Genomic DNA, 227178 nt, shown 5'->3' on the forward strand with positions numbered 1-227178 from the left:
CGCCCGCCGCCGCGGACATCACCTGGATCGTGCGGGAGGCCGGCGCGGGCAAGGAGCGCACCGGGCGCGTGCTGGAGGCACTCCGGGCGGCCGAACTCCCGGCCGCCGAGGCTCCGTACGCCTGGCTCGCGGGCGAGGCCGGGACGGTGCGGGCGGTACGCAGGCACATCGTGCAGGAACGTTCCATCGACCGGCGGGCCGTGCGCTTCACCGGCTACTGGCGGCTCGGCGCGAGCGAGGAGGAACTCCTCGCCGAGGCGTACGCGGGCCAGGCGGCGAGCGAGGACCCGACGTCCGCACTGTAGTCAACTCCCTTTCCACATCCTCCTTTTCAGCGGTGGGCCCCGGCTTTTGGCCGGGGTCCACCGCTATTTGGCATGAAGATTAGGTTAGGCTAACCTAAGCAACACCTTCCCCGCCCCCTCTCCCCCAGCCACCGCTGGGTGGTGCCCCCACCTGCCCGGAGGAACGTTGATGCGCTCGCATCTGCTGAACGAGACGACCGCAGACCTCTACCGGCGTTCCGTCACCGAAGGCGTCGAGCGCGTCGCCGCCAAACTCGCGACCACGCAGCGCCCCCACACCGGGATCTCCGTCGACGAACTCGCCCCGGTCATCAACGGGATCGACCTGGACCGGCCGCTCGAAGACCCGGCAGCCGTCCTCGACGAGCTGGAAGAGGTCTACCTGCGCGACGCGGTGTACTTCCACCACCCGCGCTACCTGGGCCACCTCAACTGCCCGGTCGTCATCCCCGCCGTCCTCGGCGAGGCCGTCCTCTCGGCCGTCAACTCCTCCCTGGACACCTGGGACCAGTCCATCGGCGGCACGCTCATCGAGCGCCGCCTGATCGACTGGACCGCTCAGCGCATCGGCCTCGGCCCGGACGCGGACGGCATCTTCACCTCTGGCGGCAGCCAGTCCAACTTCCACGCACTGCTGCTGGCCCGTGACGAGGCCTGCCGCAAGGTCATGCAGGGCAGTCAGCGGCCGCTCGCGAAGTCCGAGGTCCTGCCCCGGCTGCGCATCTTCACCTCCGAGGCCAGCCACTTCAGCGTCAAGAAGTCGGCCGCCATGCTCGGGCTCGGCTACGAGGCCGTCATAGCGGTCCCGGTCGACCGGGGCCGCCGCATGGACACCTCCGTGCTCGCCCTGGAGCTGGAGAGCTGCGTCCGCGAGGGCCTCTTCCCGATGGCCGTCGTCGCCACCGCCGGCACCACCGACTTCGGGTCCATCGACCCGCTCCCCGAGATCTCCCGGCTGGCCGCCGAGCACTCCGCCTGGATGCACGTGGACGCCGCCTACGGCTGCGGACTGCTGGTCTCACCGACCCGCCGGCACCTCCTCGCCGGCATCGAGCACGCCGACTCCGTCACCGTCGACTACCACAAGTCGTTCTTCCAGCCGGTCAGTTCCAGCGCCGTGCTGGTCCGCGACCGCGACACGCTCAAGCACGCCACGTACCACGCGGACTACCTCAACCCGCGCCGGATGGCCGAGGAGCGGATCCCGAACCAGGTCGACAAGTCCATCCAGACCACGCGCCGCTTCGACGCGCTCAAGCTCTGGATGACCCTGCGCACCATGGGCGCCGACGGCCTCGGCTCCCTCTTCGACGAGGTCATCGAACTGGCCGCCGCGGGCTGGGACATCATCGACGCCGATCCGCGCTTCGAGGTCGTCGTCCGCCCGCAGATCTCCACCCTGGTCTTCCGCTACGTACCCCGCCCCGAGGGCGTCGACGTCCGCAAGGACCTCGTCGACGAGGCCAACCTGCACGCCCGCAAGGCGCTGTTCGCGTCCGGCGAGGCCGTCGTCGCCGGCACCAAGGTGGACGGCGACCAGTACCTGAAGTTCACCCTCCTCAACCCGCAGACCACGACGGCCGACATCACGGCCGTCCTCGACCTCCTCGCGTCCCACGCCGAGCAGTACCTGGGAGAATCCCTTGCAGTCGTCTCGTGAGCCCCGTGATCCCCGTCGGACCCACGATTTCATCGGTATCGGCCTCGGTCCCTTCAACCTGGGACTCGCCTGCCTGACCGCACCGATCGGCGAACTGGACGGCCTCTTCATCGAGTCGAAGCCGCACTTCGAATGGCACGCCGGGATGTTCCTGGACGGCGCGCACCTACAGACGCCGTTCATGTCGGACCTGGTCACCCTGGCCGACCCGACCTCGCCCTTCTCCTTCCTGAACTACCTGAAGGACAACGACCGGCTGTACTCCTTCTACATCCGGGAGAACTTCTACCCGCTGCGGACCGAGTACAACGACTACTGCCGCTGGGCCGCCGACCGCCTCGACAACGTCCAGTACTCCACCTCCGTCACGGAGGTCACGTACGACGAGCGGGCCGAGCTGTACGAGGTCCACACCGACCGTGGCGAGACCCACCTGGCCCGCCGGCTGGTCCTGGGCACCGGAACCCCGCCGTTCGTCCCGCAGGCCTGCGCCGCACTGGGCGGCGACTTCACGCACAACTCCGCCTACGTGCAGAACAAGGCGGAGCTCCAGCAGAAGAAGTCGATCACGCTCATCGGCTCCGGCCAGAGCGCGGCGGAGATCTACTACGACCTGCTGTCCGAGATCGACGTGTACGGCTACCAGCTCAACTGGGTGACGCGCTCCCCGCGGTTCTTCCCGCTGGAGTACACGAAGCTGACGCTGGAGATGACCTCCCCGGAGTATGTGGACTACTTCCACGCCCTCCCCGAGGAGACCCGGTACCGGCTGGAGAACCAGCAGAAGAACCTCTTCAAGGGCATCGACGGCGAGCTCATCAACGCCATCTTCGACCTGCTGTACCAGAAGAAGGTCAGCTCGCCGGGCCCGGTCCCGACCACCCTGCTGACCAACACCTCGCTGAACTCGGCGGCGTACGACACCACCACGGGCGCCTACACCCTGGGGCTGCGCCAGGAGGAGCAGGAGCGGGACTTCTCGCTCTCCACCGAGGGCCTGGTCCTCGCGACGGGGTACAAGTACACGCTGCCGGAGTTCCTGAACCCGGTGCGCGACCGCCTCGCCTTCGACGGCCACGGCCGCCCCGACGCGGCCCGCAACTACAGCATCGACGTGAGCGGCCGCGGGGTGTTCCTCCAGAACGGCACGGTGCACAACCACTCCATCACCTCGCCCGACCTGGGCATGGCCGCGTACCGCAACGCGTACATCGTCGGCGAGCTCCTCGGCCGCGAGTACTACAAGGTCGAGAAGTCCATCGCGTTCCAGCAGTTCGCGGCCCCGGAAGGCATGCACGCATGAGCACCACCACCGAAATCCTCTACACGCGCAGCGACACCGTCCTCGGCACCTTCGCGATCCGCCCGCTGGACCCGTTCGCCGACGCGGAGCTGCTCCACGGCTGGGTCACGCACCCCAAGGCCTCCTTCTGGATGATGCAGGACGCCTCGCTGCCGGACGTCGAGCGCGAGTACATGAAGATCGCCGCGGCCGAGCACCACGAAGCCTTCATCGGTCTCCACGAGGGCCGCCCGGCCTTCCTGATGGAGAAGTACGACCCGGCCGAGCTGGAGCTGGTCGGCCTGTACGAGGCGCAGCCCGGCGACGTCGGCATGCACTTCCTCGTCGCGCCGAGCGAACGGCCGCTGCACGGGTTCACCCGTGCCGTGATCACCACGGTGATGGCCGCGCTGTTCGCCGACCCGAAGACCGAGCGGGTCGTGGTGGAGCCGGACGTGGAGAACACGGCGGTGCACGCCCTGAACGAGGCGGTCGGCTTCGTCGCCGACGGCCCGGTCCGCAAGCCCGAGAAGACGGCCCTGCTGAGCTTCTGCACCCGTGCGCAGTTCGAGGCGGCCACCGGCTCGACGGGAGCCTCCATATGAGCCTCACCGATGCGATCTCGCACCTCTCGCCCGAGCTGTGGGCCCGGGCGAACCGCGCGCTCGTCCGCAAGGCCCTGGCCGAGTTCTCGCACGAGCGCCTGCTGACCCCGAGGCCGCTGGGCGACTCGGCGTACTCGGTGGCGAGCGACGACGGCTCGGTCGAGTACCGCTTCACGGCCGCCCGCCACGCCCTGGACCACTGGGCGGTGGACGAGGCCTCGGTCACCCGCCTCAAGGACGGCGGCGAGCTGCCGCTGGACGCCATCGACTTCCACATCGAGATGCGCGAAGCCCTGGGCCTGAGCGCGGAGGTCCTGCCGGTCTACCTGGAGGAGATCTCCTCCACCCTGGCGGGATCGGGCTTCAAGTACACGAAGCCGCAGGTCCCGTCGGCGGTCCTGGCGAAGTCCTCGTTCCAGGACATCGAGACGGGCATGACCGAGGGCCACCCCTGCTTCGTGGCCAACAACGGCCGGCTGGGCTTCGGCGTGCACGAGTACCTCTCGTACGCCCCGGAGACGGCGAGCCCCGTCCACCTGGTGTGGGCGGCGGCCCGCAAGGACGTCTCCACCTTCACGGCGGGCGCGGGACTGGACCACGACGCGTTCATGCGCGCCGAGCTGGGCGAGGAGGCGATCGCGGCGTTCTCGGCGCAGCTGGAGGCCCTGGACCTGGACCCGGCGGACTACCACCTGCTGCCGGTCCACCCCTGGCAGTGGTGGAACAAGACCACGGTCACCTTCGCCGCGGAGATCGCCAACCGCCGCCTGGTCCTGCTGGGCGAGGGCTCCGACGCGTACCTCGCGCAGCAGTCGATCCGCACGTTCTTCAACACGACCGCCCCCGCGAAGCACTACGTCAAAACGGCGATCTCGGTGCTCAACATGGGCTTCATGCGCGGGCTGTCGGCCGCGTACATGGAGGCCACCCCGGCGATCAACGACTGGCTGCACCAGCTGATCCAGGGCGACGAGGTCCTGCGGTCGGTGGACTTCTCGATCATCCGCGAGCGGGCGGCCATCGGCTACCACCACCGCCAGTACGAGCGCGCCACCGACCGCTACTCCCCGTACCGCAAGATGCTGGCCGCCCTGTGGCGCGAGTCCCCGGTGGAGTCGCTCCGGGAGGGCGAGCGCCTCGCGACGATGGCCTCGCTGCTGCACGTGGACGCCGAGGGCCGGTCCTTCGTCGGCGCGCTCATCGAGGAGTCGGGGCTGGCCCCGGCCGAGTGGCTGCACCACTACCTGCAGGCCTACCTGGTGCCGCTGCTGCACTGCTTCTACCAGTACGACCTGGCGTACATGCCGCACGGAGAGAACACGATCCTCGTCATCGAGGACGGCGTCGTGAAGCGGGCGATCTTCAAGGACATCGCCGAGGAGATCGTCATCATGGACCCGGACGCGGTCCTCCCTCCGGCGGTCGAGCGCATCAAGGCCGACATCCCGGAGGACATGAAGCTGCTGTCGATCTTCACCGACGTCTTCGACTGCTTCTTCCGCTTCCTGAACTCGATCCTGGTCACGGAAGGCATCTGCACCGAGGAAATGTTCTGGCAGGCGGTGGCCGACTGCGCCCACGACTACCAGGACTCGGTCCCGGCCCTCGCGGACCGCTTCGCCCGCTACGACCTCTTCACTCCCGAGTTCCAGCTGTCCTGCCTGAACCGCCTCCAGCTGCGCAACAACAAGCAGATGGTCGACCTGGCCGACCCGTCGGCGGCGCTCCAGCTGATCGGCACCCTCAAGAACCCCGTCGCGGCCTTCGCCCGACGGTGACCGGGGGACTGGCGGGTGGCCGATACGGTCCCTCGACCACCCGCCCGTCCCTACTCAGTCACGATCTGCTCGACGGAGCTCTCCGGCCACCAGAACGACACATGCGGCGCCGACGAAGAGCAAACCGGGGATGCCGAACATCATGCGCTGATCGCTCTCCAGAACGACCTGGTACTGGCTGCGGGTGACCTCGACCGTGCGGTGCGCCTGCGGCGTGCTGTCCATGGCGAAGTACCGGCCTTCCTTCACCTCCGCTGACTGCAGGTGCCCGTCACCTGTCGAACTGAAGACCATCATCGCGAAACCCGACACGACCAGGGCCCCAAGTCCCAGCTGGACCTTTCGAGGAAGACACCGGAAGGCCGGCCACAGCGAGTCCTGGTGTGGGCGCGCCAAGAGCGCACGCACCAGAGCCGAAACGAAGATCGGGAAGAGCAGCACGACGATCACCGCCAACGGCCACTTGGCCCCGGTCAACGGCAAGGTTCCAGGCAGCCAGGTGAGTGCCGTCAGTACCAGCAACACGCTGCCCAGCACGGCCGCGAAACCGCCGTGCAGTTTGAATGTCCACCCCATGCGACGCAGCCTGGCACAGGAAAAGATCCACGTCACCGGGTAAGTCGCGTCCGCTTCTCAGTCCGCAGTCAGGGCCCGCTGAAAGTCGGTGACGATCCGCCGAAACCCGGTGTGCCCGGTCTGCCACGCATGCCGCAGGGCCCATACGGCCGGGCCGTCGTCGTCATCGGCCGGCCCGGAGCCGGCGAGGCAGGACGTGCACTCGACCTCGTAAATCGCCTCGCTCCCGGTCCGGTCGGGGGTCAGCAGCCAGGCCGTCACGGCGCCTTCACGGACAGCTCGGCCCACACCCGCTTCCCGGGGCCGACCCGCGCCCCGACGGCCCACCGATCGGCGACGACCGCCACCAGGCAGAGCCCGCGCCCGCCGTCGTCGTCCTGGTCCGGTTCCCCGACCACGGGCCGTACGGGACTGGTGTCGTGCACCTCGACGCGTACGCCGTTGCCGAGCCGGACGTACCGGGTCTCGATCTCCCGGTCGCGGGGAGCGGTGGCGTGCCGGACGGCGTTGGTCACGAGCTCGGAGGCGACGAGGAGGGCGTCACCCTCCAGCTCGGAGAGCCCCCAGTCGGCCAGGGCCTTGCGTAGTTCGGCCCGCGCGAGCGGCACACACCCGGCCTCCCGCCGCCACCGCCGCACCACTTCTTCCGGTTCGTTCACCGGGCCACCGCCCGCCCGTGGATGACCCGGGGGCCGAGATCGATCCCGTACGTCGCGAGGACGAGCACTTGCCTTCGCCACCACTGCCGTAGCGGTGGCACCAGCCCGATAAAATGCAGCACGTTGACGCTCCTTGAGTAAGCGTTGGCCATGCCCCCGGACTGTTCGCGCAGTCGCGGGGGTCTTCTGCTGTAGACCTCCGACCATCACTCACCGTTTCAAGTCAGCACGGTGAGTGATGCAAGTCCAGACTCCTCCGCTCACACGCAATTCGCAAGTGACTCTTTGGAACTCGTTCCATGATCTTTTGTGACGGGTAACCTCTAATGGCACCAGTCCAGTTGGGGAGAATCCAATGTCCGAGAGCAGGCCAACTGTTCGACGCCGTCGGCTCGCAGCGCTCCTGGTCAAGTTCCGGGAAGAAGCCGGCAGGACGTCCGAGGAGGCTGCCGAGCGCATCGGCTGCCACAGGACAAAGATCAACCGCATCGAGAACGCTCGACTTGGGATCTCACTCGGCGAATTGCGGGACCTACTGACGTTCTACGGCATCACAAACGACACGCAGATCGACGAGATGGTCACGCTCGCCCGGCGAGGACGAGCCCCCGGCTGGGTGCAGCGTGCGAGCCTGGCCCGACCGTCCTACTCCGACTTCATCGGGTACGAGGAGACGTCCGACTACATCCGGTCGTTCCAATCGAACCTGATCGCAGGTTTGCTGCAGACCGGCGATTACGCACGTGCCGTGATCAACGCAGCCCAGGCAGGACTGAGTAGCGACGAAGTCGACGCACTGGTCACCGCACGTCTGGAGCGGCAGAGCGTCCTCCAGCAGTCCAAGCCGCCACGTCTCTCCGTCATCCAAGGCGAAGCCGCGCTGCGCATTGCCGTGGGAGGCCGCTCAACCATGGCCCAGCAGCTCGATCACCTGGCCAAGATGGCGCAGCATCCCCTCATCGAACTGCAAGTGATCCCCGACCGAGCCGGTGCGCACGCCGGACTGTTCGGTTCGTTCGTCCTCTTCGGCTTCCCCCATCGGGACTTCTCCGACGTCGTATGCGTCGAACACCGAACAGGAACGCTGTTCATGGAGACCCCTGAGGAGACGGCAGAATATACGCTGATCTTCGATTCGCTCCGAAGCATCGCACTGAGCCCCGAAGACAGCCTGGAACTGATCGCCAGCGTGCGCGGGGCACTGTAGCTGCACGTTGGAGAGGACAACACTCATGCAAACCCCCCTTCCCCACGGCGCCACTTGGCACAAGAGCAGCTACAGCGGCTCCGGCGGCGACTGCGTCGAGGTGGCGACGACGGCCGACGGCGGGCGCGCGGTCCGGGACAGCAAGGACACCACCCGCCCCGGCTTCCGCTGCGCGGCCCCCGCCTGGGCCGACTTCGTCGGCGGGCTCAAGAGGACGGCCTGACGGCCGTCAGCGCAGATCGAGCAGCATCACGTCACGAAGCTCCGCGCCGTCGACCAACGGCCGCGCCTCGCCGATCTTGCGGTATCCCCATGCCCGATACGCGGCCGACGCCTCCCCGCTCGCCTGGTTGACGTTCAACATCACCCGCTCCGCTCCGACGGCGTCGAGCAGCAGTGCCGTGTGCAGACGCCGCGCGACACCTTGCCCGCGCCACGGGCCCCGCACGGCGAGTTCCATGAGCCCGAAGGTGCGCCGCCCGTCCTCGCGCCGCATGGCTTCGGGCACGGGCTCGGTGAGTTCGTCCCACCACACCGTGTCCGGCCCGAGCGGGAAGCCGTACGCCATGCCGATCGGCTCGCCGTCACCCTCCGCGCGGGCCAGGACCGCGCGGAAGCCGTGCTTGCGGGCCTGAACGGGGAAGCGGCGGAAGGCGGCAGCGACGTCCTCCTCGGTCTCGCCGTACGGAGGCTCGGCGAACGCTTCGGCGTAGATCAGCCTGAACGCCTCCCCGGCCCGCACCGCGGCCGCCCCGTCCATGCGCTCTATCGCGATGATCCCTTGCTGCGGCATGTGGTCCCCTCTCACGTCCGCTGAAACTCCCGGATCTTATCCACGAAGGACAGCGAGGCAGGCGATCTCCTTCGCAGCCCTACTGAGCCGTGCCGGTGGGTTCCGGGCAGTGGTACTTCCTGCACCATCGACGGCGGTTCCGCGCCACTCCTCCGCCCGAGGCCGGAGCCGGAGTCGGCACCGTGGCGGGAGCGGACGGCACGGGCCCCGGCCGGGCCCGCCGTCAGCCCGGTGAGCAGTGCGCCTGACGTGATACCGCGTCCCGGAATGCGGTGAAGATCTCCGCGTCAGGGCGCAGGGCCTTGGCCGCTGCACTGTTCTTCGCGGAGTCGGTGAACGGGGTGTTCAGCTGGAGGAGGGTGGGCTTGCCTGCACAGGTGAGCAGGGCCTGGTTGCCGCCACCGGCGTCAGCTGCCCTCCGGGAGACGGCGATCAGGGTGGGGTCCTGGGTGGCGGTGAGATTCCGCAGCCCCTTCTCCCCCTTGGCGCTGATGGCGCACGACCAGAGTCGCAGGTCTCCCTGTGTCACGTACTCCTCGATGCTGAAGTCGTCGGAGGTGAAGGGGTCGAAGCCCGGCAGGCCGCATGCCTTCGCCCGGTCGATTGGGCGGGCAGTGAGGAGCTTCGGAGACTCGCCGGGTGAGCCGAAGGGGATTTCGGCGCATCCGAGTCGCGTGGTGAGGTGAGCTGCGGACTTCATCAGGACGTCAATCATGCGCTTCTGGACCAGCCCGTCCTTCCACACCTTCTCTTGGTCACCCACAGGGTGGATCTGAAGGTACGGCCATCTCTTGAAACCCATACCCCGCGAACAGGAGGCCGGGAGGAGGACGCCTGCGTAGGACCTGTTGACCCAGCCGGGCACCCCGTCGATCGGGGCGCGGACGAGGGACTCGGCTGCGGCTTCGTCCGCTGTCGGCCACACTCCCATGCCCTCGTCGACGCCTTGGACCTTGAGCTGGAACTCGGGGTACTTCGTGTCGTCGCCGTACACGAGGCAGCCGGCCGACGGCCGCTCCTTCAGGTCGTCCTCCTTCGACTCGTACCGCTTGTATGACTTCGGGCTCAAAAGAGCCACGTCGTCCTTGGCGAGGGACTCCCAGCAGAAGCTGGTCTGCGGTGCTGCACCCTTCTCGCCGCGCGTGAGGGCGAACGCGACGGCCCCGGCCACCAGCACGGTCAGAGCCAACGCGGCAATAAGGCCTCCACTCCTCCGGCTCGTCCCGTTGATCACGTCCTAGTGCCTTCCGGCAGGTGGTCGAAGGACGAATCCGTGCAACGGTACGTGCGGGTCAGGTTCCTGGCGGACTCCAGGAGAGCCGTACGGGCCGCCTCAGCCCGCTGCGGACCTGCGGCCGGGTCGATCTTCAGTTCCAGGAGCACGCCGGCACCCCCGCCACCCATCGGGAACGAGCACTTCTCCGGCAGCCGCACCCACGACCATTGCGGCCCGACCCAGCCGGTGAGCCCGCCCCCGATCGGGGCGGCGTCACGCGGGGCCGGCTCGTCCGACAGGGCGGTACGGATGCCGAGCCCGAAGAGCAGCACGCCGGAGTTCTCCTCCGGTGACACCAAACAGATGGGCCCGTCGTGGGCGAGTTGGCCCTCCGCCGCGGGCAGCGCGCTCATCTCTTCCGCGTGCAGCCCACTTCCGCCGTCGGTGCGGAGCTGCGCCGCCGAGTTCTTGGACAGCAAGCTCCAGCACATGCGCTGACTCGCCGGATCCGTGCGGAGCACCGACCACAGCACGGTCGTCGCCACGGCGGCCACCAGCACGACCGGCAGGACCAGCCGCTTGTCCCGCAGTTTCAGCCCGCTCATCAGTAGCGCTCCCCCATGTATCCGTTCGCACCCTTGATGCCGCTTGCGTACCACTGCTCCGCCAAAGGCTGGAGCTGACCTTCGAACTCGCCGATGCTCCTGTCCATCTCCGCCGGAGTCAGTCCCCTCTGTTTGGCTGCTGACTCCAGGATCGTGTCCATGTCGCGGGTACCGCTGGAGAAGTGGTCGGCCATGTTCTTTCGGGTCGCCTCGTCCACCGCGGCGTTCAGTTCGTTCATGTGCATCGTCGTGCCGATGTCAACGCCTCGCTGGATCATGTCTCCAACCATCGGCATGTTGGTGAAGAGCGCGCCGATGCCGTGGTAAGCCGTCATTCTGTTCCAGGCGTTGACGTCCTTCTCCGCCTGCCCCAGGTCGTAGATGACATCTCCCCGCACGCCGTCGAGATAGCCGAGAACGGACGAGGACTCCCTGACCCAGGAGCGCAGTTCCGATTTGTCGTCGCCGTGCCGGAAGGCCTCCGCCGGGAAGTCGTGCATCTTCTGGTTGATCACCTCCAACTCGGCATTGCGGATGGTGGCGAATGCCTGCGGGTCGTCGGAGGTGGCACGGATGACCCGGGTCAGATCTTCTCTGGTGAGGGAGAGGAGGAGGTGGCTGAATTCGGTGGGAGCCTCCAGGTTCTTGCCGAGGATCTGGTGCACGTCGGAGGCGTAGTCGCCGATCATGTTGCCCATGGAGTGCCGCAACGGGGCCGGCATGTTGCTCTGCACCCCCTTGGTCTGCTCTCCGTAGTACTCGATGGTCCTGTCGAAGATGGCGGACTCGGCCCCGTCATGCCGGGCGGGGACCCCGTGAAGGGGCGAATTCGGCTCCCTCCCGGTACTCGCCGCCTCCAGCGCCGCGCCGAACTGTGACCGAGCCGAGGTCTTCACCAGGTCGTCGGGCATCTTGGACTCGACGCTCGCTCCCGGCCAGTCACGGTCCTTGAGGAAGTAGTCGAGGTTGTCGCTCTTCGCCGGGTCGAAGTAGGCGGTGGAGGCTTCGGGGTTGCGGCTGAAGGCCTTCATCAGGCCGCCCACGGGGTCTTCCTGGGAGCCGACCCAGTTCTTGTCCATGCCCTCGTAGGGGTGCTTGGTGTGGGTCTCCCAGTCTCGGATCGAGTTGCCCACCGAGGTGAGGAAGCCGCCGTCGTACTTTGCGTCGCCCGCGCCGATCATCTTGGTGAGGGCCGAGTAGCCCTGCTGCCCGCCTGGGAGCGAGCCGGGGACCTGCCCGGGCAGGTCGTTGCCCTTGCGGGCGAGTTCCAGGAGGCGGTCGGTCCAAGGCGTGTGGGACCCGACGACCGGGCCCATGACCGGGCCGAGGGGCGAGCCGGGGGCGGTGGCGGTGGCGAGGTTCCCGGACAGCGCGTTGAGCAGCCGGGTCTCCGAGCCGGATATCTGGCCGTCTCGGCCACCGCCCTCCAGGTTCGCGGCCAGCAGGAGCAGCGCGTCCTGGTCCTTGCGACCCTGGAAGTCCAAGTGGGTGAGCAGCTCGGCACTGAACGCCGGCGAGTTCTTGCCCCGCTCTGTGAGCTCGATCAGGCGGGCCCGCTCTTTGTCGTCCAGGTAGTCCACGCGACTGAAGAGCTTGGCGGCCTCGTCGGCGTCCTTGCGGTCCTGGACGTCCTTCTCCGCCTGGCGGGCGTTCTTCGCGTCCTGGATCGAGTTGTAGTCGGTGCTGCCGAAGTCATTGGGGTGGTCCTTGACCAGGCTGCGCAAGCCCCAGGAGCAGAGTTCGTCCGCCTCGGCCGCCCGGTTGAGGATGCCTTCGAGCCGCTGCCGCAGGGCGTCGAAGTCGGCCTGGGTGGCTACCGGTTCGGTGCTGTCCTTGCTGCGCCGGTCGGGGTGGACACGATGGCTCAGGACTCCGTTCGGGTAGATGGTGATCCCGGCCGGTGGTGCCTCATAGACGGCCTTGAGGTCGGCTTTGGCGGCCTTGATCTTCTCGCCCGCGTCCTTGAGGAGATCGCGGACGCTCTCCGCCTCCGTGACGGCGTCGCCGAACTCCTTGGCCGTTTTGGCTATGAACGGCTGCGTGACAGAGGCGTTCTCGCCCCGCCACACTGCTCCGTCCGCGCGGGTCTTCATCGCTCCCGCCTCGGTACGCAACTGTTCGAGGCGCGTGATCATCTGCGTCCAGTCGGTGACTGCGGTCTCGAGGGGCCCCAGGCTGATGTTCAGGAGCTGTTCGAACGACGGCACTGCGGCTCCCTTACTTGAACAGATCGTTGATCTTGGACGCACTCAGGGACTTGAGACTGGTCTCGATCCACTGGTCTGTCGCCTGGTTCGTCTTGGCGCTGTACTCGAGATGGTTCGAGATGTGGGCGCATGCCTGCTTCAGCGTGGTGACCTGCGTGTCCCACACCTTGTTCAGCTCGGCCAGGGCATTGCCGGTGTCGAAACCGCCACCCTTGAGCGCCGTCGCCGCGGCCTCGCTGCCGGCCTGGGCGTGCTTGCCCGCACCGTCCATCCCGTTGAAGAGGAGGAACGCGTCATGGCCGATCCGGCCGAGGTCGTCGGCGTGGACGATGTAGTCGGCCGTGCCCGGGCCGCCGCCGTACTCGCCGGTCCCACCGGGGTCGTATGCGGGTAAGCCGTTCAACCGCATCGACACTTCGTCCTTGTGCTGCTGCCACTCCTCGTCGAACGACACGCGAGGCCCCCACCTCAGTGATTCGAACACCCGGCGTCGGCACGCTACCCAAGCGGCTCCCCGGCGACCGGGGAAATGATCAATTCATACGGATCCCATACAGGGCACCCTCCGGCATGGCCCTACCCCCACGGCACGTCCGGGGCCCGGTAGTACGTGATGCCCTGGGCGTCCAGCCTCGGCCCCTGGGCCGCCACGCGCTGCCGGTACTCCGTCCAGTTCCGCGGGCCCGGGCTCCAGCCCAGTTCCGCGAGGCCCAGGAGCCGGGGGAAGGCCATGTACTCCAGGTCGGTGCGGGTCGCGATGGTCTCCGTCCACAGCGGGGCCTCGACGCCGAGTACTGCGGATTCCGGGACTCCGGACGCGGCCAGGTACGTTCCTGGGTCCCAGTCGTAAGCCCTGCGCACCGGGACGAGGCCGGCCCACGCCAGTCCGGGCTTCGTCGCCAGGTCGTACTTCATGTCCAGGTACAGCCGGTCCGCGGGCGAGAGGATCAGCGGGTGGCCCGTCTTGGCCGCCGCGGCCACGGCCGCCTTCTCGGTGGCCGCGGTCTTGTCGTGGCCCCAGTACTGGAGCACGGCCCCCGGCGCCGGCCCGGCCGTCGCCAGCTGGTGCCAGGCCACCACCGTCTTGCCGTGGCGCTCGACGATCTGCTGGGCGCGGTCCATGAACGCCGCGTAGTCCGCCGCCGGCGTGGAGTGCGCCTCGTCGCCGCCGATGTGCAGGTAGCGGCCCGGCGTCAGTTCGGCCAGCTCGCCGAGCACGTCGTCGATGAACTCGTACGTCCGCTCCTGGCCGACGCACAGCGAGCTGAAGCCGACCTTGATCCCGGTGTAGCGGGCGGGCGCCTTGCCGTCGCAGTTCAGTTCCGCGTACGAGGCCAGGGCCGCGTTCACGTGCCCCGGCATGTCGATCTCCGGGACCACGTCGACGTACCGCTCGCCGGCGTAGGCCACCAGGTCCCGGTACTGGTCCTTCGCCCAGTACCCGCCCGGCCCGCCGCCGACCTCGCTGGCGCCCCCGTACTCCGCCAGCCGGGGCCAGGAGTCGATCGCGATCCGCCAGCCCTGGTCGTCGGTCAGGTGCAGGTGCAGCGTGTTGACCTTGTACTGGGCGAGTTGGTCGACGTACAGCTTCACCTGCTCCGCCGTGAAGTGGTGGCGGGCGATGTCGAGCATCGCCCCCCGGTACGCGAAGCGGGGCGCGTCGGTGATCTCGCCCCCGGGCACCGTGCCCGGACCGGCCACCGGCAGCAGCTGGCGCAGCGTCTGCCCCGCGTGGAACAGACCCGCGGGGGTGCGGGCGGTCAGCGTGACCCCGTCCGGGCCGGACTCCAGCCGGTACCCCTCGGCGCCGGTGCCCTCGGCCCCCTCGTCCAGCCGGAGCCGGATCCCGTCGCCACCGGCCCCGTCGACCACCGGCAGCGGGAGCCGGCTCGGGCCCCTGAGCTGCTGCGCGAGGAGCTCGCCGACCCGACGGACCTCCTCGTCGCCGGTCGGACCGGTGCGGATGACCGTACCCGCGCCGAGGGCGTACCCGGGGCCCCCGGCGCGCGCGGAGGCGGGCGCCGGGAGCAGCTGTGCGTAGGGGGCGAGGAGGGCGGGGCGCGCGTCGCCGGGTCTGGCGTCGGCGCCGCGGGACGCGGCGCAGGAGGCGACCGCGCCGAGGGCGAGGAGGGCGGCGAGCGTGCGTCGCAGGACTCTCATAGGGCAGGTATAGGCCAACTGGCCTCCCGGGGCCGGTGCGAGAATCGTCGGATGGCGGAAATCATCCAGAAGGACGGCACATGGACCTTCGACGGGGACGCGGTGCGCATCGTGCCCGGCCGCGACAAGGGGGTGGGGCTGCTGCGCCAGACATTGGGCGAAGTGGTCGTCCCGCTGCGCGCGCTCGCCGGGATCAGTCACGAACCGGGCCGCAAGGCGGGCCGGTTGAGGCTGAAGCTGCGTGACGGCGCGGACCCGCTGCTCCAGGTGACGGGCGGACGGCTGCCGGAAGCCTCCGATCCGTACCGCCTGACCGTGGACGCGGACCGGACCGGGGTGGCGGAGTACTTCGTGGACGAGGTCCGCAACGCGCTGCTGCTGGACCAGGTGGACGCCGGCCCGGCGGACGCCTACCTGCTGCCGGGGCCGGCCGTGCCGATCACGGTGGCCGCCGGGGACGGGACGGTCGCCTTCGACGGGGACCGGGTGGCACTGGACTGGAACTGGACGACGGAGGAGGCCAAGAGCTCCGGCGGCCCGCGCGAGTTCCGGGTCGCGGACCTGCGGGCGGTGGAATGGTCGCCGTCGAAGGGCCTGGACAACGGATGGATCCGGTTCACGCTGGCGGGCGCCCCGGCGGCCCCCGCGCCCAAGTACGACCCGCACACGGTGGAGCTGTTCGGCTTCAAGAAGGACCCGCTGATGGCGCTCGTCGCGGCGGCCGTGGCGGTGCGGATGCCCCATCCCCGGGGCGCGGCGGTCGCCTCAGAGCCGGCCCCGGCCCTGTCCCCGGCGCCGGTGCCGGAGCTCGCGGCTTCGGCCCCCGAGCCGACGGCTGCCGAGGACCACGACGCGCTGCTGCGCCGGCTGCGCGAGCTCGGCGATCTACACCAGGGGGGCGTCCTCACGGCCGAGGAGTTCGCCGCAGCCAAGCAGGCTGTTTTGCGTCGTTTCTAGCCCTTTACCACCCTTTAGCTACCGGATTTACACCTTCCGCTGGTCTGGACCAGATGGATCCTGCCCGATTTCGGGCAGAATCTTTGCGTTCCTCGCCGTAGCCCGTCAATATCTACGAGTGCTCGACCGCCGCCCGTCTCATGACGACCTCGTCGACCACCTGGTGCGCAGCACCGCGCTGCAGCGCGGCGAGGCCGCCCGGGTGGTGCTCGACGTACTCGCGTACTTCGACGAGACGACCGAGGAATTCGTGCGCCGTCGCCACCGTGAGCTCCAGTCCGGCGGCGCGGTCAACGCGGAGATCTTCGAGCGGATCGCGGCCGAGCTGCCGCACCGCGCCGTGGCGCCGCCGGAGCTCTCGCTCCGGCAGTTGCGCCGCATCGTCTACGGCTGAGCGACAGGGCCGGTAGACGGCAGGCGCGGCGACAAGAGCGGCAAGGGCAACCGAACTTCAGGAGGGGCAAGACTTTATGTGCGGAATCGTGGGTTACATCGGCAAGCGTGACGTGGCACCGCTGCTACTGGAAGGCCTGCAGCGACTGGAGTACCGCGGGTACGACTCCGCGGGCATCGTCGTCAACAGCCCGAAGTCCCCCGCGCTCAAGGTGGTCAAGGCCAAGGGTCGCGTCCGCGAGCTGGAGTCGCGGGTGCCCAAGCGCTTCGCCGGCACCACCGGCATCGCCCACACCCGTTGGGCCACCCACGGCGCGCCGAGCGACCTCAACTCGCACCCGCACCTGGACGCCGACAGCAAGGTCGCGGTCGTCCACAACGGCATCGTCGACAACGCCGACGAGCTGCGCGCCAAGCTGGAGTCCGAGGGCGTCGTCTTCGTCTCGGAGACCGACACCGAGGTGATCGTCCACCTGGTCGCCCGCTCCCAGGCCGACACCCTTGAGGAGAAGGTCCGCGAGGCCGTCAAGGCGATCGAGGGCACGTACGGCATCGCCGTCATGCACGCCGACTACGCCGACCGCATCGTCGTGGCCCGCAACGGCTCCCCGGTCGTCCTCGGCATCGGCGAGAAGGAGATGTTCGTCGCCTCGGACGTCGCCGCGCTCGTCGCCCACACCCGCCAGGTCGTCACCCTCGACGACGGCGAGATGGCCACCCTCAAGGCCGACGACTTCCGCACCTACACCACCAGCGGCGCCACCACCACGGCCACGCCGGAGACCGTGGAGTGGGAGGCCGCCTCGTACGACATGGGCGGCCACGACACCTACATGCACAAGGAGATCTCCGAGCAGCCCGACGCGGTCGACCGCGTGCTGCGCGGCCGGATCGACGACCGCTTCAACACCGTGCACCTGGGCGGCCTGAACCTGGACCCGCGCGAGGCGCGCGGCATCCGCCGGGTCAAGATCCTGGGCTGCGGCACCTCGTACCACGCGGGCCTGATCGGCGCCGGCCTCATCGAGAGCATGGCCCGCATCCCCGCGGACGCCGAGCCGGCCTCCGAGTTCCGCTACCGCAACCCGGTCGTGGACCCCGACACCCTGTACATCGCCGTCTCCCAGTCCGGTGAGACGTACGACGTGCTGGCCGCCGTGCAGGAGCTCAAGCGCAAGGGCGCCCGCGTCCTCGGCGTCGTCAACGTCGTGGGCTCCGCGATCGCCCGCGAGGCCGACGGCGGCGTGTACGTGCACGCCGGCCCCGAGGTCTGCGTCGTGTCCACCAAGTGCTTCACCAACACGGTCGTGGCCTTCGCGCTGCTCGCCGTGCACCTGGGCCGGATCCGGGACCTGTCGGTCACCGACGGCAAGCGGATCATCGAGGGCCTGCGCAAGCTGCCCGCGCAGATCCAGGAGATCCTCGAAGGCGAAGAGGACATCAAGAAGCTGGCGGCCGAGTACGCCGAGGCCAAGTCGATGATGTTCATCGGCCGGGTCCGCGGCTACCCGGTGGCCCTGGAGGCCTCCCTCAAGCTGAAGGAGATCTCCTACATCCACGCCGAGGCCTACCCGGCCTCCGAGCTCAAGCACGGCCCGCTCGCGCTCATCGAGCCGGCGATGCCGACGGTCGCGATCGTCCCCGACGACGACCTGCTGGAGAAGAACCGCGCGGCCCTGGAGGAGATCAAGGCCCGCAGCGGCCGGATCCTTGCGGTCGCCCACCGTGAGCAGGAGAAGGCCGACCACACGATCCTCGTGCCCAAGAACGAGGACGAGCTGGACCCGATCCTGATGGGCATCCCGCTCCAGCTGCTGGCGTACCACACGGCCCTGGCCCTGGGCCGGGACATCGACAAGCCGCGCAACCTGGCGAAGTCCGTCACCGTCGAATAGTCGGGCCTGCGCACCGGTAATACCGCGTGCGCGCACCGAGCGCGCGGAACGGCCCCCGGGGGGATCTTGAGTTCTAGTGATCGTCGCAACACCCCGATTCGGGGAGTGCGATGGACTTCGAGATCCGGGACCGTTCAGTCAACCGGGGACGCCGTTCGCTGACCGAGGAACGGCGTGCCTACCTTCAGCTCATGCAGCAAGGCGTGAGCAGTCGGGAAGCGTGCCGGATCGTCGGTATCAACCTCAGGACGGGGAAGCGGTGGCGTAACGGCCGCGCCCCGTCCGGCAGGACCGGAAGGGCGCTACCGCTCACAGCGGTAGCGCCCTCGTCCGGTCCTTCGCGCTTTCTGCGCGAGGCGGACCGGATCCACATCGCCGACCGGCTACGCGAGAAGGCAGCCATCCGTACGATCGCGGCCGAGCTGGGCCGCAGCCCGTCCACGGTCAGCCGGGAGATCCGCCGCAATCGGCACCCGGGTAACGGCCAGTACCGGCCGCACGCGGCCCAGGCCCGCGCCGACGCCCGCCGGCCCCGCCCCAAGCCGGGGAAGATCGGCCAGAACCCCGTGCTGCAGGACTTCGTCCAGGACGGCCTGGACCTGAAGTGGAGCCCGGAGCAGATCTGCGAGAGTCTGCGCCGAACTTTCCCCGACCGGCCGGAGATGCACGTGGTCCACGAAACGATCTACCAGGCCCTCTACGTCCAGGGCCGCGGCGAACTGCGCCGAGAGCTGACCCGCGCCCTGCGTTTGGGACGCGCCCGCCGCACACCGCGCCGCCAGGCCCAGCAGCGCCAGCCCCGCTTCACCACCCCGATGGTCATGATCAGTGAACGCCCGGCCGAGGTCGAGGACCGGGCCGTGCCCGGCCACTGGGAAGGCGACCTGATCATCGGCAAAGACAACGGCTCCGCGATCGGCACCCTCGTCGAACGCGCCACCCGCTACGTGATGCTCCTGCACCTGCCCGACGGCCGCAGCGCGGAACACGTCCGCGACGCCCTCGTCGAGACGGTTCAGACGCTGCCCGCACACCTGGTGCGCTCGCTGACCTGGGATCAAGGCAGCGAAATGGCGGCGCACGGCTCGTTCACCCATGCCACCGACATCCCGGTCTACTTCTGCGACCCCGCCAGCCCTTGGCAGCGCGGCTCGAACGAGAACACCAACGGCCTGCTGCGGCAGTACTTCCCCAAGGGCACCGACCTGTCCGTCCACGGACGCGACCACCTCGACGCCGTCGCGGCCCAGCTCAACGGGCGCCCACGCAAAACGCTCGGCTGGGAGACCCCAGCCGAGCGCCTGCATAAACTACTTGCCGCCTGATCAAACCAACCAGGTGTTGCGACGATCCCTAGAAACCGCCGATTCCCCCGGGGGCCGTTCCCGTACGTCGGCCCGGTCGGCCCGGTCGGCCCGCGGCGCTCAGCCCGCGGCGACCGCGCCCCTGCGGGAGGCCTTGCCCAGCGCGGTGGGCCAGTGGGCCAGCGCCGCCGTGGCGCCGTACCAGAACAGCAGGCCGGAGAGGGCCGCCACCCAGCCGGCGACCTTGGCGAGCCCGCCGCTGCCGGCGAAGGAGCCGACCGCGAGGAGCAGCAGGGAGAGGGTGAGCAGGGCGTACGCGCCCTGACCGAACAGTCCGCTCGACGCGCTGACGGTGAGGGTCAGTGCGAGCAGGGCGAAGAGGACCAGGAACAGTCCGGCGGCGTGTGCCGAAACCTTTCCGTCCGCCCCTGCGGCCCAGGTGAACCAGAAGGCGCCGAGGCCCGCGAACGCGGTGCCGTTGAAGCCGTTGCCGCCGCGGAATTCGAGGACTCCGAGGACGAACAGGGCGAGCCCGCCGACGTAGGTCGCGAGTGACACGGAGTTGGCCGCGGACACGCCGCTGACGACGGCGGTGTGGCCGATACCGAATGCGAGAAGGGTGAGACCCAGGGCTATGTTCCCGAGGGTCGAAGTCGAGGCCGTGCTTCCCGCAGAGACACCATTGTCCACGGCGGGCTCCCTTCGATCTGCAGTTGTTTGCTGCGTCCCAGCAGCACTTATCTACCCTTTACATGGGGGTTCACAACCGCACGAGCGACGTACAGCGGGTTACGGAATGACAACGACCGGTCGCTGTGCGCGCTTGGCCAGCCGGCCCGCCACGGAACCGAAGATGCGCCCCACGATCCCGTGCGTGGAGCCGACCACGATGGCGTCCGCCGAGTACTCCCGGCCGACCTCCTCCAGCTCGTGGCAGATGTCGCCGCCGCGCTCGACCAGGATCCACGGCACCTCGGCCAGATAGTCCGCGCAGGCCAGTTCCAGCCCCAGCACCTCGGTGCGGTGGTCGGGCACGTCCACGAAGACGGGCGGCTCGCAGCCGGCCCACACGGTGGTGGGCAACCGGTTGGCCACGTACACGATGATCAGGCCGGATCCGGAGCGGCGGGCCATCCCGATGGCGTACGCCAGGGCGCGTTCACTGGACGTGGAGCCGTCGAACCCCACCACGACCCCGTGCCGGAAGGCCGGGTCGCAGGGATGACGTGCCTGTTCCGCCGCGCGCAGGTCGCTCGACGTGTGGTCGGCGAGCGGTTTGCGCTTGCGGTCCGCGGGTTCGTGGAATTCGTGACCGGCCATGGATGTCTCGGCGAAGGGGTCCTCGGGGGAAGGGACAAGGCGGCGGGGCGACATTGAGCGGAAGTACCGATTGAAAAAATGACGACTCAGGGTGACGGAGCTCTGTCCGGGAAGCATCTTCCCAAGCCCATACCCACCAGGGTACGGCGACACTCCTGTCCTGCACAGGGCTTGCCGCCCTTGGAGAGCGTCCCAGGGAGCATGCCGGAGCGAGGGCGCGTTGGCAATGTCCGCTGTCCCCTACAGCCAGTGACGAGTCCCCGCGCCCGCCACCCGTGCGCGCAGTGACCGAGCCCCGCCGCGCGCCGTTGGACAGACGTCCGACCGTCCAGGAAGAGCCCGCAGGGAGCACGCCGTGCCCGGCCATCCGGTTCACCCCGTCCAGCCCGCTCAGCCGACCCCGTCCGTCCGGTCCGCGCGGACCGCACAGCGCACCGACGCGCGCACCGACACGACCACCCGCTTCACGCCCGCCACCGTTCACCCGTCCGTGCGGTCCGGCAGACGCCCCCATGACGACCCCGCGGGTGACGTGGTGCGCTGGGCCGCCTTCAGCTGCCTGCTCGTGCCCGTGGTGCTCGTCGTCTACGGGACCTCCTACGGCGGGGCCGCCGTCGCGACCCTCGGACTGACCGCGGTCACCGCGGCGTGCCGGGCGATGCTGCGCTACTCGGAGAAGGCGGAGCGGGCCGCCCTGGTCCTCGCGGAAGGCCGGATGCCGCCCGGCGGGCGCCGGCGGCATTCGCGCGCCGGGTCCGGCGCGCGGCCGCGTTCCGGTGGCCGTGCACGCCGCGGCTGCTACACGTCCGGTGGAATTTCCCAGAGGACTGACTGATTCGCACACCCACACCCGCATGTTTTCAGCCAACTTCCCGGAACAGTGCCGGTCTTGCCGGAATGCCCCCTCAACCCCCCTACCACCAGCGACGACAGCGCCAGGGGGACTCCGAGACCCTACGGGTACTGGCCATGGCCGGGCGGCGAGCTTCCCACTCCGGTAGCGGAGTGGAAGGCTTCCTGATCGAATGCTTTTCGCCAAGTTGCCAAGTCGACATAGCGCTGCGTGCTGAACTTGTCACGCCGACACCACGGGACGCAGTAGATTCGATCATGTATTTACGGCGGGGGATCCACGTGCAAGGCCGAGGGGAAACGTGCAGGTGCGACCAGACCAAGGAGTCGCGACACCCAAGGGGGGCTTAGCCATGAGCCAGGATTCCACCGCCGTCGTCGCGGACGCCGGCAGGAAGCTCGCGGGGCGTCGCCGCAGGGAGATCGTCGCGGTGCTGCTGTTCAGCGGCGGCCCGATCTTCGAGAGCTCCATTCCACTTTCCGTGTTCGGCATCGACCGGCAGGACGCGGGAGTTCCACGCTATCGACTGCTCGTGTGCGCCGGGGAGGAAGGTCCGCTGCGGACCACCGGCGGACTTGAGCTCACCGCGCCGTACGGGTTGGAGGCGATCGCCCGGGCAGGCACGGTCGTCGTTCCCGCCTGGCGCTCGATCACTTCACCACCGCCTCCGGAGGCGCTCGACGCACTGCGTCTGGCGCACGAGGAGGGCGCCCGGATCGTCGGACTGTGCACGGGAGCCTTCGTGCTCGCCGCCGCAGGTCTGCTGGACGGCCGGCCCGCGACGACGCACTGGATGTACGCGCCGACGCTGGCCAAGCGCTACCCGTCCGTCCATGTCGATCCGCGCGAGCTGTTCGTCGACGACGGCGACGTGCTGACGTCCGCGGGCACCGCGGCCGGAATCGATCTGTGCCTGCACATCGTGCGCACGGACCACGGCAGCGAGGCGGCCGGGGCGCTGGCCCGCCGGCTCGTCGTCCCGCCGCGCCGCACGGGCGGCCAGGAGCGCTATCTCGACCGGTCGCTGCCGGAGGAGATCGGCGCCGACCCGCTCGCCGAGGTCGTCGCCTGGGCACTGGAGCACCTCCACGAGCAGTTCGACGTGGAGACGCTCGCCGCCCGCGCCTACATGAGCCGACGCACCTTCGACCGGCGCTTCCGCTCGCTGACCGGCAGCGCACCGCTCCAGTGGCTGATCACCCAGCGGGTGCTCCAGGCCCAGCGACTGCTGGAGACCTCCGACTACTCGGTCGACGAGGTCGCCGGGCGCTGCGGGTTCCGCTCACCGGTCGCCCTGCGCGGGCACTTCCGGCGGCAGCTGGGGTCCTCCCCGGCCGCCTACCGCTCGGCCTACCGGGCGCGCAGGCCGCAGGCCGACGTGTCCCAGGTGACCGAGATCCAGGGGAGCCCGGTCCCGCACCAGCGCACCCCGCAGCCCCAGCGGGCGGCGGCGGCCCTGGCCGCGGCCGGCTCGACGGTCACGGAGCTCTACTCCCCGAACCGGGTCCTGCGCGAGCACGCGTAGCTCCCGCCCGGGGCACTGCCCGCGGAAGGTCCCCCGCATCGGTCGTCACCGAAGCGGGGGACCTTCCGCGTAATCCGCATAAGCTGGGCCGCATGAACGATCGCATGGTGTGGATCGACTGCGAGATGACCGGGCTCTCGTTGACGGACGACGCACTTATCGAGGTGGCCGCACTGGTCACCGACTCGGAGCTCAACGTGCTCGGCGAAGGCGTGGACCTCGTGATCCGCCCGCCGGACGCGGCCCTGGAGACCATGCCCGACGTGGTGCGCGAAATGCACACCGCCTCCGGCCTGCTCGACGAGCTGGCCGGCGGGATCACCCTCGCGGACGCCGAGGCCCAGGTCCTGGCGTACGTACGGGAACACGTGAAGGAGCCCCGCAAGGCTCCGCTCTGCGGGAACTCGGTCGGCACCGACCGCGGTTTCCTGCTGCGCGACATGCCCGCGCTGGAGAGCCACCTGCACTACCGGATCGTGGACGTGTCCTCGGTCAAGGAGCTGGCGCGCCGCTGGTACCCGCGGGCCTACTTCAACAGCCCGCCGAAGAACGGCAACCACCGGGCGCTCGCGGACATCAAGGAGTCCATCGCCGAGCTGCGCTACTACCGGGAGGCGGTCTTCGTGCCGCAGCCCGGGCCCGACTCGGACACCGCCCGGACCATCGCCGCCAAGCACACCCTGTCCGCCGAATAGGACCCGGCAGGACCCCCCGGAGACCTGGCGGGAAAAAGGAGGGCGCGAGCACCCTCCCGGACCCTGTACCCTTTTCTTCGGCCGGTCGGTTTTCCGACCGGACATGGTGGGTGTAGCTCAGTTGGTAGAGCACCTGGTTGTGGTCCAGGTGGCCGCGGGTTCAAGTCCCGTCACTCACCCTGCGAGAGGGCCCCGGTACGCGAAAGCGGACCGGGGCCCTCTGCGTTGCCCCGGGCCCTCCGTGCCGCCCGGACCCTACGGGGCTCACGAGGACTCCCGCACCACCAGCTCGGTCGGCAGCACCACGGCCGCGCCCCCGGGATCCCCCGCCCCGCCTGACTGCCCGGCGATCCGCGCCAGCAGTACGCGCGCCATGGTCCGGCCCATCTCCTCGACCGGTTGGCGCACGCTCGTCAGCGGCGGATCCATGTGCCGGGCCAGCACCGAGTCGTCGAAGCCGACCAGCGCCACGTCCTCGGGTATCCGGCGGCCGGCCGCACGCAGCTCGTGGCGGGCGCCCGCCGCCATCACGTCGGAAGCGGCGAAGACGGCGTCGAGGTCGGGGCGACGCTCCAGCAGCTCCCGCACGGCCCGCCGACCGCCCTCCTCCGTGAAATCACCGTCCGCGATCAGCAGCTCGTCGGCGGGGACCCCCGCAGCCGTCAGGGCCTCCCGGTAGCCGTCGAGCCTGCACTGCGCGCCGTACACGTCCAGCGGTCCCGTGACGGTGGCTATCGCGCGCCGGCCCCGGCCGAGGAGGTGGCGTACCGCCTCGGCAGCACCCGCCAGGTTGTCGCAGTCCACGGACGGCAGCGTCTCGGCGGCCGAGCGGCGGCCACTGATCACCGCCGGAATGCCGAGCTCGGCCAGCAGCTCGGGCAGCGGGTCGTCGGCGTGGACGGCGACGAGCAGCACCCCGTCGACGCGGTGCGCGGACAGGTACTGGGCGAGCCGGCGGCGCTCGCGGTCGTTGCCGGCGAGGGTGAGGACCAGCTGGACGTCGGTTTCGGCGAGGGCGGCGCCGACCCCGCGGACCACATCGGAGAAGTACGGCTCGGTGAAGAAGCGGGACTGGGGCTCGGGAACGACCAGGGCGACGGCGTCGGCCCGGTTGGCGGCCAGGGCCCGGGCGGCCCGGTTCGGGACGTACCCGAGTTCCGCGACGGCGGCCTCAACGGCGGCCCTGGTGCGCTCGCTGACCTTGGAGGATCCGTTGATCACCCGGGAGACCGTGCCACGCCCCACTCCGGCGCGCGCCGCGACCTCTTCCAGCGTCGGCCGTCCCCCACTGCGCCCATGCCCGTTCATGGCGTCCTCCCGGTGGTGAATCTACTCCCTGACAGGCGTGGGAGCGCTTCCATACGCTGTCACGGAGAGGGCGGGATCACCGCCGCCGGCGGCCCGCGTAGAACATGGTCGCCGCGGTCAGGAGGAAGAGCCCGCCGGTGATGCCGAGACCGACCGGGTCGACGGCGCGGTTGTGGGTGGCCTCGATCCACGGGGCCAGGCCGCCCAGCCGGTCCTTGAAGAGGACGACGCGCCGCCCCGTCGCGAACTGGCCGTGGCAGTTCTGGATGTCGCCCAGTTCCGCGCGGCTCCCCGAGTCGTCGACGACCCGGCAGAAGTGCCGGACGTCACCCTTGGCGTTGGCCCGCTCCCCCGCCTCGGCGACCACCGCGCCCGTCCGTTCACCGAGCTGCTTGACGTACGTCTCGTTGAGGTTGGACCCGGCGAACAGCCCCAGGGCGAGGGCGGCGAACCCCACCAGAGTCGCGGCGCCCGCCCGGCGCCAGACGGACCCCGCCACGATCGGACCTGCGGCCGCCGCCGCGAGGACGATCAGGACTCCGACCCACAACATGCCGTAGGGGTACTGGCTGACGAAACCGCCCACCGTGGCCGCCGTCGGAATCAGCGCAGTCCAGAACAGCGTGTTCGCCGTCCGCTGCGGCGGCACGGCCGTAGCCGTCTCCGCGGTCCCGGATATCCCGAATGCCCGCATGCCGATCCCCTCAAGCCCGGTACCCAACTCCGATCACCCTAGATGATCTATTCCAAGGGGTCAGTGATCGAAGGCGATCAGTGAGCGCGGGACGGGCTGGCCGGTGTGGTCGTTGTGCCAGATCGCTGCGGTCAGCGCGAGGATGCGCTGCATGACGCGGGTGATCACGCCGCCCGGTGTGCGGCCTCGGTGCTGTTCGAGGTTGAGTTGGCCCTTGAACGTCTCATTGACCGATTCGATGATCTGCCGCAGCGGTTTGAACAGTGGAGCTCCGGGTCGTTGCGGCTCGCCCTTGCGGGCTGGCCGCAGCAGCCGGATGTCCTGCTCGGCCAACTGGTGCTCGAAGTCGCGGCCGAAGTAGTTTTTGTCGCCGATCAGTGTCTGTCCAGGCCGGGCGGCGGTCAGGCCCGGTTCGGCGGCGAGGAGGTCCAGCAGGGTCTCGCGTTCGTCGGCCTTGGCCCCAGTCAAGGCGAAGGTGACGGGCAGGCCCTGCAGTGTGCACACCAGGTGCAGGCGCAGGCCCCAGAAGAAGCGGCTGTGGCTGGCGCAGTACCCGTACTCGGCCCATCCGGCCAGGTCGGAGCGTTTGACGGTCTCCCGGGAGCGTCCGCACTCCACCGGCGTGGAATCCACGATCCAGACGTCGTCGCTCCACACCGAGGTATCGGTGGCCAGCACCCGGGTCACCCGGCGCAATAGCGCGGCTGCCTTGCGCAGCCGCTTGTTGTAGCCGGGCTGCTTCGGCAGGTACGGAAAGAGGTGGCGCAGGTGGGCGCCGGCATGACGCAGCCAGCGGGCCTCTGAGGTGAAGCCGAGCATCGCCTGCATCATCGCCAGCGTTACCAACTCAGCGTCGCTGAGTTGCGGCACGATGCCCACGGCCGGACGCTGCGGGGCGAATTGCGGCGAGTCCTTCAGCAGGTCGTCGGTCTTCACATAGAGTGCGGTCGCGAGGGTGTCCAGGTCGTTCGTCACAGACTGACCTTGGGCGCCCTCGCGTCGTCCGCGCAGTCACTGCAGGAACTTCGCTCAGCTGGGCGCGACGGGCTGTTCGAGGAGCTCGTCCGGTTCGCCGAAACCACAGCGCCGGTACAGCGGCGCACTGCGCTCGGACGGCCACACGATCAACGTATCCAGGCCCTGAGCGCGCGCATAGCCGGTGGCCTCGTCGAGCAAGGCCCTGCCCAGACCGCGATTGCGCTGTTCAGGGACGACGTAGAAGTTCGTCACGTAGCCAAGGGCGTCGGAACCCGGGTAGGGACTCGGGACCTTCTCCACGAGACACACGCACACGTGACCACAGGGCTGACCGCCCACTTCCGCGATCCAGACACGCCACAGCCCGACCATCCGAGAACGCAGCCACTGCTCGCACTCAGCAGCGAACTCCTCCTCATTCTGCGGGACTTCAGCTCCGCCGTCTTCCACCTTGAACCGCCAGCGCATGGCTGCCAGCGCGGGCGCGTCATCGGCCTCAGCCCGACGGATAACAACATCACTCATGGCCACACTCTCGCAGGCCGATCCGCCGGAGCGAAACTTCCTACGATCGCCCAGCGACCCCTTGGAATTGATCATCTAGGCACGGAAGGCGTCCGCGTGGTCCTGGGCCCAGGTCTCGAAGGAACGGGCCGGGTGCCCGGTCAGGTGCTCCACGGCGCCGGTGATCTCGACCGGGAGCCCGTCACTGGACGCCCAGTAGGCCAGGAGCGCGTCGGCGTAGGGGCCGGATATGTACCCGTCGACCTCGGCCTTCCACTGTTCGGGGGTCACCGACTCGAACGGCACGGGGGCTCCCAGGACCCCGCCGAGTATCGCGAGTTGGGTCGCGAAGCTCAACGAATGCGGGCCGGTCAGGTGGTACGCGCGGCCACCGAGGGCCGGGTCGGTGAGGACGGCGAACGCAGCCTCGGCCAGGTCGGCCTCATGGACCGGGTCGCCGTGGGAGCCCGGGTAGGGCAGGTGGACCGGGCGGCCGGACTTCAGCGACCAGGCCCAGCCGAGGGAGTTGCGGGCGAAGGCACCGGGGCGCAGCAGGGTGGTGCGCAGCGGCGAGGCCAGCAGGGCCTCCTCCACGGCGAGATGAGAGGCGGCCAGCCGGCTGTCGGCGGCTCCGGGGGCGAGCACCGACGAGGAGGACAGGAGCACGACGTGCTCGACTCCGGCGGTGACGGCCTCCTCGACGAAGGCTCCGATCGCGGAGGCTTCGGCGTAGAGGAAGACGGACCGGACACCGGCCAGGGCGTCCGGGAAGGTCGAGGGATCGCCGAGGTCACAGTGGACGATGCCGGGAGTGTCGGGCTCGCGGGAGGCGAGGCGGTGGGGGACGCCGCGGGCGGCGAGGAGAGGGACGAGGCCGCGGGCGACGGCGCCGCGGGCACCAGTGACGAGGATCGACATGGCGGTTCCTGCTTCCTGTTCCGGAGCTTGGTTCACGCTAAGATGAATACGCGACACAGATTCTGCACGACCAATATTCTGTGTCACACAGATAAATTTGAGGCATGGAGAAGCCGATGTCAACCGATTCCCCCCGTTCGAGTGAGGCCCGCGACGAGTGGAGCCGCGCCGAGCTGCTCGCGCGCATCGTCACCGAGAGCCAACGGCACTACGCCGACTACTCGCTCTTCAACCAGGCGATGGCCGACCACGTCGGCCTTCACCCCACCGACATGCAGTGCGTCGCCCTCCTCGACATGGAGCCCGGCCCCGTCAGCACCGGAGACATCGCCCGCCTCACCGGCCTGACCTCCGGCTCCGCCACGCGCCTCGTCGACCGTCTGGTCAAGGCCGGCATCGTCGAACGCAACGCCGACCCCCACGACCGGCGCCGCTCCCTCGTCTCCCTCGCCCCCGAGGCCCGAGCGCGGATCGGCGCAGCCTGGGACACCCCCGGCCGTGCCTTCGGCGCCGTCCTGGAGAGCTACTCCGACTCCGAACTCGCCGTCATCGCCGACTACCTGCACCGCGCCGCCGAGGTCGGCCGGTCCCAGGCCCAGCGCCTGAACTCCGGCGGCTGACCCCCGGCAGCCGACCCCCCGCAGCCGACCGCGCGCATCCGACCCCGCGGCAGACCCCCGCCGCAACTGACCCCGGCAGCCCCCAGCAGCGGACGAACCTCCGACTCCCCACCCGCCTGCCGGGCGAACAGCGCCTACCGAACCGCGCGTTCCACGGCTACCGTCCCGTCCAACGGGCAACGGAGCGCGCCGGAGACACGGGAGGGTCGGCGTGCGGATGGAGGTCGCCCGTGTCCGCTCACAGTTCCGGTTCCGGTTCCGATTCCCGCTCCGATCTGGAATCCGCCGGCACCGTCGCAGCCGCCCTCTGGCTCGGCCAGGCCCTCGGCGGCCCCGTCATCGGCCGGCTCGCCGACCGGCGCGGCCACCGCCCCGTGCTGCTCGCCGCCTGCGGCGCGAACGCCGCCGCGCTCGTCGCCCTCGTCGCGGCCGTCCTCGGCGGGCTGCCGCTGGCCGCCCGGATGGGGCTCGCCGTCGCCGCCGGGCTCACCGTCCCGCAGGTCGGCCCGCTGGCGCGGGCCCGCTGGGCGCACCTCGCGCGCGGGGACAAGGCCCTGCTCGGCGCGGCGCTGTCCTTCGACACCACCCTCGACGAGGTCGGGTTCATGGTCGGGCCGGCCGTCGCCGGAATCCTGGCCGTGACCGTGCACCCGGCGTCCGCGCTCGTGCTCGCCGCCGGTCTGATCCTGGTCTTCGGGACGCTGTTCGCCGTCCACCCGAGCACGCCCGGCCCCCTCGGCGCAGCGGATGCCGGTGCGCGTGCCGGCGTACGACTGTGGTCGCCGGAGCTCGCGCTGCTGTGCGCGATGGCCGTGTTGCAGGGCGCCGCGTGGAGCGGGGCCAACACCGGGGTCAACGCGCTGGCCGAGTCGCTCGCCGCACCGGGGACCGCCGGGCTGGTGTGGGCGGCCATGGCCGTGACCAGCTCGATCGCCGGTTTCGTGACGGTCGCCCGGCCCGGGGCCGCGGACCTCGGCGTACGGCTGCGCCGGACCATTGCCGTGCAGGCCGTGCTCACGCTGCCGCTGCTCGCCGTGTCGGGTCTGCTCGGCGCGGCCTTCGCGGTCGCCGGGATCGGGCTGGCCGTGGCCCCGCACCTGATCGCGCTGTTCGGGCTCGTCGAGCGGGCGGGCCCCGCGCAGCGGATGGGCGAGGCCATGACAGTGGTGGGCAGCGGGCTGATCGTGGGCCAGGCGCTGGCCGCGGCGGCCGCCGGGCCGCTGGCGGGGGCGTACGGCCACCGGGCCGCGTTCGCCGTGTCGTGCGCGGCGGCGGCCGCCTCCGCGCTGCTCGCGCGGGCGGCCGCCGGCCGTGGGGCCTTCTCTCAGCCGGGTGAACCGGAAATCGCCGCGAGCCCCTTCGCCAGTCCTGCCGCGTCCATGACCGGAGACACCTCCACTTCCGCGTTCTGCGAGAACAGGTCCTGCAGCAGCGGCGGCAGATCCGAGCTTTCCTGAAGGTCGAAGACGATCCAGCAGGACCGGACCCCCTCGTGGAGCCCGAAGTAGGCAGCCTCCGGCTTGACCGTGTCCATGAGCTTCTTCACGGCCTGCGGCAGGGCACCGGTCTTGATGCCCTCGTTGGTGGCGGCCGTGTCCATGTGGGCCCTGAGCATGACTTTCATGCCTGACTCCTTCCGTCAGGGCCCACATTCGGCGCAGCCATGGGGCAGCCGGACGGGCAGACGGGCAGACAGTTCCTCAGCCGGTCTGCGGCGACGCGCCCTGGATGTGGAAGTTGAAGTCCGCGTGACCGAGGGTGCCCATGAGGCGCAGCCAGATCGGCAGGAGCATCTCGGTGCCTCGGGCCGTCTCGATGCCACCGAGGTCGATGACGCCCGCCTCCGGCCACCCGAAGGAGTACAGCAGTTCGCGTACGGACTTCTTGGCGTCGGCGTCCTCGCCCGACAGGAACACGGTGTGCTCGCCCGGCACCCGGGCCGGATCGACCATGACCCGGCAGTTCATCGTGTTCAGCGTCTTGACCACCCGTAGGCGCGGGAACGTCCGCTGGAGCAACTCGCCGAGGCTGTCGTCGTCGACCGGGTCGAGGGTGGGCGGGAACCCGTGCGAGAAGTCCAGCGGGTTGGCGATGTCGATCAGCACCTTGCCGTCGAGGTGTTCGGCGTCCGCCTCCGTCAGGGCGGTGACGCTGACCTGCCCGCCGGTGGCGTTGACCAGCGTCTCACCCTGGCGTGCGGCCTCCGCGAAGGAGGCGAGGCCGACCTGCGGGTGGGCCTGCTGCCATTCGGCGTACTCGGTACGTCCGTGGGTGGCTCCGGGGTCCCGGGTGCCGATCACCACCTCGTGCCCGAGGGAGGCGAGGCGGGCGGCCACCGTTCGGCCGACGATCCCGGTGCCGAGGACTGCATAGCGCATGACCGGTTCCATTCCGTTCGGGGAAGGAGCGCGAATGAAGGAGCGCGCGTGAAAGAGCGAACGAGCGGAGGAGCGGAGGACTACCGACAACCCCGTACCGTATGCCTCCGGACGCCGCGTCCGGTCCAGGATCGGCCCCGGCCTCGGCAATGATTTCACCGCCTCGGCCGCGCCGCCGCAGCCGCCGCAGCCTCTTCAGCCGCCCAAGCCGCCCCAGCCGCCCCAGCGCTTACGGCGACCCCGGCGCGTCCGCACGCCGCCCCCGCCGCCCCGCGCCCGGTCGTCCAGGGCGATCCACACCCTGACCTCGGTCCCGCCCAGCATCGAGCGGCCGATCCGGACGTCCCCGCCGGTCGATTCCGCGACCCTGCGCACGATGTCCAGGCCGAGGCCCGTCGAGCCGTCCCGCCCGCCGTCGTTGCCGCGCCGCAGCGCCGCGTCCGGGTCGGCGATCCCGGGGCCGGCGTCCGATACGAGCACGATGACCGCGTCACCCGCGTCGTGGACGTCCACCGCGAACGGGGTGCCCTCCGGGGTGTGTCGGAACACGTTGCCCAGCAGGGCGTCGAGGGCGGCCGCGAGCTCCGGCCGGGCGACCGGGAGCCGTACCGTGCGGTCCACTCCCGCGAGCCGCACCTCGCGGCCCTCGTCCTCCGCCAGCGCCGACCAGAAGGCCATCCGGTCGCGGATCACCTCGGAGGCGTCGCAGCCCGCCCCTGCCCCGCCCGCGGCGGACGCGGGTGCGCGCTGTTCACGGGCCGTACGGATGATCGTGTCGACCTCCCGTTCCAGCTGCTCGACCGCGGCCCGGGTCTGCTCCGCGGCCGGCCCGTCGCCGAGCGAGGCCGTGTTGAGCCGCAGCACCGTCAGCGGCGTCCGCAGCCGGTGCGAGAGGTCGGCGGCCAGCTCCCGCTCATTGGCGAGGAGTTCCACCACCTGGTCCGCCATCGAGTTGAACGCGACGGCTGCCGAGCGGAGTTCCTTCGGCCCGTCCTCCGGCACCCGCGCCCCCAGTCGGCCCTCCCCCAGCTGGTGCGCGGCGTCCGCGAGCCGCTCAGCCGGCCGGACCAGTCGGGCGCCGAGCCGGTCGGCGACCGCCACCGAGCCCACGATCAGCGCCAGGCCGACGCCCGCGAGGACCAGCCAGGCCGTCGCGACGCCATTGCTGACCTCGCTCTCGGGCACGAAGATCTCCACGACGGCTATGTCCCCCGACCCGAGGGCGGTCGGCTGGAGCAGCGCCGAACCACCACCGGCCACCCGGGCCGTCATCGCCCGGCCCATCCGCCGGGTCTCCTCCACGGCGTGCGCCCCGGCCCGCCCGGTGCCGATCTCCACCGGCGCGCCGCCGCCGACGGCGGGGACGTGGACGGCCATCCGCTGGGCCGCGCCCATCTGGGTGGACTCCACGGCCTTGCGCAACTGCACCGGGTCGGTGGTGATGGACAGGGTCGGCCCGATGGTGGCTGCCTGCCGCTCGGCGTTGGAGAAGGCCCGGTCGCTGGCCATCTCCTGGACGACGAGCCCCAGCGGCACGGCGAAGGCCACGACCACCATGGCCGTGACCGCGAGGCACACCTTGACCAGCGCCCACCTCATCGCGCGCTCACCCTGCCCGCCGCGCCCGCCCTGCCCGCCGCGCCCGCTGCTCCCACCGCGCTCACAGCGGCGGCTCCAGCTTGACGCCGACCCCCCGCAGCGTGTGCAGATAGCGGGGGCTGGCAGCCGTTTCACCCAATTTGCGGCGCAGCCAGGACAGATGCACGTCGATGGTCTGGTCGTCCCCGTACGACTGCTGCCATACCTCGGCGAGGAGCTCGCGCCGGGCCACGACCACCCCGGGCCGCCCGGCGAGGAAGGCCAGCAGGTCGAACTCCCGCCGGGTCAGGTCCAGTACGGCCCCGTCCAGCTCGGCTTGTCGCCGCAGCGGGTCGATGGACAGGCCGCCCACCCGCAGGACCCGCGAGGGCGGTTCGGCCCCGGCCGCAGCACGGGCGCGGCGCAGGACGGCGGCCATCCGGGCGGACAGGTGCTCCACCGAGAAGGGCTTCGTCAGGTAGTCGTCGGCGCCGTCGTTGAGGAGCCGGACGATCTCGGCCTCGTCGTCGCGGGCGGTGGCGATGATCACGGGTACGTCGGTGATGCCGCGCAGCATCTTCAGCGCCTCCGACCCGTCGAGGTCGGGCAGCCCGAGGTCGAGGATGACCACGTCGAACCGGTGGTGGGCGACCTCGCGCAGCGCCTCCAGGGCCGTACCGACGCTCCGCACGGTGTGCGAGGCCTCGGTCAGGTGCCGGATCAGAGCCGAACGTACGAACTGGTCGTCCTCGACCACGAGCACACTTGCCATGGGCGGCACCGTAGTCCATTCGGTGGATCCGGCGGGTGTCGGGCCGTCTCCTGGGCGGGTGGTGCAGTATGTGCCCTGATGCACCGAGGACTTGTTCATGCTCTCGCCTGGACGCTGGCGACCGGGGCGGCGGTGACGCTGTCCTGGTGGGGCGTGCACGCGGTCATGTCCGGAACCGCCTACGATCCGCCGCTGGCGGTGCCGCTGACCACGCGGCCGCTGTCCTCCTCGACGCACGGGGCGTCGGCGCCGTCGCCCGGACCGGCTTCTGGCTCGCCGTCCCCGTCCGCCTCCCCGTCGGATTCGCCGTCCGCCTCGGCGTCCCCCGCGAAGCCCCCGCAGAAGGCGGCCCCGCCGGGCCCGAGCCCGGACGGGCAGCAGGGCGACGGCGGGGACCCGGGCAGTGTGAAGGCCTACCCGGTCACCGGCGGCCGGGTGGTCTTCGACCTCGGGACGTCCTCGGCGGAGCTGGTCTCGGCGACGCCGGACGCCGGCTGGCAGATGCAGGTGTGGAAACAGCCGTACTGGATCCGGGTCACCTTCACGAAGGCGGGCCGGGAGATGTCGGTCTTCTGCACCTGGAACGGCCACCCGCCGCTGGTGGAGACCTACGACGGCTAGGCCGTCTCTTTGGGATCTTGCCTAGTCGGCGTCCCACCGTGCCCGTACCCAAACCAGCTGCGTGTCGCTCAGCAGGGGATCGAACCCCTCCGGGAACAGGAGCATCTTCGGCTGCGGCCACATGTTCTCCGGCCCGTGCTCGTCGCAGTGCAGGGCGATGAGATGCGGCCCTTCCCCGCAGGACTCGTGCCAGTAGGGGCGGTCGTGCGTCTGGCAGAAGTACCCGAACCTCCAGCAGTCATCCTCTTCCGTCGGCTCGTAGAAGCCCGGATCGCGCACGATCGTGGTCACGGGCTCCTGCCGGTTGAACCGGGGGACGGGGCGGGGGTCGCACCACAGCAGTCGGGGAGGTACCACGCGCCCATCCTGCCTCGGGGCCGACCCGATCGGATCCGGGTGCCTCGACCACGCGGGCGGTCTCGGGTGGGACCGGTCATGGTGCTGCCGTGCTCGGGCGTTGCCGAAGACCTGCCCGCCTCCGCGGTGATCGGAGCGCAGGGCCGTCTGAACGGGGGCGCGTCGCGACGGGCTCCGTGCTCAGTGGAAGACGGACGGCGGGGGCTCCGGCGAGGCCACCGCCGAGGCGTCCGCGACGGGGGCCGCGCCCCCCGCGAAGTCGGCGAGGGCCCGTCCGTGCTCAACCCGGCCGGGATGCGGGTCGCTCGCGACCCGGCGGGTGAACTCGCCGACGGGAAGCTCCCGGTCGGCGGCCACCAGCACCGCATTGCCGAATCGTTTCCCTCGCCACACCACCGGGTCGGCGGCCAGCGCCAGGTGCTCGAAGCGGGAGGCGGCCGTGGCGATCTGGCCCTTCAGGTGCGCGAGCGGCGGACCGTCCGCGAGGTTGGCCACGTACCACCCGCTGGGCGCGAGGGTCCGCCGTACGTCGTCCAGAAACTCGGCGCTGGTCAGGTGCGCCGGGGTGCGCGCCCCGCTGAACACGTCCGCGATCACCAGGTCGGCCCAGCCGTCCGGGACCTTGGCCAGGCCGGCCCGCGCGTCCACCGCGCGGACCCGGATCCGTGCCTGCGGGTCCAGCGGCAGGTGTTCGCGTACGAAGGCCACCAGGGCGGCGTCGATCTCCACGACCTGCTGGGTCGAGCGGGGACGGGCGGCGGCCGTGTAGCGCGCGAGGGTGAAGGCGCCACCGCCCAGGTGCACCACGTTCAGCGGCTGCCGGGCGGGGGCGACGAGGTCGATGAGGTGGCCGATCCGCCGTTGGTAGGCGAAGTCCAGGTACTGCGGATCGCCCAGGTCGACATGCGACTGCGGGGCCCCGTCGATGAGCAGCGTCCAGCCGTCCGCGCGCTCCCGGTCGGGGGCCAGCTCCGCCGTGCCGCCGTCCACCTGCCCGACGACCGCCTCGGAGCTCCCGCGTCCGCGCTGCCTGCTGCTGCCCTTGCCCTTGCCTGCCACCACCCCATTGTCACCGGTCAGCAGCAGTTGTCCGCCGCCTCGATCAGCCGGGCGGCCTCGCCGAGCGCGGCGCGCAGCACCTCCGGGTCGGTGACCGGACCGACGGCTTCTGGGGGGAGCAGCCAGCCGGTGTCCCCGGCGGTGGGCGACACGTCGCCGAAGCGCATGCCGCGACCGTTGGTCTGGGTGCAGGCACTGCCCGGCATGTCCCAGGCGTCGGCGGTGCCGGGCGGGACGAGGAAGCCGAGGGTGTCGCCGGATCCGTCGTGCAGCACCGGGCCGACCCCGCCGGCCGGGCTCGCGGCGCGGCGGATGATGTCCACGGCTTCCAGGCCCTGCCGGGCGGGCACGGTCACCAGGTCCGGCGCCTCGGCCGGGGCGGACGTCACGACCAGGACGGCCGGGACGGCGACGACGGCCGGAGCGGCCACGACACCCACGACGGCCGGAGCGGCCACGACACCCACGCCGGCCGGAGCGGCCACGACGCCCACGGCCGCCGGGGCGCCCACGGCGGCCGGGACGGGGGTCGCGCCCGAAGACACGGGCGCGGTGTTCATTCCAGTGCTCTCCATGCCGCCCTCCACCAAGGGAACCCCTCCTCGATCCGCGTACGAGCGGGACGGGGGTCACCTCACACCCCGCATGGGCTCAACGCGCCAAAGCGTCAACGGGTGCGGTGGCAAGACGCTGCAAAGGATGGCAGTTCATGGCGGATCGCGGGTGAGATATCCCTTTTGTAGCCAAACATCGCATGAACCACCCGTCCCTGGCGGTACGTTCATGCGCGCCGGGCCCGGCCCCATCCCGCGGAACCGGCGGTGCGTCCCTTGCCAGAGAGGCCACGTCCATGGCGGCGTTCCCCCACTCACCCAATCAGACGTTCCGGCGACTGCGAGGCCGGCACTCCCCGGCCGAGTTCGCGGCCATGGTGCGCCGCGCGGCGAAGGAGATCGGAGAAACGGTTTCCTGCGACGCCCGCTACATCGGCCGGGTCGAGTCCGGCGAGATCCGGTGCCCCAACTACGCGTACGAGCGCGTCTTCCTGCACATGTTCCCCGGCCGAACCCTGGCCGACCTGGGCTTCTCCCCGCGCGAGGCGGTCCGCGGCCGGTCCGCGCAGCGCACCGCCCCCATCACCCACAAGGAGAGCGACGTGCTGCGTCGCGCGTTCATGGCGGGCGGCTCCGCGACCGTGGCGGCCGCGACGATCGGCCTCACCCTGCTCGGCGACACCCGCCGACCGCCCTCCCGGGCCGGCGAGTCCGAGGCGGCGGCGGTCGAGGAGGCCGTGCGCCAGATCCGGCTGCTGGACGACCGGCACGGGGCCGACGCCCTGTACCGCAAGGCGGCCGAACCCCTGCGCGCCGCCTACGCGTTGCTCGACGCGGGCGCCACCCGGCAGTCCACCGAGGACCGGCTGCACGCGGGCGCCGGCGAGTTGGCCATCTCCGTGGGCTGGCTGGCGCACGACTCCGGCCGCTTCGACGACGCCCGCTCGCACTACGCGGAGGCGCTGGCGACGGCCCGGGTCTGCGGGGACGCGGCCCTGGAGGCGCACGCCTTCAGCAACATGGCCTTCCTGGCCCGGGACTGCGGCCGGCCCCGGGAGTCGGTACGGGCCGCCCAGGCGGGCCGCCGCGCCGCGCGCTCCCTTGGTTCCCCGCGGCTGCTGTCGCTGCTCGCCCTGCGGGAGGCGGGCGGCTGGGCGGGCATGGCCGACCGCCGGGCCTGCGAGGAGGCGCTGACCCGGGCGCACACCGATTTCTCCCGCGGCGAGAGCTCCGCGGACCCGGAGTGGATGTCCTTCTTCGGCGAAGCCGAGCTGGAATCGCTGGAATCCCGCTGCTGGGCGGCGCTCGGCGAGCACGCCCGCGCGGCCCGGCACGCCCGTCGCGCGGCGGACCTACAGGACCCGCACTTCGCCCGGAACGTGGCCCTCTACACGGCCGAGCTGGCCGACGACCTTGCGCGTGCGGGTGCCCCGGACGAGGCGGCCTGGGCGGGCGGGCGGGTCCTGGACCTGCTCACCGAGGTCCAGTCCACGCGGATCCGGTCCATGCTCTCGGGCACGGCCCGCGCCCTGGTGCCGCACCAGCGCAGCCCCCGCGTGGCGGCCTTCCTGACCCGCCACGCCACGGCCTGACCCGGACCGGCCCCGTACGGGACCCCGGGCCGCGCGGTCAGAGGTCCAGGTGGCCCGTGTCGTTCCAGCGCTCCAGCGCGGGGGCCCCGTACGCCCAGCCCAGGACCGAGAGGGAGGTGGGCTCCAGGCGGATGCGGGCGCCGAAGGAGGCCTCCAGGCCGAGCCAACGGGCGGCCAGGGTGCGCAGGACGTGGCCGTGGGCGAAGACCAGCACGTCGTGCTCGGCCGAGCGGGCCCAGGCGACGACCTCGTCTGCACGGGCCGCGACGTCGGCCACGGACTCGCCGCCCGGGGCGCCGTCGCGCCAGATCAGCCAGCCCGGGCGGATCGCCTGGATCTCGGCCGGGGTCATGCCCTCGTAGTCGCCGTAGTCCCACTCCATCAGCGCGTCCCACGGCTCCGCCCGGGCGCCGAAGCCCGCCAGGTCGCAGCTCTCGCTCGCGCGGACCAGGGGGCTGGTGCGCACCTCCACGCCGGGCAGGCCGTTCCACGGGGCGCGGGCCAGTCGCTCGCCGAGCAGCTTCGCGCCCCGCTTGCCCTCCTCCAGCATGGGCACGTCGGTGCGTCCGGTGTGCTTGCCGAGCTGGGACCACGCCGTCTGACCGTGGCGGGCCAGGAGGATGCGGGGGGCCATAGGAATTTCTCCCGGTACATAAGGATTTGTGCGGTCTATACGGTTGGTGCCGGTTCGGGCGAATGCATCGTCCACCCATCATCCATCACGTGAACACCAGGCAACCCACCCAGTCGCACAAGCGTCCTACACCGTATGACTGATCGGCAGAAGCCCACCCGGTGGTGGGCCGAACTGCTGCTCCTGGGGCTCGTCTACGGCGCGTACACCGGTGGCAGACTCCTCGCCCGCGGCGACGTGCACCTCGCCGTCGGACACGGACTCGCGATCCTCCGGACGGAGGAGCTGCTGGGCATCGACTTCGAACACCCCCTCAACCGGCTGTTCTCCCAGCAGGGGATCCTCGGGATACCCGCCGACTTCGTCTACGCCTCCCTGCACTACCTCGTCACCCCGGCGGTGCTGGTCTGGCTGTACCTGCGCCGGCCGCGGCACTACCGCAGCGCCCGTACCTGGCTGGTGGTCTCCACCCTCCTCGGGCTCGTCGGCTTCACCCTGATGCCCACGTGCCCGCCGCGACTGCTGGACTCCGCGTACGGGTTCACGGACACGATGGCCCAGTACAGCGGCTACGGCTGGTGGGGCGCCGAGGCCAGCGCCCCGCGCGGACTCGGGAGCCTGACCAACCAGTACGCGGCCATGCCGAGCCTGCACGTCGGCTGGGCCCTGTGGTGCGGGGTCCTGTTGTGGCGGCACGGGCGCCACCCGCTGCTGCGGGCGCTGGGCATCGCCTATCCCGCCGTCACCACGCTCGTGGTCATGGGCACCGCCAACCACTACTTCCTCGACGCTGCGGCCGGGGCCGCCGTGATGGCCGCCGGGTACGCGATCTCGCGCCGGCTGCCCTCCCGAGCAGCCGGTTTCCGCAGTACGACCACGATTGTCAGTGGCGGATGGGACACTTCCGCCCGTGAGCTCCTACCCGCCCAGCGGCCCGCTTCCGACGACGACACTGCGGCAGCGGCTCGCTGACCTGCGCGGCCCCGCCGTGCCGCCCCGTCCGCTCGACGCCCGTGCGCTGGCGGCACTCGCCGCCAACCCCGGCTGCGGCAGACGCACCCTGCTCGACGGCGCCGGCGTGGACAAGACGGCCCTGGCCGCGGCCCTCGGCTCGCCCGCCCCGTTCGGCCAGTCGCAGTTCGCCATCGCCCGCGGGAACTCCTTCGAAGCCAGGGTCAAGGGCGACGGCGGAGCCGTCCTGCTGGAGCTGGTCCACCGGCACCTGGACGCCGGGGCCGAGCCGCCCGGCCCCGACGCCCGCGTCCCCGATCTGACCGCCGCGGGACCCGAGGGCCGCGCGGCCCGCACCGCGCTCGCGCTGCGCGAGGCGACCGCCTTCGGCGCCTGGACCCTGCTGGACCACCCGATGCTGGCCCTGGAGGTGGCGGGGTCTCCCGCCTACCTGGAGCCCGACGCCGTCGTGGTGCACCCCGACGGCCGCTGGACCGTCGTGGAGATCAAGTCGTTCCCGATCATCGACGGGGCGGCCGACGCCGCGAAGGTGGGGGCCGCCGCGCGGCAGGCCGCCGTGTACGTCCTCGCCCTGGAGAAGACCGCCGGAAAGCTGGCCTCCGCCGTGGTCGGGCACACCGTGCTGCTCGTCTGCCCGAAGGACTTCTCCAACCTGCCCGCCGCCGCACCCGTCGACGTCCGGCGCGAGCGGGCCGTGACCCGGCGCCGCCTGGAGCGGCTGACCCGGGTCGAGGAGCTGGCCGCGGCCCTCCCCGAGGGACTCGGCTTCGACCCGGAGCTGCCCGCCGAGGAGCTGACCGCGGCGGTCTCGGCGGTCCCGGCCGCCTACGCCCCCGAGTGCCTGGCCGCCTGCGAGCTCGCCTTCCACTGCCGCGAGCGGGCCCGCGCGGCCGATGAGGTGACGGCGCTGGGCCGCTCCGTACGGGGGGAGCTCGGCGCGCTCACCACCGTCGGGCAGGCCCTCGCGGCCGCCGCCGACGGCGGGCACGCCGACGACCCGGCCGCGGCCGCGCTGCACCGGGCGGCCCGACTGCGCGCCGAAGCCCTGGAGGCGGCCGCATGTCCCTGCTGAACACCCTCGCGCGCCTGAAGGCCGTCCGGGCGGGCCGGGCCGAGGTGCTGGCGACCGTACGGCACCGGCATCTGAGCGAGCGCCCGCTGGTCCTCGTACCCCTGACGACGGCGGGCGAGGCCGGCGCCCCGCTCGGTGTGCTCGTGGGCACGGATCCGGCGGAGCCGCGGCTACTGGTGGTGCCGCAGCCGCGCGACCGCGACCTGCGCTGGAAGTTCCTGGCGGACCTCGCGGAGACGGTCCTGCCGTACGTGGACGGGTACGCCGACGACGTCGAGCACGTCGAGCGCACCGAGACCGATCCGGAGACCGGCGCGAAGTGCAAGGTCGCCGCCGAGCTGTGCCTGGACGCACCGCAGCTGATCGTGCCGAGCCGGGCCGGCATCGAGTACGTGCGCCTGCTGGGGCGCTCGATGCGGTTCCGGCGGACGGCGGAGGAGGACCCGGAGAACCCGTATCCGGTGCCCACGCGGGTACCGCTGCTGGGGCGCTGGTTCACGCACCTCGGCGAGCGCTCCCGGGTCCCGGGGGCCTCGATGCTGCTGTCGGCGACGGAGCTGCTCGGGCGGCACTGGGCCACGGGCCAGAGCAATCTGGAGGACCAGCACCTGGGCGCCCTGCTGGCGTGGATAGCCCCGGCGGAGGGCGAATCGGGCGCGGCGGCCGCGCTGCGCGCCGAACTGGGCCGCGACCGCGACGGGCAGCTCCTGGTCCCGCCCGCCGGACCGGCCACCGACCCGGCCTTCGACAACAAGCTGCTCGCCCCGGCGATGGCCCGCTACGACGCGGCGCGCGCCGGGGGCGACCCGAAGGCCGTGGAGCGCGCCGAGGCGGCCGTGCGCGAGCTCGTCGCGGAGCAGATGCGGCCCACGTGGCGGGCGGTGTGGCAGTCGCTGGAGCTGCTGCGTGCGCTGGCCCCCGGGGAGCGGGCCGAGGAGCGCTGGACCCGTGACCGCTGGTCGTACACCGGCCACCGGGACCGGATCCGGGCGGGCGAGCCCCCTCAGCCGCGCCGCGACGACGCAGTGACGGCGGCGCAGAAGCTGGCGACGCGGGAGACGGAGCAGGTGCGGCTCGACGCCCAGGAAGCACTGGACGATCCGCTGGTGATGGCGGGCCGGCGGCTGGCGGGCGAGGCCTTCGCGGGCGAGGTCACCGAGGTCGTGATGGAGTGGACGGAGTCGAAGCGGCCGAGCCCGCGCCCGCTGGTGACGGTGGCGACGGAGGACCGTCCGCAGCTCGCGGAGGGCGGCGGCAAGGTGTTCCGCTCGCTGGAGGGACGCCCGCAGGCGGCGCAGTTCGTCCGCTTCGAGGAGGACGGTCGGCTCGTGCTGCGGCTGCTGGACAAGATGGGCCGCGGCCGGGAACCGGAGCCCGGTTCGGTGCCAGAGAAGGGCGACCGGGTCTGCTGGACGCTGTTCGAGCACGACGCGCGCGGCGGCCCGAAGCTGCCGGACCCGGAGCGGACGCCGTGGACGCACGGCGGACCGCCGGCCTCCGCGACCGCCGCCGCGTTGCCCGACGCCGTCACCGACGAGGACATCCTGTGAGCACCGCATTCGATCCGGGCACGGCCGCCGCCGAGGCGACCGCCGCCATCCTGCGCGACACCCTGCACGGGAACGAGCGCGGCGTGGTCGTCGACTCCCCGCCCGGGGCCGGCAAGTCCACGCTCGTGGTGCGGGCCGCCCGGGAACTGGCCGCGGCCGGGCGCAGGCTGATGGTGGTCGCGCAGACCAACGCGCAGGTCGACGACCTGGTGCTGCGGCTCGCCGACAAGGATCCGGAGTTGAAGGTCGGCCGGCTGCACAGCAGTGACGGCGATGCGTACGACCCGGCTCTGCGCGAGCTGCCCTCGGTCACCCTCTCGGCCAAGCCGGGGGACCTCGCCGAGCTGCCGATCACCATCTCGACGGCGGCGAAGTGGGCGTACGTGAAGGACGCGGAGCCCTGGGAGCACGCCATCGTCGACGAGGCGTACCAGATGCGCTCGGACGCGCTGCTGGCCGTGGCCGGGCTGTTCGAGCGGGCGCTGTTCGTCGGCGACCCGGGGCAGTTGGACCCGTTCAGCGTGGTCGGCGCCGAGCAGTGGGCGGGCCTGTCGTACGACCCGTCGGCCAGCGCCGTCAGCACCCTCCTCGCCCACAACCCGCACCTGCCGCAGCACCGGCTGCCCGTGTCCTGGCGGCTCCCGGCGACGGCCGCGCCGCTGGTCTCCCGGGCTTTCTACCCGTACACGCAGTTCCGCAGCGGTACGGGCCCGGGTGAGCGGCGGCTGTCGTACGGGGTCGCGGGCGACGGCTCGGGCCCGGACCGGGTGCTGGACGAGGCCGCCGAGGCGGGCTGGGGCCTGCTGGAGCTGCCGGCGCGGCACACCCCGCGGACCGACCCGGAGGCGGTCCGGGCGGTGGCCCTGGTGGTCCGCCGGGCGCTGGACCGGGGGGCGGTGACGACGGACGAGCGGGCCGGGGCCCCGGCCCCGCTGACCGCCGACCGGATCGCGGTCGGCACGGCGCACCGCGACCAGGCGGCGGCGGTCCGCGCCGCCCTGGCGGAGCTGGGCGTCGCCGGGGTCACCGTGGACACCGCGAACCGGCTCCAGGGCCGGGAGTACGACCTCACGGTGGTGCTCCACCCGCTGTCGGGCCGCCCGGACGCGACGGCCTTCCATCTGGAGACGGGCCGACTGTGCGTCCTGGCCTCACGGCACCGGCACGCCTGCGTGGTCGTGGCCCGGGCGGGGATCGCACAGCTGCTGGACGACCATCCGTCCACGGAGCCGGTCCAGTTGGGGGTGACGGTGAAGTTCCCCGACGGATGGGAGGCGAACCATTCGGTCCTGGCGCACCTGGCGGAACACCGGGTCGCCTGGCGACCGTGAACCGAGCCGGCCCGCCCCACCCGGGCGCCGGACCAAGGGCCGTGGCCCGGTGGCCCGGATGCCCTGAGGCCGGCGCTCTTGCGCGGCGTTGGACAATGGAGGGTGGCCCGGAGGATCCAGAACGCGCACCAGGAGGACAGGTATGGCTGAGCCCGAGCGGACGACCGAGCGGAAGCCGCGGCCCGCGCCGCTGCTCTTCGAGCCCTCGGAGGCCGCCACGGACCCGGAGCACTTCTTCGACCTGGAGTCGATCGAGGACCCGCGTGAGCTGCTGGCCCGCGCCACCGAGCTGACGCTCGCGTTCCGGGCGGCGCAGGAGCGGGCGGTGGAGTTCCAGGCGCTGGCCGCCGCGCAGCTCGCCGATCCGCGGCGGTTCGACCGGCTGCCGGCGGCCGAGATCGCGGCGCAGGCGGACTGGACCGAGGACTACGCGTACAAGATGATCGAGTTCGGCGAGTCCCTCCGGCGCGAAGCGGGCCCGGAAAGCGCCTAGGGGGCGTCGCCCTGCCGGGTCGGGCCGGGCGGGGTGGCCGCGCCGGTGGTCCCGCCGGATGCGACGAATGCCACACCTGGCATATGCGGGGCGCAAGATAGCCCACCACCCCCCGCCGTGTCCGGGTTTCCGTAACTCCCGGAAACCGGATCACTACGCCCGGTAGACCGGTCCGCATGACGACGCTGACGACGGCACCCGCCTGCCCCACCCACGACGTAAGCACCGCCACCCACGTCACCCCCCAGGGCGCCGCCTGGCTCGCCTCCGCGTCCGCGCATCCGCACAGCACCCTCGAAGTCTGGGAGGCCCGGGCCACCGCGCCGGCCGTGCTGCCCTGCGGGACCGCCTTCGACGTCGTCAACGTCCCGCTCGTCCTCGGACGGCGCATGCTCGACCTGCTCTGGGCCGAAGGCCCCGGCTCCGGTCCCGTCGCCGTGCACCGCGGCCGGATGCTGCTGTTCGCCACGACCGGGACCGCGCACCGCCTCCCCGCGCTGCTGGCCTGGGAGGAGTGGGGCAGCTCCGTGCCCGCGCCGCTGTGCCACGGCCGCGGCGACGCCGTCACCGTGCCGCCGCTGGCCGCCACCCCCGGCCCGTCGCGCTGGCTCGTCGCCCCCGGCACCCGCACCCCCTGGCTGCCGGGACCCGAGGCGCTCCTGTGGGCGTACGTCCGCGCCGCCCGAGCTGCGGATATCGATTTTTCCTTCCGGCCATCCGCCTGCTAATGTCTTCCTCGTCAGCAAGCGCCGCTAGCTCAGTTGGTTAGAGCAGCTGACTCTTAATCAGCGGGTCCGGGGTTCGAGTCCCTGGCGGCGCACAGACGGAAGAAGGCCTCCACGCAAGTGGGGGCCTTCTTCGTCGTCCGGGAGGTGCGCTAGGTCGTGATCTTGACCGTGTACGCGCCCGAGGGCGTGCGGTCCGCCACCTCGATCCTGATCCGCTCCCCCGGCACCGTGAACGCCTCGCCCACCTCCAGCGGCGCGTCGGCCAGCGGCGGGTACACCGAGCGGTCCCAGCACGCCTCCGAGTTCGGATGCCCGTCGAGCACCTCGATCGGCCCGCCGCCCGACGCCGCCTCGTTGCGCACCCGGTAGACCAGGACCCCCTCCGTACAGGTGTCCCCGTCGTTGCCGGCGGAGCCCCGCGCCTCGACCGCGATCGCGCTGCCGGTCCCGGTACGGATCACCGCGAGCCGGGTGCCGCCCGTGGCGCCCGGCACCGGGGCCTGGGCGAGCGGCAGCAGGGTGTGCAGCGAAGAGCCGGACTGCACGCAGTCCACCTGGGAGGCGTCCAGCCAGCCGAGCTTCCACTTGTGCCAGGCGAACAGGTCCGGCGCCATGCCGAACTGGCTGCCCATGACGTCCCAGTCGCCGACGTACGTGTCCCAGTCGCCCTTGCCGTCCGTCGGCCGGTGGTAGAGGTCGGGCAGGTCGAAGACGTGGCCCGTCTCGTGCGCCAGCACGTTGCGGTCCGGCGGGTGGCGCTCGAAGACGGTCACGATCCGCCGCAGGTCGGTCCCGTCGGCCCTGATCGGCCGGTCGAAGTTGACGACCTTGGTGGCGTCCGAGTCCACGCCGGGCGCGTCCGGGTCGGCGACGAAGTACACGACGTCGTACTGCGAGAAGTCCACCTCGGGGTCGGCTGCGGCGACGGCGTCCCGCAGGTACGCCGCCCGGTCCTGGGCCACCCAGTCACGCTGTATCCCGTACGCCGTGGACGGCTTGGGCATCCGGATCCACTGCTTCTGCGGGTGCGGGACCAACCGGAACCTCCCGTACGAGGCCCGCTCGAAGAAGTCGCTGGTCGCGGGGAAGTAGTCGCCGGTCAGCTGGTCGGTCGTCAGGTTGGTCCGGTGGTCGGGGAAGGAGAGGAACACCATGACCGCGTTGAGGGTGCGCTCCGGCTTGGGGTAGGCGCGGTTCCAGGTGTCCAGGCCGAGGGAGTGGTGCGCCGAGGTGCGGGTGAGGGCGCACGGCCCGGCCCCCGGATCGGCGACCGCGGGACCCGCGACGAGCGACATGGCGGCCAGCGCCGTCAGGGAGGTGAGCGCGGCCGCCATGCTTCTCATCGGGGAGCGTTCCACTCCCCCGGGTGTCTGCTGTCGCGGCACATCGACCTCCGGTGGTGGATTCGTACCATCTCGTTCCACCCTGAGGCGATTGCCTTATTAATGCCCTGTTCCGCTGCCCCACAAGAGTGAGCACTACGGCAAGTCGGTGACCCGCGGGGTCACCCACACGCCTACAGAACGTCACGACCGATCACGGGAGATCATCGGCAGCCTTCCGCTGCTCAGAGCTGCGCAGAAACGATCGCGCGGGGTATGCCCGAAGGGGCGTCAGCACGCCGAAGTCCCGTGCCCCGCACGGCGGCGCCGCTGGATAGGTCCGTACGGTGCCTCTATGATCGGCACACTTTCCTGCACGGACACTCACGAGCACTGCGGGAGCCAACGGTGAGCGGAACCTCAGAAGGAACCGGTTCGGCGGCCGACAGCATCCGATCGGACATTACGGAGCGTCACCAAGCAGTGCCGGACATGCCGACAACGCCCACCCGCACCGACTCCGAACTGCGCGATTACCGGGCCGCCTTCAACGCGGCCCACCTCGCCATGGCCGTCGTCGACCGATCCGGCTACGTCGTCGCCGCCAACGCGGCCCTGGCCGGACTCCTCGGCACCGAGCCGCACGCGCTCGTCGAGCAGTGCGCGGCCGACCTGGTCGACCTGGGCGCCGAGGCCCGCACCTGGCAGGCCTACCAGGAAGTGCTCCGCGGCCGGCAGGCCAGACTGCGCTGCACCCGCCGACTCAAACACCCCGACGGGCACTCCATGTGGACCGAGGTCACCCTCGGGCCCGTGCCCGGCACCCGGGACGTGCTGCTGTCCGTCGCCGACATCAGCGACCGCCGTGACCTCCAGGCCCGGCTGCGGCACCTCCAGATGCACGACCCGGTGACCCGGCTGCCCAACCGGGCGCTGTTCTTCGAGCGGCTCTCCGCAGCCCTGGAAGCCTCCTCGTACGATCAGGGCGGCACCGGGCGGATCGGCCTGTGCTACCTCGACCTGGACGGCTTCAAGGCGGTCAACGACACCCTCGGGCACCGGGTCGGCGACCGGCTGCTGACCGCCGTCGCGGCCCGGCTGACGCAGTGCGCCGACCAGTCCGGCTACGGGCGCACCGGCGGGCACCTCGTCGCCCGGCTCGGCGGCGACGAGTTCGCCCTGCTGGTCGAGGACTCCACCGGCACCGAGCAGCTCGCCGACCTGGCACGGAGCGTCCTGACCGCCGTACAGGAGCCGTTCGACCTGGCCGGCCAGCGACTGTCGGTCTCGGCGTCCATCGGCGTGGTGGAGCGGGCCACGGACGGGACCTCGGCGACTGCTCTGATGCAGGCCGCGGACACGACCCTGTACTGGGCGAAGGCGGACGGCAAGGCCCGCTGGACGCTGTTCGACCCGGAGCGCAACGCACACCGCATGACCCGGCAGGCGCTCAGCTCGACCCTGCGGCCGGCGGTGGAGCGGGGCGAGTTCGAGCTGGAGTACCAGCCGCTCGTGGACCTGGAGAGCGGGGCGGTGCGCGGGGTGGAGGCCCTGGTCCGCTGGAGCCACCCGCAGTTCGGCACGCTGACGCCGAATCGGTTCATCGGAATTGCGGAAGAGGACGGCTCCATCGTCCAGTTGGGGCGGTGGGTGCTGCGGACCGCCTGCCGGCAGGCCCGGCGCTGGCAGATCGAGCAGCCCAGCGACTCCCCGGTCTTCGTCTCCGTCAACGTGGCGGTACGGCAGGTGTGGGACTCCGACCTGGTCGGCGACGTGGCGGAGATCCTCGCCGAGACCGGGCTGGCCCCGCAGCTGCTCCAGCTGGAGCTGACCGAGTCGGCGGTGATGGGCTCCGCGGGACGCCCGCTCCAGGCCCTGCAGGCGCTGAGCGACATGGGCGTGCGGATCGCCATCGACGACTTCGGCACGGGCTACTCGAACCTGGCCTATCTGAGCCGGCTCCCGGTGTCCGTGCTGAAGCTGGACGGCTCCTTCGTCCGCGGATTCCGCTACGACGAGGGCGCCCACCCGAACCCGGCCGACGAGACCATCGTCGAGGCCCTGGTGCAGCTCGCGCACCGGCTGGGACTGACGGTGACGGCGGAGTGCGTGGAGACGGCCGGCCAGGCGGCCCGGCTGCGCCGCGTCGGCTGCGACACCGGCCAGGGCTGGCTGTACTCGCGCGCGGTGGCCCCCGAGCTGATCGCCGAGATGATCGGCACCCGCCCGGGCGCGAGCGACGCCGGCTAGGCGTTCCGCTCGCCCCGCGGCACCCCCTCCGACACCCCTCCGGGCGGCCGCCGTGAGCCGTCGCCCACCAGCCGCCGAACGGCCGAAGACCGCTGGCCACCGCCGGTGGGTGGGCCACCTCGGGCGTCGCCGACGGCTCGCCGTACGACTCCGTGACCGCGGCCGACCTGCGCGTCGCGATCGCGCGGACCATCACCGACCCGGCCACGGGCAGGGCCGTGAACCGGGAGGCCCAGAAGGCCCTGGCCGGCAGGGTCGAGGACCTGCGCGCCTCCCTCAAGACCGGTCGCGCGATCGCGCAGGACGAGGACGACCGGGTCGCCATCGCCGAGCTCCTCGCCGACCCGGCCACCGGCAGGCGCGCCGGGCGCGAGGCGAACAAGGCCCCCGACGCCACCGCCGCCGGGCCGCCGCGTTCCGGAAGACCGGCCCGCGACCGACCCGAACCGAGGACGACCGCGTCGCGGTCGCCCCGGATCCCGGCCCGTCCGGGCAGCAGCGACGCCCTGTACGCACGCGGCGGCCCGGAAAGCCGTGGGCGGCACCCCGGAGGAGCCGCGCCACTTCGTCGCGGTCGGTCAGTACCAGGTCTGACCGGCCCGCGGGCACACGGCCGCCCCCGGCCTCTTCGCGAAGGGGACGGGGGCGGCCGGCGCTCGGCGCGGGGTGGGGGGAGATCAGCAGGCGCCGAGGTCCTTCCAGACGCCCCATTCACCGGTCGTGCCGGGCTCCTCGTTCTGCGTCCACCACTGGGCCTTCCACTTGTGGCCCTTGTGCGAGACCTCGTTGCCGCCGGTGTAGACGGTCCCCGCGAGGTACGCCGGTGCCGGGCAGCCCGAGGTGGGCGGTGTGGTCGGCGGCGTGGTCGGAGGGGTCGTGGGGGGCGTGGTCGGAGGAGTCGTCGGCGGAGTCGTCGGAGGCTGCGTGGTGCCGCCGAGGGCGTCCGAGATCTGGTTGAGCAGCGTGGTGTTGTCGTCCAGGCCGAGCAGGGAGTACATCATCGCGCCGGCCAGGCCGCGCTGCTTGCCGTAGTCGACCCGGGCCTGGACGGACCGCTGGTTCAGGCCGGTGAAGAACTCGCCGTCCTTGTAGAAGTACGAGGCTTTCGCCTGGTCGTCCCAGAAGGTGGTCGCCGGGTTGTCGACGATCCCGCCGAGCTCCTTGTAGTTGGCGATGCCCGCCTGCTGGCTGGTGGGCCGGGCCGCGGAGGGGCCGGTCGCGCTCTGGGCGAGGCCGCCCGCGGTCCCGGCGGGGACGCCCTTCCAGCCGCGGTAGTAGAACTCGTAGCCCAGGGTCAGCTTGTTGGCGGGGAAGCCGCCGGCGATGCCGTACGCCGCGTTGCCGTCGATCCAGGAGTCGATGGCGTTCTTGATGCCGTACTTCTGGGTGCCCGGGGCGATCGGGTCGGTCGGATCGGCCGCCGAGTTGTCCAGCGGGGACTGGTGGTACGTGGGCCCGTCGCCGTCCCAGGCGCCGTGCATGTCGTACGTCATGATGTTCGCGTAGTCGAGGTACGAACCGATCTTGTCCGTCTCGATGTACTTGATCTTGTCCTGGCCGGCCGGGAGCGCCGCGGTCAGCAGGTACTTCTTGCCGCCGTTGGCCGCGCCGTAAGCGTCGAGCTGCTCGCGGAACTCCTTGAGCAGGAGCGTGAAGTTCTGCTTGTCCTCGGGGGCGTAGTGGTTGCCCAGGTGGCCGCCGGAGGAGCCGGGGTACTCCCAGTCGATGTCGATGCCGTCGAAGATGCCGGCCGCGGTGCCCGGACCGCCGTATCCGCCGTCGACCGGCAGGTTCCCCTTGATGTACTGGTCGATGCAGGAGGACACGAGCTTCTTGCGGGAGGCGTCGGTCTTGGCCGCGTCACTGAAGTACTTCGAGTACGTCCAGCCCCCGATCGAGATGTTGATCTTGAGGTTGGGGTACTTCGCCTTCAGCTGCTTGAACTGGTTGAACACGCCGACGATCGGCTGGTCCCACTTGTCGGCGACGCCGCTCACACTGTCCGCCGCACTGAAGGACTTCTGGTAGTCGGCGTACGAGTCGCCCGCACCGTCACCGGCGTTGGGGTTGTTGTCGTCGCCCGCGGCCTTGTTCGCCTCGAAACAGGTGAGGTTCGTGGGGTGGATGTTGCCGAACGAGTAGTTGATGACGTTCAACTTGCCCGCTATGCCGCGGGTGTCGAGGTGCTTGGGGTAGAAGGCGTTCCCGTACACGCTCCACTGGTCGTAGTACGCGATCTTGACGTTGCCGCCGCCCGCGGCGGCGGTCGCATCGGCGGCCTGCGCGGTGCCGAGCCCCGCGAAGCCTGCCAGCGCTCCGGCTGCCAGCGCGGCCGTGGCGGCGGCCGCGATGAGGGGTTTACGGATGTGCATGAACTGCCTCCGGGGGGGTGGGAGGGGGAAGCAAGAGGTTCGGGTGTGAGAAGTGATAGCGATCACCCGAGGTCCGAGTCAATGGTTTGGACCAAAGAAGGACTAGACCACTTGCCGGGGAAATCCCCTCGTCAGAGGCCTGAGGGCCCATGCAAAACCGCCCGCCACCCCGGGTGACGAGCGGTTTAAGGATGCCTTAGGCCACGCTCCCGCAAGGTTGCGGCAACAAACCAGCAGAACTCCGTTCGCACGAGATCCATCAACTGGCGCTACGGCGCCGGCCGGCGCCGCGGCCGGATCAGACCGACCAGCGCTCGCGCATCGTCTGCACCTCGCCCTTGGAGTTGAGCGTGATCTCGTAGACGTTGCCGTAGCAGGAGTAGGGCTGCTTGACGACGTTGTAGTCCTCGCGCAGACAGCCGTCGATGTGCTTCGACAGCTCATCGCGGTTCACAGGCTGGAACTTGCCCGGACCCGTGGCCAGTTCGCCCTTGACGTCGGCGGGCAGCTTGTAGCCCTTCGGCTCGCCCTCGCCGTGGTAGATCCAGTCGTTGGACGTGCACACGGGCTTGGCGTCCATGGCCTCGAAGACGCTCGCGTCGCGGTGCAGGCCCACCTGGACGATCTTCACGCCGGCGGGCGGCGTCGGCGGCTTGCCGCAGTCCTTCTCACCGCCGCCCGACCCGGAGGGGTCGGCCTTGGAGCCGCCCGCGGGCGCGGATGCGGACGGCTTCGTCGCGGCGGAGGGCGCCGAGGGGGAGCCGCCGGCGGCGTCCTCCTGCGGGCCGCACGCGGCCAGGCCGCCGAGCGCGGCGACGAGCGCGATGGTGCCGATGACGTGCCGATTGGAACGCATGGAAGTCTCCCCCGTGTCGAAATGTGGCGTGGCCATGATGAGCCGAACACGGGTTCTACCTGATGGCCGCGATCAAGATCCAATCTGGACGGCGCCCGTCACGGGGCTGTTACCAGACGCTCGCCGACTACGGACAGAACCGGACGAGCGGGCTCCGAACGGCACCCCCGGGCGGAGCCGGACGGGTCAAACCGCGGGGGCCGCGGGCGGAGCCTGCACCGGCATGCCGTACGCGTCCGCCACGAGTCCGTACGAGCGCACCCGCGCCGCCCCGCTGTGGGCGTTGGAGGTCAGCATCAGCTCGTCGGCCCCCGTGCGCTTGACCAGGGCGTCGAGCCCGGCGCGGACCTCGTCGGGCGTGCCGTGGACGACGTTCGCGAGCCAGCCGTCCACGAACTCCCGCTCCAGCGGGGAGAAGCCGTAGGCCGCGGCCTCCTCGGGCGTCGGGATCAGCCCGGGCCGGCCGCTGCGCAGCCGCAGCATCGACAGGGCCCCCGTGAGCACCTGGGCGCGGGCCTGCGCGTCGGTCTCGGCGGCGAGCGCCGACACCCCGATCACCGCGTACGGGGCGTCCAGCACCGCCGAGGGTCGGAAGGCCTGCCGGTAGAGCTCCAGCGCGGGCAGGGTGCCGGCCGCCGAGAAGTGGTGGGCGTACGCGAAGGGCAGGCCGAGCTCGGCGGCGAGGCGGGCACTGAACCCGGAGGAGCCGAGCAGCCACAGCGGCGGCCGCCCGGCGGGGCCCTGCACGGGACCCGGTACCGCGTGGACGCGGGCGTACGGGTGCCCGTCGGGGAAGTCGTCGTCGAGGAAGCGGGTGAGCTCCACGAGCTGCCGGGGGAACTCCTCCGCGGCCTCGTCGAGGCGCCCGGGTCCGCGCAGGGCCGCGGCCGTGCGGCCGTCGGTGCCGGGTGCGCGGCCGAGCCCGAGGTCGATCCGGCCCGGGGCGAGCGCCTCCAGGGTGCCGAACTGCTCGGCGACGGCGAGCGGGGCGTGGTTGGGCAGCATGACCCCGCCCGAGCCGAGCCGGATGCGGGAGGTGTGGGCGGCGAGGTGGGCCAGGATCACCGCCGGGGAGGAGCTGGCCACCCCGGGCATCGAGTGGTGCTCGGCGACCCAGTGGCGGTGGTAGCCGCGGGACTCGGCGAGTCGGGCGATGTCGACACTGGTGCGCAGGGACTCGCGGGCGGTGCTGCCGGCGCCGACCGTGACGAGGTCCAGCACCGAGAGCGGCACCGGTGCGAGGCCGCGGACCTCACCCCGGATCCGGTCTCCGAGTCCACCTTGGTCCGTAGCCCGACCCGCGTCCCCGGTGTCACTCATAGTCGCTCCCGCCTCGCATCGCCGTCCGTACGAAGAACTCGAACCATCGGCGGCGGGCCCGCATTCCCGGCGTCCCCGGACAGCGGCCATGACCTTGGCATATGCCAATGGAGTAGACACAGGCAGGGGGACGTGATCGAGCCATCAATCTCATCAACAGGCGCTCCACGCGGGCCTCTTGATGGCTATCGTGGTAGGGCAAGCGGTAACAACCTGCTAGGGGGAAAACCGTGGCGCTGAAGCCCGAGCCGACCGCGCCGTTCCATTCGGTGCAGTACGCCCTGCGCGTACTCGAAACGATCGCCCGCCACACCGGCGGCGTGACCGACATACAAATCGCGCGTGAGACCGGCCTGCCCGCGGCCCATCTCGCGCCGATGCTCCTCATGCTGCGCCGTGAGGGGTACGTCCTCCAGGTGTCGGACGGCGCCTACGCCATAGGTGACTCCTTGGTGCTGCTCGGCTCCGGCATAGACAGGCAACAGGCCCTCCAGAACAAGCTCCAGGAGACACTGGACCGACTCCGGGACTCGGTGGGCGCGGCCGTCTACATCAGCCGGTACGTGGACGGCGAAGTGAAGATCACGCAGTTCGCGGACAGCCCCCGCACCCCGAAGGTGCACGAGTGGGTCGACTTCCGCTCCGCGGCGCACGCCAGCGCGGTCGGCAAGTGCCTACTGACGCAGCTCGACCAGAACGGGCGGCGCGACCACCTCTCGCGACACAAGATCGCCCGGCTCACGTCGAAGACGATCGTGAACGAGCGGATCCTCTTCTCCAAGCTGGACAGCCAGCCGGCGACGGTTCCGGTGCTGGACCTCCAGGAGTACGCGGTGGGCACCGTCTGCGCCGCGGTTCCGATCACCGCCGGGGCCTCGGTGGGGTGCCTTGCCCTGTCGATGCCGGTCGAGCACGCGCACCGGCTGCGGGCCGCCGCGGACGCACTGAACCGGAAGGCCGCGCCGCTGCTGCTGTCGCTCACGCTGTGAGCCCCGGAGGCCCGGAGGATCCCGAGGGCCCGGAAAGTCCAAAGAGTCCGGAGTTCTTTCCGGAAAACACTTCGGGCGGTTCCCGGTGAACCGGAAACCGCCCGAAGTACAGGTGCGCCGCCAGGGACTCGAACCCCGGACCCGCTGATTAAGAGTCAGCTGCTCTAACCAACTGAGCTAGCGGCGCCTGACAGAGAAAATACTACCTGGTCCCCAGGGGTGCTCAAAACCAATACCCGCGGTGCGGGGATCAGCGGTCCAGGAGCTCGCCCCGGCCGTGGGCCGCGTACGCCGCCAGCAGGCCTGCGAGGTCCTCCTGGTCCAGGAGCCGGTAGCCGGAGCCGCCCGGCGGGCACCACCAGACCGGGTCCGGGCAGCGGAAGCCGGAGCGGCGCAGGGCGACCCGGTGGATCTTGTTCGTGGCCGTGGTCGGCATGGACTCCACGATCCGGACGTAGCGCGGGGACATCTTCGTGCCGAGGTCCGGCTGGGCGGCCAGGAACGCGGAGAAGGCGTCCGCCGAGAACCGCTCCCCTTCCTCCAGTGCGACCGCCGCCATCACCTGGTCGCCGGCCGCCTCGTCCGGCACGGCGTACACGGCGACCGCGGCCGCCGGGGCCCAGCGCGCCAGGATGTCCTCGATCACCGCCGCGGCGAGGTTCTCGCTGTCGACCCGCAGCCGGTCGTCGGTACGGCCCGCGAAGTAGAGGAACCCGTCGGCGTCGCGGAAGAAGAGGTCGCCGGTCCAGTACCAGCCGTCCCGGGTCCGTGCGGCTTCCGCGTCGGGATTGCGCCAGTAGCCCTCGAAGAGGCTCCGGCCCCGGTTGACCAGCTCGCCGATCGCCGCGGAGCCGTTGACGAGGCGGCCGCGCGCGTCCAGGACGGCCGGCGGGCACTCCGCGCCCGTCTCCGGATCGATCACCGCCAGGTCGTCCCCGGCCCCGGCGCGGCCCAGGGCGCCCGGCGGGGTGTCCGGGGTGCGCTGGACGGAGGCCCCGCCCTCGGTGGCCCCGTACCCCTCCACCAGCCGGACCCCGAACCGGTCGGCGAACCGGGCCGCGTCCACCGAACCGGCCTCGGTGCCGAAGCCGAGGCGCAGGGTGTGCTCGCGGTCGTCGGGGCGGGGCTCGGTGGCCAGCAGGTACTGGACGGCCCGGCCAACGTAGGTGAAGTACGTCGCCCCGTACGCGCGGACGTCGTCCAGGAACGCGGAGGCGGAGAACCGGGGGCGCAGGGCCACGGCCGCTTCCCCGGCGAGGGCGGGCAGCCAGTCGGCTATGACGGCGTTGCCGTGGAAGAGCGGCATGCAGATGTAGTGCACGTCGTCCGGGGTCACGGAGAACTGCCGGACGAGCGAGGCGCCGGCGGCGGCGATCCTGCCCTGGCTACAGAGGGCGGCCTTGGGGGCGCCGGTGGAACCCGAGGTGAAGTAGAGGAGGAAGCGGGAGCCCGGACCGGGGGCGGCGAAGACGGCCTCGCCCGGCTTCGCGCCCGCGTACGGGGCGAGCAGGTCCTCGTACTCCTCGGTGCCGGTGACCAGGATCCGTACGCCGGGCAGGTCGAGCCCGCGCAACAGCGGCAGGTGGGCGCGCTCGGTGACCAGGATCCGGCAGTCGGTGTGCAGGATGTCGCGGGCCAGCTCGGGACCGCGCCGGGTGGGGTTGATCCCGGCGACGGCGGCCCCTGCGAGGGCCGCCGCGCCGAGCCAGAACGGGAACTCGGGGGTGTTGTCGAGCAGCACCCCGATGTGCGGTTCGGCGTCCGAAGGCAGGAGGTCGACGAGCAGCGCGGCGCGCGCCGCGGCCTCCTGGGCGGTCCGGTGGCGGCTGAGGACGGCGGCGTCCGTGCTGCCGCCGTACTTCAGCCCCGGCCGGTGGTCGCCCCATTGGCGTGCGATGAGCTCCGCGACGGTTTCGGGTGTCGTCCGCATGCCGCCGGAGGGTAGCTGACGTTCCGTCAGAATTGAATGCCGGAACCCGCCTCCGGGACGGGTCGCCAGAGCCGGGGCCGAAGCCTCAGAACTGGACGTCGGAGCAGGAGTAGAACGCCATGGGGGTGTCGTTGACCGTCCAGACGGCCAGGATCATGTGCCGTCCGGTCTTGCCGCTCGGCATGGCGCCCTGGTGGACGGTGGTCATGTCGGGCCGGGCACCGTTGTAGGCGACGGTGAGGAACGGCTGGGATTCGAGGGAGGCGCGGGTGAGGGGCTTGGTGGAGTCCCAGCCGTTCTTGGTGACGTAGTACTTGAAGTCGGTGGTGGAGTGGTTGGCGGTGAACTGCCAGCGGAAGCCGTAGCTCTGCCCGCTGGTGACCTTGGTGGTGGGCCAGGCACCGCCGCGCGGGTCGTCGAGCTGCGCGAACTCGCCGTGCCCGCCGGAACATATCTGGCCGTCGGCCGGACCGGCGGCCGGGAAGCCCTTGTAGCCCTCGACGCTCTGCGGCTCCCACTGGATCGGGCCGCAGTCGGCGACGGTCTTGTTGGCGCAGAGCTTCTGGCGACTGATGGGGGTGTCGGTGTAGCCGTGGCTGCTCGCGGTGGGGGCGGTGAGGAGCGCCAGGCCGGCGACGACGCCGAGGCCGAGCGCGGCGGCACCGGCTCGTCTGGGCAGGTGAACGGGCATGCGGATGGGACGCATGATGCTCCTTGAACGTGGGGGGAGACCGGCGAGAGCGTGCGCACGCATGGGGATTCAGGTCTAGACCAAGTACCAGGTTATTGACGGGAGTTGGCCATGTCCAGACCAATGGGGGAACGGGTGGTCCGGTCGATTCCGGCCACCCGTTCGCTCGTCGGTCCCGCTCCTCGCGGGGCGCCCTACTCCGGACGCCCCGTGTAGAAGGCGACGGTGAGGTCCTTCACGAGGGCCTTGCGCTCGTAGTCGTCGAGTTCGACCAGCCCCCGCGAGGTCAACCGGTGGACGGTGTCGTCGACCGCGTCCACGACCGAGGTCAACACCGTGTCCCGGTGCTTCGCGTCGATCGCGGCGACCCGCCGCCGCCGCATGGCATCGGCGACCTCGGGGGCGTACTCGATCCGCGTCGGCTGGGCCGAGTAGACCTCGATCCCCACCGCCTCGGTCTCGGTCGCCAGCATCCGGGTCAGCGCGTCGCCGACCGCCTCGGAATCGCGCAGCGTCGGGGCGTCCTCGTGGAACGCGTCGGCGGGCAGCTGGGACAGGACCCGGGCCATCGCCGATTCGACCTGCTCGGCGAGGTACTCCGTGTGGTCCTCGACGGCGAGGGTGGCCCGGGCCGTGTCCTTCACCTGCCACACGACCTGGACGACGACCCGCAGGGCCAGGCCGCCGGAGTCCACCGCCGGCATGGGATCGCTGCGCCAGTGCCGCAGCCGGACGTCGACGCGACGGCGCAGCAGCAGCGGGCTGACCCAGGTCAGCCCCGTACGGCGGACCGTGCCGCGGTAGCGGCCGAACAGCGTGAGCACCCAGGCGTGACCGGCCTTGGCGCGGCCCAGCCCGCCGAGCGCGAGCAGCGCGACGATGCCGAGGAAGGCGAGCGGGGGCCAGTGGGTGGCGCGGAGCCCGTGGTAGGCGCGGGGGCTCGCGCCGAAGGCGGCCACGAAGGTGGCGGGGACCGCCCCGGCACGCCAGAGCACCGCCAGGCAGCCGGCGAGGGCGAGCCCGCCGACGCCGACGCCGACCCAGCCGGGCAGTACGGGGCCGCGGTGCTCCCGGAGCCGTTCGTCGCCGCGCGGGACCCGTCGGCCGGGGGCTGCGGGCCGGGAGGTGCGCGGGGCGGACCCGGCGGCCGGGGGCTTGGGGGCGGCCGGGCGGGCCTCCCCGCGGAACGGCAGGTGCACCGGCACTTCGGTGGCCGCCGCCCCGCGGACGGGCGCGACCCGCGGCAGGTCCTGCGTGTCGCCCTCCATGCCGCGGGCCACGGCCTGCGCCACGATCTCGGCGACCGCAGGACCGGGCACTCCGGTGGGACGGCCCTCGGCATCGGCATCGCCGTGCGGGTGCGGGTGCGGGTGCGGATGCGCGGGCTCGGACCCGGAGCCGGAGCCGGAGCCGGAGCCGGGTACGAGCCCGGAGCCGGACTGCGGGCCGGCGGGCGGCCACGGCTCGCCGTACCGCCGCCCGGGACCGTCCACCACCGGCCCGGCCACCACCGGCCCGGCCACCACCGGCCCGGCCACCACCGGCCCGGCCACCACCGGCCCGGCCACCACCGGCCCGGCCACCACCGGCCCGGCCACCACCGGCCCGGCCACCACCGGCCCGGCCTCCGCCGGCCAGACCGGTCCCTGCGGGGACGGGGGTTCGCCCCCGCCGTCGAGGGCGCGCAGCCGCAGGGTGGCCACGCCGGTGTGCGCGTTCTCGTCGTGCGACCCCGCCGGGGCAGGTACGCAGACCACGGGATCGGGTTCCTGACCGTAGGAGATGCCGCCGGACTCGGCCCGGTCGACGCCCCCGGCCAGCGCGTGCACCGGCTCGGGTTCGACCCGGACCCGGGCCGCCGGAACCTCGCTCCAGCCGGTGTCCGTGTCCGCAGCCGGCCGCCCGTGCGGCACAGCGACCTCACGGGACCCGCCCGACTCCGGAGCGGTCCGAGCCGCGTACGCGAGCGGATCCCCGAGCCCCGGAGCGCGGTCTTCCGCACCCCGAAGCGGGTCGGCCACCGCGGGCGGTGGGGAAGCCTGGGCCTCGTGCGGCAGCGGACCCGCGGCCGCGACGGTGCTCTCCGGACCCGCCTGGGCCGCGTACGGGGCCAAGGCCAAGGTCACGGCCACGGCCTCTGCACCGGGAAACAGGCCCGCCGGCGCGGCCGTACGAGCCGGCTCCGGCTCGGCCTGAGCCGCGTGCGCGAGCCGGGGCACCGCCGCGGGCTCCGCCGGCGCGGACGGAGAGGGGACCTCCGGCCCGGGGTGAGCCGCGTGCGGGAATGCGGCCGGGGCCGCCGGCGCAGCGTGCCGGTGCGGATCCGCAGGTGGAGGGGGAGCCTCCGGCTCGACCTCGGCCGGATGCGGCAACGGGCCTGCGGCCGGGAGGGCGGACTCCGGGGCGGCCTGAACCGCGTACGGGGCCGGGATCGCGGCCGTGGCGGCATCGGCCGCAGGCGCGGGCTCCACCGCCGGGCGCGGGGACGGCGCCTGGGGCTCGGAGTCCGGCTCGCCCTGCGCCGCGTACGGGGCGGGAGTCGCGGCCGTGGTCGCAGGTGCGGGCTCCGGAGCCGGCGGGCGCTGCGGGGCGGGGTACAGCTCGCCCGTGCCCCGCGGGGCCAGGGCCTGCGGCACCTGCGGGGCCGCCGGGGCCTGCGGGGATGCCTCCGCCGGTGGCACGCGGAAGGTGCCCGTCGTCGAGGTGGTGCGCGTGGGGTACATCGTTGCCTCCGTCATGCGAACAGCCGGCGCCAGGTTTCCGGGCCCGGGTAGCCGTTGGCCTCGGCGCCGCGCCACCCCTGGGCGCGCTGGAAGGCCTCGACGCTGCGACGGTCGGCCTCGCTCCAGCGGGGCCCCGGGCTGGATGTGTAGTTCTTGCCGAAGCCCTTCTTCACCAGCTGGCGGCCGAGGGCGGTGATGAACGGGTGCGAGGCCCCGGGGCGGAACACCGACGACCCCGGATAGGCCGGCACCCCGGCGGGCCCCGGTGCGGCGTCCACCGTCGGCCGGATGTCGTTGCCCTTGTGCTCGACCAGCAGTTGCCAGGTGTTTGCGCCGGGAATGCCGTCCGCGTCCGTGCCCGTCCAGCCCTGGGCGCTCTGGAATGCCTGCGTGGCCAGCTTGTCGGCGTCGCTCCAGGCCGTGCTCGCACCCTTGGGGTAGAAGCGGCGGCCGCCCCGGTCGATCAGCATCCGGGCCAGCTGGGCGACGTGCTCGTTGTTCGCGCCCGGGCCGAACTGCGTGGCGCCGGGGAAGGCGGTCGGGACCGCGGGCTTGGGGTCGGTCGCCGGGTCCTCGGCGATCGCGCTGGTCACGCCGTTGAACCGGTACGGGAGGTACTTCGTCGCGTTGTTCCAGTAGCCGTACGGGGTGGCGCCCTTCCGCGTGTTCGGGCGGGTCTGCTCGTACGCGACGTAGTGCGTGCGCGTCTCGTCGACCCATCCGCCGAAGAGCACCACGTGCGAGCCGTTGGTGGGGTCGGCCGGGTTGTGGAAGAGCAGCATGTCCCCCGGGAGCAGCTCCTCTTTGGTGATCTTGGTGGCGAATTTGTCGAGGCTTCCGGTCCACTCGTTCGTACCGAGGTTCCAGGCCATCGAGACGAAGCCGGAGCAGTCCTGGCGGTAACCGTCGGACCAGTACGTGGACATGCTGTACGGGACCTTCGCGTCCAGCCACAGCTTCGCCCGGGTGATGATCGACGTCCGGTCGATCCGCCTGACCGCCGACGGCGCGCCCGGCGCACCCGCCGGTTTCGCCGGTGCCGGGCGGCCGTGCAGCGGGGACCGGCCGCCCTGCGGGGAGCCGGGGATGTCGAGGGAGACCGGGCCCGGGCCGGGGACCGGGTCGGCCGCCGCCAGTGCCGCCGAGCCGCCGCCGCCCAGGACCACGCCCGCCGCGGTGGCCAGCACCAGCGCCCGGCGGGCGCCTCGCGCGGCCGGGTGGCCGCCGTCACGGAGCGGTATGGCCCGGGCGCGGGCGAGGGAACGCCGGCGCTGCGTGCAGCCCAGGCAGACGCAGTCGCCCGCGGGCTCGTACTCCTCGAAAGCGGGCATCGGCATCGGTGCGGTCGTCTGCACATGCACCGGAGGCTGGATCGTCATGCGGTTCCGTCCACTCCCCTGCTCGTCGCTGGTCAGGCGGGCCGGGCATCTGTCGGGGCATCAGATGCGGTCGGCTCAGACATATCGTGCACGATGAACCCCCCAAACATGGGTTAATCGGACAAGGCGGGCGCGGCTGGTCACGAGCACGGGTGGAGGTGGGGTAGAGTTTTCCCTGTCAGCAAGCGCCGCTAGCTCAGTTGGTTAGAGCAGCTGACTCTTAATCAGCGGGTCCGGGGTTCGAGTCCCTGGCGGCGCACAGACAAGGGGAAGCCCCTCACAGCGAAAGCTGTGAGGGGCTTCTTCGTCGTGTCCCCCGGGCGGCGGAGCAGCCGGTGCGCACGGGCGTGTCCCTGCCCGTGCCCGAATCCTCGCCTCACACCGCCGCGCCGGGCCGCCCTCCCGCACCCGCGGCTTCGCCCTCGCCCGTCAGGTAGGCCGAGACGACCACGTTCGCCGTGTACTCCCTGGCCGCCTTGTCGTACGTGCCCCCGCAGGTCACCAGGCGCAGCTCGGCCCGGCCCTCGATCCGCGGGCCGTAGGCCCGGTGCGCGTCGAAGCCCGCCCGCTCGTAGACCCGTACGTCCTCGATCGTGAACTCGGCGACCGACCCGTCCATCCGCACCACCCGTACCTTGCCGCCCGGCTGGGCCGTGCTCAGGCCGTAGAAGACCGCCGGCTTCGACGCCGTGTCCACGTGCCCGACCAGCAGCGCGGCGCCCGCCTCGCCCGGCTTGGCCCCGGCGCCCCACCAACCCACCGTGCCGGGCTGCTCGAACGGCGGCGGCTCGATCGCGCCCTGGGCATCGAGGCCGCGGGAGATCACCGGCGCCTGGATGCCCATCGACGGCACGTCGACCCGGGCGGGCACGGACGCCGCGAGCGGGGTGTGCGCGGCGGGCAGCCCGGGGACCGGGAGCGCGGACCCGCCGGCCAGTGCGGACGACGGGCGCGGCGGGACGCCGGTGATCTCGCGGCCCCACAGCCACAGGCCGAGCACCAGCACGGACCAGGCGGCGAAGGTCAGCAACCGCCCGCTACCGGAGGGCTTCGGCTCCCCCGGGCCCGTCACCGCAAGGCCCTCACTCGCCGCTGCGGCGCCGACGCAGGGTCAGCGCCCGGAACGCGACGGCCAGTGTGGCCGCGGCGGCGAGCACTGCGCCGATCACGGTCTGCGGGAGGCCGGGGCCCTCGCCCCCGTGGCTCTTCTTGGTGGCCGCGGCCTGGTCCTGTGCCTGCGCCGCGAGCTCGGCGGACATGCCGCCACCGCCCGCGTGGACGGGCCGGACGGGCGACTGGTGGGGGTTCGGCCGGTCGCGGTCCTGTTCGCGGTCGTCGCGACGGCGGATCACCTCGATGGAACCGCGTACGCGGTCCTCGCCCCCGTCGCACTTGACCTTGATGTCGTGCCAGCCGGGCTGGGCGTGCGAGCTGACCATCGCGTCACCCGACAGCGTCTTGTCCCCGTCGCGGCCCGACGACAGGTGGACCTCCGACACGAAGGCCGCGGACTTGGCCGACGCCCATTTGTCGTCACAGCCGCGGACGCGCAGCTTGACCTGCGCCCCCGGCTCGGCCTGGTGCGGATCGACCGAGACGCCCGCACGGTTCTCCTCGCCCGCCAGGGCTGCGGGCGGGGACACCGCGGTGAGCGCCGTCAGGGCGACGGCCACCCCGGTGGCACGGAGAGCGATCAGAGCACTGCGCATGGTGAACCTCCTCAACAAGGAGGTTCACGCGCGGCGCACCGCTCCGCATCCGGAGCGCCGCGCGCTTGACCCGTTCGGATCAGACGAGATCGACCAGGTCGGCGATGGAGTCGACGGTCCTGGTCGGGCGGTACGGGAACTTCTCGGTGTCCTCGATGGAGGTCAGTCCGGTCAGCACGAGGAAGGTCTGCATCCCGGCCTCCAGTCCGGCCAGGACGTCGGTGTCCATCCGGTCGCCGATCATCGCGCTGCTCTCGGAGTGCGCGCCGATGGCGTTCAGGCCGGTCCGCATCATCAGCGGGTTGGGCTTGCCGGCGAAGTACGGCTGCTTGCCGGTCGCCTTGGTGATCAGGGCGGCGACGGCGCCCGTGGCGGGCAGCGGGCCTTCGGTGGAGGGGCCGGTCTCGTCGGGGTTGGTGCAGATGAAGCGGGCGCCCGCGTTGATCAGGCGGACGGCCTTCGTCATCGCCTCGAAGCTGTAGGTCCGGGTCTCGCCGAGGACCACGTAGTCGGGCTCGTGGTCGGTCAGGATGTAGCCGATGTCGTGCAGGGCGGTGGTCAGGCCGGCCTCGCCGATGACGTACGCGGTGCCGCCCGGGCGCTGGTCGTCGAGGAACTTGGCGGTGGCGAGCGCGGAGGTCCAGATGTTCTCGACGGGGACGTCGAGGCCCATCCGGAAGAGCCGGGCCTGGAGGTCGCGCGGGGTGTAGATGGAGTTGTTGGTCAGGACCAGGAAGGGCTTGCCGGAGTCGCGCAGCCGCTTGATGAAGGCATCGGCGCCCGGGATCGGGGTGCCCTCGTGGATGAGTACCCCGTCCATGTCGGTGAGCCAGGATTCGATCGGCTTGCGCTCTGCCACTGGACTGTTCTCCGCTCTCTGACCGCTGGTCTGTACCACCCTATCGGGGCCGGGCCGTGGCCGCGTTCGGCGTCCACAGCCCGGACGGCGGGGGCCTGGATCAGCCGAGTTTGACGTTGTCGACGGTCCAGAACCAGTTGTTGCTGCCGGTGTAGCGGAAGCGGATCTGGACGTCGGTGGCGCCGGCCGGGACCTGGAGGGCCAGGGACTCGGCCTTGGCGACCGCGTCGGCGGTGTAGCTCTTGACGACGGTGGGCGTACCGCCGTTGTAGGAGACCAGGACCTGGGCGCTCTGGCCGGCCTCGTGGCGGTAGTGCGTCTGGAAGGTCAGGTTCTTCGTGGTGCCGCCGGTCACGGCCCACTGGGGAGTGATCAGGGTGGAGTCGTATGAGCCGGTGTGGGACTTGTCGTCCCACTCGTCGGAGTCGGCGACGGCGAACACGTCACGGGAGCGGACGTTCAGCTCGCGCCACTGGTCGCGCTGGGACTGGCTCCAGAACTCGTCGGTCGCGAAGGCCCAGCCGGCCCATTCGGTGACACCGCCCGTGCCCGTCTTGGAGTTGTCGACGGACCAGCCGGCCGGCGGGGTGTGCGTGAAGCCCTTGACGCCTGCGGGGATGCCCGTCTCGTCCACGCGGCCCTGGAGGCTCGGCCGCAGGGTGTCGAACGGGTCGTTGTCGTCGGGGGCGCCCAGCGGGACGCCGTCGATCGCGGAGCCGGCGTCGACGCCGACCTGGGCGAGCGCGGTGGCCGCCACGTCGACGAGCTTGACGTCGGTGCGGACCGAACCGGCCGGGATGCCCGCGCCCTTGGCGATGACGAAGGTGCCGCGCTCTTGGATGGAGGAGCCGCCGTGGCCGCCGGCGTCGGTGTGCCCGTGGTCGGTGGTGACCAGGATCTTCCAGTTCTCCTGGGCGTACGTGGGGCGGTTCTGCACGGCGGTGAGCAGCTGGCCGACCATCGTGTCGACGCGGCCGATGGCGTCGAGGTACTGCTGGCTGGCGGCTCCGTAGGAGTGCCCGGCCGAGTCGACCTGGCCGAGGTAGACGAAGGAGGCGTCCGGGTTCTGGCCCTGGAGTTCGGCGGAGGCCGCGGCGGCGATCTTCGGGTCCTCGGTGCCGTAGCCGTCGCGGTCGCCCTTGAGGCTGAGGCGCTTGTCGACCTTGGCGGAGAAGACCGGGCCGTTCTGGTCGGTGGAGGTGAGCGGTTCCCAGTCGGCGGCCGCGTACGTGTTGAGCGCCGGCTTGGCGTTCTCGATGCGGGTCAGGAAGTCCGGGTAGGCCGTGAAGTTCTTGCCTGTGAAGGAGTTGTCCTTCACGCCGTGCTTGTCGGGCCAGACGCCGGTGGCGATGGTGGACCAGCCAGGGCCCGAGGAGGTGGCGGCCATGGGGTTGGCGTACAGGGTGCTCTTGGCGGTGAGCCCCTGGGCCATCAGGCCGTTCAGGTTGGGGGCGTTGGCGGCCTTGACGCGGTCGAGGACCACGCCGTCGATGCCGATGACGAGGACCTTGTCGGTGGTGGCGGCCGCTGCGGCGGTGGCGGTGTGGGTGCCGAGCGCGGTGGCGAGCAGGGCCGTGGCGGTGGCGGTCACGGCGAGGGCGCGTCCTGACAGGACAGTGGGCACGTACTCCTCCGGGAGTAATCGTGGGAACGGCGCTGGTGGACATGCGCCGGGTCCGGACCGAAGGTGCGGTCTTCGGTCCAGACCCGTTATGCAAGCGTCACTTTCCTGGACGGGAGTGACCAGGAGGCAACCAATCAGCTTCCGGTTGCCGACTTCCACGCGTCGACGTAGCCCGCGAGGTTCTTGTCGATGTCCGCCCAGTCCGGCTCGAAGACCTCGACGCCCGTCATCAGCTTGGTGAGTTCGACGGCGTTGGCGTCGGTCGGCTTGACGTCGGTGCGCGCGGGGAAGCCACCGCCGACCTCGCTGACCCGCTTCTGGGCGTCCTCGCTGAGCAGGTAATCGAGGAGCTTCTTGCCGTTCTCGGTGTGCGGGGCCTTGTCCACCAGGCCGGCCGCGTACGGCAGGGCGAAGGTGGTCGGCTTGCCGCCGTCCTTGGCGGGGAACCAGATGCCCAGGTTGGGCATGGACTTGGACTGCGCGAAGTTCATCTGGACGTCGCCGTTGGCGACGAGCAGCTCGCCCTTGTCGGTCTTCGGCGCGAGCTTGCTGGTGGAGGAGGACGGGCCGACGTTGTTGGTCTGGAGCTTCTTCAGGTACTCCATCGCCGCCTCCTTGCCGCCGAAGTCGTGCATCGACTTGACGAGGACGGCGGTGCCGTCGCCCGCGACGCCCGGGGTGGAGTACTGGAGCTTGCCCTTGTACTCGGCGTCCAGCAGCTCCTCCCAGGTCTTGGGGGCGTCGGTGAGCTCCTTCTTGTTGTAGACGAAGCCGAAGTAGTTGTTGACGACCGAGGTCCACTTGCCGTTGGCGGCCTTGTTCGCGCCGTTGACCTTGTCGGATCCCTGCGGCTTGTACTCCTGGAGCAGGCCCTTGCCGTCCGCCTGCTGGATGAACGGCGGCAGGGTCACCAGTACGTCGGCCTGGGTGTTGGTCTTCTCGCGGACGGCGCGCTGCACCATCTCGCCCGAGCCGCCCTCCACGTACTTGACCTGGATGCCGGTCTTCTTCGTGAAATCGGCGAAGACCTTGTCGTACCAGCCGTCGCCCTTGTCGCTCTTGAGCCCGTCGGCGCTGTAGACGGTGACGACCTTCTCGCCGCCCGCCTTGGAATCGGCGGCGGAGGAGCCGCCGCAGGCGGTGAGGCCCGCGGCGAGGGCGAGGCTGCCGGTGGCGGCGGCCGTGGTGCGCAGGACGGTACGGCTCACGGGGGTTCTGGACATGGAACTTCCTTACGGGAAAAAGGGAGTCAGCGGTAGGAGGCTCTGGTGCGGATGCGGGAGACGGCCAGGAGGACCAGGAGGGGGGCGGCCATCAGGACCACGGCGACGGCGGAGCCGCCGAACAGCGAACCGCGGTCGGTGGCGGTGAAGATCCGGACCGGGAGGGGCATCCAGTCCGGCGGGTAGAGCATCATCGTGGCGCTCAGCTCGCCCATGGACAGGGCGAAGCAGAGTCCGGCGGCCGCGGTGAGGGACGGCAGCAGGAGGGGGAGCTTGACCCGCCACAGGACGTACGCGGGGCCGGCGCCCAGGGAGGCCGCCGCCTGTTCGTACGCGGGGTCGAGACGAACGATGGCGGCCGAAACCGACTGGTGGGCAAACGCCGTGACAAGAATCGTGTGCGCCAGGATCACGATTGAGCTGGTGCCGTTGAGCAGCAGCGGGGGCTTGCTGAAGGCGACCAGCACGGCGAGCCCGACGACCACGGACGGCACGGCGACGGGCAGCATGAACAGGGCGTCCAGGGTCCGCTTTCCGCGCCGTTTCAGCCCGGCGGCGGCCAGCGCGGCCCAGGTGCCCACGGTGAGCGCGAGCAGGCTCGCGACGAGGGCGGTCACCAGCGAGGTGGTCAGCGCCCGGAGGGATTCGCCCTGCACGGCGGAAGCGTAGTTCGTGGTGGTCGGGCCGGAGGGGAAGGCCCCCGACCAGTGGGTGGCGAAGGACGCGGCGACCACGACGAGCAGGGGCAGGGCGAACAGGGGCAGGAAGAAGAGGCCGAACAGGGCCCAGGCGGCCCAGCGGCCGGTCCGGCTATGCACCAGCACGCTTGCTCACCACCCGGTAGAGGCCGAACAGGCCTACGGAAATCGCGATGTTGACGACGGCGACCACACAGGCGGCCGAGTAGTCGGATTCGAGGATCGCCTTGCCGTAGACGAGCATCGGGAGCGTGGTGACGTCCTTGGCTCCGGTGAACAGGACGATCCCGAACTCGTTGAGGCACATCACCAGGACCAGGCTGCCACCGGCGGCGAGCGCCGGGAGGGCCTCGGGGAGGATCACCTGCCGGATGATCCGGGCGGGCTTCGCGCCGAGCGAGGAGGCCACCTCCAGCTGGGCGGTGTCCAGTTGGGAGAACGCGGCGAGCAGCGGGCGCATGACGAAGGGCGTGAAGTACGTGATCTCCGCGAGCAGTACGCCCCACGGGGTGGTGAGGAAGTGGAAGGGCCCGTCGGCGGCGCCGGTCACGTCGGTCCAGACCCCGTTGGCCATGCCGGCCGTGCCGTAGATGAAGAGGAGGGCCAGGGTGATGAGGAAGGAGGGGAAGGAGAGGAAGACGTCGATGAACTTCGCGACGGCCCTGGCCCCGGGGAAGGGGACGAAGGCGATGACCAGCGCGAGCGCGAAGCCGAGGAGGAGGCAGCCGACGGTGGCCCCCGCGGCCAGCCAGACCGTGGTGCCGAGCGCCTCGCGGAAGGCGTGGGAGCGGAAGACGGAGGCGTACGCGTCGAAGGCGCCGCCGCCGTTCTCGGGGGTGAGGGACTGCTGGACGACCAGGGCGAGGGGATAGAGGAAGACCAGCGCCAGCACGGCCACGGGCGGTACGGACCACAGCCAGCCGGGCACGGTACGGGCCCCCTGCGGAGTGCGGGAGCCGGACGGAGTGCGGGAGCCGGACGGAGTGGCGCGGTGTTCGGGGGTGGTTTCGTCACCGACCGCGGTGCCGTTGCGCGGGCGGCGGCCGGACGGCGCGGGCGCTTGCGACGCCGCGGCGGGAACGCCCTGCGGGGTGCCCTGCGTGGCGTCGGTGTGCTCCGGAGCCCGGGTGCCCGGTAGGTGCACCGTTCGCCGCCCGTCCAGGCGCGGGGCGTCAGTCATCCGACACCCCTGCGGCCAGCAGCACGGCGTCCCGCGGTTCGAAGTGCAGCGTCACCCGGTCGCCCAGCGCGGGGGTCTCGCGCAGTTCCGGCAGATCGGCCTTGATCCGGTGGCCCTCGACGTCGACGTACAGCCGGTGCGTCGAGCCCCGCCACTGCACCTCGGAGATCGTGCCGGTCAGCGCGTTGGGCCCGGCCCCGAGGCCGAGCAGGTGCGGCCGCACGCACAGGGTCGCGCTCGCGCCGGGGACGGCGCGCCCGCGGTCCAGTTCCAGGGGCCGGCCCGCGAAGAGCGCCCCGGAGTCGGCGACCGTCACCGGCAGCAGGTTGGCGTTGCCGACGAACGATGCGGTGAACTCGGTGCGCGGCGCCCGGTACAGCTGCTGCGGAGTGCCGCAGTCCTGGAGCCGGGCCTTGTCCATGACCGCGATCCGGTCGGCGAGCGTCAGCGCCTCCACCTGGTCGTGCGTGACGTACAGGATCGATACGTCGGGCAGCTCCCGGTGCAGCCGGGCCAGTTCGGCGAGCATCCCGGAGCGCAGCTGCGCGTCGAGCGCGGACAGCGGCTCGTCGAGCAGGAGCACCCCGGGCCGGATCGCCAGGGCGCGGGCGATCGCCACGCGCTGCTGCTGCCCGCCCGAGAGCTCGCGCGGGTAGCGCCGGGCGTACGCCGCCATCCCGGTCATCTCCAGGGCCTCGCCGACGCGCCCGGGTATCTCTGCCTTGGGGGCCTTCTGCGCCTTGAGGCCGAACGCCACGTTGTCCTCCACCCGCATGTGCGGGAAGAGCGCGTACTGCTGGACGACCGTGCCGATGCCGCGCTTGTGCGGCGGGAGCGCGGTGACGTCCCGGCCGCCGATCAGTATCCGGCCCGCGGCGGGCCGTACGAAACCGGCGACCGCGCGCAGCGCCGTGGTCTTCCCGGACCCGGAGGGGCCGAGCAGCGCCATGACCTCGCCGGGCTCGACGGTCAGGTCGAGCCGGTCCAGCACGGTGGCGGCGCCGTACGCGACGCTGACCCCCTCGAAGCGGATGCCGCTCACGCCGACTCCAGCAGGACCTGGGGCAGTTCGGCGATCGAGCCGAGGACGTGGGTGGCGCCGTGCTCGGTGAGCACCGCGCGGTCGTGGGCGCCGGTGAGGACGCCGGCCACGATCGCGGCGCCGGAGCGGCGGCCGCTGAGCATGTCGTAGGCGGTGTCGCCCGCGACCACGACGTCCCGTACGTCGTCGACGGCGCCGGTGCGCAGGAACGCGGCCAGCACCATGTCGGGGTGGGGCCGGCCGCGGCCGCCCGCGTCGGCGGGGCCAGGCCCTGCCAGCCGAGGGCGTCGAGGATGGCGTCCTGGGTGACGCGGGCGAAGCCGGTGGTCAGGACGACGGTGCGGCCGTCGGCGCGGAACTTCTCGATGGTCTCGCGGGCGCCGGGGACCGGGGCGATGAGGCCACCGTCGACGAGCTCGCCGTACGCCTCTTCGAAGGCGGAGTTGGCGCGCCGGGCGAGCTCTTCCGTGCCGAAGAGGTGACGGAAGACGGAGATCTTCGACTCGCCCATGGTGTCGCGGACGTACTGGAGCTTGGCCTGGTGGTCGGCGGTGCCCGGTTCGACGCCGAGGCGTTCGGCGGCGCGCTCGAAGGCGCGCTCGACGAGGCCGCCGTCGGCGACGGTGGTGCCGGCCATGTCGAGGACGACCAGGTTGCGGGATGCGTTGGCGGGGTTGCTCATCTGTTTCACCAGCCCAGTTCGTTCGCGGTGGTCTCGGCTATGGCGGGCGAGCAGGTCATCCCGCGGCCGCCGGGTCCGGTCACCAGCCAGACGCCGTCGGCCACCTGCTGGCGGTGGACGACGCGGGCGGTGTCGGTGCATTGCGCGTACACGCCCGCCCAGCGGTGCCTGATCTTCGGCAGCGGGCGGCCCAGGAAGGCCTCGACGACCCCGGTGAGGTGCTCGTACGGGTCTTCGAGGGTGTCGAAGGCGAAGGGGTGCTCGTACTCGTGGGTGTCGCCGATGGTCAGCCCGCCGTCCTGGCGTTGGACCATCAGAAGCTGCATCTTGTGCGCGGCGGCGACCGGCGCCTGAGCCTGTTCGGCGTTGAGGACGTCGAGGGCATCGCCCCGGTAGGCGGGGTAGTAGCGGAAGCTGTCGGCGTCCGCGACGGAGGTGGTGAGCTCCTCGCCGAGCGGGGCGGTCTGCATCATCTGGAGCCGTACGCGGCGCACGGGCAGCTCGGGGGCCAGCTCGCGGACCAGTCCGGAAAGCCAGGCGCCGGTGGCGAGGACGACGGCGTCGCCCCGGTGGACGTCACCGTGGTCGTCGCGGACGGCTCCGTTGCCGACGACCTCGCGCACCTCCCGTCCGGGCAGGAAGGTGTACCGGCCGCTCGCCCGGAGGGCCTCGCGCAGGTGGAGCTGGGCGGTGCGCGGCTCGACGGCCGCGTCCCGCTCGCACCACAGGGCGGCCTCGAAGGCGCCGCGCAGGGCGGGGTTGATCTTCCGCGCCTGCTCGGCGGTGACCAGTTCGTAGCCCCGGGCGGCGGCGTCGGGGCGGGCAGCGGCCGCCTCGGCGACCGCGTACTCGCGGGCGTTGCGGACGGGGGTGAGGGAGCCGATCGCGCGGAAGCCCAGGCCGGGCACCTCCGCGCCGATCCGCTCCCAGAGCTCGCGGGCCCGCAGGGCGGTCTCCAACTCCTCGCCCCCGGCCCGTCCGCTGACCCAGATCTGGCCGAAATTGCGCAGTGACGCGCCGCGGGCCTCGGCCTCTCGCTCGATCTGGACGACCTCGTGGCCGCGTTCAACTGCTTGCCAGGCGTGCATGGTGCCGACCACGCCGCCTCCGACGACTATGACTCTCACGCGCTCCACGGTGGCCGCGGCCCGTGGACCGGGGGGATCGCGGCGGCAACGGGACGGTGAACAGCCCTCGACACTTGGCCTAGACCCGTTACCTCTTCGTGATCCGAATGCGTCGCCCGTACGTCCCTTTTCGGCGTCTTGGCGGGGATCCGCTCGGGCCTATCCGAGCCGCAGGTGGGTCGTGAAGCTGAACCGGTCACCACGGTAGAGCGAACGCACCCGCTCCAGGGGACGCCCGTCCTGGTCCCGCGAGAAACGGTGGATGAGCAGCATCGGCAGGGCCGGCGGGGTGCCGATCAGCAGGGCCTCGCGGGGGGTCGCCAGGACCGTCTCCAGCTTCTCGTCGGCGTCGCCGAACGAGATCCCGAGCCGGTCGAGGAGGTACCCGTAGAAGGACGAGTCCGGCGGGAACTCGCTGTCCAGGCGCGGTGCCCGCGCCACCCGGATGTACGTGCTCTCCAGACCCACCCGCTCGTCGTCGGCGAGCAGGACGCGCTCCAGGTGCCAGACGGGCTCGCCGGGCTCGGCGCCGATCCCCGGGGCCAGCTCGGGCGGGCAGGGGAACTGCTCCAGCCCGATGAGGTTGCGGCCGGGCCGGCGGCCCTGGCGGCGCACGCCCTCGGTGTAGCTCGCGAGCGACAGGGGCTGTTCGAGCTTCGGACCGGCGACGACGGTGCCCCGGCCGGAGCGGCGGAGCCGGCCCTCCAGCAGGAGCTCGCGCAGGGCCTGCCGTACGGTCTCGCGGGACACCTCGTACCGCTCGGCGAGATCCCGCTCGGTGGGGAGCAGGCCACCCTCGCCGAGGTCGTCGAGAAGGTCCGCGATCCGGGCCTTCACGGCGTAGTACTTGGGGATGCGGCCGTGCTCCGGGATACCGGAGCGCACGGGCCAGCCGGGGCGGTGGTGCAGGTTCTGTTCTTCCACCCTGGGACTGTACGCGGGCCGGGTGTACGGAGATCAGCGCGCGGGAGTACCGGGGGTGCGGGGGGCGGCGGGGGCGCCGGGGGTGAGCGGGGTGCCCGTCGTGCGCAGCCGCCGGGAGGCGAGCAGGAACCCGCCGCCGGTGACGAGGGCGGCGGCAGCTCCCGCGCCGAACGCCCAGTCGCGGGGGCCGGTGTGGGCGAGGGATCCGGCCGCGCCCGTCTCCTCCTTCTCCGCGCCCTCGACCGAGAAGAGGTACGCGCCGGCCTCACCGATCCAGTCGCCGTCGTCCCCCTTGCGCTGGACGAGTGCGGCATCGGCGACGACCTCCCCGGCGGGGGTGCCGGGGGCGAACGCCAGGTGGACCTTGACGGTCAGGGAGCCGCCGGCCCGGACGGCGAACCCGGAGAAGGCCTCGCCCCCGTCGAAGACGGCGATGATCTCGTCGCGGTCGCTCCGCTCCAGGCTGACCGGGAACGTCCCGCCGGGGGCCTCGAACTCCATCCGGAAGTGGGCGGGGAGCAGAGCGCGGGCCTTGTCCGTGAACACCACGACGGGGTGGATGGCCGTGCACTCGGAGTTCGTCGTGTTCGTGAGGTCCAGGAACCAGGTCTGCGGCCCCCCGCCCGTCCGGTACACCGCCGGGCCGCCGCGGATCCGCGCCCCGATGGGAAAGGCGCTGCTCTTCCCGTCCCCGCAGGTGGCCTCGATCCGGGACGGCAGCGCGGGCGCGGGCCGGGCACCGCCGCCGTTGCCGACGTCCGCGGCGGCGTTCGGCACGCAGACGGCGAGGGTGGCGGCCAGGACGGCGGAGTGGGCAAGGGCTTTGCGCAGTCGCATGGAAGACCTTCGCTTCGCTGCTCGCCGGACGGGACGGGACGATGGTCGGACGAGGCGACAATCACCCCGGCCTCCCCGCACCCTCCCACGCCCCCGCGACCCCCTCCGCCCGCCACGCCTGCCGGCCGCACCCCTTACGCCTGATCGGCCCCACGCCGCGGTCCAGCCGAGGTGGAGCGGCAGGACCGCCGCCCGCGCGCCGAGTTCGGCCGGCTCCGCGGCGGTCGGTGTCCGGCGGCCGGTACCGACCAGCAGTGCGTCCCGGTCGGTGAACGACCCGGGGAAGGCGGCCCCGGCGATCCGTTCCAACAGCGCGCGGGACCGGGCCAGGCCCTCCGGGGGCGGGGGCGGTGCGTCCGGGAGGTGTGCGGTCAGGTCCACCCCGCCGGCGAGGCGCCCGGCGGGGCCCTCAGCCCACGCGGCCGAAGAGCGGGGCCAGGGCCAGTTCCGCCGCGCCCTCGGCGACACCGTCCTCGGACGCGGCGACCTCCGGGATAGGGCCGCCCAGGGTGCGGGCCTCCAGGACGCGGCGGACGCCCCTCGTGAAGACCTCCGGTGCGGAGTCCACCACCCGTCCCCCCAGCCATACCCGGTCTACGTCCAGGAGCGCGACCACGTTCGCAGCGCCCTCACCCAGGATCCGCGCCGCCTCCTGGAGGTCCCCGCGGGCCACCGCCGTCAGGCACAGCACCTCCGCGCACCCGTGGCCTCCGCACCGGCAGGGCGGGCCGTCCAGCATCAGGACCTGGTGCCCGAACTCTCCCGCTGCGGACCGTTCCCCGCGGAAGACCTCGCCGCGCAGTCGGAGCCCGGCTCCCAGGCCGGTGCTCAGGTGCAGGTACAGGGAGGTTCCGACGGCTCGACGGCCGGGGACCGCGGCCCCCGCGTTGGTGTCCTTGTCCAGCACCACCGGCGGGGCGTCGGGCCCGAGCCGGTCCACCACCGCCTGCCGCATCGGGAACCCTTCCCACTCGGGGTATCCCGTCACCCGACCCAGTACGCCCGCCCGCCAGTCGAGCGGTCCCGGCGTGGCGACGCCCACGCCCAGCAGGGACCCTGCGCCGGCCTCCCCGCACAGCCGGTCCACGGCCCGTGCGACCTCGTCCGCGACGACGTCCGGTCCGGACGCGAAGTCCAGGGGGCCGCGGAACCGCTCGACGACGGTGCCCAGCATGTCCACCCGTACCGCCCGCATCTCGTCGCGGTCGGCGTGCACCCCGACGGCGTGCCGGGCGCCGGCGGCCAGCTGGAGCAGCGTCCGCGGCTTGCCCCCGGTGGACGCACCGCGGCCGGCCTCGGCGACGAGCCCCTCCGCACGCAGCCTCGCCGCGATCTTGCTGACGGCCTGCGGGGTGAGGCGCGTGAGGACGGCGAGATCGGTGCGGCCGAGGCCCTCGATGCCCGCTTCGCGCAGCAGGGCGAGGACGAGCGCGTCGTTGTGACCGCGCACCGCCGGTAGGTTCGCGCCGCTTCCGTTACTTCCACTGCCCCGGTCCACCTCTCCATTGTCCACCCTCCTTGCACTTAAGCAACACTGTTGCCAAAGTGGCTGCATGAACGCCTCCCCTTCCGCTTCCCCCACGCGGTCGAACGGCCCGCTCCGCGTAGGTCTCATCGGCTACGGACTCGCAGGCTCCGTCTTCCACGCACCGCTCGTCTCGGCCACCGACGGACTCGTCCTCGACACGGTCGTCACCTCCGACCCGAACCGGCAGGCCCAGGTGCGCGAGGCGTACCCGGACATCCGGATCGTGAGCACCACGCAGGAGCTCTGGGACCTCACCCCGGCGCTCGACCTGGTCGTCATCGCCTCCCCCAACAAGACCCACGTCCCGCTCGCCACGGCCGCGCTGAACGCCGGCGTCCCGGTCGTCGTGGACAAGCCGCTCGCCGCCACCGCCGCCGAGGCCCGACAACTCGCCGCCCTCGCCGACGAGACCGGCACCTTCCTGTCCGTGTTCCAGAACCGCCGTTGGGACAACGACTTCCTCACCCTGCGCCGCCTCATCGCGGACGGCGAGCTCGGCGAGGTCCAGCGCTTCGAGTCACGGTTCGAGCGGTGGCGCCCGCAGCTCAAGGGCGGCTGGCGCGAGTCCGGGGCCCCGGAGGAGATCGGCGGCCTGCTGTACGACCTCGGCAGCCACGTCGTCGACCAGGCGCTGGTGCTGTTCGGCCCGGCCGTGCGCGTGTACGCGGAGACCGATGTGCGCCGCCCGGGCGCCGAGGCGGACGACGACACCTTCATCGCCGTCACGCACGCGAACGGCGTCCGCTCCCACTTCTACGTCAGCGCGACCACCGCACAACTGGGTCCGCGCTTTCGGGTACTGGGCTCCCGGGCGGGCTACGTGAAGTACGGACTCGACCCGCAGGAGGCGGCCCTGCGCGACGGGCAGCGGCCGGACGGCGAGAGCCCGTGGGGCGAGGAGCCCGAGCACCTGTGGGGCCGGGTGGGCTCCGGCGAGTCCCCGCTGACCGGTGGCGGGGCCCCGGTGCCGACGGTGCCGGGCGACTACCCCGCGTACTACGCGGCGGTGGCGGCGGCCCTGCGCGAGGGCGGCCCGGCTCCGGTCACCGCGCACGAGGCGGCGCAGTGCCTGGAGGTGCTGGAGGCGGCGCGGACGTCGTCCCGGGACGGGGTGACCGTGGAGCTGAACCCCGCCTTGTCCTGAAAATGGACAGTTTGAGGGTCGTGGGCGATCTATCCTGCACAGGCTGTTGATCATCATGCGTGTGAAGAATGGAATCCGTCTGTGAAGCTGCCCCGGATCGCATCGGTCGTCGCCACCGCCGCGATAGCCCCGGCCGTCCTGCTCGCGTCGCCCGCCTTCGCCACCGACGCCCCGTCGGCGGGCGCACCGGCCGCGTCGACCGTGCCGGACCTGCCCGCGGGCCGCGCCGAGTTCCTGGGGACCGGGCAGTTCGCGGCACGCGACAAGGACAAGGCCGCCGGGCAGACCAGCACCGGCGCGACCTCGGCCGGCAACACCCACCTGAGCGCGGCAGGCGGTTCGGCCGCGCTCGCGAGCACGGGCGGCGGGTCCGCGACCGCTCTGATCGCGGGCGGCAGCGCCGCCGCACTGGGCGCCGGCGCCGGCCTGATCTACGCCAACCGCCGTCGCCGCGCGGCCTCGAAGAGCTGAGCGCCGAGCACGCAACGGGGCGGGCCGCCCTTCGACGGTCCCGCCCCGCACCTCAGCGCCGCTGCCCTCGCTACGCGCTCTTGAACTCCTGGCGCTGGCGGCCGAGGCCCTCGATCTCCAGCTCCACGACATCACCGGCGCGCAGGTACGGCTTCGGCTCGGGCTGGCCCATGGCCACGCCGGCCGGGGTGCCGGTGACGATGACGTCGCCCGGGTACAGGGTCATGAACTGGCTCAGGTACCGGACGACCTCGCCGACCGGGAAGATCTGGTCGGCGGTGTTGCCGTCCTGCTTGAGCTCGCCGTTGACCCACAGCTCCACGTCCAGGGCCTGCGGGTCCGCGACCTCGTCGGCGGTGACCAGCCACGGGCCCAGCGGGGTGAACGTCTCGCAGTTCTTGCCCTTGTCCCAGGTGCCGCCGCGCTCGATCTGGAACTCGCGCTCCGATACGTCGTTGACCAGTGTGTAGCCGCCCACGTGGGCCAGGCCCTCCGCGGCGGAGGACAGGTAGCGGGCGGTGCTGCCGATGACGACGCCGAGCTCGGCCTCCCAGTCGGTCTTCACGCTGCCGCGCGGGATCAGCACGGTGTCGTCCGGGCCGACCACGGTGTCCGTGGCCTTGAGGAACAGGATGGGCTCGGCCGGCGGCTCCGCACCGATCTCGGCCGCGTGCCCGAAGTAGTTCAGCCCGATGCCCACGATCTTGCCGATCCGGCCGACCGGCGAACCGATCCGCAGGCCCTCCGCGTCCAGGGCCGGGAGCCCGCCGGTCGCCGCCGCGTCCCGTACCCGGGACAGTACGGAGTCGTCGGCGAGCAGGGCGCCGTCCACATCCGTGATCAGGCCGGACAGGTCGCGCAGGATCCCGTCCTGGTCGAGCAGCGCGGGGCGCTCCGCCCCGACCGGTCCGACACGCAGCAGCTTCATGGGCATTCTCCCGTGGTCGTGGGTGGTCGGCCCATGGGCGTGCCCGGGCCTGCCGATGGGTTGCGGCCATCGGAGAATTGGTTGATCCTCCAAGATGGTCGCCCAATCCGCAAGACCCTGTTCACAGGCTGGAACGCTCGCGCTCCTGCGCCGCCTCCTTGCGGTGCTGGAGCCAGGCCCGCTCCGCCACGGACCACGCGGTGGTGGTCACCAGGTACAGCCCGGCGGCCAGCGGCACCACGGCCGCCGTGATCAGCGACCCGAACGACAGCAGCGGCAGTACGCCGCCGATCTTGCGCACCATCTCCTGCTGTTCGGCGCTCATCTCGGCGGCGACCGCGGGCTTGCCCTTGGCCCCGGGCTTGCCCTTGGCCCGGGACGTGGCCGGTAGGGCCTGCACGGGAGCCGCGGCGGCCGCGCGCCGCCCTCGTACGGCACTCCACGCGGCGACCGCGGCGATGGCCGCGAACAGCCCCAGGAACACCAGCCCCTGCGCTCCGAGGAGGCCGCCCGCTCCGAGGGCATCGCTCCAGCGGGCCCCGAGCGGCGCGGCGAACAGCCGGTGGTCCAGCAGCTCGCCGGAGGAGGAGAAGGCCCGGTACATGAGGAAGAACACCGGCAGCTGGAGCAGCACGGGCAGGATGCCGGCCAGCGGGGTGGCACCGCGGAACGCGGCCCGGTTCAGCGGATGCAGGGCGAGCCGTACGAGCACGGTGAACAGCACGATCGCGGCAGCGGTCGCGGCCTCGGCCAGTACGGGCTCCAGGAGCCGGCCCAGCTCGGCAACGAGAGAGGTGAAAACGGACACGGTGGCCCTCCGAAGGGTCTCGTCGAACGTCGAAAGAACTGCATTTCGGCGCGACGACCCACGAGGGGCGCGACTACTCGCGACAACAAAGGAAGGAAGGGGCGCCCCTACGCGGCCGTCGGAACGAGACGACCGGGCGCCCTGGGCCGCGACCGGCCCGAGGCATCGGGATCACGCTGCGGCAGGAACGCCGTGCGCTGCTCGCGATCACGGATCGCGGTGCGTATGCGGTGGGGAGGCACGGGCCGTACGAGTCGGGCGGCCAGGGCCGCGGCGCCCATGGCGACGGTGGTGGCGAGGACGCCCACGACGGCGCCCAGCCCGCTGCCCGGCTCCCCCGCGGACATCCCGAGGAGCGCGAGGAGCCCGAGGACCCCGGCGAACAGCAGCAGGGGCATCAACAGCCGCCCACGGTCGTGCCGAGCCATGCGGTGCCCCCCCTTCCCAAGATCGGTTGCCTACCGAAGACAAGAACGCGGGCTATCGCCTGATGGTTCCCCACACCACGAGCCGGTTTGTGGAGGTGTACTCGGGCGTGCAGGTGGTGAGCGTGATGTACGCGCCGGGCTCGTCGTACCCGTACTCCGGCCGGACCGTACTGCGGGGCACGGGCGCGATCACCCCGGTGTCCCGCGCACTGGTCTCCGGAAGGACCTTCCCCACCACGTAGGTGTACCGCCGCCCCCGTACGTCGACGGTCAGCTCGTCCCCGGCCCGCAACCGGTTGATGTACCGGAACGGCTCGCCGTGGGTGTTGCGGTGCCCGGCGAGCGCGAAGTTCCCCTCCGCCCCGGGCTGCGCGGTCCCGGGGTAGTGCCCGACGTACCCCTTGTCCAGCACGGCCCGCTTGTCGACGCCCTGCGCGACGGGCACGACGACCCCGAGCCGGGGGATCCGCAGGACCCCGTACGCCGACTCCTGCGCGGGCGGCGGGTCGGCGGCGGGGCGGGCGGGACCGACGGACGAACCGGATGAGCCGGACGGCACGGAAGGCGCCCCGGAGGACGACTCGGGGGACGACTCGGAGGGCGACGGTGAAGGCGGCCCGGCGGGCCCGGAAGGTACGGCGGGCGACGCAGCGGGGAGCGTCCACTCCCTCTCCAGTGCCCGGACCTGCTCGTGCGCGGCGGCGAGGGCCTGCCGGTTGGTCCACCACACCTGGTGCACCACCAGCAACAACACCACCACGCCCACCGTGACGATCAGTTCGGCGGCGCCCCACAGCACCCCGGCGAGACCGGCCCGGCGCCCCCGCCGGTCACCCCCCTGCACCACCACACGCATGTGATCCCGCACGGGCCGCACCTTAAGACCTCCCCCGTCAACAGACCAGCCGCAGTACGGTGTGAACCATGCGCCCTGACACGCCTGCCGAGCACATCGCCGAAGCCGAGCGCCTCATCCGCACGGCGACCCGTTACCCCGAGGACCAGGAGCCCTTGCTCCTCCAGGCCGCGGCCCACCTCGAACTGGGTGACGCCCGGGAACGCGCCAGCGCGCTGTACGACCAACTCCTCGCCGCCTCGCCCGCCGATCCGCACCTGATCAAGGCGCTCCAGGCGGCGAACCTGTGGGAGTACGGCCACGAGCCCGAGGCCCGCGCCCTCATCCAGGGCATCCGAGCGGCCGCGCCCGCGGACCCGGCGCCCTGGGAAGTCATCGCGGAAGCCCTCGAAGCACACGACGAGTTGACCGCTTCCGAGGAGTGCTTCACCCAGGCGGCCACCCTGCTCATCACGGAGGACACCCCGCTCACCCCGGCCACCACGGCCCTGCTGACCGGCCGGCACCGGGTGCGCCGCCTCCTCGGACTCCCCCACGACGACTGGGACATGGTCGCCGACACCCGCCACATCGGCCCGATCCCGCTGGACGAGCTCCACGACCCCAAGCGCATCTGGGCCCTCGGCTCCGACGACCCGGCCGAGCTCCGCGCCGAGATCGCCCGCCTGCGAGCCGAACTGGGCGACCGCCGCGCCGCCCTGTCCCGCCCCTTCCCGGTGGCCATCCTCCACTGGCCCGCCCGCGAACTGGCCGAACTCCTCACCTCTTACCCCACCCTGGCGGCGGAATACCCCTCGCACGCGGCACACCTCACGCACATCGAGGCGTCCCTGCGCGCCCTGGCGGCCTCGGGCACGACGAACCTCGGCATCGTGACGGCGAGCGTCCCGTCGTACGAGGCCTTCGCGGCATCCGAGAAGACCTCGCCGGCCTCCCCCTCGCTCCTCCCCGAATACGCAACGACCCTGGCAGCCCGCGGCAAGGCCACGTCCTGGCCCCCCACCCCCAACTCCCCCTGCTGGTGCACCTCGACGAAGCCCTACTCGGAGTGCCACGGCCAGGTCGCCGACTGATCGGTCACGCCGCCGGAAGCTCCAATTGCACATGGCCGCGGGCCAGGGCTGCGGGTGGGGTGGGGCGCGTCGTGGTGAGGGCGAGGAGGGTGCGGAGGGCTGCGATGACCTGGCCGGGGCTCTCGCGGATCATCGACGGGGTCGCGCTGACCACCAGGACGCCTTGGGACTCCAGGCGCAGGCGGCGCCGGAGGGTGGCGTGCCAGGCGTCGCGCGTGTAGTGGTACTCCGCCGAGTCGATCTCCAGGGCCACGCCCTCGTCCGGCCAGTACGCGTCCGGGCTGGCCAGGAAGCTGCCGTCCGGGGTGTAGAGGCGGGCGTTCCACAGCGGGGTCGGCAGGTCCGTCGCCGTGAGGGTGTCCCGGGCCAGGGCCTCGGCGATCGAGCGGACCCCGGCGACGAGCTCCGACGCGGCGGCACGGATCTCCGGGCGGGTGAGGAGCCGGGCCGCGCGGAGCTCGGCGTGCAGGTCCTGCGGGTGGCACCAGCCCGCCTGGACGACACGGGCCAGCGTCGAGCGGATCCGCACCGGATCCGCCGCTCGGGAGGCGAAGTCGGCCGCCGCGCGCACCGGGCGGGTGCTCGGGATACCGGAGACCGTCATGGTGCGCGGCCAGCGGGCGGTGGCCAGCGGGCGCACCTCCGGGGTGCCGGTGAGTCGACGCGGGGCGCGGACCAGGACGTCGGCGGGGGTGTGCGGGACGTCGCGGACGCCGAGGAGGGCCAGGGCGGCGCTGCCGGTGAGGACGGCGGTGTCGCCGGACAGCGGGTCCGCGGTGGGCTCGGCGGCGTACAGGACGGCGGCGAGGGCGCGTTGACGGTGGTCCGGGGGGCCGGTCTGCAGGAGGTAGACCCGGGGCAGTAAGCGTGGCCAGGGCCCGCCCGGGCGGGTGCGGGAGGTGATCGTGCCGTCCGGGATCCCGGACGCGGTGAGCTGGTGGCGGGTGGCGGGTGGCGGGTGGCGGGTGGCCAGGTTGAGTTGCCTGCGCAGCAGCGGCTTCGGTGTGATCATGCCGCGGGGCGCGATCGGCGGGAACTCCTAGCGGCCCGGGTGGTCCGGGGACAGGAAGACGATCACCCCCGTCTGCGTGCCGGGCAGGGAGGTGACCTCGTGCCAGCCCAAACGCCGGTACGTGGCCACCGTGTCGATGGCCAGCCGGGACGTCAGCAGCCAGGCCCGCCGGTCCGGGGCGTCGGCGGTGATCTCGGTGAGCAGGGCCCGGCCGGTGCCGTGGCCGCGCGCGTAAGGGCGCACGGCGAGTTCGTCTATCTCCAGCGCGCCGGTGAGGAGTTCCCGTACCCGCTGCGGGCCGAGCTGCGCCGAGACCTGGGCGTATCCGCGGTCCTTGGGGAAGGTGGCCGGGGTGAGCCAGGCGGTGGCGAAGCCGTCGATACCGGCCGCGGACTGGGCGAGAGCCGTACGGAAACCACGGCGTCGGCTGTCGGCCTGGAGGCGGACCGAGAATTGGCGAATGGTTTCTTCGTCCTCGTTCCACGGCGGGGCGGAGAAGACGTCGGCATAGGCGTCGACCAGTTCGTCCACGAGGTCGAGGACGGCCCGTCCGTAGCAGATCACAATGTCCGAACTCCTCTTTTTCCCGTTTGGGGTGGGAGAGTCAATTTATGCCGGTCCGGTTGCCGGGGCGCGTATCGCACGGATCCGGCGAGTGTGCGACAAATCCCCTCCCCGCCCTCCGTGTCGGGGGACGGCGGAGCGCGTTGAGCAGCCCGTGGACAGACTGCTTCGGGCCGCCGGCCGGTGCGTGCTCGCCTTCCTCCTCGTCCTGGGCGTGGTGGCACTGCTGCCGCGCGCCGTACAGGACGCCGTACCGGACGGTGTGATCGGCGGGGCCGTGTTCGTTCTCGGGGCGCTGGGTGCCCGCCGGGTGGCCAAGGGCCCGCGTTAGCCTCGTAGTAAGACAAGTGGTTCAGACGACTTCAGGAGTTGGGCATGGTGCGCGTACCGAGTTCCGCAGTGGCGGCCGCCGGACTGGTCGGCGGATACGCCGTCGCCCGGTGGACCAAGAAGCGCCCGCTGGGCGGTGTCGTGCTCGGCGCCGCCGGGCTGGCCGCCGGGCGGGAATGGCACCGCCGTGGCGGCGTCCCCGCGGCGGCCGGGCTCGGCGCGCTGTACCTCGCCGGCTTCGCGGGCTCGCATCCGCTGGCCAAGAAGGTCGGGGCCTGGCCGGCCGTCCTGGGAGCCGCCACCGTGGTGGCGGCCGCTTCCTGGGCCGTCGCCGACCGCGGCTGAGCCGGACCGCGGGCCGGGCCGGGCCGGAGTGCGGCCCGGCCCGCGAACCGGGCTGGGCTACGCGCCGAAGGCCTGGGACAGGGTGTAGATCAGCAGACCCGCCAGGGCGCCGACCACCGTGCCGTTGATGCGGATGAACTGGAGGTCCCGGCCGATGTGGGCCTCGATCTTCCGCGACGTGTGCTCCGCGTCCCACCCGGCCACCGTGTCCGTGATCAGCGAGATGACCTCGGCCCGGTAGGTGGTCACCACGTACACCACCGCGCCCTCCATCCAGCCCTCCACCTTGTCCTGGAGCCGGCCGTCCGTGGCCAGTCGCGCCCCCAGCGACAGCAGCGACGACCGGACCCGCAGCCGCAGCTCGCTCTGCTCGTCCTCCGCCGCCGAGATGATCATCGACCGGATCGCGGTCCACGCGGAGGCGATCACGTCCTGGACCTCCCCGCGCTGGATGATCTCCGACTTCAACCGCTCCACCCGTGCCCGGGTGTCCGTGTCCGACTGGAGGTCGGCCGCGAAGTCCGCCAGGAACCGGTCCACCGCCCCGCGCGCCGGGTGCTCCGGCATGTCCCGCATCTCCGTCAGGAAGCGGAGCAGTTCCTTGTAGACGCGCTCGCCGACCTTGCGGTCCACGAACCGCGGGGTCCAGCCGGGCGCGCCGCCCTGGACCGCTCCCATCACCGAGTCCCCGTGCGTCACCAGCCAGTCGTGGGCCTTGACGCAGACGAGGTCGACGACGCGGCGGTGCCCGCCGTCCGCGACGACCCGCTCCAGGGTCTTGCCGATCCCGGGCGCGATCTCGGCGGTCTCGGCCCGCCGGGTGATGACCTCCCCGACGACGGCCTGGACATCGGAGTCGCGCAGCACGGTCAGGGCTCCGCGCAGTGCGGTGGCCAACTCGGCCGTGACGCGGTCGGCGTGCGCGGGCTCGGCCAGCCAGGCGCCGAGGCGGGCGCCGATGCCGAGGGCGTGGAGGCGGGCACGGACCACGTCCGGGGAGAGGAAGTTCTCCCCGACGAACTCCCCGAGGGAGACGCCTAGCTGGTCCTTCTTGGTCGGGATGATCGCGGTGTGCGGGATGGGCAGGCCGAGGGGCCGCCGGAACAGTGCGGTCACGGCGAACCAGTCCGCGAGCGCGCCGACCATGCCGGCCTCGGCGGCGGCCCGGACGTAGCCGGCCCAGGCGCCGGCCCCGGTGTGCTCCGCCCAGGTGGTCAGTACGTAGACCAGCGCGACCAGGGCCAGCAGGCCGGTGGCGGTCGTCTTCATGCGGCGGACGCCGCGGCGGCGCTCCTCGTCGGCCTCGCTGAACACGAAGCCGCCAGGACTGGTCCCCGTGATGCGGTTGTCCACGTGCTCCTCCCTTCCCCCGAGCGCCGGGTTTGTCTGCATAGCATCCGACTCCCCGGAGCCCCGAGGAGTTCCCGGCGCGCCGATTTCCTCCCGCGCCCAGCGGCTGCGCCGCCCGTACCGCACCGACCGGGGCGCGGGAGGCCACCCACTCCACCCAGGCCCGTCGAGCCAGCGCAAGGCCCCGGCACGCCCCTGCGACGAGCCCATGCGGCACGCCCGGGCGGCGGGCCTGGACAGCGGGCCCGAGCGGCGGGCCCGAGCGACACCGCCAGGCGACACCGCCAGGCGACAGGCCCATACGGCACGCCCAGGCAGCCGGTCCGGGCGGCAGGCCCATGCGACCCCGGCAGAGGCCCGGGCAGCCGACCCAGGCAGAGGCCGGGCAGCGGGCTCCGGCGGAGCTCCGACCCATCCCCGACCGCGGTTCCAGCACGGCTCAAGCGCCGGCTCCGGCCCGGCTCCCGGCTCCTACAGCTCCTTGCGGAGGTTGGGGCGGGTGCCCTTGACGGGTTTGGGGGTCTTGGGCGGCTTCACCTTGACCTCCACGCCGCCCCAGAAGGCCAGGCCCGTCACGACCACCCTCGGCGCGCCCGGGGCGGGCGGGCCCGGAGTGGCGCGTTGGTCGAAGGCGCCCATGAAGCCGAAGCCCCGGACGTCCACATCCACGCCCGGCGGGATGGTGATCTCGATGCCGCCCATGATCGCGACGCAGTTGATGACCACCTCCCGCTCCGCGAAGTTCGCCTCGCGCAGGTCGAGCTCGCCGCTGCCCCAGAACGCCACCGCGTCGAGGCGGGCGGGCACCGTCCAGTTGCCCTTGCGCTGGAAGGAAGACATCACCGCCACCGCCGCCGAAGAGGACGCCGGCACCCCCGCGCCGCCGATCCGCGACGGCCACGAGCCGTCCGCAGGCACCGGGGCGGCCGCCCCGACCGGCATCGGCGCCCCGCCGGGCGCCGGCAGGTCCAGGGTCAGTGGCTCCAGTTCCGCGTACGTCTTCGACGTGTACGCGACCTCCAGCCGCTCCTCGAACTCCTCCATGTCGATCCGGCCCTCGGCGACGGCGTCCCGCAGACGCTCCACCACCCGTTCGCGGTCGGCGTCCGACGCCCTCAACTCCGGCAACGGCTTCTCCGGCCGCTCGTCAGTCATGGGGAACAGCCTATGCAGCCACGCAAGGGAGTTGTATGGCCCAACCCCTGCCCGGACCCCCGCTCGCCCCTGATTTATCCCTGGTCCCCGACCCTGGTCCCCGACCCTGGTCCCCGACCCTGGTCCCCGACCCTGGTCCCCGGCCTCGGCCGCACATCCGGCCGCACATCCGGCCGCGGACCCGGCCGCGGACCCGGGCCCCGGTCCGAAGTCCGGCGTCGTTCAATCGCGTCCCGCGTACATCCGCGCGATCACGTCCTCGATGTCCGGCTCCCGCACCGACAGGTCCAGCAGCGGATAGCGCGCCGCCACCTCCGCCACCAGCGGCGCCGCCGAGGTTCCCGCCGGGAACGCCAGCCACTGCCGCGGGCCGTCCACCTTCACCACCCGCGCCCCCGCCACGCTGATTTCCGGAAACTCCCGCTCCAGGTCCACCACCAGCGTCCGCTCGCTCTCCCCCATCGAGTGCAGCCCGGTCAGCGGCCCGTCGTACATCAACCGCCCGTGGTCGATCACCATCACCCGCTCGCACAACTGCTCGATGTCTTGCAGGTCGTGGGTCGTCAGGAGCACCGTCGTACCGAGTTCCTCGTTCAACTGCCGCAGGAAGCCCCGCACCTTGGTCTTGCTCACCAGATCGAGCCCGATCGTCGGCTCGTCCAGGTACAGCACGTCCGGATCGTGCAGCAGTGCCGCCGCGATGTCCCCGCGCATCCGCTGGCCCAGCGACAGCTGCCGCACCGGTACGTCCAGCAACTCGGCCAGGTCCAGGCGGTCCACGCAGCGCTCCAGGTTCTCCTTGAACCTGGCCTCGGGGATCCGGTACATCCGCCGCATCAGCCCGTACGAGTCCTTCAGCGGCAGGTCCCACCACAGCGTCGTCCGCTGCCCGAACACCACCCCGATCCGGTGCGCGAGCCGCATCCGCTCCCGGGCCGGGTCGATGCCCGCGACGCGCAGCCGGCCGCCGCTGGGGGTGAGGATGCCGGTCAGCATCTTGATCGTGGTCGACTTCCCGGCGCCGTTGGGCCCGATGTAGCCGACCACCTCCCCCCGCGCCACCTCGAAGCTGATTCCGTCCACAGCCCTGACCTGCCGTTTCTCCCGGCGCATCAGACTCACCCTGCGGCGTACGTCGAAGACCTTCTCGACCCCGTCCAACGCGATCAGCACATCCGTGCTCGTGCTCGTGCCCGCCACTCTCAGCTCAGCTCCCCGTACTCCGGTACGAACGAAGACCCGCGCGCCACGCCAGCGACGCGGGTACGAACACCACCACCGCCACCAGCGGGCTCAGGAACGCCACCCACCCCGGCAGCTCCAGCGGGTACGGCCGCCCCAGCACGTACAGGGCGGGCAGCCAGTTCACGAAGGCCAGCGGCACGATGAAGGTGACCCCGCGCAGCAGGTCCGCCGCGAACACCGTCGGCGGGTACTGGAGCATCGTGTTCCCGCCGTACGTGAAGGAGTTCTGCACTTCCGCCGCGTCCCCGGCGACGAACTGGAACGCCGCCCCGGCCACCAGCACCGCCCCGAAGATCGCCGCCCCGGCCACGATCATCACGGGCATCAGCAGCACCTTCGCGGCCGTCCAGTCCACGTCCAGGGCCACGACCGCCCAGACCAGCACCGCCAGCCCCTGCCCGGTCCGCCCGACCCTGCGCAGCGCGAAGCGGTCCGCGGCGACCTGTGCGAGCACCGGGACCGGGCGCACCAGCATGGTGTCGAGCGAGCCGTCGCGGATGCGGGCTCCGACCCGGTGCGTATTGCCGAGGACCAGGTCCGCGATCCCCAGGGAGATCGAGGAGGACCCGTACAGCAAGGCGATCTCGGGCAGCGTGAAGCCGCCGAGCGCGTGCACGTGCGAGAACATGATCCAGATCGCGACGAAGTCGAGGAGCTGGATCGCCGCGTTCCCGAAGGCGGACAGGAAGAACGACGTGCGGTACGTCATCGTCGACCGGACCCACATCGCCACGATCAGCCCGTAGCCGCGCAGCCCTTCCACGGCCCGGTTCCGCTTCGGCACGTCGATCGGTACGCCGATCGGTACGCCGATCGGTACGCCGATCGCCCCGTCGAACGGCAGGCCACCCCCTCGCCGCGCGCCCGCCACCGCGCCCGGCGCTGCGCCCGCCACCTCCGCCACCTCCGCCGCACCCGACGCCCCCAGCGCATCAGCCACCTTGGACCACCACCTTCCGCGTAGCCGCCGACTGCAACAGCCGTCCCGCGCCCAGCAGTACGAGCACCCACCCCGCCTGGAAGCCCAACGCCCCCACCGCGCCCCCCGCACCGGCGTGCTCGCCCATCAGCACGTCCAGCGGCACCTGGATCATCGCGGACCACGGGAGGAGGCGGACGAACTCGCCGAATCCGCCCGGGAACACCGTCAACGGCAGCAGCATCCCCGAGAAGAAGATCGTGACGACGACGGCCATCAGGTTGATCCCCGTCCCGTCCATCAGCCAGAACGCGGCCAGCCCCAGCAGGTACCGCACCGCGAAGCTGACGAGCAGCCCGAGCAGTACGGACACCAGGAACAGCAGCCAGCGCAGCGCATCGGCAGGCAGCGCCAGTTGGAACGCCAGCGCCCCCGCGAGCAGCGGCACCACCCCGCGCCCGAGCAACTGGAAGCCCGCCCGCCCCAGATCGGCCGCCAGCCACCACATCTGCAGGTCGGCCGGCCGGTACAGGTCGACGGCGATGTCACCCGTACGAATGCGTTCCTGCATCTCCTCCTGGAAGCCGCCGCCGATGAGCGCGCCCGCGGCGAGCAGCGACTGGCTCACCCAGACGAAGGTCAGGGCCTGCGCCTGGTCGTAGCCGCCCAGCCCGGGTCGTTCGTCCCACAACGCGACGTACGTGTAGGCGAGGATGAAGCCGAAGACGGTGTTGGTGAACACCCCTGCCGCCGTCGCCGTCCCGTAGGTGGCGTACCGCCGGAACCCGCCGGCCGCGACGGCCGGATAGAGCCATGCCCTGCGAGCCGTTCCCTGGCGCACCGTATCCCTCCGTTTTCCCGGTCGTTCCTACGTCGGCCAAAGCGCGCGAGCTTAGTGCGGAGGGGCGATCCACGCGACCGATTTACGCCCGTCCGACGCGGAATGAGTGGCCATCGGGTAGACAGCATGAGGTACAGACGTGGATATTTCGTACGGCAGTGTCGAGGAGTCCTGGCGATGAGCGACCAGTCACCACCACCGGGCTGGACGCCTCGTGACCCGGACGCGCCGGCCGGCCCCGCAGGACCTCCCGCGCGGCCGCAGCCGCGGCCGTCGAGCGCGTCCCGGAGCCCCGAGGGCTCCCGGAGCGGCAGGCGGGCCCGCAAGGACGCCAAGAGGGCGGAGCGGAGACGGAAGCGGACCGGCTGGCGCCGCCTGATTCCCACCTGGCGCATGGTCCTCGGCGCCGTCCTGCTGCTCGCCCTGCTGGTCGTCGGCGCCCTGGTGGCCGGCTACCTGCTGGTCCACATCCCGCCCGCCAACGCCGCCGCGACCGCACAGTCCAACCTCTACCTCTACGCCGACGGATCCCAGCTCGCGCGCGACGGCGAGGTCAACCGCGTCAACGTCCCGCTGTCGCAGATTCCCCGCACGGTGCAGGAAGCCGTACTGGCCGCCGAGGACCGGGACTTCTACTCCGAACGGGCGGTGGACCCGAAGGCGATGCTCCGCGCCGCCTGGAACACGGCGACCGGCAAGGGCACCCAGTCCGGCTCGACCATCACCCAGCAGTACGTCAAGAACTACTACCTGGGCCAGGAACAGACGATCAAGCGGAAGGTCAAGGAGTTCTTCATCGCGATCAAGCTCGGTCGCGAGAAGTCGAAGGACTACATCCTTGAGGGCTACCTGAACACCAGCTACTTCGGCCGCAACGCGTACGGCATCCAGGCCGCCGCCCAGGCGTACTACGGCAAGGACGTCGGCAAACTCACCACCGCCGAGGGCGCGTACCTCGCCACCCTCCTCAACTCCCCCAGCGCCTTCGACGTCGTGTCCCACCCGCAGAGCCGCGACCGCGCGCTCGCCCGCTGGAACTACGTGCTCGACGGCATGGTCAAGAAGCAGTGGCTGCCGGCGACCGAGCGGGCCGCGACCCGGTTCCCCGAACCCGGCAAGGTCCGCCCGGCCGCCGGACTCTCCGGCCAGCGCGGCTACCTCGTCGAGGCCGTCAAGGACTACGTCGTCGAACACAAGATCCTCGACGAGAAGACCCTCGCCGAGGGCGGCTACCGCATCACCACGACCATCGACAGGCGCCGCCAGAACGCCTTCGTCGACGCGGTCGAGGAGAAGATGGCCGACGAGCTCGACCCGGAGGCGCGCAAGGCCGACCGCGTCGTCCGGGCGGGCGGGGTCTCCATCGACCCGGCCACGGGCAAGGTCGTCGCCATGTACGGGGGCGTCGACTACACGAAGCAGTACGTCAACAACGCGACCCGGCACGACTACCAGGTGGCCTCCACCTTCAAGCCGTTCGTGTTCGCCGCCGCCGTCGAGAACGACTCCCGCACCCAGGACGGTCGGCTGATCACCCCCAACACCGTCTACAACGGCGACAACAAGCGCCGCGTCGTCGGCACCCGCACCCCCTACGCCCCCGAGAACGAGGGCCAGATCTCCTACGGGAACATCCCCGTCAGCACCGCCACCGACCTCTCCGTCAACGCCGTGTTCGCGCAGATGGTCGTCGACGTCGGCACCGCCAAGGTCAAGCGGACCGCCATCGACCTCGGCGTCCCCGAGGACACCCCGAACTTCGTCGCGAGCCCCGCGATGGCGCTCGGCACCATGCAGGCCAGCGTCCTGGACATGACCCAGGCCTACGCGACCCTCGCCGACCACGGCCGCCGCACCCCGTACACCCTCGTCGAGAAGATCACCAAGGGCGGCGCCGACGTCCCCCTGCCCGACCGCACCCCGAAGCAGGTCATCAGCCGCGAAGCCGCCGACACCACCACGTCCATGCTGGTCTCCGTCGTCGACAACGGCACCGGTACGGCCGCCCTCGCCGCCGGACACCCGGCCGCCGGCAAGACCGGCACCGGCGAACTGGACCGCTCCGCCTGGTTCGCGGCCTACACCCCGGACCTGGTCACGGTCGTCTCGATGATGGGCCAGGACCCCGACACGGGAGCCCTGGAATCCCTGTACGGGGCGCTCGGCGAGGCCCGGATCGGGGGCGGCGGCTACCCGGCCCGGATCTGGGCGCAGTACACGAAGACGGCCCTGGAGGGCAGCGACCCCCTGGACTTCGACCTCGAACTCCAGCCGGGCGCGGCCCCGTCGCCGCCGCCGTTCGTCCCGAGCAACCCGGAGCCGACGCCGGACGAGGAGAGCACCTCGCAACCCCCGGCACCGCCGAGCCGACCGAACCGACCGAACCGGCCGACGCCGCCCACCGCCGGCCAGGACCAGGGCGGCCAGGACCAGGGCCAGGAGCAGGGCCAGGACCAGGGGCAGAACACCGACGGCCAGAGCACGGAGGGCGACACCACCGGGGGCCGGACCGACACGGGCACCTCCACCGGAACGACCACGGGGACGACGGGCGGTACCACGACGGGCACCACGGCCGGCGTCCTGGGCGGCGTCACGGGCGGCCGGCGCGGCCGTCCGCCGTCGGAGTACCTGGAATAGGCGCCGGAAGGCCGGTGGTCATCGGCCCGTGGCCGGTGGCCCGTGGTCAGTGCCCGGAGGTCGCCTTCAGCCCCACCACGGCCACCAGCAACAGACAGATGAAGAAGATCCGGGCGGCGGTGACGGGCTCACCCAGCACCGCCATGCCGAGCACCGCCGCCCCGGCCGCACCGATGCCCACCCACACGCCGTACGCGGTACCGATGGGCAGGGTCTTGGCCGCGTACGAGAGCAGCACCATGCTGGCGACGATCCCGGCACCGGTGAACACGCTGGGCCACAAACGGGTGAAGCCCTCGGTGAACTTCATACCGATCGACCAGCCGACCTCAAGCAGACCGGCGACGAGAAGCAGGACCCAGGCCATGACGGCACCTCCGGAACGAGAGCGAACGGGGTGCGTCGTCTTGTCTTGCAGCCACGGCCACCCGGTACGGCGCGTCTCGTCGGGGTTCCCCACCACCGTAGCAAAACCCGTGCAAAAGGGCCGGTGACACCGGTCACCGGCCCTTTTGCACGGGAAACGATCTAGAGGTACAGCCCGGTGGAGTCCTTGGACCCTTCCAGCCGCTCCGCGGCCACGGCGTGCAGGTCCCGCTCGCGCATCAGCACGTACGTCGCACCCCGCACCTCGACCTCGGCCCGGTCCTCGGGGTCGTACAGCACCCGGTCGCCCGGCTCCACACTGCGTACGTTCTGCCCGACCGCGACCACCTCGGCCCAGGCCAGCCGCTTGCCGACGGCAGCGGTCGCCGGGATCAGGATGCCGCCGCCCGAGCGCCGCTCGCCCTCGGGCGAGTCGGACTTCACGAGCACACGGTCGTGCAGCATGCGGATCGGCAGCTTGTCGTGGGTGGTGTTGGTGTCGTCGCTCACGCCACGAACCTACCCGTCCGCGCCCCGCCCGTGCGCCGCAGGGTCATCAGCGCTTGCGCCGCGCCGAGGTCACGAGCACGCCGATCACACCCGCGGCGAGCAGCGCGACGGGCACGATCCGCTCGAAGCGCGGGGTGCCGTCGTCGTTCCGCAGACCGTCCCGCACGTCCGTCAGGAGACGGTTCACGGCGACGACGGCACGCCCGGCGGTGTGGTCGACGGTCGAGGCGACCCTGGCCTTCGCATCCCCCATGATCGTCTTCGGGTGCACGCGCACGCCGATCTCGTCGAGCGTCTCGGCGAGCTGCTCGCGGCGGCGGACGATGTCCGCCTCGATCTGTGCGGGGGTCCTGGCTTCCGGCACCGCGCTGCCTCCGTCGTCGTCGTGGTCGGTCGTGCTCGGTCGTGCTCGGTCGTGATCGTCGTGGGGGGCGTAGCCCACCATGGACAGTCTGTCAGCTTAGTCTCGGACCGTACCGATCCCCTCCCGAGGAGACTGTTGACATGAGCGAGCGACTCCAGCCGGGCGACACCGCCCCCGCCTTCACCCTGCCCGATGCGGACGGCAACGAGGTCTCGCTCGCCGACCACGCGGGCCGCAAGGTGATCGTGTACTTCTACCCCGCGGCGCTGACGCCGGGCTGCACGAAGCAGGCCTGCGACTTCACGGACAACCTGGCCGTGCTCGCCGAGGCCGGGTACGACGTGATCGGCGTGTCCCCGGACAAGCCGGAGAAGCTGGCGAAGTTCCGCGAGCAGGAGCACCTGAAGGTCACCCTGGTCGGCGACCCGGAGAAGAAGGTCCTGGAGGCTTACGGGGCGTACGGCGAGAAGAAGCTGTACGGCAAGACGGTGACCGGGGTCATCCGCTCGACGGTGATCGTGGACGAGGAGGGCAAGGTCGAACGCGCCCTCTACAACGTCAAGGCGACGGGCCACGTAGCCAAGATCATCAAGGACCTGGGCATCTGACGTCGCCGCACGCCCCCCTGCACGGCCCGCACCACCCGGTGCGGGCCGCTCCGTTCATCGGAGGGGCAACGATGGCGGTGAGCCCGTACACGCGGGAGCGCGACTGGGGTGACGACCGTCGCGAGAACCTGCGACTGCTGTGCCCCAACTGCCACGCCGTCACCAGCACCCGGTGCCGGGGAGGGCGCCACCGCCGATAGGGGCACAACTGGGAACACAAAGCGCCGCCCTCCGGCTAGGATTGCGGCGCGAGCGGTCGTTGCTGAATGGTATAAGCGGAGGTTTTAGGTGCCTCTGGGCGAAAGCCCATGTGGGTTCGAATCCCATCGGCCGCACAAACCTTGGAACGAAGGCCCCGGTTCACGCAAGTGAGACGGGGCCTTCGGCGTGTGCGTGTGCGTGTGTGTGGGGAGGTCAGCCCACCAGGGCGCGGATGAACGGGACCAGGGCGCGGAAGGCCTGGCCCCGGTGGGAGATGGCGTTCTTTTCCGCCGGGGTGAGTTCCGCGCAGGTGCGGGTGTCGCCCTGCGGCTGGAGGATCGGGTCGTAGCCGAAGCCGCCCGTGCCCGCCGGGGTGTGGCGCAGGGTGCCGAGGAGGCGGCCCTCCACGACGCGTTCGGTGCCGTCGGGGAGCGCCAGGGCCGCCGCGCACGCGAAGTGGGCCCCGCGGTGTTCGTCGGCGATGTCCCCGAGCTGGGCCAGCAGCAGGTCCAGGTTCGCCTTGTCGTCGCCGTGCGTGCCCGCCCACCGCGCCGAGAAGATGCCGGGGGCGCCGTTCAGGACGTCCACGCACAGACCCGAGTCGTCGGCGATCGCCGGCAGGCCCGTGGCCCGGGCCAGGGCGTGGGCCTTGAGGAGGGCGTTCTCGGCGAAGCTGACGCCGGTTTCCTTGACGTCCGGGATCTCGGGGTACGCGTCCGCGCCGACCAGCTCGTACGGCAGGCCGGCGTCGGACAGGATGGCGTGGAGCTCGGCGACTTTGCCCGCGTTGCGGGTGGCGAGGATCAGGCGGCTGGTCATGGCGCCCATTATTCCGGCCGGCTGCGAGCGGGCGCGGGTCAGCCCGGGGTGCACACCTTCGACAGTTCCTTCGCCGCGTCGGCGACCGGCTGGACGTCCGGGTTGGGGTTGCCGTTCTCGATGGCGGTGCGGACGTTCTTGACCGCGGTGGTCATGGAAGCGACGGCCTTGCTCAGGTCGGCGTTGTCCGTCTGGTCGCCGACCTTCTTGAGGTTCGTCTCGATCTGGTTCAACGCGTTCTGGGCGTCCTGGGGGCTGTTGCCGGCCTGGGAGACCGCCTGCTGGAGGTCGCCCGCGCCGTCGGTGATGGCCACGGCCGTGTTCGCGCAGTCCATCGCCGTCGAGATCGCGTCACAGGACGTCAGCGCCGGGACGGCGAGGGCCGCTGCGAGGACGACCGCCGCTATGCGGTGCTTCGGGTTCATGGTTCGGGTCTCCAAGGGGCCGGGAAGAACGTGGGTGCGAGGACGGGCGCACGGCTTTGACACCGTGCGCCCGTGTAGAGGAGGACGCCCGAGCGCCCTCTGCGGTTCTGGCTGGCGCCCGCCGCGAGCCGGCTAGAGCTGGAGCGCGCCCAGCTGGATGGCTTCGAGGTCGGCGCAGCCGCCGGCGGCCAGGTCCAGGAGGGCGTTGAGCTCCTTGCGGTCGAAGGGCTCGCCTTCGGCGGTGCCCTGGACCTCGACGAAGCGGCCGTCGCCGGTGCAGACCACGTTCATGTCGGTCTCGGCCCGCACGTCTTCCTCGTAGCAGAGGTCGAGCAGCGGGACGCCGTCCACGATGCCGACGCTGACGGCGGCGACGGTGCCGGTGAGGGGCTTGCGGCCGGCCTTGATCAGCTTCTTTTGCTGGCCCCAGGCGACGGCGTCGGCGAGGGCGACGTAGGCACCGGTGATGGCGGCGGTGCGGGTGCCGCCGTCGGCCTGGAGGACGTCGCAGTCCAGGACGATCGTGTTCTCGCCGAGGGCCTTGTAGTCGATGACGGCGCGCAGGGAGCGGCCGATGAGGCGGGAGATCTCGTGGGTGCGGCCGCCGATCTTGCCGCGTACGGATTCGCGGTCGCCGCGGGTGTTGGTGGAGCGGGGCAGCATCGAGTACTCGGAGGTGACCCAGCCTTCGCCGCTGCCCTTGCGCCAGCGCGGGACGCCTTCGGTGAAGGAGGCGGTGCAGAAGACCTTGGTGTCGCCGAAGGAGATGAGGACGGAGCCCTCGGCGTGCTTGCTCCATCCGCGTTCGATGGTGACCGGGCGGAGCTGTTCGGGCGTGCGGCCGTCGATGCGAGACATGGGTCCGAGCCTAGTCGGTGCCGGCCCGGGCCCGTGTCCGTGGGCGAAGTCCCCGGCTTCCACGCGAAGACCCCGTCCGGGTGCGTGCGGGACGGGGTCTCGTGGGGTGTGCCGGCGGGTGTGCGGCCACCGTGCCGGCGGTGTTGCGAGCGGGTGTTCAGCTCACATCATGTCTTCGATGTCGGCGGCGATGGGGTCGGCGTCGGTGCCGATGACGACCTGGATCGCCGTGCCCATCTTGACGACGCCGTGGGCGCCGGCGGCCTTCAGGGCGGCCTCGTCGACGAGCTCGGGGTCGACGACCTCGGTGCGCAGGCGGGTGATGCAGCCCTCGATCTCTTCGATGTTTTCGATGCCGCCGAGCCCGGCGACGATCTTCTCAGCCTTGGTGGCCATGCGTTTCTCCCTGAGTTCTACGAAGAACGAGTCTCGGCGGTCCAGGTCCAGCCAGCGCGGCCCGCTTTGTCACGGTAGCCCACTGTTGGCCCAGCTACGCGAGCGCGGGTCCAGCTTCTGCCGAATGATGACGATCAGCAGCAACCTGCCCTCCGGGCGGGTGGATGCGACCGCATCATAAGTGGTCTACACCAGTGTGCCGCACGGGACGCACCTGCCCAAACGGGCCCGCCAGGGAGGACGCCGATGAGCGCGAGCAGCGCCGCAGAAGCACCACGGCCGAAGTGGTGGAGCGGCTTGTACCCGGGGCTGCAGAAGATGGGGCGGAGCCTGCAGTTGCCGATCGCGGTGCTGCCCGCGGCCGGACTCCTCAACGGACTCGGGCAGCCCGGCGTCTTCGGCGCGGACGGCCTGAAGTGGACGATCGTGTCCAAGGTGATGGTGGCCGCGGGCGGCGCCCTGCTGAACGCGGACCTCGGCCTGCCGCTGCTCTTCTGCATCGGCGTCGCGATCGGCATGGCCAAGAAGGCTGACGGTTCGACCGCGCTCGCGGCGGTGGCGGGCTTCCTCGTCTACCGGGGCGTTCTGCACGCCTTCCCCAACATCTGCCCGGTCGGCACCGCGAACATCGGCGGCGGCTGCCTGGGGCCGAACAACACCTTCGTGGAGTTCACTTACCAGAACCCGGGAGTGTTCGGCGGCATCATCATGGGCCTGCTCGCAGCCTGGTTCTGGCAGCGCTTCCACCGGGTCAGGCTGGTGGACTGGCTGGGCTTCTTCAACGGCCGCCGACTGGTCCCGATCATCATGGCGTTCGTGGCGATCGGGTTCGCAGCGCTCTGCCTGTGGATCTGGCCGCCGGTCGGCGACGCGCTGGAGAGCTTCTCCGACTGGCTGGTGGGGCTCGGCTCCTGGGGCGCCGGCATCTTCGGCGTCGCCAACCGCGCGCTGCTGGTGATCGGCCTGCACCAGTTCCTGAACGTGCCGGTGTGGTTCCAGTTCGGCAGCTACACCAAGCCGGACGGGCAGACGGTGCACGGCGACATCAACATGTTCCTGGCGGGCGACCCGAACGCGGGGCAGTTCCTGAGCGGCTTCTTCCCGATCATGATGTTCGCGCTCCCGGCGGCGGCACTGGCGATCACGCACTGCGCGAAGCCGGCACGGCGCAAGGAGGTCGGCGGCCTGATGCTGTCGGTGGCCCTGACGTCCTTCGTCACCGGCATCACCGAGCCCCTGGAGTACTCGTTCCTGTTCGTGGCACCGGTGTTGTACGCGATCCACGCGGTGCTGACGGGCGTGTCGATGGCAGTGACGTGGGCACTGGGCGTCCATGACGGCTTCAGCTTCTCGGCGGGGCTGATCGACTACGTCATCAACTTCGGCCTGGCGACGAAGCCGCTGCTGATCGTTCCGATCGGCCTGGGCTTCGCCGTCGTCTACTACGCCGTATTCCGTTTCGCGATCACGAAGTTCGACATCCCGACCCCGGGACGGGAGTCGGACGAGGAGATCGCGGCGATGCAGGCGGAGAACACGAAGGCATAACGGTCACCGCGCCGCGCGAGGCCCTCGGATCCCACGGATCCGGGGGCCTTCCGCTTGTCCCGGACCGCGAGTCGCCGCCACGGGCGGAATGTGGCGTAGACCACAGGAAATCGAAGGTTCCTTATCTATCCCCGACCATGCTACAACTGGTCTACACCAGCAATTGGTGTAGACCACGCGCCCTCATCGGGAACCGCGTACCCCCAACGAAGACGTCGCCGTCCCATGTCCTCCGGCGGCGCCTTGCCCTCTGGAGGAAGTTGTGACCACGGCTGCCGCCGCCCCCGCGGCCCAGAAGAAGAAGGGCTCCGGCGCGATGGCTGTCATGCAGCGCATCGGCCGCAGCCTCATGCTCCCCGTCGCGGTGATGCCCGCCGCCGCGCTCCTGGTCCGCTTCGGCCAGGACGACATGCTGGCCCGCGCGTCCTTCCCGGACTTCGTCCAGAAGCTGGCGGGCTACATGGCTGCGGGTGGCGACGCCATCCTCGGCAACATGGCGCTGCTTTTCTGCGTCGGTATCGCCATCGGCTTCGCGAAGAAGTCGGACGGCTCCACCGCGCTGGCCGCGGTCGCCGGTTACCTCGTCTTCCAGAAGGTGCTCGCCACATTCACCGACTCGCACCTGCCGAAGGTGGCCAAGGTCCTCGACGGCAAGATCGTGAACGTCGAGGCCCCGGTCAACGCCGGTGTCCTCGGCGGCGTCGTCATGGGCATCGTCGTCGCGCTGCTCTACCAGAAGTTCTACCGGACCAAGCTGCCGGACTGGGCGGGCTTCTTCGGCGGGCGCCGTCTCGTCCCGATCCTCTCCTCCTTCGCCGGTCTGGTCATCGGCATCGTCTTCGGTCTCATCTGGCCGGTGCTCGGTGCGGGACTGCACAGCTTCAGTGAGTGGCTGGTCGGTTCCGGTGCCGTCGGGGCGGGCATCTTCGGTGTCGCCAACCGTGCGCTGATCCCGATCGGCATGCACCACCTGCTGAACTCGTTCCCCTGGTTCCAGGCCGGTTCCTACACCGACGGCGGCACCGACTACCACGGCGACATCGCCCGCTTCCTGCACGGCGACCCGACGGCCGGCCAGTTCATGACGGGCTTCTTCCCGATCATGATGTTCGCCCTCCCGGCGGCCTGCCTGGCGATCACCCACGCGGCCCGCCCCGAGCGCCGCAAGGTCGTCGGCGGCATGATGTTCTCGCTCGCGCTCACCGCCTTCGTCACCGGCGTGACCGAGCCGATCGAGTTCACCTTCATGTTCATAGCCCCGGTGCTGTACGCGATCCACGCGGTCCTGACCGGTGTCTCCATGGCGCTGACCTGGGCGCTCGGCATGAAGGACGGATTCGGGTTCTCCGCCGGCGCGGTCGACTACCTGCTCAACCTGGGCAAGGCGACCAACCCGCTGGGCCTGGCGGTCGTCGGCCTGTGCTTCGCGGCCCTCTACTACGTGATCTTCCGCGTCGCGATCAGCAAGTTCAACATCCCGACGCCGGGCCGCGAGTCCGACGAGGAACTCGCCGAGCTGCTCAAGGCCGAGGCCAAGTAGGCATCGCGCACACGCGAGCCCCCGCTCTCCCTTCTCGGGAGGGCGGGGGCTTCGTCGTACGCGGCGCGCGCGCCTTACGCGCCTTACCTGTTGTACGGGTCGTGCGTCAGATCTCGTAGACGGCGCCGGCGTACGCCAGGTCGATCGGGCCGTCGTAGACCTCGCGGGCGTCGGCGAGGTTCTGGTCGGCGTCGGTCCACGGCGGGATGTGCGTAAGGACCAGCCGGCCGACCCGGCCGCCGTGCGCGAACTCCCCGGCCTCGCGGCCGTTGAGGTGGAGGTCCGGGATGTCCTCCTTGCCGTGCGTGAAGGACGCCTCGCACAGGAACAGGTCCGCGCCTTCGGCCAGCATCCCCAGCTCGGGACAGGCGCCGGTGTCGCCGGAGTAAGTGAGGGAGCGGCCGCCGTGCTCGACGCGGATGCCGTAGGCCTCGACGGGGTGGCTGACCCGCTCGGTGCGGACGGTGAACGGGCCGATCTGGAAGCTGCCGGACTTCAGGGTCCGGAAGTCGAAGACCTCGCTCATCGAGCGCTCGTCGGGGACGTCCTCGTACGCGGTCGTCAGGCGCTTCTCGGTGCCCTCGGGGCCGTAGACGGGGATCGCGGAGCAGCGGCCGCCCTCGTGCCGGTAGAAACGGGCGACGAAGTAGGCGCACATGTCGATGCAGTGGTCGGCGTGCAGATGGCTCAGGAAGATTGCGTCGAGGTCGTAGAGACCGATGTGGCGCTGCAGCTCGCCGAGGGCGCCGTTGCCCATGTCGAGGAGCAGCCGGAAGCCGTCGGCCTCGACGAGGTAGCTCGAACAGGCCGATTCCGCGGACGGGAACGACCCCGAGCAGCCGACGACGGTGAGCTTCATGGAGCGTAAACCTCCGGGGACGGTCCGTGGACGGAATGCGGGCCGTGCGTGGGTCGAGCGTAAGGCGCGAAACGTCAGGTCGCTCCTCCGCGGCAGGCCGTTGTGGGGGGAATCACCTGTCCTGTCACCCGGGGGAGCGACGGTGGGCACGGGCGTGCCGGTGCACTGCCGTGCCGGGGGGTCCGGGCGCGGCTACCTTCGGAATATGGACACGTCCTGGTGGCCCGCGGCGGCCGCGGTGGTGGCCGTGGTGCTGGTGGTGCTGGTCGTGGGGCGGCGGCCGGCGATCGGCCGGCGGGCCCCGCCGCCGCACGGACCGGGCGCGGCTCCGCAGCCGCGGGCCGGTGAGCTGTGGTCCCTCGCCGACGGGCGGCTGTGCCTGGTGCTGGCGGTGGCGTCCGTACGGGCCCACCGGGCGCGGGTCGCGTGGATCACCGCGAAGTACGACGACCGGCGGGCCGGGGTGATCCCGCTGCCGCCGGGGACGGTCGGGGCGCAGGGCCGGGCGAGCTTCCTGGAGGCTGACCGGCCGGCCGACGTGTCGGTGTGGGAGTTCGGGAGCCGGCTGGGTGTGCTGGATCCCGCGGTGTGGGACGAGGTCAAGGGACTCGGAGGTGGCGGCTGATGGGGGTGCGGCGGGCACGGGTGCGGGTGCGGCGGGTGTACGACCCGCCGGAGCCGGGGGCTGACGGCGTACGGGTCCTCGTGGACCGGCTGTGGCCGCGGGGCCTGGCGAAGGCGGTGGCGGCGGTGGACGAGTGGCCGAAGGCGGTGACCCCGTCCGGGGAGCTGCGGAAGTGGTTCCACGGGGGCGGGGGCTCGGCGGAGGAGTTCCGGTCGCGGTACGAGGCGGAGCTGGCGGAGCCGGGGGCGGTTCAGGAGCTGGAGCGGCTGCGCGCCTTGGCCGGGGCGGGCCCGGTCACCCTCTTGACCGCGGTCAAGGACCCCGCCACGAGCCACGCGGCCGTCCTGGCCGATCTACTGTCCGGCTGAGTCCCGCTCCGGCCGGCACCCGGTTCGGCCTTGCCGCCGGTCCGCTGCGCGTTACGTCCTCCCCGCCCCGGGCGGAGTCCGGGACCCCTTGTGAAGCGGCGCCACTGTCGGGGCCGGCCCCGCGCCCCAAACGCCGACGGAGCTGAATGGGACCGGCGTCGCAAGCCCCCGACCGCCGCTCGTCCGCGGCGCCACTGCCGGCGCCCCGGCCCCGCGCCCGCGCCCCGGCGCCGGCGCCGGCGGGGCTGGGTATCCGGGGTCAGGCGGCGGGGGCCGGCTGGGTCAGGCCCAGAGTTGGCCCTGGAGGGTTTCGATCGCTTCTTCCGTCGTCGCCGCCGTGTAGACGCCCGTCGACAGGTACTTCCAGCCCCCGTCGGCCACGACGAACACGATGTCCGCCGATTCGCCGGCGGCCATCGCCTTGCGGCCCACGCCGATCGCCGCGTGCAGGGCGGCTCCCGTGGAGACGCCCGCGAAGATGCCCTCCAGCTGGAGGAGTTCGCGCGTGCGCGTCACCGCGTCCGCCGAGCCCACCGAGAAGCGGGTCGTCAGGACCGAGGCGTCGTACAGCTCCGGGACGAAGCCCTCGTCCAGGTTGCGCAGGCCGTAGACCAGGTCGTCGTACCGCGGCTCCGCCGCGACGATCTTGATGCCTTCGACGTGCTCGCGCAGGTAGCGGCCGACGCCCATCAGGGTGCCCGTCGTGCCCAGTCCCGCCACGAAGTGCGTGATCGACGGGAGGTCCCGCAGGATCTCGGGGCCCGTCGTCGCGTAGTGGGCTCCCGCGTTGTCCGGGTTTCCGTACTGGTAGAGCATCACCCAGTCGGGGTGCTCCGCCGCCAGTTCCTTGGCCACCCGGACCGCGGTGTTCGATCCGCCCGCCGCCGGCGACGAGATGATCTCGGCCCCCCACATGGCCAGCAGGTCGCGCCGCTCCCGGCTCGTGTTCTCCGGCATGACGCACACGATCCGGTAGCCCTTGAGCTTGGCCGCCATCGCGAGCGAGATGCCGGTGTTCCCCGAGGTGGGCTCCAGGATGGTGCAGCCGGGGGACAGCCTGCCGTCCTTCTCGGCCTGCTCGACCATGTGGAGCGCGGGCCGGTCCTTGATGGAGCCGGTCGGGTTCCGGTCCTCCAGCTTGGCCCAGATGCGGACGTCGTCCGAGGGCGACAGCCGGGGCAGCCGGACGAGCGGCGTGTTGCCGACCGCGGCCAGCGGGGAGTCGTAGCGCATCAGACGGAGCCGCCGGCGACCGCCGGGAGGATGGTGACGCTGTCGCCGTCCTTGAGGGCGGTGGTGATGCCGTCGAGGAAGCGGACGTCCTCGTCGTTGAGGTAGACGTTCACGAAGCGGCGGAGCTTGCCGCCGTCGACGATGCGCTCCTCGATGCCCTTGTGGCGCGTCTCAAGGTCCGCGAACAGCTCGGACAGCGTGGTGCCCTCACCGCTGACGGCCTTCTCGCCGTCGGTGTAGGTGCGGAGGATGGTGGGGATGCGGACCTCGATGGCCATGGCAGGCTCCAGTGGTGAAGTAAGGCGGGAGGGGCGTAAGGGCGCGCGGCGCGATGGCCCCCGCGCGAGGGCCTGTGGTGCTCAGGCGGCAGGACAGATGCTGCTGGCGAGGCGGCACAGGTCGACGTGCAGCCGCGCCACAAGCAGCAGCCTGCTGGGCGTCTCGATGCTCACGTCGTGGGGAACCATGCGGTCATGTTAACGATTCCCGGTCCCCCGTTTGGAGTGTGATCCCGCATCGTGGACGCAAACCGCTCACATCGTGGTCAGTAGGCTGCTACGACCTGCACTTCTTCCTCCGTGATGACGCCTTCGACGATCCGGTACGAGCGGAACTGGAACTCGCCGAGGCCGTCGGTGTCCGCCGTGGAGACCAGGACGTAGTGCGCGGCGGGCTCGTTGGCGTACGTGACGTCCGTACGGGAGGGGTAGGCCTCGGTCGCGGTGTGCGAGTGGTAGACGATCACGGGTTCCTCGTCCCGGTCGTCGAGCTCGCGGTACAGCTTGAGCAGATCCTTCGAGTCGAACTCGTAGAACGTGGGCGAGCGGGCCGCGTTGAGCATCGGGATGAACCGCTCGGGGCGGTCGGTGCCGGCCGGTCCGGCCACGACGCCGCAGGCCTCGTCGGGGTGGTCCTTGCGGGCGTGCTCGACGATCTGGTCGTACAGCGCCTGGGTGAGGGTCAGCATGGTCGACAGGATAAGCAGACGGGCCCTCCCGTACCGAGGTGTGGTACGGGAGGGCCCGGATGCTGGACACGGGGCCGTTCGGGGCCCGGTGGCGGGGTGGGTCAGGCGACCGGCTCGGACACCTTGTTGAAGGCGGCTCCGCGCGGGTTGCGCTTCTTGAGCACCAGGTACGAGGCGCCCAGGATCAGGCCCCACAGCGGGGCGCAGTACAGCGAGACGCGGGAGTCCTTGTCGATGCCCATCATCACGATGACCATGCCGATGAACAGCAGGGCGAACCAGCTGCTCCAGGGCGCTCCGGGCGCCCGGAAGGGGGACTGCGGCAGCTCGCCGCGGTCGGCCTTGGCGCGGTAGCGGATCTGGCAGACCAGGATCATGATCCAGGCCCACATGCCCGAGATGGTGGCGAAGGAGACGACGTAGTCGAAGGCCTTGCCCGGGGCGACGTAGTTGATCCAGACGCCCACCAGCATCAGCGCGGCGGAGAAGGTGGTGCCCACGAGCGGGGTGCCGCTCTTGGTGAGCTTGGTGAAGAACTTCGGTCCCTGGCCGTTGAGGGCGAGGTCGCGCAGCATGCGGCCGGTGGAGTACATGCCCGAGTTGCAGGAGGACAGGGCGGCGGTCAGCACGACGAAGTTGACGATCGCGGCGCCGACGCCGAGGCCCATCTTCTCGAAGGCCAGCACGAACGGGCTCTCGCCCGCCTTGAAGTTGGACCACGGGATGACCGACATGATCATGATGAGGGCGCCGACGTAGAAGACGGCGATGCGCCACGGCACGGTGTTGATGGCCTTGGGCAGGGTCTTCTCGGGGTCCTTGGACTCGCCGGCGGTGACGCCGACCAGCTCGACCGCCAGGAAGGCGAACATGACGATCTGGAGGGTCATCAGCGTCTCGCCGATGCCGTTCGGGAAGAAGCCGCGGTCGCTCCACAGGTTGGAGACGGAGGCGGTGGCGGCGGCGTCGGAGAAGCCGACGGTGAGGATGCCGGCGCAGATCAGGATCATGCCGACGATGGCGGTGACCTTGACCATCGAGAACCAGAACTCAAGCTCGCCGAAGAGCTTCACGGAGATCAGGTTGGCGGTGTAGAGGATGACCGTGAAGATCAGCGCGTAGGCCCACTGCGGGAAGCTGTCGTGGGTCCAGTACGACATGTACTTGGCCGCCGCGGTCACCTCGGTGATGCCGGTGACCACCCAGAAGAGCCAGTACGTCCAGCCTGTCGCGTACCCCCAGAACGGGCCGAGGAACTCCCGGGCGTAGTCCGAGAAGGAGCCCGAGACCGGGCGGTACATCAGCAGCTCGCCCAGGGCGCGCATGATGAAGAAGATGACCAGGCCCGCGATGGCGTAGGCCAGGATCAGGCTCGGGCCGGCCTTCGAGATCGCCTTGCCGGCGCCCAGGAAGAGGCCGGTGCCGATGGCTCCGCCGATCGCGATCATCTGGATCTGGCGGGCTCCGAGTGCGCGGTGGTAACCCTCGCCGCCCTCGGCCGCGGCGCCCTCTCCGGGCGTCCTGTCGTGCTGCTCGACCTGCACAGAGGTCATGTCTTGGTGCGCCTTTCTCCACGCCGACCCGCGCCTTTGAAGGCTGCGGATCGGGTCCTCGATCCCCCCGGATACGGATGGAGTTGCACCCGGCGGTCAGCCGGTTCAAGCGGGCCGGGGGACATGGGTGGCGCCCCGTCGGCGGTCGTGAAGATTTATCACGGGCTTATGGGTGACCGAGGTGTGGAAATGTGATGTGCGACACATGGAATTCGGAACAAAAGTCCTGCAACGCATCAGATCACCGCAACGCGGTGATCTGATCGTTATCCGGATTTGAGCGTCCGCTGAGCGAACATTCGCCGAACAACGCCCGCCCGGCCGACTCAGAGGGTTTCGATGAGCGTCTCCTGGAGGCCCCCGAGCCACAGGTAGGCCATCACCATCGGCTTGCGCGGATCGTCGTCCGGCAGCCTGAAGAGCATCGCGCTCTCCTCGTCCTCGGTGATGTCCAGGCGGGCCGCGATGGTCAGGCGCAGGTCATTGAGCGCGCCAAGCCAGCGCAGCGGGAGCTCCCCGGTGAGCTCCAGCACGGCCGCCCCGTCGCCGCCCGGGACGAGCCCGTCCAGGCTGCGCACGACGCAGAGGGCGTCCTCCCGCTTGCGGCTGCGCAGGTCGTTCTCGGTGAACCGGCGGAATTCCGCCGACCGGTCGGCGAGCTCGGCCGGGTCCACGCCCTGGTCCTCGGGGCCGGGGCCGCCGTAGGCGTCGGGGAAGAGCCGGATCAGCGCGGGGTCGGAGGGCCGCTCGGTGGGCCCCGCGTTGCCCTCGGCGAACAGCACGGCCAGCGGGTCGGCGTCCTCGTCCGGCTCGGGCGCACCCGGGCCGATGAGCTCCAGCAGCTGCACGGCCAGCGAGCGCAGGATGGAGATCTCGATCTCGTCCAGCGCGATGGTGGCGCCGCCGCCCTTCAGGGCTTCGAACATTCCGGCGGAGCGCCCCATCAGAAGCGGTCCTGGGAGAGGGTCGCCCACAGGCCGTAGCCGTGCATGGCCTGCACGTCGCGCTCCATTTCCTCGCGGGTGCCGCTGGACACGACCGCCCGCCCCTTGTGGTGGACGTCGAGCATCAGCTTGTGCGCCTTGTCCTTCGAATAGCCGAAGTACGCCTGGAACACGTACGTCACGTAGCTCATGAGGTTGACCGGGTCGTTGTGCACCAGGGTCACCCAGGGAACGTCGGGTTCTGGGACCGCGAAGGTCTCTTCGGCCGACTCGGTGCGTTCGATCTCAATGGGAGCAACACTCACTCGTCCCATGCTGCCACTGTGACCGGCCGGTCGCACAAACGGGTCCCGAGATCTCGTCACTTTGACGAAATGTGCGCTAGCATCCGTGACATGAACCCTGCGGACCTGGGCCTGCCGGTGGACGTGCCGTCGACAGCGCTCTTCACGGATCATTACGAGCTCACGATGCTGCAGGCCGCCCTGGCGAACGGCACCGCCGACCGCCGCTCGGTCTTCGAGGTCTTCACCCGGCGGCTGCCCGAGGGGCGCCGCTACGGGGTGGTGGCGGGCACCGGCCGCGTCCTGGACGCGGTGGAGAACTTCCGCTTCGACAGCGCGGTGCTGGAGTTCCTGCGCGAGCGGGCCGTCGTCGACATGCGGACGCTGGACTGGCTGTCCTCGTACCGCTTCTCGGGCGACATCTGGGGCTACCCGGAGGGCGAGGTCTACTTCCCCGGCTCGCCGCTCCTGCGCGTCGAGGGCAGCTTCGCCGAGTGCGTGCTGCTGGAGACCGTGATCCTGTCGATCCTGAACCACGACTCGGCGATCGCGGCCGCCGCCTCCCGGATGGCCTCGGCCGCCGGCGAGCGGCCGCTGATCGAGATGGGCGCCCGGCGCACCCACGAGCTGGCGGCGGTGGCGGCCTCCCGGGCCGCGTACGTCGGCGGCTTCACCTCCACCTCGGACCTGGCGGCCGGCTTCCGGTACGGGATCCCGACGGTCGGGACCTCGGCGCACGCCTTCACGCTGGTGCACGACACCGAGCGGGACGCGTTCCAGGCCCAGGTGGCCTCGCTGGGCGGCGGGACGACCCTGCTGGTGGACACGTACGACGTCGCCGAGGCCGTACGGACGGCCATCGAGGTCGCCGGGACGGGGCTGGGGGCGGTCCGGATCGACTCCGGCGACCTGCTGCTGGTCGCGCACCGGGTCCGGCAGCAGCTGGACGAACTCGGGGCCACCGGGACGAAGATCGTGGTCACCTCCGACCTCGACGAGTACGCGATCGCCTCGCTGGCGGCCGCGCCGGTGGACGCCTACGGGGTCGGCACGCAGCTGGTGACGGGCAGCGGGCACCCGACGTGCTCGATGGTCTACAAGCTGGTGGCGCGCGCAGCGTCGGCGGACCCGAAGGCCCCGCTGGTGCCGGTGGCGAAGAAGTCCTCCGGCGGCAAGACCTCGATCGGGGGCCGCAAGTGGGCGGCGCGCCGCGTGGACGCGGAGGGCGTCGCCGAGGCCGAGGTGGTCGGGACCGGGCCGGTGCCGTCGGCCCTGGCGGACCGGCAGCTGCTGGTCCAGCTGGTCAAGGCCGGTGAGGTGGTGGCCCGCGAGCCCCTGGAGACGGTCCGCGACCGCCACCGCGAGGCCCGTGCCGGACTCCCGCTTTCCGCGACGCAGCTGTCCCGCGGCGAGCCGGTGCTCCCGACCGAGTACGCGTAGCGGACCCCCGGCCCGCCCCTCGCCAGGTTCGGGGAGGGGCGGGGCGGGGGAAGAGCCCGCGCAGCGGCAATCACGACAACCGAAGGACCGACATGCACCGCGCACTGATCGTCGTCGACGTACAGAACGACTTCTGCGAAGGCGGCAGCCTCGCGGTCACCGGCGGGGCCGATGTCGCCGCCGCGATCACCGAGCTCATCGGGCAGGCCACGGCCGGCTACCGGCACGTCGTCGCGACCCGCGACCACCACGTCGACCCCGGTTCGCACTTCGCGCACGCCCCGGCCGAGCCGGACTACGAGACCTCCTGGCCGGTCCACTGCGTCGCCGGCACCGAGGGCGTCGGGTTCCACCCGAACTTCGCGCCCGCGGTCGCCTCCGGCGCCGTCGCCGCCGTCTTCGACAAGGGCGCGTACGAGGCCGCGTACAGCGGGTTCGAGGGCGCCGACGAGAACGGCACCCCGCTCGGCCAGTGGCTGCACGACCGGCAGGTCACCGAGGTCGACGTCGTCGGGATCGCCACCGACCACTGCGTGCGGGCCACGGCCCTCGACGCCGCCCGCGCCGGCTTCGCCACGCGCGTGCTGCTGGACCTGACGGCAGCCGTGGCCCCCCACACCGCCGCACGGGCGGCGGAGGAGCTCCGCTCGGCCGGGATCGAGCTCGTCGGCGAGAGCCCCCGCCAGAGCCCGTGACGGGCCCTTGCCCGGCCGGGGGCGGCCAGCCGGACCCGGCCGGGCGCCCGACCTAGTGGCCCAGGAGGGTCCGGATCGGGTGCCAGAGCTCCTGGGCCCGGTCCGGGGCGCCGCGCCACAGCAGCCCGTCGGGGTGGTGCAGGACGGCCGTGACCTCGTCCGGGGTCGGCGGCTGCGCGTTGCCGCGCAGGTACACGGCCCGCATCCCGAGGTTCCGCAGCCTGGTCAGGGCGCGGGCCCGGTTCGCGGCGTGGACCAGCACGCGGACGTTTCCGCCCTCGCCGCACGGCCTCGGCAGCGTGAGCGCGACCACCACGCTGCCGCCCGGCAATCTGACGAAACCTCCACCTGGCATGATCTTCAGCTCCCCCGTCAATAAGAAAACTCGCAACCGCATCTAAACGCGATCGGCCGCCGCCCGCTAGAGGGCGACGGCCGATCATGCTTTGACCTGTGGGTTTGCCGAATTACTTGGCGGCGGGCCCGACCTCGATCGTCATCTGGAGACCGTCGTACGTCTCCTTCGCGATCTTGATCTTGGTGTTGGTGTCAGCGACCTTCACCGAACCGGTCGGGTTCTCGTCGTAGTAGTACTTGCCCTTGTGGTCGTCGAAGACCAGGTTCGTGGGCTTCGGCTTGACGAAGAGCGACTCACCGTTCTTGTGCAGGGTGAAGGCGTCCGTCGAGTACGCGCTGAACGGCGCGTCGTACGGCTGGATCTTGTTGCGCAGCAGGGTGCCGTCCGACCACTTCATCGGCTTGGCGTTGGCGTCGATCGGGAGGATCAGACCCTGGCCCGGGTGCTGGCTGGTGTTGTTGTCCTTCTGGGACTTGTCCCACAGCCAGATCAGCAGGCCGTCCTGGTAGGGGTAGTGCTCGACCCAGCCCGGCTTGGAGTTGGCCCAGCCGAAGTTGTACGGGCCCACCTTGAGGGTGGAGTCGTACGAGACGTAGCGGCGGTTCTCCGCGATGTAGTACTGCGGGTACTCCTTGGTGAACCCGCCGCCGACACGGGAGAAGCCCTTGCCGGTCCAGCCGTTGTCGCCGTTCTCGGCGCCGTCGGTGAACAGGGTCTGGCCGTCCGCGGTGATCGCGAGGGCGTCGGCCGTGAAGCCCTTGCCGCCCGCGCCGCCGTCCGTCTGGTAGCGGAAGCGGAGGTCGATCTTCTTGCCGGCGTAGGCGTCGAGCGGGAACTTCAGGTCCTGCCAGCCGCCGGAGGCGTCGGTCAGACCGGCGTTGCCCGCGGCGTCGGCCGGGATGGCCTTGCCGTTGGCGGTGCCGCCCAGGACGGTCCAGGTGGCGCCGCCGTCCGTGGACACCTCGGTGTAGAGGTAGTCGTAGTCCTTCTCGATGTCCCACCAGCCCTTGAGGCCCAGTGCGGCGGAGGACTTGCCGGTCAGGTCGACCGAGCGGGTGAGGGTGTTCTTGAGGTCGTCACCCATGTTGCTCCACCACTGCGAGGAGCCCTCGGCGGGAGCGACGATGTCGGTCTTGACCTGCTTCTTCGGCAGCTCGACGACCAGCGCCTGCTTGTCCTTGGTGTTGTACTCCGACACACCCAGCTTGTGGGTGGACTTCGTCGCGGCCTTGGCCGTGTCGTAGTTCAGCCAGCCCAGCTGCAGCTTGTCCCAGGCGGTCATGTCGCCCGGCATGTCGCCTATGGAGTCCTTGCCCTCGCCGAGCCAGGAGCCGGCGGACATCAGGGACCAGAAACCGACCGAGTTCTCGCCGCCACCGGAGGTGTCGTAGAGGTCCGGCAGACCGAGGTCGTGGCCGTACTCGTGCGCGAAGACGCCGAGGCCGCCGTTCTCCGGCTGCATCGTGTAGTCGCCGACCCAGATGCCGGTGTCGCCGATCTGGGTGCCGCCGGCCTTGTTGTTCGCCGGGCCGGTCTTGCCCGCGTCGGTGCCGTAGGCGTACCAGCGGTGCGCCCACAGGGCGTTGGTGCCCTGAACGCCGCCGCCGGCCGACTCGTCCTCGCCCGCGTGGACGATCTGGAAGTGGTCGATGTAGCCGTCGGGCTCGTTGAAGTTGCCGTCGCCGTCGTAGTCGTTGCGGTCCCACTGGTCGTACTGCGCCAGCGTGGCCTTGATTTCGGCGTCGGACTTGCCGGCCTTCTTCTGGGCGTCGACCCACGCGTTGACGCCGTCGCGGACGGTGTCCCACACATTGGCGCAGTTGGTCTGGCCGCAGTAGTTCGAGCCGTAACGGGCCTCATTGTTCGGGATCTTGACCCAGTCGGCGACCTGGCCGTCGACCGAGTAACGACCCGAAGAGGTCTTCTCGTAGTAGGTCTTCAGCGAGTCCTTGCCCTTACCGGTACCGAAGTACAGGTCCTGGAAGTAGTCGCGGCTGAAGTCCTTGCGCCAGGCCGTGCTGTTGTTGTTGGCACGGTCGGGCTGCGCGATGGTGTTGTGCGCCGGACCGGGGGTGCCGCCGTACTTCGGGACGGCCGGCTTCGGGCCGTCCGGACCGTCCGGGTCGAACATGGTCGCGTTGTCGACCTGGTCGCCGAACTCGACGAGGATCGTGAAGATCTTGTCGGTCTTCTCGCGGCCGAGCTCGACGTACTTCTTGTCGTCGAGCTTGACGACCTTGGAGGCGCCGCGCTGCTCGACGGTCTTCTTGCCGGACAGCACCTGGTCCAGGGCGGCTTCGCGGGCTTGCGCCTGCTGGTCGCTGAAGGGGCCCTTCAGGTTGTGCTGGACCTGCTCCTTGGCGGGAGCGGTCGGGTCCTGGCGTTCCGCGGCGGGCGCGGTCAACGGCGCCTCGGAAGCCTGGGCAGTGACGAGGAAGGCGCCGGAAGCCGCGGTCGCGGCCAAGGTCACACCGACGGCTGCGGCACGCAGCGCTCGTCGACGACTGGAATTGCTGGTCACTTGATGTCGTTCCCCTCCCGCGGCCGCGACACAGGTCGGAACGTCTCCATAGGAGCGGGGGGTTCCGCGCGGCGCGCGTCTCAAGTGACGACATTTGACCGGAGAGTCTAAAGAAAAGACAGACCTTGACTTCTTCCTTACAACTGCACTATGCGGTCAGGGAGTTCCGCTATCCGGACGTTCCTCTGCCATACGGGACGAAGGGCGCGTCCTGACCACATGGTGGGACGGGGAATGAATCCGTGCGCCCCCCGTGCTCCGGGCACCGTGGGTTAGGTCACGCTTACTAGCGGTTCCGCCCGGGAATCCCTCGACGTAGAGTCACTTGCCGCGCGACCTCGTTGACGACCTAGTTGAGCAGACTCCCCCTCCCCGCCTTGAGGACGGATATCGCCATGCCGCGTCCGACTGCCGCCCAGTTGTTCTACGGGTCCGCCACCGTAGTCGTGTCGACGATCGCCATGCTGCTGCTCTCACAGACGAGCACGGGGCGCGGGATCGCCGTCATCGCCACCGCCGCACTGGCCCTCGGACTGCTCGTCGCGCTCACCGCGGCGAGCCCCCGCCGCCGCGGCCGCCACGCCTCATCGGCCGGGGCCGCGGGATCCACCGCCCGTACCCCCGCCGTTTCCCCCGGTGTTGCCGAAATCACGTCCGAAATCACGCCCGGGACCACGCTCAGAGCGACGCCCGGGCCGGTCCCGGCAGACGCGCAGGCGGCCGTCCGGGTGCCTGAACCCCGGACGGCCGCCGCCGAACAGCCGGTGCACCACTGAGCCGTACGCCGCCCTTCCGCCGTACGCCGGTGCCCGTCGCTATGCCGCGCTCACCACCACGGTCTTGCCCACCTTGTCGTGGAGTCCCTGCTTGTACGGCTTGTCCACGAGCATCGACACGATCAGCGCGATCGGCCACAGGCAGAAGCAGCAGAGCAGGGTCGGCAGCCAGAGCACCGCGGCCCGGGACAGGGCGGGGCCGGACTGCGGCACGCTGCCGTCGTTGAGCATCGCGACCCGCAGCCCCATCGCCTTCTTGCCGATGGTCTTGCCTTCCTTCTTCGTGAACCACCAGTCGTAGCCGACGTACAAGACGATCGAGATCAGCGTCATGATCAGACCGGTGCCGCTGTACGACTTGGTGAAGACCTCGCTGACGTCCTCGCCCTTGTTCGTCTCGACCATGTACCGGTTCGTGCCGAACGCCAGCTGGATCAGGAACAACGGGATCGCCACGATGATCACGTCGATGATCCGTGCGGCGAGCCGTTTGCCGAAGTCCGCCAGCGGGGGCATCCCGGCGAGCGGATCGGGCATGCCGTAGCCGCCGCTGCCACCGTACGGGTCCCCCGGCGGGGGCGGCGGCGGGGGCGGCGGGTATCCGCCGCCGCCTCCCCCTCCTGCGCCCGCGCCGCCGTACGGGCCGCCGGGCGGCGGGGGCGGCTGGCCGCCCGGCGGCCGGTCGTACGGTGAACCGCCCGACGGGGGCGTCGGCTCCTGGGGCTTCTTCAGGAACGGGTCGTCCTCGGGCGGCTGGCCCGGCGGCGGCTGATCGGTACTCATGGCCCGAGTCGAACCCGGCCCGGCGAACCCCGCAACGGGACGGCGTCCGTTCGGGGTACGCGGCCCCCGACGGCTGCGGACCCCGCCACGCGGCGGGGCCCGCGGGCGGGCCTCAGCGGGCCACGTACGTCTTCGCCGCCCGGTCGTGCCAGCCCCGGCGGCGGGGGCCGTCCCCGAGGCACCAGAGGCTGCCGGGGAGCCCGAACAGCGCGTACACGAGCCAGCGGCACAGGGCCGCGGCGAACGCGGGCGGGCGGAGCGTCGCGGCGGACAGCACGCGGACCCCGAGGAGCTTCTTGCCCGGGGTGCGTCCCCAGCGGGCGGTGGGCAGCACCTCGTAGAACACCCCGAAGAGCAGTACGGCGCCGAGGACGAGCCCCAGGTACCCGGCGATGGTGGCGTCGAACAGCCACACGGTGGTGGTCCGGCCGCTGCCCTTGGCGGCGTCGACCTTGGCCTCAAGATGGGCGGTGGCCGCGGGGAGGAGGGGCCAGGCGGTGCCCGCGGCGACCGCGGCGAACACCAGGGTGTCCAACAGGCGGGCGACGGCCCGGCGGAAGAGCCCGGCGGGGCGCGCGGCCCGCTCCGCCATCCGCTCGAACACGGCCCGCTCGGTGGGCCGGGAGACGGACGGGCGGTCCGCCTCCGGGGACGCCCCGGCCTCCGCGGCTGCCCGGGAGGGGGCCTCCTGCGCGGCCGGCGCCGGAACCGCTGTCGCCGCAGGTACGGAGCGGACCGCCGCGGCGTTGGCGGCCTGCGCTGCCTGGGCTGCTGCTGCGGCCTCGGCTGCCGCTGCGGCCTCGGCGTCGCGGTCCGGCGCGGGCGCAGGCGCAGGGCGGCGGACCACCGGGGGCTCGGGCTCGGGCCTCGGCGCCGGGTCGCGCCGTACCGGGGACTGCGGCCAGGAGGAAGTGAGCCCGGACCCGGCGCTGCCGCCGGGCGCGGCGGGCCACTCGGCCTGTACGGGAGCGGGGGCGGGAACCGGAGCCGGAGCGGCGGCGGGGGCGGGCGCGGGGGCGGGAGCAGGAGCCGGGGCCTGGCCGATCGGGGCACGCGCCGACAGGATGCCCACACTCTCGGCGGAACCCCGGGCCGCCGCGGCCGGCGCGGGGAACCGCTCCGCGGTCGCCGCCGCGGCGGACGGCGTACGGGCGAAGGACACGCCCGGTCCGCGTTCGGCCCGTTCGGCCGCGTCCAGCGGCTCCGGGCGCGGCCCGCGGCCCGGCGAGATCCCCGCCGGGCGGGCGGGCGCGTGCCCCGCGTCGGGCTCCGGCTGCGGGGGGTTGCCCCAGGACACCCGGTGGTCGCGGGGGCCGCCGAAGCCGGACTGGTGCAGGGGATCGGCCTGCCAGGACGGGGCGGGCGCCGGCACGACCGGGGCGGCGGGCCTCGCCACGGCTTCGGGCCGGGGATCGGGCCGGGGATCGGGTTCGGGCTCGGGCTCGGGTTCGGGCAGCGCCTCCGTCACGCCGGTCTCGTCCAGGAACACCGGGCCCGTCTCGTCGGACCGGGCGGCGGGGCGGCTCGTACCGGGCACCCAGTTGAGGCCGTTCCAGTACCGGACGAACCCGGGGATGGACGGATCGGGGTAGTAGCCCTCGCGGGCCGCGTGCTCGCCGTCACCAGGGGAGGCCGTCAATGTCCCCAACTCCGATCGTGGCTTGAGGCTTGTGCAGGGGAGGACCATAGCCAAGAACCGTGCCCCGACAGGTCCGGTAACGGGAGAATCCAAGCCTTTGAGCGAATGCCGCCCCTACGGCAGTTTTCAGCCATACGACAGGATCAGGCCAATCGACGGTTCGGTGCGCGAAGTCGCGTCATACCCGGGCACACGGGTGCTCTCTCCAGGTGTGGGGCGCGAACCCGGCCCCGCGACACGCACCGGAGAACCCGAAGTGAGGCCGTCATGCACCACCCCGTCGTCGAACGCGAGCTGGAACTCAAGCTGGTCCTGTCCCCCGAGCGCAGCATCGCCGTCCCGGCCCGGCTGGTCTACCTGACGGACGACCCGTACGCCGTGCACATCACCTTCCACGCCGGCTCCAGCACCCCGGTCAACTGGACCTTCGCCCGCGAGCTGCTCGTCGAGGGGGTGTTCCGCCCGTGCGGCCACGGGGACGTCCGGATCTGGCCCACCAAGGTCGACGACAAGGCCGTCCTGTGCATGGCGCTGACCTCCCCCGACGGCGACGCCCTGCTGGAGGCCCCGGCCGGCACGGTGTCGGCGTGGCTGGAGCGCACGCTGCGCGTGGTCCCGCCGGGCACCGAGGCCGAACGGCTGGGCCTGGACGACGCGCTCGCGGAGCTGCTCGCGCCGACCCCGGCCGACGACCTGTGGATGCGGGACCCGTGGCCGTCGGACGAGTCGGCGGACGGTGACCTGTGATGCGGGGCCGTCTGCGTCTCGTGCGCCCCGTACGCGTCATACCCGACGGGCGGTCACCAGGCCCGGAAGGGTCAGAAGGGTCAGAAGGGTCAGAAGAGCTTGCCCGGGTTGAGCAGGCCGAGCGGGTCGAAGGCCTGCTTGACCGCCCGCTGCATCTCCATCCCCACCGGCCCCAGTTCACGGGCGAGCCACTCCTTCTTGAGCACCCCGACCCCGTGTTCGCCGGTGATGGTCCCGCCGAGGGACAGCCCCAGCGCCATGATCTCGTCGAAGGACTCGCGGGCCCGCCGCGTCTCGTCCTCGTCGGCCGGGTCGAAACAGACCACCGGGTGGGTGTTGCCGTCGCCGGCGTGCGCACAGACCCCGATGAGCAGGTCGTACGTCCGGGCGATGGCGGCCGTCCCGTCCAGCATCTCGGCGAGCCGCGAGCGCGGTACGCAGACGTCGTCGATCATCGTCGCCGGCCGCAGGGCGTCCAGCGCGGTCAGCGACATCCGGCGCGCCCGGAGCAGCAGTTCGGACTCCGCCTCGTCATCGGCGGGCACGACGGCGGTGGCCCCGGCGGCCGTGCACAGGTCACCGACGGCGGCGAGGTCGTCGGGCGCGTGCGGGGTGTCGAAGGCGGCGAGGAGGAGGGCCTCGGTGGAGTCGGGGAGCCCCATCTTGCCGAGGGCGTTGACGGCGCGGACGGTCGTACGGTCCATCAGTTCCAGCAGCGAGGGGGTCAGTCCGGCCTCCATGACGGCGCAGACGGCGGCGCAGGCGGCCGCGGCGGAGGGGAACTCGGCGGCCAGCGCGAGCTGGCGGGGCGGCGCGGGACGCAGGGCGAGGACCGCCTGGACGACGACGCCGAGGCTGCCTTCGGAGCCGACGAACAGCCGGGTGAGGTCGTACCCGGCGACGCCCTTGGCCGTGCGCCGGCCGGTGCGCAGCAGCCGACCGTCGGCGAGGACCACGTCCAGGCCGAGCACGTACTCGGCGGTGACCCCGTACTTGACGCAGCACAGGCCGCCGGACGCGGTGCCGATGTTGCCGCCGATCGTGCACTGCTCCCAGCTGGAGGGGTCGGGCGGGTAGGACAGGCCCCGCTCGGCGACGGCCCGTGAGAGCACCGCATTGACGACGCCGGGTTCGACGACGGCGATGCGGTCGACGGTGTTGATCTCCAGGATCCGGTCCATCTTGACGAGGGAGAGCAGGATGCAGCCGTCGGAGGCGTTGGCGGCGCCCGACAGGCCGGTGCGGGCACCCTGCGGGACGACGGGGACCCGCAGGGCGGTGGCGGTGCGCAGGACGTGCTGTACCTGTTCGACGGTGCGGGGCAGGACCACGACCGCCGGGGTGCCGGCGGCGCAGAAGTTGGCCATGTCGGTGGCGTAGGAGGCGGTCACCTCGGGGTCGGTGAGGAGGGCCTCGGCGGGGAGCCCCTGGAGGAGGCTCGCGCGCAGACGTACGGAGAGATCGTCGTCCATGACATCCATGTGCCCAGCGTGGCACCCGGGGCCATCGGTGTGAACACGGCGGCGACGGGCTTCGGACACCTCGGCGAACTCTTCATATTGACGCACAGTGACCCCATGGACCGTATCGACCGTATCGACGAGGAAGCGCACCAGCCCGCGCCATCCGTGACCTTCACCGGCCGCAAGACGCTCGTGGCGGCCGGGGTCGCGGTGGTCCTGATCGCCGGGGCCCTGCTGATCCGGCCGGCCCGCCAGGGCGACGACGCCCGGCCGCCGGGGCCCACCGAGCGGGCCGCCTCGGCGGTCGGCATGGGGGCTCCGGCCGCGGCGGTGGACCTGACGGCTCTCGTCGCGGACCGGGAGAAGTGGGTCGCGGGGCACGCGAAGGACGACGCGTCCTGGGCGGTGCTCGGCGCGGCCTATCTGGAGCAGGCGCGCCGGACGGCGGAGCCCGCCTGGTACCCGAAGGCCGAGAAGGCGCTGAAACGGTCGCTGGAGATCCGCCCGGCCGAGAAGGGCAACTTCGACGCGATGACGGGCATGGGCACGCTCGCCAACGCCCGGGGCGACTTCGGTACCGGGAAGAAATGGGGCGAGCTCGTACGGGCGCAGGCGCCGAAGCGGTGGGCGGCGTACCCGGTGCTGGTGGACGCGTACACGGGCCTCGGCGACTACAAGGGTGCCGAGCGGTCGCTGGAACAGCTGCTCGACCTGCGGCCGGGGCTGGCGGCGTTCATCCGGGCCTCGCAGGTCTACCGGGACCGCGGCTGGCGCGAGGACGCGACGATGGCGATGGAGCACGCGGGGGGTGCGGCGAAGTCGCCGGCGGAGAAGGCGTACGTACTGTTCCGGCTCGGGGAGCTGGCCTGGGAGCGGGGGGACGCGGCGGAGGCCCTGCGCCAGTACGAGGGCGCGCTGCGGGCGGACCCGGCTCAGGCGGAGGCCCTGGGCGGTCGGGCCAGGGCCCTGGCCGGGCTGGGCCGCGGCGGGGAGGCGGTCCGGGACTACCGGATGGCGCTGGGCCGGGCGCAGGTGCCGAGGCTGGCGCTTGAGCTGGGCGAGCTGCTGGACGCACTGGGACGCGGCGACGAGGCGAAGGTCCCGTACGACATGCTGCGCACGGCCGCTGCACGGGGCGCGGCGGACGGCGTGAACGAGACGGTGGTCCTCGGCCTGTTCGAGGCGGACCACGGGGATCCGGCGGTTGCGGTGCGGCGGCTGACGCAGGAGTGGTCGCGGCACAAGGGCATGCAGGTGGCGGACGCGCTGGCGTGGGCGCTGCACAAGACGGGCGACGACACGGGGGCGCTGGAGTACGCGAAGAAGTCGACGGACCGGGGGGTGCGGAGCGCGGACTTCGCGTTCCACCGGGCGATGATCGAGCGGAGCCTGGGCGACGACGCCGGGGCGCGCCGCCACTTGCAGGAGGCGCTGCGGACGAACCCGCGCTTCTCCCCCGTCCGGGTTCCGCAGGCGAAGGAAGCCCTGGCCTCGATCGGCCAGCCGGTGCCGGGCGGCCCGGAGAACATGCAGCCGCGCACCCCGTGGGTGGCCCCGGAACTCCCGAAGGCGGAGAAGCCGAAGCCTGCTGCGGCGCAACCGAAGCCGCCGGCCACGAAACCGAAGCCGTCCCCGCAGCCGAGCCCCCCGGCCAAGACCTGAGACCGCCGGTCGGACCCGGTCGGACCCGGCCGCGCCGGATCCCGCGCCGGATCCGGCCCCGCCGGCGTTCGAGGCGCTGGGGGTCCGGGGGCGGAGCCCCTGCAACGACGCTGCGGACAACTCCGCCCGACCGCCGGGGGCAATGGCCGGGCCCCCCGCGCCGGCAGCGGCGCGGGGGGGCCGGGGAGCCGCGACCTACAGGTTGCCGCGCTTGGCCTGCTCGCGCTCGATCGCCTCGAACAGGGCCTTGAAGTTGCCCTTGCCGAAGCCCATCGATCCGTGCCGCTCGATGATCTCGAAGAACACCGTCGGGCGGTCCTGCACCGGCTTGGTGAAGATCTGCAGCAGGTAGCCGTCCTCGTCGCGGTCGACGAGGATCTTCAGCTCGCGCAGGGTCTCCACCGGCACGCGGGTCTCGCCGGCCCACTCGCCGAGGGTGTCGTAGTAGGAGTCGGGGGTGTCCAGGAAGGCCACGCCCGCCGCCCGCATCGACCGCACGGTCGCGACGATGTCGTTGGAGGCGAGCGCGATGTGCTGGACGCCGGCGCCGCCGTAGAACTCCAGGTACTCGTCGATCTGCGACTTCTTCTTCGCGATCGCCGGCTCGTTGATCGGGAACTTGACCTTGAGGGTGCCGTCCGCGACGACCTTCGACATCAGCGCCGAGTACTCGGTCGCGATGTCGTCGCCAACGAACTCCTTCATGTTCGTGAAGCCCATGACCTTGTTGTAGAACGCGACCCACTCGTTCATCCGGCCGAGCTCGACATTGCCCACGCAGTGGTCGATGGCCTGGAAGGTGCGCTTGGCCGGGGCCTCGACCATCGGGTCGACGGCGACGTAGCCCGGCAGGTAAGGGCCGGTGTAGTCCTTGCGCTCCACCAGCGTGTGGCGGGTCTGGCCGTAGGTGGCGATGGCGGCGAGCACGACCGTGCCGTGCTCGTCCTTCACCTCGTACGGCTCGTCCAGGCCGCGCGCGCCGTGCTCGACGGCGAACGCGTATGCGGCCCGCGCGTCCGGGACCTCGATCGCGAGGTCGACCACGCCGTCGCCGTGGTCGGCGACGTGCTCGGCGAGGAAGCGGCCGTGGTCCGTGGTCGCCTTGATGACCGAGGTCAGCACGAAGCGCGCGGCGCCGTTGGTCAGGACGTAGCTGGCCGTCTCGCGGACGCCGTTCTCCGGTCCGGAGTAGGCCACGAGCTTCATGCCGAACGCGGTGGAGTAGTAGTGCGCGGCCTGCTTGGCGTTGCCCACGGCGAAGACGACGGCGTCCATGCCCTTCACCGGGAAGGGGTCGGCCTCACGCGCGGTGTGGGGGATGGTTTCGAGGTTCGCCAGAGACTCAGTCATGACCGCAGAGTCCCGCCGATCCACAAGCTGCGCAATAGTTTCCTATTTGGCTGTACACACTGCCCAGCCGAGGCGGAGGATGGCTGAAAGATCTGTGCAGTATGACCACCCCGCGGAGCGGCCCGGAGGCAGCCATGGGAATCGACGAACTCGACGGCCGGCTCATCGTCCTGCTCGCCCGCGAGCCCCGGATCGGGGTCCTGGAGGCCTCGCGCCGGCTCGGCGTGGCCCGCGGCACCGTGCAGGCCCGCCTCGACCGGCTCCAGTCGAACGGGGTCATCCGCGGCTTCGGCCCCCAGGTGGACCCGGCGGCCCTCGGGTACCCGGTGACCGCGTTCGCGACGCTGGAGATCAAGCAGGGCCAAGGAGCCGACGTACGGGCGCACTTGAACGGCGTACCGGAGGTGCTGGAGCTGCACACGACCACGGGGCACGGGGACATGCTGTGCCGGCTCGTGGCCCGGTCCAACGCCGATCTGCAGCGGGTGATCGACCGGGTCGTCGGCTTCGAGGGGATCGTGCGGGCCTCGACGGCGATCGTGATGGAGAACCCGGTGCCGCTGCGGGTGATCCCCCTCGTGGAGCAGGCGGCGCACGAGGGCTGAGCCGTCCGGGTAGTTCCAAAGAAGGCGTTGCAAAGAAACCCTTGCATAGAAGTCTTTGCAACTCTACGGTTGTGCCATGCCCGAAGAGCCGGAAGCCCCGGAACCACCACTGCCGCCTGGACCGCCACTGCCGCCCGAGCCACCGCTGCCACCGGCGCCTCCGGATCCTCAGGTCCGCACGCTCGACGCCCGCTCCCTGCGCGGACTCGCCCACCCCCTGCGCATGCGCATCCTGGCCGCCCTGCGCCACGACGGTCCCGCCACCGCGTCACAGCTGGCGGAACGGCTCGGGGAGTCCAGCGGGGCCACCAGCTACCACCTGCGCCAGCTCGCCGCGCACGGGTTCGTCGAGGACGCGCCGGAGCACGGCAAGGGCCGTGAGCGCTGGTGGCGGGCCGCCCACGACGGCACCCGGTTCGACGAGGAGCTGATGTACGCGGAGGACCCGGCCACGCGTGGCGCGGCGGACCTCTTCCTGCACGAGATCGCGACGATCCACACGCAGGAGATGAGCACCTGGCTCGGCACGGCACACACCTGGTCCCCGGACTGGCGGCGCGCCTCGGACCTCAGCGACTTCACGCTGCGCCTGACGCCCGACCAGGCGCTCGAACTGATCCGCAAGGTCCACGACCTGATCAACGGCTACCGCGACCTGCCGCCCTCGGAGGGCACCGAGATGGTCCGCTTCCACACGCACGCGTTCCCGCGCGCCGGCGAATAGCACGCCGCCGATCCGATCGCCGGTCGATCCCCTTCCCTCCCCCGCATCTCCCGCACTTCCCGCATCTCCCGTATTCCCGCATCTCCCGCAGAAGGAGTCCTGCCGTGCACGCCTTCACGCCCGCCGAGATCCACGCCGAGACGCACGCCGCCCGTACCACCGCCCTCGCCGCCGAGGCCGCCGCCTGGCGCCTCGCCCGCGGGAGCGGCCCCGCCGCCCAGGCGTCCCCGGTCCTCGCCGTCTCCCCCGCCCTGCGCAACCGGATCGGCGAGGCCCTCGTCGGCGCCGGGATCCGTCTGATGCAGCCCGAGCACGTCCACGCCCGGATCACCCGCGCCCCGCACGCCGCCGCATGAGCCGGCGGCCCCTCGCGGCCGTCCTGGCCGCCAACACCGTTTCCATAGCCGGCACTTCGCTCACCTTGATCGGCGTCCCGTGGTTCGTGCTCCAGACCACGGGCAGCGCCGGCCGGGCCGGGTTCGTCGCCTTCTGCGCCACCCTGCCCGTCGTCGTGGCCGCCCTGGTCGGCGGCCCCGTCATCGACCGGATCGGCCGCCGCCGGGTCTCGGCGGCCTCCGACCTGATCTGCGCCCTGTCGGTCGGCGCGATCCCGCTGCTGCACTACGCGGGCGTGCTGGAGTTCTGGATGCTCTGTGCGCTGATGGCCGTCGGAGGCCTCGTGCACACCCCCGGACTGACCGCCCGCGGCGTCCTGCTGCCGAGCCTCGCCGAGCACGCCGGCACCACCGTGGGCCGCGCGGCGAGCCTGTACGACGCGGTCTCCCGCGGAGCCCGGATGATCGGGGCCGCGCTGGCCGGCGTACTGATCGCGGCCTTCGGCGCCGAATCCGCCCTGCTGCTGGACTCGGCCACCTTCGCGGTCTCCGCGCTGCTGGTCACCGTTTTCCTGCGCGGGGTCCCGGCCGCCGAACCGCTACCGGGCGCTGGGAAGACCTCCTTCGCCGGCTACCGGGCCGAACTGGCCGAGGGCTGGACCTTCCTGACCCGTTCGCGCCTGCTGGCAGCCATCACCGTGATGGTGATGATGACCAACGGCCTGGACCAGGGCTGGTCCGCCGTCCTGCTGCCCGTGCACGGCCGCGAGGCCCTCGGTGGCGCCACCGCGGTCGGCCTGCTCGTCTCCCTCTTCGGCGGCTTCGCACTGCTGGGCGCCCTGCTCTACGGGGCGTGGGGCGAGCGCTTCCCCCGCAGGACCGTCTACGCGGCCGCCTTCCTGCTGTGCGGTGCGCCCCGGTACGCCGTGGCCGCCTTCACCGACACCCCGCTGCCGCTCGCGGTGACGATGGCCCTGTCCGGGCTCGGCGCGGGCGTCCTCAACCCGATCCTGACCGCCGTGATCTACGAGAGGGTCCCGGACGAGCTGCGCAGCCGCGTCTCGGGTGTGACGATGGCGGGCTGTGAGCTGACCATGCCGCTGGGCGGGCTCGCGGCGGGCCTGCTGGCCGACGGGTTCGGGGTGAGGGGCGCGCTGCTGCTGTTCGGCGGCGCGTACCTGCTGGCCACGCTCGCACCGCTGGTCTTCCCCGCCTGGCGCACGATGGAGCGGCCGACGGAACCCACCGCGGAACCTACGGCGGAGCCCGCCGCGGAACCGGCCGGGGTCAGCAGGACGGAACCTGCTCCCCCCGGTTCAGCGCACGCAGCGCCTGCACCGCGTCCGTCAGCGTAGTGACGGGGATCAGCCGGAGCCCCTCCGGAAGTTCCGACCGGGCGTCGGAGCACTCCGCCTCCGGTACGAGGAACACGCTCGCCCCGTCGCGCTGCGCGGCCTGGGTCTTCAGGGCCACGCCGCCGACGGCGCCGACCTTGCCGTCCTCGCTGATGGTGCCCGTACCGGCGATGGTGCGGCCGCCGGTGAGATCGCCGCCGCTGCCGTCGCCGTCGATCTTGTCGACGATGCCGAGGGAGAAGAGCAGGCCGGCGCTCGGGCCGCCCACATCGGCGAGGTTGAGCTCGACCTTCACGTCCTTCGGGTCCTTGTGGAGGTGACCGAGGGCGGCCTGGGTGGCCGTCGACTGCGACTTGGCCATTTGCTCCAGGTTGTGCGCCTCGATCTCCTTGTCGCTTCCGCCCGAAGGGTAGACCGCCTCCTTGGGCATGACCGCCCGGCTGCTGTCGAACCAGTCGTCGAGCAGCTCGGGCAGCTTCACCGTGGTGGAGGGACCCGTGGCCTGGATGGTAGTCATCCGGAGCTGGCCGGTGGTCTGCCGGGTCGGGGTGCCCGTCACGGAGATGACGGGCTTGCCGTCGCGGGCACCGAGCACGTCGGCCGTGAGCCCCGGCTGGGCGATCACGAAGGGCAGCGGCGCGAAGGCCGCGGCGGCGAACAGCCCGAGCACGGGCACGGCGCAGACGGCGAGGGCGGCGGGACGCGGCAGACGTGTGAGGCGAGAGAGCACCCGGTCAATCTATCGGGCGCCCCCGGCGGCCCCGCCCCCGCCGGGCGACACGCACCGGCGCGGGGCTCCGGCTTCGGCGCGCCGCGTCGGCGCGGGGCTGCGGAGCAAGGGCGTCAGCGCAGCGCGTCGGCGACCTCTCGGGCCGCGTCCACGACGCGCGGGCCGACCCGCTCCGGTACGGCGTCGGCCAGCATCACGACGCCCACGCTGCCCTCCAGCCCCGTGATGCCCACGAGGGGCGCTGCCGCGCCACTGGCGCCCGCTTCGAGCTCCCCGTGCGTCAGCGTGTACCCGGGCTCGATGAGCGTGCCCTGACGGGCGGCCAGAATGGCCCGCCCGGCCGCGCCCCGGTCCAGCGGGTGGCGGAAACCGGGCCGGTAGGCCACGTGGTAGTCGGTCCAGGTCGGCTCGACGACGGCCACGGCGAGCGCCTCGGTGCCGTCGACGAGGGTCAGGTGCGCGGTGGCGCCTATGTCCTCGGCGAGGGACCGCAGCGCGGGCAGGGCCGCCTCGCGCACCAGCGGGTGCACCTGCCGCCCGAGCCGCAGCACCCCGAGCCCGACGCGCGCCCGGCCGCCGAGGTCGCGGCGGACCAGGGCGTGCTGCTCAAGGGTGGCCAACAGGCGGTAGACCACGGTGCGGTTCACACCGAGGCGGTTGGAGAGCTCGGTGACGGTCAGACCGTGGTCAGTGTCGGCAAGCAGTTTGAGGACTCTGAGTCCTCGGTCCAGAGTCTGGGAGGTTTCCGCGGTCACGACGCCTCTCCCTCTCTCGGTGAGCGGCGGTGACTCTCTGGGTGGATGCGGCGCCGGTCCGACGGCGACGCACGAGAGGCCGCCGGTAGCGGCCATGGCACCGGCTGCGCTCCCGCGGCGGCGCTGCCACGGGGCGTTCGATGCGGGGACATTAGCGAGCGGGTCCGCTCAGCGGAAGGGCTCGTCCAGAATCCGGGCGCCAACTACCCCTTTGTGTCGGTTCACGATCGCCGGGGGAGTCGTTTCGTGACCTCGGCCGGCCCGTTGGGCCTGTGCGATCCGCTGACACCGATCACGGTCGTGCGCCCCCGGCGGCGCGGGCCTCGGCCCGCGCGACGGACACGGAACGTGACGGGTTTCCGTACGAAGCTCCGCACGCCCCGCCCCCACGGTCCGTACGAACGGCCCGTGCGAACGGTCGACGCGGGCCGTCAGGGGCGGGGCGGCCAGGGGCGGGCGGACCGTGGGCTCACCGCATCCGGGTGGCCCACTCCTGCACCTTCTTGATCCGCTCCCGCAGCTGCCCCGCCGTGGCCTCCGCGCTCGGCGGTCCGCCGCACACGCGGCGCAGCTCGGTGTGGATCACCCCGTGCGGCTTGCCGCTCTGGTGGACGTACGCGCCCACCATCGTGTTCAGCGACTTGCGCAGCTCCAGCAGTTCCTTGTGCGAGACCACCGGGCGCCGGTCGGCCGGCAGCTCCAGCAGGTCCGCCTCGGTGTCCGGCTTGCGGCGGCTGTGCGCGATCTGCCGCGACTGCCGCTTCTGGAGCAGCATCTGCACCTGGTCCGGCTCCAGCAGACCCGGGATGCCGAGGTAGTCCTGCTCCTCCTCGCTGCCGGGGTGCGCCTGCATGCCGAACTCGGCGCCGTCGTAGAGCACCCGGTCGAAGACGGCGTCGGACTCCAGCGCCTCGAAGGACATCTGCTCGTCCTCGCCGGTGTCCTCGTCCTCCTGCCGGTTCGCCTCGTCCATCTCCTTCTCGGACTCGGCGTAGGGGTCCTCGTCGCCCTTCTTCTTCGGCTTGTCGAGGACGTGGTCGCGTTCGACCTCCATCTCGTTGGCGAAGCCGAGGAGGTAGGGAATGGTCGGCAGGAACACGGAAGCCGTCTCGCCGCGCCTGCGCGAACGCACGAAACGCCCGACGGCCTGCGCGAAGAACAGGGGCGTCGAAATCGTCGTGGCGTAGACGCCGACCGCGAGGCGCGGTACGTCGACGCCCTCGGACACCATGCGGACGGCGACCATCCAGCGGTCGTTGTTCGCGCTGAAGGTGTCGATGTTCTTCGAGGCGCCGGTGTCGTCGGACAGCACGACGGTGGCCTTGGTGCCGGTGATCTCGCGGATCAGCTTCGCGTACGCGCGCGCCGCGTCCTGGTCGGCGGCGATGACCAGGCCACCTGCGTCCGGAATGCCCTTCCGGACCTCCGTCAGCCGCTGGTCGGCGGCGCGCAGCACGTTCGGCATCCAGTCGCCGCGCGGGTCCAGCGCGGTGCGCCAGGCCTGCGAGATGGCGTCCTTGGTCATCGGCTCGCCGAGCCGGGCGGCGATCTCGTCGCCGGCCTTGGTGCGCCAGCGCATGTTGCCGCTGTACGAAAGGAAGATCACGGGCCGGACGACGCCGTCGCCCAGGGCGTTCCCGTATCCGTAGGTGTAGTCGGCGGAGGACCGCCGGATCCCGTCGTTCCCCTCCTCGTACGTGACGAAGGGAATGGGGTTGGTGTCGGACCGGAAGGGGGTACCGGTCAGCGCGAGCCGCCGGGTCGCCGGGTCGAACGCCTCCTGGCAGGCCTCGCCCCAGGACTTCGAGTCACCGGCGTGGTGGATCTCGTCGAGGATGACGAGGGTCTTGCGCTGCTCGCAGCGGTTGCGGTGCAGCATCGGACGTACGCCGACACCCGCGTACGTGACGGCGACCCCGTGGTAGTCCTTGCTCAGCGGCCCGGCGGAGTACTCCGGGTCCAGCCGGATGCCTATCCGGGCGGCGGCTTCGGCCCACTGCTTCTTCAGGTGCTCGGTCGGCGCGACGACGGTCACCTGCTGCACGACGTGGTGGTGCAGCAGCCAGGAGGCGAGCGTCAGCGCGAAGGTCGTCTTGCCGGCGCCGGGCGTCGCGACCGCGAGGAAGTCCCGCGGCTGGGTCTCGATGTACCGGTCCAGCGCACCCTGCTGCCAGGCGCGCAGCTTGCTGGCGGTACCCCAAGGGGCACGGCCGGGGAAGGCGGGTGAGAGGTGGTGGGAGGCGGTAGTAGTCACGGTCTCCGGTTCGGGCTCTCGGTGGCGGTCGTACGTAGGACAACCGGGCCACCCTACCGGGGCGCGCCGGCCCCTCGCGGAGGGACAGGCCCGTGACCTCGGCAGGTGCGGCGAGCGTCACATCCGGCGCAACCGCTGGGCGATACGCGCCACATCGGCCTCGGCGCCGGCCGCGACATCGATGACCAGCTCGTACGCGGCGTCCTGGTCGACGCTCCCGAGATCCACTCCGTTCACGGCGAGGAAGGTCGCGGCGGCGAGCCAGGCGGTGCGCTTGTTCCCGTCGACGAGGGGGTGGTTGATCGCGATCCCGTGCAGCAGCGCGGCGGCCTGCTCGTACAGGTCCTCGTAGGCCGGGGTCCCGAACATGCGGGCCCTCGGCCGGTGCACTGCCGACTCCAGCAGTCCGGGGGCGCGCAGCTCCACCTGCTGCCCGTTGGCCAGGCAGGCCGGGCCGGCCAGGTCGGTGACCTCGGCCAGGGTGAGGTGGCGGACGGTGCTCATGCGCCGAGCCTCTCCAGGAGGGCGGCGTGCCGCTCGGCCAGCCGCCGGGCCTGCCCTGCGACGGCCTCGCGCTCGGCGCGCAGCCGATCGCGCACTGCGGCCAGGGCGTACTCCTCGGGGGTGTGGCCGGTCGCGTCGGCCAGGTCGGCGAGCTCCGCGCACTCGGCGTCGGAGAGGTGGATGATCAGCTCGGTCACGCGCCCGACCCTACGGGCTGCCGGGTCCCGGGTCAGGCGATTTCCACGGAGCGGGGCGGGAACGCGCCTCGGGGTCGGGCGGGCGCACATGAGCGGGCGCCGGGACCGCCGGGGCGAGGCCGGACGCGCGGGGCCGGACGGTCGGCTCGGGCAAGACCAGACGGGCGGATCGCGCGGAGCCGGACGGGCAGCTCGGGCGGATCGGGCGGGGCCGGACGGGCAGCTCGGGCGGATCGGGCGGGGTCGGGCGGGCTCAGGGCTTCGCGGGGTTGACGGTCGGCGGGTCCAGCCGGGTCGCGACCCAGGCTCCCACCAGCGCCACGCAAGCCATCGGCAGGAACACCACCACGAAGGCGGCGGGGTGCGCGGACCCGCCCGCGCCCTCCGACACACCGTGGCCGGCCCCCACCGCGCCCCCGCCCAGCACGGCGAACGCGGCGCCGCCGGCCGCGAGCAGCACCACGTTGGCCAGCGCGTCGGAGATCTGCAGCGCGGCGGAATTGGCCCCGGCCTCCTCCGGCGCGGACAGCTCCAGCAGCAGCACGCTCGTCGACCCGATCACCAGTCCCATCCCGAGGCAGCCCACCGCCCAGGCCAGCGCCAGCGTCCACACCGGCACCGACTGGATCAGCACCGCCGGCGCGGCCGCGATGGCGGCGGCGACGAACACCATCCCCAGCACCATCAGCCGCTCCCGGTACGGCGCCATCCGCCCCTTGGACTGCAACCACGAGCCGCCCGCCCACGTCAGCCCGCCCGCCGCGAGCGAGAACCCGGCCAGCGTCGGACTCAGCCCCCGCTGGGTGACCAGCATCAGCGGCACGAAGCTCTCCGCCGCGATGAACGACCCCGCGGCCACGCCGCGCAGCAGCACTACCGAAGGCAACCCGCGCCGCGCCAGGTACGTCCCGCGCGGCAGCAGCCCCCGTACGGCGGGCACCAGCAGCGCCGCACCCGCGACGGCCGGCAGCAACGACAGCCACCGCAGGTCCTGCGCGGCGTACTGGAGCAGCCCCGCCCCGAACGAGATCCCGAAGGCCAGCCGGATCCGCCGCCGGTCGAATGCCGCGGGCGGCGCGCCCGTGTCCACCGGCCCCGACGCGGTCCGCCGTATCGCGGGCAGCGCGACGACGAGCGGCACGACCACCAGGCCCGGTATCCCGAGGAACACCCAGCGCCAGCCGAGGTGCTCGGTCACGGTCCCCGCGGCCAGCGGCCCGACGATGGACGGCACCACCCAACTCGCGGCGAAGGCGGCCATGATCGCGGGCCGCAGCCGCTCCTCGTACGCGCGGCTGACCACGACGTACAGCGCGACGATGACGAGCCCGCCCCCGAACCCCTGCACGGCCCGCCCCAGGACGAACACCCACATGTCCCCGGCGGTCCCGGCGCACACCAGCCCGGCGGCGAAGGCCCCGATCCCGACGGTCAGCGGCCGCAACGGCCCCTGCCGGTCGGCCCACTGCCCGGACAACACCATGCCGAAGAGGCTGGTGGTGAAGTACGCGGAGAAGGCGAAGGCGTAGAGCGCGATCCCGTCCAGCTCCCGGGCGGCAACGGGCATGGCGGTGCCCACGGCGGTCGCCTCGAACGCGATGAGGAAGATGACGGAGATGATCCCGATGCTGAGCGTCCGGTACGCGGACCCCAGGATCCCGTCCTGCGGCTGGGGCGGAACGGGCACACTGCGCTGTGGCACGCGGGGCTCAAGGGCACTCATCGCCCCAGGGTAAGGCCCGTGGCCCGGTTGCACCCCTGTCAATTCGACGGATCCCGCACTCGTCCGCGAGTCCTAGGCCCCGAGAACTGTGAACGCGGTATGGCAGTCACATTGCACCCCGGCCACCCCCCTTCCAACCCCCCGCCCCCGCCCGTACGGTCATGCCATCACCACCCCACAGCCGTGTGCCCGAGTGGTTGAGGGACTCGCCTGCAAAGCGAGGCACGCGGGTTCAATTCCCGCCACGGCTTCTCCGGGAAGGCCGCTCAGACCCCGTCTGAGCGGCCTTCCCTTCATTGCGTCGTCTTGGCGGCCTTCTGCTTGACGACCAACACGGCCGGCAGACCACCGTTGTCCCTGCACCCCAGCTCCCGGCTCATCGCGAGAGCAGCGGAGTGCGCGATGGCAAGGTTGGCTTCCCGCAGGGACGGCTCGTCCCCTTTGGACCCGGACGAGAGACTGACACCCACCTTGACCGGCACCGCGGTGTCGGGTCCGGCGAGGCGAGTGCCAGCGCAATCGAAGAACAGGTGAGCCTGGTCGGAGAGGACGAGGGCGTTTCGGCCCAGTTCGTACTCCCAGTAGAAACCCTTTCCCTGCTCGCTCCCCTCTCCCGTCCGCTGCGATTCGTGCTGGATCTCGAACGACACCGACAGACGTCGCCTGTTCGTCGTGTCGAACGGCACCGCCTCGCAGACCGTGCCGCCCTTGGAGGCGCCGATCGCGGCATAGCCGCCGGACAGGTGCTCTGCCACCGCCACCACGCTCTCAACGGCACCCTTGCGCGGCGGATCGAATTCGGAGGCTCCGGTGAGCAGCTCGACCCCGCGTGCGGCGCCCGTGTTCAGGAGGCCGTCACGGCACACCTCGGCTGCGGAGAGGCGGACCGGTTGACCGTCCTGTTCGTCCCCGCCGCATCCGACCACGAGAACGGCTGCCACCGTCGTCCCCAGCGCTACACCGCCACGCCGCGCCCGTTGCCGCCCCGAACTTGCGCGCCGCCGCTTCACTCGCCGGGCTTCTTCGTCTGGGACTCGTTGCCGGTGTGCCGCTCAAGGCCCCAGCCCGTGTTGTAGCCGGTCATCGACGACTGCCTCAGGACCTCGTCCAGCGGGTCGTCGTCGCTGACCGGGTGCCGCTCCAGGAAGTGGTCCACGGGCCCTCGGGACTGACGTTCGCCTTCTTGGTACACGCTCGCCTTGTCGTCGTGGGCCTTGCCTTCGATCTTGTCCTTCTTGCGCTCCGACTCCGCGTCCGACCAATCGCTGACGAGCCCGCTCGCGGCCTGCTCCAGCACCCCGCTTCCGGTGTCGACGGCGAGCGGCACGATCACGGCGGCTGCACCCGCCGCCAGGGCGGTGGCCGGCAGGAACGCGACACCGGCCGCGATTCCCGCGGTGGTGCCGAACTCGATCCAGCCCGAGCGCTTCTCCAGGGCTCGGTCGTAGTCCTTGAGCCACTTCTCCGCGTCGGCATCGATCTGTTTGCCGCGGGACTCGTCCAGGATCCCCTGGAACTCCCCGCCCGCTCGCGCCGCCTCCATCAGGCCGCTCTGGTTGAGCTTTCCGTCCGCGCCCACCTGGCTCTCCAGCACGGAGGCCTGAAAGATCGACTCCGCGCGCGACATCGTGAGCCAGGAATCGGGATGCTGGCCCAGGCTGCTGAGGAATTTACGGGCCTGCTCCTGATCGAACAGCGCATGGCCGTCGGCAGCCCGCACGAAGACGCTCTTGGAGTTGTTGCCGTTCAGAGCCCCGTTCAGGTCATCGATGTAACCGGCCCCCATGCGCCCGAGACTGTCCGCCATCGACTCCTGGTTCTTCAGCAGCGCCGCATCGCCACCGTATTTGGAGACGACCTCCTGCATGATGCGCGAAGAGACGTCGTCGCGTTCCAGCCTGGGCGCCGGGTCGTCCCAGGCGTGGCCCAGGGTCGCCGCTTCCAGGGCGTGGCCCAGGGCGTCCGGCATGTACTGCTGGACCTTCTTCAGGTCGTCCGGGTTCGTGCCCTCCATGTCGATGGTGAAGTCGTACTTCGCGTTGCCGAAGAAGTCGAGGTAGCCCTTGATCGGCTTCTTGTCCGCGCCCTTGCCCAGATCGGCCGCCCCGGACTTCTCCGTGCCGTCCTGGTTGTACGCGTGCGGCGACCGTTCGGGGTCGAAGAACTGCTGGGCCGCCTCCGGGCTGTGGCCCAGGGCCTCCAGGAAGCTGACCACCGGGTCGTAGCCGGCGCCGTTGGTCCCCGAGGGGTTGAAGAGGTTCTTGCCGTAGCCGTTCAGCTGCCGCGTCCCGTTGAAGAAGTCCGGGTCCTTGGCGTGGATCTGCGTGGCGTGCTCGGCGATGGGGACCAGGAACTTCGGGTCGTAGTTCCCGTACCGCATGATGCCGCCGAGCAGCTGGTACCCGTACGGCGGGTTCTGGTCGTACCTGGCGAGCGGGATGTGCTGCGTGCCCAGCTTGCGCAGGTCCTGCGCGAAGCTGTCGGGCAGGTGCGGCTCGTTCTTCGAGTTCGTGGCCGTGGCCAGGTTGAGGCCCAGGTTCTTCTGGAGCTCCTGGACGTCCTTGAGGCGCTGTTCGTCGAGCTTCGAGTAGTCGTAGGTGTCGGTGGCCATGTACCCGAAGAACTGGAGCGCGCCCTTGGGTCCGAGGGCCGTGTAGAAGTCCTTGGAGAATTCGGGGACCTTGGCGTTGTCCGCCAGCAGCTCGTTGAGCTCGACGAGTTCGGCGTGCGTCAGGTCACGCCCCTTCTTGGCCAGGTCTGCGGCACGGCCGGCCTGCTCCGCGACGAGGCTCGCGTACGTGGGCCCGCTGAAGTCGTGGCCGTCGGTGACGTTCGCGGCCAGCGTGCGGGCCAGCGACTGGTCGACGTCGTCGCAGTTGTCGACGATGTCGTCGATCTTCTTCTGCCACAGCCCGCGGTTCTCCCGGATGGACTGCTGGTAGTCCGGATCGTGGCGGGCCGCGTTGCGGTCGGCCTCGGTGGCGAGCGGGGTGGCGGTGACCTTGCCTTCGGCACCGACCTGGAAGCCGGCCGCCGGCGCCTCCTCGGTCGCGATCTTCTGCAGTTGCTCCTTGGAGGCCTTGAAGACGGCGAGTCCCTCGGTCAGGGCCGTGTGGACGCCCTTGGCCTCCTTCGCCGCGTCCTCGAACTCCTTGGCCGTCTTGTCGACGAACCCTCGCGCCACACCGGCGGTGACGCCGCTCCACCGGGCCTTGTCGGACTTCGCCTTCATCCCGTTGCGGGCCGACTCGGCGAGTTCGTCGAGCTTGTCGGCCATCGCCTTCCAGTCGGTGACGGCCGTCTGGAGCTTGTCGACGGGGGCGTTGAGCACGTTCTCGTACGTCAGCATCGTGGGCGCCTACTTCAAGTACGTGTCGATGGCGGAGGCCGTGAAGTCGGCGTGGAGCTGCTGCTCCTCCTTGGCGTGGGAGGAGAGCGAGTAGTTGAGACCGTTGGAGATGGTCGCGCAGGCGGCCACCAGCGTCTTCACCTGGCTCTCCCACGTGGCGCTGACCTTGGCCAGCGCAGCACCCCCGGCGAAGCCCTCCTTGGTGAGCGCACCGGCCGCCTCGGCCGAAGCCGTCGCGGCGTGCTTGCCGTCGGTCAGGAGGCGGGTGTGCAACTTGTAGGCCTCGGAGCCGATGGCGCCGATGTGGTCCTGGTTGATCTCAAGATCGCCGCTCCCGCCGCTCCCGCCGCCACCGCCCCCGCCCGGGTCGGCGGGTACGTGATCGAGTCGCATCGAGACGTTGGCCGCGGCGGTGGCTCGCGCGGTGGACCATTCCTCGTCGAACGACATCGCGTGCTTTTCTCCTTGTGTCACATCAGCGTCTAACACGTTGAACTGCGGCTGTGGTTACGGCCCCGGCGACGAGGAGGCAGGCTCCCATCCCGAGGACGGCCCAGGGAAGGAGCCGGCCGCCGATTGTCTTGTTCTGCGCGTGAGCGGCGTACGCCGGGGCGAGCGCGGCGGACGCGCCCGCCACCTCGGCCGCCGCGAGGTCGGGGAGTGGGTAGACGTCCGCGGGACCGGGGTCTCCGGGGGCGTTGCGGCCTCCGGACGCGTCGGGGCCGGGGGCATCGGGGCCTCCGGGTGCGTCGGGGGCGAGGAGGGCGGTGCGGGGGCGTACGACGCCGTAGCCGACGTGGTCGTCGCGCTCACCGCCGTCGGGCTTGCCGGCGGTGTTCAGCAGCACCCGCAGGACCTGGTTGCCGGTCCAGTCGGGGTGGGCGGACCAGATCAGGGCGGCCGACGCGGAGGCGAGGGCGGTGGCGTCGCTGGTGCCGTGGTGACTGCAGAAGCTCGCGCCGGAGTCAGCCTCGTCGGCGCAGCCGGTGACGATGTCGACACCGGGGGCTGCCAGGTCGACCTGCGGGCCGTGCTGGGACTCCTCGGTCGCTGCATCGTCCGCGCCGACGGCCGAGACGCCGACCACTCCGGGCGAGCCGGAGGGGTACATGACCTCGTTGGGTCCCTCCCCGTCGTTGCCGACCGAGGAGAAGATCAACTTGCCCTTGTCCAGGGCGTATCTGACGGCGGCGTCGAGCTCCCCGCTCTCGCCCGGCCCGCCGAAGGAGATGTTCAGGACCTTGGCGTCCGAGTCCGCCGCGAAGCGGATCGCCTCGGCTATCGACTGGTGGAGGCGGAGGTTCCCGCCGCCCTCGGAGACGCGCAACGGAAGGATCTTGGCCCCGGGAGCCAGCCCGAACGCCCCGTCGCCGGACGGGCGCTTGCCCGTACCGGCGATCAGGGCGGCGATACCGGTGCCGTGATCGCCGTAGTCGGTGCGCTCGTCGCCGTCGTAGCCGTGGGAGAAGTCCTTGCCCCGGACCACCTGGCCGTCGAGCTCGGGGATCCGGCCGACGCCGGTGTCTATGACGGCGACGGTGACGCCTCGACCGGTGCTGATCTGCCAGATGTCGTCGGCGTGCATGGCACCGAGATGCCACTGCTCCGGCCGAGCCGACCGGGCCTGGGCGGCCGGAGCCGCGCCGACCCCGGCCAGCAGCAGGCCCACCAGGGCCGAGGTCGTCCGGCGCATCCGCATCGGGTGACGTTAGGCGTTCCTGCGCCGAACGACAACAGCGACGACGGCCCCGCCGTCCGCGTGGGCCGGGATCGCGGCGACCCCGGCCAGGAGGAGACCCACCGGGGCCGAGGTCGCCTTACGCGTGCGCACGCGTGTCGTCAGCGGTTCCTGCGACGGACGAGCACCGCGGTCACGGCTCCACCGATCAGCACGCAGGCACCAAGCCCGAGGGCGAGCCAGGGAAGGCCGCCGCCCTCGCTCTTCTTCGCCTCGGCATTGGGCGCGCTGGACTCGGGCTTTTTGCTGTTGGTCGACGGAGCGGGCGAGTTCTTCGCGTCTGCCGCTGCCAGGTCGGGGAGCGGGAAGACATCCGCCGGACCGGGGTCGCCGGGGGTCGGCACTGCGATCCGGGGGCGCACCACGCCATAGCCGACGTAGTCGTTCCGCGGACCGTCATCGGGCTTGCCGGCCGTGTTCAGCAGAACTCGGAGGACCTGGTTGTTGGTCCAGTCGGGGTGCGCGGACCAGAGCAGGGCCGCCGAGGCGGAGGCGAGGGCGGTGGCGTCACTGGTGCCGTGGCTGTTGCAGAGCCCTGTGCCACCATCACATCCTGTCAGGATATTTATGCCCGGCGCAGACATATCAACATATGCATGGTGCTGCGACTCATTAGTCGCAGCACCATCAGCATCAACAGCGCCGACACCCACCACACCCGGCGTCGCAGCCGGATAGTAGATGTCACCGTTCCCGTCATTGCCAACGGCGGCGAAGATGAGCTTCCCCTTACCAAGGGCATACTTGACCGAATTGGTGAGATTCTCGCTCTTGTTAGAGCCTGCCATCGAAATGTTGAGGATTTTTGCATCCGAGTCAGCCGCAAAGCGGATCGCTTCACTCATAGCCCGAAACGGCGTGCCGCCATCGCCGCCAATATCGATCCTGAGAGGCAAAATCTTTGCGCCCGGAGCCAGCCCAAAGGCGCTGTCCACACCCCGGGGCCCCTTCCCATTCCCTGCGATGATCGCAGCCATGGTCGTGCCGTGGTGACCGTAGTCCGTACGTTCATCGCCTTCATAGCTGGGCGCCGCGAAGTTCTTGCCTGGGAGGACTTGGCCATCAAGTTCGGGAATCCGGCCAACACCTGTGTCGATCACCGCGACGGTGACCCCTTTTCCAGTGCTGATCTTCCAGATGTCGTCGGCCTTCATGGCGTCGAGATGCCACTGCTTGGACCGAACCGTCTCCGCGTGGGCCGGGGTCGCGGCGACCCCGGCCAGCAGGAGGCCGACCAGGGCCGCGGTCGCCTTACGCCTGTGCATCCCGTGCAATGTCCGTTCTGCTCAGTCGATCACCGGCGGAACAACGCGATCGTTGCTCTGCCAGGTCTCTTCGTCTTCTGCCAGGTAGTCAGGGCGCTCCCCACCCTGCTGGTCACGCCGGTTGCCGGGAGCGTGGACACCCGCACCTGCATGCCCCATGGTCCCGCGGGCCGAACCGGCTCCGGAACCATTGCGCACGAGGCCCGAGCCACCCTGTGTGAACGGCTGGCTTCCCGTGGTAGGACGACCGATCGGGGCGGATTGACGGCCACCGACGACACCGCCGGGCTCCATGGCCAGCCGGCGCCCCATGCCGGAACCGCCGCCCTGGCCAGCGTGCGGGCCGCCCCCGCCGCCGGGGTGCATTCCGCTACCCATGCCCCGGCCGAGTGCCTGCTGGCCGCCTTCCTGGCCGATGACCGTGCCACGCGGGATACCAGCGGTCGGTCCATTGGTGGTCACCGGGCGACCACCCATGATCCCGGTGTCGCGCGGGAGAAGGCCTCCGGGGCCACCAGCCTTACTGAGGGGAGGAGTCGCGACCTGGAACTTGCCGCCGGGTCCGCCACCGGACGGGATCGGCGTACCAATGGGCGGGAGAGTGATGGGCGCAACGGGGCCGAGCCCGGGGCCGCCACTCGGTCCCGGGCCGGGGGTCGGAACGTTGGGCAGACCCGTGACCGGAGGAAGCGTCTTATCGGGAAGCGTCGCAACGTGGTCGAGGTCCACGTCTACATTCCGGTCTGGCAGGCTGGGAACCAGTGCGGGACCGGTCGTCGGGAGCGGCGCGCCGTCCGGGTGGCGAGTCGTTACCTGGCCGAGCTCGTTCGAGGAACCGCCGGGCGGTGTCGATGGCACATACGAACTCCCACCAGAACCTGAGCTTCCTCCAGAACCCCCAGAAGAACGCTCTACATAGACGTCGCTGCCCTTTGCGCCGTCCGGCTCAAACGCCCCCGGCGGCGGCGGGAACGTCGGGATTTCTGCCTTGCCCATCTGGGTCGTCGACTGGTCGTACGAGCCCGCAAGCTTCGTCAGGGCGTCGACGGCTTTCTGATGGTCGCCGTTCAGCTTGACGCTGGCGATCTGGCCGACCTTGACCGAGTCCGGGTCGTTGTGGAAGTCCTTGGCGGCCTTCAGATCGGCGGCCGCACCCGTGTCGTAGGCCGGCATGTTCTTCTTGACCTCGACCATGGTCTGCGCGGCCTCGGTCATCCACTTGCCGCCGGCCTCGCTGTAGTCGCCCAGGCGCAGCGTCGCGCTGCCCGTCTGGCCGATCCAGGTCTCGAAGGCCGTGGCGGCTTCGCCCTCCCAGCCCTTCACCCGATGCTTCTTGAGGCTCTCGCCGATCTCCTTGATCGTCTTGGCCGCCTCCGTCAGCTGGGTACCGCGGGTCTTCACCGTTTCCGCGTCGAGGGAAGCGATCATGGCGAGCAGCTGCTGGTGCGTATAGCCCTCAAAGTCCGTTGCCATCAGATCTTGCCCTTCCCCGTCTTGCCCTCGCCCGTCGGAGTCGGCTGAGCGGCCTCCTCCTTCTCCTTTTCCTTCACCAGCGGGTCGCGATCAGGAACGTAGTCCTTCTTGGCCTGCGCGACGATGGCGCGCATCCGCGCCTCGGTCTCCGCGTCGACGCCGCCGTAGCCCTTGCCCGCCGTCAGGATCGCGATGCCCAGGGCCTCGATCTGCCCCGCCAGGCCCTTCGACAGGTTCTGCAGCTGGGTGTGCACCGTCGAGTACGTCTTGTGGAGGGCGTCCGCCTCCGCGAAGCCGTGGCCCAACACCCCGTCGGGCAGGGTGGTGTGGGCCAGCTTCTTGTCGGCCGCCTGGGATCCGTCGAGCTTGTCCAGGAGCTCGTCGACCCGGTTCTTGAAATCCTTCATCGACTCGAACTCGACCTCAAGCGCCTTCGCCTGCGCCAGGATCGCGTCCGCCACACCCGCACCGATACCGCCCAGCCCCAACAGGCCAGGCGCCGACTCCTCTGCCACGATGGCCTCCCCGACTCCCCGTCATCCCCGTGGTTACAGCGTTTCCGCTGCTTCACGGCCCCGTTCGCACCCGTTCGCACGCGCACGTACTACGTCTTACCGATCACTCTAGCGACCGGTTCCGACAGTCCCAAGCTCGGGGTTGCACGTGCAATGCGGGTCACACGGTCAAGAGTTGGGCGTCGCGACCGCTGCCGAGGGGCGGATCGGGAGCCTGTTCACCGGGCGGCCCGTCGCCGAGCGCACTGCCGAGGCTACCGCTGCCGGGGCCGTCACCACAGGGATCGCGCTGGCCGCCTTCGCGCCGAACGGGGCCACCACGTCCCGCTCTTCGACCAGTTTGACGATGCGGACCACCGGGGCGTCCAGCGCCGTCGGCAGGGCGTAGCCCGTCAGGTCCGGGTGGCGGACCAGGCCCGACACCGAGCGGAGGTTCTCCGTCAGGGCCGCGCCCACTCCCTGCGTGACGCCCGCTTCGATACGGGCTTCCAGCTGGCGGGGGTTGAGGATGCGGCCCACGTCCTGGGCCACCGCCAGTTCGACCACGCGCACCGAGCCCAGCTCGATGTCCACGTCCACCACCGCGCGGATCGCGCAGAAGGCGAGGCCGACGAACGCGTCGCCCTGGCCGTCGCCGTCCAGGGGCTCCGTCGGGTGGGGGCGGCACTGGGCCGTCGCCCAGAGTTCCTTGCCCGCCATGGCTTCGGCGACCGTCGTCGAGAACGCGCCGTCGTACGACGTGATCCGGCCGTCCTGGATCTGGAGGAGTTCCGTCGACATGCCGAGCTTGTGGGCCATCGGCTGGAGGAGTTGGGTGCGGACCATCTTCGCGGCGCGTTCGACGGCGCCTCCGGACACCCACGTGTGGCGGCCGTGCGCCGCCGGGCCCGCCGGCGGTTGGTCGGTGTCGACCGGGGCCATGACCACCTCGTCCACGCCGAGCGTCTCCTGGACGATCTGGCGGGCGAGCGTGGAGAAGCCCTGGCCGGTGTCGACGGCCGCGCAGATGATCGTCGCCGCCCCGTTGACGACCTTGACCGTCGCCGTCGAGACCTCGTCCGTGCCCTCCGCGCCGAGCATGTGGACCATGCCGACGCCGTACCCGACCCCGCGCCGTACCGCGCCGGGTTCGCCCGCGCCCTCCAGGCCGCCCGGCAGCAGCCATTCTTCCTCCGGGGCGTCCTTCGGGAGGGAGGGGAGCTCGAAGTCGCGTACGGCGCGCAGCAGTTCCGCCACGGGGGCCGGGCAGGTGACGGTCTGGCCGGTGGGCAGGAGGTCGCCGGTCGCCAGCACGTTGCGCAGGCGCAGTTCCGCGCCGTCGATGCCGAGGGCGGCCGCGAGCTTGTCCATCTGGCCTTCGTACGCGGCGCAGACCTGCATCGCGCCCTCGCCCCGTACGTGGCCCGACGGCGGGTTGTTCGTACGGACAGCCCAGCCCTCGACGAAGGCGTGCGGGACGACGTACGGGCCGCAGGCGAAGGCCACCGCCGCGGCCAGGGATTCGGAGGACGAGTCGGCGTACGCGCCCGCGTCCATCAGGATCTGGGCCTCGACCTTGACGAGCCTGCCGTCCGCGTCCGCGTGGTGGCGGTAGCGCAGCAGCGTCGGGTGGCGGTGGGTGTGGCCGAGGAAGGACTCCTCGCGGGTGGCGGCCAGCTTGACCGGGTGGCCGGTCCGCAGGGCGAGCAGGCCGAGCGGCAGCTGGAAGGCGGCGTCCTCGCGGTCGGCCGTGGCGCCGGGGACACCCGTGACGACGACCCGTACCCGGTCGGGTTCGAGGCCGAAGCACGCCGCCGCCAGGTCGCGGTCCAGGTGCGGGTCGGTGGAGGCGGTGTAGATCTCCACTCCGCCGTCGGGCCGGGGCACTGCCAGCCCGGCCTCGGCGCCGATGGGCGCGGGGTCCTGGCGGCCGATCCGGTACAGGCCCTCGACGACGACCTCGCCGGTGGCCTCCGGGTCGCCGTAGCGGAGCGGGATGTGCCGGATCAGGTTGCCGTCGGGGTGCAGGGCGGGGGCGCCGAAGGACTGCTCGGGGTCCGTGACGGCGTCGAGGAGCTCGTACTCGACGGCGATCGCCGCGGCGGCGAGGCGGGCGGTGTCCGGGTGGTCGGCGGCGACGGCGGCGATGGGCTCGCCGTGGTGGCGGACGACGTCGTGGGCGAAGACCGGCCGGTCGGCGATGCGGCGGCCGTGCGTGGTCGCGCCGGGGACGTCGGCGTGGGTGACGACGGCGCGTACGCCGGCCATGGCGGCGGCTGCGGAGGTGTCGACGGAGAGGATGCGGGCGTGGGCGTGTGGGGAGCGCAGGACGGCCGCCCAGAGGAGGCCCTCGGCCCACAGGTCGGCGGCGTACGGGAAGGTGCCCTCGCTCTTGGCGCGGGTGTCGGCGGAGGGCACGGAGGCGCCGATTCCGCGCGGGGCCTGTTGCTCGGCCGCCTCGGGCGCGACGGCGGCCGAGACACCCGTGGAGACCGATACCGTCGCCGTCGCCGTGGCCGCGTCGTGCCCGCTCACGCCATGCCTCCGTTGTGGTGGATCCCGCCCTCGCCGGGCGGTGCCTGGTGCGGAATACGCGCCTCCGAGCCGTTCCCTGGCCCGTGCCCTGGCCCGTGCCCGGGGCCCTGCCCGTGCCCGGGGCCCTGCCCGTGCCCGGGGCCCTGCCCGTGCCCGGGTTCGTGCCCGTGCCCCGGTTCGTGTCCGTTGCCGGGTCCGGCCGCAGGCGCGTCGGCCGTGGCCGTCGCCTCGCGCTCGGCGACGACCTCGCGGACGGCCTCGATGACGCCCTTGTAGCCGGAGCAGCGGCAGAGGTTCCCGCACAGGGCCTGCCGGGTCTCCAGCTCGCTGGGGGCGTGGTTGCCCTCCAGCAGGTCGTGGATGGTCATGGCCATGCCGGGCACGCAGAACCCGCACTGCACCGCACCCGACCTGCACAACGCCTGCTGCACGTCCGAGAGTTCCCCGCCGCTGGCGAGCCCCTCCACGGTCCGTACCTCGCTGCCCGCCGCCGTCGCGGCCGGAACCAGGCAGGAGGCGACGAGCCGGCCGTCGACCTTCACGGCGCACGCCCCGCATTCGCCCTGCGAGCAGCCGTCCTTGGCGCCGGCGAGGCCGAGGCGCTCGCGCAGCACGTAGAGCAGGGACTCGCCGATCCACGCACCGGTGACGGGCCGGTCGGCGCCGTTGACGCGCAGGACGTAGGAAGCCAGCGGGTGCTCGTGATGGGCGACGGCCCCGGCAGCCGGTTCTTCTTCGTACGTCGGCACCTCGGCCGGGAAACCTTCGGCCGTTCCCGCATCCGGTGTTGTCACGGCGATGTCGGCGGTGTCCGCACCCGGCGTTCCCGCGGCCCCGGCTCCGCCCGGACCCGAACCCCGGCCCCCGACCGCCCCGGCCTCCGGAACCACCCCGGCGGCTTCGGCCGACCCGGCGGCTCCGGCGGCTCCGGTGAAGCCGCGCCCGTCGGTGTCGGCGGGCTCCGCCGTGAACCCGTGCTCACCGGTCGGCCCGGGCTCCGCCCCGGCAGGGCCGTGGCCGGGGCCATGGCCGGATGCCGTGAAACCGTGCCCGTTCGTGTCGTGCCCGTTCGTGTCGTGCCCGTTGGTGTCGTGCCCGATCACCTCGTGCCCGATCACCTCGTGCCCGGTCACCCCGTGCCCGATCGTGTCCCCGGGCTCCGCGAAGCCGGTGGCGCCGGGAGCACCCGCGAGGGCGTACTCCGCGGCCGCGACGGCGCTCGCTTCGCGCTCCGGCTCCACGACCGCGACCGCGTCGGCCGTCGTCTCGGCAGCCGCGCCGACCGGAACCGTCCCCGGCAGCTCGGTGGCCTCCGCGCCGGGGTGCGGACGCTCGGCCGTCACCGGCGTCGCCGCCGGGCCGTGGGCGGCCTCGATGTCGTGCGGGGCCGGATGCGCCGGCTCCTCCTCCGCCTCCGGGAGGGTGCCCACGCCCGGTCCGCCCAGGACGCGCGGGCCGCGTCCGGGGCCGCCGACGCCGGGGCCGCCGAGCCGGCGCAGGCTCGCGCCCGAGGTGCCGGCGTCGCCCGCGTCGGGCCGCGCCTCGGGCAGCACGCCCGAGCTCATCACGGCATCCGGACGCGCGGCTTCGAAGTCGGGGTGGGTCGCCCAGGGGGCGGCGGCGCCGCCCGGCAGCGTCGCCGGGGCCTGGCTCCAGTCCGCGGCCGGCGCGCTGTGCCGGAACTCGCCGGTCTGCTCCTGCAGTTCCGGAAGGGTCCACTGGCCGGTGGTCACGGGCTCGGCGTCCTGCACCGCGTCCGGGAAGCGCCACTCGGCGGTCGCACCGGGATCGTGCTCACCCTCGACCGATGCCTGGGCCTGGCCCTGAGCCTGGCCCGCCACCCGGCCCGAGTCGTGTCCCGCCACCTGCACCGGAGCCTGCCCCGGATCCGCGAACGCCGCCGCCACCGACGCCGGGATCGGGATCGACGCCGGGATCGGCCCGCCGACCGGCGCGGGCGCGGCCACGGCCGCGCCTGACTCAGCCATGGCGGCCGTGGCTCCCCCGCCGTCCTGGGGCGTCGTTCCCGCGTCCGGCCACTGCACCGGAATCGTCCACGTGCCCGTCGCCGTCGGATCGGCGCTGCCGGAGCCCAGCGGCACGATCATCGGCGGCGGCACGTAGCCGTGCCCGGGCGCCGCGAGCGGCTCCCCGGTGCCGAGCGCGTCCAGCATGTCCTGCGGCAGCTTCACGAAGGCCGTCGCGTCGGAGTCGTACTCGCCGCCCTGCGGCACCGGCTCCCAGCCCCAGCCGGCTTCGGTGTGCGCCGGCCCCGCGGGACCCGCGTCCCCCGTCGTTCCGCTCACGTTCTCGTTCCCACTCATGAGGTCAGCGCCCTCCCCAGGGCCCTCCGTGCCAGCACGGCGACCGTCCGCCGCAGATGCAGTACCCCGGGAGCCACCGGTTCGCCCTGGTCGGGGACGCAGGCGGCCGCGACGTACTCGCCGAACGCCTCCAGTGCCTCGGGGGCGAGCGTCCGCCCCCCGTCCCAGTCGATGAGCGAGGCCACCCATTGCTCGGCCTCCAGCGGCCGCAGCGGCATCGGGGCGACCGCGCCGATCGCACAGCGGACACCCCGGCGCGCGGGATCCAGTACGAGCCCCACGGACGCCACGGCGCGCCCCGGCCCCGTACGCCCCGTGGCCTTCAGGAAGACCTGCGGCGCGTGCAGCAGCGGCACCCGTACGAATCCGATCAGCTCGCCGGGCCGCAGCATCTCGCGGCCGGCCAGCAGGTACGAGACCGGGATCTCCCGTCGTGACCCGCCGGGGCCGTGGACGACGAGGATCGCCTCCAGCGCGGCCAGTACGGGCAGCGCGTCGCCCGTCGGCGCGGCGGTGGCGATGTTGCCGCCGAGGGTGCCGGCGTTGCGGATCTGCGGGGGTCCGGCGGCGCGTGCGGCCGCGGCCAGTGCGGGGATCAGAGCGGCGAAATCCGGCCGCCCCATCCGCGCGTGGGTGAGCCCGGCGCCGAGCAGGGCGTGCCCGTCCTGGTACTGCCAGCCGCGGATCTCGTTGATCCGGCCCAGGCCCACCAGCGCGGCGGGCCGCAGCTGCCCGGCGTTGACGGAGGCCATGAGGTCGGTGCCGCCGGCGACGGGCACGGCGGCGGGCATGGCGGCGAGAGCCGCCACGGCCTCGTCGAGCGAGGCCGGCAGCGTCACGGACTGCGCCGCCTGCGGCCCCTGAGATGAATGCAGTGCATGCGGTGCGTGCGTGGTCAACCCAGCTGCCCCTTCCCGATGTCCCGGTCCCGGCGCTCACGCCTGTCCGCCGTACGGTACGTCCTCACCGCCGGGACGTGGCAACTCTGGCACATCTTCCCCACCGCCCGGCGCGAGGGTCCCGCGGGCGCCCCCTGGAGCTTCCGGCCGTCCGGTTTCACCCGTATCAACCGAAACAGCCGGATCCAAGAGTTTCGCCCAATAAGCCGAAATCGAGCAAGAGTTCCCGGCACCCCCCAAGAACGAAGGACGTCCCGGAACGGTCCGGGGTTCCGAAGAAGTCCGAAGGATTCCGATCGGGGACGAACAGTCCGAAAGGAGTCGCGCCGCCATCGGGCCGGAGCGTGCGGACGGGTTCCGGCCACACCGGCCACGCCGGCCGCGCGGTCACACCCCGACCACACCCCGGTCGCACCCCGTTCACCACCCGCTCACCACGCCGGTCCGCCCCACCCCCCTCACACGTTCGGGGGCTCGCCCTCGATCGGACGGCCGAGCACCCCGGGCCGCCGCTGCCACGGCAACGGCCCGCCCGGCGGCCGGTAGTCGACACCCAGTACGTCAAGCCGCCGGTAGTGCCCGCCCATCCGGGCCTCGAAGCCCGCGTAGTCCCGTTCGTCCGGGTCGGGCAGCGGCGACCACACCACCTCCGCGAAGGCCGCCAGCCGCGGGAACACCTGGTAGTCGACCCGGCTCTGGTTCTCCATCACCTCGGTCCACACGTTGGCCTGCGCGCCCAGTACGCGGGCCGCCGCCTCCGCGGACAGCTTCGGCGGCACCGGCTCGAAGCGGTACACGTCCTCCAGCGAGCGCACGTACCCGATCGGCACCGGCTCCTCCGGGCCGCCCGCCTGACGGTGGTCCAGGTACACCCGCTGCTCCGGGCACATCACGACGTCGTGCCCGGCCTCGGCGGCGGCGATCCCGCCCGCGTACCCGCGCCAAGAGGACACCGCAGCGCCCGGCGCGAGCCCGCCCTCCAGGATCTCGTCCCACCCGATCAGCCGTCGCCCGCGCTCGGCGAGCCAGCCGTCGAAGTGCCGGATGAACCAGGACTGGAGCCCGTCCTCCCCGTCCACCCCCAGCTCCCGGATCCGCTCCTGTGCGGCCGCCGAGGCGCGCCACTGCTCCTTGGGGCACTCGTCGCCGCCCACGTGCACGAAGGGCGAGACGTCCGCGGGGAACAGCTCCAGCAGCTCCTCGAAGACCCCCTCGTAGAAGCGCAGTACGGCCTCGGTCGGCGCGAGCACGTTCTCGTTGATGCCCCAGTCGTCCCACACCTCCAGCGCGGCGGTGTCCACGACGTCGGTGTTGCCCAGTTCCGGGTACGCGGCGATCGCGGCCTGCGAATGCCCCGGCACGTCGATCTCCGGGACCACCCGGACGTGCCGCTCGGCGGCGTACGCGACGATCTCGCGGATGTCGTCCTGCGTGTAGAAGCCGCCGTGCGGGGTCTCGTTCCACAGCGGCGACGCCCGGTGCCCCCACCGGCTGCGCGGCCGCCACGCGCCGACACCGGTGAGCCGCGGGTGGCGTTTGATCTCGACCCGCCAGCCCTGGTCGTCCGTCAGGTGCAGGTGCAGCACGTTGAGCTTGTGCGCGGCCAGCAGGTCGATGTACCGCAGCACCCCGTCCTTCGGCATGAAGTGCCGGGCCACGTCGAGCATCATGCCGCGCCAGCCGAAGCGGGGGCCGTCCTGGACGCCTCCGATCGGCAGCCGCCAGCCGCGGCCCGGCGCGGTCGGGGCGTGGCGGTAGGCCTCGGGGCCGAGCAGCTGGCGCAGCGTCTGCGCGGCGTAGAAGAGGCCCGCCGGGTCAGCGCCTTCGAGCAGCAGCCCCCGCTGTGCGACGTGCAGCTCGTACGACTCCGCACCGACGCTGCGGGCCAGCTCGGGGCGGAGCACCAGCCGGATCACCGCGCGCCCGCCGTACGCCTCGCCCGGGGCCGGCGCGGGCAGCTCCCAGCCGGTCGCGCCGCCGAGCTCACGGCGCAGCCAGCGGGCGGTGCCCTCGGTGCCGGGGCCGACGTCGAGCAGCGGATCGTCCAGCAGGCACTCGCCTGCGTCGCGGGCGAATCGCGCGTACCGCGGTTCCGGAATCAACTCGGGCATGGCCTCGACCCCTCCACCGTCCAGCCGTTGCAGCATGCGCAACGCACGTTTCACGTGGCGCGCGCCCGGCGCCCGTGCGGCCGACCCTAGCCCTCGCCCCTCGCACGGCAAAGGCCCCCGGACGCGCACCAGCGCATCCGAGGGCCTTTCGGGGTCCTTCGGGGTCCTCGGTCCTGCCGGGAACGGGCCGGACGGACGGGCAGGACCGGACGGAACGGCAGGACCGGACTACTCGTCCTTGCCGCCCTTGTCCTTGTCCCCGCCGGGACCCATGGACTCGTAGATCTCCTTGCACATGGGGCAGACCGGGTACTTCTTCGGGTCCCGGCCCGGTACCCACACCTTGCCGCAGAGCGCGACGACGGGGGTGCCGCCGAGCGCGCTCTCCATGATCTTGTCCTTCTGGACGTAGTGGGCGAAGCGCTCGTGGTCGCCGTCGCCGTGGGACACCTGCGGCGTCGGCTCTACGAGGGTCCCCGTACCAGTCCCGCGCTCGGGCTCAAGAGTGCTCATAAAAGCCAGGGTACCGACCCGTGCGCGGGTCAGTTGAGCGACGGGTCGTCCGGATACGTGGCGACCATCGCGAGCTCGTTGCGCTGGCGGCGCAGCACCGCCCGCCACAGTCGTTCGGGATCGGGGAACGATACGTCCCCCGGCTCCGACTCCACGACGTACCAGGCGCCGTCGCCGAGCTCGATCTCCAGCTGGCCCGGACCCCAGCCCGAGTACCCGGCGAAGATCCGCAGCGAGCCGAGAGCCGCGGCCAGCAGCTCCGGCGGGGTCTCCAGGTCGACCAGTCCGATCGCCCCGTACACGCGGCGCCATCCGAGTGGCCCCTCCTCGCCCGGAATGACCGCCACGCCGAGCGCCGAGTCCAGCCCCACCGGGCCGCCCTGGAAGACGACCCCGGGATCGCCGGCCAGGGTCGCCCAGGGCAGCAGGACGTCGCCGACGCCGACGGGGGTGGGCCGGTTCAGGACCACGCCGAGGGAGCCCTGCTCGTCGTGGTCGAGCAGGAGCACCACCGCGCGGTCGAAGTTCGGATCCGCGAGGGCGGGGGTGGCCACGAGCAGCCGCCCTGTGAGGGAGGACACCTCGGTCATGCCGACATGATCCCCCACATTCGCCCTTCAGGGGGAGCGGGCGGGGCCAACGGATCGCACGCAGCTCAGGGCGCACCGCAGCAGGAAGGAGCGCGCGGCACCTCCGCGGGCGGAATGCAACACTCCGCCATGAAGTGGGCACTGTGGGTGTTGTGGCTAATTCATGACAGTCCTACGGCCGCGTCAGCCTTACGAACAAGGGGGTCGTGCCCCTTACCCTTTTCCCTGGCCCCCTGCCCACCCTCCTCTGGCCTCGCCGGGGGAGCCCCTCTCCGGAACGCGAGATTCATGACCGGCACAGACAGAGACGACGTACTGCTTGTCCATGGCGGTACCCCGCTTGAGGGCGAGATCCGTGTCCGCGGTGCGAAGAACCTCGTGCCCAAGGCCATGGTCGCCGCTCTGCTCGGCAGCGGACCCAGTCGGCTCCGCAACGTTCCCGACATCCGCGACGTCCGGGTCGTGCGCGGGCTGCTCCAGCTGCACGGGGTGACCGTCCGCCCCGGCGAGGAGCCGGGCGAGCTCGTGCTCGACCCGACCCACGTCGAGAGCGCGAACGTCGCCGACATCGACGCGCACGCGGGTTCGTCGCGCATCCCGATCCTGTTCTGCGGGCCGCTGCTGCACCGCCTCGGCCACGCCTTCATCCCGGGTCTCGGCGGCTGCGACATCGGCGGCCGGCCGATCGACTTCCACTTCGACGTGCTCCGCCAGTTCGGCGCGACCATCGAGAAGCGCGAGGGCGGCCAGTACCTGGAGGCCCCGCAGCGCCTCCGCGGCTGCAAGATCCGCCTGCCCTACCCCTCGGTCGGCTCGACCGAACAGGTGCTGCTGACGGCCGTTCTGGCCGAGGGCGTCACCGAGCTCAGCAACGCCGCGGTGGAGCCGGAGATCGAGGACCTCATCTGCGTACTGCAGAAGATGGGCGCCATCATCTCCATGGACACCGACCGGACCATCCGGATCACCGGTGTCGACCGCCTCGGCGGCTACAACCACAAGGCGCTCCCGGACCGCCTGGAGGCCGCCTCCTGGGCTTCCGCGGCGCTGGCGACCGGCGGCAACATCTACGTCCGCGGGGCGCAGCAGCGCTCGATGATGACCTTCCTGAACACGTACCGGAAGGTCGGCGGCGCCTTCGAGATCGACGACGAGGGCATCCGCTTCTGGCACCCGGGCGGTCCGCTCAACGCGATCGCGCTCGAAACGGACGTGCACCCCGGCTTCCAGACGGACTGGCAGCAGCCGCTGGTGGTGGCCCTGACGCAGGCCGCGGGCCTCTCGATCGTCCACGAGACGGTCTACGAGTCCCGCCTGGGATTCACCTCGGCCCTCAACCAGATGGGTGCACACATCCAGCTGTACCGGGAGTGCCTGGGCGGCAGCGCCTGCCGGTTCGGGCAGCGCAACTTCCTGCACTCGGCGGTCGTCTCCGGCCCGACCAAGCTGCAGGGCGCCGACCTGGTCATCCCCGACCTGCGCGGTGGATTCTCGTACCTGATCGCGGCGCTGGCGGCCGAGGGCACCTCGCGGGTCCACGGCATCGACCTCATCAACCGCGGCTACGAGAACTTCATGGAGAAGCTCGTGGAGCTGGGAGCGAAGGTCGAACTCCCGGGCGGCGACCTCGTCTGAGGCACCGGTGAGGCGGGCGCACCCGAGGGAGCGCCCGCCGAACCCCGCGCGGTCCGCGGTGCGGTCCGCTCCCGCGCAGTCCCGTGCAGTACCCGTCAAGGCCCTGCAAGGGGCCCTGGACAGGCCGAAGGGCGGCCACCCACCCGGGTGGCCGCCCTTCGGCGTTCGCTGCGTACTGCTGCCGTCCCGAGGGCCAGTGCGGCCCTCGGCACAAGGGCGGACTACTTGCCCTTGGCGGCTTCCTTGAGCTTGGAGCCCGCGGAGACCTTCACGCTGAAGCCGGCCGGGATCTGGATGGGGTCGCCGGTCTGCGGGTTGCGCGCGGTGCGAGCGGCACGGTGGGTGCGCTCGAAGGTCAGGAAGCCGGGGATGGTGACCTTCTCGTCGCCCTTGGCGACAATCTCGCCGACGGTCTCGGCGAGCGCGGCCAGAACGGCGTCGGCGTCCTTGCGGGTCACCTCGGCGCGCTCGGACAGAGCGGCCACCAGCTCACTGCGGTTCATGTTGTACTCCCGTGTTCAACTTGCCTTAGAGGCGTGAGATCGAAGCCGATGCTGCCAGGGCCCTCGGACAGTCCCCGGACCCGGGTCTGAACGTCAGACCCTCTCGCCCGGTTACGCATCCTGCCCCCACCAGCGGCGGGAAAGCCAATCCGGCACCCGCCAGGGTCACACGAAAAGCGCCACAGTCACGCCGCGGTGACGCTCCGTCCGCACTTGGTGGATGCGGACCGCGGACCTCGCGGGCATCCCCGCAACCCTAGAGGCGGCCCGCCGGGCCCGCATCTCGCGACGCGCCGGGACGGGCGAGCCGTGAGGGCCGTCACAGCGGCCGCCGGGCCCCGTGCCCGACCGGGTGCGGGGCCCGGCGCCGGCCCCGTGCGGGACACCGCGCCGGACCCCGCGACGGACGGGCTCCGTGGACGACTGCGCGTCAGATCGCCGACGCGGCCTTGCGGACGGCGCCGGCGACCGCACCGGCCACCTTGTCGTTGAAGACCGACGGGATGATGTAGTTGGCGTTGAGCTCGTCCTCGCCGACGACGTCCGCCAGCGCACTCGCGGCGGCCAGCATCATGTCCGTGTTCACCGTGCGGGACTGGGCGTCCAGCAGGCCGCGGAAGACACCCGGGAAGACCAGCACGTTGTTGATCTGGTTCGGGAAGTCGGAGCGGCCGGTGGCCACCACGGCGGCGGTCTGACGGGCGACGGCCGGGTCCACCTCGGGGTCCGGGTTCGCGAGCGCGAACACGATCGCGCCTTCCGCCATGGCCGCGACGTCCTCACCGGACAGGACGTTGGGGGCCGAGACGCCGACGAACACGTCGGCGCCGACCACGGCCTCCTTCAGAGTGCCCGTGTAGCCCTCGGGGTTGGTGTTGTCGGCGATCCAGCGCAGCGGCGAATCGACGGCGGCGTCGACCAGGTCGGGGCGGCCCGCGTGCACGACACCGTGGATGTCGGCGCTGACGACGTTCTTGACGCCGGCCGCGAGGAGCAGCTTCAAGATGGCCGTGCCGGCCGCGCCGGCGCCCGACATGACGACCTTCACGTCGCCAACTGCCTTGCCCACCACGCGAAGTGCGTTGGTGAGGGCGGCGAGGACGACGATGGCGGTGCCGTGCTGGTCGTCGTGGAAGACGGGGATGTCGAGGGCCTCGCGCAGCCGGGCCTCGATCTCGAAGCAGCGCGGCGCGGAGATGTCCTCAAGGTTGATGCCGGCGAAGCCCGGGGCGATCGCACGGACGATCTCGACGATTTTGTCGGTGTCCTGGGTGTCCAGGCAGATCGGCCACGCGTCGATGCCCGCGAAGCGCTTGAAGAGGGCCGCCTTGCCCTCCATGACGGGCAGCGCGGCCATCGGGCCGATGTTGCCGAGGCCCAGTACGGCGGAGCCGTCCGTCACGACTGCGACGGAGTTGCGCTTGATGGTGAGGCGGCGCGCGTCCTCGGGGTTCTCGGCGATGGCCATGCACACGCGGGCGACGCCCGGGGTGTAGATCATCGAGAGGTCGTCGCGGTTGCGGATGGGGTGCTTGGACGCCATCTCGATCTTGCCGCCGAGGTGCATCAGGAAGGTTCGGTCGGAGACCTTGCCGAGGCTGACGCCCTCGATCCCCCGGAGCTTGCCGACGATCTCGTCGGCGTGCGCGGTGGAGGTCGCGGCTATGGTGACGTCGATGCGGAGCTTCTCGTGGCCGGAGGCGGTCACGTCGAGGCCGGTGACCGACCCACCGGAAGACTCCACGGCGGTGGTGAGCTGGGAGACCGCGGTTCCGCTCGCGGGCACTTCCAAGCGGACCGTCATCGAGTACGAGACGCTGGGCGCCGTTGCCATGGCCGTGTTCCTCTTCTGTCCCTGGTTTTTTGTACACACAGGGCCCGGCTGCACGGCAGGTGCGGCAGGACCTGTTGTCCGATCGTCCCACCTACCAGCCGGTACAAGGTAACCAGCTACAAATTTCGGAAAGACACTTCCACCATACGAGATAGATCAGGTGTGGGGAAGCGTGGCCCCCTACGAAAAAGGTCCGCGCCCCTCGGTATCCGAGGAGCGCGGACCTGTACGAACGACTGAGACACCGACCCGCCATGCTCGCCTCGCGGCAAGTGGTCGCTCTAAGCGACGAAGGTTGGGCCCGGGGGCTTGGATCGAGCCGGTGTCGTACCCAGGCTAACAAAGGATCGCCGGAAGCGATCCCCCTCCGGGGAGTTGACCTGCTCTCACCACGCGTGTGGCCGCGGGCCATCCGGTCGTACGGAGCCCTGGGCGGGCCGGGACCCCCGTGGTGAACCGCCCCCGCGGCCCCGCACCGTCCGGCGCTACGGCCTCAACAGGGCGGGCACGCCGTCCGCGTCGGGCTCGTCACGGACGCCACCGACCACCGTCAGCTGCTGCGTCGCGCGGGTCAGGGCCACGTACAGCACCCGCAGGCCCGCCGGGGACTCTTCCGCGATCTCCGCCGGCGAGACGACCACCGTGGCGTCGTACTCCAGGCCCTTGGCCTCCAGGCTGCCGAGCGCCACCGCCCGCTCCCCCAGGTCCGCGAGCCAGCCCGCGGCCTCCTGGCGCCGGTCCATGGCCACGACCACGCCGACCGTGCCGTCGACCTGCTCCAGCAGCCGCCGGGTCTCCTCCCGGACCGTCGCGCCCAGCTCGCCGTCGGCGGCCGTGAAACGGGGCTCCAGGCCGGTGGAACGGACCGCCGTCGGCGGTTCCATGCCCGGCATCGCGAGCCGCAGCACCCGGGCCGCGACCTCCGCGACCTCCGCCGGGTTGCGGTAGTTCACCGTCAGGGTGAACCGCCGGCGCGGCCGGGACCCCAGGGCCTCGTCACGGGCCTCGGCCGCCTCGTCCGGGTCCGTCCACGAAGACTGGGCCGGGTCGCCGACCACCGTCCACGTGCCGTGCCGGCCGCGGCGGCCCACCATCCGCCACTGCATCGGCGTCAGGTCCTGCGCCTCGTCCACGATCACGTGCGCGTACTCGGTGCGCTCCGCCGCGATCCGCTCGGCGCGCTCCCACTGGGTCTCCTCGCGGGTCGGCATCAGCTCCTCCAACCCGCTGAACTGGTCGAGCGGGTCGAGCTGCCGCTTGCGCTTGGGCCGTGCCGGCGCGCCGAGCAGCAGCTGGAGCTCGTCCAGCAGCGCCACGTCGTGCACCGACAGCGGACCCTTGCCGTCCGGGCCCACCCGGCGCAGCGAGCGGGCCAGCTGGCGGGTCTCGCGCGGGTTGAGGACCCGCCGCGACCAGCGGCCGAGCCTGCGCTCGTCGGCCATCGCGGCGAGCACCCCGCGCGGGGTCAGCTCGGGCCACCAGGCGTTCAGGAAGTCGATGAACGCGTCCTCGGTGGAGATGTCCTCGTCGAACGCGGAGCGCAGCTCGGCGGCGAGTTCCGGGTCGCTGTGCCGGCCGGCCCCGCCGGACCTCGCGTACAGGGCGTCGAGCAGCAGTTTGCGGGCGCGCGGGCGCAGCAGGTTCACCGGCGCGGTGCCGCTGAGCACGTTCTGCCGGATCCGGTTCAGCTCGTCGGCCTCCAGCTCCTGGCGGCGGCCGAAGGCCACGACCCGCAGCCGCTCGGGCGCGTCACCGAGTTCCAGTGCGCCCCGTACGGCCTTGTGGAGCACCTTGCGCATGCGCGAGGAGCCCTTGACGCGGGCCACGGCCGGTTCGTCGTACGTCGTCGCCTCGGCGCCGTCGACCAGCGAGCCGAGCGCCCGGATGGCGACCTGGCCCTCCTCGCCGAGCGAGGGCAGCACGCCCTCGGTGTACGCGACGAGCAGCGGGGTCGGCGAGACGATCAGGATGCCGCCGGAGTAGCGGCGCCGGTCCTGGTAGAGCAGGTAGGCGGCGCGGTGCAGGGCGACGGCGGTCTTGCCGGTGCCGGGGCCGCCCGCGACCTCGGCGACCGAGGCGGCGGGGGCCCGGATCACCATGTCCTGCTCGGCCTGGATGGAGGAGACGATGTCCCGCATCGAGTGCGTACGGGCCCGCCCGAGCGCGGCCATCAGGGCGCCGTCGCCGATGGCGGGCAGCTCCCGGCCGTCGAGGGAGGCGGTGATCTCGGGGCGCATCAGGTCGTCCTCGACGCCGAGCACCTTGCGGCCCTTGGAGCGGATGACGCGGCGCCGTACGACCCGGCCGGGGTCCTTGGGCGTGGACCGGTAGAACGGCGCGGCCGCCGGCGCCCGCCAGTCGATGACCAGCGGCGCGTAGTCGGCGTCGAGCACGCCGATGCGCCCGATGTGGAGCGTCTCGGCGATGTCGGCGGTGAGGTCCTCGCGGATCGCCTCGTCGGCCGGCTCGACGGAGGTGTACGCGCCGTCGGGGCCGCGCTCCCCGTCCTTGCCGAGGACCAGGTCGATCCGGCCGAAGAGGAAGTCCTCGAACTCGTTGTTCAGCCGGTTCAGGTGGATGCCCGCCCGGAAGACCTGTGCGTCGCGTTCGGCGAGCGCGCCGGGCGTGCCGACCTGGCCTCGCTTGGCCGCGTCGTTCATCAGGAACTCGGCCTCGTCGATCTTCTCTTCGAGGCGGCGGTACACCTGGTCCAGATGCGTCTGCTCGACCGCGATCTCCCGATCGCGGACGGAATCCGCCGTGTTGTCGACAGCGGCATTCTGCGCGGCCACCAAGGCCCCCTTCTGACGTGCATGGGCGACCGTCAACCGTACGCGAATCCGCACCGTGTCCGCACGCCCGTTCCGGTGACCGGGCGAAGATCACTACCCGGGGCGGGCCGCGAGGAGCCTGCGGCGGTGCCGGGCGACCCGCTCACGGTTGCCGCACAGCTCGCTGGAGCACCAGCGGCGCCGGTGGCCGCGCGAAGTGTCCAGGTAGATGCGGGTGCAGCCGTCCCCTTCGCAGGACCGCAGCAGGGCCCGCTCACCGGGATCGGTGAGCAGTTCCACGGCGTCCCGGGCGACGACGGCCAGCAGCGCACCGCACTCCACACCGCCGCACAACTCCCGTACGAGGTGACCCTCTTGGTCCTGTACGGCACACAGTCCCGGAGGTGGACCGGCGGCCAGCGCGTTGACCCGGGCCAGCGCGCCCCCGTCCGGACCGGTCCCGACGAGCTCGGCCCGTACGAGGCTGCCCACGTCGCGGCGCAGCGCCCGGAAGGCCTCCACCCAGTCGGGGCCCACCCGGGCGATCGGCGTCCGGTCGGGCACGAGCCCGGCTCCGGCGAGCCACAGCCGCAGCTCGTCGCCGTCCCGGATCTCCTCGGCGCCCGCGGGGGCGGCGAAGGTGGCCACCAGGTCCAGGCAGACCCGCCCGGAGTCGAACCACATGCCCGTCACCGCCTCTTTGCCTAGGGGCGTGCCTTTCAGAGTGCCGCGCGGCGCCTCGATGCGGAACCCCCCGTACGGGGGCTGCGGTCGGGCTAGAGGGGCGGGGCGTCGTGGAGGAGGCGTTGGAAGAGGCGGTGGTCGCGCCAGGCGCCGTCGATGTGCAGGTAGCCGGGGGCGAGCCCGTACTGCTCGAACCCGGCCTTCGCCAGGACGCGCTGCGAGGCCAGGTTGTCGACCAGGGTCCCGGCCTCGACGCGGTGCAGCCCGAGCTCGTCGCGGGCGATCCGGCAGACTTCCGTCAGGGCGGCGGTGGCCAGCCCCCTGCCGGTCCAGGCCTGGTCGACCCAGTAGCCGACGCCGCCGCTGCGGAACGGGCCGAGGGCGATGCTGCCGAGGTTGATCATCCCGATGGGCGTGCCCGTACCGGCCTCGACGAGCACGTAGGGGGCGAGGCGCCCCCCGTCGCGCTCGGTGAGCAGCGCCGCGATGCGGGCGGCCTGCCCCTCCTTGGTGAAGAACACCTCGGACCGCCACGGCTCGAAGGGCGCCATGTACGCCCGGTTCCGCGTCAGCGTGTCGGCCAGCCCGGCGGCGTCCCCGACCTCGACGCCCCGCATCTCCACCCCGTCAATGATCACCAGAGCACGCTAACCAACCCCGCCGGCCACATCCAGCCCCCGCGCGTCCCACCCCGCCCGCCACGTCCAGCGCGCGCACACCCAGCCCCGCCGGCGTTCGAGGCGCAGGGTCCGGGACGGACGGAGCCCCGGCAACGGCGCCGCACCCGACCGACCGACCCGCCCGCACCGGACCCGGCCCGGCACGGCACGGCAGGCACGGCAGGCACGGACGCCGATGGGGCGGGCCCCGCTCAGCCGGCGGAGCCGTTACCGCATTCGCCCGCGTCCAGCGCCAACCGGTACCCCCGCTTCACCACCGTCTGGATGAGGTTCGGAACCGCCAGCGCCCCCCGCAGCCGCGCCATCGCCGTCTCGACGGCGTGCTCGTCCCGCCCCGCCCCCGGCAGCACCCGCAGCAGCTCCGACCGCGCCACCACCCATCCGGGCCTGCGCGCCAGTGCCCGCAGCAGGGCCATCCCGGCCGGCGGCACGGGCCGCAGCTCCTCGTCCACGAGCACCGCGTGCCCCCGGATCTCCACCCGGTGTCCCGCCACGGGCAGCACCCGGGCCCGTCCCGGCAGTTCCTGGCACAGCAGCTGTACCAGCGGTCCCAGCCGGAACCGCTCGGGCTGCACGGTGTCCACCCCGGCCGCCTGCAGCGGCAGCGCCGTCACCGGTCCCACGCACGCCGACAGCACGTCCCCCCGAAGCCCCTCCAGCACCGCCTCCCGCACCCCCCTCTGCTCCGCCCGGGTCAGCAGCGAGGCCGCCGCCGGGGCGGAGGTGAAGCTCACCGCGTCGACCGCGCCGACGGCCACCGCGTCCAGCAGCCGGTCCAGCGGCCCGAGGTCCTCAGGGGCCATCCACCGGTACACGGGGACCACGACCACCTCGGCCCCGCCGGCCCGCAGCGCCTCGACGAACCCGGGCAGGGGTTCCCCGTGCAGCTGGAGCGCGATGCGCCGCCCGGCGACCCCGGCAGCGAGCATCCGGTCGAGCACCTCGGCGAGGGACTCCGAGTCCGGGGACCAGGTCTCCACGAGCCCGGCGGCCCGGACGGCGCCCTTGACCTTCGGCCCGCGCGCCAGCAGTTCGGCGGCCCGCAGCCGTGCCAGCAGCTCCTCGCCGATCCCCCATCCGTCGGCGGCTTCGATCCATCCGCGGAATCCGATGGCGGTGGTGGCGACGACCGTGTCGGGCGCGCAGTGGATCAGGTCCTTGGTGGCGGCGAGGAGTTCGCTGTCGTCGGCCAGCGGCACGATCCGCAGGGCCGGGGCGTGCAGGACGGTGGCGCCCCGCCGGCGCAGCAGGGCGATCAGCTCGTCCGCGCGCCGGGCTGCGGTGACCCCCACGGTGAATCCCGCCAGCGGGCCCGCCGTCGGCTTGGCGGGTCCGTCGAGGGTGTGCGTGTCGTCCATGGTGACCTGCCTTGCCCAGTGGGTCGGTATCGCATCGCGCCATCACGTGTCACGCGAACGGGACCGAGCCTGTCAAGTCGGCGTGTCAGGCTCGGTTCCGTCGTATTTCGTGTCCGTAAACCGCCGTTACACCGAGGTGAGCTGCGGCTTCGCTTCGGACCCGGCTGCCGGGAGCACCGCGGGGGCCGGCCGGCGAAGGTATACCGCCCACGTCACCGCGCAGCACGCCGCGTAGAAGCCGAGGAAGGTGACGAAGGCGGCCGTCCCGGATCCGGAGGTCGAGAACGCCTCCCGGAAGGCCAGGTTGATGCCGAGTCCGCCGAGGGCGCCGATCGCGCCGATGAGTCCCATGGCGGCCCCGGACAGCCGGCGCCCGTACGCGGCGGCGGCTTCGCCGCCCATGCCCCGGGCCAGTGCCTTGGCCTGGAAGATGCCGGGGATCATCTTGTACGTGGAGCCGTTGCCGAGCCCGCTCAGCGCGAACAGGGCCACGAAACCGGTGAGGAAGACGGGCAGCGACTCCCGGCCCGAGGCGTAGATGACGACGCCGGTCGCGGCGGCCATGGCCACGAAGGTCGCGAGGGTGATCCGCGCACCGCCGAACCGGTCCGCGAGGGCGCCGCCGACGGGCCGGATCAGCGAGCCGAGGAGCGGCCCGACGAAGGTGAGCGAGGCCGCCTGGAGCGGGGTGCGGCCGAACTGGGTCTGGAGTACGAGCCCGAAGGCGAAGCTGTAGCCGATGAAGGACCCGAACGTGCCGATGTAGAGGAAGGCCATGATCCAGGTGTGGGCCTCGCGGACCGCCTCGCGGACGGCCCCGGTGTCGCTCCGTACGGGCGCCAGGTTGTCCATGCGTAGCAGGGCCAGCGCGGCCGCGGCCACGACCAGCGGCAGGTAGATCCCCAGCAGCAGCCTGGGGTGCCCGGCCCCGGCGGTCCCGATGACGAGCAGGGCGACGAGCTGCACGACGGGCACGCCGATGTTGCCGCCGCCGGCGTTCAGGCCGAGCGCCCACCCCTTCTTGCGCAGGGGGAAGAAGGCGTTGATGTTGGTCATGGAGGAGGCGAAGTTCCCGCCGCCCACGCCCGTCAGCGCGGCCACGGCCAGGAAGACGGGGTACGGGGTTCCCGGCTCCATGACGACCAGGGCGGCCGTGGTGGGCGCGAGCAGCAGCAGGGCGCTGACGACGGTCCAGTTGCGTCCGCCGAAGCGGGCGACGGCGAAGGTGTACGGCACCCGGACGAGGGCGCCGACGAAGGTGGCGGTCCCGATGAGGAAGAACTTCCCGGCCGGGTCGATCCCGTACGCGGGGCCCATGAAGAGGACCATCACCGACCACAGGGACCAGATGGAGAACCCGACGTGCTCGCTGAGCACGGAGTAGAGCAGGTTCCGGCGGGCGATGCGCTCCCCGCCCTCCTTCCAGAACGTCTCGTCCTCGGGTTCCCACCGCTCGATCCAGCGGCCCCCCTTGCGCGGTGCGGTCGTACTGGTCATCACACGCCTCCACAGCTGTCGCGTCCGTGGTGACGACGGTAGGAACGGCGCGTTTCGGCCCCGGTCCCCGCCGGATGACCGGTGGGAAACCTTGCACTCACCCGCTGCCGGGGGCTCCTGTGAGCGCGGCGGGCCGCCAGCTCGCCGGGGGCACGTCCAGCCAGCCGCACTCGGCGGCGGTCGCGGCCGCCGCCCGGTGCAGGGCGTCGAGTCCGGGGTGGTCGAAGCCCTTGCGCCACACCATCGACAGCGGGGACAGCGGCACCGGGTCGACCAGGGGCCGCTTCACGCTGCCGGGCAGGTCGAGGAAGTCCACCGTCACCAGCACCGGATTGCGGGTCTTGGCCATGACCCGGCGGAACTCGTCCTTCCCGACGGCCACGGGCGCGGGCGGCGCCAGGGCGATCCCGCGTCCGGCGAACAGCTCGCGGGCGAGCCCGGTCCACTCCAGGGTCCGCGGGTTGCCGGCCCCGGCGTACACGGTCTCCCCGGCCAGCGCGTCCAGGGGTACGGCTGCCAGCGCGGCCAGCGGATGGCCTTCGGGCAGCAGCACGGCGAGCGGCTCGTTGCGCACCGGCCGGTGCGCGAGGCGGGCCCGCAGCGCCGGGTCCAGGCCGTGCGCGTATCCGAAGGACACGTCCAGGCGCCCGGCGGCGACCTCGGCGGCGGCGTGCGTCAGCCCGCTTTCGAAACGGGCCATCAGCTCGCAGTCCGGGGCGAGTTCCCGGGCCCGCTCCAGCACCGTGCGGGCGGTGCTGGGCCCGTCGGTGTTCAGGTCGACGAGGAGCGCCCGCGGGCCGGCGAAGGCGGCGGCGAGGGCCTCGTGCGCGGCCAGCACCCGGCGGGCCAGGGGCAGCAGCCGCTCCCCGTCGGCGGTCAGCTCGACGGCGCGGGTCGTACGGACGAACAGCCCTGCTCCCAGGGCTGCTTCGAGGCGTCGTACGTCCCGGCTCAGCGCCTGCTGGGCGACGTACAGGCGGGCGGCGGCTCGGGTGAAGTGCAGTTCCTCGGCCACGGCGACGAACCCGCGCAGCAGCCGGGGTTCCACATCACGGGGATTCACCCGAGCAGACTAACAACGGGGACGCGTGAATGGCTCCGGAACAGGTGTTGGACGCCCGGGCACCGGGAGCCGGAGCCTTGGACCATGCCGCAGACCACCTCCGCCCCGCTGATGACCGTGACCGGCTCCACCCTCGTCTTCGCCCCCGCTCCGCGCCGGCGGACGGCCCGCGTGCCGGGCCCGTACGCGCGCCTGTTCGCCCTGCCCGGCACGCGCGCCTTCACCGCCGGAAACCTCATCGCCCGCCTCCCCATGGGCATGTTCGGCATCAGCGCAGTGATGATGATCGCGGGCCAGCGCGGCTCGTACGCCCTCGCCGGCGCGGTCACCGCCACCGGGCTGGCCGCCACCGCGCTGGTGGCGCCGTGGACCGCCCGCCTGGTCGACCGGTACGGCCAGGCCCGGATCGCCGTCCCCGCGACGCTGATCGCGGTGCTCGGCTCGGTGGGGCTGATCCTCTGCGTCCGTGCGCAGGCCCCGGCCTGGACCCTGTTCGCCTGCTACGCCGCCACCGCGACCACCCCCAACATCGGCGGCATGTCCCGGGCCCGCTGGACGCACCTGCTGCGCGGCGCCCCCGCCGCGCACCACACGGCGATGTCGTTCGAGCAGGCCGCCGACGAGCTCTGTTACATGTGCGGCCCGGTGGTGGCGGCGTTCCTCTGCTCGGCCGTCTTCCCGGAGGCGGGCACCCTCACGGCGGCCGCACTGCTCCTCACCGGCATGCTGCTGTTCACGTCCCAACGCGCCACGGAGCCCCCGGTGTCGGCGCCCCGGCACGGCACCTCCCCGTTCCGCGCGGTGTTGCCCCTCCTGGCGCTCTTCCTCCCGCTGGGCGTGCTGTTCGGCTCGATGGAGGTCACCTCGATCGCCCACCTCGACGCGCAGGGCCTGGGCGCCGCCACCGGGCTGGTCCTGGCCCTCCAGGCGGCGGGCTCCTGCGCGGCGGGCCTGCTCTACGGCGCCCTGCGCCCGCGCAGCCTGCGGACCTGCCTGCTCGCACTGTCCCTCGCGATGACCCTCCCCTGGGCGGCCGCCGCAACCGGCTCGCTCGCCCTCCTGGCCCTCGCCCTGCTCCTGGCGGGCATGGCCACGGCTCCGACGATGGTCACGGCGATGTCCGGCATCCATGCGGCCACCCCGCAGGGCCGCCTCAACGAGGGCATGACCCTGGCGGTCACCGCCATCTTCGCGGGCATCTCCCTGGGCTCGGCCACGGCGGGCTCCCTGGTGGACCACCTGGGCCCCACCACCCCCTACGCCCTCCCGGCCGCGGCAGCCCTCCTGGCCCTCCTCGTGGGCAGCATCCGCCGCCCCACGCCCGTAGCGTAGATCCGGCCCCTGGCAGGAGGCGGTCGGTCCACCTGTCGTGGCCGTCGGCCACCGCCGCGAGACCCACCGCATCCTCTAGCCGCCCCGCAGACATGACGAAGGCCCCGCTGCCTGACGGCCGCGGGGCCTTCGCCCACATGGGATGAGTGGAGATGGCGGGAATCGAACCCGCGTCCAACGGTGCAGAAGCAGGGCTTCTCCGAGCGCAGTCCGCTGCGCTTTTCTCGGCCCCGGAGATCACACGGACAAGTCTCCGACGGGCTCAGTCACTGTTTGGTTTCCCTCCAACCCCCGTGACCGGGGCTAGAGGTTTAGATCCCTAATTGACGCCAGGATCCGGACCGGGACCACTTCCGGGCTGACGCTCCTCACAGAGGCTTCAGCTCACTGTTATTAGGCAGCGAGGGTGAAGCGGGAGTTATCGCTCTTGGAGTTGGCGATTATTTTTTGCGACATGTGGTTAGCGAGATCATTGCCGCTTCCTCGGCTCGCTTCCCCTGCATCGACATCCGCTGTCGAAACCGATCATCCCCATGTTTTGTTTACAAGCTGCTCCGACCCCGAAGGGGCGGTGCTGACGCCATGGTACGCGAAGTGGACCACGGGATGCCAGGAGATTACAGCTGACCTCGCTCCTTGCGCTTCACGGCCGAGATCACCCGGTTCGTCTCGCGCGTGTCCTGCTTCTCGCGCAGCGCCTGGCGCTTGTCGTACTCCTTCTTGCCCTTCGCCAGCGCGATCTCGACCTTCGCCCGGCCGTCCTTGAAGTACAGCGAGAGCGGCACGATCGTGTTGCCCGTCTCGCCGGTCTTCGAGTCCAGCTTGTCGATCTCCTCGCGGTGCAGCAGGAGCTTGCGCTTGCGGCGGGCGCTGTGGTTGGTCCAGGTGCCCTGGCTGTACTCCGGCACGTGCACGTTGTAGAGCCAGGCCTCGCCGCTCTCCACCGACACGAACCCGTCCACCAGCGAGGCCCGGCCCTGGCGCAGGGACTTGACCTCGGTACCCGTGAGCACGAGGCCGCACTCGTAGGTGTCGATGATCGTGTAGTCGTGCCGCGCCTTCTTGTTCTGGGCGATCAGCTTGCGCCCTTTTTCCTTAGCCATAGTGCAGTCATTTTCGCACTACGACCCCACCCCGAGGCCACCCAATACCGCTCGCGCCCGTTCCTCGACGCCGTCGCCCGCCGCCAGGTCCGGGGTGATGCCGTTGCCGTCGAGGCTGCGGCCCGCCGGGGTGCGGTACGTGCCGACCGTCAGCTCCGCCACCGAGCCGTCCGGGAGTTGCGTCGGCATCTGCACCGAGCCCTTGCCGAAGGTCCGCGTGCCCACCGCCACCGCGCGCCCGCGGTCCTGCAGGGCGCCCGTCACCAGCTCCGCCGCGCTCATCGTGCCGCCGTCGACCAGCGCCACCAGGGGTCTGGCGGTGTCCCCGCCCGGGCCGGCGTACAGGGCGCGCTGGTCGCCCCGTACGTCGTACGTGGCGACCAGGCCGCCGTCCAGGAACGCGGAGGCGGCCGTCACGGCCTCGGTGACCAGGCCGCCCGGATTGCCGCGCAGATCCAGCATGAAGCCGGCGCCGGGCGGGGCCGCGCGGACGGCGGCCCGGACCTGTTCGCCCGAGCCGCGGGTGAAGGAGGCGACCTTGATGAGGGTGATCCCGCCCGGGAGTTCCCGCACGGTCACGGGCTCGGTGTGCAGCTGCTCGCGGCGGAGGGTCTCGGTGAGGTCGGCACCGTCGCGGGTGAGGTGCAGGACGACGGGGGTACCGGCGTCGCCGCGCAGCAGGGCGACGACTTCGCCGACGGGCATACCGGTGACGGCTTGGCCGTCGATGCTCAGCAGGCGGTCCCCGGCCCGCAGGCCGGCGCGGGCGGCGGGGCTGTCGGGCTGGACCTTGTCGACGTCGATGTGGCCGTCCCGGCGGCGCTCGGTCCACAGGCCGACGCCGGTCCAGCGGCCGTCGAGGTCGTCGGTGAAGGCGGCGTACTCGCCCCGGTCGTAGACCATGCCCCAGCGGTCGCCGCTGCGGCTGACCTCCTCCTGGGCGGCCTTCTTCCCGGACTTTCCCTCGGCGGCGGCCTCGGCGGCGGCGCGGGCCACGGCCTCGCGGTCCGCGGTGCCCGGCTCCCGGGGCGCCTCGGGTACGGCCGCGGGGTGCTGCGTACCGGCGGCCGTTAACCCGCCGCCGGCGGCGTCGGCCCGGTCCCAGCAGCCGGTGCCCGCCGCGGTGCCCACGGCGGCGATGAAGGCCAACGTCAAAACGGCCCCGCGACGCAGGTCGCGGGGCCGGAGACAGAAGGCGGGCAGACCCGGCATGGCGCCGAGTCTAGGACAAGCCCCGTGGAGGAACGGCGGGTTGAGCGGACCTCACACAGGGCGCTTGTCACACCTTCAGGTACTTGCGCAATGCGACGAACGCGGCCAGCGAGGGCATCAGCACCCCGATGACCAGCACCAACGGCAGCTTGGCCAGGACGGAGTCCCAGCCGATGAAGTTGATCAGCTCCATCTTGCTGCGCAGCGCGGCTCCGTGGTCAATGACGAAGTACTGGCCGGCGCCGAGCATGCCGCAGGCGAACACCGCGCCGATGAGGCCCGCGAAGGCGGCCTCCATGATGAACGGGACCTGGATGTAGAAGCTCGACGCGCCGACGAGCCGCATGATCCCCGTCTCCCGCCTACGGCTGAAGGCGGAGACGCGCACGGTGTTGACGATCAGCAGCAGGGCCACGATCAGCATGATCAACATGATGCCGAGGGCGGCCATGTTGAGGTAGCCGAGCATCGTGAAGAGGTTGTCCAGCTCCTGGTGCTGGTCTTCCACCGACTGCACGCCGTCGCGGCCCGCGAAGGCCGTGGTGATGACCTGGTACTTCTCGGGCTGCTTGAGCTTCACCCGGAAGGATTCGGGCATCTGGTCCGGGGTGACCACCGTGGCGAGCGCGGTGTGCCCGAAGCGCTCCTTGTAGTGCGTGTAGGCCTCGTCGGAGGACTCGTAGTGGACCGTCTCGACGAGGTCCATCTTCTTCAGGTCGGTCTCGATCTGCTGCTTCTGATCGGGAGTGACCGCGCCCTTGGCGCAGGCCTTGCTCCCGCCCTCGGCGTTGTCCTCGGCGTCGCTCTTGTTGCAGAGGTAGATCGAGACGTTGACCTTGTCGTACCAGTAGCCCTTCATCTCGCTCACCTGGTCGCGCATGAGCAGGGAGCCCCCGAACAGGGCCAGCGACAGGGCCACGGAGATGATGACCGCGAAGGTCATGGTGAGATTGCGGCGGAGACCGACGCCGATCTCCGACATGACGAACTGGGCGCGCATGACGTCTCAAGGGCCTTTCAGTGCTGGTAGCCGTAGACGCCGCGCGACTGGTCGCGCACGAGTCGGCCCTGTTCGAGTTCGATGACGCGCTTGCGCATCTGGTCCACGATCTGCTGGTCGTGGGTGGCCATGATCACGGTGGTGCCGGTCCGGTTGATCCGGTCCAGCAGCTTCATGATGCCGACCGAGGTCTGCGGGTCGAGGTTGCCGGTGGGCTCGTCCGCGATCAGGAGGGCCGGCCGGTTGACGAAGGCGCGGGCGATGGCCACGCGCTGCTGCTCACCGCCGGAGAGCTCGCCGGGCATGCGGTCCTCCTTGCCGCCGAGGCCCACGAGCTCCAGGACCTGCGGGACGGCCTTGCGGATCTCGCCCCGGGGCTTGCCGATGACCTCCTGGGCGAAGGCGACGTTCTCGGCCACGGTCTTGTTGGGGAGGAGACGGAAGTCCTGGAACACGGTCCCCAGCTGGCGGCGCATCTGCGGCACCTTCCAGTTGGAGAGCTTGGCGAGGTCCTTGCCGAGGACGTGGACCTGGCCGTGGCTCGCCCGTTCCTCGCGCAGGACGAGCCGCAGGAAGGTGGACTTGCCGGAGCCGGAGGAGCCGACCAGGAAGACGAACTCGCCCTTCGCGATGTCCAGCGAGACATCTCTGAGTGCGGGGCGGTTCTGCTTCGGGTAGGACTTGGAGACGTTGTCGAATCGGATCACGGGTGCACCACGGTCGCCGGGAGTAGGTGTGCGTGACCATACGCGAACGGGCGGGGGGTGGGGGCCCCGCGTCCGGAGTTGCCCGATATATCCCCTGGTCCGGGGGGTACGGTGCACGATTGCCCGGACGGGCCGCGCCGAATGTCGCTGGAGCTGGCACAGTGGTAGGGGAACGTAGTCGTTCCTTCAAGCGTTGTTCAAGGGGACGGAAGGAGGAGAGCGCATGACTTACGACCGGCTCGTGTGCGCGAACTGCGCCGCGCCCGTCAGCCAGGGCCGCTGCCCGGTGTGCCGGGCGAACCGGGAGCGCCTCCAGCAGGAGGGCCCCTTCGCCGGCCTGAATCCCATGGCGCTCATCGTGCTCCTGGTGGTCCTGGTGGCAGCCCTGGCCCTGGTGGCCCAGCAGACGGCGTAGCCTCTCACGTCCCGATCACGGCATCTCGATCACGGCGTCCGATCAGGGCGTTCCGATGACGGCGTCCGATGACGGCGTCCATGCGGAGGAAAGCGAAGGCCCGGACACCTGCGGTGTCCGGGCCTTCGTACGTGCTCTGCGCGTTACGCGGTCTGCTCCTGCTGCTTGCGCCAGCGGATCCCGGCCTCCAGGAAGCCGTCGATCTCACCGTCGAGGACCGCCTGCGGGTTGCCGACCTCGAACTCCGTCCGCAGGTCCTTGACCATCTGGTACGGGTGCAGGACGTAGGACCGCATCTGGTTGCCCCAGGAGCTGCCGCCGTCCTTGAGGGCGTCCATCCTGGCCTGCTCCTCCTGGCGGCGCCGCTCCAGCAGCTTGGCCTGGAGGACGTTCATGGCGCTGGCCTTGTTCTGGATCTGCGAGCGCTCGTTCTGGCAGGAGACGACGATGCCGGTCGGGAGGTGCGTGATGCGCACCGCCGAGTCGGTCGTGTTGACGCCCTGGCCGCCGGGGCCGGAGGCGCGGTACACGTCGACGCGCAGCTCGGTCTCGTCGATCTCGACGTGGTCGCTGGTCTCGACGACCGGCAGCACCTCGACGCCCGCGAAGGAGGTCTGGCGGCGGCCCTGGTTGTCGAAGGGCGAGATGCGCACGAGGCGGTGGGTGCCCTGCTCGACCGAGAGCGTGCCGTAGGCGTACGGGGCCTTGACGACGAAGGTGGTCGACTTGATGCCGGCCTCTTCCGCGTACGAGGTCTCGTAGATCTCGGTGGCGTAGCCGTGCCGCTCGGCCCAGCGCAGGTACATGCGCTGGAGGCGCTCGGCGAAGTCGGAGGCGTCGACGCCGCCGGCCTCGGCGCGGATGTTGACCAGCGCCTCGCGCTCGGCGTACTCGCCGGAGAGCAGGGTGCGGACCTCCATCTCGTCCAACGCCTTGCGGACGGAGACCAGCTCGGTCTCGGCCTCGGCGAGGGTGTCCGCGTCGTCCATCTCCTGGGCGAGGTCGAACAGCACCGCGAGGTCGTCGATGCGGCCGCGCAGGGTCTCGGTCTTGCGGACCTCGGCCTGGAGGTGCGAAAGCTTGCTCGTGATCTTCTGGGCGGCCTCCGGGTCGTCCCACAGGGACGGCGCGGCGGCCTGCTCCTCAAGCACGGCGATATCTGCCCTCAGCTTGTCGAGGTCCAGGACGGCCTCGATCGACCCCATGGTCGAGGAGAGGGACTTCAGCTCTTCGGAAACATCGACGACTGCCACGGGTCCAGCGTAGCCGGTCCGCGGGCGGCGCTGTCCGGGCAGGCCGGATCACCCGTTCTGATGACCGGGGGAACGGGCGTACGCTCACGGTATGACTCTCCTCCTCGTCAAGCGCCGCCATGTGGACCACATGCGTGTCACGACGACGAGCTGTCTGCCGCCGGACCATCCCCAAGCCTGATCCACCCCGATCCGACTTGGTCCTGTACGCGGCCCAAGCGGCTCCGGCGCCATCCCTGCCGGCGGCCCTCCCCACCCGCTGCCCCGACACCTCTGGGGAACAGGACCCCGTGACATCCGAAACGGAGCCGTCATGCCGTCCGCGCACACCCTCCCTGTCATCGACCTCTCCCAGGCCGACGATCCGACCCTGCGGGCCGATTTCCTGAAGGAGCTGCACGCGGCAGCCCGGGACACCGGTTTCCTGCACCTCACCGGACACGGCATCACCGATGCGGAGACCGCTCGCATCCTTGAGCTGACCAGGGCCTTCTTCGCCCTGCCGGAGGCCGACCGGCTCTCCGTGAGCAATCTGAACTCGCCGCACTTCCGCGGCTACACCCGCATCGGCCACGAGCTGACCGGCGGCGCCTCCGACTGGCGCGACCAGCTGGACGTCGGCGCCGAGCGCCCGGCGCCGGTGGTGGGGCCCGACGACCCGCCGTACCTGTGGCTGGAGGGCCCGAACCAGTGGCCGCAGGCCCTGCCGGACCTGCGGCCGGTGGTGCTGGAGTGGCAGTCCCGGCTGGCCGCGGTGGCCCACCGCCTGCTGCAGGAGCTGCTGGCCTCGATCGGCGCCCCCTCCGACTTCTTCGACGCGGCGTTCGCGGATCGGCCGCACCTGCACACGAAGCTGATCCGCTACCCGGGCTCCGCCCCGTCCGGCGCCGACCAGGGGGTCGGGGCCCACAAGGACTACGGGTTCCTGACGCTGCTGCTCCAGGACTCGGTGGGCGGCCTCCAGGTGCGCCAGGGCGACGGGTTCCTGGACATCCCGCCGATGCCGGGGGCGTTCGTGGTCAACCTGGGCGAGCTGCTGGAGATCGCGACGGAGGGCTACCTGGTGGCGACGGACCACCGCGTGGTCAGCCCGCCGGGGGCGGTGGAGCGGTACTCGGTGCCGTTCTTCTACAACCCGCGGCTGGACGCGGTGGTGGAGACGGTTCCCGGCGAGTACCTGCGCTCCGCGCCCGGGGTGGCCCACGACGCGTCGAACCCGCTGCACGCCGAGTACGGGCGCAACGAGCTCAAGGGCTGGACCCGGGCCCACCCGGCGGTGGCCCGCCGCTGGCACCCGGAACTGATCGCCGCCGGCGCATAGCCCCGCCAGAACCCACACGCGCTCCCACCCCGGCCCGGGCCCCGGCCGCCAACGGCTGCCGCTGCCGCTGCCGCTGCCGCTGCACCGAGGGCGGGTAGACGACGCACGCTCCGCCGGAGGCGGGGGGCCGGCGTTCAACCCCCCGCGGCACCGGTTCGACTTCGCCGGGGGCGGGGGCCAGCGTTCAGTCCCCGATGGCTACGGGTTCGGCTTCGCCGGGGGCGAGGAGCCGACGCACGCTCCGCCAGGGGCAGGGGGCCGGCGTTCAGTCCCCGCGGCTACGGGTTCGGCCTCGCCGGGGGCGAGGAGCCGACGCGCACTTCGCCAGGGGCAGGGGGCCGGCGTTCAGTCCCCGCGGCTACGGGTTCGGCCTCGCCAGGACCGAGCGCCCGGCTCCCGGCCCGGCCCCCGCAGGGCGCGTCCGGAGCCGGTCCGTGAACGGCGGACGGGGTCCCCAGCACCCGCCAACGGCTGCCGCTACGCCGGGGGCGAGGAGCCGACGCGCACTTCGCCAGGGTCGGCGGGGCCGGCATTCCGTCCTCCGTGGCTACGGGTTCGGCCTCGCCAGGACCGAGCGCCCGGCTCCCGGCCCGGCCCCCGCAGGGCGCGTCCGGAGCCGGTCCGTGAACGGCGGACGGGGTCCCCAGCACCCGCCAACGGCTGCCGCTACGCCGAGGGCGAGGAGCCGACGCGCACTTCGCCAGGGTCGGCGGGGCCGGCATTCGGTCCCCCGTGGCTAACGGTTCGGCTTCGTCGGGGCCGAGTGTTTGCCGTTCTGGGGTGGCTGCGGCTCGTCGCCCGAGGAGGCGAGCCAGCCGCCCAGTCCGAGCGCGGCGGCCAGGGCGAGCGCCGCCGCCGTCAGCGCGAGTCGGCGCCTGCGGACGGTGTCCGCCCGGTGGCGCGCCGAGCCCGGCCGGTGCCCGCCCGCGGGGCGCGGTACCCGGGCCGTGCCCAGCGCTCCCCCGGCCAGCTCGTCCGGCCCCGGCACCCGCATCGAGGTGTGCGTGTCCCGGTTCGAGTCCGTCGCGGAGCCCGGCACGAGCGGGACCACGCCCCGGCGGCGGACCGGGTCGGCTTCCAGCGGCTCCACCGAGGCGGGATCCAGTTCGGGCTCGTCCGGCTCGTCCACGTCCAGCGGCGGCATCCCGACCAGCAGCGGCAGCAGGTCGCGCAGCCGCGCCGACAGCTCAGAGGCCCGCAGCCGGGACGCCGGCGCCTTGGCCAGGCACTGCACGATCAGCTGCCACAGCTCGTCGGGGATGCCGGGCAGCGGGACCACGGTCTCCGTCACGTGCCGCCGCAGCACCGCGCCCGGGTGGCCCCCGCCGAACGGGGTGAACCCGGCCAGCAGCTCGTACAACACGGTGGCCAGGGCGTATATGTCGACGGCGGCCCGCGGCGGCAGGCCCTCCACGATCTCCGGCGCCAGATAGTCCGGCGTGCCGATGATCCGGGTCGTGGGGGCCGTGGCCCGACCGGTGGAGGCCCGCCGCGGCGAGTCGATCAGCTTGGCCACGCCGAAGTCGGTCAGCAGCGCCGGGTGCGAGCCGCCCGGCCCCAGTGGCCCCTGCATGTCCAGCAGGACGTTCTCGGGCTTCACGTCCCGGTGCACGACCCCGGCGGCGTGCGCGGCGGCCAGCGCGTCCGCGACGTCGGCGACGATCGCCACGGCCGCCTCGGGGGCGAGCCGGCGCTCCCGGTCGAGGCGCGTGCGCAGATCCGTACCGCGTACGAGGTCCATGACCAGGGCCAGGTCGTTGCCGTCGACGACGAGGTCGCGGACGGACACGATGTGGGGGTGGTCCAGGCCGAGCAGCGCGCTGCGCTCCTGGACGAAGCGTCCGACCAGCTCCTGGTCGGACGCGAGGTCCTCGCGCAGCAGTTTGACGGCGACGGGCCCGTCCGGCCCCTCGCCCAGCCACACCGTGCCCGCGCTGCCGCGCCCCAGGATCTGGTGCGCGGTGTACCGGCTGCCGATCTTCCGTGCCACGACTGCTCCCTCAGCGGCTGGCGTACGCACCAAAGCTACGCGGCCGGATGGGGGTTGGAGGACCCGGAACACGGCGACCTTCACTTCTGGGGGCGAAATCACGCCCCAGAAGTCGACAAATCTACGAAGTCGGCGCTACGGGGGCCCGGTTCAGGGCGTGCCGCCGCCCGTCCCGCTACCCGTGGAGTCCGCGAGCGCGCCGACCCAGTCGACGATCTCTGAGCCCCAGGTCCACAGCTGGTCCCACCAGCCCTTGCCGGTGCCGACCCACTCCTGGAGCGGGGTGAGCTCCCAGACCAGCCAGCCCGCCACCACGAACAGCAGGATCATGACCAGGCAGCCCTTGAGGCAGCCCAGGCCCGGGATCTTGATCGGGTTGGCGCTGCGGGGGCGCGGCTCGCGCGGCTCCCTGGGGGCGCGCGGCGGTGCCTGCGGGGGCTGCTGCTGCGGGGGTGCCTGCCGCTGCGGGGCCTGCCGCTGGGGGGGCTGGGGCGGCTGCTGGTACGGCGGCTGCTGCGGCTGCTGGTACTGCTGCGGCGCCGGCTGCTGCGGGTAGAACGGCTGCTGCGGAGGCTGCTGGTACGGCGGCTGCTGCTGGTACTGCTGCGGCGGCGGACCCTGGCGGTACTGCGGGGGCTGCTGCTGCGGCGGCGGGGGCGCCTGCCGCTGCGGGCGCCGGCGCAGGGGGTCCTCGCTCGGGTCGAGGTAGTGCATCTGCGTCTGCTCGTTGCGGTCGCGCGCGGCCTGCATCTGCGACTGCCACGGGTGCGGCTGGTCCGGCCGCTGCACCGGGGGCATGACCGAGGTCGGGTCCGCGCCGGGGCCGCCCGCGCTCGGCAGCACCGAGGTGGCGTCGGCCGCGCCGACCGGCGGGAACACGCTGGTCATGCCGTTCGGGTCGTAGCCGCCCATCGGCGCACCGGCGCGGCCTGGCAGCACCTGGGTGGGGTCGGCGCCGCCGCCGTCCGGGGTCGCGGGGACCGGCGCGGGCGAGGGGTCGGGCGCGAGCAGTGCGCCGACGCCGAGGGCGGCCTCCACCTCGGAGGGGGCGCTGTGCACGCCGATGCCGGAGGCGACCACGCGCAGGGCGCGGGCCAGGTTCTCGGCGCTGGGGCGCTCGTTCGGCTCCTTGCGCAGGCAGCGCTCGATGACGATCCAGAGCGGCTCGGGCACGTTCGGCGGGCGCTGCGGGTCCTCGCTGAGGTGGCGGTGCAGCACTTCGAGGGCGGTGCCGCCGGCGAACGGCGGGCGTCCGGTGACCAGTTCGTACAGCAGGATGCCGGCGCCGTAGATGTCGACGGCGGAGGTCTGCGGGCGGCCCTCGGCGGACTCGGGTGCGACGTAGGCGGGGGTGCCGACGAACTCGTGCGTGCGGGTCAGCCCCGGGGAGTCGGCGAGGCGGGCGATGCCGAAGTCGGTGAGCATCGGCTTCATCTGGCCGCCGCGCTCGTCGAGCAGGACGTTGGCCGGCTTCAGGTCGCGGTGGACCACGCCGTCGGCATGGCTGGCCGCGAGCGCGTCCGCGATCTGGGCGGTCAGCAGGCTCGCGGCCACGGGCGTGAAGGGGCCGTTCTGCCGGATGTACTTGTGCAGGTCCGGGCCGTCGATCAGGTCCATGACGAGGGCGAGGAGGTCGCCCTCGACGACGAGGTCGCGGGTGCGCACGATGTTGGGGTGCGTCAGGCGCAGCAGGACGGAGCGCTCCCGCAGGAACCGCATGACGATGTCCGCGTCCTGGGCCAGCTCCTCTTTGAGGACCTTGATGGCCACGGTCTCGCCGGGCTGCCCGGCGACGGCTGCCTCCGCGCCGGCGGTCTCCCGCTGGCGGGCACGCCAGACGGTGCCTGTGGCGCCGCGTCCGAGCGGCTCCTCAAGCAGGTACTTGCTGCCGACTGGCCGCACGTCTCGCGCTCCCTGCTGTCGTCCCTGCCGTGGTTCTTCAGGGTGGTGCTTTTTCCGGCCCACTCTAGGGGGTGTCCCTGGGGAAGACGCGGGGTGCCGGAGGTTGGTTGCCGCACATATGTACGAAGAGTGATGTTTGAGGGGTATGTCGGGGGCGTTTTCCCGCGACTTTTGGTCGACCCGTATGCCCCGACGTGTACGCGACACGCGCAGAGGTGTGATCATTCAAGATCATTTATTGCCGGGTGCCGGGCGTGTTGTCCGTGACAGGTGCGAGGATGCACCCGTACGGAACGGCCGGGACGGGAGCCCGCCTTCCGGCAGACCTGACCGGACGACGCGCCGTGCCGGGTGGGGGGTCGAGCGGGCGGGCACGCCCCGTCGCACCCCTGCCGGGCGCACGCACCGCGCACCGCGCAGAAGGGACCGCTGACGGCGATGCAGATCCGGCTGACCGTCCTTGGGTCGCGCAGCGGCCACCAGACCGCGCCCGCCGGCTGTGACGTGCTCGTCACCGCACCCGTGGGCACCGCCCTCGCCGCCGTGGCCTCCGGCCTCGCGGCGACCGTAGGCGGGCCCGACACCGGTGGCACGGTCGTGCTGTACGCAGGCAGGGAGCGGCTCGACCTCCAGCGGCGGGTGCTCGGGGAGCCGCCGCTCGTGGACGGGGCGGTGCTGGGGCTGCACGCCCCGGTGCCGGACGTCCTGCCGGACGGGACGGACGGGACGGACGGGGCGCAGCTGCACGTGGTGGCCGGACCGGACGCGGGCGGGGTGCACCTGCTGCACCCGGGGGCGATCCGGATCGGACGCTCGGCCGACGCGGACGTCCCGCTGGACGACCCGGACGTGTCACGGCTGCACTGCGCGGTGACGGTGATGCCGGACGGGCGGGTGGCCGTGGCCGACCTGGACTCGACGAACGGCACGACGGTGGACGGCGCGGCGGTGGGCCCGCAGCCGGTGGCGCTGGCACCGGGTGCGCTGCTCCGCATCGGCGAATCGACGCTCCGCCTGGCCCCGGACACGGCGTCCGCCCTTCCCGTCGTCCCGGATCTGGAGGGCCACCTCTCGCTGGCGGCGCCCGAGGCCCCCGGGGACTCCGCGGGCGCCGACCTGACCGGGCAGGTGCCCGTCACGGACCTGCCCCTCGGCACGCCCGGCACGGGCCGGTCCGACGCGAACGCGAGCGGCCGGCCCGGCCCGTCGTACGGGGCGCCTGGCGCGGGCCACGTGGCCGGACCGGGGACGGACCGCGACGCGGGCCGCGATGTCGGTCCGGGCCCGGAATCCGGCGCGGCTCGCCCCGGGTGGAGCGGCGCAGTCGGCCCCGGCCCCGACGCGGGCCGCAACGGCCGGACCGGCCCGGCCTACGGCACCTCCGGCGCAGGCCGGGGGGCCGGACCGGGCGAGGGCCGCCAGACCGGGCCGGGCACGGAGTCAGGTGCGGGCCGCGGGGCCGGGGCGGAGCACGGCGGCTCCGGCGCCGGGTGGACCGGTGCGGGCGGACCCGGCACGGGCCGGCCCGGCGCGTCGTACGGCGCCCCCGGCGCGGGCCACGACCTGCGCCCGGCGGCCGGACCGGGGACGGGTGCCGGCGCGGGCCGCGCGGCCGGGCCGGGCACAGGATCCGGCGCGGGCCGTGGCCCCGGGGCGGAGTCCGGCGCAGGCGGCTCGGCGGGACCGGGTTCGGAGCCCGGAGCCGGGCCGCGCGGGGTGCGGAAGCGGGGGTTCGGGGCCTGGGCGCGGAAGTGGGTGCGGGGGGAAGAGACCTCCGGGGCGGAGGGCGTGGCCGCGCCGGCCGCGGCCGCCGCGCCGGACGCCGATGATCCCGCCGCACTGTTGCTGGCCGCTCTCGGGCCGACCCGGCGGTTGTGGTCCCGACCCCGGGGCCGGCTCGACGTCGGCCTCGGGGCCGGCAGCCGGGTCGCGTTCCAGGACGTCGGCGCGCTCGGCATCGCCGGGCCGCGCGGACGGCTGACCGGGGTCGCCCGGTCCGTGGTCGCCCAGCTCGCCGCCCTCCACGGGCCCGGCGAGCTGGAGATCGTGCTGCTGGCCGCGGACCGCGCACGCGGCATCGCCGAGCGGCGAGCCGACTGGGGCTGGCTCGGCTGGCTGCCGCACGTGCGGCCCGCGCACGGGCAGGACTGCCGGCTGCTCCTGGCGTACGACCGGGACCAGGCCGGCGCCCGCACCGCCGAGCTGACCCGCCGCCTCGACGACAGTCCCCTCGGTACCCACTGGGCCGCCGCCGACCCCGACGACGTCCGCGAAGCCGCGTACGCCCACCAGGGCCCGTACACGCTCCTCGTTATCGACGGGGAGCCCGGCTCCGGTGCGCTGCGCGACCTCACCGGCCGCCTCGCCTCGCACGGGCCGGCCGCCGGGATCCACGTGCTCGTGCTCGCCGAGACGCCGGCCGCCACGCCCGCCTCCCCGCTCACCGAGACGTACGAGGCCGCCTGCGCGAGCAGCCCCGCCTTCCGGGACTGTGGCGCGATCGCCCTGCTCAGCGGTGATGTGGCCACGACCGTACGGACGTTCACGGTGACCGGCGGCAAGCCCTCACCGCCCGGAACCACCGCCACCGCCGACGCCGTCTCCGCGGCCTGGGCCGAGCGGTTCGCCCGCGCCCTGGCCCCGCTGCGCGCCGAGCCGTCCCCGGCCGGACCGCGGCCGGCCGTTGCCACCGCGCTCCCGAACACCGCTCGGCTGCTGGACGAGTTGGGGTTGGCCCGGGCCACCCCGGCTTCGCTGATGGCCCGTTGGGCCGCCGCCACGGACCAGGGGCAGGACGTCGGCGGGCGCGCCGAGCTCGTGCTCGGCAGCGGGCGGCGCGGGCCGGTCGGTGCCGAGCTGGTCCAGGACGGGCCGCACCTCCTCATCGAGGGACCCACCGGAAGCGGCCGTACGGAGCTGCTGCGGTCGGTGGCCGCGTCCCTGTCCGCGGCCGCCCGGCCCGACCGGCTGGGCCTGGTCCTGCTGGACGGGGCCGGCGGCGAGCGCGGTGACGGGCTCCAGCCGTGCACCGAGCTCCCGCACGTCGCGGCGCACCTCGTCGCCGCCGACCCGGTTCGCATGCGGGAGTTCGCCCAGGCCCTCGGCGCCGAGCTGAAGCGCCGCAGCGAGCTCCTGGACGGGGTCCCGTTCGCCGAGTGGCATTCTCGCCGCGCACTGTCCGACCGGATGGTCTCACCCCGTCAGCCGAGTCCCGGCGAACTGCTCGGCGATCTCGACCCGCAGCGCTCGGGCACGCTGCGGCTGCGTTCCGCCGCGCCGCGCACCGAACCCGCCGGGCCGGGCCCGCTGCCCCGCCTGGTGGTGCTGGTGGACGACTTCGACGCGCTGGTCGCGCCGGGGCTGGGCAGTACGGGCCGCCCCGCCGCCGGATCCGTCGTACGGGCGCTGGACGCGGTGGCCCGCGACGGCGCCCGGCTCGGCGTGCACCTGGTGGCCACGAGCGCCCGCCCGGACCGTACGGCCGACAGCGAGCTGGCCCGTACGAACCCGCTCCGGATCGATCTGGACGCCCCGGACCAGCCGGGCCCGGGCCGGGGCCGGCTGCGGTACGCCGACGGGCGGACGGTCCCGTTCCAGGGCGGCCGGGTGACCGGCCGGATCCCGCGGACGGCGACGCAGCGGCCGACCGTGGTGCCGGTCGAGTGGGAGCGGATGGGCGATCCCCCGGCCCGCCGCCCCGTGCGCGAGCTGGGCAACGGCCCCACCGACCTGGCGCTGCTGGCGAGCGCTCTGGACCGGGCCTCGCACCTGGTCTCGGCGATACCCGTGCTGTTCCCGCCGGCTCCCTGAGCGGGCGGGAACTGCCCGCAGCGACACGCTGCGGCGCGGGCGAGGCGGTATTGCGGGGGTGCGCGGCTCGGCGTAGACCTTGTGGGACGAGTCACACCACGGGCATCCGGGGGCAGAGCCATGCGCAGGCAGGGAACGAGCCGCACGAAGGACCGTAGTCGTACGGAGGACCGCAGAAACGGCCGGGCGGCCGCGTGGGCGGCCCTGGTGGCCGCGGGCGCGCTGACGCTGAGCGGGTGCGGGGGCGGCGGTGACGAGAAGGAGGACCCGCCGCAGGGCGGGGAGGCCTCGACGGCCGGGCAGCGGGTGGAATTACCGAAGCTGAACGGCGAGAAGCTGGAGGTCGCCGCGGTCTGGACGGGACCGGAGCAGGCGAACTTCACGAAGGTCCTGAAGGAGTTCGAGAAGCGGACGGGTGCGACGGTCACGTTCGTCCCGGCGCAGGACCCGATCGTCACGTTCCTCGGCACGAAGATCGCGGGCGGTCAGCCGCCGGACGTGGCGCTGCTGCCGCAGGTCGGGGCGCTGGTGTCGGCGGTGCAGAACAAGTGGGTGCAGCCGGTGGGGCCGGAGGCGCGGGCTCAGCTCGACAAGAACTATTCGGACGGCTGGAAGAAACTGGGAGCGGTCGACGGCACCCAGTACGGGGTGTACTACAAGGCCGCCAACAAGTCTCTGGTCTGGTACAACGCGAAGGCCTTCGAGGCGGCGGGCGTGCAGCCGCCGAAGACCTGGAAGGAGCTGCTGACCGCGGCCGACACCCTTTCGGCGTCCGGTACGCCGGCCGTCTCGGTGGCCGGTGCGGACGGCTGGACGCTGACGGACTGGTTCGAGAACGTCTACCTCTCGCAGGCGGGCCCGCAGAAGTACGACCAGCTGTCCAAGCACCAGATCAAGTGGACGGACGACAGCGTCAAGCAGGCGCTGATCACCCTCGGGGAGCTGTTCGGCCGCAAGGACTTCCTGGCGGGCGGCACGGCCGGGGCGCTGGCCACCGAGTTCCCGAAGTCGGTGACGCAGACCTTCACCGGGGGCGACCGGCCGGCGGCCGCGATGGTCTACGAGGGTGACTTCGTGGCGGTGAACATCGGGCAGACCGAGGCGAAGGTGGGCAAGGACGCGCTCGTCTTCCCGTTTCCGGCGGTCGGTGGCAAGGCGCCGGTGGTCTCGGGCGGCGATGTCGCGGTCGCGCTGAAGCCGTCGAAGGGGGCTCAGGCGCTGCTGACGTTCCTGGCCTCCCCGGACGCGGCGGAGATCCAGGCCCGCGAGGGCGGTTTCGTCTCCCCGAACAAGTCGGTGGACCTGAAGGCCTATCCGAACGACATCCAGCGGGGCATCGCCAAGGCGTTGATCGCGTCGGGCGACGACTTCCGCTTCGACATGTCGGACCAGGCTCCGGCGGCGTTCGGCGGGACGCCGGGGGCGGGCGAGTGGAAGGCGCTCCAGGACTTCCTGGCGAACCCGTCGGACGTGGCGGGCACCCAGGCCAGACTGGAGGCGGACGCGGCCAAGGCCTACGGGAACTGATCCCGTGGCGGCCCCGGCCACGTCGGCTGCACGGTCCGCGGAGGCCCGGCGCCGCCGCCTCGTCGCGGCGGCGTTCCTCCTGCCCGCCCTGGTGCTGCTCGGCGCGCTGGTCGTGCATCCGATCGGCTACTCGATCTACCGCAGCTTCTTCGACCGCTCCGGCGACACGTTCGTGGGCGGCGGCAACTACCGGGAGATCCTGCACGACGACACGATCCGCACGGCCCTGAAGAACACGGCGCTGTGGGTGGTGCTGGCGCCGACCACGGCCACCGCCCTCGGTCTGATCTTCGCGGTGCTCACCGAACGGGTGCGCTGGGGCACGGCGTTCAAACTGCTCGTGTTCATGCCGATGGCGATCTCGATGCTGGCGGCGGGCATCATCTTCCGGCTCGTGTACGACCACGACCCCGATCGGGGGGTCGCGAACGCGGTCTGGGTCGGGGTGCACGACACCTTCGCGCAGTCCTCGGCCTTCCCGAAGGCGCGGCCGGGCCGCGACTCCCCGCTGGTCCCGGCCGAGGGGGAGCAGGCGGGCGGCTTCACGACCCGTGCTCCCGTCCGGGCGGGCGTGCCGGTGCTGCTCCCGCTGGTCGGCGTGGCCCCCGAGGCCCTGCCCGGGGGGACCCGTACGGCCGTGGCGGCACCCGCCGAGCCGGGGAAGGTCACCGGGACGGCCTGGCAGGACTTCACCCGGGGCGGCGGGGGCCGGACGAACGCGGTCGACCCGACCGAGTCCGGGCTCGCGGGCATCCGGATCGAAGCGGTCAAGGACGGCCGGGTGGTCGACTCGGCGACGGCCCGCGCCGACGGCACGTTCACCCTGTCCGCGAAGGCCGACGGGGCACTGCTGCGGCTTCCCGCGTCGAACTTCCGGGAGGCGTACGCGGGGGTGGAGTGGCTCGGCCCGACGCTGGTGACCCCGGCGGTGATCGGCGCGTACGTGTGGATGTGGGCCGGTTTCGCGATGGTGCTGATCGGGGCGGGGCTGGCCGCCGTGCCTCGGGAGCTGCTGGAGGCGGCGCGGGTGGACGGGGCGAACGAGTGGCAGGTGTTCCGCCGGATCACGGTTCCGCTGCTGGCGCCCGTGCTGGCGGTCGTCCTCGTGACCCTGGTGATCAACGTGATGAAGATCTTCGACCTGGTGTTCGTGATCGCGCCGGGCTCGGTGCAGGACGACGCGAACGTCCTGGCGCTCCAGCTGTACCGCACCTCGTTCGGCACCGACGCCGATCCGGGCCTGGGCAGTGCCATCGCGGTGCTGCTGCTGGCGCTGGTGGTGCCGGTCATGCTCTACAACATCCGCAGGCTGCGGAAGGAGGGGTCCCGATGAGCACCTCCGCCCAGGCCCGCCCGGGAGCGGGTGCCGGCGCCCGCCCCGCCCCCCGTGCCGGTGCACGGGCCGGCCGGCTCGCTGCCGGTGCGGCGGCCGGAGCCGTCCGCGTGTTCCTGGTCCTGGCCGCACTGTTCTGGCTGCTGCCGACGCTCGGGCTGCTGATCTCCTCCTTCCTCTCCCCCACCGACCTGAACGAGGGCGGCTGGTGGCAGGCGCTGACCGCGCCGGCACGGCTGACGACCGACAACTACGCACACCTGCTGGCCGACGACACCATCACCAGCGCCCTCCTCAGCACGGTGGCCATCACGGTCCCGGCGACGCTGCTCGTGGTGGTCCTGGGATCGCTGGCCGGATACGCCTTCGCCTGGCTGGAGTTCCCGGGCCGGGACTGGCTGTTCCTGGTCGTGGTCGGGCTGCTGGTCGTCCCCGTGCAGGTGGCGCTGATCCCCGTCTCGAAACTGTTCGGCTCCATCGGGCTGTTCGAGACCACGGCCGGGGTGGTCCTGTTCCACACCGCGTTCGGGCTGCCGTTCGCCATCTTCCTGCTGCGCAATTTCTTCGCGCAGATCCCGCGCGAACTGCTGGAGGCGGCCCGGCTGGACGGCGCGGGCGAACTGCGGCTGTTCGCCTGGGTGGTGCTGCCGCTGGGCGGGCCCGCGATCGCCTCGCTCGCCATCTTCGAGTTCCTGTGGGTGTGGAACGACATGCTGGTCGCGCTGGTGTTCGCGAACTCGGCGAACCCGCCGATCACGGTCGCGCTCCAGCAGCAGGTACGGCAGTTCGGCAACAACATCGACGTGCTGGCGCCCGGCGCGTTCCTTTCGATGGTGGTTCCGCTCGTGGTGTTCTTCGCCTTCCAGCGGCAGTTCGTCTCGGGGGTGATGGCGGGAGCGGTCAAATAGCGCAATTCGGGTGGTTGACGTGCGGGATTGACGCTGTGTAACCCGAATGCCGCACGCTGCGTAACCCGATCGCCACGCCAGGGGTTCTGGGGCAATAAACCCGCGCCGACCCCTGGATGTGCCGTGCCCCGGTTCAGCGTCATCGTGCCCGCGTACAACGTTCAGGCGTACCTCCAGGAGAGTCTGGACTCGGTCCTGTCGCAGTCGTACCCGGATCTGGAGCTGATCGCGGTCGACGACGCCTCGCCGGACGCCTGCGGTTCGATCATCGACGAGTACGCGGCGCGGGACCCCCGGGTGACCGCGGTGCACCTGGCGCACAACCTGGGCCTGGGCCCGGCCCGCAACGCGGGCCTGGCCCGGGCCACCGGCGACTACCTGGTCTTCCTCGACGGTGACGACACCCTCGCCCCGGGCGCCCTGCGGGCCATCACCGACCGGCTCAAGGACACCGGATCCCCGGACGTCCTCGTCTACGACTACGCGCGCACCTTCTGGACCGGCGAGCTGGTGCGCAACCGGCTCTCGCACCGGCTGGCCGAGGAGGGTCCGGCCAGCTTCCGGCTCGCGGACCGCCCGGCCCTGCTCGGCATGCTGATGGTGGTGTGGAACAAGGCGTACCGCCGCGAGTTCGCGGAACGCGAGGGCCTCGCGTTCCCGCCCGGTTTCTACGAGGACACCCCCTGGACCTATCCGGCGCTGCTGGCCGCCGAGTCCATCGCGGTCCTGGACCGGGTGTGCGTGCACTACCGCCAGCGGCGCACCGGCTCGATCCTGACCACCACCAGCCGCCGCCACCTGGACATCTTCGACCAGTACGACCGGGTCTTCGGATACCTCGGCTCCCGCCCCGAGCTGGAGCGCTGGCGCCCCAGCCTGCACCGGCGGATGGCCGAGCACTTCTGCGCCCTGTACGCCGACCCGCGCCGCCTCCCGCGCGCCTGCCGGGCCGAGTTCTTCCAACGCGCCTCCGCGCTGCTGCGCCGCTACCGGGCCGCGGGCTCGCCGCCGCTGCCGCAGTCGCTGTCGCTGTCGCGCACCGACCGGGTCCGGCACGCCCTGATGCGGCTCGGCGTGCGCCGCACGTACCGCACGCTGTCGGTGCTCCGCTCGGCCGCGCTCGCGGCGGGGCGCGCCGGGGTGTCGCTGTGGCGGGGGCTGCGCGAGACGGCGCTGCGCCTGCACTACCGCCTCCAGCGGCTGTTGCCGCTGCGGCCGGAGCTGGCGGTCTTCTCCGCGTACTGGCACGGCGGCTACGCCTGCAACCCGGCGGCCATCGAGGCCAAGCTGCGCGAGCTCGCGCCCCGGATGCGGACGGCGTGGATCTGCGACCCGCGGCACGCGGCGACGCTCCCGCCGGAGACGGCCGCGCTGCGCCCGGGCTCCGCGGCGTACTGGACGGCGCTCGCCAGGGCCGCGTACCTGACCACGAACGTCAACTTCGACCGGGCCCTGGTCAAGCGGCCGGGCCAGGTCCTCCTCCAGACCCAGCACGGCACCCCGCTCAAGCGGGTCGGCCTGGACCTCCAGGACCGGCCGGCAGCCACTCCGACGACCGATTTCGCGGGCCTGCTGCGCGGCGCGGACCAGTGGGACTACCTGCTGTCCGCGAACCGCCACTCCACCCTGGTGTGGGAGAAGGCGATCCCGTCCTCGTACACGACGCTCGAATACGGCTACCCGCGCAACGACGCCTTCCACCGGGCCACCGTGGACGACGTCGTCGCGCTGCGCGAACGCCTCGGCATCCCGGCGGGCTCGACCGCGATCCTGTACGCGCCGACCCACCGCGACTACCGGCGCAGCCGGCCCGAACACCTGGACTTCGAGCGGGTGCTGCGGGACCTGGGCCCGCGCTTCACGATCCTGACGCGCACGCACCTGACGTACGCGGACGCGTCCGTCCCGGCGGTGTGCCACCCGCGCCTGGTCGACGTCTCCGGGTACCCGTCGGTGGAGGAGCTCTGCCTGGCGTCGGACGCGCTGGTGACGGACTATTCGTCGCTGATGTTCGACTACGCGGCGCTGGACCGGCCGATCGTGATCCACGCGGAGGACTGGGAGGCGTACGAGGCCGCCCGCGGCACGTACTTCGACCTGCGCTCGTGTCCGCCGGGGGCGATCGCCCGGACCGAGGACGAGCTGGTGGACATCTTCGCCACGGGGCACTGGCGGGGCTCGCGCTCGGCGCAGCTGCGGGCGGCGTTCCGGTCGCGGTTCTGCTCGTACGACGACGGGCACGCGGCCGAGCGCGTCGTGCGCCGGGTCTTCCTGGGCCAGCCGGCCGCGGTCCCTGCGGTCGTCCCGCTCCCGGACCGCCGCCCGGCGCCGCCGGCCCCGTCCGGCGTGCCGGAACCCACGCTCGCGTCCGTGACCACGCAGGGCGTGTGGCCGTAGGGGCGGGCGCGGGCGGTCCGGCCGGTCCGGCCGGATCCGCCGGTCAGGACCCGGGCGACACGGCCTTCAGGCCTGCCACCACCGAGCGGGCCAGGTCGTCCAGGTAGGGGCCCGGAACGGCGTCGCGCGCCACCACCTGGCGCCAGTAGAGGGGGCCGATCGCGAGGTCCAGGGCCCGGCCCGGGTCCGTCCCCGCCGCCAGTTCGCCGCGTGCTACGGCCTCCGAGACGATCCCCTCGGCCATCCGCCGCTCCCCGTCCAGCAGGGCGCCGCGCACTGCGTCCGCGATCTCCGGGTTGCGGGCCGCCTCGACCAGCAGGTCGGGGATGACCGCCGAGGCGACCGGGTGCCGCAGCACGTGTGACATCACTTCGAGCAGGGCCCGTACGTCGCCGTACAGCGAGCCCGTCGCCGGCACCGGCAGGCCGTCCACCGCGAAGGCACCCACCAGGTCCAGCACCAGGTGCAGCTTCGACTTCCAGCGCCGGTAGACGGCCGTCTTCCCGACGCCCGCGCGCCGCGCGATCCCTTCGATGGACATCCGCGAGAACCCGACCGCGGCCAGTTCCTCCACCACCGCCGCCCGGATCGCCTCGGTCACGTCCTCGCGCAGGACGGCGGCCCCGGCGGGGGTGCGGCGGGCGGGTGCGGGGACGGCGGCGTCGGCAGGGTCCGTGGTCATGCAGCGAGCATAGCCGCGCACGCCGTCACCCACTCGTCACGACGATACGGTTGCGTTCCGTCGTACCGCGCCCTACTCTCGCCGTAGCGACGATACGGACCCGTCCCGACGCACTGACCCCGTCGAAAGCGACCCCCCGTGACCCCCGTGACCACTACGCCGGCCCGGCCCGCCCCGGCCGCCACGCTCGCAGAGCTGGCGTCCGCCCACGGCCTGACCGTCAGCGGCGCCCGCCCCTCGCTCCCCAGCTACGTGCGCCAGCTCTGGGGCCGCCGCCACTTCGTGACCGCGTACGCCACCGCCCGGATGCACGCCACGTACAGCACGGCCAAGCTCGGCCAGGTCTGGCACCTGGTGACCCCGCTGCTCAACGCGGCCGTCTACTACTTCATCTTCGGCGTCGTCATGAACGCCAGCCACGACGTGCCGGACTACATCCCGTTCCTGATCACCGGCGTCTTCGTCTGGGACTTCATCGGGAGCTCCATCAACGCTTCCACCCGCGCCGTCCACGGCAACCTCGGCCTGGTCCGCGCCCTGCACTTCCCCCGCGCCAGCCTGCCGCTGTCCACCGTCGTCCAGCTCTTCCAGCAGCTGCTCGTCACGATGGGCGCGCTCGTCCTCCTGCTGTTCGCCTGCGGACAGACGCCGACCGCGAAGTGGCTGCTGGTCGCCCCGACCCTGGTCCTGATGGCAGTCTTCTGCGCCGGCGTCGCCATGGTGATGGCCCGCATCGGCAGCAAGAGCCCGGACGTCAGCCAGCTGATGCCGTTCGTCCTGCGCACCTGGATGTACTCCTCCGGCGTCATGTGGTCCATCGACCAGATGCTCAAGAAGGACCACCTCGCGCACTGGGTCACCGTCGTGCTCAAGACCAACCCGGCGGCCGTCTACATCGACCTGATGCGCTACGCGCTGATCGACAGCTTCGATGCGCACGCGCTCCCGCACCACGTGTGGGCGATCGCCGTCGGCTGGGCCCTGCTCGCGGGCGTCGGCGGATTCATCTACTTCTGGAAGGCTGAGGAGGAGTACGGCCGTGGCTGACACCGCAACCGCACACGCTGTCGCATCCGTGAGCGGCGCACCGGCCGCACCGGTCGACGACACCCGCGTCCCCACCGTCATCGCCGACGGGGTCCACATCATCTACAAGGTGCACGGCTCCGGTGCCCGCAAGGGCGGCGCCACCGCCGCCCTCAGCCGGATCTTCTCCCGCAAGCCCGCCCCCGGCATGCGCGAGGTGCACGCCGTCAAGGGCGTCACCTTCGTCGCGTACAAGGGCGAGGCCATCGGCCTGATCGGCTCCAACGGCTCCGGCAAGTCCACCCTGCTCTCCGCGATCGCCGGCCTCCAGCCGGTGGCCCGCGGCAAGATCTACTCCCACGGCCAGCCCTCTCTCCTCGGCGTGAACGCGGCCCTGATGAACGACCTCACCGGCGAGCGCAACGTGGTCCTCGGCGGCCTCGCGATGGGCATGTCCAAGCAGCAGATCCGCGAGCGCTACCAGGGCATCGTCGACTTCTCCGGCATCAACGAGAAGGGCGACTTCATCTCCCTGCCCATGCGTACGTACTCCTCCGGCATGGGAGCCCGGCTGCGCTTCTCCATCGCCGCCGCCAAGGACCACGACGTGCTCATGATCGACGAGGCCCTCGCCACCGGCGACGCCGCGTTCCAGCGCCGCAGCCAGGCCCGCATCGAGGAACTCCGCGAGCACGCCGGCACCGTCTTCCTCGTCAGCCACAGCATCGGCACGGTCCGCGAGACCTGTGACCGGGCGATCTGGCTGGAGTCCGGCGTCCTGCGCATGGACGGCCCCTCCGCCGAGGTCTGCGACGCGTACGAGAGGTTCACCTCCGGCCGCTGACGAGCGACGCGCACCAGGGGAAACGGGCGGGCCCGGGACCATCAGGTCCCGGGCCCGCCCCCGTCACACCGGCTCACCGCGGACGCGCAAGGGCGGCCCGGGCCGAAGCCCGAGCCGCCCTTGCGTCATGACGTCATGGCGTCACGGCCCCGCGGGGCCTAGCCGTGCGCCCTCAGCAGCGAACGCATCGTCCGCATCGCGACGGACAGGTTCGCCAGGTCGAAGTCGTCCGAGCCCCGGATCTCGTCCAGGGTCGTCCGGGCCCGGCTGATGATCGCCGCGTTCTTCTCCTCCCACGCCTTGAAGCGCTCCTCGGGAGTCGATTCGCCGTTGCCCACCCCCAGCACGTCGGCGGTCAGCGCGGCGTGCGCCGCGAACAGGTCCTCGCGGATGGAGGCACGGGCCATGGACTGCCAGCGGTCGGACCGCGGCAGCTCGATGATCCGGTCCATCAGCTGGGTGATGTCCAGGCGGTCGGCGAGGTCGTAGTACACCTCGGCGACACCCAGCGGGTCGACGCCCGTGCGGTCCGAGATCGCGACGATGTCCAGCGTCGGGAAGGCCGAGGAGAACCCGGCGACCTTGGCCGCCAGCTCCTCCGGCACGCCCTCACCCGTCAGCTCGTCCACGATCGACTGGTACCAGTCGAGGTCGGCGCCGCGCACCAGCTTGGGCAGCTCGGACCAGACGTGGGCCACCCGGTCGGCGAACAGCTCGATGGTCTCGGTGATCTGGAGCGGCTGCGGCCGGTTGTTCAGCAGCCAGCGGGTGCCGCGCTCGACCAGGCGCCGCGAGTGCAGCCGCACCCGGGTCTGGACGTCCGCCGCGACCTTGTTGTCCAGCGCCTCGACCGCGTCCCACACCTCGGCCATGCCGAAGATCTCGCGCGCCGAGAGCTGCGCCCGGACGATCTCCTCCGTGGAGGCCCCGGTCTCCTCGCGCAGCCGGTGCAGGAAGGTCGAACCACCGCTGTTGACCGTGTCGTTGACGAGCAGCGTCGTGATGATCTCGCGGCGCAGCGCGTGCCCTTCGATCTGCTCCGGGAACTTCCCGCGCAGGGCGGCCGGGAAGTACGCGTGCAGCAGACGGCGCAGGTACGGGTCGTCCGGCAGCTCCGTGGCGATGAGCTCGTCCGCCACCGTGATCTTGGTGTAGGCGAACAGGACGGCCAGCTCCGGCTGGGTCAGGCCCTTGCCGGCGCCCAGCAGTTCGCGGATCTGCCGGTCGGTGGGCAGGAACTCGATGCCCCGGTCCAGCCGTCCGGCGGACTCCAGACGGCGCATGAAGCGCTGCTGGGCGTGCAGCAGGCTGGGGGCCTGGGCGGTGCCGTTGGCCAGGGCCGTGTTCTGCGCGTAGTTGTTGCGCAGCACCAGGTGGCCGACCTCGTCGGTCATCTCCGCCAGGAGCTTGTTGCGCTGCTTGACGGTCATGTCCCCGTCGGCGACGACCGCGTTGAGCAGGATCTTGATGTTCACCTCGTGGTCGGAGGTGTCCACGCCCGCGCTGTTGTCGATGGCGTCGGTGTTGACCTTGCCGCCCTCGCCGCCGGCGCCGATCCGGGCGAACTCGATCCGGCCGAGCTGGGTCAGGCCCAGGTTGCCGCCCTCGCCGATGACCTGGGCGCGGACGTCCCCGCCGTTGACGCGGATGGCGTCGTTGGCCTTGTCGCCGACGTCGGTGTGCGTCTCGGTCCCGGCCTTGACGTACGTACCGATGCCGCCGTTCCACAGCAGGTCCACCGGGGCCTGGAGGATGGCCTGCATCAGGTCGGCCGGGGTCATCTTGGTGATGCCCGGCTCGATGCCGAGGGCCGCGCGCATCTGCGCGTTGACGGGGATCGCCTTCGCCGTACGCGGGTGGACGCCGCCGCCCGAGGACAGCAGAGCCGAGTCGTAGTCGGCCCACGACGAGCGCGGCAGCTCGAACAGGCGCCGGCGCTCGGCGTACGAGGTCGCCGCGTCCGGGGTCGGGTCGATGAAGATGTGCCGGTGGTCGAAGGCGGCGACCAGGCGGATGTGCTCGGAGAGCAGCATGCCGTTGCCGAACACGTCACCGGACATGTCGCCGACGCCGACGACGGTGAAGTCCTCGGTCTGGGTGTCGTGGCCCAGCTCGCGGAAGTGCCGCTTGACGGACTCCCAGGCGCCACGGGCGGTGATGCCCATGCCCTTGTGGTCGTAGCCGGCCGAGCCGCCCGAGGCGAACGCGTCGCCCAGCCAGAAGCCGTACGCCTCGGCAACGCCGTTGGCGATGTCCGAGAAGGTCGCGGTGCCCTTGTCGGCGGCGACGACGAGGTAGGTGTCGTCCTCGTCGTGGCGGACCACGCCGTTCGGCGGCACGACCACGCCGCCGACCATGTTGTCGGTGATGTCGAGCAGCGCCGAGATGAAGATCTTGTACGAGGCGATGCCCTCGGCCAGCCACGCGTCGCGGTCCACCGACGGGTCCGGCAGGTTCTTGGCGACGAAGCCGCCCTTGGCACCGACCGGCACGATGACGGTGTTCTTGACCATCTGCGCCTTGACCAGGCCCAGGATCTCCGTACGGAAGTCCTCGCGGCGGTCGGACCAGCGCAGGCCGCCTCGGGCGACCTTGCCGAAGCGCAGGTGGACGCCCTCGACGCGCGGGGAGTACACCCAGATCTCGTACGCCGGTCGCGGCGCCGGCAGGTCCGGGATGGCCTGCGGGTCGAACTTCATCGACACGTACGCGTGCTGCTCGCCCGCGTCGTTGAGCTGGAAGAAGTTCGTGCGCAGGGTCGCCTTGATGAGGGTGAGGAAGGAACGCAGGATCCGGTCCTCGTCGAGCGAGGCGACCTGGTCCAGGGCCCCGTCCAGCTCCTCCAGCATGGCGTCGATGAGCTCGGTGCCGGCGGACTGGCGGCCGGGCGACATCCGGGCCTCGAAGAGCGAGACCAGCAGCCGGGTGGTGTGGACGTTGTTGCGGAGGGTGTCCTCCATGTAGTCCTGGCTGAAGTTCACGCCGGCCTGGCGCAGGTACTTCGCGTACGCGCGCAGCACCACGGCCTGGCGCCAGGTGAGCCCGGCGCTCAGCACCAGGGTGTTGAAGTTGTCGTTCTCGGCGTCGCCCTGCCAGACCGCGGCGAAGGCGTCCTGGAAGCGTTCGCGGGCGTCGTCGCCGAGGTAGTTGTCGCCGTTGCCGGCGGGCAGCGGCATCCGCAGGCCGAAGTCGTAGATCCACGCGTTGGTGCGGTCGGTGGCGCGCAGCTCGTACGGGCGCTCGTCGGTGACCTCGACGCCCAGGCGCTGGAGCACGGGCAGGACCGCGGACAGCGAGACCTGCTCACCCGTGCGGTAGATCTTGAACCGGCGCTCGCCGGGGCCCGCGCCGACCGGCTCGTACAGCGAGAGCGCGAACGGGCGGTCGCTGGCGGAGAGCCGCTCCAGGTGGCAGAGGTCGGCCACGGCCGCGCGCGGCTTGTGGTCGGCCTTGTAGCCCTCGGGGAACGAGGTGCCGTACTTGCGCAGCAGCTCGGCGGCGCGCTCCTCGCCCACCTCGGCGACCAGGGCGTCGGCGAAGCCGTCGGCCCAGGAGCGGGCGGCCTCGACGAGGCGGGCCTCGATGCGCTCGACGTCGCCGTCCGTCAGGACGGGCAGTTCCTTGCCCTGCGGGACGCGGATGACGAAGTGGATGCGGGCCAGGATCGACTCGGTGTTCCAGGCCGTGAAGTCGACGCTGCTGCCGCCGAGCTCCTCCTGGAGGAGCGCGATCAGGCGCAGCCGCACGCCGGTGGTGTAGCGGTCGCGCGGCAGGTAGACGAGCGCCGAGTAGTAGCGCCCGTACTCGTCCTGACGCAGGTACAGCCGGAGCCGGCGGCGCTCCTGGAGGTACAGGACGGAGGTGGCGATCTCGCGGAGCTTGTCGACCGGGGTCTGGAACAGCTCGTCGCGCGGGTAGGTCTCCAGGATCTGGAGCAGGTCGCGGCCGTCGTGGCTGTGCGGCGAGAAGCCGGCGCCGTCGAGGACCTCGGCGACCTTGCGGCGGATGACCGGGACGCGGCGCACCGACTCGGTGTACGCGGCGGAGGAGAACAGGCCGAGGAAGCGGCGCTCGCCGACGACGTTGCCGTCGGCGTCGAACTTCTTGACGCCGACGTAGTCGAGGTACGAGGGGCGGTGCACGGTGGCGCGGCTGTTGGCCTTGGTCAGCACGAGCAGGCGGTGCTCGCGGGCCTTGGCGCGGGCGTCGGCCGGCAGCCGGTTGAAGGACGGCGAGACGGGGTGGTCGTCCTCCTGGCCGCTGTGGTGCGGGTCGGAGCGCAGGATGCCGAGGCCGGTGCCGGGCACGGCGGCCAGGGCGTCGCCGTCGACGAGGTTGTACTCGCGGTAGCCGAGGAAGGTGAAGTGGTCGTCGGCGAGCCAGCGCAGCAGCTCGCGGGCCTCTTCGAGCTCGTACTCGCGCAGGTCGGGCGCGGTCGGCTCGTCGGGGAGGTCGTCGGCGAGGCGCAGCGCGGCGTCGCGCATCTTCTCCCAGTCCTCGACGGACTCGCGGACGTCGGACAGGACGCGGCGCAGGTCGTCGGTGATCTGCTTGAGGTCGGCGCGGTCGGTCTCGCGGTCGATCTCGACGTGGATCCAGGACTCGACGAGGGAGTCGTGGGGGCGCGCGGTCTTGGGCCCGTGCGCGTCGCAGTCGGGACCGAGGATCTCGATCAGCTTGCCGGTGACGTCACGGCGGACGACGACCTGCGGGTGGATCACGACGTGGATGCCGCGGCTCTGCCGGGACAGCTCGTTCGTCACGGAGTCCACGAGGAACGGCATGTCGTCGGTGACGACCTCGACGACCGAGTGGCTGGACGTCCAGCCGTTCTCCTCGACCGTGGGGGTGTGCACGCGTACGTTCGCGGTGCCCTGCGGCCGGTTCTCGGCGAGGCGGTAGTGCGAGAGCGCCGCCCCGAACACGTCGACCGGGTCCCGGTCGAGGAGGTCCTCCGGGGCGGTGTGCAGGTAGTAGCGCTGGAGATAGGCGAGAGTCGTGTCCCGGTCGGCCCGCTCCCCCTGCTCGGACCCAGTCGGAAGTAGCCCCCCGGCCGGGCTGTTCTCAGCTACCCGTGCCGCCCGCGCGAGCAGCTCGGCCTTTGCTTCGTCCAGCTTGGTCTGCATGTCCTCTGGCTCCTGTCGCGCGCCATTGCGTGACGTAGGTGAAGGAAGGAATGACGTAGCGCCGCGATGCGGGGTGTCCGTTCGGGATCGGCGCCATGCCGTCGTGAGAGCCGCCCGGGAGGGATTTGGCCATGATCGGCGCGAGGTCCCGGCAGCGGGGATCAGCGAAGGCCCGGGCACGGTCGTGCGCCGGGCGCTGGCCGGAGGCGTCAATGCCCCCGATGACTATCGCGCTGATCACGGGTACCAGGCTATCTCGCCTGACCCCCTCCTCGTCACGCACCAGATCTGTACAAAAGCAGGTCGGTAAATTTGACGATGTGCGCAGTGACGCGGACCGACCGGAGCCAGTACTTATTCGGCCAGCTCGCGAGCAGTGCGTACCGCTTCGGCCAGCGAGTCCACGACGGGGACCCCGGCTCGTTCCAGACTGCGACGGCTGTGCGAACCACCTGTGTAGAGGACGGCCCGGGCGCCGACATGAGCCGCGGCGAGCGCATCGTCGACGGCGTCCCCGATGAGGATCGTGCGGTCGGCCGTCACTCCGGTCCCCTCCATGGCCGCCATGTGGCGTATGAGGTGTACGGCTTTGCTGGTGTGCGAGGGGCCGGTGCGCCCGTCGACGCGCAGGAAGTGTCCGCCGATTCCGTGCGCCTCCACGAGGGGTACGAGCCTCTCGTGGGGCGCGAGGGAGAGCAGGGACTGGGTGAGTCCGCCCGCCTGCCAGTCCCGCAGGAGCTCCCGGGCCCCTTCGGTGAGCCCGGCGGCGTCGGCGGCGGCCCAGTAGTGCCGGTGGAAGGTCGCGTCCATGACCTCCCACTCGGCGTCGGTGGGCAGCCGTCCCATCAGCCGCTCGTAGAACTTCGGCACCGGTACGACGTACAGCTCGCGGTAGCGCTCCAGCGTGATCGGCGCGAAGCCGAACTCGGCGAAGGAGGCGTTGGTGGCGGCGATGACGGCGTCGATGTCGTGCAGCAGCGTGCCGTTCCAGTCCCAGACGATGTGGACGCCGGCGGCGGAGGTGACGGGGATGCTCATTTCAGCAGCCCCGGGATCTCCTGGACGCCGAACCACAGCAGTTCGTGGTCCTCGGCGCCGTCCACGGTGGACTGCGCGTCGTCGTCCCCGGCGTCGGCGGCCTCCAGGGCAGCGGCGGCGGCCGTCACGTCGCCCAGGGCCTCATCGGCGTCGACGTGCACGGCGGCGGCCACGGACAGCCGTACGGCCGCGGCGAGGGTCACCCGGCCGAGAGCGGCCTCGTCGTCCCCGGGGGCCGCGGTGGCGGCCTCGTCGGCCACGTCGACGGCCACGACGACGCGCTTGCGCGGGGCGCCGTCCTGCGCGGCGAGCAGGCGCAGGGACGCGGCGGCGGCCCGGCCGAGCGCGGCGTACTCCAGCTCCTCCAGGTCGTCCGACACGTACCACTCCCGCAGGCCGGGCGTGACGGCGTACGCCCGCAGCGGGGCGGGGCCCAGCTCACCCGCCTGGTGCGCCTCGGCGAGCCCGGGAAGGGTCAGGGGGACGTACACGCGCATGGCCGGCTGCTTTCGGTAGTCGGAAAACGCCCTCAGGATACGACTTGACGGGACTGCGCCGGGTGACGACGGCGGTCCCCCTTCGGGCTGCGGGGCGCCGGCCGGATTCCGTCCACGGTGTGCCCCGCGCACCCGCGGCCACCGGCCCGGGGCCGCACCGCACCCACCCGGATAGGTGAAGGCGCCCCGGCCCGCCGCGACCCCGGAGGCGTCGTTGCGGAGGGTGTGCACGGACCGTAGAAGTCCCCTAACAAGTTACCGCCCGGTACCGCTCCGGGCCCGCACATCTCGGGGACGACCGCCATGACCAGGACCAGGAACACCACCCGGCCCCCCGGCCGCCACGACCAGCGCCGCCCCCGCGCGCCCCGCGGCCCGCACGACTGGTTCGCGGAACGGCTCCTGGCGGTGGTCAGCGGCCAGCGGCCGGTCCACTCGCTGCTGGGCCACACGGTGGGCCCGGCTTACGACCAGCTGGTCACCCTGGCCCCCGCGGCTCCGCTCCGGGAGCGCCTGCGCCCGGTCCTGCGCCAGTGCGGCCGCTTCCACCCGGGACCGGGCGTGATCGAGGCCTTCGCGCGCATCGCGACGGGCGACCGCGTCTCGGCGATGGCCTTCCGCCTCGAACAGGGCCCCGACCTCCGCTGGCGCTGCGCGGCCATCGAAATGGGCCCCCTGCCGTGACCGGCCCCTACCGGCCGGTCCACCATGCGGCGGCTCCGGTGCCGGCGGCCGTGGTCACGAGCGTGACGAGCCAGGCGGGGACGCGGTGGATGATCACGTGCAGCCCGCCGCACCGCAGCTCGAACTGCGGCTGCGCGCGCTGGGCCTCAACTCGCTTGTCCATGACCTCAGTTAAGCACCGCCGCCACCCCGCCCGTCATGAGCCGCATCTGTACAAAAAGCAGGGGCGAACTTTGACGCCGTGCACAGCGCACACCGCCCGGCAGGGTGCCGGGAGCAGCCCGGGGGCGCGTTGCGGGAGGGGCACCGCCCCGGCGCAGCGCCGGGCCCTCCGTACGGGCGGGCGTGCGATCGGATGGGCGGGCCCTGGCCGGTTTCCGCCCCCGTCACGTGCGGCCCCACAACGAGGCCGGGGCCGGACACCGTGTGGTGTCCGGCCCCGGCCGGGGTGCCCCGAGGGGCGGTGGCTACTTCTTGCGGCGGCGGCCGCCCGCGGCCTTCTGGGCCTTGCGGCGCTCGGCCCGCGTCATGCCGTCCCCGGCCTCGTCCGCGTCGAAGTCGCCCTCGACGACCCCGCCCTCGCCGTCCACCGACGGCGCGGAGAAGTGCAGGCGGTCCGGCCGCTGGGGGGCGTCCAGGCCCTTGGCCCGGATCTCCGGACGCACGGCTGCCGGCTCCTTCGTCAGCGAGGGGGCGTCCTGCACCGGAAGCTCCTCGACCTGCTGCTCGACCTGGACCTCCAGGTTGAACAGGTAGCCGACGGATTCCTCCTTGATGCCCTCCATCATGGCGTTGAACATGTCGAAGCCCTCCCGCTGGTACTCGACCAGCGGGTCCTTCTGGGCCATCGCCCGCAGGCCGATGCCCTCCTGGAGGTAGTCCATCTCGTAGAGGTGCTCGCGCCACTTGCGGTCCAGGACCGACAGGACCACGCGCCGCTCCAGCTCGCGCATGATGTCGGAGCCCAGCGCCTTCTCGCGCGTCTCGTACTGCTCGTGGATGTCGTCCTTGACGGACTCCGCGATGAACTCGGCGGTGATGCCCGCGCGGTCGCCCGCCGCGTCCTCCAGCTCGGCGACCGTGACCTTGATCGGGTAGAGCTGCTTGAAGGCGCCCCACAGCCGGTCCAGGTCCCACTCCTCGGCGAAGCCCTCGACCGTCTCGGCGGCGATGTACGCGTCGATCGTGTCGTCCATGAAGAACCGCACCTGCTCGTGCAGGTCCTCGCCCTCCAGGACGCGGCGGCGCTCGCCGTAGATGACCTCGCGCTGGCTGTTGAGGACCTCGTCGTACTTCAGGACGTTCTTGCGCGTCTCGAAGTTCTGGGTCTCGACCTGCGACTGGGCCGACGCGATCGCGCGCGTCACCATCTTGTTCTCGATCGGCACGTCGTCCGGCACGTTCGCCATCGACATGACGCGCTCGACCATCTGCGCCTTGAACAGGCGCATCAGGTCATCGCCCAGCGACAGGTAGAAGCGGGACTCGCCCGGGTCGCCCTGACGGCCGGAGCGGCCGCGCAGCTGGTTGTCGATACGGCGCGACTCGTGCCGCTCGGTGCCCAGCACGTACAGCCCGCCGAGCGCCTTGACCTCTTCGAACTCGGCCTTCACGGCCGCCTCGGCACGCTTGAGCGCGGCCGGCAGCGCGTGCGCCCACTCCTCGATGTGCTCTTCCGGGTCCAGGCCCTGCTGGCGCAGCTCGGCGTCGGCGAGGTCGTCCGGGTTGCCGCCGAGCTTGATGTCGGTACCGCGGCCGGCCATGTTCGTGGCGACGGTGACGGCGCCGCGGCGGCCGGCCTGGGCGACGATCGAGGCCTCGCGCTCGTGCTGCTTCGCGTTGAGCACCTCGTGCGGGACGCCCCGCTTGGAGAGCTGCTGCGAGAGGTACTCGGACTTCTCGACCGAGGTGGTGCCGACCAGGATCGGCTGGCCCTTCTCGTGCTTCTCCGCGATGTCGTCGACGACGGCGGCGAACTTCGCGACCTCGGTCCGGTAGATCAGGTCCGGCTGGTCCTTGCGGACCATGTCGCGGTTGGTCGGGATCGGGACGACACCGAGCTTGTAGATCTGGTGGAACTCGGCGGCCTCGGTCATGGCCGTACCGGTCATGCCGGACAGCTTGGTGTAGAGGCGGAAGAAGTTCTGGAGGGTGATCGTCGCGAGGGTCTGGTTCTCGTCCTTGATGTCCACCCCTTCCTTCGCCTCGATCGCCTGGTGCATGCCCTCGTTGTAGCGGCGGCCGGCGAGGATGCGGCCGGTGTGCTCGTCGACGATCATGACTTCGCCGTCGATGACGACGTAGTCCTTGTCCTTCTTGAACAGTTCCTTCGCCTTGATGGCGTTGTTCAGGTAGCCGACGAGCGGGGTGTTCACCGACTCGTAGAGGTTCTCGATGCCGAGCCAGTCCTCGACCTTGGCGACACCGACCTCGTGGATGGCGACGGTGCGCTTCTTCTCGTCGACCTCGTAGTCGCCGGTCTCCTCGATGCCCTTCAGCGGCTCGCCGGGCTCGCCCTTGGTCAGGCGGGTGACCAGCTTCGCGAAGTCGGCGTACCACTTCGTGGCCTGGTCGGCCGGGCCGGAGATGATCAGCGGGGTACGGGCTTCGTCGACCAGGATCGAGTCGACCTCGTCGACCACGGCGAAGTTGTGGCCGCGCTGCACCAGCTCGTCCGCCGACCACGCCATGTTGTCGCGCAGGTAGTCGAAGCCGAACTCGTTGTTCGTGCCGTACGTGATGTCGTTGTTGTACTGCTCCCGGCGCTGCGCCGGCGACATGTTCGCCAGGATGCAGCCGACCTCCAGGCCGAGGAACTTGTGCACCCGGCCCATCATCTCGGAGTCGCGCTCGGCCAGGTAGTCGTTCACCGTGATCAGGTGGACGCCCTTGCCGGACAGCGCGTTCAGGTACGCGGGGAGCGTGCCGACGAGGGTCTTGCCCTCACCGGTCTTCATCTCGGCGACGTAGCCGAGGTGCAGCGCCGCGCCGCCCATGATCTGGACGTCGTAGTGCCGCTGGCCGAGGACGCGCTTGGCGGCCTCGCGGACGGTCGCGAACGCCTCGGGCAGCAGGTCGTCCAGGCTCTCGCCGTCCTGGTAGCGCTGCTTGTACTCGTCCGTGAGCGCCCGCAACTCGGCGTCGGAGAGGTTGACGAAGTCCTCTTCGATGGAGTTGACCTGGTCCGCGATGCGGTGCAGTTTGCGCAGGATCTTGCCTTCGCCTGCACGCATGAGCTTGTTGAAGACGGACACCGAGGTTTGTCTCCTTGCCGGTCGGGCCTGGCACTGGTTCGTACACGGGCACGGAGGGTGGGCCCCACCGCAACGGCCATCGTAAGCGAGGACGAGGTCGCGTCGGGAGGTCCGCCGTATCCCGCAGGGCACGGGCGCCCGGAATGAGAACGTACGAGGTACCTGGAAGGTGCCGGGGTCCTCGGCACGTCTTGCGCGAAAACTGCTCGCCCGGCCCGCCGCGGCCGCGCAGAATCCGTACATGGAGCCCACGACACTGAACACGGCCCGGCTGCACCTGCGCCCCTTCGTCCCGGGCGACGAGGAGGAGGTGTACACCGCGGTGCAGGACCCGGACATCCAGCGCTGGACGATGGTGCCCTCCCCCTACGAGCGCGAGCACGCGCGCAGCTTCGTCTCCGAGACCGTCCCCGCCGGCTGGCGCGAGGACACGGCGTACAGCTTCGCCGTCCGCCTCGGCCCGGACGGCCCGCTGGTCGCGGCCGTCGGCGTGCACGTGCGCGGGCCGGGCTCGTACGAGATCGGCTACTGGGCGGCCAAGGAGCACCGGGGCCGCGGCTACATGGCCGAGGCCGTCGCCGCCGTCTCCCGCTGGGCCTTCACCGCCGTGGGCGCCGTACGGCTGGAATGGCGCGCCGAGGTCGGCAACGCGGGCTCCCGGGCCGTCGCGGAGAAGACCGGCTTCCGCTTCGAGGGCGTACTGCGGGGCGCGGTGCTGCGGCGCGGCACCGCGCGGGACTCCTGGGTGGGCGCCCTGCTGCCCTCGGACCTCGGTCTGACGCCCTCGCTCCCGTACCTCCCCGCTGTCGGTGGCACCCCCTAGGCTCCGGCCCATGACCCTCGCAGCCCCTGTGTCCCTGTCCGCCGACGACGCGCGCCGGATCGCCCTGCGCGCCCAGGGCTTCCTCGGGGCGCCCGACCGCCGGGGTGGGGTGCGGGGCGTGCTGCGCCACCTGGGCGCCGTCCAGCTGGACACGATCTCCGTCCTGGCCCGCTCGCACGAGCTGATCCCGTACGCGCGCCTGGGCGCGGTCGGCCGGCCGGCGGTCGAGTCGGCGTACTGGTCGGACCGGCACGCCTTCGAGTACTGGTCGCACGCGGCCTGCATCCTGCCGATCGAGGAGTGGCCGCACTTCGCGTTCCGGCGCCGGGCCCGCCGGGCCCGCGGCCACCGGTGGCACGTCCTGCAGGACAAGGAGCGCTCGACGCGGGCGGTACTGGACCGGCTGCGGGCGGACGGGCCGCTGACCTCGACGGAGCTGGGCGGCGCCAAGAACGGCGGCGAGTGGTTCGAATGGTCCGAGACCAAGATCGCGGTGGAGTGGCTGCTGGACACCGGCGAAGTGGTCTGCACCGAGCGGCGCGGCTGGAAGCGGGTCTACGACCTGCCCGAGCGGGCGGTCCCGGACGCACTGCTCCACGACGACCTGGACGACCACGAGTGCCTGCGCCGCCTGGTGGCACTGGCCGGACAGAGCCTGGGCGTCGGCACCCGCGCGGACATAGCGGACTACCACCGCCTCAAGGGCGACCAGGTCGACGCGGTGATCGCCGACTCGGGCCTGGTCCCGGTCGAGGTCGAGGGCTGGTCCAAGCCGGCCTGGGCCGACCCCGCCGCGCTGGCGACGGTCCCCCGCGGACGCCACCGCACCACCCTGCTCTCCCCGTTCGACTCCCTGGTGTGGGACCGGCCGCGCACGGAGCGGATCTTCGGCTTCACGCACCGGCTGGAGGCGTACGTCCCCAAGCCCAAGCGGATGCACGGGTACTTCGCGATGCCGCTGCTGGCGGGCGGGCGGCTCCAGGGCCGGGTCGACCCGGCCCGCGAGGGCGGCACGCTGGTCGCCCGGCAGCTGTCCCTGACCACCCTCAAGGCGGCCCGCCCCATGGCCGAGGCGCTGCGCGAGGCGCCCGGCTGGGTCGGCTGCGACTCCGTCCGCATCGAGCGGGCGGGCTCCCCCGAAGAGGCGGCCGCGGTCACCGCCGAACTCGCCGCGCTCTGAGACCCGGAGCGGATCCGGGCGCGGGACGGGGAGGAGGACTCAGCGGATTTCGAGGATCTTCTCCCGCATCGCGTAGACCACGGCCTCCATCCTGGAGTGCAGCTGGAGCTTCTCCAGGATGTTGCGGACGTGGTTCTTCACTGTGTTCTCGGAAATGAACAGTTCCTTCGCGATGTCGCGGTTGTTCATTCCCGTTGCCACGAGCTTGAGCACTTCCAACTCGCGGTCGGTCAGCCGGGGCGCCGGGACCAGCCGCCGCTCGTCCGTCCGCTGGATCATCGACTTGAACTCGGTGAGGAGTTTCGACGCCATCGAAGGACTGATCTGCGACTGTCCGTCGGCCACTGCGCGGATCGCGGTGGCGACCTCGTCGGTCGAGATCTCCTTCAGGAGATATCCGGTGGCGCCCGCCTTGATCGCGTCGTAGAGGTCCGCCTCCTCGTCGCTGATCGTCAGCATGATGATCTTCGCGGAGGGGGCCACCTCCTTGATCGAAGTGCACGCCTCGATCCCGCCGCGCCGGGGCATCCGCACGTCCATCAGCACGATGTCCGGCAGCAGGTCGGCCGCCTTGTCCACCGCCTCCGCGCCGTCCCCCGCCTCGCCGACGACCTGGATGTCCTCCTCCTGCGCGAGGACGATCTCCAGCCCGCGCCGGAACAAGGCGTGGTCGTCGACGACGAGCACCCGGATCGGCTCACCGCCGTCGTCACCGCGCTCCGGCCCGAAGCTGTCCGCCATCGTTCCTCCCCCTGCATGTACCGAGTTGCCGGGCCAACCGGACGGAGTCGTCCGCCGGTTGACTGCCCGCCATGATTCCATGCCCGCGCCACCCGGCGGGGAGCCTCGGACGGCCACCTGGCGCATTAGAGCCACACAGAGGCCCCCGGGGACACCACAGTGTCCCCGGGGGCACTTCACCGAAATTCAGGACGCGGCGTCAGCCGCCGAGCGCCCCGCCCGCGCCCGCGCCGGGCTCGCCCGAGCTGGAGGCCTGGTCGGAGTTGAGGTGGATCACGCCGTAGTCGTAGCCGTGGCGCCGGTAGACGACGCTCGGCATCTTCGTGTCGGAGTCGACGAACAGATAGAAGTCGTGGCCGACCAGCTCCATCTCGTACAGAGCCTGGTCGAGCGGCATGGGTGCGGCCGAGTGCGTCTTCTCGCGGACGATGAGCGGGCCTTCGCCCTGTACCTCCAGCGATCCGATCCGGGTGGTCGGGATCGCGTCCGCCGCCTCCTCCGTAACCGGCTGGCCGCTCCCGTTCAGCCGGGCCACGCCGGGAACCACGTCGGCGACCTCGGCCGCCGAGAGCCGGCCGTTGCCACGGCGGGTGTAGCGCTTGTCGTGCTGCTTGCGCAGCCGGGCCTCCAGCTTGTCCTGTGCCAGGTCGAGCGCCGCGTACGGGTCTGCGGCGGCGGCCTCGGCACGGATCACCGGGCCCCGCGAGTGCAGGGTGATCTCCACGCGGTCGGAACGGTCGGCCTGGCGCGGGTTGTGCTCCTTGGACACCTCGACGTCCAAGCTGATCACCTTGGCGTCGAGCTTCTGGATCCGCTCAGGATTCAGCTTCTCGGCCACGTGCTTGCGGAACCGCTCGGGCACCTCGGTCTTGCGGCCCTTGACGACGATGTCCACGCAGAACTCCGTTCCCGGATAGCTCCGCCTCCTGGGGCGAAGCGTCTCCCTTTCGCACCAGGCTCCGGTGAACACCGGAGCCTCGGACTGGCGACTTTCACCTCCTCCTCCCCCATCGGCAAGATCTACACCCCACCGACTTCGGAGTCGAGAGACAGCCTCTGACACGAAGATTCAGAAAATACGAAACGTGCGATCCGATGCGTGGGGCCAGGCCTCGCCAGTTCCTTACAACCGAACATATCCCTCCATGCCGGTTGTCGGCACCCGCTACCGGACCGTACCTCCGTTCAGGGGGCTGTTCCTTCTCACTACCTGCAACGATGCGCCTTCCCCGGGAGTTCCAAATCTATTCACAAGAACGTTGGTCTGTACGGGTTGTCGACGGAATTGCTCAAAAAAGAGTCCGCCGGGGCCGCCACCACGGCCGCGCCCGCCACCCTCCCGATCGACGCCACCCGCACCGCCCGGGCCGCCTCCGCGAGCGTGGCTCCGGTGGTGATCACGTCGTCGACCAGCACGACTCGCGCCCCCTCCGGCAACCGCACACCGCCGCCGCGGCGCACCCCCAGCGCCCCCGAGAGGTTCTCCCGCCGCTCCCGGGCCCCCAGCCCCGCCTGATCGGCGACCGGCCGGGCATGGCGCAGTAGCGACGCCACCCGCGCGGGAACACCGGCCCGCCGCAGCCGCGCCGCGGCCGCCAGGGCGGTCCTGCGCGCCGGATCGTGCCCGCGCGCCCGCACCTGGCGCCGCGCCGAGGGCACCGGCACGAGGACCACCTCGGCAGCGACCAACGCAGCCGCGCCGCCCCTGACTCCGCCTCCGCCGGGAATCCCGGCGGTGAGCCCGACGGCCACCGCCAGGGCGGCCCCGAGCGGCCCGGCCAGCGGCAACGCCCCGCGCTCCTTGTGCGCCAGTACGACCTCCCGTACGGGGCCCTCGTACACGGCGGCCGCATGCACCACGGGCAGCCCCGCGGGCCCCGCAGACGGGCGCACACACCCCGCCGCGGCCCCGCTCAGCGCCTGCGCGCAGTCTGCGCACAGCAGCATCCGGGCGGCCCCGCAGCCGGTGCAGCCGGCCGGTAGGACCAGCCCGGCGAGCTCCTGCCACCACCCCCGCATGCCCTCACTGTGCCGGGCGCGCCGGGCACCCCGCCACCCCTGTGGACAACGCCCGGCCAGAACGAGAAAACGGCAGGTCAGCCGGGGTAGACCGGGTCCCGGCCGCCCTCTGCGACCGTGCGCCACTGCGCGCCCGGCGGCAGCCACACGATCCCGTCGTCGGCCGAGTAGGCGACCACCGGCTTCTTCTCGTCTTCCGTCGCCGCGACCGCAACCAGCCCGGTCGCCCCGGGCAGGCTCGCCGCGATCATCGAACCGTCGGCCAGCATGTAGCGGGCCTGCACGACACCGCCGTTCTCCCGGCCCACCACCAGCAGCCGGCCCCGCGGCGCCCAGCTCAGCGCCGTCACGCTCGCCATCTGCGGGGCCGCCGGGCGCAGCTCGCGCACCGACACCGGCGCCGCGTCGCCCTTGCCCTCGGGCCGCTCGATCCGCCCGATGTACAGGTTCTTGCGGTTGTCCTTCTCCACCAGCAGTGCGATCCGCACCCCGTCCGGCGACGCCTTCAGCGCGGTGATCCGTCCGTCGAGCCCGGCCACGTCGATCTTCTGCGGGACCGCGGTGGCGCCCGGCACCCGGTACAGCGCCGGATTCTGCGGATCCTGGTCCGCGATCCACACGTCGCCCGCCGCGTCCCAGCTCGGCGCGCCCAGCCCGTTCGGCTTGGTGCCCTTGCTGTTCAGCACCGGCTGCGGCACGGCCCCGGCCGTCGTCAGGTTCACCAGGTGCAACGCGTGGCCGTCCTCGGACACCACCGCGGCGCGCTTCTCGTCGTACGACACGGCCGCGGAGCCGACCTTGAAGCCGGGGCTCGCCGAGGTGGCGGACAGCGGACCCGGCACCGGCTCGGGCCGGTACTGCTGGTCCTCGCTGGTGACGTCGAGCTTCATCCGGACGAGCCGGTCGCCGCTGTCGACGTAGTACTGGTACTCGGGAACCGGCGGCCGGTGGGCGATCGTCGTGGCGGTCGTCTCGGTCAGCGAGCACAGCGAAGACCGGTCCGCGCGCAGCAGCTCGACCCGCGCCAGCCGGGAAGCCGTCAGGTCCTGCACGGTGTACAGGAGTTGTGCTGCCATCTTCTCGCACTGCGGCTGTGCGACGTTGTCGACCTTGTCGTTGAGCGGCACCTTCAGCACGTTCTGGCCGTCGTACGCGAGGGACTTGGTGCCCTCCCGCAGTTCGGTGCCGGTCGGGAAGCTCGAAGTGACCACGGGACCCAGCCACTTGGACGGACCGGCGAGCAGCGACTGCACGGTCTGCGTCGTCGGGTCCATCCGCGAGTCGGGATCGCTGCGCTGGCGCACGTACACGGGGTCGGCGACCAGGCTGCCGCCCGCGAAGTAGTACTTGTTGACCGGCATGTAGATGCGCTGGAAGTCGGACTCGCTCAGCACGAGGCTGCTCGGCGGCGTCGCGATCCGCCACTGCTTGTTCTCCTGGACCAGCTGGAGGTACTCCTCGTACCGCTTGTTCGGTGCGGTCTCCGGCTGGTAGGCGCTGCGCTCGTCGACCGTCGCGAGCTTCGTGCCGGTCATCTTGTAGCGCGGGCCCGAGGGCTCCTTCTCGCCGCCGACGGAGAACCGGTCGATGCCCGCGGAGAGCACGGTGACGGCGGAGCCGGGCTTCCAGTTCTTCGCCGCGTCCTCGGTGAGGTACTTGCGGGCGGTCTGCAGTTGCGGGTCGTCGCTGGTCATGGCCTCCAGGAAGCCGTCGACGATGTCGGCCGGACCGGCCTTGTCGGCCGGCGGCACACCGAACACCCGCACCTGCGAGTCGACACCCTGCGAGGCCCTCACCTCGCGGATCTCGCCGTGGTCGGGCATGGAGGCGCAGCCCGCCAGCAGCAGCCCGGCCGCGCCGAAGGCGTACGCCCTCACCGTCCGCCAGCGTCGGCGGCCGTCCCTGCGCACCCGTGCGGGCTCAGCTTCCACCTGCGCCATCCTCCTGTGCTCCTGCTCCCTGCTCGGCGTCGGGGGCCCGGTCGGGGGCCGTCGCCTGGTCGGCCGGGCGGGCCACGACACGGGCCCCGTTGCCGGGAAGGGCCGTCGGGTCCGAGGGCACCGGCAGCGCGCCGGCGACCGCCGACCGGGGCGGTATCGGCGACCGGTCGGGCCTGGGCGGGCCCTGGGGCGCCCTGGGGGCCGTACCGGAGCCGGCCGCTTCGGCGGCGGCCCTGGCCCGGTTGGCCCGGGAATCCTCCGGCTCCAGCGGGATCGGGGACCCGCGCAGCGGCTCGTCGGCGGTCCGCGGCAGCGTCAGCCGGAACTGCGAACCGCCGCCGGGCTCGCCCCAGGCCTGCAGCCAGCCGCCGTGCAGGCGGGCGTCTTCGACGGCGATCGACAGGCCGAGGCCGGTGCCGCCGGTGGTGCGGGCGCGGGCCGGGTCGGCCCGCCAGAAGCGGTTGAAGACGCGGGTGGCCTCGCCGGGCTTGAGCCCGACGCCGTAGTCCCGTACGGCCACGGCGACGGCCCCGCCCGCGGACGCGAGCCGGACCACCACGTCGCGGCCCTCTCCGTGTTCCACGGCGTTGACGACGAGGTTGCGCAGCACCCGCTCCACGCGCCGGGAGTCGGCCTCGGCTATGACGGGCTGGGTGTCCCCCAGGACCCGGATCCGGGTCCCCTTGTGCTCGGCGAGCGGTTCGGCGCCGTCGATGACCCGGCGCACGACCTCCCGCAGGTCGATCGGTTCCGCCTCCAGGGCCGCGGCACCCGCGTCGAACCGGCTGATCTCCAGCAGGTCGGCGAGCAGCGACTCGAAGCGGTCGAGCTGCCCGGCGAGCAGTTCGGCGGAGCGGGCCGTGATCGGGTCGAAGTCGACGCGGGCGTCGTGGATGACGTCGGCGGCCATGCGTACGGTCGTCAGCGGCGTCCGCAGCTCGTGGGAGACGTCGGAGACGAAGCGGCGCTGCATCCGCGACAGGTCCTCCAGCTGCTGGATCTTGAGCTGGAGGTTCTGGGCCATCTTGTTGAAGGCTTCGCCCAGACGGGCGATGTCGTCTTCGCCGGTGACCTTCATCCGTTCCTGGAGCCGCCCGGCCGAGAGCCGTTCGGCGATCCCGGCGGCCATCCGCACGGGCGTCACGACCTGCCGTACGACGAGCCAGGCGATCGCGCCGAGCAGCACGACCACGAACACGCCGGCGGTGGCGATGGTGACCTTGATCAGGTTGAGGGACTCCTCCTCCTGCGTGAGCGGGAAGAGGTAGTACAGGTCGTACGGGTCCCCGTTGATGTCGGTGAGCCGTTTGCCCACGACCAGCGCGGGCTCGGGCGCCTTGTCCCCGGCGCCGGCGGTGTACCGGATCTGCGAGAAGGTCTTGAAGGTCCCGGTGGTGTGGTTGACGGACCGGCGCAGCGCCGGTGGGACGCTCGCGGTCGGGTCCACGTTGCCGGAGGCGCGGGCGCCCTTGACGCCCGAGACGAACGGTCCGCCCGGCTGCCCGCCGGGTTCGCCGCCCGCACCGGGGCCGGTACCGAGCGCGACGACCTCGAAGGCCGTCTGGCCACCACTGGCGAGCTGCTTGACCAGCGAGTTCATCCAGGTACTGGCGTCCCGGCCGACCTTGTTGTCGGTGACGTCGGGCCCGTCCACCGTGGAGGGCGTGTTGGCCTTCTCCTGTGCGACCGCGAATCCGCCCGCCGCCTGGCTCTGCGCGGCCTCCTCCTTGGCGTCGAGGAGCCCCTTGCTGACCTGGGCGATCACCACGAAGCCGAGCGCGAGGACCACGGCCAGCGACATCAGCAGCGTCGCGGCGACCACCCGGAGCTGGATGTTGCGCCGCCACAGCCGGACAGCCGGAAGCAGCGGTCGTCGTACGAGTCGTACGAACAACCGCAGCACAGGGCCGCCGGGAGCTCCGTCGGCCATCTGACGGAGCTGCCGACCGCCCCGCAGGACTCCTCGGCGGGAGCCGCTGTGGGGCTTGCCGGGCTGCACGTCAGCTCGGTCCGGCCTTGTAGCCGACACCACGCACCGTCACCACGATCTCGGGGCGCTCCGGGTCCTTCTCGACCTTGGAGCGCAGTCGCTGCACATGCACGTTGACCAGGCGGGTGTCCGCCGCGTGCCGGTAACCCCAGACCTGCTCCAGCAGAACCTCGCGGGTGAACACCTGCCAGGGCTTGCGCGCGAGCGCGACCAGCAGGTCGAATTCGAGCGGGGTCAGGGCGATCGAGGCGCCGTCCCGCTTGACCGAGTGCCCGGCCACGTCGATGACCAGGTCACCGATGGCCAGCTGCTCGGGCGCGGGCTCTTCCGAGCGGCGCAGGCGGGCCCGGATGCGGGCCACCAGCTCCTTCGGCTTGAACGGCTTCACGATGTAGTCGTCGGCCCCGGACTCCAGGCCCACGACGACGTCCACCGTGTCGCTCTTCGCGGTGAGCATCACGATCGGCACGCCCGACTCGGCCCGGATCAGTCTGCAGACCTCTATGCCGTCCCGTCCGGGCAGCATCAAGTCGAGCAGCACGAGATCCGGCTTCGCCTCGCGGAAAGCAGCCAGTGCCTTGTCGCCGTCCGCTACGAACGACGGCTCAAAACCTTCTCCACGCAGCACAATGCCGAGCATCTCGGCCAGCGCGGTGTCGTCGTCGACGACAAGGACTCGTCCCTTCATGCTTGACATCATCCCATTAGCTAATCGTTACCCGGCGGTGAGCTGTCCCACAGCCAAAAGGGCTGGAAATCGCCCTTCGGACCTGCGTGGAGACCAGGTCGTCCAGTCTGCCCCGGATCCGGGCGACAATTGAAGGCGCGGGCCGCCGGAGATCCGGGGGGACGGCCGGTCCGCTCAACGTTCCCACGTGGCACGATGGCAGCCGACCAGCGCCCCCGCCCCCGTAGGTGCACGTGAAGGAGCGACGATGAACGACTCTCCGGGCTGGGCCGTGCCCGGACCCTCCCCGTCCGACGGCGAGCGGCCGGGCGCATCCGACGGCCAGGGCGGCACCGACGGCGCACAGGCGCAGCCGCCGCAGCAGCCCGCCGGCGGACAGAAGTGGTCCGCGGAGCAGCCACCGCCCGGCGAGTGGTCCAGCCCCGGCACCCCCCAGGCGCCCCAGGCCCCGCAGCAGCCGCAGCCGCAGCCCGGCGCGGGCTGGGGGTCGTACGGCGGCCCGCAGGGCGCCCAAGGCCCCCGGAGCGGGCAGTACGGCTACCCGGGCGGCCCCGGCCAGTGGGGCAAGCCCCCGGCCGCCAAGCCCGGTGTGATCCCGCTGCGCCCGCTCGACCTGGGCGAGATCCTCGACGGCGCCGTCGCCACCGTGCGCAGCCACTGGCGTTCGGTCCTGCCGATCACGCTCGTCGTGGCCACCGTCGTGCAGGTCATCAGCGTCCTCGTGCAGAAGTACGCGCTCTCCGACCTCGCCGTCGGCTCCGAGCCGGACGCCAGCCTGCAGGACCTCGTCGACACCCTCAGCGGTGCCATGACGGCCCTGCTCGCGAACGGGTTCATCCAGCTCATCGGGACCATCATCGCCACCGCCATGGTCACGATGATCTTCAGCCGTGCCATCCTCGGCCAGGGCTCCACGATCGGGCAGGCCTGGCGCGAGGCCCGTCCCCGGCTGCTCCACCTCCTCGGGCTGACCCTCCTGCTGGGCCTCGGCGGCGCCGTCCTCGTCGCCGTGCTGGTCCTGCCCGGCGTCCTCCTGCACAGCATCGGCCTCGGGCTCCTCGGCGGCTTCGCCGCCGTGCCCCTCGTCATCTGGCTCGGGATCAAGTTCAGCCTGGCCTCGCCCGCGCTGATGCTGGAGAAGGGCGGCGTCCTCACCTCGCTGCGCCGCTCGTCGCGGCTCGTCCAGGGGTCGTGGTGGCGCATCTTCGGCATCACCGCCCTGACCGGCCTGATCACCACCTTCGTCTCGGCCGTCATCGTCTACCCGCTGACCGCCCTCGGCCTCGCGATCGGCCTCGCCGACGGCGGGGTCACCGGCCTGGAGAACGGCACCGCCGCCACCGGATGGGTCCCGCTGATCCTCTCGGCCGTCGGCGCGGTCATCGCCCAGATGATCACCATGCCGATCCAGTCGGGCGTCACCGTCCTCCTGTACGTCGACCAGCGCATCCGCCGCGAGGCCCTCGACCTGGACCTCGCCCGGGCGGCGGGCCTGGAGAACTACGGCTCGGACCCGGCCGCACCGACCACCGGAGGGTGATGCACCGATGATGAGTACGGGGGGCCTCATCACACACGCCGCGGCGCTCCTGCCGACCGCGGAGCAACCACCGGTCACGACACCGCGCGTACCGGCCCGCGAGGCGGCCGAACGCGAACTGTCCAAGCCGATGTACCACCAGGACGATCCGGGCCTGCTCCAACGCGCCCTGGACCGCTTCTGGGAATGGGTCGGCCACCTCTTCGACCGCGCCCAGGGCGCCACCCCCGGCGGCACCCTGGGCCTGGTCGCGATCGTCGTCCTGGCCGTCCTGGCCGTCGCCGCCCTGTGGTGGCGGCTCGGCTCCCCCCGCCGGACCTCCACCGGCCCGGCCGACCTGTTCGACGACGCCCTGCGCAGCGCCGCCGACCACCGCACCGCCGCCGACGCGCACGCCGCCGCGGGCCGCTGGACCGAAGCCGTCCAGGAGCGCATGCGGGCCGTCGTCCGCTCCCTGGAAGAGCGCACCCTGCTCGACCCGCGCCCCGGCCGGACCGCCGACGAGGCCGCCGCCGAAGCCGCCGTGTCCCTCCCGGACCACGCCGAAGCCCTCCGGGCGGCGGCCCGCGCCTTCGACGACGTCACCTACGGCGGCCGCCCCGCCGACGCCGACATGTACGCCCGCCTGCGCACCCTCGACCTCACCCTGACCCGCACCAAGCCGCTGCTGACGGGACCCCCGGCATGACCGCCCCCACCCCGGCCCCGGGCAACGACGCGCCCCCGCCCGGCGGCACCACCCACGGCACCGCGGCAACGGCTGCCGCCCCGACACCCGCCGGAGCCCCTGCACCGCTGCCCGGCGGCAGCGGTGGCCCCGCGCCCGGCAGAGCCACCCGTGGAGCCACCGGCCGGGGTGGTGCCCTCGTGGTGTGGCGGCGGTACCGGGGCGGGCTGATCTGCCTCGGCATCCTGCTCGTCGCCGCGATCACGCTCGCGGCCCTCGGCTCCGGCAGCCGACACGGCCGGCTCGACCCCCGCTCCGCCGACCCCGACGGCAGCCGGGCCGTCGCCGAGCTGCTCCAGGCCCACGGGGTCACCACGCGCGTCGTCACCAGCGCCCGCGAAGCCGCCGCGGCGGCCGGCCCCGGCACCACCGTGCTGGTCACCGACCCCGACCGGCTCGGCGACACCCAACGCCGCACCGTCCGCTCCGTCATCGACCTCTCCGGCGGCCGGACCGTCCTGCTCGCCCCGAGCGCCCTCGGCCTCCACGACCTGGCCCCGGCCGCCCGCACCAAGGGCGCTGCCCTCGACCGGGACCTCGACCCCGTCTGCACCCTGGCCGCCGCCGTCTCCGCCGGCCGCGCCACCACCGGCGGCGGCTACCGCTACACCACCGGCGCAGCCACCGGCACGGGCTGCTACCCCACCGACGGCCACCCCACCCTCCTCGTCCTCCCCTCCGGCACCACCGGCGGCGACACCGTCCTCCTCGGCTCCGAATCGATCCTCCTCAACAAGGAGCTCGCTTCCGAGGGCAACGCCTCCCTCGCCCTCCAGCTGCTCGGCTCCCGCCCCGAACTCGTCTGGTACCTGCCCTCCCTGACGGAGGTCCAGGACGAGGACCCCGGCCAGCAGAAGAGCCTCTTCGAGCTCGTCCCCCGCGGCTGGGGCTGGGCCCTCCTCCAGCTCTTCTTCGCCGCCGTCCTCGCCGCCCTCTGGCGCGCCCGCCGGCTCGGCCCCCTCGTCACAGAGAAGCTCCCCGTCGCCATCCGCGCCTCCGAGACCACCGAGGGCCGCGCCCGCCTCTACCGCAAGGCCGGCGCCCGCGACCGCGCCGCGACCGTGCTGCGCGCCGCCACCCGCGAACGCCTGGCCGCCCTGGTCGGCGTACCGCCCACCCAGGCCCACGAACCCGCGGCCCTGCTCCCCGCCGTGTCCGCCCGCCTGACGGACGCTCACCGGGACCTGACCGCCCTCCTCTTCGGCACCACACCCGCCGACGACGCGGCACTCGTCGCGCTCGCCGACCACCTCGACGCCCTCGAAAGAGAGGTCCGCACCTCATGACGGCCACCACGGACAGCGCCCGCTCCTCCCTGGAAGCGATCCGCACCGAGATCGGAAAGGCCGTCGTCGGCCAGGACTCGGCCGTCACCGGTCTCGTCGTCGCCCTGCTGTGCCGCGGCCACGTCCTCCTCGAAGGCGTGCCCGGCGTCGCCAAGACCCTCCTCGTACGGGCCCTCGCCGCCTCGCTCGCCCTCGACACCAAGCGCGTCCAGTTCACCCCGGACCTGATGCCCAGCGATGTCACCGGCTCGCTCGTCTACGACGCCCGCACCGCCGAGTTCTCCTTCCAGAACGGCCCGGTCTTCACCAACCTGCTCCTCGCGGACGAGATCAACCGGACCCCTCCCAAGACCCAGTCCTCCCTCCTCGAAGCCATGGAGGAGCGCCAGGTCACCGTCGACGGCACGCCGCGCGTCCTGCCGGAGCCGTTCCTCGTCGCCGCCACCATGAACCCGGTCGAGTACGAGGGCACGTACCCCCTGCCGGAAGCCCAGCTGGACCGCTTCCTCCTCAAGCTCACCGTGCCCCTGCCCTCCCGCGAGAACGAGATCGGCGTCCTGACCCGGCACGCCGCCGGCTTCGACCCGCGCGACCTCCACGCCGCGGGCCTGCGCCCGGTCGCCGGCGCCGCCGAACTCGAAGCCGCCCGCGACGGCGTCGCCAAGGTGTCCGTCTCCCCGGAGATCGCCGGGTACGTCGTCGACGTCTGCCGCGCCACCCGTGAATCGCCGTCCCTCACCCTCGGCGTCTCCCCGCGCGGTGCGACCGCCCTGCTGGCCACCGCCCGCGCCTGGGCCTGGCTGACCGGCCGCGACTACGTCACCCCCGACGACGTCAAGGCCCTCGCGCTGCCCACGCTGCGCCACCGCGTCCAACTCCGCCCGGAGGCGGAGATGGAGGGGGTCACGGCCGACGCCGTCATCACCGCGATCCTGTCCCACGTCCCCGTCCCCCGCTGATGGCCCTCACCGGACGCGCCGCCCTGCTGGCGGCCCTCGGCAGCCTCCCCGTCGGCCTCCTCGAACCGAGCTGGACGGGGATGCTCGCGGTCAACGGCGCACTCGGCCTGGCCTGTGCCGTCGACTACGCCCTCGCGGCGCCGGTCCGGCGGCTCACCCTCGCCCGCTCGGGCGACACCTCCGTCCGCCTCGGCGAACCGGCGGAGGTCCACCTCACCCTCACCAATCCGGCCACCCGCCCGCTCCGGGCCCGCGTCCGGGACGCCTGGCCCCCCAGCAGCTGGCTCCCGGGCACCGAGGGCGACGCCTCCCGGCACACGGTGACCGTCCCGCCGGGCGAACGCCGCCGGATCACCACCCGGCTGCTCCCGACCCGCCGCGGAGACCGGCACGCCGACCGGGTGACGATCCGCTCGTACGGGCCGCTCGGCCTGTTCGCCCGCCAGGGAACCCACACCGTCCCCTGGACGGTCCGGGTCCTGCCGCCCTTCACCAGCCGCAAGCACCTCCCCTCGCGGCTGGCCCGGCTGCGCGAACTGGACGGCCGCACGAGCGTCCTGACCCGCGGCGAGGGCACCGAGTTCGACAGCCTGCGCGACTACGTCCCCGGTGACGACACCCGCTCCATCGACTGGCGGGCCACCGCCCGCCAGGACAAGGTCGCCGTGCGCACCTGGCGTCCGGAGCGCGACCGGCACATCCTGATCTGCCTGGACACGGGCCGCACCTCGGCGGGCCGCGTCGGCGACGCCCCCCGCCTGGACTCGGCGATGGACGCCGCCCTGCTGCTGGCCGCGCTGGCCTCCCGCGCGGGCGACCGCGTCGACCTGCTGGCCCACGACCGCCGCAGCCGCGCGCAGGTCCAGGGCCGCTCGGCCGGCGACATCCTCCCGGCGTTCGTGAACGCGATGGCGACCCTGGAACCGGAGCTCGTCGAAACGGACTCCCGGACCCTGGTCTCCACCATCCTCCGCAACGCCCCGCGCCGGTCCCTGGTGGTCCTTCTGACGAGCTTGGACGCCGCCCCGATAGAGGAAGGCCTGCTCCCCCTCCTCCCCCGCCTCACGCAGCGCCACACGGTCCTACTGGCGTCGGTGGCGGATCCGCGCGTCGAGGATATGACGAAGTCCCGCGGCACGCTCGACGCGGTCTACGAGGCCGCGGCCGGCACCCAGTCCCAGGCGGCCCGCCGGCGCACGGCGGAGCAGCTCGCCCGCCACGGGGTCCACGTCGTCGACGCCACCCCGGACACCCTGGCCCCGGCCCTGTCCGACGCCTACCTGGCCCTGAAGGCCGCGGGCCGCCTGTAGCGTCCGGCCCTCGGGCTCAGCCGGTTTTGGCGTACCCGAGAGCCTCGATGATCAGTCCGTCGCGTACCCGCATGACGTTGACGCAGCGGACGTAGTCCTTCTCTCCCGGACCGAACAGCAACTTCCAACGGATCACCGACAGCTCCTCAGCGCAGACGACGTCCTCGACCTCGAAGTCGTTGGCCGGGTCGGTGGCGAAGTCGCTCCAGAAGCGGATGCACTCCTCGGCCCCTTCGACCCGGGTGCCGGCGGGCGCGGGCGAGAGCCCTTCCATCACACAGTCCGCGCCGACCAGGGCGGCGAGCCCGGACGGGTCCCGCTGCTGGAAGACCTGGTTGAAGCGCTCGATGACCTCGGCGGTGGTCGGCGTAGCGGCAGACATGACGCGCCTCCTCGTGAGTGGTGAGGCACTGATCGTCCGCCACTCCCTCCCGCCGGACAATTCCCGCCAGGGTATGAGCCCAGAACGCAGAAAAGCCCCGCACCAGAAGGTGCGGGGCTTTCCCACAATGATTGTTCGGCGGCGTCCTACTCTCCCACAGGGTCCCCCCTGCAGTACCATCGGCGCTGAAAGGCTTAGCTTCCGGGTTCGGAATGTAACCGGGCGTTTCCCTAACGCTATGACCACCGAAACACTATGAAATTTGAACGCTGGCTAAAATCACAGCTGTTCGTTATTTCAGAACTAACACAGTGGACGCGAGCAACTGAGGACAAGCCCTCGGCCTATTAGTACCAGTCAGCTCCACCCGTTACCGGGCTTCCACATCTGGCCTATCAACCCAGTCGTCTACTGGGAGCCTTACCCTCTCAAGGAGGTGGGAATACTCATCTTGAAGCAGGCTTCCCGCTTAGATGCTTTCAGCGGTTATCCCTCCCGAACGTAGCCAACCAGCCATGCCCTTGGCAGGACAACTGGCACACCAGAGGTTCGTCCGTCCCGGTCCTCTCGTACTAGGGACAGCCCTTCTCAATATTCCTACGCGCACAGCGGATAGGGACCGAACTGTCTCACGACGTTCTAAACCCAGCTCGCGTACCGCTTTAATGGGCGAACAGCCCAACCCTTGGGACCGACTCCAGCCCCAGGATGCGACGAGCCGACATCGAGGTGCCAAACCATCCCGTCGATATGGACTCTTGGGGAAGATCAGCCTGTTATCCCCGGGGTACCTTTTATCCGTTGAGCGACGGCGCTTCCACAAGCCACCGCCGGATCACTAGTCCCGACTTTCGTCCCTGCTCGACCCGTCGGTCTCACAGTCAAGCTCCCTTGTGCACTTACACTCAACACCTGATTGCCAACCAGGCTGAGGGAACCTTTGGGCGCCTCCGTTACCCTTTGGGAGGCAACCGCCCCAGTTAAACTACCCATCAGACACTGTCCCTGATCCGGATCACGGACCGAGGTTAGACATCCAGCACGACCAGAGTGGTATTTCAACGGCGACTCCACAACCACTGGCGTGGCTGCTTCAAAGTCTCCCACCTATCCTACACAAGCCGAACCGAACACCAATATCAAACTGTAGTAAAGGTCCCGGGGTCTTTCCGTCCTGCTGCGCGAAACGAGCATCTTTACTCGTAGTGCAATTTCACCGGGCCTATGGTTGAGACAGTCGAGAAGTCGTTACGCCATTCGTGCAGGTCGGAACTTACCCGACAAGGAATTTCGCTACCTTAGGATGGTTATAGTTACCACCGCCGTTTACTGGCGCTTAAGTTCTCAGCTTCGCACACCCGAAAGTGCACTAACCGGTCCCCTTAACGTTCCAGCACCGGGCAGGCGTCAGTCCGTATACATCGCCTTACGGCTTCGCACGGACCTGTGTTTTTAGTAAACAGTCGCTTCTCGCTGGTCTCTGCGGCCACCCCCAGCTCACGGAGCAAGTCCGATCACCAGTGATGGCCCCCCTTCTCCCGAAGTTACGGGGGCATTTTGCCGAGTTCCTTAACCATAGTTCACCCGAACGCCTCGGTATTCTCTACCTGACCACCTGAGTCGGTTTAGGGTACGGGCCGCCATGAAACTCGCTAGAGGCTTTTCTCGACAGCATAGGATCATCCACTTCACCACAATCGGCTCGGCATCAGGTCTCAGCCTTAATGAGGGACGGATTTGCCTACCCCTCGGCCTACACCCTTACCCCGGGACTACCACCGCCCGGGCTGGACTACCTTCCTGCGTCACCCCATCGCTTACCTACTACAAGTCTGGTTCGTCGGCTCCACCACTTTCCTTTCCCCGAAGGGTCCGGAACGGCTTCACGGACTTAGCATCGCCTGATTCGATATTGGGCGTTTCAAAGCGGGTACCGGAATATCAACCGGTTGTCCATCGACTACGCCTGTCGGCCTCGCCTTAGGTCCCGACTTACCCTGGGCAGATCAGCTTGACCCAGGAACCCTTAGTCAATCGGCGCACACGTTTCTCACGTGTGTATCGCTACTCATGCCTGCATTCTCACTCGTGAACCGTCCACAACTAGCTTCCGCTGCTGCTTCACCCGGCACACGACGCTCCCCTACCCATCACAGCGGGCGTTGGCCCTATTGCTGCAATGACACGACTTCGGCGGTACGCTTGAGCCCCGCTACATTGTCGGCGCGGAATCACTTGACCAGTGAGCTATTACGCACTCTTTCAAGGGTGGCTGCTTCTAAGCCAACCTCCTGGTTGTCTCTGCGACTCCACATCCTTTCCCACTTAGCGTACGCTTAGGGGCCTTAGTCGATGCTCTGGGCTGTTTCCCTCTCGACCATGGAGCTTATCCCCCACAGTCTCACTGCCGTGCTCTCACTTACCGGCATTCGGAGTTTGGCTAAGGTCAGTAACCCGGTAGGGCCCATCGCCTATCCAGTGCTCTACCTCCGGCAAGAAACACACGACGCTGCACCTAAATGCATTTCGGGGAGAACCAGCTATCACGGAGTTTGATTGGCCTTTCACCCCTAACCACAGGTCATCCCCCAGGTTTTCAACCCTGGTGGGTTCGGTCCTCCACGAAGTCTTACCTCCGCTTCAACCTGCCCATGGCTAGATCACTCCGCTTCGGGTCTAGAGCGTGCAACTCAATCGCCCTATTCGGACTCGCTTTCGCTACGGCTTCCCCACACGGGTTAACCTCGCTACACACCGCTAACTCGCAGGCTCATTCTTCAAAAGGCACGCAGTCACGACTGTATGTGCAAGCACATACAGCGACGCTCCCACGGCTTGTAGGCACACGGTTTCAGGTACTATTTCACTCCGCTCCCGCGGTACTTTTCACCATTCCCTCACGGTACTATCCGCTATCGGTCACCAGGGAATATTTAGGCTTAGCGGGTGGTCCCGCCAGATTCACACGGGATTTCTCGGGCCCCGTGCTACTTGGGAGATTCTTAAGCAAGCCGCTGATGTTTCGTCTACGGGGGTCTTACCCTCTACGCCGGACCTTTCGCATGTCCTTCGACTACATCAACGGTTTCTGACTCGCCGACCGGCCGGCAGACCGATCAAAAGAATTCCCACAACCCCGCATGCGCAACCCCTGCCGGGTATCACACGCATACGGTTTGGCCTCATCCGGTTTCGCTCGCCACTACTCCCGGAATCACGGTTGTTTTCTCTTCCTGAGGGTACTGAGATGTTTCACTTCCCCTCGTTCCCTCCACACTGCCTATGTGTTCAGCAGTGGGTGACAGCCCATGACGACTGCCGGGTTTCCCCATTCGGACACCCCCGGATCAAAGCTCAGTTGGCAGCTCCCCGGGGCCTATCGCGGCCTCTCACGTCCTTCATCGGTTCCTGGTGCCAAGGCATCCACCGTGCGCCCTTAAAAACTTGGCCACAGATGCTCGCGTCCACTGTGTAGTTCTCAAACAACGACCAGCCACCCATCACCCCACCAGACAAGCTGGCGAGTTCACTGGGGCCGGCACTGAAGACATGACCTTACGGCCGTACCTTCAGGACCCAACAACGTGCCAAGCACGATCCCCTCCACTTCACTGTGTTCCACGCCGAAGCAGTACTTACAGAGAGTTTTGGAAACCGTGCCAACTAATCAACGTTCCACCCATGAGCTGACCGTGCAGAACGTTTGTCTGCAATCGGTACTGTGCTCCTTAGAAAGGAGGTGATCCAGCCGCACCTTCCGGTACGGCTACCTTGTTACGACTTCGTCCCAATCGCCAGTCCCACCTTCGACAGCTCCCTCCCTTACGGGTTGGGCCACCGGCTTCGGGTGTTACCGACTTTCGTGACGTGACGGGCGGTGTGTACAAGGCCCGGGAACGTATTCACCGCAGCAATGCTGATCTGCGATTACTAGCAACTCCGACTTCATGGGGTCGAGTTGCAGACCCCAATCCGAACTGAGACCGGCTTTTTGAGATTCGCTCCACCTCACGGTATCGCAGCTCATTGTACCGGCCATTGTAGCACGTGTGCAGCCCAAGACATAAGGGGCATGATGACTTGACGTCGTCCCCACCTTCCTCCGAGTTGACCCCGGCGGTCTCCTGTGAGTCCCCATCACCCCGAAGGGCATGCTGGCAACACAGGACAAGGGTTGCGCTCGTTGCGGGACTTAACCCAACATCTCACGACACGAGCTGACGACAGCCATGCACCACCTGTATACCGACCACAAGGGGGGCACTATCTCTAATGCTTTCCGGTATATGTCAAGCCTTGGTAAGGTTCTTCGCGTTGCGTCGAATTAAGCCACATGCTCCGCTGCTTGTGCGGGCCCCCGTCAATTCCTTTGAGTTTTAGCCTTGCGGCCGTACTCCCCAGGCGGGGAACTTAATGCGTTAGCTGCGGCACCGACGACGTGGAATGTCGCCAACACCTAGTTCCCAACGTTTACGGCGTGGACTACCAGGGTATCTAATCCTGTTCGCTCCCCACGCTTTCGCTCCTCAGCGTCAGTAATGGCCCAGAGATCCGCCTTCGCCACCGGTGTTCCTCCTGATATCTGCGCATTTCACCGCTACACCAGGAATTCCGATCTCCCCTACCACACTCTAGCTAGCCCGTATCGAATGCAGACCCGAGGTTAAGCCTCGGGCTTTCACATCCGACGTGACAAGCCGCCTACGAGCTCTTTACGCCCAATAATTCCGGACAACGCTTGCGCCCTACGTATTACCGCGGCTGCTGGCACGTAGTTAGCCGGCGCTTCTTCTGCAGGTACCGTCACTTTCGCTTCTTCCCTGCTGAAAGAGGTTTACAACCCGAAGGCCGTCATCCCTCACGCGGCGTCGCTGCATCAGGCTTTCGCCCATTGTGCAATATTCCCCACTGCTGCCTCCCGTAGGAGTCTGGGCCGTGTCTCAGTCCCAGTGTGGCCGGTCGCCCTCTCAGGCCGGCTACCCGTCGTCGCCTTGGTGGGCCATTACCCCACCAACAAGCTGATAGGCCGCGGGCTCATCCTTCACCGCCGGAGCTTTTAACCCCCGCCCATGCAGGCAGGAGTATTATCCGGTATTAGACCCCGTTTCCAGGGCTTGTCCCAGAGTGAAGGGCAGATTGCCCACGTGTTACTCACCCGTTCGCCACTAATCCACCCCGAAGGGCTTCATCGTTCGACTTGCATGTGTTAAGCACGCCGCCAGCGTTCGTCCTGAGCCAGGATCAAACTCTCCATGAATGTTTACCCGTAATCGGGTGCACACGCACTTAGAGCGGGACGATCATGTCGGAATAAGACCGACCGTCCACTGCGTCCTCGCTGTGTTGTTGCCTGCCCCGAAAGACAGGACTTTTTCAAAGGAACCTCATCCACCGAAGTGGACGGGGTATCAACTTCTGGCGTTGATTTTTGGCACGCTGTTGAGTTCTCAAGGAACGGACGCTTCCTTTGTACTCACCCTCTCGGGCTTTCCTCCGGGCTTTCGTTCTTCGTTCTTGCGTTTCCGACTCTATCAGACTCTTTCGTGTCCGATTCCCGGTCGAAGCGGGGTTCGCTTTCCAGGATTTCGCTTTCGCGTTTCCCTTTCCGGCGATGCCGACTCTATCAGAAGTTTTCCACCGGATTTCCCGGCTTCAGATTCCTGGAGGAGGAGTCGACCGTGCCCCATTGGAATTCAATTCCTTGGGGGCGAGAAAGATCTTAAACGATCGCTGCCGAACTTGTCCAGTTCGAGGCAACCGTTAAAATCTACCTCCCCACGGCGACGGTGTCAATAGTCGCTGCGGGACGACGAGGAGACTAGCAGCTCAGCGGGGTCGTCCGCACATCAGGCGGCGGTCGGGAGCGTCGCCGCCTGGTCGGCGGCCTCGACGTCGCCCACCTCGCCGGCCCGCACGGCCCGGCCGCCGAGCACGTAGACGTACGTCAGGAACAGGGCCTCGGCGACGACGCCGATCGAGATGCGGGCCCAGGTCGGAAGGCCGGAGGGGGTTACGAAGCCCTCGATCAGGCCCGATGCGAACAGGACCACCGCCAGGCCGATCGCCATGCCCAGCGCGGCGCGGCCCTGTTCGGCGAGGGCGGCGCGGCGGGTGCGGGGGCCCGGGTCGATGACCGTCCAGCCGAGGCGCAGGCCGGTGCCCGCCGCCACGAACACGGCGGTCAGTTCGAGCAGGCCGTGCGGAAGGATCAGGCCGAGGAAGACGTCGAGGCGGCCCGCGGAGGCCATCAGGCCGATGCCGACGCCGAGGTTGAGCATGTTCAGGAAGAGGATCCAGAGCACCGGTATCCCGAGGAACGCGCCCAGGACCAGGCAGACCGCGGCCGCCTGGGCATTGTTCGTCCACACCTGGGCGGCGAACGAACCCGCCGGGTTGCTGGAGTAGTACGTCTCGTACCCGCCCCCCGGTTTCGTGAGCGCCTTCAGGTCGTCCGGGGCTGCGATCGCGCCCTGCACCTCCGGGTGCGTGGCTATCCACCAGCCGATGAGGACGCCGACCGCCGTGGACAGCAGCGCCGTCGGTATCCACCAGCGGCGGCTGCGGTAGACGGCGGCGGGGAAGCCGGCGGTGAAGAAGCGGGCCGCGTCGCGCCAGCCGGCCCGCCGGGCGCCCGTCACGGTGGCGCGGGCACGGGCGACGAGCTGCGTCAAACGGCCCGTGAGCATGGGGTCGGGGGTGCTGGACTGGATCAGCGAGAGGTGCGTGGACGTGCGCTGGTAGAGCGCGACCAGCTCGTCCGCCTCGGCGCCGGTCAGCCTGCGGCCGCGGCCCAGGAGCTGTTCCAGGCGGTCCCATTCCGCCCGGTGGGCCGTGACGAAGACGTCGAGATCCATCCGGTTACCGCTCCCCTGCCCCAGGACCCGCTTCTGCTTACTCCTACCGTGGTCAGCTTGGCAGACTGGGAGACCCAAGGGGCGGGACCGGTCACGGGAAAGGTGTGCAGGGTGAGCGATCTGGTGACGGGGGACGCGGTCGTCCTGGGTTTGCGGCCGGCGAGACTGCCGAGCCGAGCGCTGGCGATCTTCCTCGACCTGCTCGTGTACCTCACGGGGTACCTGGTCATCTCGATCGGGCTGACCGTCGCGACCGCCTCGCTGGATCCCGCCGCGCAGGCCGCGGTGTCGGTGGCGAGTTTCCTGCTGGTGCTGGTCGGCGTGCCGATCGCGGTGGAGACGCTGTCCCACGGGCGTTCGCTCGGCAAGCTCGCCTGCGGGCTGCGGGTGGTCCGGGACGACGGCGGGCCGATCCGCTTCCGGCACGCGCTGGTGCGCGGGGCGATGGGGGTCGTGGAGCTGCTGATGACCTTCGGGGCCGTGGCCTGCATCGCGTCGCTGGTGTCGGCGCGGGGCCGGCGGCTCGGCGACGTGTTCGCGGGGGCGCTGGTCGTCCGGGAGCGGGTGCCGGGGGCGCGTGTCATGCCGGTGCCCCCACCGCCGCCGTGGCTGGCCGGGCGGTTCTCCGGGCTGGACCTGTCGGCCGTACCGGACGGGCTGTGGCTGGCGATACGGCAGTACCTGACACGGATGAACCAGCTGGACCCGCAGGTGGGCGCCGCGATGGCGGCGCGGCTCGCGGATGATCTGGTGGCGCGTACGGGGGCACCGCCGCCGGTGGGGGTGCCGGCCGCGGCGTTCCTGATGGCCGTGGTGCACGAGCGGCAGGCCCGGGATGCGGCCCGCGCCTTCGGGCCGGTGGGTCCGGCGGGCTTCGGCGCCCCCGTTCCAGGTGGGCCCGTCCCGGCCGCGCCCGCGCTCGTCGCACCGGTGATGCCCGTGATGCCCGTGGGTCCGGCGGCTGCACCGGCCACCGCTCCTGCCCCGGCGGCCCCGCCCGCCGCGCCCGTGGAGCCCGTACGGCGGACCGGGTTCGCACCGCCCGCCTGAGCCGCTACTGCTCGAACGTCGAGGGCGGGGTCTCCAGGTGTTCCAGCTCGATGCCCGGCGCCGAGAGGACGACGTCGCCCGCCAGGTGGACCGTGTGGACCTCGCCGGTGTCCAGGGCGGTGACCTGGTACTCGTCCACGACGAGCGGGCCGCTGTCCGTCGCGTGCTCGGCCCGCCCGAGCAGGGCCCAGGCCTGGTCGACCGTACGGGGGGCCAGCACCGGGTCGGTGAGGGCGACGAGCCGGACCCGGGTCGCGGGGGCGCCGGGCGTCAGGCGCAGCAGGCGGGCCGTCGCCACGAGGAAGGCCGGCGAGGTGCCGGTGAAGCCCGCGGCGGCGACGTTGCCCTCGGTGGCCTCGGTGCCGGCGGGGTCGGAGCGCACCCAGGTGACGCCGTCGATGGCGGCGCCGCGGACCTGCCAGCTCGATGCGTTGAGTTCGAGGCGGATGGGGCGGCCGAGTTCGTCGACCGCCAGGTCGACGGATCCGCGGTGGTCGCCGTCGGGGCCGGTGAGCTGGGAGACGTAGCGCCAGCCGGAGGGGCCGGGCGCGCAGTGGAAGTGCTCTTCGCCGAGGGGGCTGTGGTCGTGCGGGTCGTGGAGCGAGTAGCGGCCGCGGGGCATCGTGTCGTTCCTTGCCTGGGTACGGGGGCAGGCCCCCGGCATCTCGCCGGGGGCCTGCGGGACGTGCTGGTGCTGCTGCCGCGTGCGGATCAGTAGCGGTAGTGGTCCGGCTTGTACGGGCCCTCGACCTTGACGCCGATGTAGTTGGCCTGCTCGGGGCGGAGCGTCGTGAGCTTGACGCCGAGGGCGTCCAGGTGGAGGCGGGCGACCTTCTCGTCGAGGTGCTTGGGCAGCACGTAGACGTCGGTCGGGTACTCCTCCGGCTTGGTGAAGAGCTCGATCTGGGCCAGGGTCTGGTCCGCGAAGGAGTTCGACATCACGAAGGACGGGTGGCCGGTCGCGTTGCCCAGGTTCAGCAGGCGGCCCTCGGAGAGGACGATGAGGACCTTGCCGTCGGGGAACTTCCAGGTGTGGACCTGCGGCTTGACCTCGTCCTTGACGATGCCGTCGATCTTGGCCAGACCGGCCATGTCGATCTCGTTGTCGAAGTGGCCGATGTTGCCCACGATCGCCTGGTGCTTCATCTTGGCCATGTCGGCGGCCATGATGATGTCCTTGTTGCCCGTGGTCGTGATGAAGATGTCGGCCGTCTCGACGACGTCGTCCAGCGTCGCGACCTGGAAGCCGTCCATGGCCGCCTGGAGCGCGCAGATCGGGTCGATCTCGGTGACGATGACGCGGGCGCCCTGGCCGCGCAGCGACTCGGCGCAGCCCTTGCCGACGTCGCCGTAGCCGAAGACGACCGCGACCTTGCCGCCGATGAGGACGTCGGTGGCGCGGTTGATGCCGTCGATGAGGGAGTGGCGGCAGCCGTACTTGTTGTCGAACTTCGACTTGGTGACGGCGTCGTTCACGTTGATGGCCGGGAAGAGCAGGCTGCCCTCGGCCATCATTTCGTACAGGCGGTGGACACCGGTGGTGGTCTCCTCGGTGACGCCGCGGATCTCGGACGCGAGCTGCGTCCACTTCTGCGGGGTCTCGCCGAGGGTGCGGTTCAGCAGGGTGAGGATGTGGCCGTACTCCTCGGAGTCCGCCGTGGACGGGTCCGGGGCGGAGCCGACCTTCTCGAACTCGACGCCCTTGTGGACGAGGAGGGTGGCGTCACCACCGTCGTCGAGGATCATGTTCGGGCCGCCGGTGGGGGTGTTCGGCCAGGTCAGCGCCTGCTCCGTGCACCACCAGTACTCCTCCAGCGTCTCGCCCTTCCAGGCGAAGACGGGGACGCCCTGCGGGTTCTCGGGGGTGCCGTTCGGGCCCACCGCGATGGCGGCGGCCGCGTGGTCCTGGGTGGAGAAGATGTTGCAGGAGGCCCAGCGGACGTCGGCGCCGAGGGCGACCAGCGTCTCGATCAGGACGGCCGTCTGCACCGTCATGTGCAGGGAGCCGGTGATGCGGGCGCCGGCGAGCGGCTGGGCCGCGGCGTACTCGCGGCGGATCGACATCAGGCCGGGCATCTCGTGCTCGGCGAGGGTGATCTCCTTGCGGCCGAAGGCGGCGAGGGAAAGGTCGGCGACCTTGAAGTCCATGGGTACTGCTCCTCATGGGTCGAGAGGTGGGTACGGCTGAGCCGTGCATCGTCCGTGGGACGGTTGCACCGGGCGCTCAGTCCGTCGGGGGTCCTCTCTCCCCTCGGCCGGTCCCCGAGGACCGCCCGACCGCCATCAGCAGCGACGCCTGACACTATGCCAAACCTACACCGGTCGGCGGAACGTGCCCCGGCTGCCGGGAAAGAAGTTGCCACGTGAACGGCTGCGCGGAGGGCTGCGCGAAAGCCGCACGCACCTGCGGGCGGGGCCCGCCGGCGGGCAGGGTGCCCGGCCTTTCGGACTTTTGGTCGGCCCGGACGGTCCGGAGCGCCCGGTCGTGATCCGCGAGATCCGCCGGGCCGTACGATCTCCCGCGCACGCACAGCCGTTCGGGAGGGACACGTACATGGAGCGCACGCCGGGGCGAAGACTCGGGATGTGGGCGGTGGCGCTGCTGGCGCTCGGCGGGACGCTGGCCCTCGGGGTGACGGTGGCGACCGCCGTCCTGGTCGAGGACGGGTACACGTCCCGTTCCGTCCCGAGCGTGTCGATGGACCCGACGTACCGGCGCGGGGACACCGCCTACTTCACGCTCGGCGGTGGCAGCGGGATCCGGCGCGGGGACATCGCCCTGATCTCGGCTCCGACCTGGGTGCCGAAGGGGGACGTCCTGAAGCGGGTGGTGGCCCTCGGCGGGGACCGGATCTCGTACAAGGCGGGCGATCCCACGCTGGTGCTCAACGGCGTGCCGTTGGAGGAGCCCTACCTGAAGGACCGGGCCACCCCGGCGACGGCCTCCTTCGACGTGATCGTGCCCGAGGGGCGGATGTTCGTACTCGGCGACAACCGCGGCAACTCCAACGACTCGCGCATGCGGCTCTCCGACCACGACGGGACCCTGCCGGTGTCGGCGGTCCGGGGCAAGGCCGTCGCGGCGCCCGCGGGTTTCCTTGCGGCCGGCGCGGCCGGCCTCGTCGGGATCGCCCTGATCCTCGCCGGCGGCGGCGTGGGCGCCGCGGCCCTGGTGGTGCGCGGGCGGGCGCGGCGGAAGGGTCGACTCCAGCAGGTCGGGCAGGTGCAGGCGGTCGCCCGGTAGCACCGGCCCGTGCCGTCCGGTCGTACGAGGGCCCCCGCGGCGCGTCTGCGCTGCGGGGGCCCCGGCACGGAAGGGGTGGGGAGCGTCAGCCCTTCGCGGCGGCTTCCGCGTGGTAGATGTCCGGCTCCAGGTAGATCACGCGGGCGATCGGGACCGCCTCGCGGATCCTGGCCTCGGCCGCGTTGATGGCGTCGGCGATCTCGGTGGCCGTGTCGTCGTGCTGGACGGCGATCTTGGCGGCGACCAGGAGCTCCTCCGGGCCGAGGTGGAGGGTGCGCATGTGGATCACGCGGGTGACGACGTCGCCGTCGACGAGGGCGGCCCTGATCTTCTCGACGTCCTCCGTGCCGGCGGCCTCGCCGAGCAGCAGGGACTTGGTCTCGGCGGCCAGCACGATCGCGATGAGGATCAGCAGCGTGCCGATGCACAGGGTGCCGATGCCGTCCCAAACGCCGTCGCCGGTGGCGAGGGCGAGGCCGACGCCGCCGAGGGCGAGGACCAGGCCGACGAGTGCGCCGAAGTCCTCCAGTAGGACCACCGGCAGCTCGGGGGCCTTGGCGCGCCTGATGAACTGGCTCCAGGACAACGTGCCGCGGATCTCGTTCGACTCCTTGATCGCCGTCTTGAAGGAGAACCCCTCCGCGACGAGCGCGAAGAGGAGCACACCGATCGGCCAGTACCAGTCCTCGATGGGATGCGGGTGCTGGACCTTCTCGACTCCCTCGTAGATGGCGAACATGCCGCCGACGGTGAAGAGCACGATGGAGACGAGGAAGGCGTAGATGTAGCGTTCGCGCCCGTACCCGAAGGGGTGTTGCGGCGTCGCCTCGCGCTGGGCCTTCTTTCCGCCGAGGAGCAGCAGCCCCTGGTTCCCGGAGTCGGCCAGCGAGTGGACGCTTTCCGCGAGCATCGACGACGACCCACTGAAGACGAAGGCCACGAACTTGGCTACAGCGATGGCGAGATTGGCGGCGAGTGCCGCCACGATCGCCCTGGTACCGCCGGACGCGCTCATGGGTTTCTGAAGTCCCTTCCTCGGTACGGCGGCCCTGCCGGGGGCGCCGCGCTACGGCGGCACATTGTTGCAGCCGTGGCCGCGGACGCCACGTCAGACGGCGACGGTGGCCCGGAAGACAGTACCGATACCGGACAGTTCGGCCTTTTCGCCCGCCGGGACGAAGACCGACTCCCCGGGGGACAGGGTCTCTTCACCGACCTTAGGACGACCCGCCGTACACAGCAGGATCTGCGGGGCCGCGTCCGGGAGGGGGTGGGGGGCGGCGCCGGGGGCCAGGGCGAAGCGGGAGAGCCGGAACTCGTCGACGGGGGTCTCGTAGACCTCCTCGCCGTTGCCCTCGGGGCGCTGTACGGCCGGGTCACCGGGCTCGAACCGCACGATCTTCAGCAGCTCGGGCACGTCCACGTGTTTGGGGGTGAGTCCGGCGCGCAGCACGTTGTCGGAGTTGGCCAGCAGTTCCACGCCGAGGCCGTCGAGGTAGGCGTGCGGGACGCCGGCACCGAGGAACATGGCCTCGCCGGGCTGGAGTCGGACGTGGTTGAGGAGCATGGCCGCGATCACGCCCGGGTCACCGGGGAAGTGGTGGACGAGCTTGGCGTACGGCGCGTACGGGGCCCCGAGGCGTTCGAAGGCGGCGCCCGCCTCGGCGACCGTACGGGCCATCTCGGCGCGGTCCGCGGTCAGTACGGCCGTGAGCATCTCGCGCAGTGCCGCCTCCTCCGGGTGGGCCCGGAGGAGGTCGACGTACGGCTTGAGGGAGTCCACCCCGAGGCCCGCGAGGAGCTCGGCGGCCTCCAGCGGCGCGCGGAACCCGCACAGGCCGTCGAAGGGGGTGAGCGCGCAGATCATCTCGGGCTTGTGGTTTGGGTCCTTGTAGTTGCGGTGGGCCGCGTCGATCGCAATCCCGCGGCGCTCCTCGTCGGCGTAGCCCGCCCCGGCCTGCTCCAGGTCGGGGTGGACCTGGAGGGAGAGCGGGGCTCCCGCCGCGAGGATCTTGAAGAGGAAGGGCAGCCGGGGGCCGAACTTGGCGACGGCGGCCGCGCCGAGCTCCCGCTCGGGGTCGGCGGCGATGACGTCCGCGAGGGTGGTCTCGCCGGCGCCCCGGTCGAGGCGCGACGGGGCGCTCGGGTGCGCGCCCATCCACATCTCGGCCTGGGGCTCCCCGGTGGGTTCGACGCCGAGGAGCCCGGGGATCGCGGTCGTCGATCCCCAGGCGTAGGGGCGGATCGTGTTCGTCAGGCGGTCCATCTTCGTCCGTCTTCCTGGATGAAGGGCCGGCACGGTGGCGTGCTCAGCCGTGTCCCCTGCTCGCCAGCGCCAGGTAGGCGGTGGCGAAATCCGTGACGGCGAGGAGCTCGGCGAGCTGTTCCAGTTCGCCGCCCTCCTCGGGTTCGAGCTCGCTGATGGCCGTGTCGTGGCTGAGGGCGAGCTCGCGCGCGGCCGGGGCGGCGCTGAGTCCGCCCGTGGGCCGGTCGCGCAGCAGGACGATGCGGGCGCGGAGGGCCTGGGGCTCCTCCACCCGGTCACGGAAGAAGTCTTCGGGATCGGCGCCGGCGGCGAAGGAGCCTGCGAGCAGGACCCCGTGGGCGGGCAGCGCCTCGGGGAGGTCGGCGGCGAGTGCGGGGCGGCCGGCGAGCTCGGCGAGGGTGGCGGCGAAGCGGCGGCCGGCCGGGCCCGCGCCCGCGCCCTCGCTCCAGATGAGCGGGAGGGAGTCGGCGAGCTCGGCGGCGAGCGTCTTCGCCGGGTTGGAGTACGTGGCGATGGCCGGTCCGCAGCGCTCGGCGGTGCGGTCGAGCCGGTCGGCGACGCGCTGGAGGGTCTCGGGCGCGGCGGTGATCAGGCCGACCTTGTCGAGGAGCACCAGCAGCGGCGTCAGCAGGGCCCACAGGGCTCCGGGTCCGGCCGCGGCGGACTCGTCGTACTCCTGGTACGGGGCCTTCGCCATCGGTACGAGGAGCCCGTGCGCGCCGTCCACGGCTTCGCTCAGCGGGGACCGCTCGGGCGCGACGGCGACGACGGTGCAGCCGCGCCGGTAGGCCTGCTCGGCGAGGACGGCGAGTCCGGGTTCGCTGCCGTCGGTGGTGGCGACGAGCAGCAGGTCGAGGGAGCCGGCCCAGCCGGGCAGCGCCCAGCGCAGGGCTCCGGCGGCGTGGGCGACGCCGGTGGGGTGCAGGCGGATGACGGGTGCGGAGGCTCCGGCGAGGGCGCCGAGCAGGTCGGCCACTCCGGTCGCGGCGGTGCCGGGCCCGGCGATGAGGACGGCGCGGGGCCGGCCGTCGGGGCGCAGGCCGTCGAGGCCGGCCTCGGTCGCGTGCCGGGCTGCGGTGCGGACTCTGGCCCCGGCCTCGGCGGCGCCGCGGAGCAGGCCGCGGCGGTCGGCGCGGGCGAGCTCGTCCGGTGCGTCGAGGAGCGACTCGTCGAGCATTTCGGCCTCCGGCTGGGTCAGAAGGGCGGGCGACTCGGTTGCTCGGGCGCCCGGCTGCGGGGGACGCCCCTGTGCTGCGTGTGCGTGCGGCCGCGGTCCGGACCGTGGCGGCCGCGGACCCCGGACCGTGGCGGCCCGGGCTCGGGCGGGCCGGCGCCTCAGGCGGGGCGGCGGGCCTCGTCGACGAGGAGGACGGGGATGCCGTCGCGGACCGGGTACGCGAGGCCGCAGTCCCGGCCGGTGCAGATCAGCTCGGGAGCCGCTTCGTCGGCCGACTTGTCCTCAAGGGGCGAGTGGCAGGCGGGGCAGGCGAGGATCTCCAGAAGGCCGGCTTCGAGCGGCATGGGGCGGTTCCCTTCGAACATGCGGATTGGGCGAGGTCAGCGTACCGCCGGGCCGCACGTCGCGCGGCCCGGCGGTGACACGGCGCTTACGCGCGGACGAGCGCGAGGACCTCGTCACGGACCTTGGCGAGGGTCGCCGGGTCGCGGGCTTCGACGTTGAGGCGCAGCAGCGGCTCGGTGTTGGAGGCGCGCAGGTTGAACCACCAGTCGGCGGAGGTGGCGGTCAGGCCGTCGAGCTCGTCGAAGGTGATGCCCTCGGTGGAGCCGTAGGCGGCCTTGACGGCGGCGAGGCGGTCGGCCTGGTCGGCGACGGTGGAGTTGATCTCGCCGGAGCCCTCGTAGCGGTCGTAGGAGGCGACCAGTTCGGAGAGCGGCCCGTCCTGGCCGCCGAGGGCGGCGAGGACGTGGAGCGCGGCGAGCATGCCGGTGTCCGCGTTCCAGAAGTCCTTGAAGTAGTAGTGCGCCGAGTGCTCGCCGCCGAAGATGGCGCCGGACCTGGCCATCTCCTCCTTGATGAAGGAGTGGCCGACGCGGGTGCGGACGGGGGTGCCGCCGTGCTCGCGGACGACCTCGGGGACGGACCAGGAGGTGATCAGGTTGTGGATCACGGTGCCGGCGCCGCCGTTGCGGGCCAGTTCGCGGGCCGCGACCAGGGCGGTGACGGCGGACGGGGAGACGCCCTCGCCGCGCTCGTCGACGACGAAGCAGCGGTCGGCGTCGCCGTCGAAGGCGAGGCCGAGGTCGGCGCCCTCGGCCTTCACGCGGGCCTGGAGGTCGACGAGGTTCTTCGGGTCGAGGGGGTTGGCCTCGTGGTTGGGGAAGGTGCCGTCGAGCTCGAAGTACATCGGGACGAGGTCGAGGGGCAGGCCCTCGAAGACGGTGGGGACGGTGTGGCCGCCCATGCCGTTGCCCGCGTCCACGACGACCTTCAGCGGGCGGATCGCGGTGAGGTCGACCAGGCCCTTCAGGTGGTCGGCGTACCCGGCGAGGGTGTCCCGCTCGGTGACGGTGCCCGGGACGGTGCCTTCCGCGACGGCGGGGGCGCCCTCCTCGGACCACCGCTCGACGCGTTCGCGGATCGTGGCGAGGCCGGTGTCCTGGCCGACCGGGGCGGCGCCGGCCCGGCAGAGCTTGATGCCGTTGTACCGGGCCGGGTTGTGCGAGGCGGTGAACATCGCGCCGGGCAGGTCGAGGATGCCGGAGGCGTAGTACAGCTGGTCGGTGGAGCACAGCCCGATCAGGGTGACGTCGACGCCGCGGGCGGCGGCGCCGCGCGCGAAGGCGCCGGACAGGGCGGGCGAGGAGGGCCGCATGTCGTGGCCGACGACGATCGCCGTGGCGCCGGTGACCTCCACGAAAGCAGCCCCGAACAGCTCGGCCAGCGACTCGTCCCACTCGTCGGGTACGACACCACGTACGTCGTACGCCTTGACGATGTTCGAAAGATCTGCGGCCACTGCCTGCCCTCCTGAGGTGCTGTGCGGTGGAGCAAACCTACCGTGCACGCAGAGGGGCTTTTCAGACCATGTGATGTCAGGAGTCGGGCGAGCGCAGGACGCGCAGGTGTCCGCGGCGGGTCTCCCCGGTGCCGCTGCCGCCCTTGCCGGGACCGGTGCCGCCGGCCTCGGCGGAGCGGTCGTACGGACGGGCCGCCTCACGCACGGCGTTGGCCAAGGCTTCGAGGTCGTCGCCGCTCGGGCGGGACGGCGCGGAGCCGTCGGTCAGGCGGACGACGTCCCAGCCGCGCGGGGCGGTCAGGCGCTCGGAGTGCTCGGCACACAGGTCGTAGCAGTGGGGCTCGGCGTAGGTGGCGAGCGGGCCGAGAACTGCGGTCGAATCGGCGTAGACGTACGTCAGTGTCGCGACGGCAGGGCGGCCGCACGCGGTGCGCGAACAGCGACGTACAGGGCTCACGACGTTGGACGGTACCGCACTCTTGACCGGGCCGCGACGACTCTCCCGCAGGCCACTCCCCGTGTCGTGCCCGCGGCGGGGCGCGGCGGGTCCGGAAAGGCCCGGGTGGGAAGGGCTCTGCGGGCTACGCTGCGGGGGTGACGGACACCCCCCTGCCCCCCGGCCCGCCCCGCTCCGCCGAGCCTCCCGCCGAACCGCGGCCGCGCCGTCGCGACCGGCACGGGCGGGGCATGCGGGGGCCGCTGGCGCCGCCGCAGGTGCCGCTGTCGGCGAGCCGGGCGGAGCTGTTCGGGGACCTCGTACGGGACTCGGTCGAACGGCTGGAGCGGCGGTGGCCGCAGCTGGCGGAGGTGGAGTTCGTGGTCGCGGACGTGCCGGGGCCGCCGGGCGGTCCGGACGCCGGCTGGAACGACGAGGCGGTGCCGCTCGGCGCACTGTCGGAGGCGCCGGAGCCGGGCCGGCCGGCGCGGGTGGTGGTGTTCCGGCGGCCGGTGGAGATCCGGACGAAGAGCCGGGACGAGCGGGCGCTGCTCGTGCACGAGATCGTGGTGGAGCAGGTGGCGGAGCTGCTGGGGCTGTCCCCGGAGACGGTCGACCCCCGGTACGGCCAGGACTGACGGATCCGTCCCGACCGGACCGGGCTAGTCGGTCAGGACCGTGAGGTCCTGGGTGGCCTTGGGGACCGAGACCATCGCGTGGTCGTCCGACAGGGGCTGGATCGTGAACATCGGGATGCCCTCGTGGGGCAGCGTCAGGGTGCGGGACGCGTACACGGTGCCGCCGGAGACGGTCTCGACGGTCAGCGCGTAGGCACCCTTGGCGCCCGCCGGGGCCAGGGCCACCGTCTGGGTCGTGCCCGCCTTGACCGTGACCTCCTTCGAAGCCGGTTCCCCGGCCTCCGTGCCCGCCGACGCCGTCACCTTGACCTTCGCTTCGCCACCCACCGCCGTCAGCGAGAGCACCGTCGCGTTCTCGTCGGCTCGGTCGTCTGCGACCGTGGCCCGCGTTCCGACCGGCCCGGCCGCCGGGATGAACGCCATCTCCTGCTTGGCGCCGCTGCCGCGGACCACGTGGACGGCCGCCACCACCGGAACGGCCTTCTTGCCGTTCGCCGGGGTCAGCACCAGCGAGCCCGCCTCGCCGCGGGTCACGTCCTTGAGGTCGAGGCTCGCCGTCATGCCGCCCTTGAGGTGCAGCTGTTCGTTGCCCGCCGGGCTGATCGAACCGTTCGGGCCGGCCAGCTTGACGGTGAGGTCCGCGTCCTCCTCGCCGGGGGCGAAGGCCACCAGCCGTACGGAGGTGGCGTCCGCCGGGATCCCGGGCAGTACGAGCGAGCCGGCCGGGTCGGCGGAGGCCGCCAGCCAGTCGGCGCCCACCCCTTCCTCGCCGACCTGCACGGAGGCCCCGACCCGGCCCGCACGGGTCGTCACGTGGGCGGTGACGTCCGCGAGCTGGGCGCCGGGGGCGAGGGAGGCCAGCGAGACGGCCTTGGTGGACTTGGGGTCGATGCGGATGTTCTCGCCGGTGCCGCCCTCGGACTTGACCGCCCCGTCCGGGCCGAACATCTTGATGTCGATCACGGCCGCGGTGGCGTCCGGGTTGGTGAGGTGCACGTAGTCCTCGCGCCCCTTGGCCGTACTGGCGCCGGGGAACCAGAAGTCGGTGCCCGGCGTGGTGCAGCCGACGCCGAGGACGCCGCGTGCCCGGCCGACCGCGACCTTCGTGGTCTGCTGCGCCGTCCAGCCGGGGGCCAGGACGCCGTCGGCGACACCCGTCAGCGCGGGTGCTTCCGCGCCGGAGGCGGTCGCCCCGGCGGGCTTGGCGCGCTCCTTGAGCTCCAGCACCGGCTTGGCCTCCTTGGTCGCGCCGAGCAGCCGGGCCGTGCCCTTGCCGCCGGTACCGGCCGCGCCGGGGGTGATCGCCGTGTACGTGGTCTCCGCGATGTCCGAGGAGCTGGGCGCCGGGCAGACCAGCGCGGACCGCTCCACCGGCATCCGGGCCGCGGCCGCCGTCTTGGCGTCGGCGGCCGGGGCGGCGGGGGCGGTGAGCTGGGCGATGCCGGTGACGGCCGCCAGGGCCGCGACCGCAGCCGCCAGCGTCAGGGGTGCGCGCTGCTTCACTGCTGGGGGCTCCCGTCCGGACGCGGCTGTTGCTGTCCGTAGGTGTCGTACGGCTGCTCGTGGGGCTGCTCGTGCGGCGGGTAGGGGTACGGCTGCTGCTGCGGCTGCGGCGGGTACGCCTGCTGGGGGTCGTAGCCCTGCTGCGGGTACGGGTACTGCTCGTACTCCGGGGCCTGGGCGGGCGCCGGCACGTACGGCTGCTGGGGCTGCTGGGGCTGCTGGGGCTGCTGGGGCTGCTGCTCGTAGGCGTAGCCCTGGTCGCCGTACGTCTGGTACGCGTACGCGTCGTCGCCGTACACCGGCTGCGCCGGGATCCCGGCGTACGGATCGGCGACCGCGCCCGCGGCCTCCGCGGCGCCGGCCGGCGCCGCGGAGGCCGGGGACTGCGCCTCGGCGCGCAGCCGGCGGGCCCGGCGGCCTTCGCCGGCCTCGCCCGCGGCGGCGCGGTCGGCGGCCTCGGTCTCCTCTTCCGGCAGGTCGTCGTCGAGGCGCGCCCGGCGGCCCGGCAGGGCCATGACGAGCAGCACGAGCGCGAGCAGGCCCTGGGCCCAGTGCCAGGCGGTGCGGGTCAGCGCGTCCTGGTGGACGAGGTCGAGGCGGCCGCCGGCGGCGGGGAGTTCGAAGCCCTGGGCCCAGCCGTCGAGGGTCTTGGGCTTGAGGGGCTTGCCGTCGAGCGTGGCCTGCCAGCCGGGGGCGGCGGTGTCCGCGATGCGCAGCACGCGGCCGGCCTCGCCGGCCGGGATCTTGGTGTGGACGTCCACGGGTCCGGAGGCGACCGGGA

General features: G+C 71.6%; 201 protein-coding genes, 6 tRNA genes, 3 rRNA genes, 1 other RNA gene and 4 pseudogenes (2 of these 215 cut by a window edge). 74 read left to right on the plus strand and 141 right to left on the minus strand.

Translation table 11 applies throughout. From position 1 onward, the window contains the following. The 5 genes from OHA65_RS14425 to OHA65_RS14445 all read left to right on the plus strand — a co-directional run. Positions 1–305 carry the final stretch of a siderophore-interacting protein gene (locus OHA65_RS14425; RefSeq protein ID WP_327283528.1) on the plus strand. 640 nt of this gene lie to the left of the window's left edge, so only the last 305 of its 945 coding nucleotides appear in the window; the start codon falls outside the window, past its left edge; the stop codon is at positions 303–305. Positions 306–474: 169 nt separating this feature from the next. Beyond that, positions 475–1965 (plus strand): aspartate aminotransferase family protein, encoded by a 1491-nt coding sequence (locus OHA65_RS14430; RefSeq protein ID WP_327283529.1) that lies wholly within the window; start codon positions 475–477, stop codon positions 1963–1965. Beyond that, positions 1949–3268, plus strand: a complete 1320-nt coding sequence (locus OHA65_RS14435) for a lysine N(6)-hydroxylase/L-ornithine N(5)-oxygenase family protein (protein ID WP_405761967.1) — start codon at positions 1949–1951, stop codon at positions 3266–3268. The genes OHA65_RS14430 and OHA65_RS14435 overlap by 17 nt, the downstream gene beginning before the upstream one ends. Beyond that, entirely contained in the window at positions 3265–3852 is a 588-nt protein-coding gene (locus OHA65_RS14440; protein ID WP_327283531.1) for a GNAT family N-acetyltransferase, read from the plus strand. Before OHA65_RS14435 ends, OHA65_RS14440 begins: the two co-directional genes overlap by 4 nt. Further along, the gene (locus OHA65_RS14445) at positions 3849–5630 is read left to right on the plus strand and encodes an IucA/IucC family protein (RefSeq protein ID WP_405761969.1); all 1782 of its coding nucleotides are present in this window, start codon (positions 3849–3851) and stop codon (positions 5628–5630) included. The genes OHA65_RS14440 and OHA65_RS14445 overlap by 4 nt, the downstream gene beginning before the upstream one ends. Positions 5631–5684: 54 nt before the next feature. On the opposite strand, the gene OHA65_RS14450 is transcribed toward OHA65_RS14445, so the two are convergent. Genes OHA65_RS14450 through OHA65_RS14465 form a run of 4 tightly spaced genes read right to left on the minus strand, consistent with a single transcriptional unit; the run spans position 5685 to position 6987 of the window. Next, positions 5685–6206 carry a hypothetical protein gene (locus tag OHA65_RS14450; protein ID WP_327283533.1) on the minus strand — a complete coding sequence of 174 codons (522 nt, stop codon included), beginning with the start codon at positions 6204–6206 and terminating at the stop codon, positions 5685–5687. Between the two features lie 57 nt (positions 6207–6263). Continuing rightward, positions 6264–6467 carry a hypothetical protein gene (locus tag OHA65_RS14455; protein WP_327283534.1) on the minus strand — a complete coding sequence of 68 codons (204 nt, stop codon included), beginning with the start codon at positions 6465–6467 and terminating at the stop codon, positions 6264–6266. Beyond that, complete coding sequence (locus OHA65_RS14460; protein ID WP_327283535.1) at positions 6464–6865, minus strand: ATP-binding protein; 402 nt, start codon at positions 6863–6865, stop codon at positions 6464–6466. Before OHA65_RS14460 ends, OHA65_RS14455 begins: the two co-directional genes overlap by 4 nt. Then, positions 6862–6987 (minus strand): hypothetical protein, encoded by a 126-nt coding sequence (locus OHA65_RS14465; RefSeq protein WP_327283536.1) that lies wholly within the window; start codon positions 6985–6987, stop codon positions 6862–6864. The genes OHA65_RS14460 and OHA65_RS14465 overlap by 4 nt, the downstream gene beginning before the upstream one ends. 233 nt (positions 6988–7220) lie before the next feature. On the opposite strand from OHA65_RS14465, the gene OHA65_RS14470 reads away from it, so the two are divergent. Further along, the gene (locus OHA65_RS14470; protein WP_327283537.1) at positions 7221–8072 is read left to right on the plus strand and encodes a helix-turn-helix transcriptional regulator; all 852 of its coding nucleotides are present in this window, start codon (positions 7221–7223) and stop codon (positions 8070–8072) included. 25 nt (positions 8073–8097) lie between these two features. Then, positions 8098–8295, plus strand: a complete 198-nt coding sequence (locus OHA65_RS14475; protein WP_327283538.1) for a DUF397 domain-containing protein — start codon at positions 8098–8100, stop codon at positions 8293–8295. Between the two features lie 6 nt (positions 8296–8301). On the opposite strand, the gene OHA65_RS14480 is transcribed toward OHA65_RS14475, so the two are convergent. From OHA65_RS14480 to OHA65_RS14505, 6 genes are all read right to left on the minus strand, one after another. Continuing rightward, positions 8302–8865 carry a GNAT family N-acetyltransferase gene (locus OHA65_RS14480; RefSeq protein ID WP_327283539.1) on the minus strand — a complete coding sequence of 188 codons (564 nt, stop codon included), beginning with the start codon at positions 8863–8865 and terminating at the stop codon, positions 8302–8304. A gap of 223 nt (positions 8866–9088) precedes the next feature. Beyond that, the gene (locus OHA65_RS14485) at positions 9089–10054 is read right to left on the minus strand and encodes a hypothetical protein (protein WP_327283540.1); all 966 of its coding nucleotides are present in this window, start codon (positions 10052–10054) and stop codon (positions 9089–9091) included. Between the two features lie 41 nt (positions 10055–10095). Then, complete coding sequence (locus OHA65_RS14490) at positions 10096–10686, minus strand: hypothetical protein (protein ID WP_328762829.1); 591 nt, start codon at positions 10684–10686, stop codon at positions 10096–10098. Next, entirely contained in the window at positions 10686–12893 is a 2208-nt protein-coding gene (locus OHA65_RS14495) for a DUF6571 family protein (protein WP_405761970.1), read from the minus strand. Before OHA65_RS14495 ends, OHA65_RS14490 begins: the two co-directional genes overlap by 1 nt. Positions 12894–12903: 10 nt before the next feature. After that, entirely contained in the window at positions 12904–13347 is a 444-nt protein-coding gene (locus OHA65_RS14500) for a hypothetical protein (protein WP_327283543.1), read from the minus strand. A gap of 122 nt (positions 13348–13469) precedes the next feature. Further along, the gene (locus OHA65_RS14505) at positions 13470–15053 is read right to left on the minus strand and encodes a beta-N-acetylhexosaminidase (protein ID WP_371643622.1); all 1584 of its coding nucleotides are present in this window, start codon (positions 15051–15053) and stop codon (positions 13470–13472) included. Between the two features lie 51 nt (positions 15054–15104). On the opposite strand from OHA65_RS14505, the gene OHA65_RS14510 reads away from it, so the two are divergent. From OHA65_RS14510 to OHA65_RS14525, 4 genes are all read left to right on the plus strand, one after another. Further along, positions 15105–16010: a DUF4429 domain-containing protein gene (locus OHA65_RS14510; RefSeq protein WP_327283545.1), complete on the plus strand. Its 906-nt coding sequence runs from the start codon at positions 15105–15107 to the stop codon at positions 16008–16010. A 118-nt stretch (positions 16011–16128) separates the two neighbouring features. Continuing rightward, positions 16129–16404: a hypothetical protein gene (locus tag OHA65_RS14515; protein ID WP_030008735.1), complete on the plus strand. Its 276-nt coding sequence runs from the start codon at positions 16129–16131 to the stop codon at positions 16402–16404. A 76-nt stretch (positions 16405–16480) separates the two neighbouring features. Beyond that, the gene (gene glmS / locus OHA65_RS14520) at positions 16481–18298 is read left to right on the plus strand and encodes a glutamine--fructose-6-phosphate transaminase (isomerizing) (RefSeq protein ID WP_327283546.1); all 1818 of its coding nucleotides are present in this window, start codon (positions 16481–16483) and stop codon (positions 18296–18298) included. Positions 18299–18408: 110 nt separating this feature from the next. Beyond that, positions 18409–19623, plus strand: coding sequence for an IS30 family transposase (locus tag OHA65_RS14525; protein ID WP_405761972.1), 1215 nt, complete (start codon positions 18409–18411; stop codon positions 19621–19623). 99 nt (positions 19624–19722) lie between these two features. On the opposite strand, the gene OHA65_RS14530 is transcribed toward OHA65_RS14525, so the two are convergent. After that, positions 19723–20292: a GPR1/FUN34/YaaH family transporter gene (locus tag OHA65_RS14530; protein WP_327283548.1), complete on the minus strand. Its 570-nt coding sequence runs from the start codon at positions 20290–20292 to the stop codon at positions 19723–19725. 99 nt (positions 20293–20391) lie between these two features. Beyond that, positions 20392–20922: a universal stress protein gene (locus OHA65_RS14535; protein ID WP_405761974.1), complete on the minus strand. Its 531-nt coding sequence runs from the start codon at positions 20920–20922 to the stop codon at positions 20392–20394. 355 nt (positions 20923–21277) lie between these two features. Between OHA65_RS14535 and OHA65_RS14540 the strand changes: the two genes are divergently transcribed. From OHA65_RS14540 to OHA65_RS14555, 4 genes are all read left to right on the plus strand, one after another. Next, complete coding sequence (locus OHA65_RS14540; protein WP_327283550.1) at positions 21278–21757, plus strand: hypothetical protein; 480 nt, start codon at positions 21278–21280, stop codon at positions 21755–21757. Positions 21758–22127: 370 nt separating this feature from the next. After that, positions 22128–23300 carry a helix-turn-helix domain-containing protein gene (locus OHA65_RS14545; protein ID WP_327283551.1) on the plus strand — a complete coding sequence of 391 codons (1173 nt, stop codon included), beginning with the start codon at positions 22128–22130 and terminating at the stop codon, positions 23298–23300. A gap of 92 nt (positions 23301–23392) precedes the next feature. Beyond that, positions 23393–23995, plus strand: coding sequence for an oligoribonuclease (gene orn, locus OHA65_RS14550; protein WP_327283552.1), 603 nt, complete (start codon positions 23393–23395; stop codon positions 23993–23995). A gap of 106 nt (positions 23996–24101) precedes the next feature. Further along, positions 24102–24174, plus strand: a tRNA-His gene (locus tag OHA65_RS14555). A gap of 85 nt (positions 24175–24259) precedes the next feature. On the opposite strand, the gene OHA65_RS14560 is transcribed toward OHA65_RS14555, so the two are convergent. The 5 genes from OHA65_RS14560 to OHA65_RS14580 form a co-directional block, all read right to left on the minus strand. Beyond that, positions 24260–25303: a LacI family DNA-binding transcriptional regulator gene (locus OHA65_RS14560; RefSeq protein WP_405761976.1), complete on the minus strand. Its 1044-nt coding sequence runs from the start codon at positions 25301–25303 to the stop codon at positions 24260–24262. A gap of 76 nt (positions 25304–25379) precedes the next feature. Continuing rightward, a complete protein-coding gene (locus tag OHA65_RS14565) occupies positions 25380–25997 on the minus strand; it encodes a hypothetical protein (RefSeq protein ID WP_405756215.1) in 618 nt (205 codons plus the stop codon). 60 nt (positions 25998–26057) lie between these two features. After that, complete coding sequence (locus OHA65_RS14570) at positions 26058–26972, minus strand: IS982 family transposase (protein ID WP_405761978.1); 915 nt, start codon at positions 26970–26972, stop codon at positions 26058–26060. Between the two features lie 54 nt (positions 26973–27026). After that, positions 27027–27575 (minus strand): N-acetyltransferase, encoded by a 549-nt coding sequence (locus OHA65_RS14575; RefSeq protein ID WP_328761169.1) that lies wholly within the window; start codon positions 27573–27575, stop codon positions 27027–27029. After that, positions 27576–28397 (minus strand): NAD(P)H-binding protein, encoded by an 822-nt coding sequence (locus OHA65_RS14580; RefSeq protein WP_327283555.1) that lies wholly within the window; start codon positions 28395–28397, stop codon positions 27576–27578. It abuts the gene before it with no gap. Positions 28398–28513: 116 nt separating this feature from the next. Between OHA65_RS14580 and OHA65_RS14585 the strand changes: the two genes are divergently transcribed. Further along, positions 28514–29017: a MarR family transcriptional regulator gene (locus tag OHA65_RS14585; protein WP_327283556.1), complete on the plus strand. Its 504-nt coding sequence runs from the start codon at positions 28514–28516 to the stop codon at positions 29015–29017. Positions 29018–29247: 230 nt separating this feature from the next. Then, a complete protein-coding gene (locus OHA65_RS14590; protein ID WP_327283557.1) occupies positions 29248–30474 on the plus strand; it encodes an MFS transporter in 1227 nt (408 codons plus the stop codon). 243 nt (positions 30475–30717) lie between these two features. Here OHA65_RS14590 and OHA65_RS14595 read toward each other — a convergent pair whose 3' ends face one another. From OHA65_RS14595 to OHA65_RS14605, 3 genes are all read right to left on the minus strand, one after another. Further along, a complete protein-coding gene (locus OHA65_RS14595) occupies positions 30718–31395 on the minus strand; it encodes an NAD(P)-binding domain-containing protein (protein ID WP_327283558.1) in 678 nt (225 codons plus the stop codon). A gap of 195 nt (positions 31396–31590) precedes the next feature. Next, positions 31591–32994, minus strand: a complete 1404-nt coding sequence (locus OHA65_RS14600) for a HAMP domain-containing sensor histidine kinase (RefSeq protein ID WP_327283559.1) — start codon at positions 32992–32994, stop codon at positions 31591–31593. 61 nt (positions 32995–33055) lie between these two features. After that, positions 33056–33745, minus strand: coding sequence for a response regulator transcription factor (locus OHA65_RS14605; RefSeq protein ID WP_328762851.1), 690 nt, complete (start codon positions 33743–33745; stop codon positions 33056–33058). A gap of 78 nt (positions 33746–33823) precedes the next feature. Between OHA65_RS14605 and OHA65_RS14610 the strand changes: the two genes are divergently transcribed. After that, entirely contained in the window at positions 33824–34366 is a 543-nt protein-coding gene (locus OHA65_RS14610) for a hypothetical protein (RefSeq protein WP_327283561.1), read from the plus strand. Between the two features lie 21 nt (positions 34367–34387). Here OHA65_RS14610 and OHA65_RS14615 read toward each other — a convergent pair whose 3' ends face one another. From OHA65_RS14615 to OHA65_RS14625, 3 genes are all read right to left on the minus strand, one after another. Beyond that, complete coding sequence (locus OHA65_RS14615) at positions 34388–34723, minus strand: hypothetical protein (RefSeq protein ID WP_405761980.1); 336 nt, start codon at positions 34721–34723, stop codon at positions 34388–34390. Positions 34724–34903: 180 nt separating this feature from the next. Further along, positions 34904–35782, minus strand: coding sequence for a spermidine synthase (locus tag OHA65_RS14620; protein ID WP_371643630.1), 879 nt, complete (start codon positions 35780–35782; stop codon positions 34904–34906). Between the two features lie 17 nt (positions 35783–35799). Further along, positions 35800–36342 carry a hypothetical protein gene (locus OHA65_RS14625; RefSeq protein WP_405763411.1) on the minus strand — a complete coding sequence of 181 codons (543 nt, stop codon included), beginning with the start codon at positions 36340–36342 and terminating at the stop codon, positions 35800–35802. 290 nt (positions 36343–36632) lie between these two features. Here OHA65_RS14625 and OHA65_RS14630 point away from each other — a divergent pair, with 290 nt between their 5' ends. Next, complete coding sequence (locus OHA65_RS14630) at positions 36633–37928, plus strand: tetratricopeptide repeat protein (RefSeq protein ID WP_327283565.1); 1296 nt, start codon at positions 36633–36635, stop codon at positions 37926–37928. Positions 37929–37965: 37 nt separating this feature from the next. Here the strand turns inward: OHA65_RS14630 and OHA65_RS14635 are convergent, their stop codons facing one another. Continuing rightward, a complete protein-coding gene (locus OHA65_RS14635; RefSeq protein WP_327283566.1) occupies positions 37966–38562 on the minus strand; it encodes a histidine phosphatase family protein in 597 nt (198 codons plus the stop codon). A gap of 135 nt (positions 38563–38697) precedes the next feature. Between OHA65_RS14635 and OHA65_RS14640 the strand changes: the two genes are divergently transcribed. From OHA65_RS14640 to OHA65_RS14670, 7 genes and pseudogenes are all read left to right on the plus strand, one after another. Continuing rightward, entirely contained in the window at positions 38698–39534 is an 837-nt protein-coding gene (locus OHA65_RS14640) for a phosphatase PAP2 family protein (protein WP_405756226.1), read from the plus strand. Beyond that, a complete protein-coding gene (locus OHA65_RS14645; protein WP_405761982.1) occupies positions 39449–40606 on the plus strand; it encodes a hypothetical protein in 1158 nt (385 codons plus the stop codon). Before OHA65_RS14640 ends, OHA65_RS14645 begins: the two co-directional genes overlap by 86 nt. After that, complete coding sequence (locus OHA65_RS14650) at positions 40594–42156, plus strand: hypothetical protein (protein ID WP_327283569.1); 1563 nt, start codon at positions 40594–40596, stop codon at positions 42154–42156. Before OHA65_RS14645 ends, OHA65_RS14650 begins: the two co-directional genes overlap by 13 nt. Then, positions 42153–43487, plus strand: coding sequence for an AAA domain-containing protein (locus OHA65_RS14655; protein ID WP_327283570.1), 1335 nt, complete (start codon positions 42153–42155; stop codon positions 43485–43487). The genes OHA65_RS14650 and OHA65_RS14655 overlap by 4 nt, the downstream gene beginning before the upstream one ends. 142 nt (positions 43488–43629) lie before the next feature. Then, complete coding sequence (locus OHA65_RS14660) at positions 43630–43980, plus strand: hypothetical protein (RefSeq protein WP_327283571.1); 351 nt, start codon at positions 43630–43632, stop codon at positions 43978–43980. Between the two features lie 176 nt (positions 43981–44156). Then, a pseudogene (locus OHA65_RS14665) lies at positions 44157–44736 on the plus strand (hypothetical protein). Then, positions 44727–44800: transfer RNA gene (locus OHA65_RS14670), tRNA-Lys, on the plus strand. The pseudogene OHA65_RS14665 and the gene OHA65_RS14670 overlap by 10 nt, the downstream one beginning before the upstream one ends. 57 nt (positions 44801–44857) lie before the next feature. Here OHA65_RS14670 and OHA65_RS14675 read toward each other — a convergent pair. Then, positions 44858–46051: a M6 family metalloprotease domain-containing protein gene (locus OHA65_RS14675; protein WP_371643636.1), complete on the minus strand. Its 1194-nt coding sequence runs from the start codon at positions 46049–46051 to the stop codon at positions 44858–44860. A 471-nt stretch (positions 46052–46522) separates the two neighbouring features. On the opposite strand from OHA65_RS14675, the gene OHA65_RS14680 reads away from it, so the two are divergent. Beyond that, a complete protein-coding gene (locus tag OHA65_RS14680; RefSeq protein WP_327283573.1) occupies positions 46523–48280 on the plus strand; it encodes an EAL domain-containing protein in 1758 nt (585 codons plus the stop codon). 677 nt (positions 48281–48957) lie between these two features. Here OHA65_RS14680 and OHA65_RS14685 read toward each other — a convergent pair. The 3 genes from OHA65_RS14685 to OHA65_RS14695 all read right to left on the minus strand — a co-directional run bounded on the left by OHA65_RS14685 (position 48958) and on the right by OHA65_RS14695 (position 52828). Then, entirely contained in the window at positions 48958–50652 is a 1695-nt protein-coding gene (locus tag OHA65_RS14685; RefSeq protein WP_327283574.1) for a glycosyl hydrolase family 18 protein, read from the minus strand. 298 nt (positions 50653–50950) lie between these two features. Further along, positions 50951–51508, minus strand: a complete 558-nt coding sequence (locus OHA65_RS14690) for a hypothetical protein (protein WP_327283575.1) — start codon at positions 51506–51508, stop codon at positions 50951–50953. Between the two features lie 186 nt (positions 51509–51694). Beyond that, positions 51695–52828: an LLM class flavin-dependent oxidoreductase gene (locus OHA65_RS14695; RefSeq protein ID WP_405761985.1), complete on the minus strand. Its 1134-nt coding sequence runs from the start codon at positions 52826–52828 to the stop codon at positions 51695–51697. 230 nt (positions 52829–53058) lie between these two features. On the opposite strand from OHA65_RS14695, the gene OHA65_RS14700 reads away from it, so the two are divergent. After that, the gene (locus tag OHA65_RS14700; protein WP_327283578.1) at positions 53059–53817 is read left to right on the plus strand and encodes an IclR family transcriptional regulator C-terminal domain-containing protein; all 759 of its coding nucleotides are present in this window, start codon (positions 53059–53061) and stop codon (positions 53815–53817) included. Positions 53818–53930: 113 nt separating this feature from the next. Here OHA65_RS14700 and OHA65_RS14705 read toward each other — a convergent pair. The 5 genes from OHA65_RS14705 to OHA65_RS14725 form a co-directional block, all read right to left on the minus strand. After that, positions 53931–54004, minus strand: a tRNA-Lys gene (locus OHA65_RS14705). A gap of 63 nt (positions 54005–54067) precedes the next feature. After that, complete coding sequence (locus OHA65_RS14710) at positions 54068–55747, minus strand: AMP-binding protein (RefSeq protein ID WP_328762863.1); 1680 nt, start codon at positions 55745–55747, stop codon at positions 54068–54070. Positions 55748–55832: 85 nt separating this feature from the next. Then, a complete protein-coding gene (locus tag OHA65_RS14715; protein WP_371646839.1) occupies positions 55833–56426 on the minus strand; it encodes a lytic polysaccharide monooxygenase in 594 nt (197 codons plus the stop codon). Between the two features lie 206 nt (positions 56427–56632). Next, on the minus strand, positions 56633–59161 hold the full coding sequence (locus tag OHA65_RS14720; protein ID WP_405761987.1) for an SPFH domain-containing protein: 2529 nt from the start codon (positions 59159–59161) through the stop codon (positions 56633–56635). Between the two features lie 11 nt (positions 59162–59172). After that, a complete protein-coding gene (locus OHA65_RS14725) occupies positions 59173–60498 on the minus strand; it encodes a peptidoglycan-binding protein (RefSeq protein WP_327285655.1) in 1326 nt (441 codons plus the stop codon). Between the two features lie 227 nt (positions 60499–60725). Here OHA65_RS14725 and OHA65_RS14730 point away from each other — a divergent pair. Continuing rightward, positions 60726–60799, plus strand: a tRNA-Lys gene (locus tag OHA65_RS14730). 117 nt (positions 60800–60916) lie between these two features. Here OHA65_RS14730 and OHA65_RS14735 read toward each other — a convergent pair. The 14 genes and pseudogenes from OHA65_RS14735 to OHA65_RS14800 form a co-directional block, all read right to left on the minus strand. Further along, positions 60917–61612, minus strand: coding sequence for a class F sortase (locus tag OHA65_RS14735; protein ID WP_327283582.1), 696 nt, complete (start codon positions 61610–61612; stop codon positions 60917–60919). Between the two features lie 10 nt (positions 61613–61622). Continuing rightward, entirely contained in the window at positions 61623–62249 is a 627-nt protein-coding gene (locus tag OHA65_RS14740; protein WP_327283583.1) for a hypothetical protein, read from the minus strand. A gap of 79 nt (positions 62250–62328) precedes the next feature. Beyond that, positions 62329–63108, minus strand: a complete 780-nt coding sequence (locus OHA65_RS14745; RefSeq protein WP_327283584.1) for an HAD-IIA family hydrolase — start codon at positions 63106–63108, stop codon at positions 62329–62331. Positions 63109–63208: 100 nt separating this feature from the next. Continuing rightward, positions 63209–64732, minus strand: a complete 1524-nt coding sequence (locus OHA65_RS14750) for an alkaline phosphatase family protein (RefSeq protein ID WP_327283585.1) — start codon at positions 64730–64732, stop codon at positions 63209–63211. A gap of 134 nt (positions 64733–64866) precedes the next feature. Further along, the gene (locus OHA65_RS14755) at positions 64867–65955 is read right to left on the minus strand and encodes a 2-aminoethylphosphonate ABC transporter substrate-binding protein (protein WP_327283586.1); all 1089 of its coding nucleotides are present in this window, start codon (positions 65953–65955) and stop codon (positions 64867–64869) included. A gap of 26 nt (positions 65956–65981) precedes the next feature. After that, positions 65982–66779 carry an ABC transporter permease gene (locus OHA65_RS14760; protein WP_405761989.1) on the minus strand — a complete coding sequence of 266 codons (798 nt, stop codon included), beginning with the start codon at positions 66777–66779 and terminating at the stop codon, positions 65982–65984. Further along, positions 66766–67833 carry a 2-aminoethylphosphonate ABC transporter permease subunit gene (locus OHA65_RS14765; RefSeq protein ID WP_327283588.1) on the minus strand — a complete coding sequence of 356 codons (1068 nt, stop codon included), beginning with the start codon at positions 67831–67833 and terminating at the stop codon, positions 66766–66768. The genes OHA65_RS14760 and OHA65_RS14765 overlap by 14 nt, the downstream gene beginning before the upstream one ends. Beyond that, positions 67826–68875, minus strand: a complete 1050-nt coding sequence (locus OHA65_RS14770) for an ABC transporter ATP-binding protein (RefSeq protein ID WP_328762868.1) — start codon at positions 68873–68875, stop codon at positions 67826–67828. Before OHA65_RS14770 ends, OHA65_RS14765 begins: the two co-directional genes overlap by 8 nt. Then, positions 68872–69557: pseudogene (locus OHA65_RS14775) on the minus strand (HAD family hydrolase). The gene OHA65_RS14770 and the pseudogene OHA65_RS14775 overlap by 4 nt, the downstream one beginning before the upstream one ends. A 5-nt stretch (positions 69558–69562) precedes the next feature. Continuing rightward, positions 69563–70684 (minus strand): TIGR03364 family FAD-dependent oxidoreductase, encoded by a 1122-nt coding sequence (locus OHA65_RS14780; protein WP_327283591.1) that lies wholly within the window; start codon positions 70682–70684, stop codon positions 69563–69565. Positions 70685–70843: 159 nt separating this feature from the next. Continuing rightward, complete coding sequence (locus OHA65_RS14785; RefSeq protein ID WP_371643644.1) at positions 70844–71608, minus strand: GntR family transcriptional regulator; 765 nt, start codon at positions 71606–71608, stop codon at positions 70844–70846. A 33-nt stretch (positions 71609–71641) separates the two neighbouring features. After that, entirely contained in the window at positions 71642–72445 is an 804-nt protein-coding gene (locus tag OHA65_RS14790; protein WP_329316559.1) for a hypothetical protein, read from the minus strand. Between the two features lie 165 nt (positions 72446–72610). After that, positions 72611–72826: pseudogene (locus OHA65_RS14795) on the minus strand (maleylpyruvate isomerase); the annotation flags it as partial. 28 nt (positions 72827–72854) lie between these two features. Next, entirely contained in the window at positions 72855–73895 is a 1041-nt protein-coding gene (locus OHA65_RS14800; RefSeq protein WP_327283593.1) for an ROK family protein, read from the minus strand. A 103-nt stretch (positions 73896–73998) separates the two neighbouring features. Between OHA65_RS14800 and OHA65_RS14805 the strand changes: the two genes are divergently transcribed. Together OHA65_RS14805 and OHA65_RS14810 are read left to right on the plus strand one after the other, a co-directional pair. Beyond that, complete coding sequence (locus OHA65_RS14805; RefSeq protein WP_327283594.1) at positions 73999–75117, plus strand: Gfo/Idh/MocA family oxidoreductase; 1119 nt, start codon at positions 73999–74001, stop codon at positions 75115–75117. A gap of 81 nt (positions 75118–75198) precedes the next feature. Continuing rightward, positions 75199–75588, plus strand: coding sequence for an LAETG motif-containing sortase-dependent surface protein (locus tag OHA65_RS14810; RefSeq protein WP_328762872.1), 390 nt, complete (start codon positions 75199–75201; stop codon positions 75586–75588). Positions 75589–75658: 70 nt separating this feature from the next. Here the strand turns inward: OHA65_RS14810 and OHA65_RS14815 are convergent, their stop codons facing one another. The 4 genes from OHA65_RS14815 to OHA65_RS14830 all read right to left on the minus strand — a co-directional run bounded on the left by OHA65_RS14815 (position 75659) and on the right by OHA65_RS14830 (position 78608). Further along, the gene (locus OHA65_RS14815) at positions 75659–76516 is read right to left on the minus strand and encodes a fumarylacetoacetate hydrolase family protein (RefSeq protein ID WP_327283596.1); all 858 of its coding nucleotides are present in this window, start codon (positions 76514–76516) and stop codon (positions 75659–75661) included. Between the two features lie 121 nt (positions 76517–76637). Continuing rightward, positions 76638–77294, minus strand: coding sequence for a YidC/Oxa1 family membrane protein insertase (locus OHA65_RS14820; protein WP_405763413.1), 657 nt, complete (start codon positions 77292–77294; stop codon positions 76638–76640). 137 nt (positions 77295–77431) lie between these two features. Then, positions 77432–77752: a DUF6412 domain-containing protein gene (locus OHA65_RS14825; protein ID WP_371643649.1), complete on the minus strand. Its 321-nt coding sequence runs from the start codon at positions 77750–77752 to the stop codon at positions 77432–77434. Positions 77753–77804: 52 nt separating this feature from the next. Beyond that, positions 77805–78608 carry a class E sortase gene (locus OHA65_RS14830; protein ID WP_405759218.1) on the minus strand — a complete coding sequence of 268 codons (804 nt, stop codon included), beginning with the start codon at positions 78606–78608 and terminating at the stop codon, positions 77805–77807. A 68-nt stretch (positions 78609–78676) separates the two neighbouring features. Between OHA65_RS14830 and OHA65_RS14835 the strand changes: the two genes are divergently transcribed. After that, positions 78677–79681, plus strand: a complete 1005-nt coding sequence (locus OHA65_RS14835; protein ID WP_327283598.1) for an SEC-C domain-containing protein — start codon at positions 78677–78679, stop codon at positions 79679–79681. Between the two features lie 4 nt (positions 79682–79685). Here the strand turns inward: OHA65_RS14835 and OHA65_RS14840 are convergent, their stop codons facing one another. Together OHA65_RS14840 and OHA65_RS14845 are read right to left on the minus strand one after the other, a co-directional pair. Then, positions 79686–80693, minus strand: coding sequence for a hypothetical protein (locus tag OHA65_RS14840; RefSeq protein WP_405761991.1), 1008 nt, complete (start codon positions 80691–80693; stop codon positions 79686–79688). A 27-nt stretch (positions 80694–80720) separates the two neighbouring features. Then, positions 80721–81257, minus strand: coding sequence for a GNAT family N-acetyltransferase (locus OHA65_RS14845; protein WP_327283601.1), 537 nt, complete (start codon positions 81255–81257; stop codon positions 80721–80723). A 154-nt stretch (positions 81258–81411) separates the two neighbouring features. On the opposite strand from OHA65_RS14845, the gene OHA65_RS14850 reads away from it, so the two are divergent. Beyond that, complete coding sequence (locus OHA65_RS14850) at positions 81412–81588, plus strand: hypothetical protein (RefSeq protein WP_327283602.1); 177 nt, start codon at positions 81412–81414, stop codon at positions 81586–81588. Positions 81589–81632: 44 nt separating this feature from the next. Then, positions 81633–81932, plus strand: a complete 300-nt coding sequence (locus tag OHA65_RS14855; protein ID WP_327283603.1) for a hypothetical protein — start codon at positions 81633–81635, stop codon at positions 81930–81932. 57 nt (positions 81933–81989) lie between these two features. Here OHA65_RS14855 and OHA65_RS14860 read toward each other — a convergent pair whose 3' ends face one another. From OHA65_RS14860 to OHA65_RS14880, 5 genes are all read right to left on the minus strand, one after another. After that, positions 81990–83324 carry a DUF445 domain-containing protein gene (locus tag OHA65_RS14860; protein ID WP_371643653.1) on the minus strand — a complete coding sequence of 445 codons (1335 nt, stop codon included), beginning with the start codon at positions 83322–83324 and terminating at the stop codon, positions 81990–81992. 429 nt (positions 83325–83753) lie between these two features. Continuing rightward, on the minus strand, positions 83754–84437 hold the full coding sequence (locus tag OHA65_RS14865) for a DUF1707 domain-containing protein (RefSeq protein ID WP_327283605.1): 684 nt from the start codon (positions 84435–84437) through the stop codon (positions 83754–83756). Between the two features lie 222 nt (positions 84438–84659). Beyond that, positions 84660–85637: an ATP-binding cassette domain-containing protein gene (locus tag OHA65_RS14870; protein WP_327283606.1), complete on the minus strand. Its 978-nt coding sequence runs from the start codon at positions 85635–85637 to the stop codon at positions 84660–84662. A gap of 7 nt (positions 85638–85644) precedes the next feature. Beyond that, a complete protein-coding gene (locus tag OHA65_RS14875) occupies positions 85645–86622 on the minus strand; it encodes an ABC transporter permease (protein ID WP_371643655.1) in 978 nt (325 codons plus the stop codon). Next, positions 86615–87442, minus strand: coding sequence for an ABC-2 family transporter protein (locus tag OHA65_RS14880; RefSeq protein WP_328762882.1), 828 nt, complete (start codon positions 87440–87442; stop codon positions 86615–86617). The genes OHA65_RS14875 and OHA65_RS14880 overlap by 8 nt, the downstream gene beginning before the upstream one ends. Before the next feature lie 177 nt (positions 87443–87619). Between OHA65_RS14880 and OHA65_RS14885 the strand changes: the two genes are divergently transcribed. Beyond that, complete coding sequence (locus OHA65_RS14885) at positions 87620–90082, plus strand: transglycosylase domain-containing protein (protein ID WP_371643657.1); 2463 nt, start codon at positions 87620–87622, stop codon at positions 90080–90082. A gap of 46 nt (positions 90083–90128) precedes the next feature. Here OHA65_RS14885 and OHA65_RS14890 read toward each other — a convergent pair whose 3' ends face one another. The 3 genes from OHA65_RS14890 to OHA65_RS14900 form a co-directional block, all read right to left on the minus strand. Further along, positions 90129–90449: a multidrug efflux SMR transporter gene (locus tag OHA65_RS14890; protein ID WP_030158619.1), complete on the minus strand. Its 321-nt coding sequence runs from the start codon at positions 90447–90449 to the stop codon at positions 90129–90131. A 161-nt stretch (positions 90450–90610) separates the two neighbouring features. Continuing rightward, the gene (locus tag OHA65_RS14895) at positions 90611–90913 is read right to left on the minus strand and encodes a co-chaperone GroES (RefSeq protein WP_048475576.1); all 303 of its coding nucleotides are present in this window, start codon (positions 90911–90913) and stop codon (positions 90611–90613) included. Positions 90914–91004: 91 nt separating this feature from the next. After that, complete coding sequence (locus OHA65_RS14900) at positions 91005–91322, minus strand: DUF3618 domain-containing protein (protein ID WP_327285658.1); 318 nt, start codon at positions 91320–91322, stop codon at positions 91005–91007. A 140-nt stretch (positions 91323–91462) separates the two neighbouring features. On the opposite strand from OHA65_RS14900, the gene bcp reads away from it, so the two are divergent. The 3 genes and pseudogenes from bcp (at position 91463) to OHA65_RS14915 (ending at position 92265) form a co-directional block, all read left to right on the plus strand. Then, positions 91463–91930, plus strand: coding sequence for a thioredoxin-dependent thiol peroxidase (gene bcp, locus OHA65_RS14905; protein WP_327283610.1), 468 nt, complete (start codon positions 91463–91465; stop codon positions 91928–91930). A gap of 101 nt (positions 91931–92031) precedes the next feature. Further along, positions 92032–92130 (plus strand): annotated as a pseudogene (locus OHA65_RS14910) (HNH endonuclease); the annotation flags it as partial. A 52-nt stretch (positions 92131–92182) separates the two neighbouring features. Continuing rightward, positions 92183–92265, plus strand: a tRNA-Leu gene (locus tag OHA65_RS14915). Positions 92266–92344: 79 nt separating this feature from the next. On the opposite strand, the gene rdgB is transcribed toward OHA65_RS14915, so the two are convergent. From rdgB to OHA65_RS14935, 4 genes are all read right to left on the minus strand, one after another. Then, positions 92345–92950 (minus strand): RdgB/HAM1 family non-canonical purine NTP pyrophosphatase, encoded by a 606-nt coding sequence (rdgB, locus tag OHA65_RS14920; protein ID WP_327283611.1) that lies wholly within the window; start codon positions 92948–92950, stop codon positions 92345–92347. Positions 92951–92988: 38 nt separating this feature from the next. Continuing rightward, on the minus strand, positions 92989–93375 hold the full coding sequence (locus tag OHA65_RS14925; protein WP_327283612.1) for a hypothetical protein: 387 nt from the start codon (positions 93373–93375) through the stop codon (positions 92989–92991). Positions 93376–93507: 132 nt separating this feature from the next. Then, complete coding sequence (rph, locus tag OHA65_RS14930) at positions 93508–94233, minus strand: ribonuclease PH (RefSeq protein ID WP_030299875.1); 726 nt, start codon at positions 94231–94233, stop codon at positions 93508–93510. A 162-nt stretch (positions 94234–94395) separates the two neighbouring features. Beyond that, positions 94396–94674 (minus strand): PTS glucose/sucrose transporter subunit IIB, encoded by a 279-nt coding sequence (locus OHA65_RS14935; protein ID WP_328765193.1) that lies wholly within the window; start codon positions 94672–94674, stop codon positions 94396–94398. A 201-nt stretch (positions 94675–94875) separates the two neighbouring features. Between OHA65_RS14935 and OHA65_RS14940 the strand changes: the two genes are divergently transcribed. Beyond that, positions 94876–96177, plus strand: coding sequence for a PTS transporter subunit EIIC (locus tag OHA65_RS14940; RefSeq protein ID WP_327283614.1), 1302 nt, complete (start codon positions 94876–94878; stop codon positions 96175–96177). 262 nt (positions 96178–96439) lie between these two features. Next, on the plus strand, positions 96440–97717 hold the full coding sequence (locus OHA65_RS14945) for a PTS transporter subunit EIIC (protein ID WP_327283615.1): 1278 nt from the start codon (positions 96440–96442) through the stop codon (positions 97715–97717). Between the two features lie 106 nt (positions 97718–97823). On the opposite strand, the gene OHA65_RS14950 is transcribed toward OHA65_RS14945, so the two are convergent. Beyond that, positions 97824–98576: an MBL fold metallo-hydrolase gene (locus tag OHA65_RS14950; protein ID WP_327283616.1), complete on the minus strand. Its 753-nt coding sequence runs from the start codon at positions 98574–98576 to the stop codon at positions 97824–97826. A 205-nt stretch (positions 98577–98781) separates the two neighbouring features. On the opposite strand from OHA65_RS14950, the gene OHA65_RS14955 reads away from it, so the two are divergent. Further along, the gene (locus OHA65_RS14955; RefSeq protein ID WP_327283617.1) at positions 98782–99201 is read left to right on the plus strand and encodes a hypothetical protein; all 420 of its coding nucleotides are present in this window, start codon (positions 98782–98784) and stop codon (positions 99199–99201) included. Next, positions 99201–99569, plus strand: coding sequence for a DUF488 family protein (locus OHA65_RS14960; protein WP_327283618.1), 369 nt, complete (start codon positions 99201–99203; stop codon positions 99567–99569). Before OHA65_RS14955 ends, OHA65_RS14960 begins: the two co-directional genes overlap by 1 nt. A gap of 282 nt (positions 99570–99851) precedes the next feature. Here the strand turns inward: OHA65_RS14960 and OHA65_RS14965 are convergent, their stop codons facing one another. From OHA65_RS14965 to clpS, 7 genes are all read right to left on the minus strand, one after another. After that, positions 99852–100802, minus strand: a complete 951-nt coding sequence (locus tag OHA65_RS14965; protein ID WP_327283619.1) for a cysteine synthase — start codon at positions 100800–100802, stop codon at positions 99852–99854. Then, complete coding sequence (locus tag OHA65_RS14970; RefSeq protein WP_327283620.1) at positions 100802–101080, minus strand: MoaD/ThiS family protein; 279 nt, start codon at positions 101078–101080, stop codon at positions 100802–100804. The genes OHA65_RS14965 and OHA65_RS14970 overlap by 1 nt, the downstream gene beginning before the upstream one ends. A gap of 81 nt (positions 101081–101161) precedes the next feature. Further along, positions 101162–101269, minus strand: coding sequence for a putative leader peptide (locus OHA65_RS14975; RefSeq protein WP_311318620.1), 108 nt, complete (start codon positions 101267–101269; stop codon positions 101162–101164). A gap of 77 nt (positions 101270–101346) precedes the next feature. Beyond that, positions 101347–101769, minus strand: coding sequence for a M67 family metallopeptidase (locus tag OHA65_RS14980; protein WP_327283621.1), 423 nt, complete (start codon positions 101767–101769; stop codon positions 101347–101349). A gap of 101 nt (positions 101770–101870) precedes the next feature. Next, a complete protein-coding gene (locus OHA65_RS14985) occupies positions 101871–103322 on the minus strand; it encodes an amino acid permease (RefSeq protein ID WP_327283622.1) in 1452 nt (483 codons plus the stop codon). 326 nt (positions 103323–103648) lie between these two features. Further along, entirely contained in the window at positions 103649–104266 is a 618-nt protein-coding gene (locus OHA65_RS14990; RefSeq protein ID WP_327283623.1) for a DUF2017 domain-containing protein, read from the minus strand. Beyond that, entirely contained in the window at positions 104266–104580 is a 315-nt protein-coding gene (clpS, locus tag OHA65_RS14995) for an ATP-dependent Clp protease adapter ClpS (protein WP_229339364.1), read from the minus strand. Before clpS ends, OHA65_RS14990 begins: the two co-directional genes overlap by 1 nt. Positions 104581–104661: 81 nt before the next feature. Here clpS and OHA65_RS15000 point away from each other — a divergent pair, with 81 nt between their 5' ends. Together OHA65_RS15000 and OHA65_RS15005 are read left to right on the plus strand one after the other, a co-directional pair. Next, positions 104662–105990 carry a nicotinate phosphoribosyltransferase gene (locus tag OHA65_RS15000; RefSeq protein ID WP_327283624.1) on the plus strand — a complete coding sequence of 443 codons (1329 nt, stop codon included), beginning with the start codon at positions 104662–104664 and terminating at the stop codon, positions 105988–105990. 92 nt (positions 105991–106082) lie between these two features. Then, on the plus strand, positions 106083–106685 hold the full coding sequence (locus OHA65_RS15005; RefSeq protein WP_327283625.1) for an isochorismatase family protein: 603 nt from the start codon (positions 106083–106085) through the stop codon (positions 106683–106685). Positions 106686–106737: 52 nt separating this feature from the next. On the opposite strand, the gene OHA65_RS15010 is transcribed toward OHA65_RS15005, so the two are convergent. Together OHA65_RS15010 and OHA65_RS15015 are read right to left on the minus strand one after the other, a co-directional pair. Next, positions 106738–107040, minus strand: a complete 303-nt coding sequence (locus OHA65_RS15010) for a hypothetical protein (RefSeq protein WP_327283626.1) — start codon at positions 107038–107040, stop codon at positions 106738–106740. A gap of 112 nt (positions 107041–107152) precedes the next feature. Continuing rightward, entirely contained in the window at positions 107153–109564 is a 2412-nt protein-coding gene (locus OHA65_RS15015; protein ID WP_327283627.1) for an immune inhibitor A domain-containing protein, read from the minus strand. Positions 109565–109959: 395 nt separating this feature from the next. On the opposite strand from OHA65_RS15015, the gene OHA65_RS15020 reads away from it, so the two are divergent. Then, positions 109960–110340, plus strand: coding sequence for a hypothetical protein (locus OHA65_RS15020; protein ID WP_327283628.1), 381 nt, complete (start codon positions 109960–109962; stop codon positions 110338–110340). Between the two features lie 39 nt (positions 110341–110379). Here OHA65_RS15020 and OHA65_RS15025 read toward each other — a convergent pair whose 3' ends face one another. Then, positions 110380–111123, minus strand: a complete 744-nt coding sequence (locus OHA65_RS15025; protein ID WP_327283629.1) for an RDD family protein — start codon at positions 111121–111123, stop codon at positions 110380–110382. Positions 111124–111235: 112 nt separating this feature from the next. Next, positions 111236–112762: an RDD family protein gene (locus tag OHA65_RS15030; protein WP_327283630.1), complete on the minus strand. Its 1527-nt coding sequence runs from the start codon at positions 112760–112762 to the stop codon at positions 111236–111238. Positions 112763–113029: 267 nt separating this feature from the next. Between OHA65_RS15030 and OHA65_RS15035 the strand changes: the two genes are divergently transcribed. After that, positions 113030–113509, plus strand: a complete 480-nt coding sequence (locus tag OHA65_RS15035; RefSeq protein WP_327283631.1) for an SsgA family sporulation/cell division regulator — start codon at positions 113030–113032, stop codon at positions 113507–113509. A gap of 89 nt (positions 113510–113598) precedes the next feature. Here the strand turns inward: OHA65_RS15035 and OHA65_RS15040 are convergent, their stop codons facing one another. After that, on the minus strand, positions 113599–114981 hold the full coding sequence (locus tag OHA65_RS15040) for an FAD-linked oxidase C-terminal domain-containing protein (RefSeq protein ID WP_327285659.1): 1383 nt from the start codon (positions 114979–114981) through the stop codon (positions 113599–113601). Between the two features lie 105 nt (positions 114982–115086). Between OHA65_RS15040 and OHA65_RS15045 the strand changes: the two genes are divergently transcribed. Then, the gene (locus OHA65_RS15045) at positions 115087–116634 is read left to right on the plus strand and encodes a tetratricopeptide repeat protein (protein WP_328762890.1); all 1548 of its coding nucleotides are present in this window, start codon (positions 115087–115089) and stop codon (positions 116632–116634) included. 195 nt (positions 116635–116829) lie between these two features. Here OHA65_RS15045 and hppD read toward each other — a convergent pair whose 3' ends face one another. Continuing rightward, on the minus strand, positions 116830–117984 hold the full coding sequence (gene hppD / locus OHA65_RS15050) for a 4-hydroxyphenylpyruvate dioxygenase (protein ID WP_327283633.1): 1155 nt from the start codon (positions 117982–117984) through the stop codon (positions 116830–116832). Positions 117985–118118: 134 nt separating this feature from the next. Between hppD and OHA65_RS15055 the strand changes: the two genes are divergently transcribed. The 4 genes from OHA65_RS15055 to OHA65_RS15070 all read left to right on the plus strand — a co-directional run bounded on the left by OHA65_RS15055 (position 118119) and on the right by OHA65_RS15070 (position 121003). Beyond that, positions 118119–118589 (plus strand): Lrp/AsnC family transcriptional regulator, encoded by a 471-nt coding sequence (locus tag OHA65_RS15055; protein ID WP_030299924.1) that lies wholly within the window; start codon positions 118119–118121, stop codon positions 118587–118589. Positions 118590–118665: 76 nt separating this feature from the next. Further along, positions 118666–119313 carry a winged helix-turn-helix domain-containing protein gene (locus OHA65_RS15060; protein WP_328762892.1) on the plus strand — a complete coding sequence of 216 codons (648 nt, stop codon included), beginning with the start codon at positions 118666–118668 and terminating at the stop codon, positions 119311–119313. A 104-nt stretch (positions 119314–119417) separates the two neighbouring features. After that, on the plus strand, positions 119418–119669 hold the full coding sequence (locus tag OHA65_RS15065) for a hypothetical protein (RefSeq protein ID WP_327283635.1): 252 nt from the start codon (positions 119418–119420) through the stop codon (positions 119667–119669). Next, a complete protein-coding gene (locus OHA65_RS15070) occupies positions 119666–121003 on the plus strand; it encodes an MFS transporter (protein ID WP_327283636.1) in 1338 nt (445 codons plus the stop codon). The genes OHA65_RS15065 and OHA65_RS15070 overlap by 4 nt, the downstream gene beginning before the upstream one ends. Here OHA65_RS15070 and OHA65_RS15075 read toward each other — a convergent pair. The 6 genes from OHA65_RS15075 to OHA65_RS15100 form a co-directional block, all read right to left on the minus strand. Next, on the minus strand, positions 120936–121733 hold the full coding sequence (locus OHA65_RS15075; protein ID WP_327283637.1) for a S16 family serine protease: 798 nt from the start codon (positions 121731–121733) through the stop codon (positions 120936–120938). The genes OHA65_RS15070 and OHA65_RS15075 overlap by 68 nt on opposite strands. Before the next feature lie 113 nt (positions 121734–121846). Further along, positions 121847–122488: an IclR family transcriptional regulator gene (locus tag OHA65_RS15080; protein WP_054222485.1), complete on the minus strand. Its 642-nt coding sequence runs from the start codon at positions 122486–122488 to the stop codon at positions 121847–121849. Positions 122489–122957: 469 nt separating this feature from the next. After that, on the minus strand, positions 122958–124742 hold the full coding sequence (locus OHA65_RS15085; protein ID WP_327283638.1) for a DEAD/DEAH box helicase: 1785 nt from the start codon (positions 124740–124742) through the stop codon (positions 122958–122960). Between the two features lie 117 nt (positions 124743–124859). After that, positions 124860–125246 carry a type II toxin-antitoxin system death-on-curing family toxin gene (locus OHA65_RS15090; RefSeq protein WP_327283639.1) on the minus strand — a complete coding sequence of 129 codons (387 nt, stop codon included), beginning with the start codon at positions 125244–125246 and terminating at the stop codon, positions 124860–124862. Continuing rightward, positions 125243–125443: a hypothetical protein gene (locus OHA65_RS15095; RefSeq protein WP_327283640.1), complete on the minus strand. Its 201-nt coding sequence runs from the start codon at positions 125441–125443 to the stop codon at positions 125243–125245. Before OHA65_RS15095 ends, OHA65_RS15090 begins: the two co-directional genes overlap by 4 nt. A 253-nt stretch (positions 125444–125696) precedes the next feature. Continuing rightward, entirely contained in the window at positions 125697–127166 is a 1470-nt protein-coding gene (locus tag OHA65_RS15100) for an MFS transporter (RefSeq protein ID WP_405761994.1), read from the minus strand. A 179-nt stretch (positions 127167–127345) separates the two neighbouring features. Between OHA65_RS15100 and OHA65_RS15105 the strand changes: the two genes are divergently transcribed. Continuing rightward, positions 127346–127417 (plus strand) — tRNA-Cys (locus tag OHA65_RS15105). A gap of 42 nt (positions 127418–127459) precedes the next feature. Here the strand turns inward: OHA65_RS15105 and OHA65_RS15110 are convergent. The 13 genes from OHA65_RS15110 to OHA65_RS15170 form a co-directional block, all read right to left on the minus strand. Beyond that, complete coding sequence (locus tag OHA65_RS15110; RefSeq protein ID WP_327283642.1) at positions 127460–128107, minus strand: hypothetical protein; 648 nt, start codon at positions 128105–128107, stop codon at positions 127460–127462. A 65-nt stretch (positions 128108–128172) separates the two neighbouring features. Then, complete coding sequence (locus OHA65_RS15115) at positions 128173–130515, minus strand: hypothetical protein (RefSeq protein WP_405761995.1); 2343 nt, start codon at positions 130513–130515, stop codon at positions 128173–128175. 9 nt (positions 130516–130524) lie between these two features. Then, a complete protein-coding gene (locus OHA65_RS15120; RefSeq protein ID WP_405761996.1) occupies positions 130525–130965 on the minus strand; it encodes a hypothetical protein in 441 nt (146 codons plus the stop codon). A 25-nt stretch (positions 130966–130990) separates the two neighbouring features. After that, complete coding sequence (gene mycP / locus OHA65_RS15125; protein WP_405761997.1) at positions 130991–132214, minus strand: type VII secretion-associated serine protease mycosin; 1224 nt, start codon at positions 132212–132214, stop codon at positions 130991–130993. Between the two features lie 140 nt (positions 132215–132354). Beyond that, the gene (mycP, locus tag OHA65_RS15130) at positions 132355–133518 is read right to left on the minus strand and encodes a type VII secretion-associated serine protease mycosin (RefSeq protein ID WP_405761999.1); all 1164 of its coding nucleotides are present in this window, start codon (positions 133516–133518) and stop codon (positions 132355–132357) included. A 21-nt stretch (positions 133519–133539) separates the two neighbouring features. Continuing rightward, the gene (locus OHA65_RS15135) at positions 133540–134991 is read right to left on the minus strand and encodes a WXG100 family type VII secretion target (protein WP_371643678.1); all 1452 of its coding nucleotides are present in this window, start codon (positions 134989–134991) and stop codon (positions 133540–133542) included. Continuing rightward, on the minus strand, positions 134991–135506 hold the full coding sequence (locus OHA65_RS15140; RefSeq protein ID WP_405762001.1) for a DUF2563 family protein: 516 nt from the start codon (positions 135504–135506) through the stop codon (positions 134991–134993). The genes OHA65_RS15135 and OHA65_RS15140 overlap by 1 nt, the downstream gene beginning before the upstream one ends. A 168-nt stretch (positions 135507–135674) precedes the next feature. After that, positions 135675–138020: a xanthine dehydrogenase family protein molybdopterin-binding subunit gene (locus OHA65_RS15145; protein ID WP_405762002.1), complete on the minus strand. Its 2346-nt coding sequence runs from the start codon at positions 138018–138020 to the stop codon at positions 135675–135677. Continuing rightward, positions 138017–140326, minus strand: coding sequence for a (2Fe-2S)-binding protein (locus OHA65_RS15150; RefSeq protein ID WP_405762004.1), 2310 nt, complete (start codon positions 140324–140326; stop codon positions 138017–138019). Before OHA65_RS15150 ends, OHA65_RS15145 begins: the two co-directional genes overlap by 4 nt. A gap of 14 nt (positions 140327–140340) precedes the next feature. Further along, the gene (locus OHA65_RS15155) at positions 140341–141243 is read right to left on the minus strand and encodes an FAD binding domain-containing protein (RefSeq protein WP_329313640.1); all 903 of its coding nucleotides are present in this window, start codon (positions 141241–141243) and stop codon (positions 140341–140343) included. 458 nt (positions 141244–141701) lie between these two features. Then, a complete protein-coding gene (locus OHA65_RS15160) occupies positions 141702–143354 on the minus strand; it encodes a beta-N-acetylhexosaminidase (protein WP_328762913.1) in 1653 nt (550 codons plus the stop codon). 228 nt (positions 143355–143582) lie between these two features. After that, complete coding sequence (locus OHA65_RS15165) at positions 143583–143867, minus strand: DUF3039 domain-containing protein (protein ID WP_405762006.1); 285 nt, start codon at positions 143865–143867, stop codon at positions 143583–143585. A gap of 29 nt (positions 143868–143896) precedes the next feature. Then, a complete protein-coding gene (locus tag OHA65_RS15170; RefSeq protein WP_327283652.1) occupies positions 143897–144457 on the minus strand; it encodes a YqgE/AlgH family protein in 561 nt (186 codons plus the stop codon). Between the two features lie 288 nt (positions 144458–144745). Between OHA65_RS15170 and murA the strand changes: the two genes are divergently transcribed. After that, on the plus strand, positions 144746–146092 hold the full coding sequence (gene murA, locus OHA65_RS15175; RefSeq protein WP_327283653.1) for a UDP-N-acetylglucosamine 1-carboxyvinyltransferase: 1347 nt from the start codon (positions 144746–144748) through the stop codon (positions 146090–146092). 221 nt (positions 146093–146313) lie between these two features. On the opposite strand, the gene OHA65_RS15180 is transcribed toward murA, so the two are convergent. The 8 genes from OHA65_RS15180 to OHA65_RS15215 form a co-directional block, all read right to left on the minus strand. Beyond that, positions 146314–146595 (minus strand): HU family DNA-binding protein, encoded by a 282-nt coding sequence (locus OHA65_RS15180; RefSeq protein ID WP_030161324.1) that lies wholly within the window; start codon positions 146593–146595, stop codon positions 146314–146316. A 430-nt stretch (positions 146596–147025) separates the two neighbouring features. Continuing rightward, the gene (locus OHA65_RS15185; protein ID WP_327283654.1) at positions 147026–148429 is read right to left on the minus strand and encodes an NAD-dependent malic enzyme; all 1404 of its coding nucleotides are present in this window, start codon (positions 148427–148429) and stop codon (positions 147026–147028) included. A gap of 485 nt (positions 148430–148914) precedes the next feature. Further along, positions 148915–151221: a UvrD-helicase domain-containing protein gene (locus OHA65_RS15190; RefSeq protein WP_371643687.1), complete on the minus strand. Its 2307-nt coding sequence runs from the start codon at positions 151219–151221 to the stop codon at positions 148915–148917. 93 nt (positions 151222–151314) lie between these two features. After that, a complete protein-coding gene (locus tag OHA65_RS15195) occupies positions 151315–151884 on the minus strand; it encodes a CGNR zinc finger domain-containing protein (RefSeq protein ID WP_327283656.1) in 570 nt (189 codons plus the stop codon). Positions 151885–151976: 92 nt separating this feature from the next. Then, the gene (locus OHA65_RS15200; RefSeq protein WP_328765195.1) at positions 151977–152501 is read right to left on the minus strand and encodes a GNAT family protein; all 525 of its coding nucleotides are present in this window, start codon (positions 152499–152501) and stop codon (positions 151977–151979) included. Positions 152502–152755: 254 nt separating this feature from the next. Next, complete coding sequence (locus tag OHA65_RS15205; RefSeq protein WP_405762008.1) at positions 152756–153922, minus strand: uroporphyrinogen-III synthase; 1167 nt, start codon at positions 153920–153922, stop codon at positions 152756–152758. 126 nt (positions 153923–154048) lie between these two features. Next, the gene (locus tag OHA65_RS15210; RefSeq protein ID WP_327283658.1) at positions 154049–155419 is read right to left on the minus strand and encodes a nitrate/nitrite transporter; all 1371 of its coding nucleotides are present in this window, start codon (positions 155417–155419) and stop codon (positions 154049–154051) included. Positions 155420–155516: 97 nt separating this feature from the next. Beyond that, on the minus strand, positions 155517–156482 hold the full coding sequence (locus OHA65_RS15215) for a LysR family transcriptional regulator (RefSeq protein ID WP_327283659.1): 966 nt from the start codon (positions 156480–156482) through the stop codon (positions 155517–155519). Between the two features lie 84 nt (positions 156483–156566). Between OHA65_RS15215 and OHA65_RS15220 the strand changes: the two genes are divergently transcribed. Next, entirely contained in the window at positions 156567–157814 is a 1248-nt protein-coding gene (locus tag OHA65_RS15220) for an MFS transporter (RefSeq protein ID WP_327283660.1), read from the plus strand. Between the two features lie 144 nt (positions 157815–157958). Here the strand turns inward: OHA65_RS15220 and ssrA are convergent. The 5 genes from ssrA to ftsE all read right to left on the minus strand — a co-directional run bounded on the left by ssrA (position 157959) and on the right by ftsE (position 161836). Beyond that, positions 157959–158347: a transfer-messenger RNA gene (gene ssrA / locus OHA65_RS15225) on the minus strand. An 84-nt stretch (positions 158348–158431) separates the two neighbouring features. Further along, positions 158432–158917: an SsrA-binding protein SmpB gene (gene smpB / locus OHA65_RS15230; protein ID WP_030161337.1), complete on the minus strand. Its 486-nt coding sequence runs from the start codon at positions 158915–158917 to the stop codon at positions 158432–158434. A gap of 18 nt (positions 158918–158935) precedes the next feature. Then, complete coding sequence (locus tag OHA65_RS15235; RefSeq protein ID WP_327283661.1) at positions 158936–160129, minus strand: S41 family peptidase; 1194 nt, start codon at positions 160127–160129, stop codon at positions 158936–158938. Between the two features lie 67 nt (positions 160130–160196). Then, positions 160197–161129: a permease-like cell division protein FtsX gene (gene ftsX / locus OHA65_RS15240; protein WP_327283662.1), complete on the minus strand. Its 933-nt coding sequence runs from the start codon at positions 161127–161129 to the stop codon at positions 160197–160199. A gap of 17 nt (positions 161130–161146) precedes the next feature. Continuing rightward, the gene (gene ftsE / locus OHA65_RS15245) at positions 161147–161836 is read right to left on the minus strand and encodes a cell division ATP-binding protein FtsE (RefSeq protein WP_030161344.1); all 690 of its coding nucleotides are present in this window, start codon (positions 161834–161836) and stop codon (positions 161147–161149) included. A 223-nt stretch (positions 161837–162059) separates the two neighbouring features. On the opposite strand from ftsE, the gene OHA65_RS15250 reads away from it, so the two are divergent. Beyond that, positions 162060–162251, plus strand: coding sequence for a hypothetical protein (locus OHA65_RS15250; RefSeq protein ID WP_054225180.1), 192 nt, complete (start codon positions 162060–162062; stop codon positions 162249–162251). Positions 162252–162394: 143 nt separating this feature from the next. On the opposite strand, the gene prfB is transcribed toward OHA65_RS15250, so the two are convergent. Next, positions 162395–163504, minus strand: a complete 1110-nt coding sequence (gene prfB / locus OHA65_RS15255) for a peptide chain release factor 2 (RefSeq protein ID WP_327283663.1) — start codon at positions 163502–163504, stop codon at positions 162395–162397. Positions 163505–163817: 313 nt separating this feature from the next. Here prfB and OHA65_RS15260 point away from each other — a divergent pair, with 313 nt between their 5' ends. Beyond that, the gene (locus tag OHA65_RS15260) at positions 163818–164825 is read left to right on the plus strand and encodes a 2-oxoglutarate and iron-dependent oxygenase domain-containing protein (protein WP_327283664.1); all 1008 of its coding nucleotides are present in this window, start codon (positions 163818–163820) and stop codon (positions 164823–164825) included. A 736-nt stretch (positions 164826–165561) separates the two neighbouring features. Here OHA65_RS15260 and OHA65_RS15265 read toward each other — a convergent pair. Continuing rightward, a complete protein-coding gene (locus OHA65_RS15265) occupies positions 165562–166815 on the minus strand; it encodes a serine/threonine-protein kinase (RefSeq protein ID WP_327283665.1) in 1254 nt (417 codons plus the stop codon). A 150-nt stretch (positions 166816–166965) separates the two neighbouring features. Beyond that, entirely contained in the window at positions 166966–168717 is a 1752-nt protein-coding gene (locus OHA65_RS15270; protein WP_405762010.1) for a protein kinase domain-containing protein, read from the minus strand. 438 nt (positions 168718–169155) lie between these two features. Between OHA65_RS15270 and OHA65_RS15275 the strand changes: the two genes are divergently transcribed. The 5 genes from OHA65_RS15275 (at position 169156) to OHA65_RS15295 (ending at position 178692) form a co-directional block, all read left to right on the plus strand. Further along, positions 169156–172527, plus strand: coding sequence for an FHA domain-containing protein (locus OHA65_RS15275; RefSeq protein ID WP_371643697.1), 3372 nt, complete (start codon positions 169156–169158; stop codon positions 172525–172527). A gap of 120 nt (positions 172528–172647) precedes the next feature. Next, positions 172648–174054, plus strand: coding sequence for an ABC transporter substrate-binding protein (locus tag OHA65_RS15280; RefSeq protein WP_327283668.1), 1407 nt, complete (start codon positions 172648–172650; stop codon positions 174052–174054). A 4-nt stretch (positions 174055–174058) separates the two neighbouring features. Then, positions 174059–175387 carry a sugar ABC transporter permease gene (locus tag OHA65_RS15285; RefSeq protein WP_329313645.1) on the plus strand — a complete coding sequence of 443 codons (1329 nt, stop codon included), beginning with the start codon at positions 174059–174061 and terminating at the stop codon, positions 175385–175387. Continuing rightward, complete coding sequence (locus OHA65_RS15290) at positions 175384–176295, plus strand: carbohydrate ABC transporter permease (RefSeq protein ID WP_327283670.1); 912 nt, start codon at positions 175384–175386, stop codon at positions 176293–176295. The genes OHA65_RS15285 and OHA65_RS15290 overlap by 4 nt, the downstream gene beginning before the upstream one ends. A 123-nt stretch (positions 176296–176418) precedes the next feature. Next, a complete protein-coding gene (locus tag OHA65_RS15295; RefSeq protein ID WP_371643701.1) occupies positions 176419–178692 on the plus strand; it encodes a CDP-glycerol glycerophosphotransferase family protein in 2274 nt (757 codons plus the stop codon). A gap of 43 nt (positions 178693–178735) precedes the next feature. Here OHA65_RS15295 and OHA65_RS15300 read toward each other — a convergent pair whose 3' ends face one another. Next, complete coding sequence (locus OHA65_RS15300) at positions 178736–179374, minus strand: TetR/AcrR family transcriptional regulator (RefSeq protein ID WP_327283672.1); 639 nt, start codon at positions 179372–179374, stop codon at positions 178736–178738. Positions 179375–179512: 138 nt separating this feature from the next. Between OHA65_RS15300 and OHA65_RS15305 the strand changes: the two genes are divergently transcribed. Then, entirely contained in the window at positions 179513–180421 is a 909-nt protein-coding gene (locus OHA65_RS15305; RefSeq protein ID WP_327283673.1) for an ABC transporter permease, read from the plus strand. A gap of 28 nt (positions 180422–180449) precedes the next feature. Next, a complete protein-coding gene (locus OHA65_RS15310) occupies positions 180450–181244 on the plus strand; it encodes an ABC transporter ATP-binding protein (RefSeq protein WP_327285663.1) in 795 nt (264 codons plus the stop codon). Positions 181245–181402: 158 nt separating this feature from the next. Here OHA65_RS15310 and OHA65_RS15315 read toward each other — a convergent pair whose 3' ends face one another. From OHA65_RS15315 to OHA65_RS15325, 3 genes are all read right to left on the minus strand, one after another. Continuing rightward, the gene (locus OHA65_RS15315) at positions 181403–186370 is read right to left on the minus strand and encodes an NAD-glutamate dehydrogenase (RefSeq protein WP_328762928.1); all 4968 of its coding nucleotides are present in this window, start codon (positions 186368–186370) and stop codon (positions 181403–181405) included. Between the two features lie 354 nt (positions 186371–186724). Next, a complete protein-coding gene (locus OHA65_RS15320; RefSeq protein ID WP_327283675.1) occupies positions 186725–187408 on the minus strand; it encodes a haloacid dehalogenase-like hydrolase in 684 nt (227 codons plus the stop codon). Next, positions 187405–187905 (minus strand): DUF6912 family protein, encoded by a 501-nt coding sequence (locus OHA65_RS15325; RefSeq protein WP_327283676.1) that lies wholly within the window; start codon positions 187903–187905, stop codon positions 187405–187407. The genes OHA65_RS15320 and OHA65_RS15325 overlap by 4 nt, the downstream gene beginning before the upstream one ends. A 303-nt stretch (positions 187906–188208) precedes the next feature. On the opposite strand from OHA65_RS15325, the gene OHA65_RS15330 reads away from it, so the two are divergent. After that, the gene (locus OHA65_RS15330) at positions 188209–188589 is read left to right on the plus strand and encodes an Rv3235 family protein (RefSeq protein ID WP_327283677.1); all 381 of its coding nucleotides are present in this window, start codon (positions 188209–188211) and stop codon (positions 188587–188589) included. A 7-nt stretch (positions 188590–188596) separates the two neighbouring features. Here the strand turns inward: OHA65_RS15330 and OHA65_RS15335 are convergent, their stop codons facing one another. After that, positions 188597–188752: a hypothetical protein gene (locus OHA65_RS15335; protein WP_327283678.1), complete on the minus strand. Its 156-nt coding sequence runs from the start codon at positions 188750–188752 to the stop codon at positions 188597–188599. A gap of 304 nt (positions 188753–189056) precedes the next feature. Further along, positions 189057–191843: a preprotein translocase subunit SecA gene (gene secA / locus OHA65_RS15340; RefSeq protein ID WP_327283679.1), complete on the minus strand. Its 2787-nt coding sequence runs from the start codon at positions 191841–191843 to the stop codon at positions 189057–189059. A gap of 241 nt (positions 191844–192084) precedes the next feature. Between secA and OHA65_RS15345 the strand changes: the two genes are divergently transcribed. Then, positions 192085–192666 (plus strand): GNAT family N-acetyltransferase, encoded by a 582-nt coding sequence (locus tag OHA65_RS15345; protein WP_327283680.1) that lies wholly within the window; start codon positions 192085–192087, stop codon positions 192664–192666. A gap of 10 nt (positions 192667–192676) precedes the next feature. Continuing rightward, the gene (locus OHA65_RS15350) at positions 192677–193846 is read left to right on the plus strand and encodes a winged helix-turn-helix domain-containing protein (protein WP_405762012.1); all 1170 of its coding nucleotides are present in this window, start codon (positions 192677–192679) and stop codon (positions 193844–193846) included. Between the two features lie 39 nt (positions 193847–193885). On the opposite strand, the gene OHA65_RS15355 is transcribed toward OHA65_RS15350, so the two are convergent. The 6 genes from OHA65_RS15355 to mtrA form a co-directional block, all read right to left on the minus strand. Then, positions 193886–194587: a response regulator transcription factor gene (locus tag OHA65_RS15355; protein WP_327283682.1), complete on the minus strand. Its 702-nt coding sequence runs from the start codon at positions 194585–194587 to the stop codon at positions 193886–193888. A 199-nt stretch (positions 194588–194786) separates the two neighbouring features. After that, positions 194787–195482, minus strand: a complete 696-nt coding sequence (hpf, locus tag OHA65_RS15360) for a ribosome hibernation-promoting factor, HPF/YfiA family (protein WP_327283683.1) — start codon at positions 195480–195482, stop codon at positions 194787–194789. 353 nt (positions 195483–195835) lie between these two features. Then, positions 195836–196606, minus strand: a complete 771-nt coding sequence (locus OHA65_RS15365) for a phosphoribosyltransferase family protein (protein WP_327283684.1) — start codon at positions 196604–196606, stop codon at positions 195836–195838. A 77-nt stretch (positions 196607–196683) separates the two neighbouring features. After that, entirely contained in the window at positions 196684–198537 is a 1854-nt protein-coding gene (locus tag OHA65_RS15370; RefSeq protein ID WP_327283685.1) for an LpqB family beta-propeller domain-containing protein, read from the minus strand. After that, the gene (gene mtrB, locus OHA65_RS15375) at positions 198527–200476 is read right to left on the minus strand and encodes an MtrAB system histidine kinase MtrB (protein WP_327283686.1); all 1950 of its coding nucleotides are present in this window, start codon (positions 200474–200476) and stop codon (positions 198527–198529) included. Before mtrB ends, OHA65_RS15370 begins: the two co-directional genes overlap by 11 nt. Before the next feature lie 70 nt (positions 200477–200546). Beyond that, on the minus strand, positions 200547–201236 hold the full coding sequence (gene mtrA, locus OHA65_RS15380; protein WP_189973359.1) for a two-component system response regulator MtrA: 690 nt from the start codon (positions 201234–201236) through the stop codon (positions 200547–200549). A gap of 235 nt (positions 201237–201471) precedes the next feature. On the opposite strand from mtrA, the gene OHA65_RS15385 reads away from it, so the two are divergent. From OHA65_RS15385 to OHA65_RS15405, 5 genes are read left to right on the plus strand one after another with little or no spacing between them, the layout of a single operon-like run. Then, entirely contained in the window at positions 201472–202764 is a 1293-nt protein-coding gene (locus tag OHA65_RS15385; protein ID WP_328762935.1) for a hypothetical protein, read from the plus strand. A 7-nt stretch (positions 202765–202771) separates the two neighbouring features. Then, entirely contained in the window at positions 202772–203452 is a 681-nt protein-coding gene (locus OHA65_RS15390) for a DUF4129 domain-containing protein (protein ID WP_328762936.1), read from the plus strand. Then, on the plus strand, positions 203449–204777 hold the full coding sequence (locus OHA65_RS15395) for a DUF4350 domain-containing protein (RefSeq protein WP_327283689.1): 1329 nt from the start codon (positions 203449–203451) through the stop codon (positions 204775–204777). Before OHA65_RS15390 ends, OHA65_RS15395 begins: the two co-directional genes overlap by 4 nt. Next, complete coding sequence (locus tag OHA65_RS15400) at positions 204774–205736, plus strand: MoxR family ATPase (RefSeq protein ID WP_327283690.1); 963 nt, start codon at positions 204774–204776, stop codon at positions 205734–205736. The genes OHA65_RS15395 and OHA65_RS15400 overlap by 4 nt, the downstream gene beginning before the upstream one ends. Then, positions 205736–207046: a DUF58 domain-containing protein gene (locus OHA65_RS15405; RefSeq protein WP_327283691.1), complete on the plus strand. Its 1311-nt coding sequence runs from the start codon at positions 205736–205738 to the stop codon at positions 207044–207046. Before OHA65_RS15400 ends, OHA65_RS15405 begins: the two co-directional genes overlap by 1 nt. A gap of 16 nt (positions 207047–207062) precedes the next feature. Here OHA65_RS15405 and OHA65_RS15410 read toward each other — a convergent pair whose 3' ends face one another. From OHA65_RS15410 to OHA65_RS15430, 5 genes are all read right to left on the minus strand, one after another. Further along, a complete protein-coding gene (locus OHA65_RS15410) occupies positions 207063–207428 on the minus strand; it encodes a nuclear transport factor 2 family protein (RefSeq protein ID WP_327283692.1) in 366 nt (121 codons plus the stop codon). 133 nt (positions 207429–207561) lie between these two features. Beyond that, positions 207562–207678: ribosomal RNA gene (rrf, locus tag OHA65_RS15415) — 5S ribosomal RNA — on the minus strand. Between the two features lie 77 nt (positions 207679–207755). Next, a 23S ribosomal RNA gene (locus tag OHA65_RS15420) occupies positions 207756–210878 on the minus strand. 282 nt (positions 210879–211160) lie between these two features. After that, positions 211161–212685: ribosomal RNA gene (locus tag OHA65_RS15425) — 16S ribosomal RNA — on the minus strand. The 16S, 23S and 5S rRNA genes sit together here, the layout of an rRNA operon. Positions 212686–213274: 589 nt before the next feature. Continuing rightward, positions 213275–214282 carry a stage II sporulation protein M gene (locus OHA65_RS15430; RefSeq protein ID WP_327283693.1) on the minus strand — a complete coding sequence of 336 codons (1008 nt, stop codon included), beginning with the start codon at positions 214280–214282 and terminating at the stop codon, positions 213275–213277. Positions 214283–214393: 111 nt separating this feature from the next. Here OHA65_RS15430 and OHA65_RS15435 point away from each other — a divergent pair, with 111 nt between their 5' ends. After that, a complete protein-coding gene (locus tag OHA65_RS15435) occupies positions 214394–215332 on the plus strand; it encodes an RDD family protein (protein ID WP_327283694.1) in 939 nt (312 codons plus the stop codon). 4 nt (positions 215333–215336) lie between these two features. On the opposite strand, the gene OHA65_RS15440 is transcribed toward OHA65_RS15435, so the two are convergent. Both OHA65_RS15440 and ahcY read right to left on the minus strand, forming a co-directional pair. After that, positions 215337–215954, minus strand: coding sequence for a hypothetical protein (locus tag OHA65_RS15440; RefSeq protein WP_327283695.1), 618 nt, complete (start codon positions 215952–215954; stop codon positions 215337–215339). 89 nt (positions 215955–216043) lie between these two features. Next, complete coding sequence (gene ahcY / locus OHA65_RS15445) at positions 216044–217480, minus strand: adenosylhomocysteinase (RefSeq protein ID WP_327283696.1); 1437 nt, start codon at positions 217478–217480, stop codon at positions 216044–216046. A gap of 406 nt (positions 217481–217886) precedes the next feature. Between ahcY and lepB the strand changes: the two genes are divergently transcribed. Beyond that, entirely contained in the window at positions 217887–218576 is a 690-nt protein-coding gene (gene lepB, locus OHA65_RS15450) for a signal peptidase I (protein WP_328762945.1), read from the plus strand. A gap of 85 nt (positions 218577–218661) precedes the next feature. Here lepB and OHA65_RS15455 read toward each other — a convergent pair whose 3' ends face one another. The 6 genes from OHA65_RS15455 to OHA65_RS15480 all read right to left on the minus strand — a co-directional run bounded on the left by OHA65_RS15455 (position 218662) and on the right by OHA65_RS15480 (position 224328). After that, the gene (locus tag OHA65_RS15455; protein ID WP_327283698.1) at positions 218662–219591 is read right to left on the minus strand and encodes a cation diffusion facilitator family transporter; all 930 of its coding nucleotides are present in this window, start codon (positions 219589–219591) and stop codon (positions 218662–218664) included. Positions 219592–219684: 93 nt separating this feature from the next. Further along, complete coding sequence (manA, locus tag OHA65_RS15460) at positions 219685–220842, minus strand: mannose-6-phosphate isomerase, class I (protein WP_328762947.1); 1158 nt, start codon at positions 220840–220842, stop codon at positions 219685–219687. 43 nt (positions 220843–220885) lie between these two features. Next, positions 220886–222019, minus strand: coding sequence for an SIS domain-containing protein (locus tag OHA65_RS15465; RefSeq protein WP_327283700.1), 1134 nt, complete (start codon positions 222017–222019; stop codon positions 220886–220888). Positions 222020–222177: 158 nt separating this feature from the next. Next, entirely contained in the window at positions 222178–222363 is a 186-nt protein-coding gene (locus OHA65_RS15470) for a Trm112 family protein (RefSeq protein ID WP_030296876.1), read from the minus strand. Positions 222364–222449: 86 nt separating this feature from the next. Next, on the minus strand, positions 222450–223820 hold the full coding sequence (locus OHA65_RS15475) for a phosphomannomutase/phosphoglucomutase (RefSeq protein WP_327283701.1): 1371 nt from the start codon (positions 223818–223820) through the stop codon (positions 222450–222452). Between the two features lie 76 nt (positions 223821–223896). Further along, entirely contained in the window at positions 223897–224328 is a 432-nt protein-coding gene (locus tag OHA65_RS15480; RefSeq protein ID WP_327285664.1) for a DUF3499 domain-containing protein, read from the minus strand. 86 nt (positions 224329–224414) lie between these two features. On the opposite strand from OHA65_RS15480, the gene OHA65_RS15485 reads away from it, so the two are divergent. Then, complete coding sequence (locus OHA65_RS15485) at positions 224415–224894, plus strand: metallopeptidase family protein (protein WP_405756281.1); 480 nt, start codon at positions 224415–224417, stop codon at positions 224892–224894. A 24-nt stretch (positions 224895–224918) separates the two neighbouring features. On the opposite strand, the gene OHA65_RS15490 is transcribed toward OHA65_RS15485, so the two are convergent. Next, positions 224919–226397 (minus strand): DUF5719 family protein, encoded by a 1479-nt coding sequence (locus OHA65_RS15490; RefSeq protein WP_405762014.1) that lies wholly within the window; start codon positions 226395–226397, stop codon positions 224919–224921. After that, a protein-coding gene (locus OHA65_RS15495) for a glycosyltransferase (RefSeq protein WP_405762016.1) crosses the window boundary here: on the minus strand, positions 226394–227178 show its final stretch. The gene runs 2881 nt beyond the window's last position; the window shows 785 of its 3666 coding nt (coding positions 2882–3666); its start codon lies beyond the right edge, outside the window; its stop codon occupies positions 226394–226396. The genes OHA65_RS15490 and OHA65_RS15495 overlap by 4 nt, the downstream gene beginning before the upstream one ends.

This window comes from Streptomyces sp. NBC_00045, from assembly GCF_045041095.1.
In the GTDB taxonomy this organism is placed as follows: Bacteria; Actinomycetota; Actinomycetes; order Streptomycetales; family Streptomycetaceae; genus Streptomyces.

What these genes read in the sequence shown, in the direction of transcription:
- OHA65_RS14430 (WP_327283529.1), top strand. Translation starts at nt 475, where the DNA reads ATGCGCTCGCATCTGCTGAACGAGACGACCGCAGACCTCTACCGGCGT.
- OHA65_RS14440 (WP_327283531.1), top strand. Translation starts at nt 3,265, where the DNA reads ATGAGCACCACCACCGAAATCCTCTACACGCGCAGCGACACCGTCCTC.
- OHA65_RS14445 (WP_405761969.1), top strand. Translation starts at nt 3,849, where the DNA reads ATGAGCCTCACCGATGCGATCTCGCACCTCTCGCCCGAGCTGTGGGCC.
- OHA65_RS14450 (WP_327283533.1), bottom strand. Translation starts at nt 6,206, where the DNA reads ATGGGGTGGACATTCAAACTGCACGGCGGTTTCGCGGCCGTGCTGGGC.
- OHA65_RS14470 (WP_327283537.1), top strand. Translation starts at nt 7,221, where the DNA reads ATGTCCGAGAGCAGGCCAACTGTTCGACGCCGTCGGCTCGCAGCGCTC.
- OHA65_RS14475 (WP_327283538.1), top strand. Translation starts at nt 8,098, where the DNA reads ATGCAAACCCCCCTTCCCCACGGCGCCACTTGGCACAAGAGCAGCTAC.
- OHA65_RS14480 (WP_327283539.1), bottom strand. Translation starts at nt 8,865, where the DNA reads ATGCCGCAGCAAGGGATCATCGCGATAGAGCGCATGGACGGGGCGGCC.
- OHA65_RS14490 (WP_328762829.1), bottom strand. Translation starts at nt 10,686, where the DNA reads ATGAGCGGGCTGAAACTGCGGGACAAGCGGCTGGTCCTGCCGGTCGTG.
- OHA65_RS14505 (WP_371643622.1), bottom strand. Translation starts at nt 15,053, where the DNA reads ATGAGAGTCCTGCGACGCACGCTCGCCGCCCTCCTCGCCCTCGGCGCG.
- OHA65_RS14510 (WP_327283545.1), top strand. Translation starts at nt 15,105, where the DNA reads ATGGCGGAAATCATCCAGAAGGACGGCACATGGACCTTCGACGGGGAC.
- glmS (WP_327283546.1), top strand. Translation starts at nt 16,481, where the DNA reads ATGTGCGGAATCGTGGGTTACATCGGCAAGCGTGACGTGGCACCGCTG.
- OHA65_RS14525 (WP_405761972.1), top strand. Translation starts at nt 18,409, where the DNA reads ATGGACTTCGAGATCCGGGACCGTTCAGTCAACCGGGGACGCCGTTCG.
- OHA65_RS14535 (WP_405761974.1), bottom strand. Translation starts at nt 20,922, where the DNA reads ATGGCCGGTCACGAATTCCACGAACCCGCGGACCGCAAGCGCAAACCG.
- OHA65_RS14545 (WP_327283551.1), top strand. Translation starts at nt 22,128, where the DNA reads ATGAGCCAGGATTCCACCGCCGTCGTCGCGGACGCCGGCAGGAAGCTC.
- orn (WP_327283552.1), top strand. Translation starts at nt 23,393, where the DNA reads ATGAACGATCGCATGGTGTGGATCGACTGCGAGATGACCGGGCTCTCG.
- OHA65_RS14560 (WP_405761976.1), bottom strand. Translation starts at nt 25,303, where the DNA reads ATGAACGGGCATGGGCGCAGTGGGGGACGGCCGACGCTGGAAGAGGTC.
- OHA65_RS14565 (WP_405756215.1), bottom strand. Translation starts at nt 25,997, where the DNA reads ATGCGGGCATTCGGGATATCCGGGACCGCGGAGACGGCTACGGCCGTG.
- OHA65_RS14575 (WP_328761169.1), bottom strand. Translation starts at nt 27,575, where the DNA reads ATGATCAATTCCAAGGGGTCGCTGGGCGATCGTAGGAAGTTTCGCTCC.
- OHA65_RS14580 (WP_327283555.1), bottom strand. Translation starts at nt 28,397, where the DNA reads ATGTCGATCCTCGTCACTGGTGCCCGCGGCGCCGTCGCCCGCGGCCTC.
- OHA65_RS14585 (WP_327283556.1), top strand. Translation starts at nt 28,514, where the DNA reads ATGTCAACCGATTCCCCCCGTTCGAGTGAGGCCCGCGACGAGTGGAGC.
- OHA65_RS14595 (WP_327283558.1), bottom strand. Translation starts at nt 31,395, where the DNA reads ATGCGCTATGCAGTCCTCGGCACCGGGATCGTCGGCCGAACGGTGGCC.
- OHA65_RS14600 (WP_327283559.1), bottom strand. Translation starts at nt 32,994, where the DNA reads ATGAGGTGGGCGCTGGTCAAGGTGTGCCTCGCGGTCACGGCCATGGTG.
- OHA65_RS14605 (WP_328762851.1), bottom strand. Translation starts at nt 33,745, where the DNA reads ATGGCAAGTGTGCTCGTGGTCGAGGACGACCAGTTCGTACGTTCGGCT.
- OHA65_RS14610 (WP_327283561.1), top strand. Translation starts at nt 33,824, where the DNA reads ATGCACCGAGGACTTGTTCATGCTCTCGCCTGGACGCTGGCGACCGGG.
- OHA65_RS14625 (WP_405763411.1), bottom strand. Translation starts at nt 36,342, where the DNA reads ATGAACACCGCGCCCGTGTCTTCGGGCGCGACCCCCGTCCCGGCCGCC.
- OHA65_RS14630 (WP_327283565.1), top strand. Translation starts at nt 36,633, where the DNA reads ATGGCGGCGTTCCCCCACTCACCCAATCAGACGTTCCGGCGACTGCGA.
- OHA65_RS14635 (WP_327283566.1), bottom strand. Translation starts at nt 38,562, where the DNA reads ATGGCCCCCCGCATCCTCCTGGCCCGCCACGGTCAGACGGCGTGGTCC.
- OHA65_RS14640 (WP_405756226.1), top strand. Translation starts at nt 38,698, where the DNA reads ATGACTGATCGGCAGAAGCCCACCCGGTGGTGGGCCGAACTGCTGCTC.
- OHA65_RS14650 (WP_327283569.1), top strand. Translation starts at nt 40,594, where the DNA reads ATGTCCCTGCTGAACACCCTCGCGCGCCTGAAGGCCGTCCGGGCGGGC.
- OHA65_RS14660 (WP_327283571.1), top strand. Translation starts at nt 43,630, where the DNA reads ATGGCTGAGCCCGAGCGGACGACCGAGCGGAAGCCGCGGCCCGCGCCG.
- OHA65_RS14675 (WP_371643636.1), bottom strand. Translation starts at nt 46,051, where the DNA reads ATGAGAAGCATGGCGGCCGCGCTCACCTCCCTGACGGCGCTGGCCGCC.
- OHA65_RS14680 (WP_327283573.1), top strand. Translation starts at nt 46,523, where the DNA reads ATGCCGACAACGCCCACCCGCACCGACTCCGAACTGCGCGATTACCGG.
- OHA65_RS14685 (WP_327283574.1), bottom strand. Translation starts at nt 50,652, where the DNA reads ATGCACATCCGTAAACCCCTCATCGCGGCCGCCGCCACGGCCGCGCTG.
- OHA65_RS14690 (WP_327283575.1), bottom strand. Translation starts at nt 51,508, where the DNA reads ATGCGTTCCAATCGGCACGTCATCGGCACCATCGCGCTCGTCGCCGCG.
- OHA65_RS14695 (WP_405761985.1), bottom strand. Translation starts at nt 52,828, where the DNA reads ATGAGTGACACCGGGGACGCGGGTCGGGCTACGGACCAAGGTGGACTC.
- OHA65_RS14710 (WP_328762863.1), bottom strand. Translation starts at nt 55,747, where the DNA reads ATGCGGACGACACCCGAAACCGTCGCGGAGCTCATCGCACGCCAATGG.
- OHA65_RS14720 (WP_405761987.1), bottom strand. Translation starts at nt 59,161, where the DNA reads ATGTACCCCACGCGCACCACCTCGACGACGGGCACCTTCCGCGTGCCA.
- OHA65_RS14725 (WP_327285655.1), bottom strand. Translation starts at nt 60,498, where the DNA reads ATGCCGATGCCCGCTTTCGAGGAGTACGAGCCCGCGGGCGACTGCGTC.
- OHA65_RS14740 (WP_327283583.1), bottom strand. Translation starts at nt 62,249, where the DNA reads ATGCGCAGTGCTCTGATCGCTCTCCGTGCCACCGGGGTGGCCGTCGCC.
- OHA65_RS14755 (WP_327283586.1), bottom strand. Translation starts at nt 65,955, where the DNA reads ATGTCCAGAACCCCCGTGAGCCGTACCGTCCTGCGCACCACGGCCGCC.
- OHA65_RS14765 (WP_327283588.1), bottom strand. Translation starts at nt 67,833, where the DNA reads ATGACTGACGCCCCGCGCCTGGACGGGCGGCGAACGGTGCACCTACCG.
- OHA65_RS14790 (WP_329316559.1), bottom strand. Translation starts at nt 72,445, where the DNA reads ATGCGACTGCGCAAAGCCCTTGCCCACTCCGCCGTCCTGGCCGCCACC.
- OHA65_RS14805 (WP_327283594.1), top strand. Translation starts at nt 73,999, where the DNA reads ATGAACGCCTCCCCTTCCGCTTCCCCCACGCGGTCGAACGGCCCGCTC.
- OHA65_RS14815 (WP_327283596.1), bottom strand. Translation starts at nt 76,516, where the DNA reads ATGAAGCTGCTGCGTGTCGGACCGGTCGGGGCGGAGCGCCCCGCGCTG.
- OHA65_RS14825 (WP_371643649.1), bottom strand. Translation starts at nt 77,752, where the DNA reads ATGGCTCGGCACGACCGTGGGCGGCTGTTGATGCCCCTGCTGCTGTTC.
- OHA65_RS14830 (WP_405759218.1), bottom strand. Translation starts at nt 78,608, where the DNA reads ATGCGTGTGGTGGTGCAGGGGGGTGACCGGCGGGGGCGCCGGGCCGGT.
- OHA65_RS14835 (WP_327283598.1), top strand. Translation starts at nt 78,677, where the DNA reads ATGCGCCCTGACACGCCTGCCGAGCACATCGCCGAAGCCGAGCGCCTC.
- OHA65_RS14840 (WP_405761991.1), bottom strand. Translation starts at nt 80,693, where the DNA reads ATGATCACACCGAAGCCGCTGCTGCGCAGGCAACTCAACCTGGCCACC.
- OHA65_RS14855 (WP_327283603.1), top strand. Translation starts at nt 81,633, where the DNA reads ATGGTGCGCGTACCGAGTTCCGCAGTGGCGGCCGCCGGACTGGTCGGC.
- OHA65_RS14860 (WP_371643653.1), bottom strand. Translation starts at nt 83,324, where the DNA reads ATGCAGACAAACCCGGCGCTCGGGGGAAGGGAGGAGCACGTGGACAAC.
- OHA65_RS14865 (WP_327283605.1), bottom strand. Translation starts at nt 84,437, where the DNA reads ATGACTGACGAGCGGCCGGAGAAGCCGTTGCCGGAGTTGAGGGCGTCG.
- OHA65_RS14885 (WP_371643657.1), top strand. Translation starts at nt 87,620, where the DNA reads ATGAGCGACCAGTCACCACCACCGGGCTGGACGCCTCGTGACCCGGAC.
- OHA65_RS14890 (WP_030158619.1), bottom strand. Translation starts at nt 90,449, where the DNA reads ATGGCCTGGGTCCTGCTTCTCGTCGCCGGTCTGCTTGAGGTCGGCTGG.
- OHA65_RS14895 (WP_048475576.1), bottom strand. Translation starts at nt 90,913, where the DNA reads ATGCTGCACGACCGTGTGCTCGTGAAGTCCGACTCGCCCGAGGGCGAG.
- bcp (WP_327283610.1), top strand. Translation starts at nt 91,463, where the DNA reads ATGAGCGAGCGACTCCAGCCGGGCGACACCGCCCCCGCCTTCACCCTG.
- rdgB (WP_327283611.1), bottom strand. Translation starts at nt 92,950, where the DNA reads ATGACCAGCCGCCTGATCCTCGCCACCCGCAACGCGGGCAAAGTCGCC.
- OHA65_RS14925 (WP_327283612.1), bottom strand. Translation starts at nt 93,375, where the DNA reads ATGAACCCGAAGCACCGCATAGCGGCGGTCGTCCTCGCAGCGGCCCTC.
- rph (WP_030299875.1), bottom strand. Translation starts at nt 94,233, where the DNA reads ATGTCTCGCATCGACGGCCGCACGCCCGAACAGCTCCGCCCGGTCACC.
- OHA65_RS14940 (WP_327283614.1), top strand. Translation starts at nt 94,876, where the DNA reads ATGAGCGCGAGCAGCGCCGCAGAAGCACCACGGCCGAAGTGGTGGAGC.
- OHA65_RS14950 (WP_327283616.1), bottom strand. Translation starts at nt 98,576, where the DNA reads ATGAAGCTCACCGTCGTCGGCTGCTCGGGGTCGTTCCCGTCCGCGGAA.
- OHA65_RS14955 (WP_327283617.1), top strand. Translation starts at nt 98,782, where the DNA reads ATGGACACGTCCTGGTGGCCCGCGGCGGCCGCGGTGGTGGCCGTGGTG.
- OHA65_RS14960 (WP_327283618.1), top strand. Translation starts at nt 99,201, where the DNA reads ATGGGGGTGCGGCGGGCACGGGTGCGGGTGCGGCGGGTGTACGACCCG.
- OHA65_RS14965 (WP_327283619.1), bottom strand. Translation starts at nt 100,802, where the DNA reads ATGCGCTACGACTCCCCGCTGGCCGCGGTCGGCAACACGCCGCTCGTC.
- OHA65_RS14970 (WP_327283620.1), bottom strand. Translation starts at nt 101,080, where the DNA reads ATGGCCATCGAGGTCCGCATCCCCACCATCCTCCGCACCTACACCGAC.
- OHA65_RS14975 (WP_311318620.1), bottom strand. Translation starts at nt 101,269, where the DNA reads ATGGTTCCCCACGACGTGAGCATCGAGACGCCCAGCAGGCTGCTGCTT.
- OHA65_RS14980 (WP_327283621.1), bottom strand. Translation starts at nt 101,769, where the DNA reads ATGCTGACCCTCACCCAGGCGCTGTACGACCAGATCGTCGAGCACGCC.
- OHA65_RS14985 (WP_327283622.1), bottom strand. Translation starts at nt 103,322, where the DNA reads ATGACCTCTGTGCAGGTCGAGCAGCACGACAGGACGCCCGGAGAGGGC.
- OHA65_RS14990 (WP_327283623.1), bottom strand. Translation starts at nt 104,266, where the DNA reads ATGGGGCGCTCCGCCGGAATGTTCGAAGCCCTGAAGGGCGGCGGCGCC.
- clpS (WP_229339364.1), bottom strand. Translation starts at nt 104,580, where the DNA reads ATGGGACGAGTGAGTGTTGCTCCCATTGAGATCGAACGCACCGAGTCG.
- OHA65_RS15000 (WP_327283624.1), top strand. Translation starts at nt 104,662, where the DNA reads ATGAACCCTGCGGACCTGGGCCTGCCGGTGGACGTGCCGTCGACAGCG.
- OHA65_RS15005 (WP_327283625.1), top strand. Translation starts at nt 106,083, where the DNA reads ATGCACCGCGCACTGATCGTCGTCGACGTACAGAACGACTTCTGCGAA.
- OHA65_RS15010 (WP_327283626.1), bottom strand. Translation starts at nt 107,040, where the DNA reads ATGCCAGGTGGAGGTTTCGTCAGATTGCCGGGCGGCAGCGTGGTGGTC.
- OHA65_RS15020 (WP_327283628.1), top strand. Translation starts at nt 109,960, where the DNA reads ATGCCGCGTCCGACTGCCGCCCAGTTGTTCTACGGGTCCGCCACCGTA.
- OHA65_RS15025 (WP_327283629.1), bottom strand. Translation starts at nt 111,123, where the DNA reads ATGAGTACCGATCAGCCGCCGCCGGGCCAGCCGCCCGAGGACGACCCG.
- OHA65_RS15035 (WP_327283631.1), top strand. Translation starts at nt 113,030, where the DNA reads ATGCACCACCCCGTCGTCGAACGCGAGCTGGAACTCAAGCTGGTCCTG.
- OHA65_RS15040 (WP_327285659.1), bottom strand. Translation starts at nt 114,981, where the DNA reads ATGGACGACGATCTCTCCGTACGTCTGCGCGCGAGCCTCCTCCAGGGG.
- OHA65_RS15045 (WP_328762890.1), top strand. Translation starts at nt 115,087, where the DNA reads ATGGACCGTATCGACCGTATCGACGAGGAAGCGCACCAGCCCGCGCCA.
- hppD (WP_327283633.1), bottom strand. Translation starts at nt 117,984, where the DNA reads ATGACTGAGTCTCTGGCGAACCTCGAAACCATCCCCCACACCGCGCGT.
- OHA65_RS15055 (WP_030299924.1), top strand. Translation starts at nt 118,119, where the DNA reads ATGGGAATCGACGAACTCGACGGCCGGCTCATCGTCCTGCTCGCCCGC.
- OHA65_RS15060 (WP_328762892.1), top strand. Translation starts at nt 118,666, where the DNA reads ATGCCCGAAGAGCCGGAAGCCCCGGAACCACCACTGCCGCCTGGACCG.
- OHA65_RS15070 (WP_327283636.1), top strand. Translation starts at nt 119,666, where the DNA reads ATGAGCCGGCGGCCCCTCGCGGCCGTCCTGGCCGCCAACACCGTTTCC.
- OHA65_RS15090 (WP_327283639.1), bottom strand. Translation starts at nt 125,246, where the DNA reads ATGAGCACCGTCCGCCACCTCACCCTGGCCGAGGTCACCGACCTGGCC.
- OHA65_RS15100 (WP_405761994.1), bottom strand. Translation starts at nt 127,166, where the DNA reads ATGAGTGCCCTTGAGCCCCGCGTGCCACAGCGCAGTGTGCCCGTTCCG.
- OHA65_RS15115 (WP_405761995.1), bottom strand. Translation starts at nt 130,515, where the DNA reads ATGCTGACGTACGAGAACGTGCTCAACGCCCCCGTCGACAAGCTCCAG.
- OHA65_RS15120 (WP_405761996.1), bottom strand. Translation starts at nt 130,965, where the DNA reads ATGTCGTTCGACGAGGAATGGTCCACCGCGCGAGCCACCGCCGCGGCC.
- mycP (WP_405761997.1), bottom strand. Translation starts at nt 132,214, where the DNA reads ATGCGGATGCGCCGGACGACCTCGGCCCTGGTGGGCCTGCTGCTGGCC.
- mycP (WP_405761999.1), bottom strand. Translation starts at nt 133,518, where the DNA reads ATGCACAGGCGTAAGGCGACCGCGGCCCTGGTCGGCCTCCTGCTGGCC.
- OHA65_RS15135 (WP_371643678.1), bottom strand. Translation starts at nt 134,991, where the DNA reads ATGGCAACGGACTTTGAGGGCTATACGCACCAGCAGCTGCTCGCCATG.
- OHA65_RS15160 (WP_328762913.1), bottom strand. Translation starts at nt 143,354, where the DNA reads ATGCCCGAGTTGATTCCGGAACCGCGGTACGCGCGATTCGCCCGCGAC.
- OHA65_RS15165 (WP_405762006.1), bottom strand. Translation starts at nt 143,867, where the DNA reads ATGAGCACTCTTGAGCCCGAGCGCGGGACTGGTACGGGGACCCTCGTA.
- OHA65_RS15170 (WP_327283652.1), bottom strand. Translation starts at nt 144,457, where the DNA reads ATGACCGAGGTGTCCTCCCTCACAGGGCGGCTGCTCGTGGCCACCCCC.
- murA (WP_327283653.1), top strand. Translation starts at nt 144,746, where the DNA reads ATGACCGGCACAGACAGAGACGACGTACTGCTTGTCCATGGCGGTACC.
- OHA65_RS15180 (WP_030161324.1), bottom strand. Translation starts at nt 146,595, where the DNA reads ATGAACCGCAGTGAGCTGGTGGCCGCTCTGTCCGAGCGCGCCGAGGTG.
- OHA65_RS15185 (WP_327283654.1), bottom strand. Translation starts at nt 148,429, where the DNA reads ATGGCAACGGCGCCCAGCGTCTCGTACTCGATGACGGTCCGCTTGGAA.
- OHA65_RS15195 (WP_327283656.1), bottom strand. Translation starts at nt 151,884, where the DNA reads ATGTGGTTCGACTCCGGGCGGGTCTGCCTGGACCTGGTGGCCACCTTC.
- OHA65_RS15200 (WP_328765195.1), bottom strand. Translation starts at nt 152,501, where the DNA reads ATGCGGGGCGTCGAGGTCGGGGACGCCGCCGGGCTGGCCGACACGCTG.
- OHA65_RS15205 (WP_405762008.1), bottom strand. Translation starts at nt 153,922, where the DNA reads ATGGACGACACGCACACCCTCGACGGACCCGCCAAGCCGACGGCGGGC.
- OHA65_RS15210 (WP_327283658.1), bottom strand. Translation starts at nt 155,419, where the DNA reads ATGACCAGTACGACCGCACCGCGCAAGGGGGGCCGCTGGATCGAGCGG.
- OHA65_RS15220 (WP_327283660.1), top strand. Translation starts at nt 156,567, where the DNA reads ATGCCGCAGACCACCTCCGCCCCGCTGATGACCGTGACCGGCTCCACC.
- smpB (WP_030161337.1), bottom strand. Translation starts at nt 158,917, where the DNA reads ATGGCTAAGGAAAAAGGGCGCAAGCTGATCGCCCAGAACAAGAAGGCG.
- OHA65_RS15235 (WP_327283661.1), bottom strand. Translation starts at nt 160,129, where the DNA reads ATGCCGGGTCTGCCCGCCTTCTGTCTCCGGCCCCGCGACCTGCGTCGC.
- ftsX (WP_327283662.1), bottom strand. Translation starts at nt 161,129, where the DNA reads ATGCGCGCCCAGTTCGTCATGTCGGAGATCGGCGTCGGTCTCCGCCGC.
- OHA65_RS15250 (WP_054225180.1), top strand. Translation starts at nt 162,060, where the DNA reads ATGACTTACGACCGGCTCGTGTGCGCGAACTGCGCCGCGCCCGTCAGC.
- OHA65_RS15260 (WP_327283664.1), top strand. Translation starts at nt 163,818, where the DNA reads ATGCCGTCCGCGCACACCCTCCCTGTCATCGACCTCTCCCAGGCCGAC.
- OHA65_RS15275 (WP_371643697.1), top strand. Translation starts at nt 169,156, where the DNA reads ATGCAGATCCGGCTGACCGTCCTTGGGTCGCGCAGCGGCCACCAGACC.
- OHA65_RS15280 (WP_327283668.1), top strand. Translation starts at nt 172,648, where the DNA reads ATGCGCAGGCAGGGAACGAGCCGCACGAAGGACCGTAGTCGTACGGAG.
- OHA65_RS15290 (WP_327283670.1), top strand. Translation starts at nt 175,384, where the DNA reads ATGAGCACCTCCGCCCAGGCCCGCCCGGGAGCGGGTGCCGGCGCCCGC.
- OHA65_RS15300 (WP_327283672.1), bottom strand. Translation starts at nt 179,374, where the DNA reads ATGACCACGGACCCTGCCGACGCCGCCGTCCCCGCACCCGCCCGCCGC.
- OHA65_RS15315 (WP_328762928.1), bottom strand. Translation starts at nt 186,370, where the DNA reads ATGCAGACCAAGCTGGACGAAGCAAAGGCCGAGCTGCTCGCGCGGGCG.
- OHA65_RS15320 (WP_327283675.1), bottom strand. Translation starts at nt 187,408, where the DNA reads ATGAGCATCCCCGTCACCTCCGCCGCCGGCGTCCACATCGTCTGGGAC.
- OHA65_RS15325 (WP_327283676.1), bottom strand. Translation starts at nt 187,905, where the DNA reads ATGCGCGTGTACGTCCCCCTGACCCTTCCCGGGCTCGCCGAGGCGCAC.
- OHA65_RS15330 (WP_327283677.1), top strand. Translation starts at nt 188,209, where the DNA reads ATGACCAGGACCAGGAACACCACCCGGCCCCCCGGCCGCCACGACCAG.
- OHA65_RS15335 (WP_327283678.1), bottom strand. Translation starts at nt 188,752, where the DNA reads ATGGACAAGCGAGTTGAGGCCCAGCGCGCGCAGCCGCAGTTCGAGCTG.
- OHA65_RS15345 (WP_327283680.1), top strand. Translation starts at nt 192,085, where the DNA reads ATGGAGCCCACGACACTGAACACGGCCCGGCTGCACCTGCGCCCCTTC.
- OHA65_RS15350 (WP_405762012.1), top strand. Translation starts at nt 192,677, where the DNA reads ATGACCCTCGCAGCCCCTGTGTCCCTGTCCGCCGACGACGCGCGCCGG.
- OHA65_RS15355 (WP_327283682.1), bottom strand. Translation starts at nt 194,587, where the DNA reads ATGGCGGACAGCTTCGGGCCGGAGCGCGGTGACGACGGCGGTGAGCCG.
- OHA65_RS15365 (WP_327283684.1), bottom strand. Translation starts at nt 196,606, where the DNA reads ATGCGGGGGTGGTGGCAGGAGCTCGCCGGGCTGGTCCTACCGGCCGGC.
- mtrB (WP_327283686.1), bottom strand. Translation starts at nt 200,476, where the DNA reads ATGGCCGACGGAGCTCCCGGCGGCCCTGTGCTGCGGTTGTTCGTACGA.
- mtrA (WP_189973359.1), bottom strand. Translation starts at nt 201,236, where the DNA reads ATGATGTCAAGCATGAAGGGACGAGTCCTTGTCGTCGACGACGACACC.
- OHA65_RS15385 (WP_328762935.1), top strand. Translation starts at nt 201,472, where the DNA reads ATGAACGACTCTCCGGGCTGGGCCGTGCCCGGACCCTCCCCGTCCGAC.
- OHA65_RS15390 (WP_328762936.1), top strand. Translation starts at nt 202,772, where the DNA reads ATGATGAGTACGGGGGGCCTCATCACACACGCCGCGGCGCTCCTGCCG.
- OHA65_RS15395 (WP_327283689.1), top strand. Translation starts at nt 203,449, where the DNA reads ATGACCGCCCCCACCCCGGCCCCGGGCAACGACGCGCCCCCGCCCGGC.
- OHA65_RS15400 (WP_327283690.1), top strand. Translation starts at nt 204,774, where the DNA reads ATGACGGCCACCACGGACAGCGCCCGCTCCTCCCTGGAAGCGATCCGC.
- OHA65_RS15405 (WP_327283691.1), top strand. Translation starts at nt 205,736, where the DNA reads ATGGCCCTCACCGGACGCGCCGCCCTGCTGGCGGCCCTCGGCAGCCTC.
- OHA65_RS15410 (WP_327283692.1), bottom strand. Translation starts at nt 207,428, where the DNA reads ATGTCTGCCGCTACGCCGACCACCGCCGAGGTCATCGAGCGCTTCAAC.
- OHA65_RS15430 (WP_327283693.1), bottom strand. Translation starts at nt 214,282, where the DNA reads ATGGATCTCGACGTCTTCGTCACGGCCCACCGGGCGGAATGGGACCGC.
- OHA65_RS15440 (WP_327283695.1), bottom strand. Translation starts at nt 215,954, where the DNA reads ATGCCCCGCGGCCGCTACTCGCTCCACGACCCGCACGACCACAGCCCC.
- ahcY (WP_327283696.1), bottom strand. Translation starts at nt 217,480, where the DNA reads ATGGACTTCAAGGTCGCCGACCTTTCCCTCGCCGCCTTCGGCCGCAAG.
- lepB (WP_328762945.1), top strand. Translation starts at nt 217,887, where the DNA reads ATGGAGCGCACGCCGGGGCGAAGACTCGGGATGTGGGCGGTGGCGCTG.
- OHA65_RS15455 (WP_327283698.1), bottom strand. Translation starts at nt 219,591, where the DNA reads ATGAGCGCGTCCGGCGGTACCAGGGCGATCGTGGCGGCACTCGCCGCC.
- manA (WP_328762947.1), bottom strand. Translation starts at nt 220,842, where the DNA reads ATGGACCGCCTGACGAACACGATCCGCCCCTACGCCTGGGGATCGACG.
- OHA65_RS15465 (WP_327283700.1), bottom strand. Translation starts at nt 222,019, where the DNA reads ATGCTCGACGAGTCGCTCCTCGACGCACCGGACGAGCTCGCCCGCGCC.
- OHA65_RS15470 (WP_030296876.1), bottom strand. Translation starts at nt 222,363, where the DNA reads ATGCCGCTCGAAGCCGGCCTTCTGGAGATCCTCGCCTGCCCCGCCTGC.